The sequence below is a fragment of the Seonamhaeicola sp. genome (assembly GCF_028281565.1).
Lineage (GTDB): Bacteria > Bacteroidota > Bacteroidia > Flavobacteriales > Flavobacteriaceae > Seonamhaeicola.
Map to the genome: position 1 here is coordinate 57,672 of NZ_JANQJQ010000006.1, position 164,709 is coordinate 222,380.

Consider the following 164,709-nt stretch of genomic DNA (forward strand, 5'->3'; position numbering starts at 1 on the left):
AATAGAATCATCATTCAAAAAAAAATAACGCTCAAAGAACTTTTAGTATCGTTTTAAGTTTTTTAATGATATTTTGTAAAAAAATATGATAAATGTCATATTTTTACAGTAAAATTGGCAGTTTTCAATGTTCTAATCTAGAACGAATCTAAATAAAATAAAAAAATGAGTGAAGAAATTGATGTAAAAAGTGTCGCTGAAAGTACTTTTGAGGAGACAAGTGTAGATGAAGGCTTTTTGGTTTTAACGTTTAAGAACGATAAAAATGTCGCTCAAAGTATTGCTAAAGAGATTAATAGCGATTATATACAGTTTCACTTTTGCGTAAAAGGCGCCACCAAGTTCATATTCAATCAGGGGCGTTATGCTTTAGATATTCATGAGGAAAATTCGTTATTGCTTTACAATCCGCAACGTGAACTTCCTATTAACCTTCAGGTGGAGTCTAAATCCTGGATAGTTTCTATTTTGATTTCCATAAAGAAGTTTCACGGGTTATTCTCCTCGGAGGCGGATCATATTTCGTTTTTAAATGATGATAATAAAGACAAAAAATATTATAAAGACGGGGTTATTTCGCCTTCTATGGCTATCGTGTTAAATCAGCTTATCAATTACAACTTAAACAACTCCATTAAACACATTTATTTTAAAGGAAAGGCCTATGAATTATTGAGTTTGTATTTTAACCGTAGTGAAGATGCCGATATAGAGCAATGTCCTTTTTTGGTTGATGAAGCCAATGTCATTAAGATTAGAAAAGCAAAAGACATAGTCGTGGCCCGTATGGCGGAACCACCAAGTTTACAGGAATTAGCTGATGAAATAGGATTAAGCCTAAAAAAACTTAAAGAGGGTTTTAAGCAAATTTACGGTGATTCTGTGTTTAGTTTTCTGTTCGATTATAAAATGGAGGTGGCCAGAAAACTATTGGAAGCCGGGAACGATAATGTAAATGAAGTGGGCCATAAGGTTGGTTATAGTACGGCGAGTCATTTTATTGCTGCTTTTAAAAAGAAATACGGAACGACTCCTAAAAAGTATATAATGTCCTTAAATTAGTTATAGTTATTGTATAAATAGTGTTGTATTTTTGTGCTTCAAAAAACTTATATGAAAGGCGTTCTACTTGTAAACCTGGGCTCTCCGGATAGTCCTGAACCTAAAGATGTAAAAAAGTATCTGGGGGAATTTTTAATGGACGAGCGTGTTATTGATATTCCCTATACGGCCAGAGCTTTACTGGTAAGAGGTATTATTTTGAAGACACGCCCAAAAGCCTCGGCGGCAGCCTATAAAAAAATATGGTGGGACGAAGGGTCTCCGCTTATTGTGATTTCTGAACGACTTCAAGGTAAAATTCAGGAACAAGTTGATATGCCTGTGGCATTGGCCATGCGTTACGGAAGTATGACCATTGAAAAAGGCTTGCGGGAATTAGTGGATAAAGGTGTTGATGAGGTGTTGTTATTTCCATTGTATCCACAATTCGCTATGGCCACTACAGAGACCATTTTGGTTAAAGCCGAAGCATTAAGAGACATGCATTTTCCCAATTTAAAAATTGAGTCGGTTCCCGCATTTTACAATAAAGCAGACTATATAGAAGTGCTTTCAAATTCCATAAAGCGCTATTTGGAAGGGAAAAATTATGAGCATTTATTATTCTCATACCACGGGGTGCCGGAGCGTCATATTAGAAAAAGTGATGTCACCAAATCGCACTGTAAAATAGATGGTAAGTGTTGTGTAACACCAAGTGATGCTCATGCGTTTTGCTACCGGCACCAGTGTTTGGAAGTTACCAGATTGGTGGCCGAAAAATTACAACTTAAAGAAGGCACCTATTCAACATCGTACCAATCGCGTTTAGGGTTTGACCCCTGGCTACAACCTTATACCGATAGAACCATTGAGCGTTTAGGAAAACAAGGCATTAAGAACATGGCTATTGTAACACCAGCTTTTGTAAGCGATTGCCTGGAAACGCTTGAAGAAATAGCCATGGAAGGCCAGGAAATTTTCCATGAAATGGGGGGTGACGAATTTATCACTATTCCCTGCTTAAATGACGATTCCGATTTTGTAAATTTATTATCTAAGTGGCTTAATGAATGGAGTGAGACATAAAACAACTTTAATAAGGTATTTAAACTGTAACTTTTAATCCTTATTTTTAGTGTCCTATAATCAAGCCAAATTCCATTATGCGATTTTCAATCCTTACTTTATTGTTTTTTCTATTCCTGGGAGAGACTGCTCAGACGTATGCTCAAAACTTTAACGAAGAAGCTTATAGTGCTTTAGAATATAGGCTTTTGGGGCCTTTTAGAGGAGGACGAAGTGCTGCGGTTACGGGAGTACCCAATAAGCCTAATTTGTATTATTTTGGAGCTACCGGTGGAGGCATCTGGAAAACTACAAATGGCGGACGTGAATGGGAAAATATTTCTGATGGCTTTTTTGGTGGAAGTATCGGAGCGATTTCGGTATCCAAATCAGATCCAAACGTTATGTATGTTGGTGGTGGAGAGAAAACAGTGAGAGGTAATGTTTCATCGGGTTATGGGATCTGGAAATCTGTTGATGCGGGAAAAACATGGAAAGCCTCAGGTTTAAAGAATTCAAGGCATGTCCCCAGAATAGCCATTCACCCAACAAACCCGGATATTGTTTACGCAGGTGTTTTAGGTAATATTTATAAACCTACTCAGGATAGAGGTGTTTATAAGTCTGTTGATGGAGGTGAGACCTGGGAAAAGATCCTGTTTTCAAATGAACATGCCGGTGTGGTTGACTTAATAATGGATTCAACCAATGTGCGTATTATATATGCTTCTACCTGGAGAGTAAAAAGAACACCATATAGTTTGAGTTCGGGAGGCGAAGGTTCGGCACTTTGGAAAAGTACGGATAGCGGGAAAACATGGAAAGAAATATCCACTAACGAAGGATTCCCAACAGGTATTTTAGGAATCATCGGCGTTACTGTTTCTCCGGTTAATAATCAACGGGTATGGGCCATGGTAGAAAATAAAGATAAAGGCGGTTTATACAGAAGTGATGACGGCGGGAAAACCTGGGAACAGGTTAATGACGAACGCAAATTGCGTCAACGTGCCTGGTATTATACGAGGGTTTATGCCGATACCAAAGATGTAGATGTAGTATACGTTTTGAATGTTAGATACCACAAAAGTACTAATGGCGGAAAAACATTCAGTACACATGTAGCGCCTCATGGAGATCATCATGACTTGTGGATTGCTCCCGAAAACCCCAATAGAATGATCATTGGTGACGATGGTGGAGCCCAGGTAACTTACGACGGCGGAGCAACCTGGAGTACATATCATAACCAACCAACATCACAGTTTTACCGTGTTACCACCGATAATCATTTTCCATACCGGATCTATGTAGCACAACAGGATAATACAACCATTAGGATTCCGCATCGTACTAATGGGAACGATATAGATGAAGACGATTGGGAAAGCACCGCAGGAGGTGAGTCGGCGCATATAGCTATTGATCCTGAAGATAATGATATTGTCTATGGAGGCAGTTATGGCGGTTTTCTAACGCGTGTCAATCATAAAAGAAATACAAGAAGAGCTATTAATGTATGGCCGGATAATCCTTTAGGGCATGGTGCCGAAGGTATGAAATATAGATTTCAGTGGAATTTCCCCATTATATTTTCCAAACACAATCCGGATCGGTTATATACGTTTTCGCAACACGTTCATGTTTCCGAAAATGAAGGACAGTCCTGGAAGATCATTAGCCCTGATTTAACGAGGAACGACCCTGAAAAATTGAAATCTTCAGGAGGGCCTATTACCAAAGACAATACCGCCGTAGAGTATTACTGTACCATTTTTGCAGCCCAGGAATCCGCCTTAAAAGAAGGCTTAATTTGGGTTGGAAGTGATGATGGTTTAATTCATATGACCCGTGATGGCGGAGCAACCTGGGACAATATTACACCAAAAGGAATGCCGGAATGGATGATGATCAATAGTATCGAGCCCAGTGTATTTGATGCAGGCACCTGTTATGTTGCCGGCACAAAATATAAAACGGGAGATTTTGCACCCTATTTATATAAAACGACCGATTACGGTAAATCCTGGACTAAAATTACCAATGGCATAAATCCGGAACATTTTACACGAGTGGTCAGAGAAGATCCAAAGCATAAAGGATTACTTTATGCCGGTATGGAAACGGGCATGTATATATCTTTTGATGATGGGAAAAACTGGAAACCCTTTCAACTCAACTTGCCTATAGTTCCCATCACCGATGTCACTGTTAAGGACAATAGTTTAATTGTAGCAACACAGGGAAGGAGTTTATGGATAATTGATGATTTAACGGTAATACACCAGCTGTATAATCTGGATCTAAGTGGAGATGTATTATTTCAGCCTAAGGATGCTTACAGAATGCGAGGAAGCTCTAAGAAGGACAGTAAGACCTCCGGAACCAATCTTCCTAATGGCGTTATTACCTATTTTAATCTAAAAGATTTTAATAAAGAGAAAGACACTGTATCCTTAACGTATTTTGATATTAAAGGTGATACCATTAAAACATTTAGCACAAAAAATAAAAAGAAAGATAAGCTGGAAGTAAAAAAAGGCGCTAATCAGTTTGTTTGGGATATGGCTTATGAAGGCGCAGAAAAAGTAGAGGGCATGATTTTATGGTCAACGAATCTAAATGGTCCAAAAGCTATTCCGGGTGATTACAAATTAACCCTAAATGTAAATGGCAAAAGTATTTCCCAGCCATTTAAAATATTAGCAGACCCGAGAGCGGAGGGTAGTGAAGAAGACCTTAAAAAGCAATTTGATTTTATTATTGATGTGAACAAAACCATTGATAATGCCCACAAAACGATTAAAAAAATAAGACATATTAACAAGCAATTAGGCGCATTTGAATTGCAGTATAAAAACGATGCCTCTGTGAAAGAACTGGTGGATAAGGCAAAGGAGTTAAAAAAGGAATTTACCAAAATTGAGGAGGCTTTGTACCAAACTAAAAACAGAAGCATCCAGGATCCTTTAAATTTCCCCATTCGTTTAACTAATAAGCTTGGTCATTTAAATGCATTGGTCCGTTTTGGAGATTTTTCACCAACAGACCAGGATGTTGCAGTAAAAGACGAGCTTACCAAACAAATAAATGATCAATTAAAGATTTTTAATACATTGGTAAGCGATCAAATAAAAGCCTTTAATGACGCATTTAACAATAAAAACCTAAACTATTTATTTATTGAAGATTAATTATGGACTACTATTTCTACATAAAAGCCTTTCATCTCATTTTTGTAATCACCTGGTTTGCGGGTTTATTCTATATTCCCAGACTTTTCGTCTACCAAATAGAAGCCTTTCATAAACCATCACCTGAGAAGGAGATTTTAGGGAAACAGCTTAAGCTTATGGCAAAGCGGTTGTGGTACATTATCACCTGGCCTTCAGCCATTTTATGTACCATATTTGCGGTTGTATTACTCATTTTAAACCCGTATTTGTTAGAACAACCCTGGATGCAGGTTAAGCTGGCATTTATAGTTTTGCTGTTCATTTATCACATGATGACTCACAAGTATTACAAACAACTTCAAAACGATATTGTAAAAAAGTCATCAAGCTTTATGCGTATCTGGAATGAGGGCGCTACTTTCATCCTGTTTGCTGTAATATTTCTGGTTATTTTAAAAAGCGGTATTAATTGGATCTGGGGTATTATAGGTATGCTGGTTTTGGGAGTGCTGATTATGCTTGGTTTCAAAGTTTATAAACGCATCAGAGAGAAAAACCCGGATGCTTGATTGGTATCTTCGAGAACCTCAAACACAAAGTGATCGTACTTTAACTACTTGCTTTTTGCTGTCATGCTGAACTTGTTTCAGCATCTCACAAGAAAGCTCAAGTAATTGACCTGAGTTATGTGTATTTAAAACACCTAATAGTTAATGTTAAAACAAGTTGGCTTTTTTAGATCAGCCTTAGGTTGTTTGGTGCGATAATTGCTATATTTCTTCTGTGAAAAACTAAATTTTATGTTCAAAAAATTACAAAATTTAGTTTCACCTCAGTAACCACTTTGTTAGTACATATAATTTTTTTCATTTGGGACTTTTAATTTTCAAATGAAAAAATTCATGTACTTTTAATGCATTAAAACTGCAAATGAACTTAAAAAAGCTCTCCTTACGTACCCGTATTTTTGTAGCAATGATACTGTTGGTATTGATGGCATCGGTACTTATTTCGGCAGTGGCTATTTATCAGTATAAAGAACAAAGTCAGGACTATCATACCGCACGTTTATTACGTAAAGAACAAAATATAAAAGCCCATATAAAACGGTTTTTACACAGCAGATATAATACCTGGGAAATAAAGACTGAAAACATTCCGCTTATATTCAAGGATGAAATTCATAACATTTTCAGTATTCATAAACTGCAGATTAATTTGTATGATTTAGAAGGCAATTTATTACTATCCTCCAACGCCAGGTTACGGGATAATGTTGCGGATCAGTGTTTAGATGCAGAAATACTAAATTCTATTTACAACACGGTGCAATTAAACGATATTTCAAATACTGCAGAACACAGGTATGTAGATAAACATAAAGAAAACGGGGAAACATTTCAATCATCTTATTCCTTTATAACAGATAATAAATCGAAGTCTATTGCCATTATTAATTTACCTTATTTAGAGAAAGACGATTTCCTGACCATGGAACTTCAGGAGTTTTTAAAGCGTATTGGCTTCGCCTTTATGTTGATACTGTTAGCCGCTATAGCTATTGCCTTTTTATTGTCAAAGTTCATTACAAAATCATTGCAGACTATTAGTGATAAAATCATTTCCACGCGCCTGGAAAAACGAAATAAAAAAATAGAAATAGACGATACCAGTGATGAGATCTCCATTCTTGTAAATTCCTATAACAGTATGATTGATGAGCTTGAGGAAAGTGCGGTACAACTAGCAAGAAGTGAGCGTGAGCAAGCGTGGCGGGAAATGGCAAAGCAGGTGGCTCATGAAATTAAAAACCCGTTAACGCCTATGCGTTTAACAGTACAGAATTTCCAGAGAAAATTTGATCCGGAAGATGAAAATATTCATTCAAAACTGGATGAATACAGTAAAACTTTGATTCAACAAATTGATACTATGAGTTCCATTGCATCGGCGTTTTCAAACTTTGCTAAAATGCCCGCGCAACAAAGTGAAACCTTAAATGTGGTTAAAATTGTGAAGTTGGCGTTAGATATTTTTAACGAAGACTATATTGTTTTCACCACGGACTATGAGGAAATTATAGCTAAATTTGATAGAACCCAACTTATTAGAGTGGTTACTAATTTGGTTAAGAATGGTATTCAGGCCATGCCGGAGGACCAAACCCCAAGAATAGCCATTCATGTAACAACAAAAGATGATAATGTTGTGTTAACTGTGGCCGATAATGGCAGCGGTGTTTCGGAAGAAAATAAAGATAAGGTATTTGAGCCTAAATTCACCACCAAGACCAGCGGTATGGGGCTTGGATTGGCTATGGTAAAAAATATTGTAGAAACGTATAAAGGCACTATTACATTTGAATCTGTAAAAGAGAAAGGCACCACTTTTAAGGTGATGTTTCCAAAGGAATAAAACTTCCTGTCAACGTAGGAATCTCATAATCTAAATCATATTTATAATGAATTTCAACAATATATTAACGGAATATTATGGTGGGATTACTACCATTACCATCAACCGGCCTAATAAATTAAATGCATTAAATCAGGACACTATAAATGAGTTACATCATGCGTTTAAGGAAGCTGATTTAGACGAAGATACCAAGGTCATTATTGTAACCGGAAGTGGTGAAAAGGCCTTTGTAGCCGGAGCCGATATTAGCGAGTTTGCAGATTACAGTGTTGAAGAAGGGGAGTATTTATCGGCTAACGGACAAAAAGTGCTGTTCAATTTTGTAGAAAATCTTTCTACGCCAGTGATTGCGGCAGTAAACGGTTTTGCATTGGGGGGCGGACTGGAATTGGCAATGGCCTGTCATTTTAGAGTGGCCAGCGATAATGCCAAAATGGGCTTACCGGAAGTGTCACTTGGGGTTATTCCAGGGTATGGTGGTACTCAACGATTGGCTCAATTGGTTGGTAAAGGGCGTGCTATGGAGCTTATTATGACAGCGGGTATGATTGATGCTAATAAAGCTTTACAGTTTGGTTTGGTAAATCATGTCACTACCCAGAATGAATTGCTTGCGTTTTGTGAAAAAATAGCGACCAAAATTTCTCAAAATTCGTCTGTGGCTATCGCTGCAGCCATAAGAGCAGTAAATGCCAATTTTCAGGACGGTGTCGATGGTTTTAATATGGAGATTAAAGAATTTGGAAAATGCTTTGGGACCGAAGATTTTGCTGAAGGCACCTCTGCTTTTCTAGAAAAAAGAAAAGCAGATTTTCCTGGGAGGTGATCAATACAGCTTTTTGTCAACTGCGCTTTAACATAACCTCAATGGCTTTAAAAGCTGTTTCACAAGCGCCATGCACTTGTGCCTGATTGTTTTTGGATAGTGCTTCACCGGCAAAAAATATTTTATTGTTTAGTGGTTCTGCTACCTTTCGCATAATGGCTCCTCTAAATCCGTTAAAATGTAAAGAGTAAGCCCCTTTTATAAAAGGTTCTTTTGACCAATTCTGGATAAGGTGTTTGGTATAATTCAGGGAGGCCTGTCCTTCAAATATATCATCCAATTCTGTTAGTACGGTATCTATGATTTCCTGTTCCGAAAGATTTATGTATGGAGCAGCTCTTGAGTCAACTGCGAATAATCCCAGGATATTCCTGGTGGAATCCTTTTTAAAAGCAGCATCATAAAAGATCTTATAACCTTTGGTAAACACTTCACTTTCTCTACCAACAATAATCATATCGTGATAGAACCTGTTTTTAAATTCCATAAATACCTTAATACCGTCAACCATGGTTATGTTGTTAATGGCCCGGATCTTATCATTGGGCAATTGGGGCATAAACTGAATACTACCTTCCTGAAGTATCTTTATGGGAACTGTGACCAGGACTTTATCTCCGGTGAACGTTTCCCCCGTGTTGGTTTTAACAGCTACTTTATCAGTTTTATAATTAATCTCAGTTACTTGCTTTTTAAAACGAATGTTTTGTAGAATATCAGGGACTATATAGTTTTCAAAGAAACCGTACCAGGTTGTATTCTTAAATTTGTTTTCACTGTAGGATGAGCTGTCCGGATATAACGCACCGTCAATCAGGTAATACACATTGGGATTGTATTCAATAGTTTCTATGGTTTCATTCGCCTTTGGATCATTGGCAATTTCAGAAAGGACCTTAGGGGATGTGTGTATCCACTCCGCACCAATATCGATGGGAAAATCTGCAAAACCCGGATGTCGCCTTACTCTTCCACCGTATAGAGAGGATGCTTCAATTATTTCAAAATCAATACCACTCTTTTGTAATAAAAAGCCTGCTGACAGACCCGCGGCTCCCGCACCAATAATCAGGACTTTACCCGAAAAATCGGAATCAATACCCGAATTTAATTTTTTATAACATGATTCCAGGACCATAGGTATAAACGGGATGCTTAAACCGAAAGCGGTACTTTTTTTGATAAATTCCTTTCTCTCCATTTTCTTGAATTTTGTTAATATCGGTGTTGTAGATTACTAAATTTATTGAAAAACAACTGCAAACTATAATTCGCGTAGCATATGCGTAGTTAGGGAAAGAGGAAAATATAATCTCTTCTTAACTTATATGTCAAACATTGTGGTTTATTGCAAACTTGGTGCATTGTTGCTTACTAATCTTTTCAGGATTTCATACCGCTTTGATATAAAAGAAGGCTTCATCGGAATTGTCTGAAAACAAAATGCGATTTGCTTCTTCAGTAATTAGATGCCCGCCATGCTCTATGATCATTTTTTTGGATTCCCTTAAGTTTTTTACACCAAATGTGCATACCCAATACTCATATTTCCCTTTGTATTGGTTTTGTATTTCTATAATGTCTGCTATATGCTCTTTTTTGCTATTTAAAACGGAATAGATCCCATTCTGGGTTTGTGTAATGACCCAATCAAAAATACCCTGGTAGAAGGGAATAATGTTTTTTACATTAGAACTATGTAGTTCATTCCAAATAAGCGTATTTTCTGTGTTCTTCGTGCGCGTGTTTTTCAGCTTATTGCCTTCATATATTGTAAACCCGGCACCTTGAGGGTCTCGTATCAAAGCGATTTTTCCAAGACCTTTCATTTCATAATTGATTTCAATGATACCGCCCAGGTGCTTTGCTTTTTCAACGGTCTCTACAACACTCTTTACCTGAATATAGGTCATCCAGAAATGAGGCATCCGCATTTGTTTGAATTTTGCAGGTGTTTCATATAAGCCGGTGACTTCTCTATCACCTGAAAATGCCGTATAATAGTCATTGCTCTTATAATACCTCCACCCAAAGACATTCTCATATAGCGGCATTGTTTTCTCCGGAGAATACGTTGACAGATCGGCAAAAAAGGGATTGTTAATTTGCATTGATTTTTACTATTACGTTACAAAGATCACGTAATCAGTTAATTATCTTTTTGACATAAGTCAAAAAATCATTTCTTAGCACGTAATCTACTCAACGTTTCTTGCGATATACCCAAAAAGGAAGCGATATATCCAAGTTTTATTCTTAATTCAACGTCAGGAAAGTACGAGAGTAATAATTGATATTTTTCTTTTGCGGAAAGAAAAGACCAACCTTTGGAAAATTCATCGATAAAGGTGAGCATCTCTTCAGCAAGTAACCGTGCGAAATTCCCAAAAGCAGGGAAGTCTGCTACTAATTTTTGATATTCTTTATAGCTAATCTGATATAAAACACAATCTTCTAAACATTCTATTTCTTCAAAACTTTGCTTTCGGGCATAAAAGCTATACCATGATGTGATAAACTGATCTTCTTTGTAGAACCACGAAGATATTTGTTTGCCATCATGGTAGTAGTAGTTATGTAAAACACCTTTTTCTATAAAGTACAGGTTATTGGCTCTATTTCCCTGGATAAGGATTTTTTCACCTTGTACGGCTTCTTTTAATTCGAAGCTATTTTCAATACGTTGTTGTAATTCCGGATTCAGGAAACATCTATGGCTTATTTCCTGGAGTAGTTTTTGCATTATAATTCCTGACGTTTAATTATTAAGGCTTTAATTGTATTTAAACATAATTAAACGAAAGTAGTTGAAAAAATTTTCAAAATCAATTCAAATTAACATTTCCCGGAATAAGGGATAAAATATGAGTCGGCAAATCTTTAGATTCTATATTTTATCCGGCTCTCTCCTGTTTCCAGATTTCAATTTTTGCTTTGAAGTCTTCAACGATCTCAGGATGTTTTTCAGTTAAATTACTGTTGTTCTGCGCGTCGTTATTCATATCATATAACCCAATGGTTTTTGTTGTGAGATTCCATTTAAAAAACCAGTCATCAGTTCTGGCCCAATAGGCTTCAATTTTTTTACCCATCATGTCTTCTTCAGAACGCATTTGGGTCACTTTCCCGATAATGATGTTTCTATCGGTTTTGTTGGGGTCTTCAATTAAGGCCTTATAAGATTTACCGAAGAAATCCTCTGGCAGATCAATATCTAAATAATCCAAAATAGTGGCAGGGATGTCGGCGCTATGCATCAAAGCTTTAGATCGCCCATTCGAGGCAATCTTATCCTTCCAGGAAAAGATAATGGGTGTTCTAAAAGACTGGTCATAAACCGAAAGTTTGCCTTTATCACCGCCATTATGCCAACGTAGCGAATCATGCCTGAATTCCTGATGCGGTTCTTGTTCCCAGCCATTATCGTTTACATAAACAAAAAGGGTATTGTCAAATTCGTTTTTGGCTTTCAGGTATGCCACCAATTCCCCAACGCCCTCATCAAACCAGGTACAATTGGCATAGTAACGTTTAGCGGATTCTGTCATATCCTTATCCTTGTAAATGTTGTAATATTTATCCGGAGCATTTAAAGGGTAGTGCGGTAATTCCGGAGCAAACCAAATAAACATGGGGTCTTCGGGATGTTTATCAATAAAATCATAAACCGGTTGCATGGTTTTTCTAACCAGTTCAGTACCATCGCCGCCCATAAATTTTAAAAACCAGTCGTCCTTTTGTTTGTCTTCTTCGGTCCAACCCTTGGTCATGCCTTCATCAAATCCACCGTTTTGATAATTGAATTCCCACCATTTACCCCCTTGGAAACTCTTATAACCGGACTTCGATAAAATTCGGGGTAGGGTGTTAAAATGTTTCATGGCGTGAAATCTAAAATCGGCTTTTGAACTGTCCGGAACCGATTTTTCTTTGATTAAGCGTTCCACCCTACTGGCATAATCTATCGGTAAAGTTCCGGTCATTAAAGTCTGTAATGAAGGTTTACAGTGTGCTTGTGGTACATAACCGTTTGTAAACAGTGTGCCGCTATCGGCTAATTTATCCATATGTGGTGTTTGTACATAGTCGGCGCCGTTAAATCCGAAATACGGATACCCATGATCATCGCCAACCAACATAACAATGTTCGGTTTTTCAGTGGAGCTTTCAACTTTTACTTGTTTGGTTTCGGTTTTACAGCTTAAAAACATTAGGGCTACAAATATTAGATGCATTGTTTTCATAGTTAATAGTTTAAATCATTTAATGGGACTTTGAAACCAGAATAGCATAGGGTTTCAGAGTCATTGAATTTTCAGAAATCGTGATATTTTGCTGGTGCAAAACCTCATGATTCTTTAAAAAATTGATATTATCCAGTTTAATTGTTTCCTCAGAGGTATTAATCACAACATAGCCGTTTATATTGTTTAACTGACGCTTAAAAGCCATGATATGTTCATGCGCTGTAAGTATGGGTATATAAGAACCTTGGGTGAAAACGTCATGTTGCCTTCTGATAGCTATTAGGTTTCTATAATGGTTCCAAAGGGAATTCTTATCTTTTTTCTGAACCGAAAGGGCTAATTGATTTACAGATGAGGTATTCCAAAACGATTGTGTCCACCAATCCCCTGTATCCTTGTACCAAACGGCATTTCCTTTATCTTCAAAATTTGTAGTCCACGGAAAAGCTTCTCTTACCGGAATATGATTGGCATCGCTACCCCATTCATGGGTTTGTCCTGTAAGGCCCAATTCTTGTCCATAGTAAATAGATGGCACCCCCGGCAACAAAATATTGAGGACGGCCGCCACGCGTTTTTGCCCTTCATTATTGTTAACAACCGATGCCCACCTTGCTGTATCGTGGTTTTCTAAAAAATTAACCGTAAAGGTGTTAACCGTAAAATGGGACATACTTTCTTTAACTACCTTATGGATACGTTTTGGGTCCATTTTGACTCCGTTAGAAGCAGGGTCTATATACATATCATGCGTTCCCTCTTCTCCTGCAATGGCAAAACGAAGCGGAAAACTAAAAGCAGCATCAGCACCACTGGCTTTTACCATGGAATCGCCATATTCATTCCAATTGGATTGTTCTCCTAATACGAAAATACTAGGATTTAAGTCTTTGCAGGCTCTAAATATGGGTTTCCAGAATTCCTGGTACATATTGGTAAATAATCCTTTATAATCCAGGTCATCCATGATGTGGTCAATTCTAAATCCATCCACGCCATCATCAAAATTTCCATCCGCATTGGGATCTACCCAATACAAGTAGAAGTCTTTCATCCAATGTTTTACCTTTTCATTGTTAAGGTCTAAAAACACAATGTGATGTTTGTCTCCGGGCCAGGCAGTAAAATCATATAATGGTGACTTGGAGGGCATAAAGATCTGTTCAGGATATTTGTTTAAGGAATCGGAATAGTAAATAAAGTCGGTATATTTTGAATCCGGATTTTCAAAAGAGTCATCAAACCAAATGTTACCACTTTGTGCGTATTGGGTTTCCATGTCCATTAAGAACTTCAGCCCCTTTTTATGAACGGCTTTAACAAAGTTGATATAATCTTCTTTGGTTCCATATTCCGGGTCAATGGCTTCATAATTGGTTGGGAAGTAATTGTGGTAGAATCCGGATTCGTATAATGGCGTAAACAGAATGGTGGTTACCCCCAGTTCTTTTAAATAATCCAATTTTTGTACGAAGCCATTTAAATCACCATGTAAATCACCGTTGCTGTCGTAAAAACTCCGTTGCATGACATGGTAAATAATTTCATTGTTCCAATTTATTGCAGTGTCCTTTTGCCCTAATACAATATTGGACATAAGAATGCAGGCGGACAGTAATGGAAGAACTGATTTATTCATATTCATTTGGACTAAAATTTTAATATTATAGCTGTATTGGCACTTATTTCTAATTCTATAACCTTATTGTTTGGGTTGAAATCAGAAGGATTTAGTAAGTTTTTATAGGTGCCCGAAAATCTGGTTGGCACGTTTACTTTTACGGCAATATCGCCGGAATTGATAATTGTTATAATTTCATGTTCATCATCGTATCTGGAATAAGCGAGTACCTTTTCAGAATCAACATTCAAAAATTCTATATCGCCTCTGGATAAGACGGGGTTTCCTTTTCTAATGTGTATTAGTTTTTGATAATAGGCAAACAAATCTTTGTTAAAAGCAACCTTATCAATGGGTTTTTCCATGCCCAGGGGATGTACTTTTTCATCATCAAAGGTGAATTCGGGCCAAAGCAACGGTTTTCTTGTGGAGGGATCATCGGCGCCCCACATGCCCATTTCGTCTCCCGCCCAAATATGGGGTGCTCCAATATAAGTGTATTGGTGGGCCAATAAAAGCCGAACTCTTTGATGAGTGCTTTCATCCGGTTTATGAATCTTGTAATTGGGGTCTTCAGATACTTTACAATAGTATTTATATTGGTTTTGGTTGAAGAACGAGGTTAGCACCCTGGGTGTATCAAACCCGCCGTTAAGGTTCATCATGGCATAGTTGTTCTCTTCCCTGATATTAGAGCGGAATAGATGCAGGCTATCTATAAGGTTAGAAGCAGAAATTTCAGTAGGAGCTGCATTTAAGAACTGACGTGAGGTTCGATACCATCTGTAGTTCATGACTCCATCAAAAATATCGCCTTGCAAAAAAGGTTCTGGGTCTAAGAGCTTGTCCGGCCACTCTTCCCACCAAATTTCACCCAACAAATAGGCATCCGGATTAATACCTCGAACATGTTTTCTAAAGTCTCTCCAGAATCCAAGAGGCGTTTCTGCGGCCACATCCAATCGGTAGCCATCAATACCATCGGAAGGATTGCCGTCGCCGTTGGGATCCAACCATCTTTTGGTCAGGTTGAAAATATGTTGCTTTACGGCTTTGCTATAAATATCACCCTCGAACTTTTGTACACTTTTAGATAAATCCTGCTTTTGGGTTTCTTTTATTTCGGGGAGTTCATGAACACCGGCCCAACCGTGATATTTAAATTCATTGTCTTCAGTGGCCTGGTTGTCAAAATGGTCTATCCAAAACCAATCTTTATATTTTGAATTTTCCTGGTTTTTCAAAACATCCTGCCAGGCCCAAAACGATTTTCCAGTATGGTTCCAGGAATAATCCAGGATAACCCTGATGTCCCTTTTGTGAAATTCGTAAATAACTTTGAGAAATAGCTTGTCGGCTTCGGTCCATTGCCAGGTACTTGGGTCGTCTGGTGTTTCAGCTTCAATCGTAGCCTTGTCCTTGGTGGGATCAGGTCCAAAATTTCTATCGATATGCCTCCAGTTTCTGGCGTCGTATTTATGTAGTGAAGGGGCATCGTTTAACGGTCGAAAATAGATCGCTGTGACACCCAGGGAGTCTATATAATCCATTTTATCCAATACGCCCTGCAGGTCACCTCCATAACGTCTTAGCTGTGCTTTAGAACCAAAGTCTTTCAGCGTGTTTCCATAATAGTCTTTATGAGGATGAAGGTTTTCAAAATAGGCATCGTCTTCGTACCAATCTTGTGTCCATGGTGTGGTGTCCCATCCTTCAGGAACAAATCCCGGATAGGTATCCACAATATCTGCTGCGGTTTGATCATTGGAAGGGTCACCGTTATAAAAACGTTCTACGGCTATTTCGTACCAAATAACATCTTGGGCCCATTTAGGAGGTAAATCATAATTTGTAGTTGTCTTAGCTTCTGACGCCTTTATGTTTTCCTTTTCTTTACAGGAAGAAAGACATAGCAAACTTAAAAGGATACAGGGTATTAGTTTCATTGTCAAAATTTTAATTATAGTTCAGTTTCCGTCTAAAACAAACCAGTAACTTCCGGTTTGTTGGCAGGCTAAAATTATAACACAATTCCCTAATTTTACAGGCTATTATACGAACAACAGCCTATGCGGTCTATAAAACCATTAGTAGTTTAAGCGGGTTTTAACGGCTTCTTTATATTTCCTTCCTACAGGGATGGTTATGTCATTCAAGATGACTTTAGTTGGGGAATAGGAGCTAATATGCTCAGTGGACACAATAAAAGATCGATGTACTCTTAAGAACATCTTTTCAGGGAGCATTTCCTCAATGGCTGTTAGGCTTTTGTAAATGGTAATTTCTTTATCTGCGGTAGTGATTTTTACGTAATTTTTTTGGCTTTCTATAAAGAGAATATCCTTAACTATTATTTTGTGTCTGTGGTTCCCCTCTTTTAAATGAAGGGATGCTTGTTCCTGTGTTTGAGCTAATTTCAAGTTCTCCTGGGCCAGTTCCTGACTTTTTTCTTTAGATGCATTCCATTTTTTAACAAAGACATAAACCAAAGGTATTATGAGTGCATTGTTCACATCTAAAACGGTGTTCATTAATTCGGTGATTTTGAAAAACGTTTCGCTTTTGTAAGGTAAATAATGCCCTTGTACCATGAATACCATTATAGAGCGCTGTACCAAAACCCCTGAAATAATAAGTAAGGCCACAAGCCCAAAGAAGAACTTTAGGTATTTTTCCTCTAAAAAGAATTTTGGGATCAAGAACAAAATGGTGCCATAAACCAATAGTAAGCGTGCAGGCAAAGAATACAACTGCACCATAAAATTCCTTAAGTAATCGTGGTCATAGCTTCCCCAAATAAACGTGAAAAACAGTACCAGTCCAAGCCAGTAAAAAAGATGAAGCTTTACATTTTTTATTTGGAATGCCATTGTGAAAAAATCCGTAAAGTGATTACTGCAATTTAAAAAAGTATCACCAAATAAAACAGGGTTCTCTATAACTTTAAAGTCGGCTTTTGCTGTTTTGATTATCATTTGGTCGGAAATGTAACTTTGCGTAATACTGTTTTTCCCATGGGGATTAATGTTACGGTTTCTTCTTTTTTTGAAGCTGCATTGAAAACAGTGCCTTCTAAATATACATTAGAATCATAAAAGTTTTGAGCTGCTTTATCTTCGGTAATATTGAATTTGCCATCTTTTAAAATTTGAAGGTTTTTGTAATCATCCGCTTCGGGGAAACAGTAATAATCTGTAAAGTCTGTACCTTCATAAGATTTGATGGTTTTCTCTCTATGTGGAATTTCATAAGCATACACCAAAGGCCCATGTTGAATATAGGATTCCTTATTTCGGGCTTCTTTGAATTGAATTTCGTTTTGGAATTTAATAGTAATCCTATCACCATCTTCCCATACTTTGGTAACCGCATAATAGCCGTTGCCTAAATCATCAAACTCGTGATTCGATTCTATATTTTGGGTCCACTCCGGTTTTCTAATGCTAAAGGCAAACGTTTTTGGAGCATCCATTTTGAACTTGAAGGTCACTTCATTTGATAATGGATAATTGGTTATCTGTTCTATAGATACCATACCTCCGTCAACTTCTGTTATCAATTCGGAAGGTCCATACATAATTGCTGCTATATTATCCTTAGTTTTCATCCACATTTGTTCTAAGAAATAAGTGAAGTTTCGTCCGTAATTAGGTACGCAACATACAGCCGGTTCTGAATGTGTAGGTGAGTACTTATATCTTGGGTCTGGGCGTTGTTCGCCATTTTCATGGTGATGCCCATCTAAGACATAGCAATTATCTGTCTTACCATAGGTTATTGCGGTACCTTCTTTATTCCTGAAGCCTAGCATGGCGTTGTAGGTTAATTTTTCAGCGGCATCAGCAAAAGCTACTTCTCCGGTTTTTTGAATCAGGCTGCCATAGGAATTTCGTAATTCCAGCATGGTACAATATTCTGCTCCTGTATGCTCTGGATGGGCTTCCATTTGCAATATCCATTCATTGCCATGACCGGCACCGCTTGGAAGCATGCAAGGTTCTAACTTAGATAACATATTGTTGTATGCTTCTTTCAGTTCTGGATAGCCGGTATTATAATAGGCGTTAACCATGGTACGGATATGCTCATAGGTATGCACGCCATGCCCTTGGAATAACGAGTCTTTTTCCATTAAGTACGGATATCTTAAATCGTTAAAGGAACGGTTAATAGAATAGGTTGAAAAGGCTTTATAGAGATAGGTCGCGTAATTCTGATAAGCTATATTGCCTGTTATTCTGTACAGGGTTTCACAAACATCGGTAAGCATGAGGCCGTGGGTGACACCGCCAAAAGCGTTTTTTAAATAAAAGGGATTATTGGTATCCCAGGCGTAACGTTTCATGGTAACGTTCATAGCTTTTTCCACAGCTTCCAATACCGCACTTTTTTGGGTGAATTCGTAATAAGCAAGCATGGTTCTAAAAGCGGTGGTCTGTGCCCATAATTCGCCGTTGGAACCTTCGTGCTGATAGCGTAAATTAGGTTTATAGATACCGATATAACCATCTTCATCCTGAGAGGCCAAAAGGTTGTCTATAATTTGATGCGATTGGGCCACGGCTTCTTCATTTTTGGTTAAAAAAGCATGACGCACAAAACCATCCCACCAATTGCCAATGGTTTCTGAGTTCCACCACATAATAGAGGTTTCCCATGCGGCACCGGTTAAAACCAAATCGCCCATTTCCGGGATGTCTTCCATACCACCTCGTCTTGCCGTGTTATAGATGTCATCTGACTTTATTCCGGGATACAACTCGTCCAGGGCACCTACCACACCCTGTTGTAAATCGATTGTCATCATGTCTAAAATCCAACCCTTAGGTTTGACACTCCCGGACGGGAATTGCTCAAACTTTGGAGCGATGGGTTGTTTCGGGTTATTGAAAAAACGTAACTTTTCGCTATCGTCTATAATGGTCGATGCTACTTTATTTACATTATCAGTGAAGTTTTCTCCCTGTGAGTTTTTCTCTTTTTCCTTGCAGGAAAGTATAGTTAAAATAATCATAGCTAGATAAATACGTTTCATTTGTAATTAAATATTTTATTCGTGGTCTTAACCTGATGCACTCAGGGACGATTGCTCATTTGGGGAATTCTTATTGCAAAATTAGGAGCATTTGACCGTTTGGAACACACAGATTTAAACTAAAACTATGCGTATTTAAACATATTAAGTATAAATATTGTATTTTAGGGTTGTAATTAGATAATATTGAATCCGTTATTAGAAAAAGTAGCACTAAGTGAAAAACGCAAGTCTTTCAAATTTTTTAATGTTGAAGTACAACGTTTTGAGCCCTTTTGGCATTACCATCCTGAAATTGAATTGACCTTAATTCAAAAAGGGTCCGGGACCAGATTTGTAGGCGATTCCATTTTACCTTTTGAAGAATTGGACTTGGTTTTGATTGGTGAGAACGTGCCACACCATTGGATTAGTATTGCGGAAGATGAAACACAAACCCACAAAGCTTTTGTGCTTCAATTTGACAAGGACACTTTTAAAGTCTTTCCCGAGTGTTCGGAGTTTGAAGATCTATTTGATAAGGCCAATAAAGGCATTCACTTCAATAAACCAAGCAAGCATTTAATTTCTGAGATTACCAATTTTGAATACCTGTCGGAAACGGAACAGTTAAGTAAATTGTTGCTTATCCTGCATCGATTATGTGGGGATAGGAACCAGCATATCTTATCTTCGAAAGTAAAACAAGTATCATCAAAAAATGGCGCTTCCCAAAACAAGATATCCAAAACCACTAATTATATCCTGGAAAATTTGGATAAAAAATTAACCGTTCAGCATATGGCCGACTTCACACATATGGTGCCTCAGTCCTTTTGCAGGTGGTTTAAAGCCCATTCCGGACATTCTTTTGTCACCTTCCTTAACATCACTAGAATTGAACAGGCTTGTCATTATCTATTAACCACAAACTTGAGTATTCAACATATTGCTTTTTCCTGCGGTTTTGAAAGTATCAGTCATTTTAATCGAACGTTTTTGAGGTTAAAGGAAGTTAGTCCTCGAGGGTATAGGAAGTTAAATATGGTTTAGTTCTCTGGTAAATAATCCCCCAACAAGTTCCAATCCATACTATTGCCCCAACCGTGTCCGTGATCACTGGTGTTTTTTATTTTATGGGCTTCCCCTATACGGTGGTTGCCAAAACTTAAAAGGGATAATATACTTCCGGGACGCAGATGTACACTGGCCCAGGTTAAAGGTGAGTTTCCATGGGCATCTTTAGCGGTTTTATCGGCACCATGATCAATAAGAAACTTAATGGTCTGGGCATCGGCATAGGCAGCTGCTCTATGCAGGGGTGTTTCGCCGGAGGTTCTTACATCTCGCATAAAGGCACCCGTATCAATACCGGGTATGGTTTTGGCGTTTACATCCGCGCCTTTTTCCACCAGTAGTTTAACGGTGTAAAAGTAATAGGGCCTGCCGGCTTTGGCCAGGGCATTATGCAGTGGCATTTCGTTGGTTTTATCAACAATAGTGTTTACATGGGCGCCATGACTAATAAGGAAATCACAGACTTTCCAGTGGCCAAAAAAGGCAGCATTTCCTAGTTCGGAATCTAAATTAATACTTTCGAGGTTACCTCCTTTATCCAAAACGGCCCTAAGAGCTGTGGTGTCATTGTAATACACCAACCATTGCAATAGTTTCACCGGTCCCTGGTGTAGTAAATCCTGCCAGTTGTCCAGTTCAAATAACTTAAAAATGTAATCCGTCCGCCCTCTGCTAATGAGTTCCAGTAATTTTCTTGTTTTCATTGGTTTTGATTTTCAGATGATTACCCACTTAAGTTAGTGTTTTTTAAGAAAACTTATTCTCTTTTCCTTCGGTCATTATACATCCAGTTATCGCCATTTTTGAATGCCTCTAATGTTGTCCATTCTAAAGAAGGCCAAACGTACTTCTTTGTAGCACGTTGGATTCTATTTTCACCAAACTGGTCTGCTGTAGGTAATGTGTAAGGTTCTATAAGTTTTTCAAGTGACACCCTAATTTCTTTAGTGTTTTCACTTTCTTCTAAAGGTTTGTAGTCCAGTAAATTCCCTGAAGGGGCACATTTCCAAATACCACCACTGCCGTCCATCATATAGTCTTTAGTTCTAACGGTGCGTTGCATATCCAAAAAGCTAAACACATAACCCTTCCCTTCATATGCTTTTTGCTCCAACACGGGTTTAAAACTTTTGCCGTCCAGACTTTTCATATGGGAAACATCGATGCCGGCCATTTCCAGAACTGTGGGATACATATCTGTGAAATCGATCATCACATCGCTTACATCTCGATGTTTTATTGGGCCACCAAAGACAATTAAAGGCACTCTAACACCAAGTTCGGAACAGGTGCCTTTGCCATTTGCAAGAGTAGCATTGTCGGCTGTAAAAAACACGATGGTATTGTCATAAATGTCTGCATCTTTAAGGGTCTGTATGAGTTCATCTACATAGTATTCCAAACGCTTAATTTGTTCGTTGAACCCTGGTTCTGTTCTTCCGGTTGGGCTACTGGAATCCGGTGTACCGAACCAAGGGTCATGGGGGAGCACCATGGGATAGTATAAAAAGAAGGGTTTATCCCTTTTTCTGGTAACAAAATCTAGCGCAAATTTCTGGCATATATCCGGGGCAAAAGTGGTGGCATCACTGGGCTGTAATTTACCATTTTCAATAACACAACCGTTCCAGTAAAGTGCTGGGTATTGCCCTCTTTTACTCCCGATAACGGCTTTGTCATGAAAGGTTTTGGAAGCTTGAGACCATGAAAACCACAGGCCGTCCCAAACCACGTCCCCTTCAAAGGGTCTGAAATACCCTCCTAAAAGGGAATACGCATCCAAGCCATAAGCCTCCTGGCCGGCATGGCCTGGTAAATGCCATTTTCCCGAGATGGCAGTTTCATAGCCCACATCTTTTAAAACTTTAGACATAGGCGTATGTTTTTTGGCAAAATTGGGATCGTTTGTATTTAATTTATTGCCATATTCTCCTGTTCTGGCGCCATACTTCCCTGACATAAGCATGGCCCTGGTGGGTTTGCACAAAGGTGAAGCCCAACAGGTTGTAAACCTGATACCTTCCTCTGCCAAGGCATCAATTACGGGAGTTGTATTTCCCGGAGGATGATTGGGTGTGGCATAGCAAGAGAACTCTACAGCACTGCAATCATCAATCATTAAGAAAATGATATTTGGTTTTTCTTGCTTTTGACCGAATGCCATAAAACATTGAAGTATTAGAATAGGAATAAGCTTAAACACGTTCATTTTTGAATTAGTATTGGAAGTTCTATCAAACTAAGTTACCCAATTTTCTTGGACAAATTCAAATTGTTGATAACCCATTTTCGCTTTAACATTTTTGGCTTAAAATTCTACGTAATTTTATAAATGGTATAAGTCAGGTATTCCCAACAACTTTCTAAATCTTAATTATTATGAACCCCAAGTCAGTCTTAAAAGGGCGTGGCGCTCAGCTAAACGTCCCCAATCGTTTCTTCGAATTTAGTCACGAAATACGTGATGATTTCCTTGAATTTTGCCAAAAAGAAGGTGAAAAAGCAGATAAGAACAAAACCCGTTATTTAGAGGTTTTTCCAAAGACCATAGTCAATAAAGTGGAGAGCCCTGATGTTGGGATGATGTACAGTATGAACGCTTACCAGGGTTGCGAACATGGCTGCATTTACTGTTATGCCAGAAATACCCACGAATATTGGGGCTATAGTGCCGGCTTAGATTTTGAACGACGTATTTTAGTGAAAAAGGATGCCCCTAAATTGTTAGAGGCTTTAATAAAAAAGAAAAGCTGGAAAACCTATCCTATAATAATGTCCGGGAACACAGATTGTTATCAGCCGGCTGAACAGATCTATAAAATTACCAGACAATGTCTGGAGGTATTCTTAAAATACAGGCATCCGGTTGGTATTATTACTAAAAACGCCTTGATATTACGTGACCTGGAGCTTGTAAAGGCATTGGCTAAAGACAGTTTAATAGGAGTCAATGTATCGATCACATCATTATCAGAAAAAACAAGACGCATTTTAGAACCCAGGACAGCTACAATAAAACGACGCCTGGAAACCGTTAAAACCCTGACGGATCATGGTGTTCCGGTAAATGTGATGCTTGCGCCAATAATTCCATCTATAAACAGTCATGAAATTTTACCACTGGCAAAAGCCGCTTCAGAGCATGGGGCGTATTCCATAGCACATACCATTGTGAGACTTAATGGGGCTATTGGAGAGATTTTCACCGATTGGATTAAAAAAACCTTACCCGATAGAGCCGATAAGGTATTGCACCAGATTGAAAGTTGCCATGGAGGCCGTTTAAATGATAGCCGGTTTGGAACAAGAATGCGGGGAGAAGGTAAAATAGCAGAGCAGATTAACAATCTTGTGAGATTGGCAAAACAAAAATATTTTAAAGATAAGACCATGCCTAAGTTAAATTGTGATCTGCATGAACAGTATAAGGTTGGACAGCTCAAATTATTTTAATAAAAAAAGCGGGCTATAAAAGCCCGCTTCCAGCAAAACTAAACAAAATAAGAACTAATAGGTGTCTATTTATTAATGTATTTGGTAAACTCTCTGTTGTTTGAGGCAAAAACTATTTTATATTTTCCTTCTTGTAACTTAAATGCTCTTTCAATGTTTTGAACACCTTCGATGGTTTCTTTGTATAATAACTCGGAACTGCCACCATAAAGGCCGTAAACACTGATTGCAAGAGGCTCTTTGTTTGGAGCAAGCTTAGTAATGTATACTAAATCTTTTTTCTCCCTTACAAAAGGTTTAAATACTTTAGTTTCCTTTTCTTTGTTGAAGGTCACTTCGTTAGATTTTACGGTAAACGGAATGGTCTTAATTTCCATATCCTTCTCTAATTCAAAGAAATAGTTTCCGTCAGGCAAATCGGTTAAATCAAAACCTTTGTTGTATAAACCTGTCTGTTCAATAACTTCTTTATATAGAGTAATACCGTAACCATCTTTAATTGAAAGTAGGTTTCCTTCTTTTACATTAGCAATAGTTAATGCTGTAGCTCTAAGATCTCTTCCATATTTAATTAAAGAAATCTCATTTGCGTAACCCATAACCGTAGCCATCATTGCTACCATTAAGATTACTTTTTTAGTGTTTGTGAATACGTTTTTCATAATTTGGGTTTTTTAACGTTTTACACTACAAATATAGAGCGGTTTTAAAGTGTTTAAAACATTGATTTTGACTAATTTATATGCTAAATTATCTGTTAAATCTATGCTAAGTTTAGGTTAAGTCAAAATACTGTATTGTAGGGTTAATAACACATATATTTGAAGAATACCTCTTTAGAAAATTAAATTTTCGATCTGCATTAGTGCCTAGTATTTATACGGAGTTTGCCGAAGTGCGATCCCGAATTTATTTCGGGAATACTCGAACTGACATCTTAAAGTTTTGACTTGTCAAAATACGAGCATTAAAAATGTAGTGTCCTTTCAATGAAGTGTTAAGTATACTGCAAAAAAAAAAGTGGGCCACCACAGCCCACTTCTACCAACTAAACTAAATAAGACATTAAACTAATTATTAATGAATTTTGTAAAATCTTTATTATTTGAATGGAACACTATTCTGTAATTTCCGGCTTCAAGCTTGTAAGCTCTTTCAATGGCCATAGTACCTTTAATGGTTTCGGTGTATAACAATTCACCATTATTTGTACCATATACACTTATTGTTAAAGGTTCATAATCCGGAGCAAGTTTGGTAATGTAAACCATACCGTCTTTAACAATTGCTACCGGTTTGTGGTATAAAGTTTCTTCTTCTTTATTAAAGGTTACTTTATTCTTAGTAACTGAAAAAGGGATGGTTTTAATTTCAACATCTTTTTCCAGTTCAAAAAAGTAATCGCCATCAGGAAGGGCTGTTAAATCAAATCCTTTGGTATAAATTCCGGATTTTTCAATTAGCTCCTTATATAATGTAAGTCCATTTAAATCTTTAATAGAAAGTAAGTTCCCCTCTTTTACATTATTCAATGTAAGAGCAGTTCTTTTAGCATCCTTAATAATGGATGTTCTTTCTGCTGCATAACCCATAACCGTAGCAGCCATTGCTACCATTAAGATTCCTTTCTTAGTGTTTGTTAATACGTTTTTCATGATTTGGTTTTTTTAACGTTTTACACTGCAAATGTATAACAGGTTTAAAGTGCGTAAAACATGGATTTTGATTAATTTATATGCTCAATTATCCGTTAAATTAACGTTAACATTTTGTTGGGTTAAAATAGAATACAATAGAGTTAAAAACACATATAATGGTTGGCTTATTTTAAATGAATTCTAAACGGGAATTTTTACTGAATATGGAGCAAAAAAAAGTGGGCCACCACAGCCCACTCTACCAACTAAACTAAATAAGACATTAAACTAATTATTAATGTATTTTATATGAAATCTTTAATTTTGAATTAAAGAGAAACAATTTTACTTCTGCTTTAATAAACTTTTCAAAATATCATTAAAACTAACGATGCAAAGATATGGAGCTAATACGGTGTGGAAAACATCAATTTTAGCAAATTTATGTGCTATTTTAACAGTTAAGGATATGTTAAATCCATGTTAAGTTAATTTAGCATATATTTGAGTTAATAAAATATATAATGTGTGCATAATATATTGTAATTTTGCTATAAAATAGACCCACTATGATTACGAAGAAACCTACATTTAAAAAATTGTCGCCAATGTTTGGTACGTCCATATTGGTGAAACAACATAATGACAAATTAGATAGGAGTGAAATGTTTTGGCATTTTCACCCGGAGATAGAACTTATATATATAAACAGGGGCCAGGGTAAGACTCATATAGGTAACCACTTGTCTTATTTTAACAATAGTCAGTTAATATTAATAGGATCCAATTTACCGCATAATGGTTTTACAGACAGGTTAACAGCTGCAGGTATAGAAACTACGGTGCAATTTAGACCGGATTTCCTGGGAGAAGATTTTTTTAACAGTGTTCCGGAAGCTACAGCTATTGCCACCTTGTTTGAAAAAGCTAAAAATGGGATAAAGTTTAATAGAGCTGCTAAAGATGTAGTTGGTTCCAAGATTGAAGAATTAGAAAATTACACTGGATTCGACAGGATTTTAAAGTTGCTGGAAATCTTGCAATACTTAGCAACCACTGACGATTATACCATATTAAATGCCGATGGTTTTATGTTTGAAGCAGAACCCCAGGATACCGATAAAATTAAAACCATTTACAAATACGTGAATGCCAATTTTAAAGAACACATTGCTTTAGAAGCTATTGCTGATAAAGTAAGTATGACGGTACCGGCGTTTTGCAGATATTTTAAAAAGACCACCGGGAAGACTTTTACTCAGATGGTTAATGAAATAAGAATTGTGCACGCCACCAAGTTGTTAAACGAAAGTCAAATGAGTATTGCCGATATATGTTTTGAATGCGGCTTCAATAATTTTTCACATTTCAACAAACAGTTTAATGAGATTATAGGTAAAAGTGCCTCTAATTATAGAAAGGAAATTAAACAGATAATTCAGTGATCTTAAGCTCAAATAGTTTATAAAGAAAAAATCCTTTACAATCGGTTGTAAAGGATTTTTTGATATTTCAGAATTGTTTTCTCTATTTTAATCTAAACCAAATTAATAATATACCTGTTAATACAGGTAGTGTTAAGAATAACATTAAAAGGTAAAGAATAGAGTGAAGCCTTTCTTTTTTACTTCTTTTAATGGCCTTTTCCATTTTTAAACATTTTAATAATTAACAATGCAAATGTATAGGCATATTTATGTTAAAAAAACAACCATCTTAACATATTTATATGCTATTTTAATTGTAATTAACTGTAAGTGAAATAGATAGATTCAATGGTTTGTTTGCGCCGGTCGTAATTCAGAACTTAAAGGTAGCTTCGAAAAAAAGCAAATTACCAGTTAAAGTTTGCCATGCCATTCACTGTAAAACTGTTTTAAGTACTGTTCCATAAAGGCGTGTCTGTTTTCTGCCAACCGCTTGCCGGTAGCGGTATTCATACGATCTTTAAGGAGCAGTAACTTTTCGTAGAAGTGATTGATGGTTGGCGCGTTAGATGCTTTATATTCGGCTTTGCTCATGTTGAGGTTTGGTCTGATATCCGGATTGTAAAGTTGCCTGTTTTTAAATCCGCCATAGTTAAAACAACGGGCTATACCAATGGCTCCAATAGCATCAAGTCTATCGGCATCCTGGATTACATCCAATTCAGGCGATCTAAACTTTGGTGCTTCATTACCACCTTTAAACGAGATGTTTTCAATGATTTTCACTACATGCTCGATTACTACCGAATCCACATTCAGCTCAAATAAAAACTCACGTGCTATTTTGGGGCCAATCGTTTCATCACCGTTGTGGAATTTACTGTCGGCAATATCATGTAACAAAGCCCCCAGAGATACAATAAAAAGATCTACAGGTTCCTGTTTTGCTATGAGCAAGGCATTATTGTAAACCCTTAAGGTATGAAACCAATCATGGCCGCCTTCGGCATCAGACAACCTGTCTTTTACAAAATCTTTGGTTTTATTTACAATAGCCTCCACAGGATTTATTTTAAGGTTGAATACTGGCTTTAATGGTTGTTTCAACAATATTTATAAGTTCGGATTTATCTTTAAAATCGGCTACTTTTAAAGGTTTATGAACCTTAAATTTAATGTGTGTTCCCAGGCCCATAGGGAATTTTCCATACCTCAACATTTTCCAGGAATTATTAATTGAGATGGGAACCACCAGGGCTGAAGGTACTTTTTTAAATAAGATATCCAATCCCTTGGTTTGAAAAGGTTTTGGGACACCGTCCTTACTTCTGGTGCCTTCTGGAAAAATAACGGCAGCACGATTATGAGCCTCGATATATTCCCCAAATTTCATGATAGCGGGTAAGGATTGCCTTGGGTTTTTCCTGTCGATTAAAACCGAACCACCATGCCGTAAATTATAGGACACACTGGGAATGCCTTTTCCCAATTCTATTTTACTTATAAATTTGGTATGATGTTTTCTCATGTACCACATAATGGGTGATATGTCATACATGCTTTGATGATTGGCAACAATAATTAAAGGTTGATCGGTTTCTATATGGTGCGGGTTGTCAAACGTAAAATGTGTACCTAATACATGCGTACATTTTAACAAGAAAAACTGTAGCACATCCACACATTTTTTATGGGCCTGATACCCAAATACGTTAAAGCAAAACCATTGTAAAGGATGAAATATTACAAGGGTAAAAAAGAAAAATAAATAATAGATAATAGTTAATGGATACGATAAAATTTTTACCATGCCCAAAAGTACATGTTAATACACAGCTACACAAACGTTATTTTCACAAATGACATCTATGGGTTCTGCAGCTACGGAACAGTCTGAAACAGCACCGTATTGTGCATTAAAAATAGCCTCCAGCTGATTATATTGTTCTACCTTGCTTTCCAGTTCATCGGTGTCGATGGAAGTTGAATATATCAAATAAGTCCATGGGCCACCACAAGGTTTACTGCCAAAAGCAATGTATTTACATTCGGTATTATCATTACAAACAGAGGAAGAAACAAGCGTTTCAATTTCAGTCTTTAAAGCGTTTAGAGTTTCCAAGTCCTCTTCATGACTTGATGTGCCACTATCATCAGAAAGACAGGCAGCAAATAACAGGCACAGTACAGTAATTAACCCTAAAAATTTGGGAATAGGTCGCATAATCAATTCTTTTCTCTTAAGATGAAAGATTCCCTAAAAGGTTGCGTAAAGTAATGGCATAAAAAAACCACGAATAGGTCGTGGTTAACTTCTGTCTTCATGTGTTGCGCTTCAACCTTTTTAACAATACTCGTTATAAGCATCAACCAGGTTTTCAGCAATGAGTTCTGCCGGACGCCCTTCAATATGATGACGCTCTAACATATGCACTAATTCACCATCTTTAAATAAAGCCATACTTGGTGAACTTGGAGGAAACGGGATCATATATTCTCGGGCTTTAGCCACGGCTTCTTTATCAACTCCTGCAAAAACGGTTACTACGTGATTTGGTCTTTTTTCGTTGTGCAAACTCATTTTAGCTCCTGGGCGTGCATTTGCGGCGGCACAACCACATACTGAATTTACTACTACCAAAGTAGTACCTTCTTTTGCCAAGGCAATATCAACCGCTTCCGGGGTTTGCAATTCTTCAAAACCAACGTTTGTCAGGTCTTCGCGCATTGGTTTTACTAATTCTGCTGGATACATATTTTTAAATTTAAATAATTAACAATTTTTTAGCGATGCAAAGATACCAATTGTGTAACAAAATTGTGATGCAATCAACTAACTAATATTATATTTGACGATAAATAAAATTTATAATTACATGAGTTTTTCAAAATGGATTGGGGGCGCCTTAGGTTGGTCGTTTGGAGGGCCAATAGGAGCCATTATAGGTGTGGCTTTAGGGAGTATTGTTGATGCCATGGCCAATGGTAATGGTGATATACTTATAGGTGAAGGAAAAAAGCGCTCAAAAAGATCAACATACCGGGGAGGGCAACAACGGCCTCAAACACAATCGGGTGATTTTGAAGTGAGTTTACTGGTATTGGCATCCATAGTTATAAAAGCAGATGGCAAACAAGACCAACGCGAATTGGATTATGTACGTCAGCAGTTTGCCAATATGTATGGGAAAGAGCGTGCAAATCACGCCTTTCAGTTATTTAAAGGGATTAGCAAACAAAAAGTTTCAAAACGTCAGGTCTGTTTACAAATAAAACAAATGATGGACCACCCGTCCCGTTTACAATTGATCCACTTTTTATTTGGCATTGCGAAAGCCGATGGGGTGGTAACTCAGGATGAAGAACGTCAAATACAGATCATGGCCGGTTATTTGGGGATCAATGCACGCGATTATGAAAGTATTAAGGCGATGTTCTACAGTAGTAGCGATAATGCTTATACGGTATTAGAAATTGAAAAAGGCGCTACAGTTGACGAAATTAAGAAGGCTTATCGTAAGATGGCGAAAAAATATCATCCTGATAGGGTGATTCACCTGGGGAAAGAGCATCAAAACGGTGCTGAGGAAAAATTCAGGCAAGTGCAGGAAGCTTATGAGCACTTACAAAAAGAGTTGAGGTTTTAATTAAATAGGATTATAATTCCCATCAATATAATCAATAACTTCCTGTTGCGTTAACACAGCAAACTTTTTGTAACGTTCATGTACATCTACAATTTCATCCAGAGCTTTTTCAACAAGTGTTTTATTTTTCCAGGTATTGAGGTGGGCTACCACGGTTTTTAAACAGCCATTTTTATAAGCAATCTGCCCCAGAACATGAATAAGGGTATCGGTTACACGTTTGGTGTCATCAAATTCCAGTGCTTTTAAAAGCGGTAAGATATCTTGAGGATGTGTGCGTCCCCGTAATTCAATGCCATGACATATTTCTCGCCTTACTTCTTTATCAGGATGTTTTAAATAGGTTTTTGCCCAGGCCAAAACCGGAACCGGATTCTTTGCTCCCATTTTTTTAACAGACCCTATCACGGCATTTCTTACGGAATGATGTTTATCAGACAGACCCGTGTCAAAAACATGTTGCACTTTATCAAAATGAAACCTTCCAATTTCTCCTGCAGCATTCACAGTGGTTTGACGTACTTTGTCCATATCAGACTTTAATAAATGATTTAAAGTTGAAAGTATGGTTGGTTGCAGTTCCGGAGCAGCATAAAATATTTTGCCAATAGCTGCATACCCTGTTTTTCGTATGTAAGTATCGTCATCAGAGAAATATGCAACGATGTTTTCCGTTTGGTTGGCACTTAAATCAGCTTTGATAGTGTCCGTGATTTTTTCAACCAAAGCATTACGCGCTTCTTTAGGTAGATCGTAAAACCCCATGATTTTGATTTACTATAAATTTAAGCAAATAAAAAAAACCAACTAAACAGTCATGAATAGTTGGCTTTATTGTTAATGAGGGTACTTTATTATTTAGTAAAGACTTCTCTACTGGTATAGATCTTTGTGTCATCACCTTTGTCAAAGATCATTACCAGTTTGTTTTCAGAATTCAAATAAACCGAAGCTAATTCCCAACCGGCTGTTTTAGTAGACTCTAATAAACACTTACGAACATCAGGATTATTTAAGTTTAATTTTGAATTTTTAATGGTGTCAGCATGTACACCAGCAGAAAATAGTAGCATAACCGCTACCACTAATAATTGTAGTTTTTTCATCATAAAAACTGTTTAAAATTTACTACGAAACTATGGTGTAATTCAAAAACCTTTAAAAATAATAGTCGATTGTTCTTTTTTTACGATTAACTCTACTGTTCTGCCTAAAATCAGGGCTCTGTTATCCTTTTCATGACCTGCCGGCATATTAAATGCTATGGGGAAGCTATACTCTGAAAGCGCATCTAAAATAAGCTGCTCGACAGAGGATCCCCATTGGGTGGTGTTACGTCTAAGCCTGGTCATATTACCCACAATGACACCTTTGCAATTGTCAAAATACCCGGCACGTTTTAAGCTTTGTAACATACGGTCTATATGATACTTATATTCGCCAATTTCCTCGATGAATAAAATTTTACCTGAAGTGTCAATATTGGTTTCAGAACCTAACATGGTATGTAAAATGGTTAAATTACCCCCAACTAAAGGTGCAGAAACAATACCGGCTCTGTTATATTCAGAACCTTTTAAAGTATAGTTTAAGGTGTTGCCAAAAAGTGCAGATTTAAAAGTAGCAATGGTCTCTTTAATGGTCTCGGCGTCATCTTGTAAACTGGTGCCCATCATAGCATGTAGGCTTTCAAAGCCTAAATTATGAACCTGATTATGAATGGCCGTAATATCACTATAACCTATAATCCATTTAGGGTGTTGTTTAAAATTAGACCAATCCAGCTTGTCCAATAGTCTTACTGAACCATAACCGCCTCTGGCACACCATATGGCTTTTATTTTGGGATCATCCAAAGCTTTTTGAAAATCTTCACAACGCTCTGAATCAGTTCCTGCAAAATGATTATTCTGATTAAACACATGTTTCCCTACTGCACTATGTAATCCCCAGCTTTTCAATAGTGCTTTGGCTTGCTCGATCTCACGGGTTCTGTGTTTTAAAATCCCTGCCGGTGCTACTATGGCTACCGTGTCGCCTGCTTTTAAGTATGGTGGTTGTTTCAAAGTAATCTCTTGTTTTTGTAATGCGTTATTTTGTGCTGAAAAAGCATGCTTTCCAAAGAAAAAAAGGCCACAAAACAAGCATAAAATTAGTAGGTATCTCGACATAATGTAAATGTACATTTTTTTAGTGAAACTCAATTTTAGAAGTCTTTAAGACGCACTTAAAATTGTAAGTTGAACTAATCCCGCTTTTTTAGCGGGATCTCGTTTAGTGTTTTATTGTTTCAATCTATTCTTCATTTATTAATCTCCTTTTTGAAAAATAGCCCTCAAATTGTGTACTTTTGCCGCTTAGTAAGATATTTGGGAATTTATGAGTCAACCAAAACGATATACCGTAACCACTGCTTTACCATATACTAACGGCCCCATTCATATTGGGCATTTAGCTGGGGTTTATGTGCCGGCAGATATTTATGTACGCTATTTACGCCTGACCGGGAATGATGTGGCCTTTATTGGAGGAAGTGATGAACACGGCGTGCCAATTACCATTAAAGCGAAGAATGAAGGGGTGTCACCACAGGATATTGTAGATAAATATCATGCCATTATCAAACAATCGTTTGAGGAGTTTGGAATCACTTATGATAATTATTCGCGTACTTCAGCGCCTATTCACCATAAAACAGCGTCTGATTTCTTTAAAACCCTGTATGACAAAGGTGAATTCATTGAAGAAACCACCGAGCAATTATACGATGAAAAAGCCAAGCAGTTTTTAGCGGATAGGTTCGTCATTGGGACTTGTCCTAAATGTGGTTATGAGGAGAGTTATGGAGACCAGTGTGAAAACTGCGGAACCAGCCATAATGCAACCGATTTGATAAATCCGAAGTCTGCCATTACCGGAAATGCGCCTACATTAAAACAAACAAAGCACTGGTTTTTACCGTTGGATAAACACGAGGATTTTTTAAAAGAATGGATCTTAAAAGGCCATAAAAAAGACTGGAAGCCCAATGTGTACGGACAGGTTAAATCCTGGATAGATGATGGTTTGCGTCCACGTGCCGTAACCCGAGATTTGGATTGGGGCATTCCGGTACCTGTAGAAGGTGGTGAGGGCAAAGTATTGTACGTTTGGTTTGATGCCCCTATCGGGTATATTTCATCCACCATTGAATGGGCAGAACGCGAAGGGATAGATTGGGAACCCTATTGGAAAGATGAAGACACTAAACTGGTTCATTTTATCGGGAAAGATAACATTGTATTTCACTGTATTATTTTCCCGTCCATGTTAAAGGCTGAAGGAAGTTATATTTTACCGGAAAATGTGCCGGCTAATGAGTTTTTAAATTTAGAAGGCAACAAGCTTTCCACCTCTAAAAATTGGGCCGTTTGGTTGCCGGAGTATTTAAAGGATTTTCCGGGTCAGCAGGATGTGTTACGTTATGCGTTAAATGCCAATGCGCCGGAGACCAAGGATAACGATTTTACCTGGAAGGATTTTCAGGCCAGGAATAATAATGAGTTGGTAGCGATCTTCGGGAACTTCATAAACCGTGTGGTAGTGTTAACCAATAAATACTATAATGGTGTTGTTCCTGAAGCAAGTGAATTTACCAAAGTTGATGAGGACACTTTAGCGGCAGTAAAAGCCTATCCTAATGTGATTGCCAGTTCTATTGAGCGGTATCGTTTTAGGGAAGCTGGACAGGAATTAATGAATTTAGCACGTTTAGGAAACAAATATCTGGCTGATGAAGAGCCCTGGAAAATGATCAAGGTTGACGAAGCCAGAACGCAAACCATTATGTATGTGGCGCTTCAAATTGCAAGTGCTTTAGCAATGCTATGTGAACCCTTTTTACCATTTACCGCAGAAAAGCTTAAAAAGATTCTTCGTTTTACTCAGAATGACAAAAAAGATTCCGAATGTCATGCTGAGCTTGTCGAAGCATCTCAATGGAACGACATCCCAACAAAGGACGTTTTGTTACCATCAGGACATCAAATTGGTAAAGCAGAATTACTGTTCTCTAAAATTGAAGATGCCACCATTCAGGCACAACTAGATAAGCTGGAAGCCAGCAGAAAAACCAACGAAAAAGCTAATAAAACTGTGGAGCCTCAAAAAGATACTATTACATTTGAAGATTTTACCAAATTAGACATGCGTGTAGGTACTATTTTGGAGGCTGAAAAAATGCCAAAAACTAAAAAACTTTTAAAGTTAAAAGTTGATACGGGTATTAATACCAGAACGATTGTTTCGGGAATAGCTGAGAGTTTTACTGCAGAAGAAGTTATTGGCAAACGTGTAACGGTTTTGGTGAATTTAGCTCCAAGAGCCTTACGAGGTGTTGAAAGCCAGGGCATGATCTTAATGACTGAAACTGCCGAGGGGAAATTGGTGTTTGTAAATCCTGATGATGCTTCTGTTGGCAATGGATTGCAAATAAGTTAAGATGTATCATAAGAATATCATCAGGCAAATTATCGATATTCAGGCACAAGCAGAAAGGTTGATTAGAACGGAAGCTTCAATGGCTGAGATTGAGCAATTTGCTCAGTATAATGATGAAATTAAATCGTTCCTAATTAACAATATAGATGATGATTTTGTTCTCAAATATGTAAAAGAAATACCAAATTTAAACATTGAGGAAATAGAGACCAGAACAGGTCTTATTACAGTATTGTTAAGTTTATTTGTAGGAGGAATTGCTATATATAATGAAAGACGGAAGTCTCAAAAGGCTCTAAATACCATAAGAGATATTAAGGGTAAATATGCTTCTGCAGAGTTTATGCTCAAGAATTATTTTTCTTAATAGTTTCTTATTTCACAATCAACTTTTTAGTTTCAACCTTATTATACTCGTCTATTGCCTGTACCAGGTAGATGCCACTTTTTAGGTGAGATACATCTATTTTAACAATACTCCTGTTAAAACGGTATAAGGCCGCTCGTTTTCCTAAAATATCAATGAATTCAATAGTTTTGATCTTATGAGTGCCTAAAATAAACAGTTCGCTTTCTACGGGGTTGGGGTGACACTTAAATACAGTATTGCTGCGTTCATTAATTAAGGGGTTTATGGTGTCACTTTTTTGTTGTGAAAATGATAAATGGCAGGTAAAAAGGAGTAAAAGGAAATAATAAGATAGTTTCATAGCGGCAAAATTTAAATGTAGCAGGTTATATATTAACGGGTTACAGTGTTTTTCAGTATATCTTAATGATTGCTTTCAATTTTCATACAGGTTTTAAAGCGAATTATTTTTAAAGAATTACTTAACTTTACTAAAAACAAGAAACCATGTTATCAAAGACCATAGAAAACGCATTAAACGATCAAATAAGAATAGAAGCAGAATCCTCTCAAATTTATTTGGCCATGGCCTGTTGGGCCGAAGTTAAAGGGCTGGAAGGCATTGCCAATTTTATGTATGCGCAATCTGATGAAGAACGGGATCACATGCTTAAACTGGTAAAGTTTGTGAATGAACGCGGCGGGCATGCGCACATTTCAGAATTGAAAGCACCGGATGTCACCTTTGAATCATTTAAGGACATGTTTGAATTGCTTTATAAACATGAGGTTTTCGTGTCCGGAAGCATTAATGAGTTGGTACATATTACACTTCAGGAAAAAGACTATGCCACCCATAACTTTTTACAATGGTATGTATCGGAGCAAATAGAAGAAGAAGCCATGGCGCGTACTATCCTTGATAAAATAAACCTTATAGGCGATGATAAAGGCGGCTTATATTTGTTTGACAGGGATATAGAAAACCTGACTGTAAGTACTGCTGCACAGGATACCGGTGGTGAATAAGTTGGTGATAACTTTAACACTTAATCTTATTTAGATTAATTAAAAATAACCTATATTTGTCCGAATTAAAAATCTTCGTTCAAGGTTTGGGCAAAAAAGAAAAGAAAAAAGCAGTTAAAAAATTAAAAAGCTTAGGTATTATTACTACCGATAAGGTTAAAAACAGCTGCTGTAAAAAATTCAAAAAAGGCGAAAAAAAACGCTGCAAAAAATGCCCTTGCTATGACCTGCTTAAAAAAGTAGCATAATTTTGTTTTAATAGTTTCCAAAACAAGATTCTTTTCTAAATTGCGTTTGTTTCAATCCTTAAACAAATGCAAATTCTCAATTATATACTTGGCCACATTGAATTACCCCGGGAATCGGTAAAAAACACCTTGGAATTACTTAATGAAGGTGGTACCATTCCGTTTATTTCACGCTACCGAAAGGAACGAACCGGTAATCTGGATGAGGTTCAGATTGGAGAAATAGTCGGGCTTAATGAACAATTTGAAATCTTAGAAAAGCGAAAGAAAGCCATTATAAAAGCATTACAGGAACAAGATGTGCTTTCCCCGGAGTTACGGCAAAAAGTTGAAACAGCGCAGAGTTTAACCGGTTTAGAGGATTTATACCTGCCGTTTAAGAAAAGCAGAAAAACCAAAGCTGAAAAAGCGCGACAACATGGATTGGAACCATTGGCAAAAATTATTATGAGCCAAAATGCCCATGACCTGGAGTCTGTTGCTTACAGATATGTAAAAGGTGATGTGTCATCGGTTGATGAAGCTTTGGAAGGTGCACGCCACATTATGGCAGAATGGATTAATGAACGTACCGATATTAGGAATCAAATTCGTTATCAATTAGAACGTTTTGCCATGATTTCAACTAAAGTTGTTAAGGTAAAGGAGCATACGGAGGAAGCCCAAAAGTTTAAGGACTACTTTGATTGGGAGGAATCTTTAAGCAGAATTCCGTCGCACCGTTTGTTGGCCATTTTAAGAGCGGAAAAAGAAGGCTTCGTTAAATTGAAGATTGCAATTGATAATGATAGAGCTTTAGATAAGATGGCGCAGAGAATCATTAGGTCTGATAATGACTGTGCCGAACAAATTGAGATAGCCATTAAAGACGCATTCAAAAGGTTATTACTACCGTCTTTAAGTAATGAAGCACTTCAGATAGCAAAGGAAAAAGCAAATGATGCGGCCATTTTGGTTTTTGCAAAGAATCTGAAACAACTCCTTTTGGGGTCTCCCTTAGGTGAAAAACGTGTTTTGGCCATTGACCCGGGATTCAGAACCGGTTGTAAAGTAGTTTGTTTAGATGCTCAAGGACAATTACTGTACAACGAAACTATTTATCCGCATCCACCTAAAAATGATGGTACAGGTGCCATGAAGAAGATAAATTCATTAGCAGACGCCTATAAAATTGAAGCTATTGCTATTGGAAACGGAACTGCCTCACGGGAAACAGAAGCCTTGATTAGAAAGGTTCGATTTAAAAACGATATACAGGTCTTTGTGGTAAGTGAAGCCGGCGCCAGTATTTATTCAGCTTCAAAAATTGCAAGAGAAGAATTTCCTAATTATGATGTGACAGTTCGCGGTGCTGTTTCTATAGGACGTCGTTTGCAAGATCCTTTAGCGGAATTGGTGAAAATTGACGCAAAAAGCATTGGTGTTGGTCAATATCAACATGATGTAGACCAAACGAAGCTTCAGAAATCGCTGGAAACGGTGGTTGAAAATTGTGTGAATGCTGTTGGTGTTAATATCAATACGGCAAGTAAACCATTATTGAGTTATGTTTCGGGAATTGGTCCGAAATTAGCAGAAAATATTTTTAACTATCGCACTGAAAATGGGCCTTTTACTTCAAGGAAAGTCATTGCAAAAGTACCTCGTTTAGGCAGTAAAGCCTTTGAACAGGGGGCTGCTTTTTTAAGAATAAAGGACGCCGAAAATCCTTTAGATGATTCCGCCGTACACCCCGAAAGTTATGCTATTGTTACTAAAATGGCTAAGGATAGCGGTAAATCGGTTCACGCTCTTATAGGCAACCCAGAAGCACTTAAAAATATTGACCTGAAAAAATATTGTACCGATACCATTGGGTTACCAACTCTTGGGGATATAATTAAAGAGTTAGAAAAGCCCGGGCTGGACATTAGGGAACAAGCTAAGGTGTTTACTTTTAATCAAAATATCAAAACCATCAACGATTTGAGGGAAGGTCAATTACTACCGGGAATTGTAAACAACATAACTAATTTTGGCTGCTTTGTAGATATTGGTATAAAGGAAAGCGGGCTGATTCATGTTTCTAACCTGTCTGATAGTTTTGTAAAAGATGTGGGTGAACATGTGCATTTACATCAGCAAATCATTGTAAAAGTGTTGGGCGTTGATATCCCACGAAAACGTATTCAGCTAAAGCTTCATAAATAAATTGTAATGTTGGAATGTCTTTGCAGACATAGTAATAATGACGCACTCATTTTCTGAATTTTCCACAAATGCCTTATTAAAAGTTGGGGATGAATCCTTGCTTGCAGAATACCGGCAGCCTAAACCAATGGCTTTATATGCGTTTATTTGGTCTGATGATTCAGAAGCTAAGTTTATTGTGGATGGCATTCCTGTTACCTTACCACAACATAGTATTTTAGCATTGACGACAGTTCAGTATTTTCAGTTTGCGGAAGGAGAACGGCTTAAGGTGTATCTTTTTAATCGGGATTTTTATTGTATCAAGGATCATGATAAAGAAGTAGGCTGTGCAGGATTACTATTTTTTGGCAATATTAAAAACCCGGTTGTTCACTTAAATGAGAAAGACCGCATTAAGTTTAATATGCTTCATGAGGTTTTTATTGACGAGCTTGAGACTAAAGATACTATTCAGGCAGAAATGCTGCGTATGTTAATGGCCCGTTTTATTATTAAAAGCACGCGATTGCTTAAAGCCAAAGAACGTTTCGATACGAAAACAGGCGATACTAAAACGGATTTGCTTCGCGCTTTTAACGTCCTGGTTGAGGACCATTTCAGAACAGAACATCGTGTTCAGTTCTATGCAGATGCGTTGTATAAATCGCCTAAAACATTATCCAATAATTTTGCAAAACTGAATACCGGCCCGTTAAAGATCATTCATGAGCGCATTGTTTTAGAAGCGAAACGCTTATTAATGTATACAGACAAAGCAGCCAAAGAGATTGCCTATGAGCTTGGGTTTGAGGATGCCTCGCATTTAAGCCGGTTATTTAAAAAGCACACTTCACTTTCCCCATCCGATTTTAAAAAACAGCATAGTTGATCCTGTCAGGGAAAAATTGACATGCTATCAGGAAATCCTCCTATGGCTATGGCTCCTTATATAATTCATCTTTGCACTGTATAATTAAAACAGCAAAGACATGAATTTAAAGCATATATCTATTTTCAATTTAATTGAAATCTTTCGCGGTAAAAAAAGAAGCGAGATTAAACCAATCAGTTTAGAGACGCATTGCGAACATGAGTACCATCATGACTACTACTGTGATGCCGAGAAACCTCATGGAGATCCTGAAATATTGACTTCTAATTCATAAAAGGAAAAATTGACAATACAAAAGGAAAAATAATCATGGTATAAAGAGTTCGTATAAAGCAACTTTGTACCGTAGAAATCACACAAAATTTATAAACATTTAAAACAATAAAATGATGAGCACATTTAATGTACCAACAAGAGACCAAGTAAGTGAAAACAATCAGGCTATTTTTGATAACCTGGAAAAAGCTGTCGGCTTTGTTCCCAATTTATATGCCACTTATGCGCACAGTAATACTGCTTTGGAAAACTATTTAAACTTTTCTAACGCAAAGACATCCCTGTCAGCTAAAGAGAGAGAAGTTGTGAATTTAGCCGTAAGCGAAGTTAACCAATGTGTGTATTGTTTATCCGCACATACTGCTATAGGTAAAATGAATGGTTTCACAGAAGACCAGATTTTAGAACTTAGAACAGGACAAGCATCGTTTGACCCTAAACTGGATGCACTTGCGAGATTGGCCAAAAACATTACAGAAAATAGAGGCGCCACAGAAGCAACCGTCCTTGAAAATTTCTTTGAAGCAGGATATACCAAAGGAAGTTTAATAGATGTCATTTCATTGGTGGGCGATAAAACCATCTCAAACTATATTCATAAAACGACCCAGGTTCCGGTTGATTTTCCGGTAGTTGAACCATTAGAAGCTACCACAGTTTAGTATTAACAATAAAAAATTTATAAACAATGAAAAAATTAATTTCAGTATTAGTAATAGCGCTTGTATTTAGTTTAAATGCAAGAGCCCAGGAGGTAAAAACAATTGCTTTGGAACAAACCAAAGGAGCATTTACCCAAAAGTCTTTAACGGTAAGTGAGGGAACCTATATTTTTGCGGTATCAAACAATCATGTAGGTAAAGATGTAGGTTTAGTACTTGTAGAAAAAGGTAAAGATGTCAGTAAGCCTGAAAATCATATTCAAACGGCTTATGTGACTCAGGTAGTTAAAGATGGAAAAGTAGAAAGATCTAAAGCTACTAAATTAACAAAAGGGGAGTATGTATACTTCTGTCCTTTAAATCCAACGCCCCAATACACGCTTACTGTTCAATAAGTTCAACCCTGATGATTATGCAAAAAGCTTCCATAACATGTGGAAGCTTTTTTTGTTAAAAGACGTATGAAATAATAGTAATTTCATTTAAAAAGCCTTAAGTTAGTAGTTAATTTATTACACAACTAATCCATGAAATCTTTTGCACTCAGTTTAGTCTTGTTCCTCTTGTTGGGAGCCACCTTTGGTATAGCTCAAACACATACTGTAAACGGTAGAATTATAGCCTTTAAAAAGTACCCTGTCAACAAGGTTAAAGTAAGTTCTAAAAAGGCTAAAACTGTTGTGTATTCAGATTCTTTAGGAATTTATTCAATTTCTTGTAATAAAAACGATCAATTGGTTTTTAATGCTTCGGGGTTTCAAAACCAACGTATTAAATTAAAAGGTCAAGATAGTTTGCTGGTTAATTTAGTTATAATAGAAAGTGAGCTTGCTTATGATGAAGTGGTTAAAGGCAACCATTTATCTCAATCTAAACTAGATTATTGTTTAAATAACCTAATTGATAATAACAATAATTATGACAAATTAGGAACTATTTTTGAGGTAATTCAATTTGTGTACCCTCAGGCAAAAATTACTGAAGAGGGTCCTAATCAAAATGACAATGCTAATACATTTGGCACTACAGGCAGGCAGGTAATTCTTGATGCAAGAGCTCTAAAATCAGTTATTGCAAGCCCTTATGCGTTATTGGTGGTTGATGGAATTGTTACCAGTGATATATCTGGAATTTCACCGGAACAAGTAAAAACTGTAAAAGTACTTTCAGCAGCTGAATCTGGTCATTGGGGTACCAGAGGAGGTAATGGTGTGGTTGAAATAACATTAAGACCATAATTATTAATTTAAAAGCCTCGAAAACACTTTAAATAAAGGCTTTTAGAAAATTTTAACACTTAAAATTTGGATTTACTAGACGACTGGTCATATTTTTGTCCTGAAATAAAAAGTTATGCTCAAAACAGCAAGACATGATGCCAAGGCAAATTTCCTTTTAGAAAAGGGAATGGAGATTCTATGGAGCAAAGGCTATAATGCAACCAGTGTTAACGACATTGTAAAAGCAGCCGATGTTCCAAAAGGATCTTTTTATTTTTATTTCGAATCTAAAGAAGATTTTGTGGTTAAAGCCATTGAGAAATACTTTGGAGCCATGTTCACGCCTGCTAAGGCCATTTTAGAAGATAAGACTAAAACACCAAGAGAGCGACTTATAGCATTTAATGAGTTCAGGCTTGATGTTCTGATGAATGATATGGATTGTAAAATGGGATGTATGGCGTGTAATTTAAGTAGTGAAATGTCTGAACATAGCGAGCAAATACGTAATGCGATATTAGTTAAGACCCAGTATGTACTGTCATTAATTACTGAGGTGATCCAGGAAGCTAAAGACCTGGGGGAAATATCCAATCCTATGAAGGCGGAAGATATCGCCGCTTTTATGGAAGATGCCGGAAAAGGCGCTATGATCAGTATGAAAGAAATGAAAAGTGCTTATCCCATTGAAAATGTTATGAGCATGATTGAAAACGTGTTGTTAAAGTAATAATAATATTTTTTTAACGTTTACTAGACGACCGGTCAATTATCTTTTATAATTAGTTCAATAAAGTGATAAGAAAATGAAAGTACAACTAAATATAACCGACTGGTCAACTATTAAAAATTAAATCAGATTCTTGTCCACTTATGTGCTCATAGGATCGTCATAGTAATAAATCAATAAATAACGACTGGATTTTAAGTAACCGCCGGTCAACTAATAAATCAAATTATGAATGCACTAAAAAAGGCAAAAAGTTTTGCCAATAAGTTTGCCACAAACTGGGCAAAGTTTGTCATCAAACGGAAATGGCCGGTATTACTGGTAACATTAGCGTTAGCTATGGGATTAGCATCAAAGGGAAATATGGAGTTTGATGGGGATTACCATGTATTTTTCAGTAAATCTAATCCTGAGTTGGAGGCTTTTGATGCCTTACAGGAAAAATTTACCAAGGACGATAATGTCATTCTTGTTCTAACACCTTCAAACAAGAACATATTCACAAAGGAAAACCTCACCGCTATTGAGGAATTAACTGCTGAAGCCTGGAATACACCCTATTCTTCAAGAGTGGACGCGATAACCAATTTTCAATATACAAGAGCCGAAGGAGATGACCTCTATGTGGATGATCTGTCGTATGAATCGACACTCAAATCAGAAGAAGAGATCGCAAAGATCAAAGAAGTCGCTTTAAAAGAACCTTTATTGGTTGACAGGATCATCAATAGAGAAGGTAGCGTGACTGCCATTAACATTACGGTTAAACTTCCGGGATTAGACGTTAATGAAATCCCACAAGAGGTGACGCCATTCGTGAGGAATATGATTTCTGATTTTAAAGAGAAACATCCTGATTTCGAAATTCATTCATCAGGTTTAATACCTATGAATACGGCCTTTTTTGAAGCGTCTATGAAGGATATGATGCTTACCATGATCATGTTGGTAATTGTTATCATTACTACATTGATCCTTACCAGAAATTTTTATAGCATGCTGGCAACTTTGGTAGTAGTCATGTTTTCTATAATAAGTGCTGTTGGCTTTGTTGGTATTATGGGCATCAAACTGACGCCTCCATCAGCAGTATTTCCTACTATGATCCTTACGTTAGCAGTAGCAGACAGTATTCATATTCTGGTTACTATGCTGCAAAAAATGCGTAAGGACGGCTTAAACAAAGTGGATGCTTTGGTGGAGTCTATGCGACTTAACTTTATGCCGGTGTTCATTACCAGTTTAACTACGATAATAGGGTTTTTGACCATGAACTTCGGTGATGTACCGCCGTTCTGGGATTTAGGTAATATTACGGCTTTCGGCATGATGATGGCCTTCTTATTTTCAACCACCACCCTACCCGCTTTAATGGCTATACTGCCGGTAAAGGCCACCGCAAAACAGCAGGAAAGAGAAAAGAAAAAAACAGGATGGTACACCAGCATGGGTAATTTTGTAGTGAAACAACCGGTTAGACTGGCCATAGTTTCGATAGTAGTGATTTCAGGATTGACCTATTTGGCCAATAAGAATGTTTTTAATGACGAGTTCATCAATTACTTCGATAAGACCGTTGAATTCAGAAACAATACAGATTACATTAGTGAAAACCTAACAGGTATATATAATGTAGAATATGCCATTGGCAGTGGGGAAAGCGGAGGCATTAATAATCCGGAATACCTTAAAAATTTAAATGCTTTTGAAGATTGGCTGAAGGCACAACCGGAAGTCATTCATGTGAGCGCCTTTAGCGAGGTGGCACGTCGGGTGAACCGTTCCATGCATGGTGATGATGAAGCCTATTACCGGGTGCCTGATAACAGGGAAGAAGCAGCTCAATACCTGTTATTATATGAGTTGTCACTGCCCTTTGGGTTAGATCTTAACAATCAGATAAATGTAGATAAGTCCGAGACCAGAGTAACAGCCACAATAGATAATATCTCCAGTGCGGAAATGATTGCATTTTCCAAACGCGGTGAAAAGTGGTTACGTGATAATACACCCGAACCTATGCACGCCATCGGGGTAAGTCCAACATTGATGTTCTCCAAGTTGGGCTTCAGGCAAGCCGATAGTATGTTCAACGGGAATATAGTAGCCCTTATATTGATTTCATTGGTGCTAATGATAGCACTAAGAAGCTTTAAGTTAGGATTGTTAAGTATTATTCCAAACGTAACCCCTGTTTTAGTTGGATTTGGTATTTGGTTCCTTTATAAAGGACAAATAAATACCGGTATGGTGATTGTTTTCGGGATGACCTTAGGCATTATTGTAGATGATACCGTGCACTTTATGAGTAAGTTTTTAAGAGCGCGCCGGGAATTGGGTTACGATGCCAAGCAAGCGGTTATCTATGCATTTGAAACCGTTGGAAAAGCTCTGGTAACAACTACCATTGTACTTATTGCAGGTTTTGCTGTGTTGTCCACCTCATCATTTGCATTAAATAGTTACATGGCCCGAATTACTGTCATAATCATTATAGCAGCTTTAATCATTGATTTCATTTTGCTGCCCTCACTTTTAATACTTACAGCTAAAAAAGAAAAACCGGTTGTAATTGAAGAACCTCAACCTCAGGTTGTATTAAATAAATAATAAAAATAACTGAAGACATGAAAAAAATAATCGTATTAACACTTGCAACCTTAAGCACTGTTTTATTGCATGCACAATCTGCCGAAGCACGCGGATTAGAAATAGCAAAAGCGGCTGAACAAGCAGATTTGGGATTTGGCAGCTCGATAGTAGAGTTGAAAATGGTCCTTAAAAACAAGAACGGACAAACCAGTGAACGTTCTTTAATGACAAAAACCCTGGAGCTTACCGAAGATGGTGATAAATCACTCATTGTATTCAATAGCCCGAAGGATGTTAAAGGCACTTCAACCCTTACTTTTACACATAAAATAGGGTCTGATGATCAGTGGTTGTTTTTACCATCCATTAAACGCGTAAAACGTATTTCTTCAAATAACAAATCAGGTCCTTTTGTGGGGAGTGAATTTGCGTATGAAGACTTGTCATCCCAGGAAGTTGAAAAATACACCTATAAGTTTTTGGAAGAAAAAGGGGATTTATTGATTGTAGAACAAGACCCTGTAGATCCAAAATCCGGATATACCAGGCGGGTCATTACCTATAATAAGAACAAAGGTTACCGGATTGAAAAAGCTGAATTTTACGATCGTAAAAATGCCTTACTAAAAACATTGACGTATAGTGACTATAAACTGTACAAGAATAAATTTTGGAGAGCAGGCACATTTCATATGGTAAACCATCAAAGTAATAAAGAAACCCTTCTGCATTTTAATAATTACAATTTTGATGCGAATTTAACGGAAGATGATTTTACCCAGGTGGCACTTCAAAGAGCCGGAAAATAAATTATTGGTGACTAACTTAGTTTGATTAATGCCTGGAAACGGGGTGCTGTTATGGCACCTCGGTTTCCTCTTGAATTAGAATAATGAACTATTATAAAATAATAACAGGTTTAAGCTTTATTTTTTCTTTAGGGTTCCTTCCTGCTCAGGATAATAAAGCAACCCACGATTTTGAGTTAGAACTTGGTACAGAATATAGATACTTTACTAAAACAGGCCAATTCTCAGGTCAAAAAGAACATTTTCCTTCGGTGTCTATTCAACCTGAATATTCGGTAGATTGGAAGGATGGTGAAGAAAGTATCAATGCCACAGCCTTTTTTCGTTTGGATGTTGATGATTCCAGAACACATTGGGATATCAGGGAATTATATTATCAAAAAACCAAAAACAATTGGGAGCTAAATGTAGGGCTTAAAAAAGTGTATTGGGGTGTTATAGAAAGTAATCATTTAGTTGACGTTATAAATCAAACTGATGCGGTTGAATCTTTCGATGGTGAGCAAAAATTAGGACAGCCAATGGTGCAGTTTGTACTGACTACCAATAGCATTGGAACCTTTAATTTTTTCTATTTGCCTTACCACCGGAAACGTACGTTTCCGGGAGAAAGGGGACGATTTCGTTTTCCAATTGTGATCGACCAGGATGATCTTGCCTATGAAAGTAGTGCCGAGGAATGGCACCAGGATTTTGCCTTCAGATGGTCGCATTATTTTGGTGCTTTTGATGTGGGCCTATCACATTTTTATGGGACGGGAAGAGAGCCGTTGTTCATGTTTGACAATACTGGGAACATCAATGCTTTTTATCCGATCATAAACCAAACTGGTTTAGATCTTCAGGTTACACATAATGCCTTTTTATGGAAGCTGGAATCCATTTATAGAGATGCAGATGCTCAAGACTTTTTTGCTTTGGCCGCTGGATTAGAGTTTACCTTTAGCAATATTGATGGTAACGGATTAGATATTGGACTTTTAGGTGAGTATCTATACGATGAACGCGATGAGCTGGCATTAAATGCTTTGCAGAATGACTTGTTCTTTGGAAGTAGAATTGCTTTTAACGATACACAGGACACTTCAATTCTCTTAGGGGGTATAACAGATTTAGAATCCAGCAGTAAAATTTTCAGTATTGAAGCATCCAGACGCTTTGGAAGTAACTGGACAGCGGAAGTGGAAACAAGGATATTTAGTGACATTGACAATAATGAGTTTATACTGTCAAACTTTAGGGATGATAGCTTCTTTAGGCTAAGCATATTCAGATATTTTTAAACTAAAGGAATCATAGAAATTTGGTTTTGGAGACAAATCAAGATTACTCTGAAGTTTTAAGTGATTTTCAAGCTATTTTTAAGGAATGTCTTTTGAAAGTTGAAGAGCAAGGATTCAATAATCAATTTGAAGAGAATATCGTTGGCTTATTTTTAATCAATAGTTGGTTGGGAGCATTGCTTAGAATGGAATCGAATAATCCGCTGGAAGGATTTAAAGATTTTATAATTCAACAATTGTCAAATTGAAAGATAAATGAAATAACAATAGCATTTAAAAACAGCTGCTATTCTAAAATTAAGTTAGAATAATAAACGCCAACATTGTTCATAAAAGTACTATTCTTTTTATTCAAATCTAATGTTTCGCCCGTAAAGCTAGTTGCGGGTAAACCAAGTTCCTGGTATATACAAGCTGTGGCAGCATAATCCCAAATACTTCCACCACCAATATTTTTCTTAGGGAGTTTTAAAAAACAGGCAGGTCCGTTTTCCAAAACTAAAATAGCGCACATAACAGCACCTGCTCCGGATATTTCTTTAATGCCTTTTAATCCTAAATTAGTTTTATGTTTATTCAGAATGCCTTGAATTTCATCAGACTTAGGGGTGTCCTTTAATTTTTTATCAGTTGCATAAGTTAAATAATCATTGGTGTTTTTAATTGACCAAGTTTTTTTGTTTTTAAAAGCACCCTTATCTTTTACAGCATGGTATAAGGTGTTAGTGCTCGGATCAAAAACAACGCCAACTACAGGTGTGCCATCTCTTGAAATTAAAGCAATGGCTACAGAAAATCCAGCTTGTTTATTAATAAATGCCAACGTACCATCCATGGGGTCTACACACCAAAAAAAATCTTTTTCAAGTCGACTGCCATCATCTTTAGTTTCTTCAGACAACATGCCAATATCATCCGTTTTACAAGTGGGCATTAAATGTGACAAAATAATGCTTTCGCATTCACGATCTACTTTTGTTACTACTTGAGAGGCATAGCTGGAGCCTCCTTCCTTTGTCTCCACAACCATGTTGTCATTCATATATTTCTGAATGACTTTTCCAGCTGAAAGCGTCGCTTCAATGGCTATGTTTGCTAAGTGTTGTAAATCCATTTCTATAGATTTTTGATAACTTCCGAAGTGATACGTTCACTATAACTATTAATTTTCCAGTGACCGGGGCTCCAGCCTTTTAAAAACCTGTGAAAATCCGCCCAAGCCACACGGTATAAAGGTCGCCATTCGTTTTCTAAGGCTTCATTGTTTTCACCAAGTGCCTTGTTCAAATGGTTGAAATAGGTGTCTAGTATTTTGGGTTCCATACGCTCGCAATCACTTTCATGAAGGCAACTTCCAATAAAATAGGCAACATCTTTCATACCACATCCGCCGCCTACATATTGAAAATCTACACCTGCTACTTGTCCGTTTTCAGAAAAACAAAAGTTAGCCAGTTTTGAATCGCCGTGAACAAAAGTTTGAAACTTGCAATTGTTCAATTGTTTGTCAATTGCGGCTGCAGCGTTTTTTAAAGCTGTATCTTCTAAAACTTCTAGTTCTTGAGGTCTTGTGTTCAAATGCCAGTAGGTGCCAACCTCCCAAAGTCCGTTAGGAACTATCCCTAAATAACTCGCATGGAACTGAGCCAACCATTTCAAACAGCTATCTATATCCTGCCATTCTACCTTATGTTTTCGTAATGGGAAACCTGCTTTATCCAAATCTTCAAGAACTATAAGAACTTCATCTTGGTAGCGTTCAATAGCTAAGCATTTTGGTAAACGTGCCATACTGGATCTACTATACTGCTTATACCATGTGGTTTCAACTTCATAGGATTTTAATTTTCTTTGATGCCCTATATTAGTGTTCCATCCCCTGGGATGATGATGATGCCTTGGTAGCTGCACATGTTTAATGACAACACTTTCCAAAGTAGAATCTTCTAATGCGACACGAATAATTTTGCCATAACCACTCCATAGCTCCTGAATCATATCTTTTTCAACTAAAGAAGAGGCACCGGTTTTCTGTAAAATAACAGATTTAAAATAGTCATTCATACGGTGTCAAAGGTAGCAAAATGTAGTATTTAGTCAGTTCAAACGGTCTTGTACTTTTTATATGTATATTTAAGTACTAATACACGTATTATGAATAAAATTATCTTTCTACTTACAGCCCTTCTAATGTTCTCTTGTAAACAAGAACAAAAACCAGTTGAAAAAGATTTAGAAGCTCCAAATCCAGTAAGTTCTAAACCTAAAATAATTGATTTAACCCATGAGTTTTCTGAGGAAACGGTCTATTGGGTAACCGCCAAGGAGTTTGAAATGGATGTGGTTGCCGAAGGTCATACCGATGCTGGTTACTATTACGCTGCCAATAATTTCGCTACAGCCGAACACGGAGGTACCCATATTGACGCCCCGATCCATTTTGCAGCCAATAAGCAACATGTCAATGAGATTCCATTAGAAAAATTAATAGGTCCAGCTATTAAGGTAGATGTGTCTGAACGTTCGTTTACCAATCCGGATTATTTGGTAAGTATAGAAGATTTCACCAATTGGGAGAAGGAACATGGTATGCAAATCCCCGAGGGTAGTATCGTATTATTGGAAACAGGGTTTTCAAAATACTATCCCGATAAAAAGAAATATTTGGGTACCGACCAACGCGGTCCAGAAGCAGTTAAATTGTTGCATTTCCCCGGATTGGATCCAGAAGCGGCCCAATGGTTGGTGGATAACAGAAAGATTAATTCCATTGGACTTGATACGCCTAGTATAGATTATGGCCAGTCCAAAGACTTTAAGGCTCATGTTATTTTACTTTCGGAAAATATTCCTGCTTTTGAGAATCTAACCAATCTAGAACAACTCCCTACTAAAGATTTTGAAGTTGTGGCCTTGCCTATGAAAATTAAAGGTGGTAGTGGTGCGCCGTTAAGGATCGTGGCTTTTGTGAATGAGTAAACATTGACTATACATAATTTATACTTTTTCAGGATAGCTTATAAAAGCTATTTTATTGCTTTATATTGACAATGTTTTTTAATCAACTAAACTATTAACGTGAAACATGAATTTTTCAAAACTCCGTTAGCTTTTTTTGCTCTTTTGGCCATGGCATTTTTTTCATGTGAAAAGGAAACCAAGGTTGAAAAACCAAATATCTTGTACATTATGTCTGATGATCACACTTCTCAAGCCATTGGAGCCTACGGAAAAAGATTAGCGCGTTTAAATCCTACGCCTACCATTGACCGATTAGCAGAAGAAGGTATTTTGTTGGAAAACACGTTTTGTACCAATTCCATTTGTACCCCTTCAAGGGCGAGCATTATGACCGGTCAGTTCGGACAAGTGAATGGTGTGGTTGATTTAAGTGGTAGGTTAGCACCGGAAAATCAATACCTTCCGATAGAAATTAAAAAGCAAGGCTATGAAACCGCCATGGTTGGTAAATGGCATTTAAAGCACGCTCCGGAGGCTTTTGATTATTACAATGTGCTTCCTGGTCAGGGTGATTATTTCAACCCTACCCTGTATAGCAGAGAAGGCGGCGAAAAGAAGGAAATTCGTTTTGAAGAAGACCTGGTTCGAGAAGTAAACGCCATGAAATACGAAGGGCATTCATCAGATGTTATTACGGACATTTCATTGGATTGGTTAAAGAACAAGAGAGACAAGTCCAAACCTTTCTTTTTAATGCATCACTTTAAAGCACCGCATGATTTTTTCGAATTTGCACCCAGATATAAAGCGTATTTAGAGGATGTAGAAATACCAGAACCTGCAAACATGTGGTATAATGGGAATAATGGTTCCATAGCAACAAGAGGTGAAAACAATCATTTGATGGATACCATAGGCTCCTCTATTGGTCACAGAAATGTGATCAGAAATATGGGGATACACATGGAAATAGACCCAAATATACCTGACCCTGAGTATAAAAAATTAGCCTACCAGGAGTACTTGAAGCGTTATTTACGTTGTGTAAAAGGAGTGGACGATAACGTTAAACGCATTTTCGATTACCTGGAAGCCGAAGGGATTATGGATAATACTATTATTATTTATACTGGGGACCAGGGATTCATGTTAGGAGAGCACGACTACATTGATAAACGATGGATGTATGAAGAGTCTCAGCGCATGCCGTTTTTAGTACGATATCCTAAAACGATTAAAGCGGGCTCTCGTTCGGATGCTATGATAAATAATACCGATTTTGCTCCAACCATGATTGAAATGGCTGGGGGTACTGTGCCTGAATATATGCAAGGATCCAGTTTTAAGTCCATTTTAGAGACCCGAGAAGAAGCGGAAGGGTGGAAGCAAGATACTTATTACCGCTATTGGATGCATATGGCTCACAAACATAATAATCCGGCACATTTTGGAATTAGAACAAAAGATTACAAGCTTATTTTCTTTTATGGCCGCGATTATCAAACCAATAGAAATACCAAAGCACAAAAATGGGCGCATAACCCGGCATCTATGTCTGATTTCATAACACCGGTAGCCTGGGAGTTTTATGACCTAAAAAAGGACCCTGAAGAAATGGATAACAGATATAAGGACCTTAAGTATGCCAGTATCATTTCTGATTTAAAGTCTCGATTGAAGACCTTAAGAGATGAGGTTAAGGAAGATGATTCTAAATATCCGGAGATACAGAAGGTCATTGATACATATTGGGATTAAAACCTTTATTTGAAATAAGGTTGGTTATGTAAATGCAAAGGCTAAGTGATTGGTTTATGCGTTTTAATATACTCAGGATCTATATTAACACCAAGCCCTGAACCGGTGGGAACATTTATCACACCATCAATACTTTCAAATGGCTCCGTTTTACTTTCAACTGGTATAAGGGTGCCGTTTGCGTCTTTGGTGGCAAACATTTTAAACTCATGAAACTCTGCGGCGTTTTTGCAAGCTGAAACCATATGCAACATATATAAATAGCCCAGGCCACCACTGGACATGTGAGGTGCTATGGTTTGTCCCATAACTTCCGCCATTCGAGCGATTTGTTTAGTTCTAATCATACCTCCGAAATAAAAGATATCGGGTTGTACTACTTGAAATACGTCATTGGCTATCAACCAACGGAAGGTGTGAAGACGCGATTCCTGCTCGCCTCCGGCCATAGGAATCTTAAGGGCTTCCTGGACTTGCTTTTGCTCCTCATACCATTCATAGGGAATAGGCTCCTCGTAAAAGTAATAGTTATATTCTTCCAGCAGTTTGCCTAGTTTAACGGCACCTTCAACGGTATATGTACCGTTTCCGTCAATCATCAGATTCATGTCCTCACCAAACTTTTCACGGGCAAGTTTCACCAGTTTTTCTGTTCGTCCGGGAGCATTATCTTTATCATTGCCAACATTATGCCCATAACCGGCACGTAGTTTTATGGCTTTGGCTTTGGTGTCTTCCCAATCTTTATACATCAAATCAAGGGATGTTTCAGGTTCACTTTTACGAAGTTCATTAATTCTTGTGCCCAAATAAATGGATACCTCAGGATTATGAAGGTTTCCAATGAGCGCTCCTACAGGTTTATTGGCAATGTTTCCCAACATGTCCAGAATGGCAAATTCAAGGGTTGCCATTTGAACATTTAAAGGAATGCCATGCAATCGATAATTACCTACGGCAGCATTAAAAATCAAAGTATCTAAATCTCGGGCGTCTTTACCTATAAAATGGTTACTTATACGATTAAACATAGGATATCCGATTTTTGAATAAAAAGGATGGCCAATAGAAACCCCTACCGCGCCATCTGCGGATTTTACCTGGCATATAAAATTATTCCTATCTCGAAGCAATTCAATAGTTTCTATAATAACAGGACTGGAAAACAATTCCCTTTTTAAAACGGGTTTATTTAGGGCTTCATCAATCGCTACATAGACTTGTGAACTATTTATCTGCTTTTGTGGACTTTCAGATTTACAAGCAGTCAAAGGTAAAAGGGTGGAAGCGGCACCTGTTAAAGCAGCAGTTTTTATAAAGTCTCGCCGGGAAGTATTCATTTGATATGTTTTCATACAAGATACTAAGTATCCGTCAATTTTAAAATATGGCTGCTTGAAAATAAAAATGCGCCGGAGTAATTCTGGCGCATTTAATGGACATTATTTATTTGTTGAGAAAAGAGCTATCGAAGGGCTTATAATGTATTGCTTGTGGGCGGATCAGCTACTTTTATGTCCGGGATATTGGTTTGGTTATTTAAGCCCCACAGGTTCAATTCCTGTGGGGCCATGTTACGTGTACGATTTAAAATAGGCCATTAAGGCTGCTTTTTTTGAAGCAGATACTGGTAAGTATTGGCCGTTACTTAATTTAATGCGTCCTGTTTTACCTTTTCGGTAGTATTTTACGATCTCATTTATATTAACTAAATAAGATTTATGTATACGGACAAAATTGTCAGTACCTAAAACATCTTCAAAATATTTTAGGGTTTTGCTTACTAAATATTTCTCACCGTTTTTAAGATATACCTTAGTATAATTATCATCTGCCTCGCAATAAGAAATGCAGGTCTTATTAATGACTTCAAAACCATCTTGTAAAGGAATTAAAATCTTACTTTTTAATCCTTCATTTTTTTGTGCTTTCATTTTGTTCAGTTCTTCTTTGGAATTAATTATTACATAATAAATCTCATTGTTTTTATGTAATGCAGCTTTATCCAGAGCTTTTATAATACCTTCAAGGTTGTATGAATTAACATCCAATACCTGAGGCAAATCTTCTTTATTTAAATTATTTTCCATAGATGGTTATTCAATAGGTTAGCATTCATTTTTAAGGGGTATCTGGCTTTGAAAATCAATAATAGAATAGCAATTTTATAGGGTGACGTTAAATCATAAATAAAATTTTGCACTATTTTAAGCTATTATAGTTTACTTTATTATTAGTGTTCATTTTTCATCAAAATGTTACCCGGGCTAAACCTAAAAAGCATAATATTTTTTAATGCGGTACCGTAAGGCTTATAAAACTGATTGGATTGGTAAATAGTTTTGGGATGAAACAATCTTAAGATTATTCTATTGTGGAATGTTTCTATAAAATTACTTACGAGAAAAGGCCTGGGTTTAGTTTTGGACATGAGGCCACTACCAGAATTTAAATGCAAAGAGTGTTGATCATAGTGTTCGGTTTATTAGTATAATTCTTACTTAGTTTGTTACAATATTTTACAAATATTGTACTCTTATAACTCTCTAAATTGAGTATTATTTTCAAGATATTTAACTTGTTAACAATAATTTAGGTCTAAAACCTATTGATTTAGGCTTATTTTAACAGAGAAACCTGTTAAGTTTTTTTTTCCAGAGCAGAATTTTATTAAAGCACTACAAAAAAAGTGCCACGTTTTGTAAGTTTTTTAACATTGTGATTTGCTCTGAACTTTGTCACTATTTATTACAACTTTATACGGTTTACAAATAGCTCTAATTTGTCTTTTTTTCATAATGATTGTTTTAATGATTACAAGACAAAAATGCAAAGAATACCCAAGTTTCGAAAAACAAAATAGTATTAAAACTGACGATATAAATTGTATTTTTTCAAAATAATTTGCTTTTATTGTGCTGTATAATAATATTAAATGACGATGTAAATTATAAATTTAATCTGCATAATTTCTTTGTTTTCTAATCCTATATTACTGACGAATTTTTATTGAACATACAAGTAAGGTTTGCTATCTAAGCATGGGAGTTTCAAGAATGGATTTAAACAAAAAATGCGCCGATAGTAAATCGACGCATTCATAATCAAACACCTATTTTGAAGGGCAAACGGCTTACTTGAAGTAAGACAAGAGTTTTGACTTTTTCATGGCTGAAACCGTAATCTCTTTTCCGTTACTTAACACGATACTTGCTCCTTTGCCCTTGCTGAAGTATGCCACAATTTCGTTGACATTCACCAGGTAGGATTTATGTACCCGGGCAAAGTGTGCCTTGTTAAGGGTCTCTTCAAAATATTTAAGGGTCTTACTTACCATTTTCACGTCTCCGTTGGTAAGGCATATCCGGGTATAATTATCATCTGCTTTACAGTACAAAATATCCCGCGTATGGATGACTTCGAAGCCATTCTGATATGGGATCATGATCTTATTGGTCATGAGCTCCATCCGTGATGTCGCCATCCCGGTAGAAAGGGCCTCATCGCCATGGTGTGACAGCGCATCTATCAATGCTTCCATAGCGTCATACAAATGGCTGTTATATAAATTAGTTTTCATGATGTTCTACTTAAAGATTAGTGCTGACCTTAAGCTTGTTCGCGCGCCACATTCCTAAAATCCGCCGGTTATAAGGATCAGCATAACATCATGACATCTGCATATCGATTTAAGATTTACTTTGTTTCAGAGGTTTCTGATCCTTTTTTCTTTCTTTTTTTCTTTTTCTTCTTCCAGCTTCCGGCCCCTGCTTTTTTCTGCACTCTGGATATAGCACCATCTACATGCGTAATAAAAGCATCACTGGTGGCTATGCTTTTGGCTTCAGTAAAACTGGTAATAGCTCTTTTAAACATACCTTGCTTTTCAAACAAAATGCCTTGTAACAGCTTAAGCTGGCCCTTGTCAACACCCCTTACAGTCAGTGCAAAAGAGATCAATCGTTCAGCTTCGTTATAATCATCATTCATCACTAAAGCATGAACGTAAAAGGGATAAGTTACGGGCATGTCAATGGCTTGTGCCACGGCTTCGGCATAGTAATGCTTGGCTGTTTCAAAATCTTTTAATTGTTCGGCATAAATGCGTCCCATTAAACAAAGCGCCTGCGGATCTTTACTGTTGTATGACAGGGCATAGTTTAACGCTTCAAGGGTTTCCTCAAGGCTGTATGGGTAGGCATCAAGCGCCTGAAACAAATAGCTGTTGTGCAAATTGATATCCATTGCATTGTTATTTAAAAATTAATACCTGGTTTGAGTGTAAGGCCATAAGGCATACACCCGATACCGATCGGACAGATCTATTCTAAGATGTTTGGAATAAAATATCCGAAACAGTTAGCTTGCTTCGGATGTTTTCTGGAAAGTTAATCTACAGAAAGTACCGAAGCCTTATAAATGACCGAAGGTCACTACACACACTTACAAAGGGTATGCTATATTTTAACATGGCTTCTTGTTTTTAATTATATTTTTCTAATGCAGTTACTTATTCAAAACTGCGATGCAAAGATGAAAACTATTCTTTAAAAAACAAATATTTTTTTAATTTAATTTATTGAAAATCAATTAGTTAAATTAAAATTTAAACAAAAAAAATCCTGTCCGCTTTTTAGCAGATCGTTGAGGTTTTTGGCAAAAGTTTGTTTCCCAGTTGCTTACACTCCAATGGCTTATATTTTAGTTTTTAAAATCCTTGTTCAATGCGTTTCAAAATTTTTCAAAAAAAAAGCGTCCAATTATAATTGGACGCTTAAATATGATAGTTTTTAACTATGTCTTATCTATTCATATTCTTTATTTGGTCCACAAAATGATCTAAATCTGCTTCCTGACTAACTAAAGTAGAAGCTTTATCAATGATGTATTTCACATTTACCGCGTGAAAACCAAGTCCAACAGCAATCTTTTTCAGAAGCAATAATTCCGACTCTCCTTCAATATTATCAACATATACCATTCTTACTAAATCGTATAAACGCTCTAAACGTCTGTCGTAAGACACTGGCGGATTAATTGGGTGCGAATTATAATTTTTTAAAATAGCTTTATAATCGGTTGCACTAATATCTAAATTATTAGCCAACCTGTCTAAAAACGCGCGTTCTTCATCTGTAATAATACCATCGGCCATCGCCACCCTAACAATAGAAGCAAAATGGCTTTCATTACGCTTTTTAAATCCGCTGTCAAATAAATCTGAAATCGACATATATTTTTGTTTTTATAGTGGTGCAAACGTACATATTATTTTTAAGATTTTAAACCCAAATTTCAATTTTTTGGGCATTCCCGCAAGGGTCGGGCTTTCACTACTCAATCCCTCCTTCGTCGGGGATTTCAAACATACCGTTCAATCCCTAACGCACTTGTTTGCGGGCTTAGTGTCGTTAGTTAGTTACTTTTTTCTTTTGGGAAGGTTCGTTTTACTTTTTAGAAGATACAAGAAGTTCTCTTACATCTACATCTAAAGCTTTTGCTACTTGAAATAAATTTTCAATTCTAGGTTGCATATCATTTCGACACCATTTAGAAATAGTGTTAGTGTTCATATCTATCTCATCTGCCAACCATTTGTTGGTTTTCCCCTTTTCCGCTAAAACAGCTTTTATTCTATTGTAAATTGGCTTTTCCATAGTAGTAGCTATGCTTTTCTATCAAAAATAGTGAAGAAAAATAAATGCTCTTATAACTAAAATATGCTTTATTAGGAGTTTTAAAAATCTTTATGTAACTTTGAAATGCTTTAAAGGGAGATAAATAAACTTTTAAAGTTTTTTAAATAATTTAATTATGAAAATCAATTATCCAAAAAACTTGCCGTTAGTCAAAATGCCTAAAGAAGCAGAATTTGCCATATTTTTTATTAAAGAAGAATTAAAAAGTCGAGCACTAACTAATGGTTTTAATAAAATGGGGTTCGATGGAAGTATTTGTATTTCAGATTTTAGCGACTTTATCTTTTCAATTATAGGTATAGATAATAATAAGTCAGATGAGTTTTATGAGTGGTATCTGGGTCAGTTAGATATTTTTTGTAAAGATGTTGATTTGTTCAAAGGAGAAACTTTGTCAAAACAAGCCTTCGATTTCTATATCCATTTATTAATTGAAAAAAGAGGACTTGGTGAAAGGAGATAAGTTTGCGATTTCAAACATAAAGCCTGTGGTCAGCGAAGTCGAACTATTCAATCCCTAACGTAATAAGGATATCATTTCAAACAATATCAAAAATTTCTTTAAATATTGATTTGTAGATTATAAAAATCAAATCGTCAAAAATTCTGAAACTTTGGAAGAAATTTAGATTTCATTTTTGGTTTTCTTTTGAAGGATTCCTCGGTTCAATTTGACTTATTGGTTCGTTCAGTGATATGTTAGTGTGAATGTAGGAAAAATCAAATCATATTCCTTACTTTTATTATTTAAACAAATAACAGATGAAAGTTTGCCCAATAACCTCAAAAGCAATAAGTGAATACTCGAGAGTACATTCGGTATCGTACTCCGTTGACATAAATGGTAAAAAAGTCTATTTCCAGTTTTGTGAAAAGTGTTTTTATAAAATTGATTTTGATAGATATAGAGGAGCAATTTTTGGTTTAATATTAAACGGAAAATTGGATCCTGAAAAGCAGAGAATACATTGGGATTCTCAAAACAAGGATGAATTTGATTTAAAGAAGTTTTTAGACGAATCTAATCACCCTAAAACTCCAAAAGAAAAGTTTGACAATTTTTTATTGAAGTTGTTTAAGCATCGAGACGGAAGAGGAATTATCAATTATAGTAAGCTTTTAAAGGAAAGCTTCGTTGCTAAATGTTATTTTAATAGTTTTGGGGAAGCCGAAATATACCTAAAATCGATGGATAAGAGAGGCTTTGTTGAGTATAGTGGGTCATTAACACCCGAAGGAGGTGGTATTTATTTCCCAATTACTTATGAAGGCCTAAACTATATTGTTCAGTTGGAAGAAAATGGGAGTGAATCAAAGAAATGTTTTATTGCAATGGCTTTTGATTCTCGAACTTTAAAAATACGAGAGGCAATCAAAAATGCTATAATTAAAACAGGCTTCAGGCCTGTCGTAATTGATGAAGAAAATATTGATAGCGACCAAACCATTAATGATGCAATAATTGCAGGGATTAAGAATTCTAAATTCTGTATTTCTGATTTCTCCTATCACAGAAACGGAGTCTATTTTGAAAGCGGTTTTGCTTTAGGTCTAGGTAAACCTGTTATTTATTGTTGTTCAGAAGAAGAATTTAGTAAGGCTCATTTTGATATAAAACCCCTTCAACATATTATTTATAAATCCGAAGATGAATTAGAAAAAAGATTGATAGATAAGATTGAAGCTTGGATAAAATAATTAGTTGAAACAACTATATTTGCATTCGTTAAAACGACGTTGATTAAGTGAGCCTTTCAAATCTCTCGCAAGTTTATACACAGGCTTTGCAAACGCAAAATCTGCAGAATATTATTGCCCGATCTCAACCCTTCAACGTCGCTCAGGACAAGCCTAAGACACATTTAAAAGGGCTTGTTGGTTCTTCGTTTTCTTATGTTATTTCAAGTGTTTTTAAAACTGCCGAAAAACCATTTTTAATAGTTTTTAATGATAAAGAAGAGGCGGCACATTATCTCAACGACCTGGAGCAACTTATTAATGATAAAGATGTATTGTTCTATCCGGGTAGTTATCGCAGACCGTATCAAATTGAGGAAACTGATAATGCCAATGTCCTTTTGCGAGCTGAGGTTTTAAACCGTATCAATTCACGCAAAAAACCGGCCATTATTGTTACCTATCCGGACGCCCTTTTTGAGAAGGTCGTAACTCGCAGAGAACTTGAGCGCAATACTTTAAAAGTAGCTGTAAATGATGACCTGTCTATAGATTTTGTAAACGAGGTATTATTTGAATACCAATTCAAACGTGTCGATTTTGTGACAGAACCCGGCGAATTTTCGGTTCGTGGCGGTATAGTGGATGTCTTTTCATTTTCACATGACGAACCCTATCGCATTGAATTTTTTGGAGATGAAGTAGATAGTATCAGAACCTTTGATGTGGAGTCGCAATTATCAAATGAACAGGTAAAGAAAATCAACATCATTCCAAATGTTGCCAATAAATTTTTGGAAGAAAGCCGACAAAGCTTTTTAAAATATATTGCTCAAAAAACGGTAGTTTGTTTAAAGAATGCCGATTTATGCTTTTCAAGAATCGATGATTTTTTTAGTAAGGCCGAAGAAGCCTTTAAAGAACTGTCTTCTGAGTTAAAGCACGATGAGCCCGAAGCGCTCTTTTGCAACGCTGCCCTGCTAAAAAAGCAACTATTGGATTTTGCAATTATTGAATTTGGGACACAAAGTGTCTTTCTGAATGAAGCCCATAAAATAATACAATATAACACTACCCCACAACCAGCCTTCAATAAACAATTCAATTTATTAATTGAAGATTTAAATGCCAATCATAAGCAGGGATTTACCAATTATATCGCTTGTGTAAGTGAGCAACAAGCCAAACGGTTTCATGACATTTTTGAAGATGTGGAAGAAGATGTTCACTACAAAACCATTGTACAATCCTTATATCAGGGCTTTGTAGACCATGATAACAAAATAGTTTGTTATACCGATCATCAAATATTCGAGAGGTATCACAAGTTCCACATTAAAAATGGCTATGCTAAAAAGCAAGCCATTACCTTAAAAGAGCTTACCAATTTGGATGTTGGCGATTATGTCACCCATATTGACCATGGTATCGGGCGATTTGGTGGACTTCAAAAGATTGACGTTGAAGGTAAAAAACAGGAGGCCATCAAACTCATTTATGGCGAACGCGATGTATTGTATCTAAGCATTCATTCATTACATAAAATTACCAAATACAATGGTAAAGACGGAAAGCCCCCAAAAATCTATAAACTTGGAAGTTCTGCCTGGAAAAACCTGAAGCAAAAAACTAAGGCCCGGGTTAAGCATATTGCTTTTAACCTCATTAAGTTATACGCAAAGCGAAAAACTAAAAAGGGTCATCAATATAATCCGGATAGCTATATGCAGCATGAGTTAGAGGCGTCTTTTATTTATGAAGATACCCCTGACCAAAGTACGGCTACAGCAGATATAAAAGCCGATATGGAAAGCGAACGCCCTATGGATCGCTTGGTCTGCGGCGATGTTGGTTTTGGCAAAACCGAAGTCGCTATTCGTGCCGCTTTTAAAGCGGTCGACAACGGCAAACAAGTGGCCGTTTTAGTACCAACAACCATTTTAGCGTATCAACATTCCAGGACTTTTAAAAAACGCTTACAAGATTTTCCGGTTGTGGTGGATTATCTAAACCGATTCAGGACTGCCAAAGAAAAACGCTTAATAGTAGAAGGCTTAGAGCAGGGTAAGGTGGATATTATTATCGGTACCCATCAACTGGTAAACAAAAATGTGAAGTTTAAAGATTTAGGCTTACTTATAGTTGATGAAGAACAAAAATTTGGAGTAGCAGTTAAAGATAAACTAAAGACTCTAAAAGAAAATGTTGATGTCCTGACTTTAACTGCTACACCCATTCCGCGAACACTTCAGTTTAGTTTAATGGCCGCCAGGGATCTGTCAGTCATTACCACACCACCACCAAATCGATACCCTATTGAAAGCCATGTGATCCGTTTTAATGAGGAAACCATTCGTGATGCGGTGAGCTATGAAATTCAACGTGGTGGTCAGGTATTTTTTATTCATAATCGTATTGAAAATATCAAAGAGGTAGCTGGTTTGGTGCAGCGTTTGGTACCGGATGCTAAAATAGGTATTGGTCATGGACAGATGGAAGGCAAAAAACTGGAACAACTCATGCTGGCCTATATGAACGGTGAGTTTGATGTTTTGGTGAGTACTACTATTGTTGAAAGTGGGCTTGATGTGCCTAACGCCAATACTATTTTTATCAATAATGCCAATAATTTTGGATTGAGTGATCTGCATCAAATGCGAGGACGTGTTGGAAGGAGCAACAAAAAAGCATTCTGCTATTTTATTACACCGGAATATTCGGCTATGACCGAAGATGCCCGTAAACGTATTACAGCTTTAGAACAGTTTACTGAATTAGGTAGCGGATTCAATATTGCTATGAAGGACTTAGAAATTCGTGGTGCTGGCGATTTGCTTGGTGGTGAACAAAGCGGATTTATAAATGAAATAGGATTCGACACCTATCAGAAAATATTAAACGAAGCTATTGAAGAACTCAAAGAGAATGAATTTAAAGACTTATATAGTGAATCGGATGTTGATAAAGTATATGTAAAAGATGTAACCATTGATACTGATTTTGAGTTATTATTCCCGGATAGTTATGTAAACAATATAGCTGAAAGACTAAGCCTTTATACTAAGCTTAACGAATTAAAAACAGAAGCGGAATTACTTCAATTTGAAAAAGAATTAATAGACAGATTTGGCGAATTACCTGAACAAGTGACCGATTTGCTAAACAGTGTCCAAATAAAGTGGATAGCCTCTAAAATAGGCTTTGAGAAAATTATCATGAAACATGGTAAATTTGTTGGCTACTTTATTAGCGATGAACAAAGTAGCTTTTATCAAAGCCCGTGGTTTACTAAAGTATTGCAATATGTGCAGGCAAATGCCGCTTTATGTAAAATGAAAGAGAAAGAAACACGTAAAGGCTTACGATTATTGCTTACTTTTGAAGAAGTAAAATCGGTTGAAAAAGCTTTAACATTATTAAGACCTATTGTGGCTTGATTATTGTCTTAAATTAACAAATGAAACGAGCACTACTAAATATATTAATTTTACTCTTTTTTCCAGCAATTCTCTGGGCACAACATACTATTAAAGGAACATTTACACCTGCAGAGGATTATAAAGTGGCGATTTTATATAGGGTGACTCCAACGGTTTCAGAATATATCACAAATGCTGAGATCAAGAGCGATGGCAGCTTTGAAATGAAACTCGATTCTACAGCCACCAAAGGGATGTACAGACTGGTGTATGCCATTCCCCAGGAAGATTATAATTTCGATATTATTTATAACGGACAGGAAGACATAGAGCTTACGTTTAACAGAGAAACAGGAGTTAAATTTTTATCTTCTGTTGAGAATAAATTACTGGTATCTTATACCAATAGTATGTCTATGGTAACCCATAGTATCGGTAAATTTTTTGGTTCCCAAAGTACAGATACGTTGGCTCTGTCCAAAATTTTTGAAACCCAAAGAGACACACAAAAAAACTACGAAGAGGCTGCTAAAGAAGGTATTGTATTGGAGTTTATAAAAGGGAACAGGCCGTACATCCCGGAACGTTTTGAAGATGTAAAAACCTATGTAAATAATTTAAAAGCACATTATTTTGATCATGTAGATTTTACCAATGAGACCTTGCAAAGCTCTAATTTTTTGGAAGAGAAAATGCTGAATTATGTGTTTGGAATGACCATTAATTCTGATGACGAAATAGTGAATTACAAAAACAATATTGATGTAGTTTGTAACGCCATGAAAGCGGCTCCAAATGGAGTAAAACGTATTTTATTGGTTATACTTTGGCAACAGATGGTGGACTTGAATTTTGAAAGTGTTGCTAATTATATTTCTGAAGCGTATTTGATGGATATTGCGGTGATATTAAATGACCAGGCATTGTTAAATACCTTAATTACCTTTGAAAATGTCTCTTTAGGAAAAACGGCACCGGATTTTTCGTTTGAAGTTGAAGAAGACGGTAAAAATATAACCAAAAAATTAAGTGAACTCAAAGACTTTGAAACTTACATTATTGTTTTTTGGAGTAGTACTTGCTCACATTGTTTAGATGAAATTCCCCAGTTACAAACTTTCACGAAGACTAAGAATAACATAGGAGTTATAGCTGTAGGCCTGGAAGAAGAGCCTAACGAATGGAAACAACTAATAACCAATTATCCGGACTTTATTCATGTTTACGGTTTAGGGAAATGGGAAAACGCCATAGGAAATGATTATGGCGTAACAGCAACGCCAACATATTTTATATTAGACAAGGACAAAAAAATTATTGCTAAACCTGAAGATCTGGAGCATTTAAAGAAGTTTTTTCAGGATTAACTTGTCATTCAGAAGGAGTGGAGCGACTGAAGAATCTCTTTTAAATCGTATCATTCAAAAATGCCCAAGATGAATTGAAATTGGTTATCAATGCCTCTTTCTTTTTTCTGCTCCAACCCTTAATTTCTTTTTCTCTTCTTATAGCATCTTCAATTTCGAAAAAATGCTCATAAAAAATTAAATAGAAGCATCTATATTTAGCGGTAAAAGCTTTTGAATATGGTTCTGGATTTGCATGGAAATATAAGCGTTCTTTGAGGTTATTAGTTACACCTGTATATAATACGGTTTTGGCCTTATTAGTGAGTATATAAACATAATAATTGTGAGTGCCTTTGGTTTTCATTATAATAGATATATGAGATTCTTCGCTGCGCTCTGAATGACAAAGGTCAAAAATGATAAAAAGCATCTTCCAAATGCTCTATATTGAATTGATGGCCCTCTTTTACTACGGCAATAATATCAAACCGTACTTCTACATCTAAACTGTTTGTAGTTACATAATGATCAACAGCCTTGACCAGACGTTGTATTTGTTTAGGTTTTACAAAATCCTGGGGATTCCCGAAGTCTATGGTGGAACGGGTCTTCACCTCGATAACGGCCAGGGTGTCATCCAGTTGCGCCATGATATCAACTTCGGCCTTATCAAAACGGTAATTGCGTTCTACTATTTGATAGCCTTTTTTAATAAGAAAATCTACCGCCAGTTGTTCCCCTTTATTACCAAGTTTGTTGTGTTGTGCCATGAGGCAATATACAAATTACCCTCTAAACAAAAAGAAATCATCCTTCATGTGTTCGATCTTAACATCTTCATTGGTAATGATATAGTCGATAGCTTGAGACGTAAAATCATTTCCTTTTTCAGTAAGGGATACGATGTTATTGTCAATCACAATCATATTGTTTTTTAGTGCTAATTCCAAGACCGTTTTACTGCGTACCTTTTGCCAGTTAATATGTTCGTTAAGGTGATTTACATGGCGCTCTTCTTCCTCATTATGGTTTTTTAAGTGCAATAAAAAAGTCAATAAAGATACTTCGGTGCGTTGTTGTTTTTCTCTATACAGCACAGCGATAATACCTCTACCGGGCGCTAACAAATACACCAATAAAAAGATAAGACCTAACATAGTTGTTATTGAACCGGCAATGGAAGCATCCAACCAATGCGCCACCCAATATCCGGAAATGGCACTAAAAACACCAAAACCAATGGCATATAAGAGCATCCGTTTTAGATTGTTTGTGAGCAGGTAAGCAGTGGCTGCCGGAGCAATCATAAGTGCGACTACTAAAATAGCACCAACAGCATCAAAAGCCCCAACCGTAGTAACTGATGACATACTCATTAAACCATAATGCATGATAGCCGGAGAAAACCCTAAAGAAGCAGCCAGACCGGCGTCAAAAGTGCTCACTTTTAGTTCTTTGAAAAAAGCGAATAGCAAACCAACGGTCACGATTAAAATACTGCCTATAACCCATAAAGATTTTGGGCCTAAATCAGCTCCTGAAACTATAAATCTGTCAAAAGGAGCGAAAGCTAATTCCCCCAATAAAACGGCATCAACGTCGAGATGAACATCATTGGCATTTTTGGCAATTAAAATAACCCCAATACTAAATAATGCCGGAAACACTAATCCTATGGCAGTATCTTCTTTTACCAAACCAGTTTTTTGAATATACTCTACTAAAATTACTGTGATAATGCCAGTAATGGCCGCCAATAAAATAAGTACTGGCGAGTTGAGGTCATGCGTTATAAAAAAGCCGATAACGATACCCGGTAAAATGGAATGACTAATGGCATCACTGATCATGGCCATTTTTCGCAACACCAAAAACGTACCCGGAATGGCACAGGCAACAGCTACCAAACTGGCAATAAGTTGTATTTCTATTTGAGCACTACTCATTATTTTCCTGTTGTTGGTTATACAAATTTGAAGCGGCTTTAAACCCTTTTTTTGTTAAGCTCCACATATTCCCTTCTAAGATTACATAGTTTTTATGAACTAATTTTTGAAGGGTGCCTTTGGTGAATCCTTGAAAATTATTCAAAATTTTAATGGTGTGTGGATGTGAGATATTTTCATGCGTCTCGGCAATACGGTACATAAATGCCAGGGTTTTATTCAGTTTTAGATCCCGACGGTTTTTTAAGAATCTGATTTGCTTGAATAAAAGGCCTCTGCTCGGGGAAAATATAAATGAAACCAGCACGAAAACACTGGCTATAATAACAATTACCGGGCCTGTGGATAGATTATTTTGTGTAGCGCTTACCGCAGTTCCGAAAACGCCTGATAAGGCACCAAAAACAGCCGCTAAAAACACCATTTTACCTAAGCTGTTCGTCCATTGTCTCGCAGCGGCGGCAGGAGCTAATAACATAGCACTCATTAACACCACACCTACCGTTTGAAGTCCTAAAACAATAGCCAATACGATAAAACTGGTAATTAAAATATCGATGGTTTTGGTATTGAAACCAAGAGTTTTGGTAAAGTCGGCATCAAATAGGAGCATTTTAAATTCCTTCCAGAAGAGCAACAGAATGATAAGACAAATTCCAGTTACTATGGCCATCATCCAAACATCGCTTTCAACTAAGGTAGCCGCTTGCCCGAATAAGTACTTGTCTAAACCAGCCTGGTTGGCATTGGGCTGTTTTTGGATAAAGGTTAAAAGTAGCATGCCGAACCCAAAGAACAATGACAAGATCAACCCTAATGCAGTGTCAGATTTTAAGTGGGTTTTAGTGATGATACCTCTGATCCAAAACGTACCAATGAGTCCGCTTATTAATGCCCCTAAAAGTAACACATTACTGTCTTTTGCACCGGTGATTAGAAATGCTATGGCGATACCCGGTAAAGCCGCATGTGAAATAGCATCACCTAATAAACTTTGTTTTCGTAAAACGGCGAAACTCCCCAGCATACCCGTTACAGCACCTAATATGGCAGTCCCTAGTGTGATGGTTCTAAGAGTGTAGTCTGTAAAAACCAGATTTATATACTCAATTATATCCATAATTCCTGCGAAAGCTTAATTCACATTGACACTGTTTTTTTATACCTACAAGGTTTCCAAACCTTGCAGGAGCGATTTTGAGTTCCCCCTTTGGGGGATAGGGGGCTTCTACTCCTGAATACTCACTTTATAGTTGATACCGTAAGTTTTAGTAAGGTTATCATCATTAAAAATATCTTTTACCGGGCCGGTGGCAATCTTCTTCACATTTAAGAAGGTCACCCAGTCAAAATATTCGGGAACGGTCTGTAAATCGTGATGAACAACAATTACTGTTTTTCCTGCTTTCCTCAATTCTTTTAATATATTGATGATGGCTATTTCGGTAGTGGCATCCACACCCTGGAAGGGTTCGTCCATAAAATAAATGGAAGCGTTTTGAACCAAAGCTCTGGCCAAAAAGATACGTTGTTGCTGACCACCGGAAAGCTGGCTGATTTGACGGTTTTTAAAAGGTAGCATACCGACTTTTTCAAGCGCTTCCAAAGCCAATTTTTTTTCTCTTTGTTTCGGACGCTTTATCCAACCTAAACTACCGTAAGTTCCCATCATAACCACATCTAAAGCAGTGGTTGGAAAATCCCAGTCTACACTTCCCTTTTGAGGCACATAAGCTACTTTTTGTCTTTGTTTATCATAAGGTTTTCCATAAATGCTTACACTACCTGCAATAGGTTTTAAAATACCTAAAACTGATTTTATAAGGGTTGATTTACCCGCACCGTTAGGGCCAACAATGGCCATAAGAACCCCTTCTGGAATTTCCAAATCGATATCCCAAAGCACAGGTTTGTAGTTATACGCTACAGTTAGATCGTCTACTTTTACAGCAATTTGTCTATTCATAACTTTTTATTGAGAACACTTGTAACTTTTACTGTAAACTGGTACTGCATACTGCCAACTTATTTAAGTGCATTAACAATGGTATTAACGTTATACTCATACATACCAATATAGGTGCCTTCTATAGTTCCAGGATCACCTAAAGCATCAGAATATAGGGTGCCTCCAATGGTTACTTCGTGGTCTTTAGATTTTACTGCCGCCTGAAGGGCTTCTATAGTGCGTTTTGGTACGGAACTTTCTACAAAAATAGCTTTTACTTTCTTTTCAATAATAAAGGCAGCTAAGTTTTGAACATCTTGCACCCCCGCTTCAGTAGCGGTAGACAGGCCTTGCAAACCAACTACTTCAAATTCAAATGATCTTCCAAAGTAATTAAAAGCATCATGTGCCGTCACCAAAATACGTTGTTCTTTTGGTAAGGAAGCAATTGCAACCTCTATCTTTGCTTTTAAATCTTCCAGTTTATTAAGATAGTTTTCTCCGTTACTTTTAAGAGCCGCTTCTTGCTCCGGTAAAGATTCAGAAAGTATTTTTACAACATAATTTGTTACTTGTTTCCAATAGTCTATGTTGAACCAAATATGGGGGTCGTAATTAGAGGCAAAATAATCTGATCCTATCAGGGTATTTTTGTCTAAAACATCAGAAACTGCCACTGTTTTTTTATTTTTCATTTTTTCAAAAACTTCCACCAGCTTGCCTTCAAGGTGGAGTCCGCTATAGAAAATAACATCGGCATTTGCTAACTTGGTAACATCACCTTCACTGGCTTTATACAAGTGAGGGTCTACGCCACTTCCCATTAACCCTTGTAAGTTGATGAGGTCGCCGCCAATGTTTTTAACCAGATCGGTGATCATGGTTGTGGTGGTTACCACATTGAGTTTATCGTTGCTCTTTTTTTCGTTTTTACAAGCAAAAAGCAGGCCTAAAAGAGTTAAAAGTAAAAGCGTTCTTTTCATGATTACTTCAAGTTATATCTTAATCCGAAAAATAGGCGTCTGCCCTGGTTTGGGGCATATACATAGGATGGGTCAAACGTTAAGGCATAAGGGTTTTCCTGAGTAGGTATGACATTACCGCTATTGTCAAACTGTACATTTTCATCAAACGGGTCATGGCTTCTGGCAATTATGAACGGATTGCCTTTGTTTGGTGTCCAGTTTAAAAGGTTCTTAACACCACCATAAAGTTCAAAATTGGTTATTCCGGTGAAAGTGAGTTGCACATTTTGGATGCTCCATGTTGGCGAATACTCACTTCTTGGGTCTAAATCACCAAGGGTTGGTAATCGCATAGGGCCGTAAAGGTTTCCGGTATAATCTATTGTTAGATTTGTTGGATAATTTTTATAAGAAAACGACCAAACCCCGGTGAAACGTTCGGTTAATATCTGTCTTGACTTTATGCCATTTTCCTTTTGAGAAACCTCTTGAAGTGTAGCGCCAACGGAGGCTTGTATACCACTTCCAAAAATGGCATCAACGTTTAAACTAAGCCCCTTTGATGTTGAGTTTCCATCCAGGTTATCATAAATAATTTGATTGGGATTGGTATCATAATCGGGTATTATGGCATTGGTAAAAAAGGTATACCAGGCCGAAGCATCAAGGGTAAAGATCTTACCTGATTTTGAATATATTTTTTTCAGATAGTTAAGGGTGAGATTATAAGATTGCTCAGGTTCTAAAGCCTCCTCAATAATCACATCACGAGCTCCCGTAAGGGCCGCGTGTTCTTCAGTAAACAAATTCACTACCCTGAATCCTGTGCCGGCATTCAACCTTAAAATGTCGTCTTGGGTAGGTTTGAACCTATAAGCTATCCTTGGGGTAAAAATGGAACCGTGGCGGTCATCATAATCATATCTGGCTCCCAATAGCAAACGTTGTTTTTCAGATAGGGTAATTTCATCCTGAACAAATATGGAAGGAATGGTGACTTCATCTGCAGTAACGGTAGCTGTTGTGTTGTCATTATAAAAGTTATAACGCGCAGCCAAACCAAATAATAAGTCATGATTCTTTACGGGTTTATCCCAAATTAATTGTCCGAAACCAATACGTTGTTGTGCCAAATAAGGCGTGTCTCCGTAGACCGAATTTTGATCATGATCTGAATAAGAGAACTGGAAGTTTATTTTTTCATCGATAGGTAACTGGTAATTCCCGATGATTTCATAACGTGACGTGTAAATGCTTTCACCATAGACTTCATTCCCTCCTCTAAAACTTTTATTCCATTGTAATTCACCACCCCAGCGATCTTCATAAAAATAGCGTCCTGCCAAAGAAAATAAGCGATTATCTTTTCGTTTAAAATCCCATTTTTGGAACACTGAAATGCGATCTTGCAATGTCACATCGGTAAAATTATCATTATTGTCATCTATGGGATTCGAGTAATTGTAATAATTAATGCCGGTTAGCATATGTGCTTTGCTCCCAACTTTAGCTTTAAACCCTAGGTCCAGATTTGTTTCTTCCCAATCACTCATAAAATTATCGGCAAAAACTAGAGGGGCATGTTCCGGTAGCTTGGTAATAATATTGATCAACCCACCTACAGCTTCACTACCGTAAAGTGAGGACGCAGGGCCTTTTACCACCTCTACCTGTTCAATCAATGAATTTGGGATACCTGACAAACCATAAACTGTTGACAAACCACTAACGATGGGCATACCATCAATTAAAACTAAGGTATAAGGGCCTTCCAAACCGTTAATATGAATGTCACCCGTATTACAGACATTACAGTTAAGTTGAGGTCTTACGCCGTTCACATTTTGTAAAGCTTCAAAAACATTTGGTGTTGGGTTTTTTTTGAAAAAGGCAGGCGAATAGACTTCAACGGGAACCGGGCTTTCTAACCTGGAAACCGCTTTTAAAGTACCGGTTACAATGACTTCGTTTAGACTTTCTGTTTCTTCTAAATTGAAGTTTATCACAATATTTTCGGTGCCTACTGCAATTCGTTTTTCCACCTTTTTGTAACCTGTATAAGACGCTATAATGGTATAGCTCCCTGGTTTAACATGATTGATTACAAAAGCTCCGGACTCATCTGTGGTACTCCCTTTGGATATGCTTTTAAGGTAAACATTGACATACGGAAGTGCCTCATCATTTGACGTTACTTTTCCTGTAATTTTTTGAGCATACATATAACTGTTCCCAATTAATAAAAGGGATAGCAATAACTTAATCGTTTTCATTTACGTAGATAATACTAGTGAAATCCTGATTTAGTAAAATAGTATTGTTGTTTATCAGGATTTGGGTCATTTTATTTTTACTGAATTGTTTTGATACTACCAGAGTATTGCCATATTTTAATCCGTTTTGAGCACAGAAATCAAAAAACTCCTTATCATCGCTCATTAAACGTGAAATAATATAAGTCCTACCTTCTTTAGCATTTGATAATGAAATAGAGGTATCTGTGGTAGTGATTTCTCCATCCGCATTTGGAATGGGGTCACCATGTGGATCAAACTTGGGGTTACCTAAATATTCACTGATCTTATTTGCTAAAAGGTCAGAGGTTTGATGCTCCAGAAGCTCCGCCTCACGATGTATATCGTGTAGCGACATATCAAACATTTTGAACAATAGGGCTTCCCAAAGGCGATGCTTTCTAATGACCGAAAGTGCCATTTTAGTGCCTTTATCGGTGAGCTTTAAAGGTTGATACTTTTGATAATGCAGTAAATCCTTAACAGCCAGTTTTTTAGCCATATCAGTGGCGGCGGCATTAGATATACCTAATTCTTTGGCAATATTACCGGGTTTCGTGTTATTGTTATCCCGCTTTCCGTTTTTGTAAATCGCTTTTACAAAATTTTCAATCGCTACAGACATTCGTTATACTTTAATTAATTTTTAAGTAAGCTTAAAAATATTTTCAAATGTAATTAAAAAATAATAATTAGCAATAAAAAATTCCCTTGAATTGTTTTAATTAAGGGAATAACCATTATTAAGGAAGCGATTAAAGTTTACTTAAACCTCACGTTATTTGTTATTTCTTTGGGAAACTTTTTAATAGGAGTTAATTCTAAATCTTTATAGTAGCATTCTGCCGCTTCTGATTGAATTTGGATCTGGCCACTGGTTAAAGGCTTGCCCGTTTCGGGATTAACGGCATTTTCAACCACCATCACAATGTTACCGTTTACAACATGTACCGCATCATTGCCTATTACATAGATTTCCAAATGATTCCACTCACCATGAGGCGCATCATGTTCGGAAGCTGCATGGATATAACCACTGCCATCCGAATAGATTTCAGAATTAGGATCAAACTTCTTCTGGTTTTTAAAGTCGCCTCTGATTTCAACTTTAGGGCCGTCAACTTTTGGTGTTTCGGTATTACCTCCCAAAGGAATGAAATCGCCTAAGTCGGTTTCCTGCACCTGGTATTCCAGGCAGGTTTTCCAGGTCTTCCAAAAACGGCCATGGTCACCATAGCAATGGTATAAAATACCGCTGTCTCTTTTTACATCCAATCTTGGAGCCCATTTCTTATCGCCCCATTTAAAGAAAACGCTTAAATGATAGTCTTCAAAAGACGCTTTCGTAGTTAAACCGCCGTAAATTTCACCGGTAATTTTTAAAACGGGCTTACCGTTTTCCACGATAACTGAAAACACATTTTTAAGATTAGCATCTAACCCTATAGGTTTTCCGTTATGAACATTGTCTGATTGATAGGTGCCTTCCGGCAGGCCTTTTACCGAACTATGTGGTACACCCTGCCAGATTTCAAAATGGCGAAGTTCAGCATCAATTAAACGAATGACATCCTTATTATTTTGAGAAAAAAGACCGATACTGGTTAGTAAGAAAAAAGCGGAGACAGCAAGTTTGAGTTTCATGAAAGCAGTTTGTATTTTATTTTGGTTCAATATACAAAAAGCGTTTCCTGTTTTACCCGATCATGGAGATTTAAATGCTCCGAGACTTGCCTCAAGGTAATTTACCTGGATTAATGACAAGCGCAATCGTTGTCATTCCCACAAGCTTTTTTGGTTTTTGATTTTGGTAAGATGAATTTTTTAATCAAAAATAGCATAGCAAGTGCTATGGCAGTGAAAACAAGTATATTTTGAATGATATCATTCATGATTTATCATCGTTTTTGAGACCTTGTCATTTCAAAAATTGAAACGCTACTAAAGCTACAAGATAAGCAAAAGAAGACATAATTGCCAATTGCAGGACAGGCCATTTCCAACTATTGGTCTCTTTTTTTACAATAGCCAGCGTGCTCATACATTGCATAGCAAAGGCATAAAACAGCAATAATGAAATTCCTGATGCAAAAGTGAATAAGGGGCCGCCTCTAACCGGATTAATTTCGGCTGCCATTCTGTTTTTAATGGTGTCTTCATCATCACTGCCCACACTGTAAATAGTGGCTAAAGTCCCAACAAATACTTCACGTGCAGCAAAACTGCTTATTATGGCAATGCCAATTTTCCAGTCATAACCTAATGGCCTTATAGAAGGCTCTATTAATCTTCCGGCTATACCAATAAAGGAGTGTTCCAGTTTATGCGACGCTATTTTATGTTGCAAGTCCTTCTCGCTTAAATTTTCTGAGGCATATTCGGTTTTGATAATGACTTCGGCATTGTTAAAATTGTCTCCCGGACCATAAGAAGCTAAAAACCACAAGATTATTGAGATAGCTAAAATGATTTTACCGGCGCCATACACGAAGGATTTGGTTTTCTCAACTACCGTTATAGCCACATTTTTAATCATGGGCAGCTTATAATTGGGCATCTCAACCACAAAAAATGAGCGGCTTTTAATTTTTAAACGCTTACTTAAAATGTAAGCCGATAATACTGCCGTCGCAAAACCTAGGAAGTATAATAACATTAATGTTAATGCCTGATAGCTTAACCACAAAAATTTGCCTTTTGGAATCACCAAAGAGATGATTATTAAATACACCGGCAATCTTGCTGAACATGTTGTAAAAGGTGTGACTAAAATGGTTATTAAACGCTCCTTCCAGCTTTCAATGTTACGGGTTGCCATAACCGCCGGAATAGCACAGGCCGTACCCGAAATTAATGGCACCACACTTTTACCGCTAAGGCCAAAACGTCTCATAATTTTATCCATTAAAAACACCACACGACTCATATAACCACTTTCTTCTAACACCGCTATGAATAGAAATAAGAAAGCTATTTGTGGAATAAAAATAACGATGCCTCCAAGCCCGGGAATGATCCCTTCGGCAATTAAGTCAGTAAAGGCTCCTGAAGGCAAGACGTTTTTGGTCCATTCGCTTAAAGAAGCAAAAACACCGTCAATAAAATCCATCGGAACTTCAGACCAGTCATAAATAGCCTGAAAGATCAAAAGCAAAATGGCAATAAAAATGACATAGCCCCAAACTTTATGCGTTAATATCCTATCTAATTTAATACGGAGATCTTTAGCTTGAGAGAGGTCAATAGTTTGCCCTTTTTTCAATACATTATTAATGAATTGATAGCGTTTAATGGTTTCTTTTTGCTGTAGACGTTTTAGATCGGCCTTACTTTTGGTTTTAAAACTGGTAACGGCATCAATTTCCTTTCTGTCCGTTTTACCAAAGTTAACATCCTGTGTAATTACCAGCCATAGCTTATAAAGCAATTGGTTTGGAAATGCCTTTTGTAAATTTTCAAAGTAGGCAGGATCTATATCTGTGGTTTTTAAACAAGGTTCGGTAGAAACCTCTTTGTAGTTGGTTATCAGTTCTCGTAACCCGTCAATACCCTCATTTTTGCGTGTACTTATTAAGGCAATTTTTGTTTTCAGGTGCGCTTCTAAGTAGTCAATATCCAAAGAAATGCCCTTGTATCGCATTCTATCGGCCATATTAATCACCAACAGCGTTGGGATTTCCAAATCTTTGATCTGGGTGAAAAGCAGCAGATTTCGTTTTAAATTCTCAACATCGGTAACAACTACGGCAATATCGGGGAAATCCTTGTCGTTTTTGTTTAAGAGCAGTTCAATAACAACGTTCTCGTCAAGCGATGAAGCATTTAAACTATACGTTCCAGGTAAATCAATAATATGGGCTTTAATCCCCCGGGGCAACCTGCAAACGCCTTCTTTCTTTTCAACTGTAATGCCCGGATAGTTCCCAACCTTTTGGTTTAAACCGGTCAGGGCATTAAATACAGAGGTTTTTCCCGTATTTGGGTTTCCTATTAAGGCTACGTTGATCTGCTTACTCATTCGCTACTTTTTCAATTAAAATATGAATAGCAGTTTCCTTTCTGATAGCCAGGTGCGATCCGTTAATGTTTAAATACATGGGGTCTGCAAAAGGCGCCACCTGAACAAGCTCTACCTCGTTGCCCGGTAAACACCCCATTTCAAGAAGTTTTAAGGGGATATGATCAGATGAAACATCAGTAATAACACCGCGTTCGCCCTTTTTAAGATGTGCTAAAGTATGCTGCAAGCTTATTTAGATTGATTTTAAAGAAGCAAAAGTAATGTAAAAGTTTAGAAGTAAAAAGTGAATCAAAAAGAGTTTTTAATAATATTTTTATACCAATTGACTTAATAATTCGGCAACTCATCGATAGTATATTGGGTAAAAATAGATAAAAAAGGATGTTTTGGTGTTAATATAGCATATAAATGTGCGAAAATACTTGTTTTTTACTGATTATAAGTCGCTTAATTTTGCCTCTGTAATTAATATATAAAATTATGGAAAGAAGTAATCGAAAAATAGTAGTGGAAACTAAAGTTGGAACATTAACAAAAACTTTTAGTAATGCAAGCTCTGTAGTTTGGAATTCAAGAAGACGTTATAAATAAGTTATAATGCCCCAACAAATTAAAAAAAGCTCCTGATGATGTCAGGAGCTTTTTTTATCTTAAACAGTTAGAGTTTATACTCTTCCTTTAAATGAAAAATATCTTTTAATAAACGTTTAATCTCTTCCGGTTTTGTGCCATCATAAAACCCGCGAATCTGTCGTTTCTTATCAATAAGCATAAAGTTTTCGGTATGGATCATGTCGAAAGGTCCCCCATCACCATTATCTTTTACCGCTAAATAACTTTTTCTGGCCAGTTTATAGATTTGTTTTTTATCACCGGTCACTAAATTCCATTTACTGTCGTTTACTCCTTTTTTTTCAGCATAACGCTTTAACTGCGCCACCGTGTCAATTTCGGGCGTAACCGAGTGTGATAATAACATCACGTCGTTATCATTCAGAATTTCTTTTTGAATGCTTGCCATGTTTTTGGTCATAATTGGGCAAATAGTTGGGCAGGTGGTAAAAAAGAAATCGGCCACATAAATTTTGTTCTCATAATCTTTTTGAGTAACGGTTTTACCATTTTGATTGACTAATGAAAAATCGGCTATTTTATGGTATTTCTTTTTATATTGGATGGTACTGTCCACTAATTCGGTGCTTACCATAGAGGGTTGATATATTGGGAGCGGCTGATATACGTTAAGTGTATTGTAGATGATAGCCACAATAATCACCGAAATAACGCCAAAAACAATAGCGAATATCTTGTAGTCTTTGAAAAATGAAAGCATTTTAACGGAGCACTAAATAAATTTCAGCAAAAATACAATGAAATTTGTACTTCTTCGGTTATACTGAAACTTAAATTAGTGTTAAATAGATGTACAAAGTATAAATGTCTTTTTATACTTGGTTTAAAAGTTTACTTTTGTGCGGTTATCAAAAATTTTGATTGAAGACATATGGAGTTTGTTATAAAAATATCTCAGTTTTTATTGAGTCTTTCACTACTGATTGTTTTGCATGAGTTGGGGCACTTCATTCCGGCTAAAGCTTTTAAAACCAGAGTAGAGAAGTTTTATTTGTTTTTTGATGTTAAATTTTCACTGTTTAAAAAGAAAATAGGTGAAACCGTATATGGTATTGGTTGGTTACCCTTAGGAGGTTATGTGAAAATTTCCGGTATGATTGACGAAAGTATGGATACCGAGCAAATGGCGCAAGAACCACAGCCCTGGGAGTTTAGAACCAAACCTGCCTGGCAGCGTTTAATAATTATGTTAGGAGGGGTCACGGTTAATTTTATTCTGGCCATCCTTATTTACATCGGGATGAGTTATTTTTATGGAGATAAGTTTTTGCCAAATGAAAATATTAAAGACGGTCTTTTAATTGAAAGTAGTGTGGCTAACAAAGCCGGATTATTAACAGGAGATAAGATTCTTGAAGTGGATGGTTATAAGATCCGGAATTTTTCTGAGATCTCAGAAAAGGTTCTTTTTGGAAAAGAAATCACTATTGAAAGAGATGGTGTTCAATCAACAGTTACTTTACCAGAAGATTTTTTAGCTCAGTTAATCGATTCAAAAGAAAAGCGTTTTATAGATCTTAGAATGCCTTTTGCTATTGCAAAAGTTCCGGATACATCACACAATGTAAATAGTGGCATTAGAAAAGGCGATATTTTAATTGGATTAAATGACTTTAAAACAAAATATATTGATGAGGTAAAGGTTGGTTTAGAAAAGTTCAGGGGCCAGGAAGTAAATGCCAAAGTTTTGAGAGAAGGCCAAGAAGTAGAATTGCCATTAAGTATCAATGATGATAGTAAGTTAGGATTGGTTTATAGTGGTGTTACAGAAGATAACCTGGAAAGGCTGGGCTATTATAAATTTGATACTAAAACATATACGTTCCTTGAATCATTTCCTGTTGGTTTAAAAAAGGCAAAAGATAAATTAGCCTCTTATTGGGAGCAATTGGGAGCTATATTTACCCCAAGTACGGGAGCCTATAAAGGCGTGGGCGGATTTTATGCCATATTTAATATATTTCCTGCTACCTGGAGTTGGCAGGCATTTTGGAATATTACGGCGTTTTTATCCATCATGCTAGCCGTTTTAAACTTGTTACCAATACCTGCTTTGGATGGTGGTCATGTTATGTTTTTGCTATATGAAATGATATCCGGAAGAAAACCGGGAGATAAGTTTATGGAGTATGCACAAATGGTAGGCTTCTTTATTTTAATTGCTTTGGTTTTGTTTGCTAATGGAAACGATATTTATAAAGCTATTTTCGGGTAAATTTTTTTAAAAATTACATGGTAGTAATTAAAAATATATATATATTTGCGCTCGCAAAAGCGGAAATAACCTTCCTCAGTAGCTCAGTTGGTTAGAGCATCTGACTGTTAATCAGAGGGTCGTTGGTTCGAGCCCAACCTGAGGAGCGACTTAAGATAACCATCTAAGAAATTAGGTGGTTTTTTTGGCTCCATAGTTCAAGGGATAGAACAAAAGTTTCCTAAACTTTAGATCCAGGTTCGAATCCTGGTGGAGTCACAAAGAGAGGTAGCCAATAGTGCAGAGCACTGATAAAGCGTAGCTTTATGATTCGAGGTTTATCCTGAGGGAAGTCGAAGGGAATCCTGGAGGAGTCACTAGATTACTGAGCTTATCTACAAAGACTTGTACAAAACAAGTCTTTTTTGTTTCCGGGGGCATTGAATTTTCCCCATAAATGTGACCAATCATAGTCTCTTGTGTCTTAACGGTATACTTGAATTATTAAAACCCTTTCAACATGGCAAAATTTGAAATTTACAAAGACAAAAAAGGCGAATTTAGATTTAGATTAAAAGCTGGTAATGGACAGACCATCCTGGCTAGTGAAGGTTATGCTGCTAAATCAGGATGTAACAATGGCATTGAATCCGTTAAGAAGAATGCACCGGACGATACCAGATATGACCGTTTAGAATCTAAAAGCGGAAAACCATATTTTAATCTAAAAGCTGGAAATAGCCAGGTGATTGGAACTAGTGAAATGTATTCTTCTTCCAGCGCCATGGAGAATGGTATTGCGTCTGTTAAAACTAATGCCCCGGGTGCTACTGTCGAAGATTTATCATAAATTAATCAGTTTAGTTTACCCTAAAATTGATAGCTGAGGGCCACAAGACATTGTGGCTCTTTTTTTCTACCTAATACATTTGTTTATACCTTTTTTATCACATTAGTAACAATCCCCCAGATTACAAAACTATTTTCCGGTGTTACTTTAATAATAGGGTAATTGGGGTTCTCAGGTTGTAACCAGACTTCACCGTTCTTAACTTTCAGGCGTTTTACGGTAAACTCGCCATCTAAAAAACAAACGGCTATTTTATTGTTTTCCGGTTCCAGGCTTCTGTCAATTACCAGTAGATCCTTATCATCCAATCCAGCGCCTATCATAGACTGGCCGCTGACGCGTGCAAAAAAAGTAGTGTCCTTGTTTTTTACAAGCTCTCTATCTAATGATAAACGCTGTTCTTTAAAGTCCTCGGCAGGCGATGGGAATCCCGCTGAAATTCCGGTGTCAAAAAATAGGGCTCCAAGGGCGTCTTTTACGACTTCCGGAGTAAATAATGTCAAGTTTGTAGATTGGTGTAGCATCATATAAGTCTGTTGTTTAGAGATCCGGATTATACCAGTGCCTATAAAGATACAAGAAAATGACTTTAAAAAAAGCCTGTTAGATATCTAAAATTACAAGATCTAAACTTTTATCTCCCTGAGCGAAGTTTTTTAAAAGTTTAAACCCAACAGCTCTGTGTGCGGCTATGGAGCGTGTATTTTTAACATCAATTAATGTAATGATTGTTTCAAATTGATGATTGAGTTCTTGTTTCATGTGATGGTATAACCCTCTAAACACCCCTTGGCCCCTATACGATTTATCTACACAGATTTGCCCCATGACTACATAATTAAGGTTGGTTTTTAACGAACTATCAATTTGCTGAAACATGGGTTTCAGAATATCAATTTTATCTCTAAAATCTTTGGTCATAGAAAGGGCATACCCAACAACGTTGTTATTATGTTTGGCAATAATATGAGCGCATGCATTATTCATGGCTTGTAAGATATCAAAGTTATGATGCACCGTAACAAAACCTTCCTTTTGTTTTTCTTCCTCTGAAATAGAAGCGATACTATTCGCTTTTTGAAGTTTTAAAATTTGCTGTAATTCTTCATCTGTTGAAGCTCTTTGATATGTTATGTTTGTTTTCAATTCTGAAACGTAATTTACCTTACTAAAGATATGTATTTTATACATTTGTTTAATGTCTAAAGCAGACCTTATTATAAGAGAATCAAGTAAACCAATAATTAATAAAATTATTGTATCATTGCTTTATGCAGGTTTTTTTACCTATACCATTTACTTGTTTATGCATAAAGATATATGGAATCATCCGGATAGATGGACAGTCATAATACTTTTATCCATTTTACTCATTATCATATTTTCCTCCACATTTATGTCTATTGCTTCGCATAGTATTCACATTAGAATTGAAGACAAAAAAATTCAGCATCAATACAGAGTAGGTGTTTTTAGATACAAGGAAGTATGGCAAAACTTGGTAGATCCAGAGTACATTTCTGTATTCAAAAATGGTGGTTATTACCTAATTAACCTGTGGTATCAAAAAAATGGCATTTTAAATCTAATGGCTTTAAAAAATTACGATAAGGCAATTGAAAAAGGACTCTTAATCTCAGAAAAACTAAATATTGATTTGTTAGATGCCAGAGAAAGAGGACATCACAAATGGGTAAATAAAAAAGCCACCAAAGAAGCCGGTAAAATTGTATACGCAGATTAACTCTAAAATAACTTTATCTTTTTTACAATACTGTGTCCGGTGCGTTTGTAGGTAACTTTTGTGCCATTGACGCAAAAGTTATAGGTGCCACTTGCTTTGGTTTCTGAAGCGGATAATAACACCACATCTTCAACATCACATTTAAGGTCTTTAGCTACTTTCTGTTTTACGTGAGCCATAGTAGCACGCCCTTTTTTCAGTTGTGTCTGTATTTTTTTATTCAATTTTGGCTCTACAAAATCTTTAGCCAATTCACAGGTGTTACCATTTGAAGGATTAGGTTTTTGAATTTCAACTTGCTCAACTTCTTTAGGCTTTTTTAAATCTATGTATTCCCAGGTGAAGTCTGCTTTAAGCAACACACGCCTGCCATCTTCGGTTTTTACAATATGGTTGTCCTGTGAAAAGCCTGTGAACCCTATAAAAAACAGAAAAGCAACTAAGAAAGATTTCATAATTAAAAAGAATACAAATTGATATCGATTCAAAAGTACAAATTTTACATACATTTGTTTTATGCAATTCCCTAAAAAACTACAGCAAAAGTTAGATGACCGTAAAGCAAACAATGCGCTGCGAACACTTAAAGATCAAACCAATCAGATTGATTTTTCATCTAATGATTATTTAGGGTTTTCTGAAAATGAAACCATTTTTAATAATGCCCATAATTATTTAACAGGGCATAATATCAGGCAAAATGGAGCAACAGGCTCGCGATTATTATCGGGTAATTATGCTTTATATAGAGTTGTCGAAAGCATTTTAACCGATTTTCACCATAGTGAATCCGCCCTTATTTTTAATTCCGGTTACAATGCTAATATAGGATTCTTTTCTTCAGTACCACAGCGCGGCGATGTTATTATTTATGACGAATGGTGTCACGCGTCCATTAGAGATGGTATTTCAATGAGCCATGCTAAAGCGTATAAATTTAAGCATAATGATTTGGAAGATCTGGGTGAAAAGATGCTTCGTTTTGCTGAGAGTGATGCCAATATTTATGTTGTTACCGAATCTGTTTTCTCCATGGATGGTGATGCTCCGGATTTGGTAAAGCTAGCCGAGTTGTGTCAAATACATAAAGCGTATTTGGTGGTAGACGAAGCCCATGCCGTTGGTGTTTTTGGAAACAGGGGCGAAGGTCTTGTCCGGCATTTAAAAATAGAAAACCAGGTGTTTGCCCGTTTGATAACCTTTGGGAAAGCGCTGGGCTGTCATGGAGCAGCTATTCTTGGAAGTGACACCTTAAAAGAATACCTGATCAACTTTAGCAGAAGTTTTATTTATACCACAGCTTTAACACCACATACTCTCGCTACAATTCATGCGGTTTATGGAGCACTTGTAACAACAGACCAAAAGCAAAAATTACTTCAAAACATTCTGTATTTTAAGAATGGTATTTTGAATAACAACCTGCAAGATTTGTTTATTGAAAGCCATTCTGCCATTCATTGCTGTATTATTTCCGGAAATGGCCTTGTAAAATCAATAGCCAAAAAGTTACAGGACCATGATTTTGATGTAAAACCCATTTTATCGCCCACAGTGCCGGAAGGACAAGAGCGATTACGCTTTTGTTTGCACAGTTATAATTCTGAACAGGAAATCAAGGAAGTTTTAGCGTTACTTGCTAAGTATATTTATTAATTTTGTCATTTCGCACACATTTCGAGCACCTCAATGACTGTGCGGAATCCATAACTAACACAAAAAGGGATCCTGAATCAAGTTCAGGATGACAATACATGTCGAAAACATACTTTATAACCGGAATCTCTACTGATGTTGGCAAAACCATTGCCGCAGCCATAATTACCGAAGCTTTGAAAGCTGATTACTGGAAACCTGTTCAGGCCGGAGAACTTGACAATTGCGATACTAAAAAAGTGAAACGATTGGTATCTAATTCCAAATCAAAATTTCATCCCAACAGTTTTGCGTTACATACGCCTATGAGCCCACATGCCGCGGCAGAAATTGATGGAATTACCATTGAAAAAACTCAAATTAACAGGCCTGAAACATCCAACCATTTGGTTATTGAAGGTGCCGGCGGGTTATTGGTTCCTGTTAATGATACCGAAACCATATTAGACCTTATGGAACCTACGGATAAAGTTATTGTGGTTTCACGCCATTATTTAGGAAGCATCAATCATACCCTGCTTACGGTAAATAATTTAAAAGAAAAAGGTTTTGAGGTTTTCATCCTTTTCAGTGGCGATGAACATCCAACTACGGAAAGTATCATTAAGAAAATGACCGGGGTGCCCATAATAGGCCGGATAAATGAAGAGCCTTATTTTGATCGAAATGTAGTAAAGGAATATGCCAGGGCTTTTAAAGATAATTTGAAAGCTTTATAAAAGGAGCTCGTCACCCTGAACTAGTTTCAGGGTCACACAAGAAACATGAAATCAAGTTTTGTTTATATATTAACAAATAAGTATAGAACTACGTTTTATGTAGGTATTACGGCCGACCTTTCGAGGCGTTTGGAAGAGCATTATAATGAAACTGCTTCAAAATTCACCAAAAAATATAATCTTAAAGATTTAATTTATTACGAAACATTTTCCGATATTGAACAAGCGATTTCTAGAGAGAAACAATTAAATAACTGGCATAAAGAGTGGAAGCTAAATCTAATTAGGACTATTAATCCCACTTTAAAAACATTAGAATATTAATTTAATAATGCGATGCTGAAACAAGTTCAGCATGACGAAATATGAGCCTAAAGGAGCGCGATAAAAAACACATTTGGCATCCGTTAACGCAACATAAATTGCACCCGGAAGCCATAGCTATTACTAAAGCAAAAGGCTGCGTGCTTTATGATGAAGATGGTAATGAATACATTGATGCCATTGCTTCATGGTACACCTGTATGTATGGACATTGTAATGACTACATAACGAGCAGGGTTTTTGAGCAGATGCAAGCGTTGGATCAGGTTGTTTTTAGCGGATTTACACATGAACCGGCCGTTAAATTATCAGAAGCACTGATCAAAATATTACCTGAAAACCAAAACAAAATTTTCTTTAGCGACAACGGGTCTACGTCTGTTGAAATAGGTATAAAAATGGCCTTGCAATACCATTCCAACAATGGTGACAGGCGTAATGTTTTAATTGCTTTTGATGAGGGGTTTCACGGCGATACTTTTGGAGCTATGAGTGTTTCGGGATTATCAGTCTACAACGGGCCTTTTGAAGAGTTTTTCATTACCGTGAAACGAATTCCAACACCTGATGGAAAGAACCATCGGGAGATCCTGGGTCTTTTGCAGGACATGGTTAACAACAATAAAGTAGCGGGGTTTATTTACGAACCCCTGGTTCAGGGTGCTGCAGCCATGAAAATGTATGATACTATTGGATTGAATGACATTCTAAAGTTTTGTAAAGAGAACAATGTTATAACCATTGCCGATGAGGTCATGACCGGTTTTGGAAAAACAGGAAGCTATTTTGCCTCGGATGATATTGCAACAAAACCGGATGTTATTTGTTTGAGCAAAGCTTTAACAGGTGGTTTGGTCCCTATGGCTATTACAACCTGCACTCAGGAAATCTATGACGCATTCTATAGTGATGATATAGGTAAAGGACTCTTTCATGCCCATACTTATTCTGCTAACCCCGTGGCATGTACGGCAGCATTGGCCGGTATGGAATTATTGCAATCTGTAGAAATTCAGAATAATATTAAGGACATCATAGCGTCACATAAACATTTTGGAGCGCGTGTAAAAGACCATCCGAAAGTAAAATCAATACGTCAAACAGGTGTCATTTTTGCACTCGATCTCAATGTGGAAATGGAACGCTACGGTGATTTACGGGACAAGCTTTTTAAATTCTTTATGGAACAGGGCGTTTTTCTGCGCCCTCTGGGAAATACCATTTATATTCAGGCACCCTATGTAATCACCAAGACACAAATGGATACCATTTACAAAGTCATTGAAGCCGCGTTAGATACTCTCTAGCTCTTTTTTGAGTAAGTTAATACTTTCCTGGGTTCCCTTTATGGTAACATATAAAGATTCATAGTGCCATTCACCATCTGTTTTGGTTCCAATCACTGTAATAGACCCTGTTCCGTATGAACCTTTTATGGGTATTGAAAAATTGGCTTCGCCATCATTATTTTTTAAGGAAATATTACCACTAATGATACCGTCAGACTCAATAGGTTCACCTAGAGCAGCAATAACCTCGGTATTGTTTGATGCTTCGCTTAAAGCATATTCATAAGGCGCAGAAGATGTAAACATTTTGGAAACACCAACAAACAACGTTCCTATTCCCAAAACTGCTAAAACGATCAGGGTCAGGCAACCTCCAACCGGGACCACCCAAAGCCAATTTCTGCCAAACCAACTTTTTTGTTTTATTTCCTCCATAGTATCTATATAATTTTACATAAAGATAGGTGTGTTTTCTCCATTAGTTGTTACACTATTTTAAGAATTTGTTTTTCTCACTATGAATTACTGTGAAATAAAGGAGAGAACATGTACTTTTGCCTACCAACTAAAGTGAGATGCTGAAATAAACTCAGCCTGACAAAAGCGTATGCAAAAACCAATTTCTATAACTGCTGTTTCATCAATTTCCCCGTTGGGAAAATCTTTAACCGAAGCCTGGGAAAATTATCAAAGCAGCACGCATTGTATTTCTGAAAGATCATTTCAAGGCGAGCAAGCTTTAGTTGCGCAACTTCCTCAGGAAGTAAAAAAAGAAATTGAGGCCTTACGTCAGTCAGATCCAAAATACAAATTACTTGATGACACGGTTTTATATGCTATGTATGCGTCAAGGCAGGCTATAAAGCTAGCCCACTGGCAGGCGTCTGATAATTTTGGGATCAATATTGGATCATCCAGGGGAGCTACAACACTTTTTGAGAATTACCATAGAAGTTTTTTAAAGCATAATAAGGCAAAAACCCTAAGTTCGCCAACAACTACTTTGGGGAATATAGCTTCCTGGGTGGCACATGATTTGCAAACCCAGGGCCCTGAAATTAGTCATTCCATTACCTGTTCAACGGCTTTGCATGCCATGCTGAATGGTATTGCCTGGATTAATTCGGGAATGTGCAATAAATTTTTAGTGGGCGGAAGTGAAGCACCTCTAACGGCTTTCACCATTGCACAAATGCAAGCTTTGAAAATTTATTCAAAAGCCAAATTAAATAGCAATGATCATGCTGAGTTTGGCGAAGCATCTTTCCCTTGTCGTGCATTAGATTTGAAAAAAAAGCAAAACACGATGATTTTAGGCGAAGGGGCGTCTATGGTTTGTTTGGAGGAAGGCCAAAAAGATAACGCTTTGGCTGTTATAAAAGGGTATGGTTATGCTACCGAAATTTTAGAGCATAATATTTCCATTTCCAGTGATGCCCAGTGTTTTCAGCATTCCATGAAAATGGCTTTAGGGGATAACCCACCGGAATCTGTAGATGTGATTGTGATGCATGCACCCGGTACCGTTAAAGGTGATTTGAGTGAATACAAGGCCATTGAAAAAATATTTTGTAACAATATGCCTGCTTTAACTACAAATAAATGGAAAGTAGGCCACACATTTGGGGCTTCAGGTACCTTAAGCTTAGAATTAGCCATCTTAATGCTAATACATCAAAAATTTGTTGGTGTTCCTTATTTAGAGGATCAAAAACAACCCCATACCATTAAAAATATCCTGGTAAACGCTGTAGGCTTCGGTGGCAATGCGGTGTCTATTTTTCTTTCAAAATAAAGTTGAAAAACTTTTAAAAGATCGTATATTTAATTACTAATATTTATTCTCATAAATTATGACTGAGTGGTTTTCAAATTTAGAATTGCTTGCAAAGATTTATTGGCTTATAGCCATTATTGGCTCGCTTGTTTTTACCATAGTAATCATACTGGCTTTTACGGGTGGTGATGCCGAAGAGTTTGATGATATTGATGCTGAAATGGAGGCTGATGCCGGTATCGGGTTTCAGTTTATCACCTTTAAAAACCTGGTTGGATTTTTCACCATTTTTGGATGGACCGGTATAGGGTGCTTAGAGGCTGGTCTTAGCAATCCGCTTTCCATAGCCATTTCATTTGTTTGCGGACTACTTATGATGGTCATTATGGCTGCCATGTTTTACTTTATGGGGAAATTAACAGATAGTGGTACATTAAAATATAAAAATGCTATAAATGCTATAGGCGAGGTTTACCTGACCATAGGTGCCAACCGTTCCAGAATGGGTAAAGTCAGTGTTAGAATACAGGGGGCTTTACGGGAGTTGGATGCCTTAACAGATTCTTTTGTCGATTTAAAATCAGGCACCATTATTAAGGTAGTAGATGTTACCGCCAATGGCATTTTAATAGTAGGAGAAACAAAAAAACCAATAGAACCAATAAAACAACACACTTATGAAATTACTGATCGCGCAGGAGGGTCTTAATCTAGGTTTTCCTATGGCCCTTATTTTTGGAGTATTATTTATATTCCTTTTCTTAATCATTTTAATCAGACGTTATAAACGTTGCCCCTCAGATAGAATCCTTGTAGTTTACGGAAAAGTAGGCGGTGGCAAATCGGCTAAATGTATCCATGGTGGAGCCGCCTTTATTTTACCTGTAATCCAGGATTATGAATATTTAGATTTAACCCCAATTTCCATTGAGGTAAATCTTGTAAACGCTCTTTCTAAGCAGAACATTCGTGTTAATGTGCCTTCCAGGTTTACCATTGGTATTTCTACAGAACCAGGTATCATGCAAAACGCGGCTGAGCGTTTGCTTGGGTTGGGGCAAAATGAAATTCAGGAATTAGCTCAGGAGATTATCTTCGGTCAGCTACGTTTGGTGGTGGCCTCTATGGATATTGAAGAAATTAACTCGGATAGAGATAAATTTTTAGCCAATATTTCGCAATCTGTAGAGTCTGAGTTGAAGAAAGTAGGTCTCAAGCTTATCAACGTAAATATCACCGATATTGTTGATGAGTCAGGCTATATTGAGGCTCTTGGTAAAGAAGCTGCCGCCCATGCTATAAATGCCGCTCGTAAATCGGTAGCTGAAAAGAACAGGGACGGAGCTATTGGAGAGGCTAACGCACTTCAAGATGAGCGATCTCAGGTAGCTGCAGCGAATGCGCAAGCCGTTGAAGGTGAAAATACAGCAAAAATTGCTGTTGCTAATTCAGATTCGTTACGTAGACAACGTGAAGCTGAAGCAGAACGTGTGGCTATAGCTGCCGAAAAAGTTCAGGCTGCTAAAGCATTGGAAGAGTCTTATGCCGCTGAAAAAGAAGCCGAATCAGCCAGAGCGGAAAGAGAGCGTTCCTCGCAACAGGCAGATGTTATTGTACCTGCTGAGATTGATAAACGAAAAGCTGAAATTGATGCTGAAGCCGAAGCAGAAAGAATTAGAAGGCGAGCAAAAGGAGAGGCAGATGCCATATTATTTAAAGCGCAGGCGGAGGCTGAAGGTCTCTACGAAGTATTGACAAAACAGGCGGCCGGTTTAGATCAAATTGTTAAAGCAGCAGGTAATAACTCTAAAGATGCCGTATTATTATTGATAGCTGATAAATTACCGGAGTTGGTTAAAACGCAGGCCGAAGCTATTAAAAATATTAAAATAGATAAAGTAACCGTTTGGGAAAACGGAAGTAGTAAAGATGGAAAATCATCAACAGCTAACTTCCTTTCCGGAATGTACAAATCCGTGCCTCCTTTGCAGGAAATGTTTAATATGGCCGGTATGCAGCTCCCGGAATATTTAAAAGGTGCCGATATCAAAAAAGATTTGGATAAAGTGGCTGAAAAATCTAAATCTAACGGTGAAGAAAGTTCGAAAGAATAATTAAGATCGGGCATCTGAAAAAGCCAGGATAACACCTAAAAAAGTTCCTATTATTAAAACTTGTTTTAGGTGTTTTGTTTTTTAATAGCGCATATATTATTGCGTAAAATTAAATCCAAATGCCATTTAATTAGTATTTTTGGGGCTGATTAACTAAGCTGTTATGAGTGAGACAAGACACAATTGGACAAAAGAAGAGGTCCTGGATATTTACAACAAACCCTTAATGGAGTTGCTCTATGAAGCGGCGACGGTCCATAGAAAGCGTCATGATCCTAATGTGGTTCAGGTAAGTACCTTGCTATCTATAAAAACAGGCGGGTGTTCTGAAGATTGTGGCTATTGCCCGCAAGCGGCAAGATATCATACGGATATTGAGGGTAATGATTTGATGAACGTTCAGCAGGTTAAAGCGCAGGCTTTGCGTGCCAAAGAAGGAGGTAGTTCCAGAGTTTGTATGGGTGCCGCCTGGCGTAATGTAAAGGATGGTGAAGAATTTGACCAGGTATTGGAAATGGTCCGTACCATTAACAAACTGGATATGGAAGTGTGCTGTACCTTAGGCATGCTGACGGAAAATCAGGCAAAACGTTTAGCTGAAGCCGGATTGTATGCCTATAATCATAATTTAGATTCATCTGAAGAATATTATAAAGAGGTTATTTCTACCAGAGGGTATCAGGATAGATTGGATACTATTGACAATGTCAGAAAAACCAATGTGACCGTTTGTAGCGGTGGGATTATTGGTATGGGAGAGCGTTTAGAAGACCGTGCAGGTATGTTGGTGGCACTATCTACTTTGAATCCGCAACCGGAAAGTACACCTATTAATGCGTTAGTTGCTGTGGAAGGCACGCCACTTGAAGACCAAAAACCGGTTTCTATATGGGACATGGTCAGAATGGTAGCCACTACCAGAATTGTAATGCCTGAAACACAAGTGCGATTAAGTGCCGGTAGGACCCAAATGACCCGTGAAGGGCAGGCGATGTGCTTTTTTGCCGGTGCCAATTCAATCTTTGCCGGAGATAAATTGTTAACCACACCAAATCCGGATGTGAATGAAGATATGGAAATGTTTGCTTTACTAGGTTTAGAACCTCAAAAACCATTTACTAAAAAAGTACAGCCGCAAACTGTTGAAGCTAAGGATTCTGAATTTGAAAGTTTAGGCGAAAAGCCTAAGTGGACCAGGCCCGAACATACTATTGAACGTAATGAAGCTGCTAAGGAACGTGCTAAAATTATAAAACAATAGCTGAACAATACTATTGTAAAACCCGCTCGTTAATGTAACGTTGCGGGTTTTTTATATCTGGGAACGGACAACTGTCAACGGAAACCTGAAATATAATATTTCCAGTTTCTTAACGTTTTCTTAACTTTGGCAATCTAATTTCATCAACTTGAAACTAAATCTACAGGACATTCCCAGGGTTAAGACCATTACCAAAGAGGCCTTTATTAAGCATTACTTTAAACCTCAAAAGCCTGTGGTTATTGAACAACTCATTGAAGATTGGCCCGCGTACAATAAATGGAGTTTAGATTATATTAAGGCTATTGCAGGCGATATTACGGTGCCTTTATATGATGACAGGCCGGTTAATTTTGAGGAAGGCTTTAATGAACCGCATGCTACAATGAAAATGGCCGATTATATTGACCTGCTAAAACAAGAACCAACTAAATACCGCATTTTTTTGTGGAATATTTTAAAGGAACTCCCGCAATTGCAAAAGGATTTTAAGTTTCCGGATTTAGGGTTACGGCTTATGAAAGGCATACCCATGCTATTTTTTGGCGGGGAGGATTCGCATACTTTTATGCATTACGATATTGATCTGGCCAATATATTCCATTTTCATTTTGAAGGTAAAAAACAGTGTATTTTATTTGACCAAAGTCAAACTGATTTTTTGTATAAAATCCCACATTCATTGATTACCAGGGAAGATATAGATTTTAAGAATCCGGATTTTGAAAAGTGGCCGGCTTTAAAACATGCGAAAGGTTATATAGCCGAATTAAATCACGGTGAGACCCTTTATATGCCAGAAGGGTATTGGCATTACATGCGATATGTTACACCCGGGTTTTCCATGAGCTTACGTGCTTTGGCCAGAAACCCTAAAAATTTTGGAAGAGCTCTTTATAATATCCTGTTTATGCGCCACTATGACAACGTAATGCGACGGTTAAAAGGTCAGGAATGGATAGATTGGAAGAATGCTGAGGCTATAAGCAGAACACATGCTAAAAACGGTTTTACCGTATGATATCCGACGCTTTTTCGTACACTAAATGCGATTCCCAGCCCCGATAGAGCAGATAATCGATTAATTTTTTCCTTTTTTTAGACTTGTCGCTTTCTTTTATGGAATGCGCTCTTTTTTCGGCTAAATCATTGAAAACCTCGATGTAATCCGTTTCTGCTATTTCTGCAAGTGCCTGATTTATATTAACTTTGCTTACGTCTTTTTTCTTAAGTTCATGAGTTAATCGACGCCGCCCCCATTTCTTTATTCTAAACTTACCCATTACAAATGTTTTGGCAAAACGTGCTTCGTTAAGATAGTTATGCTCTAGCAGATGTACTATGATAACATCTATGGCTTCAGGAATCATGTTCATACCCTGTAGTTTTTGCTTAGCTTCTTGATGACAACGTTCCTGATACGCACAATAATGCTCCAGTTTTTTGGTAGCTTCTTGTACGGTAAAATTTTTTTTGGGTTGTAGTGGCATGCAGTTCAAAAATAATAATAGTATATTTATATAGAAAAAAGAATTTGCCCAATACTATAAAACAAAACTACTTAATTATGAAAAAGATTACTTATTTAATCCTATTGCTTATTGCCTTTAATTTTGGGTATGGGCAAAGTATTTTTGACAACCCCGTTACCGGTACCAACCCGGGACTTACAAATCCATATGTCGCCGGTCAATCATTTAACAGCAATATTACCGTTTCCGGTATTGTTAGAGGCATTGGTGCCATAGGATTTACAGGGAATAATGGGTATTACGGCAGAAGCTGGGATACCGGATCTTTAGATAATACGGCTTATTATGGATTTACACTGACTCCAAATACCGGATACGAGATTGATTTTGTAAGCTTTGTTTATACAGGTCAGGCTTCAGGTTCAGGGCCAAATAGTGTGGCATTTAGAAGCAGTTTAGATAGTTATGCAGCCGATATTGGCAGTCCAACCATTGCGGGCACCACAATTGATTTATCGGGAGCTTCCTATCAGAATATTGACAGTGCTATTACCTTTAGATTTTATGCCTGGGGAGCATCAGATGCTAATGAAACTTTTAGCTTGGATGACTTCACCTTTAATGGTACGGTTAGTGCCCTTGGCTCTTGTGCTACGGTAACTACTTGGAATGGGACTAGCTGGGATAATGGAACTCCAACCTCTACAGCGGTTGCGGTTATTGATGCTAACTACACAACTAATGTAACTAATGGGAGTTTCTCTGCATGTACTTTAATAGTGACTTCCGGGAATACTTTAACTGTAGATAACGGCTATTATGTTGAAGTGGAAAATGATGTTGAAGTTGATGGTACAATTGCAGTACAAACACGCGGAAGTTTTGTGCAAAATGATAATGGAGGAACTTTTACATTAAACGGCTCAAGTTATGTGAATAAAGAGACTCCTGCAAAACCACAGTGGTGGTATTATACTTATTGGAGCTCTCCCGTTTCAGGAGAAACAATTAATGGCGCTTTCCCAAGTGCGCCAACTGACAGGCGTTTTTATTTCAATGCCAGTAATTATATTGATGCCGATGGAGATGATATTGATGATGACGGCAATGATTGGAGAGTAGCCTCAGGGACCGACGTATTGACTCCCGGAGTAGGATACGCTGCAACGGCTTCAACCTTTCACTTTCCCGGTGGTACTGAAATTGTTACGTTTGACGGGGCGTTCAACACAGGAAATATATCAACACCGATAGTATATAATGCCATTAATACAACCGGAAGCTGGAATTTTATAGGAAACCCGTATCCTTCTGCGATAGATTTTGACGCCTTTCATACGGCTAACTCGGGTGTCGTTGCCGGAGCGGCTTATTTTTGGTCTCAGTTTACACTTCCTGATAATACGATCCCTGGTAATGAATTAAGTAATTTTAGTCAAAACGATTATGCAACTTACACTGTGGGGAGTGGAGGAGTGGCAGGAGCAAGTGGCGTAATTCCTGATCAGTATGTGCCTTCGGGTCAGGCGTTTTTCATAGCTGGATTAGCAAATGGTAATGTAACGTTTACCAATGCCATGCGAATGGCAGATGGCACCAGTAATGCCCAATTCTTTAAAAATACTACTACTAAAAAATCAGGAACTTATACTGCAAATAAGTTATGGGTGAATTTAACATCCGATAATGGTGTTTATGGTCAAATTCTTATAGCTTATGTTGCCGGAGCCACCAATAATGATGATGGCTTATATTATGACGCGCCCAGGCTTCCTTCCGATGTTTCGGCAACCTTATATTCCAAAATCGAAAGTTCAGATAGGAGTTTTGCTATCCAGGGAAAAGCAGAAAGCAGTCTTGATGAAAATGAAACGGTTCAATTAGGTTTTAAAACCAATATTGAGGTGGCTACTTTATATACTCTATCCTTAGCTCAGGTACAGGGCGATTTTTTAAGCACTAGTCCTATTTACATAAAAGATAACCTGTTAGATAAAGTGCATGATTTAACAACCGACGATTACACCTTTACTTCTGAAGTAGGCGAATTTAATGGACGTTTTGTAATAGCCTATAACAGCAGTGCCTTATTATCTACAGAGGATGCGCTTCTAAGTGAGGGCGGCCTAAGCATTGTAGAACTGGAAGATGACAATGTCCGGTTCAGTGTGTCAAACAATGTAAAGCTTAAATCCGTTAAAATTTATGATCTATTAGGAAGGGCTTTATACAATTTTAAGACAGCGTCAAGTTCTGAGACGTTTAACCTTTCAAAATTAAAAAGTTCGGTTTTTATTGCTAAAGTTGAATTATCTAACGGAATAACTATTAGTAAAAAAGCAGTTAAAAAGTATTAACTATTATAAACAACTAACTAATTAAGCCACTTTATCTGGAGTAGCCCAGTAACGGTGGCTTTTTTATAGGCTGTATTTTAAGGATAAAATAAAATTCCTTCCGGGGGCGGCAATACCGGATGAATAGGCTCTATAACGTTGGTCGGTTATATTTTCTAAACTGGCCGTCAGCGCAGTAGAATTACTTAGCTGATATTGTGTTCTTATATTAAGTGTATACCATGAAGGGCTATAGGGATTCCCGTCGGCATCTGAAGCGTATAAATAATCCTTTTGAACTTCTGAAGGCGCCAATTGATTAAAAGACAGTTCGCCATTATAGTTAACAAAGGCATCAATGGTAAAATTATTAGTTGTCCAGATGAAGTGTGAATTTCCAAAATTAGGAGCTACATGTCTAATCGGAACTTCAATAGCGCCTGCTTCTTCGGTGCCACCAATAACGCTATATTGAGAGTTTAGAGTTAATTGATTTGTAAGGGCCCATTTAGCCCCGACTTCAAAACCATAGATCCATGCTTTTGACGCATTTTGAATAGCTTGAATACTACTTAATTCACCATCATATAGGATCTCATTTTCACCATTTAAAGTATAATGCCTTCTAACCAGTGCATTATTTAAATAAGTATAATAAGCGCTCATATCTAAAATCAGCTTCTTATTAAAGTCCAGCTTTAAACCTAACTCACCTCCATAGGCATATTCCGGTTTCAGATTTTCATTTGGCACGACAACAGCTCCCGGTTCCGAGTCAAAAACTTTACCAATATCATCAATATTAGGCGCCCTAAAAGCTGATGACGCATTTAATTTCCATTGTATTACTTTATTGGGAGACCAGCTAATTCCTGCAGTTCCGGTTAAAGCACCGGCCTCATTTTTTGAACTGCTAAAGGGTAAATTTAAATAAGCATTGTTTTCTTCAAAATTGGCCTTAGAGACAATATGATTAAACCTTAAGCCCGATTGAAATACAAATTTTGGATTGGGTTTATACTTGATACTTGTATAAACCGCAGCTGATTGCCAGCTCGCTCCATTAGGATATCTTGAAACAGTGGGAGATATACTATTTGTAGAAATATTTTCATTTCTCCCTTCAGACATAACTTTGTTATACACGTATTCCAGTCCGTAAAAAATCTGGGTTCTGGGGCTAAACCTTTTTTCCAGGTCTAGGTTGAAAGAATAAGCGTCCACAGCTTCCTCTCTGATATTTCTGGTAACCGATTGAAAATTTCGGTCTTTTCTGCTTTCCTGAAAATTTTGATAGGCTATAGTGGTTTTAATCTTATCGTATAAATTGGAACGACTACTCAACTTAGTAATTTGAAAATTAGACATAAACCATTGTTGCGGGCCATAATGCCATTCTGCGGAACGCAGTGTGTCATCTTCATATCTGATTAATCGGTCATACCTGGGAATATCTGAGGTTGTAGTGTAATATAAACCTAAGTCGAAGCTTAAATCTTCATAAGGTTCATACCTGACTTTTTGCATTAAATTAAGTTGATTGTACCCTGAATATTTCTGAATTAACGGGTCACTATTTTGAATAATTTCATCTCCATTATTGGTGGTTATGGCAAATTCAGGTCTTAAATAGTCATCCGGTCCATGGTTTCCCATTTTTAAATCACCGAATTGAGAGTAACTGGCATTGGTGACAAAAGCCCACTTTTTATATCCTAAATTAAAGTCAAAATGCCCTGTTTTTTCATCACTCGCCGAAGCGTATCTAAAGATTAAATTCGATTTGAACAATAAAGAATCACTATAAGATAATTGTGGCTTTTGGGTATAAAAACTCATAACGCCGCCTACAGCATCACTTCCGTAAATTACGGATCCGGAACCCAAAGTCACCTCCGTATTTTGGATTGAAAACGGATCTATTGATATGATATTATGCAAATTACCGCCTCTAAAAATGGCATTGTTCATCCTTACACCATCTACGGTAATCAATAATCTGTTTGTTGAAAACCCACGGATCATAGGGCTTCCGCCTCCCAATTGACTTTTTTGAATAAAAACCTGGCCGGTGGTCTCTAATAGATCGGCACTGGTTTGCGGATTTGAAAAAAGGACACTTTTTGAATTAACACTAACGATTTTTTGCGGAATATCCTTTTTGCTTTGTTGGAATTTTGAAGCTGAAATAACAATTTCATCCAATCCCTGTGTATTAGACTCTAAATACACAATGATGGAACTCCCTAATTGACGTTTGGTTATTTTTTTTAATACATGGGATAAATGCTTAAAGTAAATAGTTTCGGTCTCTGAAAACGCACTTATATCTGCTTCACCCCTAAAATTTGTAACCGTGTTTTTAGATTTATCTACATTGTAAATGGCCACGCCCCAAATAGGTTCCTTAGTGATACTATTTAAAACCTTTATGTTCTGGCCCTGGATATTAGATAGCACCAGTAAAAAAAAGACCATAGTGAAAAAAACCTTCATGTTTTAACTAAAAACTTGATTAAATATCTGTAGTGATTTTGGGCGTTTAAAATTCCCCAAATGTAATTCAAAATATAGCAAAATCATATTTAAAAATGCCTGTCTTTGTTTTGAATTAATTTTTACTGAAGATAAATCATCAAATGTTGTGCCTAACAACTGTTTTAGAAGTGTTAAATTATCACCTGAAATGCTATAATCATCTGTTTTTTTTGTTTCAAATCTTCCTTCGCTTAAGTTGAAAAACGAATGTTCAATATGCGTTGTATCCGGATAAAACCCTAAATATTTTGTCAGATTAAGTAAAAACAATAAATGAAAGTTTGAATAGTTGGCGTGAGCATCTAACCAAAGCAAGGTGGTTTCTATATAACTAAATAATGTTTCGTTTTGTTCTTCTTCCTGCAAAGTGCCTGAAAGTATCTCAGCTAAAAACATTACTATCGCACCCTTTAGAACATTAGTGTGCAAACTGGTGTAAACAGAGTCTAATTTTACTTCTTTGATTGTTTGCAGAGACCTGTTTTCTCTATATTGAATAATAAGTTGTAACTGGGACAGCAGCTGAAAATAAGCTACTTTTGTATGGCTCTTTTTGCTCTTTAAAACCCCTTTTAATATGAAACTTATAATGCCGAGCTGTTCTGTATAACATTTAACAATTAAGTCATAATCTTTATATCTTAATTTTGACAGAACAATAGCTTTAGTAGAAATGAGCATTATCTAACAACCATTAGTTTTATAACCTTGGTTTCAAAGGTATCTAAATCTGAAAGCATAACTAAATACACGCCGGAAGCCACTACATTATTGGCCAGGTTTTTACCATTCCAATAAGCTGTTCCGCCATCAATCTCAAGATTGTAGCCCCGGTATCTTTGATTTACCCTAGATTGTGCCTCCGCAACCAAATTGCCTTCAATATCGGTAATTTTGATGTTTACGTTTTCAGAGATGTCTTTGATCTTAACTTTTTTATCAACTATATTGAACCCCGGCCTTACCGGATTAGGGTAAGCATAGGCACTGGTAAGATCTTCAAACGGACTTGAAGCTCCTGAACGGAAAGACACCAACCCTCTATTTGTTGCAATATATACGATACCGTTAGTGCTATTTAAAGAAACATCGTTGATAATGTTTGAAGGTAGTGGCGAGTTATCTTTTGTGAAATGATGGATGGTGTTTTGACCGTCTGATGAAAAGTAAAACAAACCGGAATCAGCTGTTCCAATCCATTTGTTGTTAGAGCCATCAACCTCAATATCTGTAACAAATTGTTGAAATAAAAGTTCTTTAGCAATACCATCTTCCTCAATTATAATTTCTTCAACCTGAACGTTGTCATCATCAAAAAAGTTTGTGGTATTATAAAGCACCCGAAGCCCGCTAAGCGTGCCTATCCATAATTGCCCTCTTTGGTCCAGGGCTAAGGACCTTACAAAAATGTCAGGCATGTTCTGTTCTTCTTTATCAATTTTTTTTATGATTTTTCCATTTGGATTAAATCCAATTAATCCATTTCTATAGCTTGCTACCCATACCTTTTGATCATTCCCTACTACTAAATCGGCATAGCCTAAATCTCCATTCAACCCATCAGGAATGATATCTGTAAAACTAAAAGATCCCCATTGATTGGTATTGGGGTTATATGATTTTAAAGGATCTTCTATCCTATTATTCATCAGCCAAAGAACGCCATTTTGGTCAAATGTTGAAGCACCAACTCTAATGTCACCTACATAAGACGGGTTATTTGGAAGCACTAAATCTTGTAATGCACTATTTGATTCATTGAATAAACCTGAGGGAATCTCATCGTCAATTGTGAGCAGTCCGTCAATAAAAGAGCTAATAAAAACCTGGCTACTATTAGCCGGGTTTACGGATATTGCGTTTAAGCATCTTGCTTCAAACATAATATCATCATATCTTGTATTGATCCATTCATTTTCTTTTAAATGACTGAAGCCTCTGCTATTTAGCGGAAAAGGATTGAAAAACAGGTCGTGCTCTCCAAAGGTAACCCATACTCCGGTTGATTCAGCTTCAATGGAAAATGGGATATTCATTAAAGGCCCATCAGGGTGGATCTCTTCGTATGCAACCGGATTAATAACAGATGTTTTTAATACGCCAAAATCTTTGGTTCCTATATAAACATTATCAGCATGTATGTTAGCAGAAGTATATTCAGTATCAAAGTCGCCACTAATAGGTATCTGGGAAATTACCCCGAAATTAATATCATAAACAAAAACATCATTTTTTGTAGTAACAACCAAAGATTGATCAGCAGATTTTATATCTAACGGAACATCATTATATAAGAACAACTCAGTCAAGACATCGTTAGAGATGTCATAAATTCTTCTACCGGTATTTATTGTGTAAAGTTTGGTTTCATGGGATTCAACAAACAAATAATCACCTGAAAATACAGTCTGCCAATTTTGAAAATCAATCAAATTAGGATTTGAAACCTGAGCTTTTCTTATCCCGTTTCCTTCGGAACACGCTGCGTAAATATAATCTCCAAAAACAGCTGTTTGATTTACCTGAATCTGGCTTCCGTTGTTGCCGATAAAATAAGTGTCACCAAACTCAAGTCTTTCTAAATCGAAAACCGAAATACCATAATTAGTGGAAATATAAACAACGTTTTCATGTGCATTAAAATGATTGATTCTTTTGTCTGTAGGAGGAATGGTGGGTTTTTCAATAATATCTACAACAGATAGGACGTCCTCTCCATTATCAAAGGCAATTTCAATCAATCCATTTTCATAGCCAACAACTAATAGTTCAAAAACTTCACTATAATAAATAGTTGAAATGGTTTCTCCAGACAGGCCATTTATAGTATTAAATTCCTCAATTTCGTTTGTTTGGACATCTAAACTAAAAATAGCATTATCTGCGGCTGCATAGATTTTATTACCGCCGTTTACAACTTCTTTTATGTTATAGTATGAAAAATGTCCTTGCCATAAAGCGGAAAAATCCTGTGCAAATGACAGTAACGAGAGAAAGTAAACTATTAATAAAACAAATTTCTTTCGCATAGGGTTTTTTCTAAAGGTCAAATATATTTATAACTAACGAGTTTTGCTTTAAAATAATATATTTAAAACAAAAAAGCCTCCCTGTTAAGAGAAGCTTTTATTAATATAAAAAACTAAGTGTTTATACTATTCCCTGAGCCAGCATAGCATCGGCTACTTTTACAAATCCGGCAATATTGGCACCTTTAACATAGTCAATATAGCCATCTTCCTCTTTCCCATAATCAATACATGAATCATGAATATTGGACATAATTTCCTTAAGCTTTAGATCAACTTCTTCTCTGGTCCAATTAAATCTTAAAGAATTTTGGGTCATCTCCAGTCCTGAGGTGGCAACGCCGCCTGCATTAGAGGCTTTACCCGGTGCAAATAAGATTTTAGCTTTATGAAATGCCTCAATAGCCCCTTTTGTTGATGGCATATTGGCGCCTTCACTAACACAAATACAGCCATTTTTTAAAAGGGTGTCGGCATCATTTTCATTCAGTTCATTTTGGGTGGCACAAGGTAAGGCAATATCACATTTAATTTCCCAGGGCGTTTTACCTTTTATGTATTTAGCATTGGCGTATTTATTTAAATACTCGTTTATTCTTTCTCGTTTAACGTTTTTTAAGTGCATTACAAACCTTAGTTTGTCAAGATCAATACCGTCTGCATCATAGATATATCCTGAAGAATCTGATAGTGTCAAGACCTTACCTCCAAGCTGAATAACCTTTTCAGCCGCATACTGTGCCACATTACCGGAACCGGAAATGACTACATTTTTGCCTTCTATGGAATCATTTCTTGTATTTAACATGTTTTCGGCAAAATATACGGTGCCGTAACCGGTAGCTTCCGGTCTAATTAATGAGCCGCCCCAAGACATACCTTTACCGGTTAACACCCCGGTAAAACCATTGCTTATTTTTTTATACATTCCAAAAAGAAATCCAATTTCCCTGGCACCAACTCCTATGTCTCCGGCAGGAACGTCAGTGTTATGCCCTATGTGTCTAAACAATTCGCTCATAAAAGCGTGGCAAAAACGCATAATTTCATTATCGCTTTTTCCTTTTGGGTCAAAGTCGCTGCCTCCTTTTCCACCACCCATGGGTAGTGTGGTAAGGCTATTTTTAAAGACCTGTTCAAATGCCAAGAATTTAAGAATACTCATGTTAACCGTTGGATGAAAACGCAACCCGCCTTTATAGGGGCCAATGGCAGAATTCATTTGAATTCTGTAACCTCTGTTAACCTGAATTTCCCCGGTGTCATCAACCCAGCAAACTCTAAAAGTTACCACGCGCTCCGGCTCAACCATTCTTAACAGAATGTTCTTTTTGTAATAGATATCGTGTTTTACAATGTAAGGAATAACTGTTTCGGCAACTTCCTCAACAGCTTGTAAGAATTCCGGTTCATTCCCGTTTCGTTGTTTAACCAGGTCTAAAAACTCATTTATGATACTTTCCATACACAAAAATTGTAATGATTTTAAAAAAAATATAATTTATCGGCACAAATATACGTTATCTTTAAAAATTATGCTGTTTTTTTTTGAAATTCGCAATAAATATTTTTTTGATAAAAGCTTAAAATTGTTAATATTTGATTGTTAAATGAGTTTTTATATATTTGTTCTTGAATAATGCCTCAAAAAATGAAACCTTATTATGCTTAACTTGAAACACTTAGCTTCAATTTTTTGCTTGCTTTTCCTTTGCTTTACAGCAAGTGCTCAATTAGGCTTTTCTCACGAATTAGGGGTCATTGCAGGTCCTGTTCAATTTAGATCTGATTTTGGTAGCAGAAGTGATTCCAAAACAAATTTTGGAAATTCCGGTATTGGCGTTGGCATAGTGCATTATATAAACTTTTCTTATAGAGCTGATTGTAATTGTTACGCTACCGATACCTATTTTAGTGATCATTTTAAACTTCGTAATGAAATATCCTGGAACAGAACCAACCTGGAACATCTGGGTGAATGGGTGCGCCCTGAACTTGTAAGCCTGCAGGCAGAGCAACTTAGAGGGCATAAAGGTGTGGCACAAAACTTTGATATTGGTACACAAATAGAGTTTTTCCCACTTAGCATTCGATCATTTCAAGGTTTTGCTTATAGGTTTGCCCCTTTTGTAAGTTTAGGAGTTCATTATACCACCTTTAGGCCAAAAGCCAGTACTACTTTTGATAACCCGGACCCAAATGCTTTTGGAGATGTATTTGACAGATCGAACATTTATTCCTATTGGTTTGACAATTTTCCTCCGGGATCTGATGATTATCCCATTAATGTAGATGGTGGTACTACCTGGTCTGTGGTATCCAGTGTCGGGGTTCGTTATAAAGTAAGTAGATTCGCCGATTTAATGTTGGATTTAAGATGGCAGTACTACTTTGATGATTGGATTGACGGACTTGACCACAATTGGCGCGATTATGATAAGCACAATGATTGGTTGGTATGGCTTAATTTTGGCTATATATACTATTTAGACTAATATTCTCTTAATTGCTTTTAACTGCTTTTAGCAAGGACAATACAATCCCCAGGTGAATACCTTCGTGAAACAGTATAAACTGTAAGGCTTCCTCAATGTTTGTCAGAGTATTTCCGGTTGTTGAAACCGTATATTCCTTGAAGTCTTTGTACAGGCCGCTTTTATAATCTTCAGAAGTTTTATCAATGGTAGCCTGTAATAAGGCTTTTATTTCATTAACTTCTTCCTGGGCAATCGTTCCCTCTGGTTTTGTACCTTTCTTATATTTTTCAATTAGGTCATCATTCACAACTGTTGGCAGGCCTGATAATCTGTTTCCTAATAATTGTTCGGTAACCAGAATATGACCAATATTCCAGATGATATTATTATTGAATCCCTCAGGGGTTTTATTTAGGTCTTCTAATGAGGTGTTCTCTAAGATTCTTTTGAAAGATTTTCGTGTATTTTGCAAAATGTCCAATGAAAAAGCCATGGTCTTTAATTTTTGGTCAAATATAGTTTTTAAATGATATTATAGGTCTTATTTTTGTTACAAATAGTCCATGTAAATGAAAAAAGTATATTACCTGAAAACTTGCAGTACCTGTATTCGAATTTTAAAGGAATTGAACCTTTCTTCGGATTTTGTTCTGCAGGATATAAAAACGGAGCCCATTACCGTTAAACAGTTGGAGGCGATGCATGCCTTATCTGGAAGTTATGAAGCTTTATTTAGCAAACGCTCAAAGCTGTACAAGGAAATGGGCCTAAAGGACCAAAACTTGACGGAAAAAGATTTTAAGCACTATATATTAGAGCATTATACCTTTCTAAGCCGTCCGGTGTTTATAATAGATAATAACATTTTTATTGGGAACTCTAAAAAGAACGTGGAAGCTGTAAAAGCAGCTACTAGCTAGAACCTATTTTTGTTTATTGAAAAACACCAGGGTTTTTTCAACATGTTTTATCCAGTACGACCATTCGTGTCCACCATCAAATTCTTCATAAATGTGTTCAATATTTAAATCATTGAGTTCTTTATGAAGTAGCCTGTTGGGTTCAATAAGTTCATCTGTTACACCGCAATCAAACCTTAGTTTGGGCAATTTGTCCTGATTTAATTTAATACAATCAATAACATCCGGTAAGTCATTGTTATTGAGGTATGCTTCAAGTGGTTCTTCAACGAATAAAGCCATTTGTTCCAATTTAGTTATGGAACTATGACCGGAAATCGCTTTGAACTTTTCCGGGAATCTAGCCCCTAAGCTTAAAGCACCATAACCGCCCATAGAAAGACCACCAATACAAGTTGCGATAGAATTTTTGGCTTCCTGGATGTTTTCTTTTATAGCGGTAACCACGTCATTGACAATCCAATGGTCAAATTTTTTTGAATGATGGGAGAAGTAAGCAGAACCATCACCCCATAAACCATCGGAAGGCATAGCAATAATAGCGGGCTCAATAGTTTTATTACTTATCAGTTTTTCCGCTGCCTTATGGGCACCGCCTTTCATGGCCCAAATCCAAGCGCTACCATAAACACCATGCAATAAGATATAAATAGGAAGGCCATCAACGCCTTCTTCAACCTTGGGGATATATAAACAAATATCACCACGGCCCAATAGGTTAGGTGTTTTTACGGTTAAAAAACGAAGCCCTTGAGACTCAAAAGGCGCATCCGATAATTCTATGGTTCTATAGCTACCTTGCATATTAAAACACTATTACACCTTTGGCGTTTTTACCTGCTAGCATATCGTCAAAAGCTTGTTGCAGGTTTTCTAACGGATAGGTTCTGGTAATCATTTCATCCAGCATCAATTCGCCTTTATCGAACAGGGCTTCTAACTTTGGAAAATCCATTTCTGGTCTGGCAGCACCGTATAAGGGATTGATATAAATTTTATCCCACTCAAACAAGCGCATATCGATGGTGATTTCCTCTTCGATACCACTTACCTGAACGGCGGTTCCTGCATTACGTATCATGGCTAAAGGGGCAGCTCCTAAGGCAGGAACGGCGGTACATTCAAAAGAAAAATCGGCCCCTCTACCGCCTGTCATTGCTTTTACTTTTTCTGAAGCCTGCATTAAGCCTTTATCTTCTCTGTCTGCAAGAATCACATCTGTAGCTCCAAATTCTTGTGCCAATTTCAAACGGTTTTCGTTGATGTCTATCGCTATGATTTTGGCAGCTCCTGAAATCCTGGCTGCTTGAATAACGTTCAGTCCAACACCCCCTGTTCCTAAGACCACAACTGAACTACCCATGGTTACTTTTGCCGAATTGAATACCGATCCACAACCAGTCATGACACCACAACAAACGATTGAGGCAGATTCAAAAGATAGTTTTTTACTTGTTTTTTTAACGCAGGCGGAAGCACGTACTAATGAATATTCTGATAAGGTGCCAATGTTGAAAGAACGTTCAATAGGCTCGCCATTCCAAGTGGTGCCTTCTATAGCAACATGCCCGCCAGGTAGTTTGCCAGCATGATTCGCAATTACCGGTGAATTTGTCTCACAGATGTGTTGATTGCCTTCCTGACATTGGAAGCATGTGTAACATGGTGTAGCCCAGTTTAAAATCACTTCATCACCCACTTTTACATTAGTTACTTCTGACCCTACTGCTTCAACTATGCCGGCGCCTTCATGCCCCAAAATAATAGGCATGCCCCATGTTAAAGAATCATGATCCGTATGACATAGACCAGAAGCCTTGATTTTAACCAGAACCTCATCTTTTTCAGGTTTACTTTTTACTTTGATTGTTTCTATGGTGAACTTGCCATCTCCAACTGAAATGGCAGCTTTACAGGTTATTGTATTTTCTGTACTCATGTAATTGTACGGTTTTATATTATTCAGCTAAAAAGCTATTGGGTTTAAATGGTATAGCTAAATCCGCTAATTTGGATTTATCTAATTTTTGTCCGGATTTAATAAATCTGGTACCTAAAACATAGGCTTTGGCAAAGTTTACCGCATCAACGGCCAGTAACTCATCATCTTTGAAGTACCATGCAGAAAAACTGTTGTCTGCTTCTTCATCTCTAATTACAATATCGTTAAAGCCATTGGATAAGCCTACCATTTGAAGTTTTACATCAAACTGATCTGACCAAAACCAGGGAATGGTATCATAAACTACGTCTTCTCCACAAATGGCTTTAGCAGCAGCTTTTCCTTGGTCAACGGCATTTTGAACAGATTCTAAGCGTATGTTACACTTATAATGTGGATTATAATGATAGGTACAATCCCCTATAGCGTAAATGTTCTCGTCATTGGTTCTGGCAGTTTCATCAACTTTAATACCGTTATCAATGTCTAATCCGGCTTCTGCAGCCAATTCTGTGTTTACGCGAATACCAACACCAACAACAATTAAATCGGCTTCAAATTTTGTGTCATCGTCACATATCACAAGGTTGCTATGACCATTTTGTTCTATAGAAACTACATTTTTACTGGTTATAACATCAACATCATTGTTTTGATGTAGCTTCGTGAAAAACTCAGACATCACGGGAGCAGTAACTCGAGCAAGAATACGTTCTTCACGTTCTAAAACGACAACGGAGGCTCCCAGTTTCTTGAGGGAAGCGGCCGTTTCCAAGCCGATATAACCACCACCAATGACTACCACACGTTTTTTTCCGGAAGCATTAAATGCTTTTCTGATATTAACGGCATCTTCGGCGGTTCGCATGGGGAACAGGTTTTTGGCCGTATCAATGCCCTTAATTGGCGGAATAAACGGTCTGGCCCCGGTGGCAATTATTAATTTATCATAAGACTGAACAGCCCCATCACTTAATGAAATGGCCTTGTCATTACGATTGATATTTTCAACGGCTATCCCAAGTTTTAGGGTAACCTGATCTGTTTCGTAGTTTTCCCTTGGGAACAGTAAACTCTGTTCGGTGCCTGCATCGCTTGTTAAATACGCTTTCGATAATGGAGGGCGGTGATACGGGAATTCTTTATCGATATCATAAAGGATAATCTGGCCTTCCCAGCCTTCACGGCGAAGGTTAAAGGCAAAATTTACACCCGCATGACTTGCCCCGATAACAACGCATACCTGACTCTTGGTTGTAGCGGACATAATTAATTATTTAGCAACGGTCAACACAAGCCCGTCCAGGGCATCGCTCACTTTTAACTGACATGATAAACGACTGTACTCACTAACGTTTTCATCAAATTCCAACATGTCATTTTCTAATTCATCCGGGGCACCTGTTACATTCCATTGATCCGGATTCACATGCACATGACATGTAGCACATGAGCAAACACCCCCACAATCGCCATCAATACCTTTGATTTTATTTTGAACTGCTAATTCCATAACAGATCCGTTAGTTCCTTCTACTGTAGTTGTTTTTCCGTCGCTGGTTTTAAATGTTATTTTTGCCATTTTTAGTGTTTTAATGTTTTATTTTAAAGTTTGTTAAATTTTACCTGAATGCTATCGAACCCGACTTTACGTTCAAACTCATCAAGGTCTTCTATATTTTCCTTACAACCTAAAATTTCCATAGATTTTACTTTTTGAGTAAGGGTAGTCAAAAGGACTTTCATGATTTGACGGGCATGGGTAGCCCCTAAACAATTATGGGTTCCAAAGCCAAATGCTACATGCGGATTTACTTTTCGGTCCAGAACCACTTCATTAGCATTTTCAAAAACGCGTTCATCTCTGTTGGCAGCGGCCCAGCACATAGAGATTCTACTTTGTGCTTTTACGGCATGTTCGCAAACTTGAGTATCTTCTGTTACCACACGCCCCATTTGTGTCAGTGGTGAAAAGTAACGGATCAACTCTTCAATGGCGGTATTCATTATTTCCGGCTCATCACGTAAGCGTTGTAATGATGCCGGGTGGTCCGCAAAATAGGCTATAGAATTGGTAACCGCATTAATAACCGTATCCCTACCACCTGCAAAAGTCAATACCAGAACACCTTTTACCTCTTCCTTGGTCATTTTTTTACCATGAACTTCTGAGGCCAATAGCACCGAGTATAAGTCATCCCCCGGATTGGCAATAGCTTTGTCTATTTGGGCATCTATATAATCGTATAGTATGTTGGCTTTATCGGCATCCAAAGCGGTGTCTTCACTTCTGAATACATGGGTTCCCCAGGATATCCATAACTCGGACTCCTCATAAGGGATGTTTAGTAAAAGTGTCAAAGCTCTGGATTGTAATTTTAAAGAGAATTCTTCTACAACCTCTAAGCTGCCTTTTTCTAAAGCTTCATCTACAACCCCGTTAATTATATCGGTCAATTGGGCCTGATAAGCGTCTTCCAGAGGACGCTTAAACCAAGGGTCCAATAAGTCTCTATAACCTTTATGTTCCGGTGGGTCCACTTCAAAAGGAATTTGACGTGTCTCTCTAATGTGAACTTCAGAAGGTATTACAATACGTCCAACTTCTTCACCACCAGATTGAAAGGTCTTCCAGTTATGTGCGCATTTACGAACATCTTTATGGCCAAGTACCATTACAACCGGGTCATTCTGATCGTTCATTTCACCAAAACCTTTACCTTCTCTGGCTTCTTTAAACGGGTCTGAAAGTGTGCTTTTTTTCATCTTTACAGTTTAGTTTTATCAATTCGGTTCGGAGTAAATCCACTCTATGGATTCCTCATTTTTTAAAGTGTGTTTAGGGCGAACAAACTTTCAAGGATACAAATATTGCCATTAAATACATATGATAATTATCTTATTTTGCTGAATAAGTAAACTATTTTGCGTTATATTTTATATTTTGCTTAAAATTTAGGCATAATAGACTATGAAACCGGTATTAGAGCAAATAAAATTAGGTGAAAAGAGATCTATTCTGGCTTTCAAATATTCGGGAGAAGATTTTGATGCGCCGTGGCATTTTCATCCGCAACATGAGCTTACTTTTATAACTAAAAGTGTAGGGACAAAATTTATTGGTGATTATGTGGGCTCTTATCAACCCGGTGAGTTGGTGTTATTACGATCTTATTTACCACATTGTTGGAAAAATTTCCAGGAGCAGGAAAAACCGGAATCCATAGTTATTCATTGGAACAAAGGTATTTATTCCAGAGTACCTGAACTTGAAGATTTGTTTAATATGTTAAAAGCGGCTTCCAGGGGCATTATCTTTTCTGCTGAAGATGTGGTACGTTTAAAACCCGGAATTGAACATTTATTGGATGTAAGAGGGCACACCTTGTATCTCAATTTATTGGAATTGCTGTTGGATCTATCCAAATGCAAATTCAAATACTTATCTCACGCTAGTTTTGAAGATGATATTCCAACAGAATACGGTAGTAGAATGTCTAAGATCCATGATTTTATAGAAGCGAATTATCAGCGCAAAATATTTTTAAAGGAAATGGCAGATCTGGTAAATATGTCTGAACATTCATTTTCTCGCTTTTTTAGTAAGATGATGGGCAGGCCTTTTTTTACATTTTTAAACGAATACCGAATCAATATTGCCAGCAGAATGTTAATTGATACCGATTGGTCTGTTGCCCAAATTGGTTTTGCATGCGGCTATGAATCATTGCCCTTCTTTCATAAGCAGTTTAAAAAGGTAAAACATGTTACGCCTAATAAGTATAGGAGTAAACATTTGGCCAATAGCTAAAAAAAAGGAAAGCGTTATACTTTCCTTTTTAAATCAAACTACTAAACTAACTAAATAATCTAAGGTCTACTGGTTAATTTATAGACTGTTATGTCATCCATGTAAAACTTAAGTCTTTCAGTATTGGTATTAATCCCTCTTATCATATAAGATACGTCTCCCGAGGCTGCAAATTGAACCACGGCAGAACTATAGAACCATTGCCCGACTGGTGTGGCAGGCGTGAACGTTACATTATCCCCAATGCCCCAATTGGTGCCAGGTGTCCAGTACATTCTAATGTTGGCCTCGCCTGTAATGTTTCCTAAATCTTCAACATAGATCCAGGCTCCCATTTCGTAGTTGGCCCCAGATTCTACCGGGAAGGTAATATTATTGCCTCCGGCATCTCTATGCCCCATGATCATACCACCATTAGGCCTAAACTCAATATACATACTTTTATCTCCTGTTCGCGCTCTGTCAAAAGACACATTGTAATCATATTCGCCCCATTGGCCGCCCCACCAGAGGTAAGGCCAATTGCTGTCTTCCGAAGTTTCAAAGGAATAATCTACATCAGTACTTTCAAGAACATTGGTCTTAATGAAATCAGTTAATACGGCATCTGTTATAGCTGTAGAGGCTACAGCGTCTAACGTACTTAGTAATCCAGGGGTGTACGATACTTTAACCGTATCATCATTATACATGAGCTCATTGGCTAATTCAATTACTAATACGTTACCCTCTTCAGAGTCTACAAGCACACTGGCTATTTCGGGATTTAAAACAGCACCTCCTGCGGTTTCAATAGTAACTGAAAAGTTATTTTTGTTAACAGTTTCCGGGTTCATTTCCCTACTAAACTCTAAACCAATTTTGGTTTGGTATTCTTTTTCAAACACTCTGTCCAATGTAACGGGCTCGGTTGATGGAATTACTTTTATAAAGTTTTCTATAAAAATGGTATCGGCATCAGTAGGTCTGGCCCTGGATGCGATGTATTGTAAATCCCATGTACCCAGCTTGCTGAATCGCATATCTACTTCGGCCCCGTCACTCGTTTCTAGAGATGTTGGTTTTCCTCCGGCAGAAGACCAAACAATTTCCTGAGGTTCTCCTATAGCACTATAAGTCAATCTAACATATTTACTTGCCGTAAGTTCATTCTCGGCATTGTTAGACATGTTCAAAGCGTCACCTGTTGAGCCATCTTCGTTTATGTAATAGGCTTGGATGTTAGACTCCACCCAATCCAAAACCGTTACTACTATGGTGGTATCCAGTTCTCTTCCAGCTATGGGTGATTGACTATCTTCATTGGGATAAACATCACCTTTAAAGGTTTGATTAAGATTTATGTTGTAAATACCGGGCTTATAAAATAAACCCTTTATGACATCTTTTGGAGATGTATTCCCGTCTTCACCTGCTATTCTGGCGGCACTTAAATCTTCAGGAAAAGACCAGGTTCTTGATTGAACCCCCCTTGATAAGTCACCAAAATCAATATGGCCACCTGGATTTATGGTGTTGTCAAAGTTCATTTCTGAAGTTACTATAACTCTATGGTTTGGTTCAACCAAACTAACCGAGTCATCTTCAAAACAACCAACAAACAAGATGGTTGTGAGAAAAAATAAGGTTAAAAATTTAATACTTTTCATAATTCATACAATTTTTTAGTTAGACAACCCATCGTTTGTTTGAACTTCGCCGCTTGGAATTGGGAAGTAGTTGTGCTGAGCAGGGTCATAGTTTTGAGCAGCCAGAAAAAAGTCCGGTCTTATTCTTTCTACAATAAACAGAGGTGCAACACCGCCATTATTTACTTGTAAAATGGCATCTTTGTTAGCTTCTCTCCACACTTCATCGGCTCTTAATTCATCAAATACCTCCTGAACAATACCCCAACGTACTAAATCTTTCCATCTGTGTCCTTCAAAACATAACTCCAAAGTCCTTTCAACACGTTGTAAATGTGTCAATACATTTTCAGTATTGGCAGGCACCAATGGGTGATCACCATGTACTTGTTTACTAACATGGAATTGAGGGAACATGCCTCCATTATTATCCATATAGTGTTGCAGGGTAAAAACACCGGCTCGTCTTCTTACCATATCAATATATTCAATGGCTGTCATATAATCACCGTTGGCGTTTAAAATAGCCTCTGCGTACATCAATAATACATCGGCATAACGTATGTGTCTAAAGTTAATCCCGGACCTGCTTTGGGCAGGTTCAGCCGGTAAATGGTACCAGTTTGAATGCTTTTTTACATAAGCACTTTGACCAAAGCCCCAACCTCTGGGTTCTCCTTGAGGAAGTAGGTAGTATAAGCCCTCAAAATTTCGAGGAGCAATAGTAGCATTCATTCTTGTAGATTCTACATTGTCATCATTTATAGGGTTATCCGGGTCTACCTCATCATATACGAGCATTTCATGGAGGTTATATGATGGTAATACCGTATTAAAGGCACCAAAGTTTAATTGACCAACTGCTGTTGCCATAGTTGAAGATTCTGCTCCGGACTCAAAAGAATTATCATCCACTGCAGCACCAGGGACTCCGGGGGCTATATCAAAGGAATAGTTAACTTCAAAGATGGATTCTTCATTGAACTCGTTTTCATGCCAGAAATTATCTGTAATATCCCTTGTCAAGGCGTAAATGCCGGAATCAATGACATTTTTAAATAAATCAGCGGCCATGCTCCAATTGTTATCATATAAATATACTTTCCCTAAGAGCGTAGTGGCTGCTCCCCATGTGGCGCGCCCTGCATTGTTATCATCCCAGGTTTGAGGCAGATTTGCTATGGCGTATTCTAAATCAGGAATAATAATTGTAGAATTGATGTCTGCTATAGAAGAGAAGGGCTTATTAAAATCCTCAATTCCTTCAGCAACTTCCTGATGAATAACCCCACCTCCATAAGTGTGTGCTACCTGAAAATAGTAGAATGCTCTTAAAAACCGTGCTTGCCCCTCTATTTCAGCTCTTGAATTACCACTGAATACGGCTGGGTCTGCGTCCTGGATAAACTGGATTACCTGATTAGCCCTAAAGATGCCAACATATAATTGGTCCCACTTATCGGTAACATGATAAATACCATCATTATAAGTCAAGTTTCTGAAGGCATTAGGACGGTACCAGGATTCTGTACCACAAATATCTCCAAGCACAAATTCATATTGTAATTCACCACCACTTACACTTTGGAATTGCAAAGCTCCATAGACCGTAGTCAGGGCACTGTTAAATTGTTTTTCTGATTGCCAAAAAGTTTCTGTTGTAATGGCATTTGGGTTAATTTCTTCAAGAAAATGACTTTCGTTGCACCCTGTAAAGGCCAGCGCACATAGGAACCCAAGTTTTAATGTTATATTTTTTAATATTTTCATAATACTTTTTTTTAGAAATTTAACTGAACCCCTAACATAAACTGACGCGTAACAGGATAACTACCACTGTCTACGCCACGAGTAAATAGGCCGTCCCCACCAACTTCGGGATCATAGCCTGTATAGCTTGTAAATGTAAATGGGTTTGTAGAAGTTAAAAATACTCTGACTTTGTCAATCCCTGAAGTTTCTGTAATACCGGGAACGGTATAACCTAAAGTTAATGTCCTTATTCTTAAATAGCTTCCGTCTTCCAGGAAATAATCTGATGCAGCCCTAACATTACTGTGGAAAGCATTTTGTCTGAATGTCGGGATATCGGATGTTGGGTTTTGAGGGCTCCACATATCCAATAAGTCTCTGTGTCTTCCTCCGGTATAAGCGTAAAGTTTTGCACCATTATATATTTCAGTGCCACCAACATAGTAACCTTGAACATCAAAGTCAAACCCTTTATACTGTAAGTTTAAGTTTAAACCGGCCTCAAATTCCGGTTGTCCGGACCCTGAATAAACTCTATCGTTGTCATTAATGACACCATCTCCATTAGCATCTTTATATCTCATGTCACCAAGTTGTGGCGTACTTACATTACTTAGATCTAACTGGTTATATTCATCCAGTTCGGCCTGAGTTTTAATGACACCATCCGTTTGGAATAAGAAGAATGCACCGGCTTCATATCCTTCGGCCAAAAACGTTGTAAATTCAACATTGTTTCCTCTGGATTGTATTGGTCTACCGTTGGCGTAGCCTCTTTCAACACCATTTAAATCAGTAACTTCGTTGATGTTTTTGGTAAATGTACCGGCTATACTGAATTTTAAATCGCCAATTTGGTCTTTATAGCTGGCGGCAATTTCAATTCCTTTATTAAACATGTTACCGGCGTTAACGTTTATAAAGTTAAATTGAGTGGCTGCCCTGGGTTGATGCGTACCTGAAGATGGCGCTATACGTTGCTGTAATAGCATGTCTCTTTTGTCATTTTGATACAAGTCCGCCGTAATATTTAATCTATTCCTGAACATCCCCAGTTCAATACCAATATTCTTTGATATAGTTGTTTCCCAGAAAATATCCGATGTATAACGTCTTTGAACAGAGCCGAATTCAAGGTCTTCATCAAAACCAAAAGGATAATTTATTCCTGTTTCAATTACCGGTTGATAAGAGTAATCTGAAACACCTTCATACCCAAGTTCCGCCCAACTACCTCTTATCTTAAGAGAGTTGATAAAAGGCACATTAAACCAATTTTCGTCATGAACGTTCCACCCTGCAGAAAAGCCATAAAAGTCTCCATACTTATTGGCACTTGAAAATTTAGAAGAACCATCACGCCTGTAACTTGCAGATAATAAATACTTTCCGGCGTAGTTATACTGAACCCTTCCCAGTTTACCTGCTAACGTTCGGTTGATATCGAATGAATTTGGTTTTACACCTTCCGCTCCGGCACCTAAGGTTTGAATATCATTACTTGCGTTTTCATCAAATATGACACCTACACCTAAGGTTCTTGACTTAAAGCGTTCATAAGATACAACACCTAACAAGTTTAAGTTATGCTGACCAAAACTTGTAGCATAATTTAATATATGCTCTATGGTTTCTCTTTTGGTAAAGATGTAATCTTCATCTAATGATGCCTGAGGTCTGGATGCGGTTGCGTTAAATACGCCATCTCTGGAGAAGGCCAAATATTGAGGTTGGAAGAATTTTCTAAAGAAATTCCACTCGTTTCTACCAAGGTTTAATTTGTATTTTAAGCCTTTAAGAACTTCATATTCCAAATTAAGAGCAATATTGTTAGACTTTACTTCTCTTTCATCAATATTGTCTAATTGTCTGGACAAGAAACTATAAAAAATTTCGTTTCCTACATCTAACTCCACACTATTTTGTCCTACGCTGGGAATAGTGCTTAGTGGTCTGGCCCAGGGCGCTTGTCCAATGGCATATTCGTATAAAGACCAGGGTTCCTGTGTACGGTTTTCAGTAGTAAAACCTATAGTAGCAAAGGCCTTGAACTTACCTTTATGGAACTGACCGGTAATTCTGTTTGATAAACGATTAAAACCGGAATTAATTAAAACACCATCTTGTTTAAAGTAGTTGGTTGCAAAGTTGAATGTTAAGTCCTGAACACCTCCTGAAAGGTTTAAGTTAACATTTTGTACGATTGCGTTATCGTTTTGTACATCTCCAACAAAGTCTGTGTCAAAATCTAAGGCATCCGGTTGAAAGAAGAACGTTAATGGTTCCGTGCCTAATTGTTCGGTTGTTACCTCTAAGTTGTACAATTGCTCTACGGTATTCATTAAAGGGGTTCCTGAAGTAATGTTCTGGATACCGGTGTAAGTAGACAGATCTACTTTCATGTTACCGGACTTCCCTTTTTTAGTGGTGATAAGGATGACACCACCGGTTGCTCTAATACCGTAGATTGCGGCAGAAGCACCATCTTTTAAGATATCTATAGATTCAATTTGTTCCGGTGGTATGTTTGGATTGCCTTCTTGCGGAATGTTGTCCACAATATATAAAGGCTGACCACCATTAACAGAGGCCAAACCACGAATTTGTACATTGGCAGCTTCTCCGGGCCTACCGCTGGCGGCCTGAATATTAACCCCGGCAACTTTACCCTGAATGGCTGCCCCTAAGTCCGCCACAGGTGCTTTAACAATTTCGGCAGCGCTTACTTTTGCAACAGCTCCGGTAACCTCTTTCTTTTTCTGGGTACCATAACCTACTACCACAACTTCTTCAAGTTGCGATAAGTTTTCTTCAAGGGTTACGTTAATTGTTGTTTTACTACCTACAGAGACTTCTCTGGTAGTATAACCAATAAAGCTAAAAACCAACACATCATTTGGTTGGGCGCTTATTTCATAGTTTCCGTCAAAATCAGTTGCTGTACCGGTGGTGGTATCTTTTACCAAAACAGTAACTCCCGGTAAAGGAAGCCCTCCTTCGGCAGATACTACTCCTTTGATAGTTTGACTTTGAGCGTGAATACTTCCACAAATAAGAGTAAACATGACAACTAAAAACGCATGTTTAATCTTTTGTTTCATACAAAAGTTCAATTTCATCATATATTTAGTTTAGTTAAATGCTTCGAAATTATGAAGATGGCGCACATGTTAACTTATTTTCAACTCTATTATAACTTGACAAGTGCGAAATTTTGAAAGAAAAAAACTTGATTAAAACTTAATTTTAAATTTGTAAAATACTTAAAATCAGTTGTTTAACAATTAAATTCTTAGTTTCTATGGTTTTTTATCAAATTATTAACTGAATGATTTAAGGTAAATAGTCCCAAATTTGTTATCCGATACTTGTTATATTGTATGTGTGCTATTTTTTCTTGACATTTTTAGTTTACTCAGCATTATTTAATGATTTTATTCCCTGAGAATGAGGTTTTTATTATAGAAAAATCAACTTTTAGATAAATAAAAAATTTATGGGTCATTTACCCGGTTGTGAAGTTTATGTCAAGTTTGTTTTCATAGTTATAGGAGCAGTTTAACCTATTTTAGCAGTTGCCAAATATGCTAAAATGATGTTAATGAAAAGAACTGCAGTTTATTTTTTATGGATCCTTTTTCCCGGATTATGTTGCGTTAATGCCCAAACAAGTGTTACTATAAACTTCAATGTAAAACATACGGTTGGTGGTATTGATACCTTTAAGAGAGAAAAATTTATTACAATTCATGCAAACCAAACCGAAAATGAATGGGATGGAGATAATTTCACATCCGATTTAAGAGATCACTTTTTGAATGGTTATGATGTTTATTTGGGTAGAGATACAGGTGGTATTACATGGCACTTAAACAACATGGCCGAAGATCCGGCGAGGCCTGGTTTTGCTGATCCTGCCGAAATTGCATCAAAAGGATTGAACTCAAGAAATAACTATGCTTCCAAAACACACCTGCATGCATATGAAAATAGAAAATTGAACCATGTAGTGGCTGCTCAATTACATCCTTTTTGGACTGGAGAAAGTCAACGTGCAACTAGTAATACAGGATGGAAATTGGCAAGTCCTATCGCCACAGGTGAATATATGGGGCGTTATTTTAACGAATTTCATGGAGGTAACGGACAACCTGAACCAGACTGGGTTGAGGTTATTAACGAACCTGCTTATGAAGCCCTTGGCGGAAAAAGCAATTATACGAATTCTTTACAGGAGATTGCCGATTTTCATGTGGAGGTGGCAGAAGCTATTCGTGCTCAGAATGCCAATTTGAAAATAGGAGGTTATACGGCCGCTTTTCCTGATTTTGAAACCGGTAATTTTCAAAGGTGGATGAATAGAGACAAACTTTTTATTGATGTGGCCGGTGAGAAAATGGATTTTTGGTCATGGCATTTGTATGATTTTCCGGTTTTTGGAGGCAAGATGGATTTACGTTCCGGAAGTAATCTGGAGGCCACTTTTGATATGCATGATCATTACAGCATGCTAAAGCTAGGTGAAACTAAACAATATGTTATTTCAGAGTACGGAGCTCAGACACATGATTTAAGAAATGATCCCTGGAGCCCCTATAGAGATTGGTTATTTATTAAAGCTCAAAACGCCATGATGATGTCTTTTATGGAAAGACCGGATGCTATTGCCATAGCTATACCCTTTACCATTGTGAAAGCAGAATGGGGTTTTAACAATACTCATAACGTCCCTTATGGCGCTCGTTTAATGAGAAAATCTAATGAGCCTGCCAGTTATACGGGGCAATGGGTATATACGGATCGTGTTAAGTTTTATGAATTATGGCAAAATGTAAAAGGCACCAGGGTTGATACCAGATCGGATAATTTAGATATTCAGGTTGATGGTTATGTTGATGGAGCTAAAGCGTATGTTATTCTAAATAATTTATTGTTTACTGATGAAGAGATTGATCTTTCTATGTTTGAATTAAGTGGGAAAACCATGTCTTCAATAAATAAAAAACACTTATACCTTAGTGGGAATGCACCGGTTTTTGTAGACGAATCAATACCTGTAAATACTACCGCTGTTACCTTGAACGCTGAAAGTACCATGATTTTAGAAATCGTTTTTGACGATACAGTATCCATAGACGAAACAAATGAAGAGGTCAAATACTATGCTACGGAATATTTGAAACCGATCACCGCAAATCAACCGGTAACGTTTCAAGTAAATCATGTTGTAAAGAACACTTATGGCGAAGCAATATTAAGAGTTGGAATTGGTAGAGATCATGGAAAAGAATTGAAACCAATTATAAAGGTGAACACTACCGAGATAAATGTACCTGATAATTGGAGAGGTTATGACCAGGCAGATAAAGGAAGATTTTTTGGGACATTAGAGATTCCTGTTCCTTATGATATATTAGGTAATGATAATACCATTTCCGTTGAATTTCCTGACTCCGGGGGGCATGTAAGCAGTTTGATACTACAAGTATTCAATTTTAGCAGTAATATTAGAGAAATACATCCTTCTCAATTGCCTTCCGGTAACTATAGTATTAAAGGAACTGGTGCAACGTGTGTTGGTAAAAATAACGGTAGTATTAATGTGGTGACTACATTCACTCAAAACTATAAAGTTGCCATAACAGGGCCTGACGGTTATAATGAAAGTTTTGACTTCAATAATGTGTTGGATATTCAGGATTTGTCCCCGGGAACATATCATATGGTTATGACAGTGCCTGCATATCCGGATTATAGTATTGAGTTTGTAGTTGAAATTGGTGAGCCTGAACCGCTTAGTGTAACGTCTAAAGTAAGCGATTCAAAAAATACGATTACGCTTAACCTTGAAGGGAGTAGTTATTACTATATAGATATTAATGGAAAGGAAATTCAAACAAGTTCTGGTATTATTACGCTAGACCTGGTTGATGGTGTTAACACTTTAAAAGTTAGCACAGATAAAGATTGCCAGGGCACCTATGAGGACACTTTTTTTATTGATACATCTTTCTTTTTGTTTCCTAACCCTGTCCGGGAAGAACTTACAGTTGTTGTATCTGAAAAATGGATCAATTCAACCGCACAAATTTATAGTGTCATGGGTACGTTGGTAAAAGAAATGTTGATTTCTAATTCTCAAAATAAAATACCGGTTGGCAACTTAAGACAAGGTGTGTATATAATCACTTTTGAAAAAAATGACAAGAGAATGGGCTTCTCTAAATTTGTCATTAAATGAAAACTTACTAGACAATATATAAAAATACTGAATTAAAAGACTTTACTTTTTAATTTTTAAACCAACAATAGCTTAATAACTAAAAATTAAGTAAAAACTGATTTTATTGAGGTTTTCAGGCGGTGTCAAGATACTAAAGTTCAGTTTTTGTCAAGTTTTAAACTAGACATTCTTGCGGATTAAGCTCTATATTTGTAATCAACTAACTAAATTAAACTTGATATTTAACTGCTATGGATGCTATATTCAAAATAGTTGCGTGTAACTTATTTTTAATGTTAACTTCTTACAGTAACGCAACCACATTAATTCAAAATGATTCATTAAATCAAAGTGCCATTCATTTAAGGCAAAATGCAAATGAGATAAGATATAAATATCCTGATAGTGCATTAGTGCTATTTGAAAAAAGTTATCAGCTATTCTTAAAATCCGGAGATACTATTGAAGCGGCTAATGCGCTTAGGTCAAAAGCAGATATTTTTGAAAACAGGGCCAATTATTCAAAATCTTATGACGCCTATTGGAGTGCCTTAATGCTTACAGATAGATTAGAAGACCAAAGTATAAAAGCTTTAATTTATCATAGGTTAGGGAGGGTTTACAGTTACTTTAAGAGAGAAGACGAGTCGTTGAAGTATCTCAATAAGGCACTTGAAATTCAAAAGGAAATGGCAAAAAGCGGGACTATTGATGAAACAGAGGTGATTCCTTACTATTACTTTATTGCTAACACTTACAGGGAGCTGAACAATATTGAAAAGACAGAGGTCTATCTTGACAGTTGCTATCAGATCATGCCGGAAACTGAGATAGATTTTCCCAAAGCACTTATACATTTTGAAAAAACGCATGTTTTATTTAAAACTAATCAGCAAGAAAAAGCTTTGAAAGTAATGGATAGCATTTTTCCGTGGTTTGAAGAAAACAATGCCTCTTATTTGGTTATATTTTATAAGCATTGGGGAGATATTCATTCTGATTTAAATCACTTAAAAAAAGGTGAAGACTACTATACTAAAGCTTTGGGAATTTCAAAAGAATACAATTCCCATATAGATTTTACACCTTTAGTGCATGAAAAATTATCAGAGTTATATTTAAAGCGGAATGATTATGCCAATGCATTTTTACACCTTCAAACAGCCAAAGATTTAGACAGAAAGTTTTTTGATAGCAGGAGTTCAAACAATGTGTCTTTATTGGAAATAAAGGATTCCTATAGAAAAGAAAAACTAAAGCAGGAACAGCAAATACAGGAGCAATATTTGAAACAACTGGAGCAGGAAGAGAAAATCAGAAACCTTCAGATAATTATTTTAATGGTATCGGTTGTTTTCGTAGTGGTTATTGCATTTATTTATGTAAAACACTTAAGAACCAAACATAGAGCAGAGAAGGAACTTATTAGAAAGAATCAGGAACTGGAAAACAAAAAAACGCAAGAGTTATTAGAGTTAAAGAACAAAGAACTGGCAGCCTCTGCTCTACAGTTGATTGAAAAGGAGGAGTTTCTAAAAACCCTTAAGTCTAAGGTTAGGGGGAAAGATGAAAAGATAAAAGTACATGAGGTCAATAAAGTATTGCGTTCTATATCTGTAAGTAATAACCAGAATTGGGAAGAATTTAAATTGCGTTTTATTGATGTTAATAAAGAGTTTTATAATAAAATGTTTGCAAAGTACCCTAATCTTAGTCAGGGTGATCAAAAGATATGTGCCCTGATAAAACTGAATTTTTCCAGCAAAGAAATGTCAAGGTTATTGGGGATTTCTGTTGAGTCTGTACACACATCACGTCATAGAATCAGGAAAAAAATGAACCTTCCAAGAAGTATTAATCTGGAGGACTATATAAACTCATTGTAATTTTTAGTCTAGTTCTGTCTGCAGCTTTATTAGTGTTTATAGGTATCCTGTATAGTTTTTGTCAAGTGCTTATAATGAGAATCACTATTTCTTTGCGCTAAATTTGAGAACCATGCTTTTTTAGCAGAAAACCAAACAAACTAAATATGTCAAGTAAACAACTATTCACCATTCGAATTGCTGCGATTGTGGCGTTGGGAGGTTTCTTATTGGGATTTGACGCCTCTGTAATTTCGGGCGTTGTAAAATTCATTGAACCGGAATTCAATTTAACGAAAATACAATTGGGATGGGCTGTAAGTTCCATCACTTTAACCGCTGCCTTTGGTATGATAATAGCGGGCCCGATGAGTGATAAATATGGCAGAAGAAGATTGCTGAAATATGCTGCAGTTCTGTTTACCATTTCTGCTGTAGGTTCTGCCCTGGCCGGAACATTCTTTTGGTTAATTATCTTCAGAATGATTGGAGGATTAGCAGTTGGAGCCGCTTTAATTATTGCGCCTATGTATATTGCTGAAGTGGCACCTCCCGAAAAACGGGGCCAGCTGGTGTCCTTCAATCAACTAAATATTGTTATTGGTATTTCCATTGCCTTTTTTACTAATTATTTAATCCTTAAGTGGGGGAATTCTGAGGCCGCCTGGACAGAAAGTATAGGGTTGGGAAAATGGAATTGGCGTTGGATGCTGGGATTGGAAGCATTACCGGCCATTTTGTACTACTTCGGATTATTCATGGTGCCTCGCAGTCCGCGATGGTTGATGGTTCAAAACAGAAAAGCAGAAGCACTTGAAGTGATGAAAAAAGTGGCCACAGAAGACCAAGCCGAAAATCAGATACATGAAGTTGCGCAAAGTATTTTAGAAGATCAAAATAAAGAAAAATCAAAGCTTGGAGATTTATTCAAAAGATCTTTGAGGAATGTCATTATAATAGGTCTTATTGTTGGGATCTTTCAACAAATAGTGGGGATTAACGCCGTGCTATTCTACGCCCCCATGATTTTTGAACAAACGGGTATTGGTACTGACGCCTCTTTTGTTCAGGCCGCCCTGGTTGGGTTAACCAACCTTGGATTTACCATAGTAGCTATGCTGGCCATCGATAAATTTGGCAGAAAACCATTGCTTATTGTTGGTATGGTTGGAATCGCAGTTTGTTTGTTCCTATTGAGCTATGAATTTAATAATGCTACCTACACCTTAAGCCAGGAGGCAATTGCAAATCTTCCGGCCGAAATAAACAGGGAGCAAATTACGCCACTTCAGGATAAAGTCTTTGATAATGACCTTGATTTTAAAGCAGCCATTGCTTCAGCATTGGGAGAAGCAGCCGCTGGAGATCATGAAGCCACTTTGGTTACGGCTTCGGCAAAAATGAACACCATTTTAATTTTAATTGGTATCATTGGTTTTGTGGGGGCTTACGCCATGTCCATTGGCCCCGTAATGTGGGTATTGTTTTCAGAACTCTTCCCAAACAAAATCAGAGGAATTGCTATTTCATTTGTAGGGTTGGTCAATTTGGGAGTTGCCTTCCTGGTACAATTATTATTTCCATGGCAATTGGCAACACTTGGTAATTCATTAACCTTTTTGGTCTTCGGCATATTTGCCGTTTTAGGATTTATTTTAATGTGGTTAAAGGTGCCCGAAACCAAAGGGAAGTCGCTTGAAGAATTGGAAGCGCTTCTCGTAAAAGAATAAGCAATCAAAATGAAATAATCTAACAAACCTATGAGAACATTTAAAAATTTAGCTTTTTTAGCGGTATTACTGAGCTTAGTAAGCTGTCAGGAAAAGCAGCAAGAGCATAAACTATTGTTATTTGATTTTGAAGATATTGCACAGGCGAAACTGGTAAAACCACAAGACGCCACATTTGAACTTATTGAAGGTGAAACCAATAATTATATAAAAGTAAATAATGGTTTTACCATTAGAGAAACAGGCGTGCGTCTGGTGAGTCCGGAAAATCAATCATGGGATTTGTCGGGTTACTTTCAGGTAAAGGCGGATGTTTCTAATGCAGGCGATGAAGCTATTCAGGTAGAATTATTCGTGGGGAATGATCCGGATGGGCTGTTGCGTTGGTATTGTTCAGATTATGTGGACTTAGAACCGGATGAAAGTAAAACCATTACGGTTGATTTAGCCTGGACGCCCTGGATTCATAAGCCTCAAATTGAAGTAAACGGACTAAGAGGCGTCCCCGGAAAGATTAAAGCCGACCTTACAAAGGTCACTGAGTTTACTTTTTGCTCACGTTACGCCACCCAGCCCAATAATTTTACAGTGGATAACGTTAGGGCGGTTGGAAAATACGAAGAGAAAAGTCCTGAAGGCTTCTTTCCATTTATTGATGAATATGGGCAATACATTCATAAAGATTGGCAAGGTAAAATGCATTTTGATAAAGAACTTAAGGCATTTGCAAAAAAGGAACTGGAATATTTAAAGGCTTCCAAAGGCGCTGAAAATATTGGGAAATTTGGTGGTTGGACAGCCGGTCCGAAACTGGAGGCTACGGGATTTTTCAGAACCGAAAAAGTAAATGGCAAATGGTGGATGGTGGATCCCGAAGGCTATTTGTTCTGGACAGCCGGATTAAATTGTGTGGCCTCTGAATCAGTATTTACCGGTATTAGCCATAGAGAAGATTATTTCAAATTTTTACCTGAAAGAGACAGTATTTTAGGTCAGTTTTACGGTACGGGAACCCATGCATCTCATGGGTTTTATAAAGACAAACTTCCTTACGACTCCTATAATTTTTATCAAAGTAATTTGTACAGAAAATATGGAGATAATTGGTTGGAGACCTTTCAAAATATGGCGCACTTAAGAATTAAGGATTGGGGTATGAATACGATTGGGTTTATGTCTGATTTTGGAGCTACACGTCAACAAAGAACACCTTACGTTGGGTCAATATGGATTAGAAATACCCCAAAAATTGAAGGATCAAATGGTTTTTGGGGTAAATTTCATGATGTTTTCGATCCTAAATTTAGAGAAGCGGTCAGAGCATCGGTAGAAAATCAAAAAGAAGGCGCAAATGACCCATGGTGTATTGGCTATTTTATAGATAATGAATTGTCCTGGGGTCTATTAGGGTCTCTTTCGGTTGGTACTTTGAAAAGCCCCGCCACGCAACCGGCTAAAATAGAATTTGTTAAAGATTTAAAAGCTAAATATGTAGACATTACCAAGTTAAATGAGTATTGGGGCTCTAAATACATTTCCTGGAAGAACCTGCTGGAATCTACGGAAGCACCTAATAAAGAATTGGCAAAAGAAGATTTAGTTACTTTTTATGAGAAGATAGCGCACACGTATTTCAGTACCATTTGTGAAGAATTAAAACGCGTAGCACCAAATCAAAACTATTTAGGTTGTAGGTTTGCCTGGGCAAATAATGATGTGGTGTTAACAGCAGCGAGTCAGTATTTAGATATCATGAGTTTCAATAAATATGAATACAGTATTGAAAAGATGTCTTTGCCCGAAGGCGTTGATAAACCTGTACTGATAGGTGAATTCCATTTTGGAGCCCTGGATAGAGGGAATTTTCATATAGGAATTAAAAAAGCAAAAGATCAGGCAGAGCGAGGGCAAATGTATCAGGACTACATTCAAGGTGCTTTACGTAATCCCTACATAGTGGGCGCACATTGGTTCCAGTATTTGGATGAACCTAATACAGGTAGATTTGACGGTGAAAATTACAATGTTGGTTTTATTGATGTTTGTGATAATCCGTATCAGGAACTCATTGAAAAGGTCAAAGAGACTACTTACTCCATGTATGAGTACCGAAGTAATCATAAAAAATAGTTTAACTTTAGCTCATGATTGCTAAAAGGTATCAACTATTAATATTTTGCTCAACACTTTTAATGTTGAATTGCAGGCAAGGCTTAAAAAAGGACACCTTTGCTTACCATTTAGAGCAACTAAAACCTATAGACGGGCTTGAAGTATTAAAGTCAGGAGAATCAATGATAGCCGTTTCCGGGATTTATCAAGCCAGGGTTTTTGCAAGTTCCTCGAAAGGTATGAACGGGAGACCCTATGGTTGGTTTAGTTCAGATCTGATAGAGAATAATGAGCACGCCTCAAACATGGCCTATTTGGGAGGTGAAAGCAGAATCTGGTTTGCTCCGGAATTGGGCAAATATTCTGTTTTCTTTGATGCCAATGCAGAACAGGTAGATGAAAACATGCGGGCTCCACATGATTTAAATACTAAAAAGTTTACCGAAAAATTACGGACAGAGCATGCCATTACCTATGTTGGGGACATGGAAATTAAAAATAATCACAACTATACATTTTCAATTAGCTTAGAACGGACCGTATCATTGCTTTCAAACAAACAGATTGAGCAAAACCTGGATATTAGTTTGGACCATATTTCCTATGTTGCTTTTAGAGCCGAAACCACTATGACTAATAAGGGTTCTGAAAAATGGCATAAAGAAACCGGGTTATTATCCCTTTGGGAATTGGGCTGTATGAATACAAGTGCGGATAACAGAGTGATCATTCCGTTGACAAAACAAACGGATTCTATCACAGAATATTTTACTAAAACCACCGGTGACAGGATGCAGATTAAAGATGCTGTGGTTTATTATAAAGCCGATGCCCGGGGGCTTAATAAAATTGGCACGCCACCACAGTTTACAAAAAATGTTATGGGGAGTTATTCTCCGGAAAACAACTTACTTAACATTGTTACATTTAACTTTACAAATGATGGTGTTTATGTAAACTCATTACCGGAAAATAATACACCTTATACAGGCGATGTTATTAATATCTTCAATGGAAACGTAGATACCGCTTTAGGACACAAATGGCCTTTTTATGAGTTCGAATCATCATCTTCGGTAAAAGAACTGGCTCCTAACGAATCAATGTATCATTCACAAACCACTTACCATTTTGAGGGTGATTTTAATGCTTTAAATGCTATTTCCATAACTGTTTTAGGAGTGAATCTGAATGATATTCCAAAGTTCTAAAAAACGTAATTACTTGTTAAAATTTTGAATCAGGCCTCATTTTCATTGCCTTCTCTTTTTAACAACTTAACATTTTCGAAAAATTTACGTAAACCTTTTAGAAAATTTACGTAACACATTTTATAGGCGTTAACAAAACCTTCAAACGTGTAATAAATACAACTATTTTGAAGCTTCCTGCTTAACAATTTTTTAACAAAGCCCCCTTTTAATTAAACGCTCGTTTTGAGTCCTGTTTTCCGATTTTCTTTGGTAATCACCTTATGGAGTCCATAATTTTATGTCGAAAAATATACTGATTTAGTAACATACTACTCAATTTATTACCAACTTCTAAAAAGAATAAACTAAAATTATGAAAAACGTATTCTCAAAGATGGCATTTGTGGCACTACTATTGTTTGTCACGTCTGCTTTTTCTCAAAGTGTTTCTGGTAATGTCACTTCCGATACTGGTCCGTTACCAGGAGTAAACATTATTGTAAAGGGAAGCACTGTTGGGGCAACAACAGATTTTGATGGAAATTTTACCATTAAAGCTTCTGCTAATGATGTATTGGTATTTAGTTATTTGGGTTACAAAACTCAAGAAGTAAATATTAATGGTCAAACTAGACTCAGTGTTTTCATGGAAGAAGACACCGGTGTTTTAGATGAAATCGTTATTGTGGGTTATGGACAAACACAGAACAAAAGATCTGTAACTACTTCCATTTCAACAGTAAGCACCAAACAATTAGAGGAATTACCGGTACAGCGGGCTGAAGCCGCACTTCAGGGAACGGTTCCCGGAGTGGTTGTAGTGCAAACGTCCGGTTCACCGGGAGCGCCACTTACAATTAGAATGAGAGGTATTGGGTCGCCCAATGCGTCTAATCCGCTTTACATTGTGGATGGTTTACCCGTTACGGATTTACAATACTTAAATTCAGCTGATATTCAATCTTACTCGCTTTTAAAAGATGCTGCAGCCACCGCCATTTATGGTGCTCGTGGTGGTAACGGGGTTGTTTTAGTGCAAACCAAAAGAGGAAAGGATACCGATGGAAAACTTAAAGTGTCTGTTTCCGGGTTTTACGGAACACAATCTTTAGGCAATAAACCGGACATAATGAACGCCAGTCAATACGCTCAATATTACAATGAGGGTGTTGCTTTGGCTGGAGGCAATCCGCCTAACGGACTAAGAGGGGCCTTCTCAGATTCCGAACTAGCTTCTTTGCCGGATACTGATTGGTACGATGCTATTTTCGACGATGCACCCATTAGAAATACCAGTGTTTCCATTATTGGAGGGAATGATCGTGTAAAGTATGCTTTGGCCGGCGGTATTTTTGACCAGGATGGTATTGTGGGAGGAAACCAGGATAAAGCAAATTTTAGAAGAGAAAACTATAGAGGTAATGTAGATATGAATATTACTGAAAATTTTAAATTATCTACATCCTTCGATTTTTCCGATTACGGCTCAAGATTCGTAAGTTTAAATAACGGCGGTACCGGAGTTGCTTTAATGAATTATATTAATGCGCTGCCTTCCATATATCCTATATATGCTGAAAACGGAGAGATTTTCAATATGGGACGTCAAAACCCGGCACCTGTTTATAACGGTGTTACTTTAAATACCATTGGAGCTGTGACTAACCCTATTTGGAGTTTAGATATTCAAAACAACAGAGCTCAGTCTAATGTTAAGTTGATTAGTGCTGCGGCTAATTGGGAACCCGTTTCAGGGTTAAGCTTAAATGCGTCATTCTCTGATTACAGAGTAAGGACTACAAATGAAAGCTTTACACCGTTTTTGGAACATCCGGAGCAAACATTTACAACGCTAGGTAATGTTAACTATTCTGGAAATATAACCACCTTTAATAGAGATCAAGTAACCTTGACGGCTCAGTACGATTTAGGTCAACATATTGATGATAATCATAGCTTAAGAGTTTTAGGTGGTTACGAGGTGTTGGAAGATCGATTAGAAATAGGGGATAATATTAGAGTCAATGCTCCCGATATAGACCCAACAGGTTTTGGTGATTTAAGTATTGGAAGTTTATCGGAGTCCGATTTAGATGCCTTAAACGCCATTGTGAATCCCGGGGCCATTGCAGAAACAGCTTTGATTTCTTACTTCGGAAAATTGGATTATAATTTTAAAGAGAAATATTTAGCCAGTTTCACCATAAGAAACGATCGATCTTCGAATTTTGGGCCTAATAATCGGTCGGGTTGGTTCCCGGCGGCGTCTGCTGGTTGGGTCATCTCGGAAGAAAGTTTTTTAGAAAACACAGATGCCATTAACTTATTAAAACTTAGAGCAAGTTGGGGTATAAGCGGTCAGGATGCATCGCCAAGAAACTTAGCATTTAAATCCACGGTAAACTCTAATATAAGTACCGGTTACGGTGGTACACCCGGTGTTGTACTTACCGGTTTAGCTAACCCGGACTTAAAATGGGAAGAGATAACATCTGCCAATATAGGTTTAGACTTAAATGCTTTCAATAATAGTTTTGGATTAACAGTTGATTATTATATTAAGAAAACTTCAGACATTTTGTTACAGGCTAATACACCGTTGGCAACCGGTTTAAATCCATCCGTAGTAAATGTAGGTGATGTAGAGAACAGAGGTTTTGAGATTATGACGTCATACAGAAAGAACAATCCTGACGGATTTTCCTGGAATGCAGCCTTTAATATTGGTTTCAATACAAACGAAGTAACCAACTTAGGAGCTAACGGACAGGCCTTGGAAGGTGGATTTACTGGTCAGTTGTTTGCAGACCCCATTACCTTAACCGCAGTTGGGCATCCGGTGTCCAGTTTCTACGGATATGAAGTTGAGGGTATTGACGCAGCAGGAAATCTACTGTTTAAGGATTTAGACGGTGTTGGATTAGATAAGACACAACCTACTATTGGAGACAAAACCTTTATTGGAAATCCGTTGCCGGACTTCACCTATGGTATCAACCTGGGAGCAAGCTATAAAGGATTTGACTTTAGTGCCTTCTTTTACGGGTCACAAGGAAATGACATTTTTGATGCTACCATAAGGTATGATGCTATTGGTTCTAACAGACCGGTTAGATACTTACAGGATAATGCCCCAAAGAACATTGTACTTGGTGGTACTAATGGCGAACAATTAGTGTCTGATTTTCACGTTCAGGATGGCTCCTTCTTAAAGCTAAAGAATATTGCTTTAGGATATACGCTGCCTGAAAGCATATCTAAAAAGATTAGGGCCGAAAAAATTAGAGTATATGTGTCTGGTCAGAATTTATTGGTAATTACGGGCTACGAAGGTGTTGATCCTGAAATTGGTCAAAGTAGTGCCAATAATATGCTGGACATGGGTATTGACAGAGGGTTCTATCCTCAGGCAGAACAAATATTGTTTGGTTTTCAACTTGGATTTTAATTAAAAAAAGAGAAAAAGATGTTAAAAAATAAATTTTTAGCCATAGCAGTAGTCGTTTCCAGCTTATTTGTAAGCTCTTGTAGCGACGATATATTAGACAAAGAACCCATTACTGAATTGGTTGCGGAAACTGCTTTTGAAACAGAGGCAGATATTCAAAAGGCATTAAATGCGGCTTATGATGCATTACAATGGCAATTCGTGAACGGATTTCATACGTTCCCGCAAATATTTCAGTCTATTAGAGCTGATGACCACCATTCACAACAGGCGGCGTTTTGGGCGCCCGGTTTAAACTTTGACCAGTTTTCAACCATTTTGCCTTCAAACCAAAATGTGGCAGCTGTATGGAGTAAATGGTATCAAGGCGTTTCAAGAGCCAATTTCACTATAAAACTTGCTAATGAGTTTGATAACTTTAGCAGTCAGACAGCAAAAGATTATATCATTGGAGAAGCTAAATTCTTAAGAGGGATCTATTACTTCGAATTAGTAAAATTATTTGGGGGTGTTCCTTTAATGACCGAAGCCATTACCAGTACGGAAGATCAGTTATTCTATCCGCGTGCAACGGCCGCCGAGGTATATGCTCAAATTGAAGCAGACTTATTGGATGCGTCTAATTTACTTCCTAAAAAAGGAGCCAGGGAAAACTGGAGGGCAGACTCCGGAGCTGCTTTAGGGTTCTTAGCTAAGGTACATTTGTATCAGGGCGAGTATTCAGATACAGTAACATACTGTGAAAAGATCATGAATGAACATAGTTATGCATTAGAAACTAATTTCTCTGATAACTTCAAATTAACTAATGAGTTCGGCGTAGAATCTTTATTCGAGATCAATTATGTAGACGGATTAGTAGCAGGAGGCTTCGAACAAAATCAACAGCAGGAAGGTTCCGGTTCCTGGCAAATGATGTTCATGTGGATTGCCGGTAAATATACCTCCTGGGGTAATATGATACCAAGACAAACCCTGGTGGGTATTTATGATGATGCAGACCAAAGAAAACAAGGAACTTTCATTTTACCGGGATCAGATTTAGGGTCGCCTTGGTTAGCTTCTAGGGGCTGGGATCCGGCACCATCAAACTTTGGGTTTGCTGTAGGTTCTAACGCTATGAACAGAAAGTTCTTCTTAACCTACGAAGAAATAGATGTGTTGTTAAGTGTGCAGCAATCACCGCTTAATGAAAAAATGTTACGTTACTCAGATATCCTTTTAATGCATGCTGAAGCATCCATTATGGGTGGTGGCGGTAATGGTCAGGCGTCGTTAGATACGGTAACCCAAAGAGCTTTTGGAGGTACAGTTCCATATACTTTGGAAAACATAAAAACCGAACGAAGAAAAGAACTGGCCACAGAAGGATGGAACCGATTTACAGACTTAGTGCGTTGGGGCGATATTGGAGCAGCCATGACCGCAGTAGGCAAAAGTTTCACACCTGGCAGGGATGAATTATTACCAATTCCACAATTGGAAATTAACCTGTCTGACGGACTGCTAACACAAAATCCGGGATACTAACAGAACGCTAAAATTTTTAAACAGATGAAAAGAATTAATATAAAATCAAAATTAAGTATAGGTTTAGCGTTTTTAGCGTTGACCATGTTTACAATATCTTGTGAAGAAAATACCTTTTTTGACTATGATGTATTTGCTTCCTTTAAAGACGGCATCCAGAATGGAGACGAAGAAGGGATTGATTGTGGAGGAAGTACAGGCGTAGCATGTCCTTCATGTAATGACGGTATTCAAAACCAGGGTGAAGAAGGTGTGGATTGTGGTGGTCCGTGTGCTAAATGCCCGGATGCCACACCCCGAGCTGATGCCATAAGAAATAGTACAAGTTCACCTTATTTTTATACGTTTGAGTCCGGTCAGGTGCAATCAGGTAAAAACCTGGAGCCGATGCACACAAATGCTGATGGGAGTACCTATTCTCAAGGGGTTACACCAACATATGGACAGGCAGATCCTGCAGGTTCAAGTGATTTAGTAACTAAAATTCTAAGACCTGCAAACGGGCCATTTGGCGGATTTGAAGATTACAAGTTTCAAACACAGGAGAATCCTATAGATTTCTCAATGTATAACAAGTTTACTTTAGATGTGTACATTCCGTCAAGTAATGATTTCTCAGGGTCTTTGGAACCCATGGTTGAAGTGATTTTACATGATAATGTAGATGGCAACTTCTGGCAACGCTGGACTGTGATCGCGGTAACTGTTGATCCGGGAGACTTTGACGGTTGGGTAACCTTATTCTTTGATGGCACCAATGCGGTGTCTGCAGATAACGGAACTTTATTAGCTGATAACACAAGTTATACGAACTTTACATTAAGATTCGGTGGGTCTAATCACCAGGAACAAGGGGAGTTTTACGTAAAAGATTTCTTTGCCGTAAGCCAATATACGCAGCCGGGGACACCCAGAGCCGATGTTTTAGCCGGTACGAGTACTGAAGTTTATTTCACCTTTGAATCAGGTGATGAAACGTCCGGAAAAGTATTAAGACCCATGACCACCAATCCGGATGATAGTGATTATACGCAAGGGGTTGATATTGTATATGGCGCACCGGACCCTGCAGGAAGTGCTGATGGTGTGGCCATGGTAACCAGACCGGATGATGGTCGTTTTGGAGGCTTCGAGGATTTCAAGTTCCAGTATTTAGAGAACAACTTCGATTTTACATCCACAAACAGATTTTACCTGGATGTATATGTCCCTTCAACAAATACCTTTTCAGGAAACCTCACGCCAACAGTTGATCTCATATTACATATTAACTCAGGGAACTTTTGGGAAACCTGGACGGTCATTACAGTTGCCATTGACCCGGCAGATTTTGATAAGTGGATAACTATCGAATTTGATGGTAGTGGCACCTTACCGGCACAAACCACTTACAATAGTTTTACGCTTCGTTTTGGAGGCGCAGGGCATACGGAATCAGGGGTGTTCTATGCGAAAGACTTTAGATCGGTAGAAGTGATTTAAACCGACGAAGTGAACCCGCTATATGAATTGATTGGTAGTATAATAGGGTTTTGATTAAAAGCTCAAAACCCTATTTTTTTAATCACATTTACAATGAAACAGATAGTCTCTCTCATCCTATTTTTGTCGATTGCCTGTTCATCAAGTTCAGACACGATGGATGCAACCGGCAGTTGTTCAGATGGCCTTAAAAATGGTAATGAAACAGGTGTTGATTGCGGTGGTGATTGTGGCTCTTGTCAGGAAGAAGGCGTCACAATTCCAGGTGCAGGTTACAACGCACCAACCTCATATTCAGAGTATAGTTTGTTTTGGTCTGATGAATTTTCAGGCTCCGGTTTAGATTCCGGAAAATGGAATTACAACTTAGGAACGGGGTGTCCTTCGCTTTGCGGATGGGGGAATAGCGAATTACAGACCTTTACAAATAGTTTGGATAACCTGTATTTTAAAGACGGAAATTTGATTATTGAGGCCAATCATGATGGAAGTAAATATGCATCGGCAAGAATTAATACCGATAACAAATTTGAATTTCAATACGGAAGAGTGGATATCAGAGCTGCCATGCCTTCCGCTTCGGGAACCTGGACAGCATTATTTATGTTGAATAAAGATTATACAATTTCAAATCCTGGGGCTCACTGGCCCAGCGGGGGTGAAATTGATATTATGGAATACCTGGGAGAGGATCATCATGATATTATGGGAACCGGACATTACGGAACCGATTTTCCGAATAACCACAGGTATAATTCAAAGCATTATAGCTCACAAAACGGACAGTCGTTTAACGAAGCCTATTATGTGTATTCCATAGTTTGGGAAGAAGATAAAATTACATGGCTGGTAAATGATGTGGCATATCATAGTATAACACCACAAATAACAGGAGCAAATGGGCAACCGTACCCATTTAATGATGCATTTTATTTGATTTTTGCATTATCGGTTGGAGGGAATCTGCCAAATGCAACACCGGTTGCAACCAGTTTTCCGGATTACCTGATTATAGATTATGTAAGGGTTTACAAGAAAAATTAAAAGTGATTATAGATTTAGTTTAGTTGATGTTTGTTGATACAAGTTTGGGCTTCCACTTAAGCCGAAGTCCAAACTTCACAAACGGTAAAAGCATAAGAAAATGGATTTCGATAGAATAGCAAAACAGTTTTGGGAAGATGGCTATATAGTCTTTGAGAAATTCTTTCCGGATGAATTAATGGATGCATACAACCAAAGGATTTTAGACCATTTTGAATCGGATCCGGAATCAGAATTAAATGATGAGTTTTCAGATAAGTCTAAAGTACAAGTAGTGCCCTGGTTTCCATATAGAGAAGGGAAACCCTATTTTGATGGTGTTGATTTAGACCAAACATTCAACCAGATAACAACCGCTATTCTAAAAGAGGAATGGGATAATTTGTATTGTATGATGATGTTCTCTAAAAAGGGAACCATTGGTCAGGCATGGCATCAGGATTGTCCGCCGGACGAATCATCAAAATACAATTTAAACAGATTGGTTTATACCCATGATATTACTGATGAAACAGGAGGAAATGTTATTATATATCCTAAAACACATAATAAAGGAGAACTCACTGTTGGAGATCCTCACGAAGATTTAGATGGACAAATAGTTTTAAAACCTAAAAAAGGGACCGTGGTATTTTTACATGGTCATTGCTGGCATAGAGTAACCCCGGCTAAACAAGACAGGGTGTCTTCTAATTTTAGGGCCATGCCTAAAGGAACTCCGGAGGACATCACGGATGTATGTGTATACAGAAATATGAAATATAGATTTTCAACGCAAGAAGTTATTGAGGAACGTAATTGATTAACATTTGCAAGACACTAACAACATAAACTGGGGAATCATAGGATTGGGCAATATTGCGCATCAGTTTTGCCGTGATTTGTTGTTAGTGGATGATGCTGTTATTTACGCGGTGGCATCCAGAAGTCAGGAAAAGGCAAATACCTTTGGTGAACAATACGGAGTAACCAATTGCTATGACAGTTATGATGCTATTTTAAAAGATGACCATGTAGACATCATTTATATAGCCACACCGCATAATTCACATGCCGAATTAAGTGTTAAAGCCATGACACATGGGAAACATGTGCTTTGTGAAAAACCCATTGCCTTAAATAAGGCTGAAGCAAACATGATGATTGAAACATCCAAAGAGACGGGACAGTTCTTTATGGAAGCTTTTTGGACAAGATTTAATCCATCCGTAGTTGAAGCTTTGTTGAAAATAAAAAATGGCGATTTGGGTGCTATAAAATATATTAATGCGGATTTTGCTTTTTATGTTGACATTCCGGAAGGAAGCCGTATGACAAAAACTGAATTAGGAGGAGGTTCCTTATTAGACATGGGTGTGTATCCATTGTTTTTAGCCTATGTTGTTTTAGGCATGCCCGAAAAGATAATGGCTGCAGCTAATTTCTTTGAATCAGGTGCAGACCAGCAAACTTCTATGATTTTACATTACAAAGGAGCTCAAGCGGTATTGCACAGTAGTTTTATGTCACCATCAAATATGGTTGCTACCATTAGCGGCACCGAAGGGCGCATTAATTTACATTCGGTATGGCATGAAACACAAGGGTATTCCATGATAAGGAATAATCATAAAGTGGATTATCATTTGCCAACCAAAGGAAAAGGGTTTACTTATGAGATTGAAGCATGTCATAAGTGTATAAGAAACAACCAGATAGAAAGCGACGTTTGGTCGCATCAGGATAGTTTGAATTTAATGTCTATAACGGACGCTGTTAGAAAGGAAACCGGATTAAAATTTCCTCAAGAAAATAAAATCAAATGAAACTAACATGAATTTTCATTATTCAAAATTTAATCTAAAGCATGATTAAAATTTATGTGAGTTACTGAAATCGAAGATTCACGAATACAAAAACATAAAAGTAATTGCTAATGAGTAATGTATTCAATTTTTTTGAACATTTACAAATCAAAAAAATTTAAACAGATGAAAAAAACACTATTTGTCGCTTTTGTGGTGTCCTTGGGAGGATTCTTATTCGGATTTGATGCCGGTATCATTTCCGGAGTTATGTCTTATGCCGGGCCGGAGTTCAATTTAAATGATGCGCAAACCGGTTGGGCCGTAAGTGCGCCATCATTTGCCGCCATGCTGGCCATGTTAATTTCCGGTAGGTTGAGCGATATTATAGGGAGAAAAAAAATATTAATGGCCGTTGCATTCCTATATGCCGTTTCTGCTTTATGGTCTGCTTTAGCGGGCTCCTACGAAGCACTATATCTGGCGAGAATGATAGGAGGTTTAGCATTTGGAGCCGCCTTAATTCTGGCGCCTACGTACATTGCAGAAATTTCCACAGCTAAGACCAGAGGCCAGTTGGTTGCCATTCAACAATTAAACATTGTGCTGGGGTTTTTTGCAGCATTCTTAAGTAACTATTATTTCAATCAGGCATTTACAAGCGGAGACAGTACGTTTTTAATGGATGGAAACGTATGGCGTTGGATGTTAGGAGTAGAACTCGTTCCTGCTTTATTGTATTTCTTCTTTTTATTTTTTGTTCCCAGAAGCCCCAGATGGTTATTTACAAAAGGCTTTACTGACGAAGCAAAAAAAGTACTGATACATATGCACGGTGCTAAACAGGCTGATGAAGAAATTACCGGCATTGAAGCGAGTTTAAAGGCAAAAACTAAAGAAAAAGTAAAGCTCAAAGATCTATTTGAGCCGGCATTGAAATTTGTAATTATAGTTGGGTTAATCATTGGTGTTTTACAGCAGATCACAGGAATTAATGCTATTTATTTTTATGCCACATCCATATTCAAACAAACCGGTATTGGTACGGATGCAGCGTTTTCTTCAGGCGTTTTATTAAGCTTTACAACAGTGATATTTACCATTGTAGCCATGTTATTGATAGATAAAATGGGAAGAAGGCCGTTACTGCTTTTTGGAATTGGGGGTATAGCAATTAGTCTTTTAATATGTGCTTATGGGTTTAAAAATGCAACCTATCATATAAAATCCCAGGATTTAACAACGCTTCAGTTTGATAGCGCATCAAAGCTTTCTACCATAGCAGATAAAACTTTTGATAACGATATTGACTTTAAAACTGCCGTTAAAGAAACCATAGGAAATCAGGTGTATGCTAAGAACGAAGGTGCCATTTTAGAAATAGCTACCAGTATGAATGCTACTTTGGTTTTAATAGGTATCCTAGGGTTTATTGCCTGTTTTGCATTCTCGTTAGGACCTGTTATGTGGGTCATGCTATCTGAATTGTACCCCAATAAAGTTAGAGGACTGGCCATTGGGTTTATTGGATTTATAAACTCATTTGCCAGTTGGTTGGTGCAACAGGTTTTCCCCTGGGAATTGAACAATCTGGGAAATGCCATGAGTTTCTTCATTTTTGGAGCTATAGCTTTAATAGGGTTCTTTATTCTGTTGAAAATATTGCCCGAGACAAAAGGAAAATCCCTGGAACAAATAGAACACGATTTAGTAAAAAATTAAGACCATAAAATGACAATGAGTTATATACAAAATCCCATATTAACAGGTTTCAATCCGGATCCTTCCATTTGTAGAGTAGGTGATGATTATTACATTGCTACCTCAACATTTGAGTGGTTCCCGGGCGTGCAAATTCACCATTCCAAAGACCTGAAAAACTGGAAGGTTATTGCACAACCCCTTAACAGGCCATCACAATTAGACCTAAAAGGGGTGCCTGATTCCTGTGGTGTGTGGGCACCTTGTTTGTCCTATAATAATGGTACCTTTTATTTGGTATATACCAATGTAAAGTCTTTTGATGGTGTTTGGAAAGACACACCTAATTTTGTGGTAACTGCCGATGATATTAGAGGTGAATGGAGTGAACCGATTTATTTAAATTCGGCAGGGTTCGACGGGTCCTTTTTTCACGATGAAGGGAAAATATGGTACACCTGTATGTTGGTGGACCATAGAAATGGAAAGTTTTTTGGCGGCGTGGAATTGCAGGAATACGATCCTGTTAAAAAGCAACTTGTTGGTGAGGTGTATTATTTAACTACAGGGACTAAATTGGGTTCCACTGAAGGGCCACATATTTACAGACATAATGGCTATTATTATTTAATTTTAGCCGAAGGAGGTACTGAATATGGACACGCATCTACTATTTTAAGATCCGAGGATATTACCGGACCCTATGAGGAACATCCAAATAATCCTATATTAACCTGTGCTGATCACCCGGAGCATGGTATTCAAAAATCAGGGCATGCTTCCATGATTGAGACCCAAAATGGCGATTGGTATATTGTCTTTTTAGTGGGGCGCCCCTTAACCACACATGGGCGTTGTATTTTGGGACGTGAAACGGCTATAGAAGAAATAGCTTGGATAGAGGATTGGCCTATGTTAAAAACAGAAACCAATTTACCCCGGATCCAGATCCCACAACCTGAATTTAGGGCATATCCTTTTGATGCTAGTCCGAATAGAGTTGATTTTGATCGTGCTGAACTGTCCATGGATTTTCAATCCTTACGTATCCCCATGGAAGAAAATTGGATGAGTTTAAAGGATCGCCCGGGGTATTTAAGACTTAAAGGAAAGGAGTCTTTGACCTCCATGCATACACAGGCTTTAATCGCAAGACGCTTACAGCATGTACAAGCTGAAGTATCTACTTGTGTGGAGTTTGAACCTGAATCATTTCAGCAATTAGCTGGATTGGTATTGTATTATAATACCGGGCATTATCATTATTTAAGTATAAGTACGGATGGAACCAATAAAGTACTGTCTATAATTTCAAGTAATAACTTTAAGGCCACAGACCAGTCTGAAAAGGTGGTGCTTCTTACTGAAAAACCGGTGGTATTAAAAGCGGTTATTATTAGAGAAAAACTACAGTTTAGTTACAGTACCGATGGCATTGCTTTCAAAACCATTGGAGATGTATTGGACATGAGTATCCTTTCTGATGACAATGTGAGAGACGGGAGTGACAGATACAGGCCTGCCTTTACGGGAACCTTTGTAGGGATGTGCTGCCAGGATTTGAAAACCAATAGTAAACATGCCGATTTTGATTGGTTCGAGTATAAAGAAATTAGTGCGGAGAAAGTTATTGATATTACAAAGTATCAATTTGAAGCAAAGTAAGAAATAATAATATAAAATACAGATGAAAAATTTAAAGTGTTTAATCATTGTTTTAGGATTAATACTAGTGAGTTGCAAGGATCAAGCAAAAGAAAATACGGAAGCGATTGCTTCTGATGATAAAGTGGAGGTGACCAGAGCGTTAGCTAAATTTGAACCTAAAGACGGGGTCTTGCTTTTTGTAGGCCAGGAATTAGAGGCTGTGGGTGGTCTGGAAAAGTATAACGACGGGTATTTAGACCATTTTCCCAGGCCGGCGGGATGGACCACCTATACCAATATTAATCCGGGGGGCGAATCCTTTGGAAGAATCCAGGAAGGTTTGGATGGCCTATGGGATACACACGATTGGGGTGATAATGATTATAACGCTTCACTACAATTGGCCAGTTCCAATTATGAAAATATGGCTTTGGCTATCGGTTTACAATTTGTACATCACGAAGAAAAAGTAGCAGATGGTACCCATGATAAATACATTTATAAACTGGCGGAGTTTCTGAAATCTTTGGGGAAACGTCCGGTGTTTTTACGGATCGCATATGAATTTGACGGGACACCCTGGAACCATTATGAAAAAGAACCTACCATTGCCGCTTATAAACGCATGGTGGACATACTTAGGAAGGAAGGCGTTACAAACGCGGCTTATGTTTGGCAATCCACTGGGTTTATGTCGCCAAATCCTGGTGATTTGGAATCCTGGTATCCGGGTGATGACTATGTGGACTGGTTGGGGTATTCATTCTTTAACCGGTGGGCCGATCAAAAAATGATAGTATTTGCCCGTGAAAAAGGAAAACCGGTGTTTATAGCTGAAGCATCACCTACCATTTCAGATGTGGATGCCAAAACCACGGGGAACACCATTGAAACCCAATTGGGTAACCCGGAACAAGCCGAAGAAGCATGGCAAAAATGGTTTATACCATTCTTTAAAACCATTGATGAGAACAGGGATGTTGTAAAAGCGGTACATTATATCAATTGCCATTGGGATTCACACCCCATGTGGTTTAATAACCCTACGTTTAGAAAAATTGATGCCCGTTTGCAATTGAGTGATACTATCAGTGCGCGTTGGTTAAAAGAAACAAGTAAGGATAAGTTTATTAAATCCTCCCCGGATTTATATGACAATTTGTATAACAACAAATAATCGATCACGTTATGCGCTTTTTTTTCTTATTGTCTTTTGTTTCTGTCCTTTCTTTTTCTCAAGACAACGACGGAAATTTTGATTGGGAAAGCTATAATAGCTGGAATAATACTACTGTTTACAGTAAAACTTATGTAGTAGATAACAATCATGTTAATGCCAGTGATGAAAATGAGGGGACCTATGATGCACCATTTAAGACCATAAACAAGGCAGCACAAGTTGTAAAGGCAGGAGAACGCGTTTTGATTTTTTCCGGAGTTTACAGAGAAACTATTTTTCCAAAAAATGGAGGCATTTCGGAAAACAAAATGATCTCTTATGAAGCGGCTCCCGGCGAAAATGTTGTGATAAAAGGCTCTGATATCTTAAGCCAAAACTGGGAGCAGCGTAAAGTATATACTGATGTGGTTGCGGATTCTTCGTTAACTTACACCTGGTCCAGGCGTACCTGGGTTACAACTTTACCGGAGAATTTTTTCGGTAAAAATTACAACCCATTTAAGTTGGCCAATATTTTACCGGAAGAGCATGCCTTAATGCCCTGGGCTAAATTGGTAAAGAAGATACCCCCTTATACATCAAGCAGAGCTTTGCTATTTCAAAACGGAAAGCGCTTAAAACAAATGGAAGCGTATGGTGATGTGGTACGTATTCCGGGGTCTTTTTGGATTGATAGTGATGCAAGAACCATACATGTTCATAGTTTTGATAGTGGCGACCCCAATAGAACATTAATAGAAATTGGAACTAAAAGTCATTTGTTCAAACCTCAGAAAGTAGGGTTGAATTATATACAAGTAAGTGGGTTGACCTTTGAGCATTGTGCCAACGGTTTTTTAAGAACAAGTACAGGAGCTGTTACTGCTTTAGGGGGGCATCATTGGATTTTTGAAAATAATACAATCAGGCAAAATAACTCGTCAGGGTTAGAATTTGGGTTTCTGGCTTATGAACAAAATGACCCACACCCGGAAAATATACCTAGAAGCAGAAAGGATGCCCTGGGAGGTGTTATTGTTAGAAATAATACGATTTATGATTGTGGTACAGCCGGCATTAGAAGTTTCGTAGTTCCAAATACTGTTATTACCGGAAATCATATTTATAATTGTGGTTGGCAGGATGCAGAAAACTATTGGGAATGTTCCGGTATAAAAATGCTTGTATGCTACAATACTTTAGTTAAAGGCAATTACATACACAATATACAAGGAGGTAATGGCATTTGGTTAGATTGGGATATTCGCTATTCCAGAGTCACCCAAAATGTGATTCATGATATTCAGAACATTCAGGGGGGTATTTTTATAGAGGCATCCCATTACCCTAATTTGGTTGATAATAATTTTTTATGGAATATTGACGGTAATGGTATTTATGCTAACGATTCAGATAATTTAATGGTTTATCATAATTTGGTAGCCAATATTACGGGTAATGTTGTTCATGCCATTGTTCAAACAGATAGATATCAAAATGGTAGAAAGCTTACAGCCGAAGAAAATAAAGTGTTTAATAATATTTTTATAGATGGTTTGCCAATGCGATTTAGTTCAAATTCAAATAAGGCGGACCATAACTTATATATAAGTACAAAAGCACCAAATTACTTTAAGCATATTAAAGCCAATGGTCCTTTAGACTCTGGAAGTAATATAGAAAGTGCCGAAGCATTTTTTATACCTGATGTTGCCTTGTTTAATTGGATGGCAGATTTTGAAGTAAAACCTGTACCACTATTGGAAGAAGTGAAATATGACTTTTATAATAGTGTTAAAGAAAGTAATACTACCATCCCCGGCCCGTTTAACAGGCTTTCGAAAAAAACAAGAAAGCTGCTTTCCGAATATTAGAAAACACTAAGATAGTTGATGTGTTGAGTTCCTTAATACCAAACTGGTTTTAATAATTTTAGTTTCATAAACAGATTCTGAATTATCATTTTGCTCAATACGCTCAATTAATTTTTCCGTTGCTTTTTTGCCTATGTAAACCGCATGTTGGTTTATACACGTTATAGAAGGGTTTACATACTTAAATAGATTACCATTGGTATACCCTATAAAAGAAATGTCTTCGGGTATTTTATAGCCTCTTGATTTTGCAATGAACATGGACTCGATGGTAGAGTATTCCTCTAAACCAATAATGGCATCAATAGCGTTATAATCCAGTAACGTTTTTACTTCGGTTTCAAAATCGTATTCCTTTTTAACCAGTAAAATTAGCTTTTCATTAACCTCGATACCATGATCTTTTAAAGCTTGTTTATAGCCATTTATTCTTAGGGTTACAATACCAAGATCATCAAGAACCGAAATTATAACAATGTTTTTACAACCGGTTTTTATTAGATGTTCTGTGGCGTTATAGGCACAATTAAAGTCATCAACAATGATCTTATCACATTCCACAGAATCGGAAACTCTATCAAACATAACTATTGGACCCGCATCCTGGATAAACTCTTTTAAATGATTAAAGTGTTGTTTAGATTGGGTCTCTTCGGTAACTGAAATTAGGAGCCCATCAACCGTCCCTTTTTCAAGCATGTTGGCAGATTCAATTTCTTTTTTCATCTCGCCGTGGGAGATGATAATGATGACATTGTACCCTTTTTCATTGGCAATTTGTTCAACACCACTAAAAACTTTAACAAAAAAATGGTTAAGAAGGGTTGGAATAATAACACCTATGGTTTTTGTTTTCTTATTTAGCAGGCTAAGAGCAACACTGTTAGGTTTGTAATTATGCTCTTTGGCATATTGCTGAATTTTTTCCCTGGTTTTTGCACTAATTTCGTGACTGTCGCTTAAGGCCCTGGAAACCGTGGCAATAGAGACGTTAAATTCATTGGCGATATGCTTAAGTGTAATTCGTTTTTTCATATCAGAACAAATACCTAAGCTAAGTTAGTTCTTTTTTATGAAAGCCTGAATGGAATATATTGAAATAAAAAAGCACACCATTTGGTGTGCTTTTTAGAATATTTATGGTAAATAAATTTAATCTGCTAAAACAATAACTTTATTATCGTTCATTTCAATAGTACCTGAATTTATGGCCAGCCAGAATCCGTTGTCAGATTTAGTGAATTTGGATTCCACTTCTTCATCTAAGGTCACATCGCCAATAATCTTTACCTGGCCTTCTTTTAATAGCGATACAATAGGGGCGTGGTCTTTCAGCATTTGAAACTCGCCATTCACTCCCGGAACGGCAACCGACTCTACTTCTCCACTAAATAAGGTGGCTTCTGGTGATACGATTTCTAAATACATAGTAAAACTTGTTTTACTACTCCCTTGAAGAAGGGAGTCTTTATATTTTAGTCTATTATAAAACCCTTCGACTGCGCTCAGGGAGACGTTTTTTTATTTAATTAAGCTTCTGCAAGCATTTTCTCTCCGGCCTCAATAGCATCTTCAATGGTACCCTTAAGGTTAAATGCTGCTTCCGGTAAATGGTCTAACTCACCATCCATGATCATATTAAACCCTTTGATAGTATCTTTAATATCTACCAATACACCAGGGATCCCGGTAAACTGCTCTGCTACGTGGAATGGTTGCGATAAGAAACGTTGTACACGACGCGCACGACCTACCGCCATTTTATCCTCTTCCGATAACTCTTCCATACCAAGAATAGCAATAATATCCTGTAACTCTTTATAGCGTTGTAATAACTCTTTTACTCTTTGTGCACAAGCGTAGTGATCGTTCCCTAAGATATCCGCAGTCAAGATCCTGGATGTAGAATCTAACGGGTCTACCGCTGGATAGATACCTAACTCAGCAATTTTACGGGATAATACAGTTGTGGCGTCTAAGTGAGCAAACGTAGTTGCAGGCGCCGGATCCGTTAAGTCATCCGCAGGTACGTAAACCGCCTGTACAGATGTAATAGATCCTTTTTTAGTGGATGTGATACGCTCCTGCATAGCACCCATCTCAGTCGCTAATGTTGGCTGATAACCTACCGCAGAAGGCATACGTCCTAATAATGCCGACACCTCAGAACCAGCTTGTGTAAAACGGAAGATGTTATCAACGAAGAATAATACGTCTTTTCCTTGTCCGTCACCGGCACCATCACGGAAATATTCTGCAATTGTTAATCCTGATAAGGCTACACGGGCACGGGCTCCAGGAGGCTCATTCATCTGTCCGAAAACAAACGTACACTTAGATTCTCTCATGACATCCTTATCAACCTTGGTTAAATCCCAACCACCTTCTTCCATAGAGTGTAAAAAGTCGTCTCCATATTTGATAATTCCGGATTCTAACATTTCACGAAGTAAATCATTCCCTTCACGGGTTCTTTCACCTACACCGGCAAATACCGATAAACCACCGTGTCCCTTTGCAATATTGTTAATTAACTCCTGAATTAATACTGTTTTACCTACACCAGCACCACCAAATAATCCAATCTTACCACCTTTAGCATAAGGCTCAATAAGGTCAATTACTTTAATACCTGTAAACAGAACTTCAGAAGAAGTAGATAATTCTTCAAACTTAGGAGCTTGTCTGTGAATTGGTAATCCGTTGTCTCCTTCTTTTGGTAAGTTTCCTATGCCGTCAATTGCATCTCCAACTACATTAAATAAACGCCCGTATACATCATCACCTATTGGCATTTGAATGGCATTACCGGTTGCAACAACTTCTGTTCCTCTGCTTAAACCGTCAGATGAATCCATCGCAATAGTACGTACGGTATCTTCACCAATGTGAGATTGTACTTCTAGTACTAAAATTGAACCATTTTCTCTTGTGATTTCCAATGAATCGTAAATTTTTGGAAGCTCTGTTCCAGCGGCGAATTCAACATCAATAACTGCTCCTACAATTTGCGCAACTTTACCTGTAACTTTTGACATTACTTATGTGTTTAATATTATGCTATTTAAATGTGTGAAAACATGGTTTTGTTTTCGGCTGCAAAGATATATTATTTAATTTAAAAAGAAAGCTGTTTTTTAAGCTTTTTTACAATAAAAAAACGCCTTCAAATTGAAGGCGTTTTTGAACCATATTTTGGACGTAATTTATTGTAAAGTAGGTGAGTAATTTGTTGGATAGTCACCTATGTTGATCATATTTCCGGATTCCATAAAGTTTGATCCAAATTGAGCATCAATGGCTTTTAAAAATTCATTTGCCAACAGCCCATATCCTCTCGCTGTTAAATGAATACCGTCCAACCCAATCGCACCACCTGTGACCAGGTCTGATGTTAAAGTAAAGTTATTGGATGACAGGCCGGTTGTAGAAAGTTTAAATAAAAGATCTTTCAAATTTACCAGAGCCAGGTTGTCATTGGAAGCTACAATACCCTCAATGGTATTATTATAAGCGTCTGTTGCATCTTTTATTTCCTGTTGCTCTTCAGGAGTCAACACCCATCTGTCTGCTAAAGGAATAGCAAGCCCATTGACCGTTTGAGGATTGCCGGGGATGGCCTCTGTGCCAATAAATGTGGATGCTGATAACACAATAATATCTTCAGCGGTGGCTTGTCGGTATTTGGGAAGGGCTGCAAAAGCAGGGTTTATGGCACCCAAATCTGTTAGACTTTCATCTTCAATAACCACAGCGTTTTGCCCTGCCGCAAAATTTATGGTCCTTTTTAAGGCCTCTTCCTCTGTAAACAGGCCTAACCCGCTTAAAGCTGCAAGGGCTTGTTGAATACCACCGTTATATGCAGCATAGGCTTGATTGAGAACAGCTGCAGTACCGGCATCTAAAGGCACCGGATTATGAGGTACCCTTGTAAAATGTGGTAAATCTTCAATATAAGGTACATTGGTCACCACACCTTTAGCCCCTCCCGAAGTAAGGACATTTACTGCTGTGGTGAAAGCGAAATCAAATGTTGGAGAATCCGTAACTGCTCTCGAACTATCACCTCCCCAAAAAGCATAGTCAATCACATCATTACCGCCCATGAGGCTAAGTGTAAAGAAGGTCGGGTTTTGAGCTATGGCATCTCCTATCATGGACGCATTCGGGTTTGAAGCCATTCTAACAAAATAGGGATTCGCTGTTGCCGGTGATGTCACTAAGCCCGCAGGGTTTCCATAGCCCTCAAATAACATATGAAAGCTTTTGGCTCCCGGAACACCTATATTTTGGAATGGTCCTGATAAGGTATTAAAAGCTTCTGTTGTTGGCGTAGCAGGTAACCTTACAGGGCCTTCGCCATTAAAGAACAATCTGGGCTCAAACATCGGGTTAGGCACACCTCCAAAAAGGAGTCCCCCAATATTGTCATTCATTAGGGGCTGGTTATAATCGCCGCCACCCGCTTTTGCAAATTCTTTTGCCAACATATTGGTGAAAGAGTTTTCCTGACTGGCCTTAAATAAAGCGCCATCCGTATAACCTGCGGTAAAAGAAGCACCTACAGCTACATACTTAGAAAAATCTGCCGAACCGGTTGTTAAAGCTGGTAACTCGGGAGTCGTATCCGGTTCAATATTAAAATCCCTAAGCACATCTTCAGGGTCATTACATGCTGTAAAACCAACAATAATTAATAAGAGTAATATATATTTTGTATTCATAACAGTTTTTTAAATTATTATAAGTTATTAATGGTCCAGGAGATGTAATACATGGACCCTATAAAACCTGTACCAAACGCCGTAAAATATTCTTTACCTGTTAAATTGGTTCCACCGGCTTTAAAAGTAGATTTTAAGCTGGGTACTTTTAAATTAATCTGGGCATCAACTACATGAAACTCCGGTACAACGCCATTTCCAAAGGTAGCTTCCCAGAAATAATCATCACTGAATCTATAGGCTACATTAAATCCGAAATTTTTAAATAGTGCTGTATTACCAAATGCAGCTTTGAATTTATGTTCCGGTGTATTGAAGTTTGTAGTGAAATCCGGGAATCTAACTCTGTCAAAATCTAATTTGGCATAGGTATAGTTCCCGCTTAAATCAAAGTTTCCTAAAATCTTGGTTGAAAGTCCAACGGAGGCGCCATAGGAGTTAATATCTGCCGGCGAGTTTGTATACGTACTGTAGGCCTGATAATCGTTATTTGAAATTGCTGCAACGGATAATCCACCGTCTCCTGCGGTTCCATAGTATGGAGAGATAACCACCTCTTGAGAGATAAAATCTTTATAGCTGTTGTAATAAGCACTTAAATCAACAATTAAGTTTTTAAACTTACCACGATATCCAACTTCAACTGAAGACACTTGTTCAGGCTTTACCAAGCTAGGATTAGCCACCTCTAAAACCGCCGGATTACCGGTTGCGCTGAGTGCTTGTACCGAGCTTAATGTGTATGAGTTTTCATAAGCGACTCTGCCGGTTTGCGTAATGCTTGCCGGTTGCCCTAAGGCTTGACCACCACCACTTACGCTAAAATCTCTTACATATCTATCCAGGTTATCCGGAGCAGCTCCAACCAAAACCGCTCTACCGGCATCTAAACCGATAAACAGGTCCTGGGTAGTAGGGTTTCTGAATCCTGTTTGAACGGATGCTCTGAAGTTATGGTCTTCATTTACCGTTAAGCCTGCTGAAATTCTTGGGGAATAAAAACCATCAAAAAACTCGGATTTGTCATAGCGAATTGATCCTGTTAGTTTTAAATCCAGAGCATTATTTAATTCAATATTTTTTTGAATTTGAGTATAAAGTCCAAATTCGGAGTAATCAATGGGCCCATCGGTATCCGTATAGATGGTTCCGGAAGAATTTAAGCTATATTTTCTGTAAGACCCGCCAATTTGTATTTCAGCAAAATCAACTAAATGGGAAAAGTTATAGTTGGCATCTGCATGATAGTATTTTGAGGCATCTTGAAATTTTGATCCAGTTGATAAATCCGGATCATTCACACTTCTGTTGAATGCTGCCTGGAATTCCGGAGATCCTGGTAAAAACCTGCCGGACTCCGCTTGAGCACGGCCGGCTGCATGCGCCTGGGCATCAGTGGCTCCAGCTAATGTAGCTGTCAGATAGGCCCCGGTATATTCTCCAAACCAAGTGTTGTCGTCCTTCCAGGCCCTGTTAATATTAATACCCGTAAAAACCATGTCATAGGAATCACCGGCTTTGTCGGCAACCACATAACCTCTCAGGAAGAAATTATTGTTTCTAAATTCCAACTTGTGTTGCTGTTGAAAGAAGTTGGCAATATTATAGCGATTGGTTCCCTGGTATATAGTAGATCCGGTGCCTACTTTTCCAACGTAGGATATTTCAAAATCATCTTCCCAGGGACGATAATATAGGCCCCAATCTGATTTTACGCTTTCTGCGTTATAATTAGTTAAATCACGTTCGTTGTAACCCGTTCTGCTTACAATTACTGAAGGTACCAAAGCGTTAGCACCGGCGGGGATACGTCCCAAAGCTTCAAGAGTCACAGCTACATCCTTAATATCTGTGGCTACCTCATCACCATAAACGTTGATACCGTCGTAGTTTAAATCAGCTCTTGTTCCTCCAACGGTTGTTTTATCAACTTCACTCGTCGCCGCCCAATCGGTTCCTTTCAAGTACCCAAAGTTTATTTTGGCTGCAAACTTTTCACTGAACTTATGTGCCACCCGAATTCCAAAGTCTGTATAATTATTGTCTCCGGCCGATTCCTGGGAGGTAATACCTTGTTTATAGTAGGCGCTTATACCATGATGGTCAAACGGGTTTTTACTACGCATGAAAAGAATACCATTAAAGGCATTTGCTCCATATAAAGCAGATGCTGCTCCCGGAAGTAATTCCACACTTTGGACATCGGTTTCAATCATTCCAACCAAATTTCCAATAGGGAAGTTAAGTGCCGGGGTGGAATTATCCATGCCGTCAACCAATTGCATGAAACGATTATTTGCAAACGTTGCAAAACCTCTTGTATTGATAGATTTAAACGTTAAACTATTGGTGTTTACATCTACCCCTTTTAAATTTTCCAAACCGTCATAAAAGTCTGCAGAAGCGGTATTTCTAATTTCTTTCAGGCCAAATCTTTCAACAGTAACTGGCGACTCAAAAATACGTTCCGGTGTTCTGGACGCCGATATTACAACTTCGTCCAGTGATGTTCCTTCTTTTAGAACGAAGGCTAATTTTTGGTTATTTGAAGTAACTTCAAGAGTAGCGGTTTCGAATCCAACACTACTGGCCTGAACTGTAAATGGTGGGTTTTGAGAATAAGTTAACGTGAAATTACCGTCAAAATCTGTTACTACCCCTGTTGTAGTACCTACAACAATGACATTGGCACCCGGAAGAGGTTGGCCGTTGTCATCGGTTACAGAACCTGAAATAGTTGTTTGAGAATAGGTTAAACTGCAAAACAACAACAAAATAATAGTGAAAATTGTTTTCATCTAGCTAGAATTAGTTTTAATTATTTGGGCAATATAAAAATAAAATCGCAAAAAATTATGCGTGCATAATATAAATTATCAAAAACAAGGGCTTAAAATTGCATTTTTTATAAAATTAATAATAAAAATCCTGAAACAAAGCGTTTCAGGATTTTAATTTTTTACTTACAAAAAGAAGCGGTATTATTCTACAGTAACAGATTTTGCCAAATTTCTGGGCTGGTCTACATTTTTGTCTAACATAACAGCTATGTAGTACGATAATAATTGTAGAGGGATTGTAGTTAAAAGCGGAGAAAGGGATTCCAATGTTTCAGGAACTTCAATAACGTGGTCCGCCAGTTCTTTTACCTGCTCGTCACCTTCCGTTACGATACCTATAATTTTCCCTTTTCTGGATTTTATTTCCTGGATATTGCTAACTACCTTTTCGTAGTGTCCTTTTTTAGTAGCGATTACCACTATTGGCATATTTTCATCAATTAATGCAATGGGTCCGTGTTTCATTTCTGCTGCGGGATAGCCTTCGGCATGGATATACGATATTTCTTTAAGCTTTAATGCCCCTTCCAACGCCACGGGGAAATTATACCCTCTTCCTAAATACAGGCAGTTAGAGGCGTCTTTGTAAATATCTGCTATATATCTGATATGAGCATCAGATTCTAAGGCCTTTTCTACTTTACCGGGAATCATTTCTAACTCCAATAAATGACGACGGTATTCTGAACTGGTAATAGTGCCTTTAGCCCTGGATAATCGTAATGCCATTAATGTCAGAACAGTAATTTGAGTAGTAAATGCCTTAGTGGAGGCTACACCTATTTCAGGGCCTGCATGAGTGTAAGCACCGGCATCAGTTTCCCTGGCAATAGAAGACCCTACTACATTACAAACTCCAAAAACAAAAGCACCTTTTGATTTGGCTAATTTAATAGCGGCTAATGTATCTGCAGTTTCTCCGGATTGAGAAATGGCTATTAAAACATCGTCTTCTCTGATAACAGGGTTTCTATATCTAAATTCCGATGCGTATTCCACTTCAACCGGTATTCTGGCTAAGTCTTCAAAAATATATTCAGCCACTAACCCGGCATGCCATGAGGTACCGCAAGCAACAATAATGATTCTATTGGCATTGAGGAACTTTTTCATATTATCTTCAACACCGGCCATTTTTATAATAGCCTGATCTCTTAAAAGCCTTCCTCTGTAAGTATCTGTAATGGCTTTTGGTTGTTCGTGAATTTCTTTTAGCATGAAATGGTCATACCCGCCTTTTTCAATTTCTTCAAGGTTTAGTTGAAGTTTTTGAATGTATGGGTCCACCAAAGAATCATCTTTGATTTTTCTGATTTTAATGCCTTTATGGAACCTGATAATGGCCATTTCCTCATCTTCCAAATAGATGGCATCTTTTGTATATTCTATAAAAGGGGAGGCGTCACTGGCAATAAAGAATTCGTCTTCGCCAATACCAACAGCCAAAGGGCTCCCTAAACGGGCAACTACAATTTCTTCAGGTTTATTTTTGTCGAACACAGTAATAGCGTAAGCACCAATAACCTGGTTTAAAGCTATTTGAACGGCTTTTCCAAGTTTAACGTCTTCCTGTTTTTTTACGTCTTCAATTAAATTGATTAAAACTTCAGTATCGGTGTCCGACTTAAAAGTATATCCTCTGGCAATGAGCTCTTGCTTTAAAGACTCATAGTTTTCAATAATGCCGTTGTGGATGATAACTAAATCTCCGGAATTTGATGTATGAGGATGCGAATTAACATCATTGGGAACACCGTGTGTTGCCCAACGTGTATGACCTATACCGACATTCCCGGTTTTAGTGATTTCTTTTTCTGAAATGTTTTCAAGATCGGCTACTTTCCCTTTGGTTTTTGAAACTTTAAGGTCGGTGCCGTCAAATAAAGCTATTCCGGCACTGTCATAGCCTCTGTATTCTAAGCGCTTAAGTCCTTCAATAATAATAGGATAAGCTTCTCGGTGTCCAATGTATCCAACTATGCCACACATAAGTATTTTGGTTTGGGTTAATGATTTTTAGCTTTACAAATATGTAAAATAAATGCCAAATTGAGCTAATTATTATATAAAGTAATTGTTTTATACGATGAAATTCCATTAAAACTCAATAAACAACAACTTACAAGTAGTAACGGACTAACTTATTTAGGATCAGTGAAAAACAACTTTAATATCATTCGTTGGCCATCCGGGACATTTTCGTTACTTCCATGTAATATGGTTCCCTTAGGCGCTAAAATGGTAGCAGTAGGAATACCCGTTACATCATCTTCACTTTTTAGTATTTCAGAATTACCGGTAACATTTACATTAGTAGATAAAACCAACCCGATTTTGGTATTCGTGGAATCTCTAAGCAAAATATTATTTAAATGTTCCGTGAGACGAATTTTAAAATTCTTGTTAATCGTATCTCTTTGACTTAAGCTAATTACCTTAGAGTTAAGCGCGCTGGAGAAATTCTCAGTAGGATCAATTGTGTAATCTATGGTTTGGAAGTTGTTTTCAATATCATAGGCGTATATCCTGTCGTACTTATGGTAATCCTCCATGGTAGTTGTTGAGGTTTCATCTTCATAAATAAGGAGATGCGCCTCATTGAGTAATTGCTTTAAAACAAAATCGCCCGTAGTGCTTTCAGTAATAAATTCACCTTTATCATCCACAGCTCTGTAAGTCCTTTTAAAAGCTTCTAAAGCGGAGATGATTGTTGTATTGTTGTTTTCATCGGTGTATTCTACCATCCCATCAAACAAGCTTACAACTGCCATAGAACCCTGGCCGCCTTTTAAAAATAGTTTTTCATCACCCAAGGTTTTATCGCCGTTGTCTACCACACGCGTGTGTTCATTAATAAAGGTGTTTAACCTGTTTCCGTTAAAGTTAAAACTATATGTGGCCTGCAATCTCTCGCCATCATTAGCTTCATCGTCTCTGGAATAATGAATGGTAATGGTGGCATCAGAGGAAGCGAAATTTAAAAGGATCATATGTCCTTTCCCGTCTATGGCTTCAGCTTTAAAATAAAGCCCTCTGAAATAATTTTTAAAGTTGTTTGCGTTGCTTAATTCCGATTGACCTTGTTTCTTAATGATAGCGGTTTCCCAAAATAGCGTATCAAGTTTTACGCGAAAGGATGGTACTAACCTGGTAACCGTGGTGTCAGTATCAGTTCTAACAACTGTAATTATATTATCACTACTGGGAGTAAAGATGGTATCTTTTATCAGTGCTCCCTTAAAATTGTCAAAATTAATTGTACTATTATCTGTTAGGGCATAATTATTACTTACATCGCCACTGTTTGCATATGAAAAGTAGTTTTGCGGTTCCCCTAAATTATCCGGGTTAAAATCTCTTAAGAAATAACCGTTTTCATAAATAGACAGTTTGATATCATCTACTGGATTTCCGTATAACGAATCGCTGATAGTATACTCTGCAAACCCTTCATCATCAATGGCAATGGTTCTGTTAAAATAGGGTATACTTAGTACCACGGAATCTATAATAGGGTTTTCACCAAAATCAGGGTCGAAGGAGGATGGCAATATTTGCGTAATAACACTTGCAGTGGTTGGCCCATACTCAGGGTCATCATAAAACCCCAATACGTTTGAAGGCAAATTATTTATTTGTACTTTTTCTAGCTTTTTGTTGTATGATATAATAGGCATTAATGAGTCAACACCAGTGCCAAAATTAGCATTGTCCTTTCCTAAAACATCACTGTCTAAAACATAAAAATCTTTATCACAAGCTATAAATGATGTAACAAGCAACAGAACAATAGCAGGTATTTGAAGGGCTTTAATAGTCTTTTTCATAGATACTTAAAATGAAAGTATGGGTTAGCTTAAAACGGTATTATTAAAAAATGTTGTATAAGCCTCGCCAAATTCATCTCTGTTTTTGTATTCTAAAATAGGTTTATCCGATGCTTTTAAATAGGCCTCTAAATCCCCAGGGATATTTTCAGAACCTATAATCAATGCATCAGAATAATCAACAGCGATTTTCATTAAGTTAACATATGAAGGTTCTTCAATGGCCTTTATGGCATCTTCATTTATGTTGTCAAATTTAATCTTATTAACCATGTCTTTATTTAAAGTATTGTTAAAACTTTGGTTATACACCGAAGTAACAATTTTACTTTCGCTAAATAAAGGCTCATCTTTATAATATTCTTTTAAATAAACTGGAAGCAAAGAGGCTAACCATCCATGCACGTGAATAACATCCGGGGACCAGTTTAATTTTTTAACGGTTTCTATAACGCCTTTGGCAAAAAAGATGGCGCGCTCATCATTATCAGAAAACAATTGCCCATCTTCGTCAGTTAATGTGGCTTTTCTTTTAAAATATTCATCATTATCGATAAAATAAACTTGAATACGTTCTTTAGGGATCGATGCCACCTTGATTATAAGGGGCATGTCCAAATCGTTAATTACTAAATTTATTCCGGAAAGTCTTATAACCTCATGTAATTGGTGTCTACGCTCATTAATGTTCCCGTATCGGGGCATGAAAATTCGAATTTGTCCACCTTGTTGATTTACAAGTCTGGGAGCTTCGAACGACATTGAAGAAATTTCGGTTTCAGGTAAATAAGGCACTACTTCAGATGATACATACAATATCCTCTTATCTTTCATATGTTTGTTTTTATTGACTTTCTAAAAGCCATTTTAACCAGGTGTTAACGATTTCTATTTATAAAGAAACTTTGTAAAGCTTGTTTATTCAAGTCTCACATTTGTGAATTCAAAATAAAAAACACGCAAAAGTACAAAAATTTATGCAAATTGACTGTAAAATCTTAAGTTTGCAGGCGTTAATTTTTTATTAAAAAGTGCAGGTTTACTCAGAAAAACAACAAATTATAAAAGCCATTACGCTTTTAAAAACCAAAAAGCAAACTATTGGGTTGGTACCAACCATGGGAGCTTTACACAGGGGGCATTTGGCTTTAGTTGAAAGTGCCTTACAAAATAATGATTACGCGGTAGTTAGTATTTTTGTTAATCCAACACAATTTGACAATAGTAGCGATCTTAAAAAATACCCCAGAACTTTAGAAGAAGACGTTGCATTATTAAGCACACTGTCCAAAGAAAGGATTTTGGTTTATGCCCCTACGGTTGAGGACGTGTATGAAGGTAATGCCGTTTCGGAAGCCTTTGATTTTGACGGACTTGAATTTGAGATGGAAGGGAAATTTCGTCACGGACATTTTGACGGGGTTGGTACTATTGTGAAACGTCTTTTTGAAATTGTGACACCTCATAACGCTTATTTTGGTGAAAAAGATTTTCAGCAGTTACAGATCATAAAGAAACTGGTTGAAAAGCACCATATTCCTGTGAAAATAACAGGCTGCCCAATTTACAGGGAAGCCAGCGGTTTGGCCATGAGCTCGCGTAACACAAGGTTAAAACCGGAATACCTGGAAGCAGCCCCTTTTATTTATAAAACTTTAACAACTGCCAAAAAGCTATTTGGCACAAAAAGTGCTAATAAAGTTTCGGAATGGGTTGAAAATCAGTTTTCTAAACATGATTTATTGGAGTTGGAATATTTTATTATTGCTGATGCCAAAACCTTAAGACCGGTTAAACGAAAATCAAACAAAAAAGTATATAGAGCGTTTATAGCCGCATATGCAGATGATATCAGATTGATTGATAATATCGCCTTAAATTAATTATCTTTGCCGCATGCAAATTCAAGTAGTAAAATCTAAGATTCACAGGGTTAAATGTACGGGTGCTGAGCTTAACTATATTGGGAGTATTACCATTGATGAAGATTTAATGGATGCTGCCAACATTATACAGGGAGAAAAGGTTCAAATTGTTAATAATGACAATGGCGAACGCCTAGAAACCTATTGTATTCCGGGACCTCGAAACAGTGGCGAAATAACACTTAATGGGGCCGCTGCCAGAAAAGTTTCGGTGGGTGACACCTTGATTTTAATCACTTATGCCATAATGGATGTTGAAGAAGCCAAAGTTTTTAAACCTGCTTTGGTGTTTCCTGACGAAGCGACCAACTTATTAAAGTAAACCTTGAGCCCAAAAATAAAAAGCATACTAAAAATTACACTCCCATTATTACTGGGAGTTTTTTTGGTCTGGTATTCGCTGTCAAAGGTATCTGTTGAAGAACTTTTTGTTTACCTGAAGGAATCTGATTATTGGTGGATCGTACTTGGGATGTTTTTGGGCCTGTTAAGCCACTTGTCCAGGGCTTACCGTTGGCGTTTTCAGTTAGAACCTATGGGCTATAATATTAAATTGGGCAATAGTATAATGGCGGTTTTTGCAACCTATTTAATTAACTATACCATTCCCAGGGCCGGTGAGGTAGCAAGGGCCTCCATTTTGACCAATTATGAAGACGTGCCTTTTGAAAAAGGATTTGGTACTATTGTAGCAGAGCGTATTGCGGATATGATCGTGATGCTTGGAATAATTACCATAACACTATTCCTTCAATTCGATTTTATTTATAGTTTCCTGGTTGAAAAATTCGATCCTGCTAAAATCATAATCGGATTGGTAGGTCTGATTGTTTTAGTGGTCATTTTTACAAGATTTATTAAGCGTAGCCCATCTAAAATAGCATTAAAGATTAAGACCTTTATTAACGGTTTGATTGAAGGAGCGCTCAGTATTTTCAAAATGAAAAAGAAGTGGGCTTACATTTTTCACACCTTGTTTATTTGGGGCATGTACGTCCTTATGTTTTATGTGACTTCATTTGCTATTTCTGATTTAGAGGGTATTTCAACCGGGGCCATTCTAATCGGCTTTATAGCGGCCAGTTTTAGTATTGCTGCCACAAATGGTGGTATTGGATCCTATCCTTTAGCTATTTATGGGGCATTTGCTATTTTTGGGATCCCTGAAGACCCTAGTATCGCATTTGGGTGGATCATGTGGGCATCACAAACACTTTTGATTATCATTTTTGGCGGGTTGTCATTAATTTATCTACCAGTTTTTAACAGAGAAAAGAGTATTTAAGTCTGTTGAAATAGATCAGTTGCTTTTAATCTCTTGGTTAATTTATTAACTTGCCAATAAATAAATCTCAAATCATTAAATCCAGATGAAACATTTACTTTGCAGTGTATTGTTTTTATTATCAATAAACTTTACAAATTCACAGGTTAAATACGAGACGTTTCAATCTTCAACATTAGGGGAAGAACGCCAGATTAAGATTCAATTACCCCGAGGCTATAATTCAAATCAGGATAAGGTATATCCCTTATTTGTGGTTTTAGATGGCGATTATATGTTTGAAGCCGTTGCCGGGAATGTTGATTATTATTCGTATTGGGAAGATATGCCGGGAGCTATTGTGGTAGGGATAAATCAACTTGATAAGCGCTATGATGACTGTATGTATTCTGAGCAAAATTCATTGCCTATTGAAAGGGGTGCTGCTTTTTTTGAGTTTATAGGTGCCGAACTTATTCCGCATATTCAAAGGCAATACCGAACGGCTAATTTCAGAATTGCGGTCGGACATGGGGAGACAGCAAACTTTATTAATTACTACTTGCTAAAATCTAATCCGTTATTTAGGGCCTATATAGCTGTGAGTCCGGAGTTAGCACCACATATGTTAGATTACCTTCCGGAACGGTTAAATAAAGTTGGGGCTAAAACATTTTATTATTTAGCACACACCAACAACGATTCCAAGTCTGTAAAACAAATGACCCAGGCGTTACATACTGATATTTCAACTATTGAAAATGAAAAGCTAACCTATAGTTTTAATAGTTTTGAAGGACCCTCCCATTATTCGGTGCCAACGCATGCCTTACCAAATGCTTTTGAAAGTATTTTTAAAGTGTTTCAGCCTATAACCAGGAAGGAATACAAGGAAACTATTTTAGAATTAGAAGGTTCTCCAGTGGACTATCTGGTTGAAAAGTACAACACGATCAATGAATTATTTGGAATACAAAAGCGAATTTTAATTAACGATTTTAAAGCCATTTCGGCGGCCATTGAAAAGACTGAACAATATCAATACTACGAAGCTTTGGGTAAAATAGCCAGAAAAGAATACCCTGAAACACTTTTGGGATTGTATTATATAGCGAGGTTTTATGAAGAAGAAGGCGAATCTAAAAAAGCCATGCGTACCTATCAGTCAGCATATATGCTAGATGAAATAGCCGGTATAACAAAAGATGAGGTGCTTGAAAAAGCCGATGCTATAAAAAGAGATTTTGGGTATTAATGGCAACAAAAGTTAAAACAACCTTTTTCTGTCAGAACTGTGGAACACAATACGCCAAATGGCAGGGGCAATGTAATGCCTGTAAAGAATGGAATACTATTGCCGAGGAGCTTATCCAAAAACCGGAAAAAAGTGACTGGAAACCAGCTGCATCACCTACAAAGCGTGTTTCAAAACCACTTAAAATCAATGATATTGATGTTTCTGAAGACGCCAGGCTAAACACGCTTGATTCAGAATTTAACCGGGTTTTAGGTGGCGGTATAGTGCCGGGGTCCTTAACCTTATTAGGGGGAGAACCCGGGATAGGAAAAAGTACATTATTGCTTCAAATCTCATTAAAATTACCTTATAAGACACTGTATGTTTCAGGTGAGGAAAGCCAGAAACAAATTAAAATGCGGGCGGAACGTATTAATCCTGAAACTAGCAATTGCTATATTTTAACCGAAACCAAAACCCAGAATATTTTTAAGCAGATTCAGGATTTAGAACCGGATATAGTGATTATAGACTCCATTCAAACCCTTCATAGTGATTACATCGAATCGTCTTCCGGGAGTATTTCTCAAATAAAGGAATGTACCACTGAGCTTATAAAGTTTGCGAAGGAAACGGCCACACCGGTTATTCTTATTGGGCATATTACAAAGGAAGGCCATATTGCCGGGCCAAAGATTTTAGAGCATATGGTTGATACGGTATTACAATTTGAAGGCGACCGTAATCACGTATTCAGAATCTTAAGAGCCAATAAAAACCGTTTTGGCTCTACTAATGAATTGGGGATTTACGAAATGCAGGGGTCCGGGTTAAGAGAAGTTTCCAACCCATCGGAAATCCTGATTTCCAAAAAGGACGAAGAGCTATCTGGGAATGCTATCGCTGCTACCTTAGAGGGCATGCGCCCGTTAATGATTGAAGTACAGGCCTTGGTTAGTACCGCGGTTTATGGTACGCCGCAGCGTTCAGCCACAGGATTTAATGCCAAACGGTTAAATATGCTGCTGGCGGTATTAGAAAAACGTGCCGGATTCAGGTTAGGGGCCAAAGATGTATTTTTAAATATTACCGGTGGCATTACAGTTGATGATCCGGCCATTGATCTGGCGGTTATAGCGGCTATATTATCTTCCAATGAGGATGAAGCGTTACAACGCGATTTTTGTTTTGCAGCAGAGGTTGGCCTATCCGGCGAGATCAGGCCCGTGCAACGCATTGAGCAACGCATTTTAGAAGCAGAGAAGTTAGGGTTTTCGGCCATTTTTGTGTCCAAGTACAATAAAATGTCGCTTAAATCCCCCAAAATTAAAATTCAACGTATTTCTAAAATAGAAGATCTGGTTGATTTTATTGTTTAATAAAAATATTCTTACATTTTTTAAGGATAAAAGCCTACCTCTATAAGCTTTTCGGCGATTTTTTTAGCCTTTTATCGATAAAAAATTCAAATTTTATTAGGTTTTTTATTTCATTTACATTAATATTGTCCTGTTAAATAACTGAAAATTAATGCTAAACCATGTATTTTCAGGGGTTTAGTATACTTCCCTCAAGTATTGTTAATCCATTTTATTAGAAGGTATTGTTTTAAAGTACAAGTCAATAGGTACCCTAAAGCTTTAAAACTAAACCTATGAAAAAATTAATTAACCTATCATACTTAGCAGCCTTGTGGCTCTGCCTAGTCGTATCTTTTTCTGTTCAGTCACAAACCGTAATTGATTCTGAGGATTTTGAATCCAACAGTTGGTCCGGAATCCTTTGGAATGATGGAGGTGATGATTGTCAAATAACTTCGACCTCATGGTTTTCAGGTTCCTATTCTGTTCGTTTGGAAGAGGATGAAGGCGGGGAATATACTTATACGGATAATATTGATCTGAGCGGTTACAACTCCGTGACAATAACGTTCGATTTCAGGACTTCCGGCTTTGATTCGGGCGATGATCTCATCATAGAGTTTTCTGATAATGGCGGTTCAAATTGGGATAGTACAGATGTGTTACATTATTCGGAGAACACGGATTTTAACGATGGTACTACATACACAAATATTATAGCCACTGCTACAAACGGATCACCTTATTCGTTTTCAACAACATCGCGGTTCAGATTCAGGGCGAATGCCAGTTCCAATGAATACTTATATATAGATAATATTGTTATTACCGGTTATTTTGATGATGCCGATGGCGATGGTATAGCAGATTCGGTAGATCTGGATGATGATAACGATGGTATTAGAGATGATTACGAATGCTCTGCGGCTATTAGTTTCAGTAATGCCTCTGTATTAACGGCATCTAATTTGAACGATGTAAAAGCAAATGAAAAAGTATTGTATTCAAACGCCCTGTTATTCCAAAATCAATATTATGATATTGTGCTTACCGTTTTAACTATTAGTGGATCATTTACGTTGAATTGTGACGGCCAATTGGATGTGAGTTCATTTAATTCCAGTAACGATGATCATGTGACTTATTCCTTTGACCTGGTGGAATCCGGAAGCGCCACACCGGGAAACCCTGCTGGAACACCCGCTACACTTTATGATATCATTTTGGAATTGCGGGATATTGATACCTCTTCGGGTGATGATTTCACGGAAATAGTTGGGTTTAACCCATCCACAGTAACCTCTACGGTAACTCCTTCTTTAAGTCCAACTACCAATTTGGAGCAAGCCGGTTTTGTAAACTCAGGCGGTCCGTCTGGCTATACCCTATACAGGTTAGATCCTACCATAGCAGGGTCAACTACAACATGGTCAGATGAACCTGATGATGGTGGGACTCACGGGGATGATCCTGATTTTTACTTATATATGGAATTTGACCGGTTTTCACATGTAGACCTGGTGTTTGGGGCCACGGGAACCGATACTAGTACTGGTGTGAGATGGGCCTTTTTTGGGGTAAATTCGAAATGTGATTTTGACGATGATGGCTTTTTAGATACCGTAGATATAGATAGTGATAATGATGGGATCCCGGATAATGTGGAGGCTCAGCCCACCATTGGATATATTCCACCCAGTAATGTAAGCGCTAGTATTACGGATGCCAATAACAACGGTTTAGATGATGTTTATGAATCTGCTATGGGCGGCACGGACTTGTTTAATTTAGAAGACACGGATGGTGACGGTTTAAAAGATTATTTAGACAGTGATACCGATAACGACGGTAAACCCGATATAGAAGAGAATAATCATGCCAATACACTAAATAATGCGGACTCCGATAATGACGGTCTTGATGATATCATGGATTCTGTTACGGCTCATTTAGATGTTAACGATGAAGTCACTACCGGAGATGTTGCCGACTTAACCAATTCTTTTGGAGATGTCGATTCAGATGCTACCATTGGAGGTGATCTCGATTATAGAGATCTGTTTGATATAAATCCGCCGGTTTATGCTACGATCGATTTTGATGGCGTGGACGATTATTTGTCCAGGACTTCATTTATTGACGGCATGGGCACTATTACCCTTATGGCCTGGGTAAAAACGGATACGGGGAATACCACCGATATTACCATAGCCGGTGAAGATACAGGCTGTAAGTTATGGCTGCAAAACGGGAACAGACCAACATTTACCATAACATCGGCCGGAAATGCGGCAGTAACTATAGGCGGCTGTAGCTGTAGTACCATTAATTATGACGAATGGCATCATATTACCGCAGTTTATACCAGCAGTACCGGTGCTATGACATTGTATGTTGACGGGGAGCAAGTAGCTACCGGAAATGTTGGAAGCACCGGAAAAGTCATTGAAAACACAGATGACGCCAATGGCAATTTTGAAGTTGGAAGACGCTCAACAGAAGATGTCGCCAATCTGGAATATTTCAAAGGTGATATAGATGAAGTGCGAGTGTTTGATGTGGCGTTGACGGCAGAACAAATACAGATGATGGTATACCAGGAAATACAGGATAACTCAGGCAATGTGAGAGGAGCCATTATTCCAAAAGATATAGGAGACTCGCCTTCCTGCAGTACTATACCATGGTCAAACCTAATAGCTTATTATCCAATGACCAATATAAAAATGGGTAAAACATCAGATTACTCAAGTAACGATAATTGGTTGTATATAAATTATATCACGACCATACAGGACCAAACGGCACCAATGCCGTACAAGACGGGAGCCAATGGTAGTTGGACCACACAAGCTACCTGGGAACATGGGGATGTTTGGGATATAGAAAGTATTGCAGATAACAAAGATTGGTGTATCGTTAAAATAGAAGATGATGTAACCACGTCAAATTCTCATACTACACAAGGATTAATAATTGATGCCAGCAAAACCCTTACCGTTAATGGGGATCATCTGATACAAAATTCATGGTATTTTGAATTGAATGGTACCCTGGATTTAATGGAAGATTCTCAGCTAATTCAAACAGAAGCGAGTGATTTGGTTACTTCGGCAGATGGAAAACTTTTAAGACGCCAGGAAGGAACTACTAACCCTTATTGGTATAATTACTGGTCGTCACCTATAGGAGCTACGGGTGTTACCACACTAACCGATAATAATGCCGCAACCAATAACGCCAATAATACGCCGTTTAGTTTGAATATGTTAAAAGACGGTTCAGGATTTGACATTTCGTTTACATCGGCCTATACGGCAAGCGGAAATATTGGTACGTACTGGTTGTACACATTTATCAACGGAATTACATATTACGACTGGGCGCAAATTTCAACAACAGCTGACCTAAGTCCGGGTGTTGGTTATACCCAGAAAGGGACAGGTAATGCCGGTCTGGAACAACAGTACATTTTCCAGGGGAAACCAAACAACGGGACCATTTTAGTAAGTGTTACCGATGTTGGCGGGGCAGGCTCTGTAGCAGACGTTTCTAAAACCGATTATCTGTTAGGGAACCCATACCCATCGGCATTAGACATTCATAAATTCATTGATGATAATGTAGGCGTTATAGACGGAACGCTACAACTTTGGCAACAATGGAGCGGTAGCTCACATTATCTGGATGAGTATAACGGTGGTTATGCCCAGGTAAACAAAACAGGTGCCACAAGAGCCTATCAATTTGTAGGAATGAGTGGTGCTAACAATGGATCACAGGATGGTACCTCGGTGCCTTCAAGATACTTGCCAATTGGCCAGGGATTCATCACGGAAATTATTGCCAATGGAAATGTAGAATTTAACAACGGCCAGCGGGTATTTATATTAGAAGATGATGCGGATGGAACCTACAACAATGGGTCTGTGTTCTTTAAGAATACTAAAAGCAAATCCAAAGCGGAGAGCGCTACGGCTAAAACGACCACTGAAGAAGAGAATCCTTTTAAAAAGATTCGTTTAGAGTTTAATACCGTAACAGGACCGGACACCCGGAGAGAGTTACTCTTAGGGTTTAGTAATGATACTTCAGATGATTATGATTATGGTTATGACTCGGAATGTGATGAAGTTAACAACAATGATTTAAACCTGAATTTAGAAGGACAGAATATGAACATCCAGGCTTATGGCGAACTGACGCCGGAAAAAGTGGTGCCATTAAACTTTAAATCCTCAGGAAACAATTCATTTGAAATAAAAATTACGGATTTAGAAAATATTGAAGAAACAGAGGAAATTTACTTAAGGGACAACCTAACCGGAGCGTATTTTGATTTAAAACCTGGAAACCCTTATGGATTTTCATCAGAACAGGGTAAGTTCAATGATAGGTTTGAAATTGTATTCCAATCTCAGCAACAATCTTTAAGTGTTGAAGAAGAAAACCATGATTCAAACTTTGTTTACTATTTAAACCAGGAACGCAAAATATATGTAAAGAAACTCAATGCTTCCGTAAAAAGAATGGCTTTAATTAATATGACAGGCCAAACAGTCATGGAGCTTCAGGATGTACCTGATGATGTTTTAAGTAATGGTATAGCAATATCCAACGTATCAACAGGTGGTTATATAGCCTGCTTTAGAACTGATGATAACCAGGTGCTCACTAAGAAAATAATAGTCAATTAACCAACCGAAAACCCTTGAAAAAGCCAAAGCAAAATGTTTTGGCTTTTTTTATATTCAAAAATATTTTTTAGGATAAAGCCTACAATAAATGTTATTTAATCGTATTTTATTGCTTTTTATCGATAAAAACATTAATTTTTCCTAGGTTTTCTAATTCGTTTATACTAATATTGTATTGTTAAATTATTGAAACATATGTGTTTTTAACGGTTTTCAATGTTTTAATATACTTCCCTCAAGTATTATTAATCCATTTTATTAAAAAGGTATTGTTATAGTATATAGAAATAAATCCTAAAGCTATTAACAATTAACCTATGCAAAAATTACTACCTATTAAATTTTTATGCGTCATAGTATTTCTGATAAATACTGTTAACGCTCAAGATTCCATCGAAAATGATATGGCTCATTTGCTTGAAATTAGTAATGACATAACTGACCTGTCCAATAATGGTTCAGTCTCGATTAATTTTAATAATGCCTCGCCTTTAACTGCAACTGACTTAAGTGATGTCCGCCCGGGAGAAAAGGTGGTATATTCCAAAGCTCTTAAATTCCAAAACAAGTATTATGATCTTGTGCTTACCATTTTAAGAATTAAGGGGGCTTACACTGTAGATTGTAATAATGAACTTAGAGTAAGCACTTTTGATTCCAGTAAAGATAATTATGTAACCTACTCGTTTGATTTGGTTGAAATAGGAACAGCAACACCCGCTAATCCTGCAGGAAAGCGAGCCGTGTTATATGATGTTGTTTTGGAATCACGGGATATTGATACCAGGAGCTACAGAGACTTTACAGAAGTTTCCGGGTTTAATCCGTATACGGTCACTTCTAAAGTAACTGCTAATTTAAGTGAAACTACTAATTTGGAAAGAGCAGGCTTTGTAAATGGACCGGACCCATCAGGTTTTATACTTTACAGGTTAAGTCCTGCACTTGTATCACCAGAAACGGATTGGAAGGGAGAGCCGCATGACGGAGGAGACCATGGAGATAACTCGGATTTTTGTTTGTACATGGAGTTTGATCAGTTCTCCCATGTTGATTTGTTATATGGAGCCACAGGAACTGATGCCCATACATGGGTTAGGTTAACAAACTTTGGGATGAGTACAAAATCCGGTTTTAATAAGAATTTAGTTGTTGAAGCTGTTGAGAACCCAAATAATATTGGATACAATCCGGACACAAATGTTAATACCGTCACTACGGCGAATAACAATTAAGTTCTCCACTAAGAAAGTAATAGTCAATTAATCAACCCAAAAACACTAAAAAGGCCGGAATGTTTTGTTCCGGCTTTTTTTATGCAAAACTCTTCTTTTTTAAGATAAAACCTACAAAAATAAGTGTTTTAACGATTTTTTATGCTTTTAATCGATAAAAAAATCAATTTTTACTAGGTTTTTTACTTAGCTTGCATTAATATTGTCATATTAAATTACTAAGAATAGATGCGCTAACATCAATTTTTAAGATTTTAATATACTTCCCTCAAGTATTTTAATCCATTCTACTGAAGCGTATTGTTATATAGTGAATTAGGTTTCCTAAAGCTAATGACAATTATAATATGAAAAATCTTATTCAACAATGTTGTTACATTGCTTTAATATGTTGTTTACAATTTAGCTACGCTCAGCCCGGTAATGATAATTATACTGATGCTTTTGATATTACATCTATTATAAATAGCTGTTCTTCCGATGCCCAATACACTACAATAGCCGCCACTCCGGACAAAGTGTCCGGAAGCATCTGGAACAACAACGGACCCAAACAAAATGTTTGGTTTAAATTTCAGGCTCCGTCCAGTGGAGCCATAAACATTACTGTTGATACAGGTGGTGCCCAGGGGAGCAATAGAAGAACCCAGTTAGCTTTATGGGAGGCCGATGGGGTAACCGAGTTATCCAGTAAAAGATATATTAGTACTTATGATGATGTGGTTTTGGGGGCACAAGATCTAACTCCCGGTTCCTGGTATTATATTTCCGTGGATTCCTATTCCGGTTACTACGGTACTTTCACGTTATGTCTTCAGGATGCGGTGGATTACGATTTTTACGAGGGAGCTATAGATGTCACGGGCATTATTAATTCCTGTTCATCAGATGCTGTTTATGATACACGGGGC

General features: G+C 37.4%; 135 protein-coding genes and 2 tRNA genes. 71 read left to right on the forward strand and 66 right to left on the reverse strand.

Annotated features, from left to right (window positions below):
* Nucleotides 1-165: 165 nt before the first annotated feature.
* The 6 genes from Q0983_RS02140 (at nt 166) to Q0983_RS02165 (ending at nt 8,529) form a co-directional block, all read left to right on the forward strand.
* Complete coding sequence (locus tag Q0983_RS02140) at nt 166-1,062, forward strand: AraC family transcriptional regulator (RefSeq protein WP_299548034.1); 897 nt, start codon at nt 166-168, stop codon at nt 1,060-1,062.
* A 51-nt stretch (nt 1,063-1,113) separates the two neighbouring features.
* Entirely contained in the window at nt 1,114-2,130 is a 1,017-nt protein-coding gene (gene hemH / locus Q0983_RS02145; protein WP_299548037.1) for a ferrochelatase, read from the forward strand.
* A gap of 77 nt (nt 2,131-2,207) precedes the next feature.
* Complete coding sequence (locus Q0983_RS02150; protein WP_299548040.1) at nt 2,208-5,303, forward strand: glycosyl hydrolase; 3,096 nt, start codon at nt 2,208-2,210, stop codon at nt 5,301-5,303.
* Nucleotides 5,304-5,305: 2 nt separating this feature from the next.
* On the forward strand, nt 5,306-5,854 hold the full coding sequence (locus Q0983_RS02155) for a CopD family protein (RefSeq protein WP_299548042.1): 549 nt from the start codon (nt 5,306-5,308) through the stop codon (nt 5,852-5,854).
* Nucleotides 5,855-6,215: 361 nt separating this feature from the next.
* Nucleotides 6,216-7,700, forward strand: coding sequence for an ATP-binding protein (locus Q0983_RS02160; RefSeq protein WP_299548045.1), 1,485 nt, complete (start codon nt 6,216-6,218; stop codon nt 7,698-7,700).
* A gap of 46 nt (nt 7,701-7,746) precedes the next feature.
* Entirely contained in the window at nt 7,747-8,529 is a 783-nt protein-coding gene (locus Q0983_RS02165) for an enoyl-CoA hydratase-related protein (protein ID WP_299548048.1), read from the forward strand.
* A gap of 16 nt (nt 8,530-8,545) precedes the next feature.
* Here the strand turns inward: Q0983_RS02165 and Q0983_RS02170 are convergent, their stop codons facing one another.
* The 8 genes from Q0983_RS02170 to Q0983_RS02205 form a co-directional block, all read right to left on the reverse strand.
* Complete coding sequence (locus tag Q0983_RS02170; protein ID WP_299548051.1) at nt 8,546-9,730, reverse strand: NAD(P)/FAD-dependent oxidoreductase; 1,185 nt, start codon at nt 9,728-9,730, stop codon at nt 8,546-8,548.
* A gap of 190 nt (nt 9,731-9,920) precedes the next feature.
* Nucleotides 9,921-10,640 carry a VOC family protein gene (locus tag Q0983_RS02175; protein ID WP_299548054.1) on the reverse strand — a complete coding sequence of 240 codons (720 nt, stop codon included), beginning with the start codon at nt 10,638-10,640 and terminating at the stop codon, nt 9,921-9,923.
* Between the two features lie 68 nt (nt 10,641-10,708).
* A complete protein-coding gene (locus tag Q0983_RS02180) occupies nt 10,709-11,272 on the reverse strand; it encodes a Crp/Fnr family transcriptional regulator (RefSeq protein ID WP_299548057.1) in 564 nt (187 codons plus the stop codon).
* A gap of 151 nt (nt 11,273-11,423) precedes the next feature.
* Nucleotides 11,424-12,773, reverse strand: a complete 1,350-nt coding sequence (locus Q0983_RS02185; RefSeq protein WP_299548060.1) for a sulfatase-like hydrolase/transferase — start codon at nt 12,771-12,773, stop codon at nt 11,424-11,426.
* Nucleotides 12,774-12,792: 19 nt separating this feature from the next.
* On the reverse strand, nt 12,793-14,415 hold the full coding sequence (locus Q0983_RS02190; protein ID WP_299548063.1) for an alpha-amylase family glycosyl hydrolase: 1,623 nt from the start codon (nt 14,413-14,415) through the stop codon (nt 12,793-12,795).
* 11 nt (nt 14,416-14,426) lie between these two features.
* Entirely contained in the window at nt 14,427-16,343 is a 1,917-nt protein-coding gene (locus tag Q0983_RS02195) for an alpha-amylase family glycosyl hydrolase (protein ID WP_299548066.1), read from the reverse strand.
* A 141-nt stretch (nt 16,344-16,484) separates the two neighbouring features.
* Nucleotides 16,485-17,372: a LytTR family DNA-binding domain-containing protein gene (locus Q0983_RS02200; protein ID WP_299548069.1), complete on the reverse strand. Its 888-nt coding sequence runs from the start codon at nt 17,370-17,372 to the stop codon at nt 16,485-16,487.
* Complete coding sequence (locus Q0983_RS02205) at nt 17,369-19,432, reverse strand: beta-L-arabinofuranosidase domain-containing protein (RefSeq protein ID WP_299548072.1); 2,064 nt, start codon at nt 19,430-19,432, stop codon at nt 17,369-17,371. The genes Q0983_RS02200 and Q0983_RS02205 overlap by 4 nt, the downstream gene beginning before the upstream one ends.
* A gap of 186 nt (nt 19,433-19,618) precedes the next feature.
* On the opposite strand from Q0983_RS02205, the gene Q0983_RS02210 reads away from it, so the two are divergent.
* Nucleotides 19,619-20,464 carry an AraC family transcriptional regulator gene (locus Q0983_RS02210; protein ID WP_299548075.1) on the forward strand — a complete coding sequence of 282 codons (846 nt, stop codon included), beginning with the start codon at nt 19,619-19,621 and terminating at the stop codon, nt 20,462-20,464.
* Here the strand turns inward: Q0983_RS02210 and Q0983_RS02215 are convergent.
* Nucleotides 20,461-21,192 (reverse strand): ankyrin repeat domain-containing protein, encoded by a 732-nt coding sequence (locus Q0983_RS02215; RefSeq protein WP_299548078.1) that lies wholly within the window; start codon nt 21,190-21,192, stop codon nt 20,461-20,463. The two genes, Q0983_RS02210 and Q0983_RS02215, sit on opposite strands and share 4 nt — an antisense overlap.
* Nucleotides 21,193-21,245: 53 nt before the next feature.
* Nucleotides 21,246-22,652, reverse strand: coding sequence for a sulfatase-like hydrolase/transferase (locus Q0983_RS02220; RefSeq protein ID WP_299548081.1), 1,407 nt, complete (start codon nt 22,650-22,652; stop codon nt 21,246-21,248).
* Nucleotides 22,653-22,867: 215 nt separating this feature from the next.
* On the opposite strand from Q0983_RS02220, the gene Q0983_RS02225 reads away from it, so the two are divergent.
* On the forward strand, nt 22,868-23,941 hold the full coding sequence (locus Q0983_RS02225) for a PA0069 family radical SAM protein (protein WP_299548084.1): 1,074 nt from the start codon (nt 22,868-22,870) through the stop codon (nt 23,939-23,941).
* 65 nt (nt 23,942-24,006) lie between these two features.
* Here Q0983_RS02225 and Q0983_RS02230 read toward each other — a convergent pair whose 3' ends face one another.
* The gene (locus Q0983_RS02230) at nt 24,007-24,603 is read right to left on the reverse strand and encodes a hypothetical protein (RefSeq protein WP_299548088.1); all 597 of its coding nucleotides are present in this window, start codon (nt 24,601-24,603) and stop codon (nt 24,007-24,009) included.
* A 408-nt stretch (nt 24,604-25,011) separates the two neighbouring features.
* A complete protein-coding gene (locus Q0983_RS02235) occupies nt 25,012-25,596 on the reverse strand; it encodes a hypothetical protein (protein WP_299548090.1) in 585 nt (194 codons plus the stop codon).
* A gap of 551 nt (nt 25,597-26,147) precedes the next feature.
* Here Q0983_RS02235 and Q0983_RS02240 point away from each other — a divergent pair.
* Complete coding sequence (locus Q0983_RS02240) at nt 26,148-27,023, forward strand: AraC family transcriptional regulator (RefSeq protein ID WP_299548093.1); 876 nt, start codon at nt 26,148-26,150, stop codon at nt 27,021-27,023.
* Between the two features lie 396 nt (nt 27,024-27,419).
* Here Q0983_RS02240 and Q0983_RS02245 read toward each other — a convergent pair whose 3' ends face one another.
* From Q0983_RS02245 to Q0983_RS02260, 4 genes are all read right to left on the reverse strand, one after another.
* Nucleotides 27,420-28,076: an HD domain-containing protein gene (locus Q0983_RS02245; RefSeq protein ID WP_299548383.1), complete on the reverse strand. Its 657-nt coding sequence runs from the start codon at nt 28,074-28,076 to the stop codon at nt 27,420-27,422.
* Nucleotide 28,077: 1 nt separating this feature from the next.
* The gene (locus Q0983_RS02250; RefSeq protein ID WP_299548096.1) at nt 28,078-28,815 is read right to left on the reverse strand and encodes a lysophospholipid acyltransferase family protein; all 738 of its coding nucleotides are present in this window, start codon (nt 28,813-28,815) and stop codon (nt 28,078-28,080) included.
* 15 nt (nt 28,816-28,830) lie between these two features.
* Nucleotides 28,831-29,229, reverse strand: a complete 399-nt coding sequence (locus tag Q0983_RS02255; protein ID WP_299548099.1) for a hypothetical protein — start codon at nt 29,227-29,229, stop codon at nt 28,831-28,833.
* Between the two features lie 120 nt (nt 29,230-29,349).
* Entirely contained in the window at nt 29,350-29,760 is a 411-nt protein-coding gene (locus Q0983_RS02260) for a BrxA/BrxB family bacilliredoxin (RefSeq protein ID WP_299548102.1), read from the reverse strand.
* A 121-nt stretch (nt 29,761-29,881) separates the two neighbouring features.
* Between Q0983_RS02260 and Q0983_RS02265 the strand changes: the two genes are divergently transcribed.
* Nucleotides 29,882-30,652, forward strand: coding sequence for a TerB family tellurite resistance protein (locus tag Q0983_RS02265; RefSeq protein ID WP_299548105.1), 771 nt, complete (start codon nt 29,882-29,884; stop codon nt 30,650-30,652).
* Here Q0983_RS02265 and Q0983_RS02270 read toward each other — a convergent pair whose 3' ends face one another.
* The 3 genes from Q0983_RS02270 to Q0983_RS02280 all read right to left on the reverse strand — a co-directional run bounded on the left by Q0983_RS02270 (nt 30,653) and on the right by Q0983_RS02280 (nt 32,823).
* The gene (locus tag Q0983_RS02270) at nt 30,653-31,417 is read right to left on the reverse strand and encodes a HEAT repeat domain-containing protein (protein WP_299548107.1); all 765 of its coding nucleotides are present in this window, start codon (nt 31,415-31,417) and stop codon (nt 30,653-30,655) included.
* Between the two features lie 89 nt (nt 31,418-31,506).
* Nucleotides 31,507-31,761: a hypothetical protein gene (locus Q0983_RS02275; RefSeq protein ID WP_299548110.1), complete on the reverse strand. Its 255-nt coding sequence runs from the start codon at nt 31,759-31,761 to the stop codon at nt 31,507-31,509.
* Between the two features lie 39 nt (nt 31,762-31,800).
* Nucleotides 31,801-32,823, reverse strand: a complete 1,023-nt coding sequence (locus Q0983_RS02280) for an LD-carboxypeptidase (protein WP_299548112.1) — start codon at nt 32,821-32,823, stop codon at nt 31,801-31,803.
* 208 nt (nt 32,824-33,031) lie between these two features.
* On the opposite strand from Q0983_RS02280, the gene metG reads away from it, so the two are divergent.
* A complete protein-coding gene (metG, locus tag Q0983_RS02285) occupies nt 33,032-35,131 on the forward strand; it encodes a methionine--tRNA ligase (RefSeq protein ID WP_299548114.1) in 2,100 nt (699 codons plus the stop codon).
* A 1-nt stretch (nt 35,132) separates the two neighbouring features.
* Nucleotides 35,133-35,498, forward strand: a complete 366-nt coding sequence (locus Q0983_RS02290) for a hypothetical protein (RefSeq protein ID WP_299548117.1) — start codon at nt 35,133-35,135, stop codon at nt 35,496-35,498.
* A gap of 7 nt (nt 35,499-35,505) precedes the next feature.
* Here the strand turns inward: Q0983_RS02290 and Q0983_RS02295 are convergent, their stop codons facing one another.
* A complete protein-coding gene (locus Q0983_RS02295) occupies nt 35,506-35,841 on the reverse strand; it encodes a T9SS type A sorting domain-containing protein (protein ID WP_299548120.1) in 336 nt (111 codons plus the stop codon).
* Between the two features lie 146 nt (nt 35,842-35,987).
* Here Q0983_RS02295 and Q0983_RS02300 point away from each other — a divergent pair, with 146 nt between their 5' ends.
* The 12 genes from Q0983_RS02300 to Q0983_RS02355 all read left to right on the forward strand — a co-directional run bounded on the left by Q0983_RS02300 (nt 35,988) and on the right by Q0983_RS02355 (nt 47,641).
* The gene (locus tag Q0983_RS02300; RefSeq protein WP_299548123.1) at nt 35,988-36,509 is read left to right on the forward strand and encodes a ferritin; all 522 of its coding nucleotides are present in this window, start codon (nt 35,988-35,990) and stop codon (nt 36,507-36,509) included.
* A 56-nt stretch (nt 36,510-36,565) separates the two neighbouring features.
* The gene (locus Q0983_RS02305) at nt 36,566-36,757 is read left to right on the forward strand and encodes a hypothetical protein (protein WP_299548126.1); all 192 of its coding nucleotides are present in this window, start codon (nt 36,566-36,568) and stop codon (nt 36,755-36,757) included.
* Nucleotides 36,758-36,823: 66 nt separating this feature from the next.
* A complete protein-coding gene (locus Q0983_RS02310; protein ID WP_299548129.1) occupies nt 36,824-38,947 on the forward strand; it encodes a Tex family protein in 2,124 nt (707 codons plus the stop codon).
* A 37-nt stretch (nt 38,948-38,984) separates the two neighbouring features.
* Nucleotides 38,985-39,818 (forward strand): helix-turn-helix domain-containing protein, encoded by an 834-nt coding sequence (locus Q0983_RS02315; RefSeq protein ID WP_299548132.1) that lies wholly within the window; start codon nt 38,985-38,987, stop codon nt 39,816-39,818.
* A 392-nt stretch (nt 39,819-40,210) separates the two neighbouring features.
* Complete coding sequence (locus Q0983_RS02320; protein WP_299548386.1) at nt 40,211-40,759, forward strand: carboxymuconolactone decarboxylase family protein; 549 nt, start codon at nt 40,211-40,213, stop codon at nt 40,757-40,759.
* Nucleotides 40,760-40,785: 26 nt separating this feature from the next.
* Nucleotides 40,786-41,154, forward strand: coding sequence for a cupredoxin domain-containing protein (locus Q0983_RS02325; protein WP_299548135.1), 369 nt, complete (start codon nt 40,786-40,788; stop codon nt 41,152-41,154).
* 132 nt (nt 41,155-41,286) lie between these two features.
* Complete coding sequence (locus tag Q0983_RS02330; RefSeq protein ID WP_299548138.1) at nt 41,287-41,997, forward strand: hypothetical protein; 711 nt, start codon at nt 41,287-41,289, stop codon at nt 41,995-41,997.
* Nucleotides 41,998-42,112: 115 nt separating this feature from the next.
* Nucleotides 42,113-42,709, forward strand: coding sequence for a TetR/AcrR family transcriptional regulator (locus Q0983_RS02335; protein WP_299548140.1), 597 nt, complete (start codon nt 42,113-42,115; stop codon nt 42,707-42,709).
* Between the two features lie 228 nt (nt 42,710-42,937).
* Entirely contained in the window at nt 42,938-45,319 is a 2,382-nt protein-coding gene (locus tag Q0983_RS02340; protein ID WP_299548143.1) for an MMPL family transporter, read from the forward strand.
* Between the two features lie 17 nt (nt 45,320-45,336).
* On the forward strand, nt 45,337-46,110 hold the full coding sequence (locus Q0983_RS02345; RefSeq protein ID WP_299548146.1) for an outer membrane lipoprotein-sorting protein: 774 nt from the start codon (nt 45,337-45,339) through the stop codon (nt 46,108-46,110).
* A gap of 83 nt (nt 46,111-46,193) precedes the next feature.
* Nucleotides 46,194-47,393, forward strand: coding sequence for a hypothetical protein (locus tag Q0983_RS02350; RefSeq protein ID WP_299548149.1), 1,200 nt, complete (start codon nt 46,194-46,196; stop codon nt 47,391-47,393).
* A 26-nt stretch (nt 47,394-47,419) separates the two neighbouring features.
* A complete protein-coding gene (locus tag Q0983_RS02355) occupies nt 47,420-47,641 on the forward strand; it encodes a hypothetical protein (RefSeq protein ID WP_299548152.1) in 222 nt (73 codons plus the stop codon).
* A gap of 38 nt (nt 47,642-47,679) precedes the next feature.
* On the opposite strand, the gene Q0983_RS02360 is transcribed toward Q0983_RS02355, so the two are convergent.
* Together Q0983_RS02360 and Q0983_RS02365 are read right to left on the reverse strand one after the other, a co-directional pair.
* On the reverse strand, nt 47,680-48,507 hold the full coding sequence (locus Q0983_RS02360) for an inositol monophosphatase family protein (RefSeq protein WP_299548155.1): 828 nt from the start codon (nt 48,505-48,507) through the stop codon (nt 47,680-47,682).
* Between the two features lie 2 nt (nt 48,508-48,509).
* The gene (locus Q0983_RS02365) at nt 48,510-49,457 is read right to left on the reverse strand and encodes an oxidoreductase family protein (RefSeq protein WP_299548157.1); all 948 of its coding nucleotides are present in this window, start codon (nt 49,455-49,457) and stop codon (nt 48,510-48,512) included.
* A 90-nt stretch (nt 49,458-49,547) separates the two neighbouring features.
* Here Q0983_RS02365 and Q0983_RS02370 point away from each other — a divergent pair, with 90 nt between their 5' ends.
* Nucleotides 49,548-50,372: a cyclase family protein gene (locus tag Q0983_RS02370; protein ID WP_299548160.1), complete on the forward strand. Its 825-nt coding sequence runs from the start codon at nt 49,548-49,550 to the stop codon at nt 50,370-50,372.
* A gap of 150 nt (nt 50,373-50,522) precedes the next feature.
* Nucleotides 50,523-52,112, forward strand: a complete 1,590-nt coding sequence (locus Q0983_RS02375; protein WP_299548389.1) for a sulfatase — start codon at nt 50,523-50,525, stop codon at nt 52,110-52,112.
* 41 nt (nt 52,113-52,153) lie between these two features.
* On the opposite strand, the gene Q0983_RS02380 is transcribed toward Q0983_RS02375, so the two are convergent.
* From Q0983_RS02380 to Q0983_RS02405, 6 genes are all read right to left on the reverse strand, one after another.
* Entirely contained in the window at nt 52,154-53,467 is a 1,314-nt protein-coding gene (locus Q0983_RS02380) for an enolase C-terminal domain-like protein (RefSeq protein ID WP_299548163.1), read from the reverse strand.
* Nucleotides 53,468-53,686: 219 nt separating this feature from the next.
* Nucleotides 53,687-54,202 (reverse strand): LytTR family DNA-binding domain-containing protein, encoded by a 516-nt coding sequence (locus tag Q0983_RS21360; protein WP_366140984.1) that lies wholly within the window; start codon nt 54,200-54,202, stop codon nt 53,687-53,689.
* Nucleotides 54,203-55,245: 1,043 nt separating this feature from the next.
* Nucleotides 55,246-55,692: a LytTR family DNA-binding domain-containing protein gene (locus Q0983_RS02390; protein WP_366140985.1), complete on the reverse strand. Its 447-nt coding sequence runs from the start codon at nt 55,690-55,692 to the stop codon at nt 55,246-55,248.
* Between the two features lie 116 nt (nt 55,693-55,808).
* Nucleotides 55,809-56,357, reverse strand: a complete 549-nt coding sequence (locus Q0983_RS02395; RefSeq protein WP_299548166.1) for a hypothetical protein — start codon at nt 56,355-56,357, stop codon at nt 55,809-55,811.
* A gap of 556 nt (nt 56,358-56,913) precedes the next feature.
* Complete coding sequence (locus Q0983_RS02400; RefSeq protein WP_299548169.1) at nt 56,914-57,345, reverse strand: TerB family tellurite resistance protein; 432 nt, start codon at nt 57,343-57,345, stop codon at nt 56,914-56,916.
* A gap of 214 nt (nt 57,346-57,559) precedes the next feature.
* Nucleotides 57,560-57,769, reverse strand: coding sequence for a helix-turn-helix transcriptional regulator (locus Q0983_RS02405; protein WP_299548172.1), 210 nt, complete (start codon nt 57,767-57,769; stop codon nt 57,560-57,562).
* A 157-nt stretch (nt 57,770-57,926) separates the two neighbouring features.
* Between Q0983_RS02405 and Q0983_RS02410 the strand changes: the two genes are divergently transcribed.
* The 4 genes from Q0983_RS02410 (at nt 57,927) to Q0983_RS02425 (ending at nt 64,274) form a co-directional block, all read left to right on the forward strand.
* Complete coding sequence (locus Q0983_RS02410; RefSeq protein WP_299548174.1) at nt 57,927-58,274, forward strand: hypothetical protein; 348 nt, start codon at nt 57,927-57,929, stop codon at nt 58,272-58,274.
* Nucleotides 58,275-58,573: 299 nt separating this feature from the next.
* Nucleotides 58,574-59,509 carry a hypothetical protein gene (locus tag Q0983_RS02415; protein WP_299548177.1) on the forward strand — a complete coding sequence of 312 codons (936 nt, stop codon included), beginning with the start codon at nt 58,574-58,576 and terminating at the stop codon, nt 59,507-59,509.
* A 47-nt stretch (nt 59,510-59,556) separates the two neighbouring features.
* Complete coding sequence (gene mfd / locus Q0983_RS02420) at nt 59,557-62,925, forward strand: transcription-repair coupling factor (RefSeq protein WP_299548180.1); 3,369 nt, start codon at nt 59,557-59,559, stop codon at nt 62,923-62,925.
* A 20-nt stretch (nt 62,926-62,945) separates the two neighbouring features.
* Complete coding sequence (locus tag Q0983_RS02425) at nt 62,946-64,274, forward strand: TlpA disulfide reductase family protein (protein WP_299548182.1); 1,329 nt, start codon at nt 62,946-62,948, stop codon at nt 64,272-64,274.
* Between the two features lie 40 nt (nt 64,275-64,314).
* Here the strand turns inward: Q0983_RS02425 and Q0983_RS02430 are convergent, their stop codons facing one another.
* The 12 genes from Q0983_RS02430 to Q0983_RS02485 form a co-directional block, all read right to left on the reverse strand.
* Entirely contained in the window at nt 64,315-64,620 is a 306-nt protein-coding gene (locus tag Q0983_RS02430; RefSeq protein ID WP_299548185.1) for a GIY-YIG nuclease family protein, read from the reverse strand.
* 46 nt (nt 64,621-64,666) lie between these two features.
* Nucleotides 64,667-65,026 (reverse strand): YraN family protein, encoded by a 360-nt coding sequence (locus Q0983_RS02435; RefSeq protein ID WP_299548188.1) that lies wholly within the window; start codon nt 65,024-65,026, stop codon nt 64,667-64,669.
* 15 nt (nt 65,027-65,041) lie between these two features.
* Complete coding sequence (locus Q0983_RS02440) at nt 65,042-66,202, reverse strand: metal ABC transporter permease (RefSeq protein ID WP_299548191.1); 1,161 nt, start codon at nt 66,200-66,202, stop codon at nt 65,042-65,044.
* Complete coding sequence (locus tag Q0983_RS02445) at nt 66,195-67,322, reverse strand: metal ABC transporter permease (protein WP_299548193.1); 1,128 nt, start codon at nt 67,320-67,322, stop codon at nt 66,195-66,197. The genes Q0983_RS02440 and Q0983_RS02445 overlap by 8 nt, the downstream gene beginning before the upstream one ends.
* 108 nt (nt 67,323-67,430) lie before the next feature.
* Complete coding sequence (locus Q0983_RS02450; protein ID WP_299548195.1) at nt 67,431-68,168, reverse strand: metal ABC transporter ATP-binding protein; 738 nt, start codon at nt 68,166-68,168, stop codon at nt 67,431-67,433.
* 59 nt (nt 68,169-68,227) lie between these two features.
* Nucleotides 68,228-69,133 carry a zinc ABC transporter substrate-binding protein gene (locus Q0983_RS02455; RefSeq protein WP_299548199.1) on the reverse strand — a complete coding sequence of 302 codons (906 nt, stop codon included), beginning with the start codon at nt 69,131-69,133 and terminating at the stop codon, nt 68,228-68,230.
* A gap of 2 nt (nt 69,134-69,135) precedes the next feature.
* Nucleotides 69,136-71,388: a TonB-dependent receptor gene (locus tag Q0983_RS02460; protein WP_299548202.1), complete on the reverse strand. Its 2,253-nt coding sequence runs from the start codon at nt 71,386-71,388 to the stop codon at nt 69,136-69,138.
* Nucleotides 71,375-72,034: a metal-dependent transcriptional regulator gene (locus Q0983_RS02465; protein WP_299548205.1), complete on the reverse strand. Its 660-nt coding sequence runs from the start codon at nt 72,032-72,034 to the stop codon at nt 71,375-71,377. Before Q0983_RS02465 ends, Q0983_RS02460 begins: the two co-directional genes overlap by 14 nt.
* Before the next feature lie 137 nt (nt 72,035-72,171).
* Complete coding sequence (locus Q0983_RS02470; protein ID WP_299548208.1) at nt 72,172-73,053, reverse strand: DUF1080 domain-containing protein; 882 nt, start codon at nt 73,051-73,053, stop codon at nt 72,172-72,174.
* Between the two features lie 274 nt (nt 73,054-73,327).
* On the reverse strand, nt 73,328-75,427 hold the full coding sequence (gene feoB / locus Q0983_RS02475; protein ID WP_299548211.1) for a ferrous iron transport protein B: 2,100 nt from the start codon (nt 75,425-75,427) through the stop codon (nt 73,328-73,330).
* Nucleotides 75,420-75,656, reverse strand: coding sequence for a FeoA family protein (locus Q0983_RS02480; RefSeq protein WP_299548214.1), 237 nt, complete (start codon nt 75,654-75,656; stop codon nt 75,420-75,422). Before Q0983_RS02480 ends, feoB begins: the two co-directional genes overlap by 8 nt.
* Nucleotides 75,657-76,088: 432 nt before the next feature.
* A complete protein-coding gene (locus tag Q0983_RS02485) occupies nt 76,089-76,763 on the reverse strand; it encodes an SCO family protein (RefSeq protein WP_299548217.1) in 675 nt (224 codons plus the stop codon).
* A gap of 171 nt (nt 76,764-76,934) precedes the next feature.
* On the opposite strand from Q0983_RS02485, the gene rseP reads away from it, so the two are divergent.
* The 4 genes from rseP to Q0983_RS02505 all read left to right on the forward strand — a co-directional run bounded on the left by rseP (nt 76,935) and on the right by Q0983_RS02505 (nt 79,107).
* Nucleotides 76,935-78,278 (forward strand): RIP metalloprotease RseP, encoded by a 1,344-nt coding sequence (gene rseP / locus Q0983_RS02490; RefSeq protein WP_299548220.1) that lies wholly within the window; start codon nt 76,935-76,937, stop codon nt 78,276-78,278.
* A 72-nt stretch (nt 78,279-78,350) separates the two neighbouring features.
* Nucleotides 78,351-78,424: transfer RNA gene (locus Q0983_RS02495), tRNA-Asn, on the forward strand.
* Nucleotides 78,425-78,464: 40 nt separating this feature from the next.
* Nucleotides 78,465-78,536, forward strand: a tRNA-Arg gene (locus tag Q0983_RS02500).
* 241 nt (nt 78,537-78,777) lie between these two features.
* Nucleotides 78,778-79,107, forward strand: coding sequence for a YegP family protein (locus Q0983_RS02505; RefSeq protein ID WP_299548223.1), 330 nt, complete (start codon nt 78,778-78,780; stop codon nt 79,105-79,107).
* 83 nt (nt 79,108-79,190) lie between these two features.
* Here Q0983_RS02505 and umuD read toward each other — a convergent pair whose 3' ends face one another.
* On the reverse strand, nt 79,191-79,634 hold the full coding sequence (umuD, locus tag Q0983_RS02510; protein WP_299548225.1) for a translesion error-prone DNA polymerase V autoproteolytic subunit: 444 nt from the start codon (nt 79,632-79,634) through the stop codon (nt 79,191-79,193).
* A gap of 76 nt (nt 79,635-79,710) precedes the next feature.
* Nucleotides 79,711-80,298 (reverse strand): GNAT family N-acetyltransferase, encoded by a 588-nt coding sequence (locus Q0983_RS02515; RefSeq protein ID WP_299548227.1) that lies wholly within the window; start codon nt 80,296-80,298, stop codon nt 79,711-79,713.
* 7 nt (nt 80,299-80,305) lie between these two features.
* Here Q0983_RS02515 and Q0983_RS02520 point away from each other — a divergent pair, with 7 nt between their 5' ends.
* A complete protein-coding gene (locus Q0983_RS02520) occupies nt 80,306-80,851 on the forward strand; it encodes a hypothetical protein (protein ID WP_299548229.1) in 546 nt (181 codons plus the stop codon).
* A 2-nt stretch (nt 80,852-80,853) separates the two neighbouring features.
* Here Q0983_RS02520 and Q0983_RS02525 read toward each other — a convergent pair whose 3' ends face one another.
* The gene (locus Q0983_RS02525; protein ID WP_299548231.1) at nt 80,854-81,306 is read right to left on the reverse strand and encodes a DUF3157 family protein; all 453 of its coding nucleotides are present in this window, start codon (nt 81,304-81,306) and stop codon (nt 80,854-80,856) included.
* Between the two features lie 61 nt (nt 81,307-81,367).
* Between Q0983_RS02525 and Q0983_RS02530 the strand changes: the two genes are divergently transcribed.
* The 4 genes from Q0983_RS02530 (at nt 81,368) to bioA (ending at nt 84,857) form a co-directional block, all read left to right on the forward strand.
* Nucleotides 81,368-82,507 (forward strand): aminotransferase class I/II-fold pyridoxal phosphate-dependent enzyme, encoded by a 1,140-nt coding sequence (locus tag Q0983_RS02530; protein ID WP_299548233.1) that lies wholly within the window; start codon nt 81,368-81,370, stop codon nt 82,505-82,507.
* 98 nt (nt 82,508-82,605) lie between these two features.
* Nucleotides 82,606-83,226: a dethiobiotin synthase gene (bioD, locus tag Q0983_RS02535; RefSeq protein WP_299548235.1), complete on the forward strand. Its 621-nt coding sequence runs from the start codon at nt 82,606-82,608 to the stop codon at nt 83,224-83,226.
* A gap of 45 nt (nt 83,227-83,271) precedes the next feature.
* Nucleotides 83,272-83,550 carry a GIY-YIG nuclease family protein gene (locus tag Q0983_RS02540; RefSeq protein WP_299548237.1) on the forward strand — a complete coding sequence of 93 codons (279 nt, stop codon included), beginning with the start codon at nt 83,272-83,274 and terminating at the stop codon, nt 83,548-83,550.
* A 41-nt stretch (nt 83,551-83,591) separates the two neighbouring features.
* Nucleotides 83,592-84,857: an adenosylmethionine--8-amino-7-oxononanoate transaminase gene (bioA, locus tag Q0983_RS02545; RefSeq protein ID WP_299548240.1), complete on the forward strand. Its 1,266-nt coding sequence runs from the start codon at nt 83,592-83,594 to the stop codon at nt 84,855-84,857.
* Here bioA and Q0983_RS02550 read toward each other — a convergent pair.
* The gene (locus Q0983_RS02550) at nt 84,843-85,274 is read right to left on the reverse strand and encodes a cytochrome c oxidase assembly factor Coa1 family protein (protein WP_299548243.1); all 432 of its coding nucleotides are present in this window, start codon (nt 85,272-85,274) and stop codon (nt 84,843-84,845) included. The two genes, bioA and Q0983_RS02550, sit on opposite strands and share 15 nt — an antisense overlap.
* 172 nt (nt 85,275-85,446) lie before the next feature.
* On the opposite strand from Q0983_RS02550, the gene Q0983_RS02555 reads away from it, so the two are divergent.
* The 5 genes from Q0983_RS02555 to Q0983_RS02575 all read left to right on the forward strand — a co-directional run bounded on the left by Q0983_RS02555 (nt 85,447) and on the right by Q0983_RS02575 (nt 91,012).
* Nucleotides 85,447-86,634, forward strand: a complete 1,188-nt coding sequence (locus Q0983_RS02555) for a beta-ketoacyl synthase N-terminal-like domain-containing protein (RefSeq protein ID WP_299548246.1) — start codon at nt 85,447-85,449, stop codon at nt 86,632-86,634.
* A 58-nt stretch (nt 86,635-86,692) separates the two neighbouring features.
* Nucleotides 86,693-87,325 carry a hypothetical protein gene (locus tag Q0983_RS02560; protein WP_299548249.1) on the forward strand — a complete coding sequence of 211 codons (633 nt, stop codon included), beginning with the start codon at nt 86,693-86,695 and terminating at the stop codon, nt 87,323-87,325.
* Nucleotides 87,294-88,730, forward strand: a complete 1,437-nt coding sequence (locus tag Q0983_RS02565) for a flotillin family protein (protein WP_299548252.1) — start codon at nt 87,294-87,296, stop codon at nt 88,728-88,730. The genes Q0983_RS02560 and Q0983_RS02565 overlap by 32 nt, the downstream gene beginning before the upstream one ends.
* 163 nt (nt 88,731-88,893) lie before the next feature.
* A complete protein-coding gene (bioB, locus tag Q0983_RS02570; protein WP_299548255.1) occupies nt 88,894-89,991 on the forward strand; it encodes a biotin synthase BioB in 1,098 nt (365 codons plus the stop codon).
* Between the two features lie 148 nt (nt 89,992-90,139).
* Nucleotides 90,140-91,012, forward strand: a complete 873-nt coding sequence (locus tag Q0983_RS02575; protein WP_299548258.1) for a cupin-like domain-containing protein — start codon at nt 90,140-90,142, stop codon at nt 91,010-91,012.
* Here the strand turns inward: Q0983_RS02575 and Q0983_RS02580 are convergent.
* Nucleotides 91,002-91,481, reverse strand: a complete 480-nt coding sequence (locus tag Q0983_RS02580) for a regulatory protein RecX (RefSeq protein WP_299548262.1) — start codon at nt 91,479-91,481, stop codon at nt 91,002-91,004. The two genes, Q0983_RS02575 and Q0983_RS02580, sit on opposite strands and share 11 nt — an antisense overlap.
* A 77-nt stretch (nt 91,482-91,558) precedes the next feature.
* Between Q0983_RS02580 and Q0983_RS02585 the strand changes: the two genes are divergently transcribed.
* Nucleotides 91,559-93,820 (forward strand): T9SS type A sorting domain-containing protein, encoded by a 2,262-nt coding sequence (locus tag Q0983_RS02585; protein WP_299548265.1) that lies wholly within the window; start codon nt 91,559-91,561, stop codon nt 93,818-93,820.
* A 63-nt stretch (nt 93,821-93,883) separates the two neighbouring features.
* Here the strand turns inward: Q0983_RS02585 and Q0983_RS02590 are convergent, their stop codons facing one another.
* The 4 genes from Q0983_RS02590 to gdhA form a co-directional block, all read right to left on the reverse strand.
* Entirely contained in the window at nt 93,884-96,295 is a 2,412-nt protein-coding gene (locus Q0983_RS02590; RefSeq protein WP_299548268.1) for a TonB-dependent receptor, read from the reverse strand.
* 3 nt (nt 96,296-96,298) lie between these two features.
* A complete protein-coding gene (gene recO, locus Q0983_RS02595; protein ID WP_299548271.1) occupies nt 96,299-97,018 on the reverse strand; it encodes a DNA repair protein RecO in 720 nt (239 codons plus the stop codon).
* Nucleotides 97,018-99,366, reverse strand: coding sequence for a two-component regulator propeller domain-containing protein (locus Q0983_RS02600; RefSeq protein WP_299548274.1), 2,349 nt, complete (start codon nt 99,364-99,366; stop codon nt 97,018-97,020). Before Q0983_RS02600 ends, recO begins: the two co-directional genes overlap by 1 nt.
* Before the next feature lie 121 nt (nt 99,367-99,487).
* Entirely contained in the window at nt 99,488-100,831 is a 1,344-nt protein-coding gene (gene gdhA / locus Q0983_RS02605) for an NADP-specific glutamate dehydrogenase (RefSeq protein ID WP_299548277.1), read from the reverse strand.
* Between the two features lie 199 nt (nt 100,832-101,030).
* Here gdhA and Q0983_RS02610 point away from each other — a divergent pair, with 199 nt between their 5' ends.
* Nucleotides 101,031-101,861: a glutamate dehydrogenase gene (locus tag Q0983_RS02610; protein ID WP_299548280.1), complete on the forward strand. Its 831-nt coding sequence runs from the start codon at nt 101,031-101,033 to the stop codon at nt 101,859-101,861.
* A 7-nt stretch (nt 101,862-101,868) separates the two neighbouring features.
* Here Q0983_RS02610 and Q0983_RS02615 read toward each other — a convergent pair whose 3' ends face one another.
* A complete protein-coding gene (locus tag Q0983_RS02615; RefSeq protein ID WP_299548283.1) occupies nt 101,869-102,336 on the reverse strand; it encodes a DinB family protein in 468 nt (155 codons plus the stop codon).
* Between the two features lie 76 nt (nt 102,337-102,412).
* On the opposite strand from Q0983_RS02615, the gene Q0983_RS02620 reads away from it, so the two are divergent.
* Complete coding sequence (locus Q0983_RS02620) at nt 102,413-102,763, forward strand: ArsC/Spx/MgsR family protein (RefSeq protein WP_299548286.1); 351 nt, start codon at nt 102,413-102,415, stop codon at nt 102,761-102,763.
* A gap of 3 nt (nt 102,764-102,766) precedes the next feature.
* Here the strand turns inward: Q0983_RS02620 and Q0983_RS02625 are convergent, their stop codons facing one another.
* From Q0983_RS02625 to Q0983_RS02645, 5 genes are read right to left on the reverse strand one after another with little or no spacing between them, the layout of a single operon-like run.
* Complete coding sequence (locus tag Q0983_RS02625; RefSeq protein WP_299548289.1) at nt 102,767-103,567, reverse strand: alpha/beta hydrolase-fold protein; 801 nt, start codon at nt 103,565-103,567, stop codon at nt 102,767-102,769.
* A 1-nt stretch (nt 103,568) separates the two neighbouring features.
* A complete protein-coding gene (locus Q0983_RS02630; RefSeq protein WP_299548292.1) occupies nt 103,569-104,702 on the reverse strand; it encodes an alcohol dehydrogenase catalytic domain-containing protein in 1,134 nt (377 codons plus the stop codon).
* Nucleotides 104,703-104,721: 19 nt separating this feature from the next.
* On the reverse strand, nt 104,722-105,972 hold the full coding sequence (locus Q0983_RS02635; protein ID WP_299548296.1) for an FAD/NAD(P)-binding oxidoreductase: 1,251 nt from the start codon (nt 105,970-105,972) through the stop codon (nt 104,722-104,724).
* 6 nt (nt 105,973-105,978) lie between these two features.
* Complete coding sequence (locus Q0983_RS02640; RefSeq protein ID WP_299548298.1) at nt 105,979-106,287, reverse strand: 2Fe-2S iron-sulfur cluster-binding protein; 309 nt, start codon at nt 106,285-106,287, stop codon at nt 105,979-105,981.
* 23 nt (nt 106,288-106,310) lie between these two features.
* Entirely contained in the window at nt 106,311-107,471 is a 1,161-nt protein-coding gene (locus Q0983_RS02645) for a cytochrome P450 (protein ID WP_299548300.1), read from the reverse strand.
* Nucleotides 107,472-107,676: 205 nt separating this feature from the next.
* On the opposite strand from Q0983_RS02645, the gene Q0983_RS02650 reads away from it, so the two are divergent.
* Nucleotides 107,677-108,516 (forward strand): AraC family transcriptional regulator, encoded by an 840-nt coding sequence (locus tag Q0983_RS02650; protein ID WP_299548302.1) that lies wholly within the window; start codon nt 107,677-107,679, stop codon nt 108,514-108,516.
* 59 nt (nt 108,517-108,575) lie between these two features.
* Here Q0983_RS02650 and Q0983_RS02655 read toward each other — a convergent pair whose 3' ends face one another.
* From Q0983_RS02655 to Q0983_RS02665, 3 genes are read right to left on the reverse strand one after another with little or no spacing between them, the layout of a single operon-like run.
* A complete protein-coding gene (locus Q0983_RS02655) occupies nt 108,576-110,165 on the reverse strand; it encodes an Ig-like domain-containing protein (protein WP_299548304.1) in 1,590 nt (529 codons plus the stop codon).
* Nucleotides 110,166-110,180: 15 nt separating this feature from the next.
* Nucleotides 110,181-111,914 carry a RagB/SusD family nutrient uptake outer membrane protein gene (locus tag Q0983_RS02660; RefSeq protein WP_299548306.1) on the reverse strand — a complete coding sequence of 578 codons (1,734 nt, stop codon included), beginning with the start codon at nt 111,912-111,914 and terminating at the stop codon, nt 110,181-110,183.
* 11 nt (nt 111,915-111,925) lie between these two features.
* Nucleotides 111,926-114,997 carry a TonB-dependent receptor gene (locus tag Q0983_RS02665; RefSeq protein ID WP_299548308.1) on the reverse strand — a complete coding sequence of 1,024 codons (3,072 nt, stop codon included), beginning with the start codon at nt 114,995-114,997 and terminating at the stop codon, nt 111,926-111,928.
* A gap of 500 nt (nt 114,998-115,497) precedes the next feature.
* Here Q0983_RS02665 and Q0983_RS02670 point away from each other — a divergent pair, with 500 nt between their 5' ends.
* The 15 genes from Q0983_RS02670 to Q0983_RS02740 all read left to right on the forward strand — a co-directional run bounded on the left by Q0983_RS02670 (nt 115,498) and on the right by Q0983_RS02740 (nt 140,688).
* Nucleotides 115,498-118,137 carry a T9SS type A sorting domain-containing protein gene (locus Q0983_RS02670; protein WP_299548310.1) on the forward strand — a complete coding sequence of 880 codons (2,640 nt, stop codon included), beginning with the start codon at nt 115,498-115,500 and terminating at the stop codon, nt 118,135-118,137.
* A 275-nt stretch (nt 118,138-118,412) separates the two neighbouring features.
* Complete coding sequence (locus Q0983_RS02675) at nt 118,413-120,005, forward strand: hypothetical protein (protein ID WP_299548312.1); 1,593 nt, start codon at nt 118,413-118,415, stop codon at nt 120,003-120,005.
* 146 nt (nt 120,006-120,151) lie between these two features.
* Nucleotides 120,152-121,714 carry a sugar porter family MFS transporter gene (locus tag Q0983_RS02680; protein WP_299548314.1) on the forward strand — a complete coding sequence of 521 codons (1,563 nt, stop codon included), beginning with the start codon at nt 120,152-120,154 and terminating at the stop codon, nt 121,712-121,714.
* Nucleotides 121,715-121,744: 30 nt separating this feature from the next.
* Nucleotides 121,745-123,844 carry a beta-galactosidase gene (locus Q0983_RS02685; RefSeq protein ID WP_299548316.1) on the forward strand — a complete coding sequence of 700 codons (2,100 nt, stop codon included), beginning with the start codon at nt 121,745-121,747 and terminating at the stop codon, nt 123,842-123,844.
* Between the two features lie 14 nt (nt 123,845-123,858).
* Nucleotides 123,859-125,037: a DUF6786 family protein gene (locus Q0983_RS02690; protein WP_299548318.1), complete on the forward strand. Its 1,179-nt coding sequence runs from the start codon at nt 123,859-123,861 to the stop codon at nt 125,035-125,037.
* A 355-nt stretch (nt 125,038-125,392) separates the two neighbouring features.
* The gene (locus Q0983_RS02695) at nt 125,393-128,467 is read left to right on the forward strand and encodes a TonB-dependent receptor (RefSeq protein ID WP_299548320.1); all 3,075 of its coding nucleotides are present in this window, start codon (nt 125,393-125,395) and stop codon (nt 128,465-128,467) included.
* 18 nt (nt 128,468-128,485) lie between these two features.
* The gene (locus Q0983_RS02700; protein WP_299548322.1) at nt 128,486-129,997 is read left to right on the forward strand and encodes a RagB/SusD family nutrient uptake outer membrane protein; all 1,512 of its coding nucleotides are present in this window, start codon (nt 128,486-128,488) and stop codon (nt 129,995-129,997) included.
* Nucleotides 129,998-130,021: 24 nt separating this feature from the next.
* Complete coding sequence (locus tag Q0983_RS02705; protein ID WP_299548324.1) at nt 130,022-131,479, forward strand: hypothetical protein; 1,458 nt, start codon at nt 130,022-130,024, stop codon at nt 131,477-131,479.
* Nucleotides 131,480-131,572: 93 nt separating this feature from the next.
* The gene (locus Q0983_RS02710; protein WP_299548326.1) at nt 131,573-132,523 is read left to right on the forward strand and encodes a glycoside hydrolase family 16 protein; all 951 of its coding nucleotides are present in this window, start codon (nt 131,573-131,575) and stop codon (nt 132,521-132,523) included.
* 100 nt (nt 132,524-132,623) lie between these two features.
* Nucleotides 132,624-133,325: a phytanoyl-CoA dioxygenase family protein gene (locus Q0983_RS02715; RefSeq protein WP_299548328.1), complete on the forward strand. Its 702-nt coding sequence runs from the start codon at nt 132,624-132,626 to the stop codon at nt 133,323-133,325.
* Nucleotides 133,326-133,332: 7 nt separating this feature from the next.
* Nucleotides 133,333-134,328, forward strand: coding sequence for a Gfo/Idh/MocA family oxidoreductase (locus tag Q0983_RS02720; RefSeq protein WP_299548330.1), 996 nt, complete (start codon nt 133,333-133,335; stop codon nt 134,326-134,328).
* A gap of 165 nt (nt 134,329-134,493) precedes the next feature.
* On the forward strand, nt 134,494-136,029 hold the full coding sequence (locus Q0983_RS02725) for a sugar porter family MFS transporter (protein ID WP_299548332.1): 1,536 nt from the start codon (nt 134,494-134,496) through the stop codon (nt 136,027-136,029).
* Between the two features lie 15 nt (nt 136,030-136,044).
* Entirely contained in the window at nt 136,045-137,673 is a 1,629-nt protein-coding gene (locus tag Q0983_RS02730) for a glycoside hydrolase family 43 protein (protein ID WP_299548334.1), read from the forward strand.
* Between the two features lie 22 nt (nt 137,674-137,695).
* Nucleotides 137,696-138,832, forward strand: coding sequence for a glycosyl hydrolase (locus Q0983_RS02735; protein WP_299548336.1), 1,137 nt, complete (start codon nt 137,696-137,698; stop codon nt 138,830-138,832).
* A gap of 11 nt (nt 138,833-138,843) precedes the next feature.
* Nucleotides 138,844-140,688 carry a right-handed parallel beta-helix repeat-containing protein gene (locus Q0983_RS02740; protein ID WP_299548338.1) on the forward strand — a complete coding sequence of 615 codons (1,845 nt, stop codon included), beginning with the start codon at nt 138,844-138,846 and terminating at the stop codon, nt 140,686-140,688.
* A 6-nt stretch (nt 140,689-140,694) separates the two neighbouring features.
* Here Q0983_RS02740 and Q0983_RS02745 read toward each other — a convergent pair whose 3' ends face one another.
* The 8 genes from Q0983_RS02745 to Q0983_RS02780 all read right to left on the reverse strand — a co-directional run bounded on the left by Q0983_RS02745 (nt 140,695) and on the right by Q0983_RS02780 (nt 152,913).
* Nucleotides 140,695-141,723: a LacI family DNA-binding transcriptional regulator gene (locus Q0983_RS02745; protein ID WP_299548339.1), complete on the reverse strand. Its 1,029-nt coding sequence runs from the start codon at nt 141,721-141,723 to the stop codon at nt 140,695-140,697.
* A gap of 117 nt (nt 141,724-141,840) precedes the next feature.
* Nucleotides 141,841-142,116 carry a hypothetical protein gene (locus tag Q0983_RS02750; protein WP_299548341.1) on the reverse strand — a complete coding sequence of 92 codons (276 nt, stop codon included), beginning with the start codon at nt 142,114-142,116 and terminating at the stop codon, nt 141,841-141,843.
* A gap of 101 nt (nt 142,117-142,217) precedes the next feature.
* Nucleotides 142,218-143,726, reverse strand: coding sequence for a F0F1 ATP synthase subunit beta (gene atpD, locus Q0983_RS02755; RefSeq protein ID WP_299548343.1), 1,509 nt, complete (start codon nt 143,724-143,726; stop codon nt 142,218-142,220).
* Nucleotides 143,727-143,894: 168 nt separating this feature from the next.
* Nucleotides 143,895-145,412 (reverse strand): G-D-S-L family lipolytic protein, encoded by a 1,518-nt coding sequence (locus Q0983_RS02760; protein WP_299548345.1) that lies wholly within the window; start codon nt 145,410-145,412, stop codon nt 143,895-143,897.
* Nucleotides 145,413-145,429: 17 nt separating this feature from the next.
* Nucleotides 145,430-148,210, reverse strand: a complete 2,781-nt coding sequence (locus Q0983_RS02765) for a TonB-dependent receptor (protein WP_299548347.1) — start codon at nt 148,208-148,210, stop codon at nt 145,430-145,432.
* A gap of 183 nt (nt 148,211-148,393) precedes the next feature.
* Complete coding sequence (gene glmS / locus Q0983_RS02770; RefSeq protein ID WP_299548349.1) at nt 148,394-150,241, reverse strand: glutamine--fructose-6-phosphate transaminase (isomerizing); 1,848 nt, start codon at nt 150,239-150,241, stop codon at nt 148,394-148,396.
* Nucleotides 150,242-150,393: 152 nt separating this feature from the next.
* Complete coding sequence (locus tag Q0983_RS02775; RefSeq protein WP_299548351.1) at nt 150,394-152,079, reverse strand: DUF4270 domain-containing protein; 1,686 nt, start codon at nt 152,077-152,079, stop codon at nt 150,394-150,396.
* Between the two features lie 24 nt (nt 152,080-152,103).
* On the reverse strand, nt 152,104-152,913 hold the full coding sequence (locus tag Q0983_RS02780) for a glycogen/starch synthase (protein ID WP_299548353.1): 810 nt from the start codon (nt 152,911-152,913) through the stop codon (nt 152,104-152,106).
* A 197-nt stretch (nt 152,914-153,110) separates the two neighbouring features.
* Between Q0983_RS02780 and panC the strand changes: the two genes are divergently transcribed.
* From panC to Q0983_RS02820, 8 genes are all read left to right on the forward strand, one after another.
* Nucleotides 153,111-153,962 (forward strand): pantoate--beta-alanine ligase, encoded by an 852-nt coding sequence (gene panC / locus Q0983_RS02785; protein ID WP_299548356.1) that lies wholly within the window; start codon nt 153,111-153,113, stop codon nt 153,960-153,962.
* Nucleotides 153,963-153,975: 13 nt separating this feature from the next.
* Entirely contained in the window at nt 153,976-154,326 is a 351-nt protein-coding gene (gene panD, locus Q0983_RS02790; RefSeq protein ID WP_299548359.1) for an aspartate 1-decarboxylase, read from the forward strand.
* A gap of 3 nt (nt 154,327-154,329) precedes the next feature.
* Nucleotides 154,330-155,289, forward strand: coding sequence for a lysylphosphatidylglycerol synthase transmembrane domain-containing protein (locus tag Q0983_RS02795; protein ID WP_299548362.1), 960 nt, complete (start codon nt 154,330-154,332; stop codon nt 155,287-155,289).
* A gap of 85 nt (nt 155,290-155,374) precedes the next feature.
* Complete coding sequence (locus Q0983_RS02800; RefSeq protein ID WP_299548365.1) at nt 155,375-156,523, forward strand: alpha/beta hydrolase-fold protein; 1,149 nt, start codon at nt 155,375-155,377, stop codon at nt 156,521-156,523.
* Complete coding sequence (gene radA, locus Q0983_RS02805; protein WP_299548368.1) at nt 156,523-157,884, forward strand: DNA repair protein RadA; 1,362 nt, start codon at nt 156,523-156,525, stop codon at nt 157,882-157,884. The genes Q0983_RS02800 and radA overlap by 1 nt, the downstream gene beginning before the upstream one ends.
* A gap of 275 nt (nt 157,885-158,159) precedes the next feature.
* Complete coding sequence (locus Q0983_RS02810) at nt 158,160-162,563, forward strand: LamG-like jellyroll fold domain-containing protein (RefSeq protein WP_299548371.1); 4,404 nt, start codon at nt 158,160-158,162, stop codon at nt 162,561-162,563.
* A 317-nt stretch (nt 162,564-162,880) separates the two neighbouring features.
* Entirely contained in the window at nt 162,881-163,798 is a 918-nt protein-coding gene (locus tag Q0983_RS02815; RefSeq protein ID WP_299548374.1) for a hypothetical protein, read from the forward strand.
* Between the two features lie 347 nt (nt 163,799-164,145).
* The coding region (locus Q0983_RS02820; protein ID WP_299548377.1) for a hypothetical protein at nt 164,146-164,709 on the forward strand (564 nt) is incomplete at its 3' end.

What these genes read in the sequence shown, in the direction of transcription:
- Q0983_RS02140 (WP_299548034.1), top strand. Translation starts at nt 166, where the DNA reads ATGAGTGAAGAAATTGATGTAAAAAGTGTCGCTGAAAGTACTTTTGAG.
- hemH (WP_299548037.1), top strand. Translation starts at nt 1,114, where the DNA reads ATGAAAGGCGTTCTACTTGTAAACCTGGGCTCTCCGGATAGTCCTGAA.
- Q0983_RS02150 (WP_299548040.1), top strand. Translation starts at nt 2,208, where the DNA reads ATGCGATTTTCAATCCTTACTTTATTGTTTTTTCTATTCCTGGGAGAG.
- Q0983_RS02155 (WP_299548042.1), top strand. Translation starts at nt 5,306, where the DNA reads ATGGACTACTATTTCTACATAAAAGCCTTTCATCTCATTTTTGTAATC.
- Q0983_RS02160 (WP_299548045.1), top strand. Translation starts at nt 6,216, where the DNA reads ATGAACTTAAAAAAGCTCTCCTTACGTACCCGTATTTTTGTAGCAATG.
- Q0983_RS02165 (WP_299548048.1), top strand. Translation starts at nt 7,747, where the DNA reads ATGAATTTCAACAATATATTAACGGAATATTATGGTGGGATTACTACC.
- Q0983_RS02170 (WP_299548051.1), bottom strand. Translation starts at nt 9,730, where the DNA reads ATGGAGAGAAAGGAATTTATCAAAAAAAGTACCGCTTTCGGTTTAAGC.
- Q0983_RS02175 (WP_299548054.1), bottom strand. Translation starts at nt 10,640, where the DNA reads ATGCAAATTAACAATCCCTTTTTTGCCGATCTGTCAACGTATTCTCCG.
- Q0983_RS02180 (WP_299548057.1), bottom strand. Translation starts at nt 11,272, where the DNA reads ATGCAAAAACTACTCCAGGAAATAAGCCATAGATGTTTCCTGAATCCG.
- Q0983_RS02185 (WP_299548060.1), bottom strand. Translation starts at nt 12,773, where the DNA reads ATGAAAACAATGCATCTAATATTTGTAGCCCTAATGTTTTTAAGCTGT.
- Q0983_RS02190 (WP_299548063.1), bottom strand. Translation starts at nt 14,415, where the DNA reads ATGAATAAATCAGTTCTTCCATTACTGTCCGCCTGCATTCTTATGTCC.
- Q0983_RS02195 (WP_299548066.1), bottom strand. Translation starts at nt 16,343, where the DNA reads ATGAAACTAATACCCTGTATCCTTTTAAGTTTGCTATGTCTTTCTTCC.
- Q0983_RS02200 (WP_299548069.1), bottom strand. Translation starts at nt 17,372, where the DNA reads ATGATAATCAAAACAGCAAAAGCCGACTTTAAAGTTATAGAGAACCCT.
- Q0983_RS02205 (WP_299548072.1), bottom strand. Translation starts at nt 19,432, where the DNA reads ATGAAACGTATTTATCTAGCTATGATTATTTTAACTATACTTTCCTGC.
- Q0983_RS02215 (WP_299548078.1), bottom strand. Translation starts at nt 21,192, where the DNA reads ATGAAAACAAGAAAATTACTGGAACTCATTAGCAGAGGGCGGACGGAT.
- Q0983_RS02220 (WP_299548081.1), bottom strand. Translation starts at nt 22,652, where the DNA reads ATGGCATTCGGTCAAAAGCAAGAAAAACCAAATATCATTTTCTTAATG.
- Q0983_RS02225 (WP_299548084.1), top strand. Translation starts at nt 22,868, where the DNA reads ATGAACCCCAAGTCAGTCTTAAAAGGGCGTGGCGCTCAGCTAAACGTC.
- Q0983_RS02230 (WP_299548088.1), bottom strand. Translation starts at nt 24,603, where the DNA reads ATGAAAAACGTATTCACAAACACTAAAAAAGTAATCTTAATGGTAGCA.
- Q0983_RS02235 (WP_299548090.1), bottom strand. Translation starts at nt 25,596, where the DNA reads ATGAAAAACGTATTAACAAACACTAAGAAAGGAATCTTAATGGTAGCA.
- Q0983_RS02240 (WP_299548093.1), top strand. Translation starts at nt 26,148, where the DNA reads ATGATTACGAAGAAACCTACATTTAAAAAATTGTCGCCAATGTTTGGT.
- Q0983_RS02250 (WP_299548096.1), bottom strand. Translation starts at nt 28,815, where the DNA reads ATGGTAAAAATTTTATCGTATCCATTAACTATTATCTATTATTTATTT.
- Q0983_RS02255 (WP_299548099.1), bottom strand. Translation starts at nt 29,229, where the DNA reads ATGCGACCTATTCCCAAATTTTTAGGGTTAATTACTGTACTGTGCCTG.
- Q0983_RS02260 (WP_299548102.1), bottom strand. Translation starts at nt 29,760, where the DNA reads ATGTATCCAGCAGAATTAGTAAAACCAATGCGCGAAGACCTGACAAAC.
- Q0983_RS02265 (WP_299548105.1), top strand. Translation starts at nt 29,882, where the DNA reads ATGAGTTTTTCAAAATGGATTGGGGGCGCCTTAGGTTGGTCGTTTGGA.
- Q0983_RS02270 (WP_299548107.1), bottom strand. Translation starts at nt 31,417, where the DNA reads ATGGGGTTTTACGATCTACCTAAAGAAGCGCGTAATGCTTTGGTTGAA.
- Q0983_RS02275 (WP_299548110.1), bottom strand. Translation starts at nt 31,761, where the DNA reads ATGATGAAAAAACTACAATTATTAGTGGTAGCGGTTATGCTACTATTT.
- Q0983_RS02280 (WP_299548112.1), bottom strand. Translation starts at nt 32,823, where the DNA reads ATGTCGAGATACCTACTAATTTTATGCTTGTTTTGTGGCCTTTTTTTC.
- metG (WP_299548114.1), top strand. Translation starts at nt 33,032, where the DNA reads ATGAGTCAACCAAAACGATATACCGTAACCACTGCTTTACCATATACT.
- Q0983_RS02290 (WP_299548117.1), top strand. Translation starts at nt 35,133, where the DNA reads ATGTATCATAAGAATATCATCAGGCAAATTATCGATATTCAGGCACAA.
- Q0983_RS02295 (WP_299548120.1), bottom strand. Translation starts at nt 35,841, where the DNA reads ATGAAACTATCTTATTATTTCCTTTTACTCCTTTTTACCTGCCATTTA.
- Q0983_RS02300 (WP_299548123.1), top strand. Translation starts at nt 35,988, where the DNA reads ATGTTATCAAAGACCATAGAAAACGCATTAAACGATCAAATAAGAATA.
- Q0983_RS02310 (WP_299548129.1), top strand. Translation starts at nt 36,824, where the DNA reads ATGCAAATTCTCAATTATATACTTGGCCACATTGAATTACCCCGGGAA.
- Q0983_RS02315 (WP_299548132.1), top strand. Translation starts at nt 38,985, where the DNA reads ATGACGCACTCATTTTCTGAATTTTCCACAAATGCCTTATTAAAAGTT.
- Q0983_RS02320 (WP_299548386.1), top strand. Translation starts at nt 40,211, where the DNA reads ATGAGCACATTTAATGTACCAACAAGAGACCAAGTAAGTGAAAACAAT.
- Q0983_RS02325 (WP_299548135.1), top strand. Translation starts at nt 40,786, where the DNA reads ATGAAAAAATTAATTTCAGTATTAGTAATAGCGCTTGTATTTAGTTTA.
- Q0983_RS02330 (WP_299548138.1), top strand. Translation starts at nt 41,287, where the DNA reads ATGAAATCTTTTGCACTCAGTTTAGTCTTGTTCCTCTTGTTGGGAGCC.
- Q0983_RS02335 (WP_299548140.1), top strand. Translation starts at nt 42,113, where the DNA reads ATGCTCAAAACAGCAAGACATGATGCCAAGGCAAATTTCCTTTTAGAA.
- Q0983_RS02340 (WP_299548143.1), top strand. Translation starts at nt 42,938, where the DNA reads ATGAATGCACTAAAAAAGGCAAAAAGTTTTGCCAATAAGTTTGCCACA.
- Q0983_RS02345 (WP_299548146.1), top strand. Translation starts at nt 45,337, where the DNA reads ATGAAAAAAATAATCGTATTAACACTTGCAACCTTAAGCACTGTTTTA.
- Q0983_RS02350 (WP_299548149.1), top strand. Translation starts at nt 46,194, where the DNA reads ATGAACTATTATAAAATAATAACAGGTTTAAGCTTTATTTTTTCTTTA.
- Q0983_RS02360 (WP_299548155.1), bottom strand. Translation starts at nt 48,507, where the DNA reads ATGGATTTACAACACTTAGCAAACATAGCCATTGAAGCGACGCTTTCA.
- Q0983_RS02365 (WP_299548157.1), bottom strand. Translation starts at nt 49,457, where the DNA reads ATGAATGACTATTTTAAATCTGTTATTTTACAGAAAACCGGTGCCTCT.
- Q0983_RS02370 (WP_299548160.1), top strand. Translation starts at nt 49,548, where the DNA reads ATGAATAAAATTATCTTTCTACTTACAGCCCTTCTAATGTTCTCTTGT.
- Q0983_RS02375 (WP_299548389.1), top strand. Translation starts at nt 50,523, where the DNA reads ATGGCATTTTTTTCATGTGAAAAGGAAACCAAGGTTGAAAAACCAAAT.
- Q0983_RS02380 (WP_299548163.1), bottom strand. Translation starts at nt 53,467, where the DNA reads ATGAAAACATATCAAATGAATACTTCCCGGCGAGACTTTATAAAAACT.
- Q0983_RS21360 (WP_366140984.1), bottom strand. Translation starts at nt 54,202, where the DNA reads ATGGAAAATAATTTAAATAAAGAAGATTTGCCTCAGGTATTGGATGTT.
- Q0983_RS02390 (WP_366140985.1), bottom strand. Translation starts at nt 55,692, where the DNA reads ATGAAAACTAATTTATATAACAGCCATTTGTATGACGCTATGGAAGCA.
- Q0983_RS02395 (WP_299548166.1), bottom strand. Translation starts at nt 56,357, where the DNA reads ATGGATATCAATTTGCACAACAGCTATTTGTTTCAGGCGCTTGATGCC.
- Q0983_RS02400 (WP_299548169.1), bottom strand. Translation starts at nt 57,345, where the DNA reads ATGTCGATTTCAGATTTATTTGACAGCGGATTTAAAAAGCGTAATGAA.
- Q0983_RS02405 (WP_299548172.1), bottom strand. Translation starts at nt 57,769, where the DNA reads ATGGAAAAGCCAATTTACAATAGAATAAAAGCTGTTTTAGCGGAAAAG.
- Q0983_RS02410 (WP_299548174.1), top strand. Translation starts at nt 57,927, where the DNA reads ATGAAAATCAATTATCCAAAAAACTTGCCGTTAGTCAAAATGCCTAAA.
- Q0983_RS02415 (WP_299548177.1), top strand. Translation starts at nt 58,574, where the DNA reads ATGAAAGTTTGCCCAATAACCTCAAAAGCAATAAGTGAATACTCGAGA.
- Q0983_RS02425 (WP_299548182.1), top strand. Translation starts at nt 62,946, where the DNA reads ATGAAACGAGCACTACTAAATATATTAATTTTACTCTTTTTTCCAGCA.
- Q0983_RS02430 (WP_299548185.1), bottom strand. Translation starts at nt 64,620, where the DNA reads ATGAAAACCAAAGGCACTCACAATTATTATGTTTATATACTCACTAAT.
- Q0983_RS02435 (WP_299548188.1), bottom strand. Translation starts at nt 65,026, where the DNA reads ATGGCACAACACAACAAACTTGGTAATAAAGGGGAACAACTGGCGGTA.
- Q0983_RS02440 (WP_299548191.1), bottom strand. Translation starts at nt 66,202, where the DNA reads ATGAGTAGTGCTCAAATAGAAATACAACTTATTGCCAGTTTGGTAGCT.
- Q0983_RS02445 (WP_299548193.1), bottom strand. Translation starts at nt 67,322, where the DNA reads ATGGATATAATTGAGTATATAAATCTGGTTTTTACAGACTACACTCTT.
- Q0983_RS02450 (WP_299548195.1), bottom strand. Translation starts at nt 68,168, where the DNA reads ATGAATAGACAAATTGCTGTAAAAGTAGACGATCTAACTGTAGCGTAT.
- Q0983_RS02455 (WP_299548199.1), bottom strand. Translation starts at nt 69,133, where the DNA reads ATGAAAAGAACGCTTTTACTTTTAACTCTTTTAGGCCTGCTTTTTGCT.
- Q0983_RS02460 (WP_299548202.1), bottom strand. Translation starts at nt 71,388, where the DNA reads ATGAAAACGATTAAGTTATTGCTATCCCTTTTATTAATTGGGAACAGT.
- Q0983_RS02465 (WP_299548205.1), bottom strand. Translation starts at nt 72,034, where the DNA reads ATGTCTGTAGCGATTGAAAATTTTGTAAAAGCGATTTACAAAAACGGA.
- Q0983_RS02470 (WP_299548208.1), bottom strand. Translation starts at nt 73,053, where the DNA reads ATGAAACTCAAACTTGCTGTCTCCGCTTTTTTCTTACTAACCAGTATC.
- feoB (WP_299548211.1), bottom strand. Translation starts at nt 75,427, where the DNA reads ATGAGTAAGCAGATCAACGTAGCCTTAATAGGAAACCCAAATACGGGA.
- Q0983_RS02485 (WP_299548217.1), bottom strand. Translation starts at nt 76,763, where the DNA reads ATGCTTTCATTTTTCAAAGACTACAAGATATTCGCTATTGTTTTTGGC.
- rseP (WP_299548220.1), top strand. Translation starts at nt 76,935, where the DNA reads ATGGAGTTTGTTATAAAAATATCTCAGTTTTTATTGAGTCTTTCACTA.
- Q0983_RS02505 (WP_299548223.1), top strand. Translation starts at nt 78,778, where the DNA reads ATGGCAAAATTTGAAATTTACAAAGACAAAAAAGGCGAATTTAGATTT.
- umuD (WP_299548225.1), bottom strand. Translation starts at nt 79,634, where the DNA reads ATGATGCTACACCAATCTACAAACTTGACATTATTTACTCCGGAAGTC.
- Q0983_RS02515 (WP_299548227.1), bottom strand. Translation starts at nt 80,298, where the DNA reads ATGTATAAAATACATATCTTTAGTAAGGTAAATTACGTTTCAGAATTG.
- Q0983_RS02520 (WP_299548229.1), top strand. Translation starts at nt 80,306, where the DNA reads ATGTCTAAAGCAGACCTTATTATAAGAGAATCAAGTAAACCAATAATT.
- Q0983_RS02525 (WP_299548231.1), bottom strand. Translation starts at nt 81,306, where the DNA reads ATGAAATCTTTCTTAGTTGCTTTTCTGTTTTTTATAGGGTTCACAGGC.
- Q0983_RS02530 (WP_299548233.1), top strand. Translation starts at nt 81,368, where the DNA reads ATGCAATTCCCTAAAAAACTACAGCAAAAGTTAGATGACCGTAAAGCA.
- bioD (WP_299548235.1), top strand. Translation starts at nt 82,606, where the DNA reads ATGTCGAAAACATACTTTATAACCGGAATCTCTACTGATGTTGGCAAA.
- Q0983_RS02540 (WP_299548237.1), top strand. Translation starts at nt 83,272, where the DNA reads ATGAAATCAAGTTTTGTTTATATATTAACAAATAAGTATAGAACTACG.
- bioA (WP_299548240.1), top strand. Translation starts at nt 83,592, where the DNA reads ATGAGCCTAAAGGAGCGCGATAAAAAACACATTTGGCATCCGTTAACG.
- Q0983_RS02550 (WP_299548243.1), bottom strand. Translation starts at nt 85,274, where the DNA reads ATGGAGGAAATAAAACAAAAAAGTTGGTTTGGCAGAAATTGGCTTTGG.
- Q0983_RS02555 (WP_299548246.1), top strand. Translation starts at nt 85,447, where the DNA reads ATGCAAAAACCAATTTCTATAACTGCTGTTTCATCAATTTCCCCGTTG.
- Q0983_RS02560 (WP_299548249.1), top strand. Translation starts at nt 86,693, where the DNA reads ATGACTGAGTGGTTTTCAAATTTAGAATTGCTTGCAAAGATTTATTGG.
- Q0983_RS02565 (WP_299548252.1), top strand. Translation starts at nt 87,294, where the DNA reads ATGAAATTACTGATCGCGCAGGAGGGTCTTAATCTAGGTTTTCCTATG.
- bioB (WP_299548255.1), top strand. Translation starts at nt 88,894, where the DNA reads ATGAGTGAGACAAGACACAATTGGACAAAAGAAGAGGTCCTGGATATT.
- Q0983_RS02580 (WP_299548262.1), bottom strand. Translation starts at nt 91,481, where the DNA reads ATGCCACTACAACCCAAAAAAAATTTTACCGTACAAGAAGCTACCAAA.
- Q0983_RS02585 (WP_299548265.1), top strand. Translation starts at nt 91,559, where the DNA reads ATGAAAAAGATTACTTATTTAATCCTATTGCTTATTGCCTTTAATTTT.
- Q0983_RS02590 (WP_299548268.1), bottom strand. Translation starts at nt 96,295, where the DNA reads ATGAAGGTTTTTTTCACTATGGTCTTTTTTTTACTGGTGCTATCTAAT.
- recO (WP_299548271.1), bottom strand. Translation starts at nt 97,018, where the DNA reads ATGCTCATTTCTACTAAAGCTATTGTTCTGTCAAAATTAAGATATAAA.
- Q0983_RS02600 (WP_299548274.1), bottom strand. Translation starts at nt 99,366, where the DNA reads ATGCGAAAGAAATTTGTTTTATTAATAGTTTACTTTCTCTCGTTACTG.
- gdhA (WP_299548277.1), bottom strand. Translation starts at nt 100,831, where the DNA reads ATGGAAAGTATCATAAATGAGTTTTTAGACCTGGTTAAACAACGAAAC.
- Q0983_RS02610 (WP_299548280.1), top strand. Translation starts at nt 101,031, where the DNA reads ATGCTTAACTTGAAACACTTAGCTTCAATTTTTTGCTTGCTTTTCCTT.
- Q0983_RS02615 (WP_299548283.1), bottom strand. Translation starts at nt 102,336, where the DNA reads ATGGCTTTTTCATTGGACATTTTGCAAAATACACGAAAATCTTTCAAA.
- Q0983_RS02620 (WP_299548286.1), top strand. Translation starts at nt 102,413, where the DNA reads ATGAAAAAAGTATATTACCTGAAAACTTGCAGTACCTGTATTCGAATT.
- Q0983_RS02625 (WP_299548289.1), bottom strand. Translation starts at nt 103,567, where the DNA reads ATGCAAGGTAGCTATAGAACCATAGAATTATCGGATGCGCCTTTTGAG.
- Q0983_RS02630 (WP_299548292.1), bottom strand. Translation starts at nt 104,702, where the DNA reads ATGAGTACAGAAAATACAATAACCTGTAAAGCTGCCATTTCAGTTGGA.
- Q0983_RS02635 (WP_299548296.1), bottom strand. Translation starts at nt 105,972, where the DNA reads ATGTCCGCTACAACCAAGAGTCAGGTATGCGTTGTTATCGGGGCAAGT.
- Q0983_RS02640 (WP_299548298.1), bottom strand. Translation starts at nt 106,287, where the DNA reads ATGGCAAAAATAACATTTAAAACCAGCGACGGAAAAACAACTACAGTA.
- Q0983_RS02645 (WP_299548300.1), bottom strand. Translation starts at nt 107,471, where the DNA reads ATGAAAAAAAGCACACTTTCAGACCCGTTTAAAGAAGCCAGAGAAGGT.
- Q0983_RS02650 (WP_299548302.1), top strand. Translation starts at nt 107,677, where the DNA reads ATGAAACCGGTATTAGAGCAAATAAAATTAGGTGAAAAGAGATCTATT.
- Q0983_RS02655 (WP_299548304.1), bottom strand. Translation starts at nt 110,165, where the DNA reads ATGAAAAGTATTAAATTTTTAACCTTATTTTTTCTCACAACCATCTTG.
- Q0983_RS02660 (WP_299548306.1), bottom strand. Translation starts at nt 111,914, where the DNA reads ATGAAAATATTAAAAAATATAACATTAAAACTTGGGTTCCTATGTGCG.
- Q0983_RS02665 (WP_299548308.1), bottom strand. Translation starts at nt 114,997, where the DNA reads ATGAAACAAAAGATTAAACATGCGTTTTTAGTTGTCATGTTTACTCTT.
- Q0983_RS02670 (WP_299548310.1), top strand. Translation starts at nt 115,498, where the DNA reads ATGAAAAGAACTGCAGTTTATTTTTTATGGATCCTTTTTCCCGGATTA.
- Q0983_RS02675 (WP_299548312.1), top strand. Translation starts at nt 118,413, where the DNA reads ATGTTAACTTCTTACAGTAACGCAACCACATTAATTCAAAATGATTCA.
- Q0983_RS02680 (WP_299548314.1), top strand. Translation starts at nt 120,152, where the DNA reads ATGTCAAGTAAACAACTATTCACCATTCGAATTGCTGCGATTGTGGCG.
- Q0983_RS02685 (WP_299548316.1), top strand. Translation starts at nt 121,745, where the DNA reads ATGAGAACATTTAAAAATTTAGCTTTTTTAGCGGTATTACTGAGCTTA.
- Q0983_RS02690 (WP_299548318.1), top strand. Translation starts at nt 123,859, where the DNA reads ATGATTGCTAAAAGGTATCAACTATTAATATTTTGCTCAACACTTTTA.
- Q0983_RS02695 (WP_299548320.1), top strand. Translation starts at nt 125,393, where the DNA reads ATGAAAAACGTATTCTCAAAGATGGCATTTGTGGCACTACTATTGTTT.
- Q0983_RS02700 (WP_299548322.1), top strand. Translation starts at nt 128,486, where the DNA reads ATGTTAAAAAATAAATTTTTAGCCATAGCAGTAGTCGTTTCCAGCTTA.
- Q0983_RS02705 (WP_299548324.1), top strand. Translation starts at nt 130,022, where the DNA reads ATGAAAAGAATTAATATAAAATCAAAATTAAGTATAGGTTTAGCGTTT.
- Q0983_RS02710 (WP_299548326.1), top strand. Translation starts at nt 131,573, where the DNA reads ATGAAACAGATAGTCTCTCTCATCCTATTTTTGTCGATTGCCTGTTCA.
- Q0983_RS02715 (WP_299548328.1), top strand. Translation starts at nt 132,624, where the DNA reads ATGGATTTCGATAGAATAGCAAAACAGTTTTGGGAAGATGGCTATATA.
- Q0983_RS02725 (WP_299548332.1), top strand. Translation starts at nt 134,494, where the DNA reads ATGAAAAAAACACTATTTGTCGCTTTTGTGGTGTCCTTGGGAGGATTC.
- Q0983_RS02730 (WP_299548334.1), top strand. Translation starts at nt 136,045, where the DNA reads ATGAGTTATATACAAAATCCCATATTAACAGGTTTCAATCCGGATCCT.
- Q0983_RS02735 (WP_299548336.1), top strand. Translation starts at nt 137,696, where the DNA reads ATGAAAAATTTAAAGTGTTTAATCATTGTTTTAGGATTAATACTAGTG.
- Q0983_RS02740 (WP_299548338.1), top strand. Translation starts at nt 138,844, where the DNA reads ATGCGCTTTTTTTTCTTATTGTCTTTTGTTTCTGTCCTTTCTTTTTCT.
- Q0983_RS02745 (WP_299548339.1), bottom strand. Translation starts at nt 141,723, where the DNA reads ATGAAAAAACGAATTACACTTAAGCATATCGCCAATGAATTTAACGTC.
- Q0983_RS02750 (WP_299548341.1), bottom strand. Translation starts at nt 142,116, where the DNA reads ATGTATTTAGAAATCGTATCACCAGAAGCCACCTTATTTAGTGGAGAA.
- atpD (WP_299548343.1), bottom strand. Translation starts at nt 143,726, where the DNA reads ATGTCAAAAGTTACAGGTAAAGTTGCGCAAATTGTAGGAGCAGTTATT.
- Q0983_RS02760 (WP_299548345.1), bottom strand. Translation starts at nt 145,412, where the DNA reads ATGAATACAAAATATATATTACTCTTATTAATTATTGTTGGTTTTACA.
- Q0983_RS02765 (WP_299548347.1), bottom strand. Translation starts at nt 148,210, where the DNA reads ATGAAAACAATTTTCACTATTATTTTGTTGTTGTTTTGCAGTTTAACC.
- glmS (WP_299548349.1), bottom strand. Translation starts at nt 150,241, where the DNA reads ATGTGTGGCATAGTTGGATACATTGGACACCGAGAAGCTTATCCTATT.
- Q0983_RS02775 (WP_299548351.1), bottom strand. Translation starts at nt 152,079, where the DNA reads ATGAAAAAGACTATTAAAGCCCTTCAAATACCTGCTATTGTTCTGTTG.
- Q0983_RS02780 (WP_299548353.1), bottom strand. Translation starts at nt 152,913, where the DNA reads ATGAAAGATAAGAGGATATTGTATGTATCATCTGAAGTAGTGCCTTAT.
- panD (WP_299548359.1), top strand. Translation starts at nt 153,976, where the DNA reads ATGCAAATTCAAGTAGTAAAATCTAAGATTCACAGGGTTAAATGTACG.
- Q0983_RS02800 (WP_299548365.1), top strand. Translation starts at nt 155,375, where the DNA reads ATGAAACATTTACTTTGCAGTGTATTGTTTTTATTATCAATAAACTTT.
- radA (WP_299548368.1), top strand. Translation starts at nt 156,523, where the DNA reads ATGGCAACAAAAGTTAAAACAACCTTTTTCTGTCAGAACTGTGGAACA.
- Q0983_RS02810 (WP_299548371.1), top strand. Translation starts at nt 158,160, where the DNA reads ATGAAAAAATTAATTAACCTATCATACTTAGCAGCCTTGTGGCTCTGC.
- Q0983_RS02815 (WP_299548374.1), top strand. Translation starts at nt 162,881, where the DNA reads ATGCAAAAATTACTACCTATTAAATTTTTATGCGTCATAGTATTTCTG.